This is a genomic window from Microbispora sp. CA-102843 (assembly GCF_050936215.1).
Lineage (GTDB): Bacteria > Actinomycetota > Actinomycetes > Streptosporangiales > Streptosporangiaceae > Microbispora.
Genome location: NZ_JBNJNF010000001.1, coordinates 9,264,880 through 9,488,689 on the forward strand (window position 1 = coordinate 9,264,880; position 223,810 = coordinate 9,488,689).

Consider the following 223,810-nt stretch of genomic DNA (forward strand, 5'->3'; position numbering starts at 1 on the left):
AAACTGTCATGACCCAGCACAACGACACTTCCGTGCCCATGGAACCGTACGGCGCCTATGTCGACGGCGTGTGGCTGAGCGGGGCGGGACAGACCAGGCAGGTCGTCGACCCGCGCACCGAGCTGCCGATCGCCGAGGTCACCGAGGCGTCGGCGGAGCAGGTGTCCGCCGCGGTCGCGGCGGCCTCCGCCGCGGGACCCTCCTGGGCCGCCACGACCGTCGCCGACAGAGCGGACGCGCTCCGGGCGGTGGCCGCCCAGCTGCGCAAGGACGCCGACGAGCTCAAGCACCTGGTCTGCCGGGAGCTGGGGGCGCCCGAGGCGCTGGCGGAGAAGCTGCACGTCGCACTGCCCGCCACCGTGCTGGACGCCACCGCAGAGGCCGCCGCCGAGATCGCGTGGAAGCGCCGGGTCGGGAACTCCTCGGTCGAGCTGGAGCCGGTCGGCGTCGTCGCGGCCGTCACTCCGTGGAACTATCCGCTGCACCAGCCCGTCGCCAAGGTGGCCGGCGCCCTGATGGCCGGCTGCACCATGGTGCTCAAACCCGCCGAGCAGTCCGCGCTGACCGGACTCGGCCTGGCCCGCGCGATCGAGCGGGCCGGGGTGCCCGCCGGGGTGTTCAACCTGGTCCTGGGCGGGCCGGAGGCGGGCGAGGCCCTCGTCTCCGACCGCCGGGTGGACATGGTCTCGTTCACCGGATCGACCGAGGTCGGCCAGAAGATCGCGGCCCAGGTCGTCGCGCGCTGCGGTCGCGTCGCCCTCGAACTGGGCGGGAAGTCCCCCAGCGTCGTGCTGGACGACGTCTCCGAGTCCCGCCTGGACGCGGCGGTCAAGGTGACTTTGGCGAACTGCTTCCTCAACTCGGGGCAGACCTGCACGGCGTGGACCCGGCTGCTGGTCCCCCGGTCCATGCTGGGCCGGGTGGAGGAGCTGCTGGCCCGATACCTGGCCCGCCACGTCCCCGGCATGACGATGGGCCCCCTGATCGACCGCAGACAGGCCGACAGGGTGGAGGAGTACGTCGCCGAGGCGGTGAAGCAGGGAGCGCGGGTGATGCGCGACGAGACCGCCGAGGCGCGCAGGCCGGAGTCCGGCTACTACGTGACCCCCACCGTCCTACTGGACGTCGATCCCACGTCGCGCGTCGCCCAGGAGGAGATCTTCGGTCCGGTGCTGAGCGTGATCGCCTACGGCGACGAGCGGGAGGCCGTAGAGATCGCCAACGGCACGCCGTACGGGCTCGCCGCCTGCGTCTGGTCGGACGACGAGGAACGCGCGACCTCCGTCGCCCGCCGCATCCGCTCCGGACAGGTGGACGTCAACGGCGGACGCTTCAACCCGCTCGCGCCGTTCGGCGGGTTCAAGTCCTCAGGAATCGGCCGTGAGCTCGGCGTGTACGGAGTCGAGGACTTCTGCGAGCTGAAGTCGATCCAGTACTGAAGCACGTCGCAGGCGACACCCGGCCGGCAGTCGTGGTGGCCCCGCCGCTCCGGCGCGGGGCCACCGTGGTCAAGGGAGACACGCAGCAGTGAGCACAGGCACCGGCGGCGACCACGTCCTCGCCATCGACCAGGGCACGACCAGCACCCGCGCCCTGGTGGTCGATCTCCACGGACGAGTGGTGGCGACGGCCCAGACCGAGCACCGCCAGCACTTCCCACGTCCGGGGTGGGTGGAGCACGACCCGGAGGAGATCTGGGCGAACACCCGCAGAGTCATCGCCGAGGTCCTCGACCGTTCCGGCCTCGCCCCGGAGGCGCTGGCCGCGGCCGGGGTGACCAACCAGCGGGAGACCGCGGTGGTGTGGGATCGCCGGACGGGCCGCCCGGTGCACCGGGCGATCGTCTGGCAGGACGTGCGCACCGACACGCTCTGCCGCGAGCTGGGCGGGGCCGCGGGTCTCGACCGGTACCGGTCGCGCACCGGGCTGCCGCTGAGCACGTACGTCTCGGCGCCGAAGATCCGCTGGATCCTCGACCACGTCCCCGGCGCCAGGGACGCCGCCGAGCGGGGCGAGCTGGCCGCCGGGACCGTCGACAGCTGGCTGATCTGGAACCTCACCGGCGGCGCCGATCACGGCCTGCACCGTACGGACGTCACCAACGCCTCGCGGACCCTGCTGATGGACCTGCGGTCGGTGAAGTGGGACGCCGGGATCGCCGACGAGCTCGGGGTGCCACTCGGGATACTGCCGGAAATCCACCCGTCGAGCGGGCCGTTCGGCCGGGGGCACCCGGACGGGCCGATCCCCGGCGTTCCCATCACCGGGGTGCTGGGAGATCAGCAGGCCGCGCTGTTCGGCCAGACCTGCTTCGCCCCCGGCGAGGTCAAGAACACCTACGGAACCGGCTCCTTCGTGCTCCTCAACACCGGAACCGAGCCGGTGTCCTCCGAGCACGGCCTCATCACCACGGTCGCCTACCAGCTGGGCGGGCACGACCCGGTGTACGCGCTGGAGGGCTCGATCGCGGTCACCGGCTCACTCGTCCAGTGGCTGCGGGACAACCTCGGGATCATCGAGCGCGCCTCGGACGTCGAGGCGCTGGCTCGTGAGGTCGACGACAACGGCGGGGTGTACATCGTGCCGGCCTTCTCCGGCCTGTTCGCCCCGCACTGGCGGCCGGACGCCCGCGGCGTCGTCGTCGGGCTGACCCGCTACGCCGACCGCCGCCACCTCGCACGGGCGGCGCTGGAGGCGACCGGGCTGCAGACCTGCGACGTCCTCGACGCGATGCGCGCCGACAGCGGTATCCGGCTGAACGAGCTCAAGGTGGACGGGGGCATGGCCGCGAACGACCTGCTGCTGCAGATCCAGGCCGACCAGCTGGGCGTCCCGGTGATCCGGCCGGAGAACGTCGAGACCACCGCGCTGGGCGCGGCGTACGCGGCCGGCCTCGCCGCGGGCGTGTGGCCGGGGTTGGACGCGCTGCGCCGTCACTGGCGAGCCGGGACCCGGTTCGGGCCCACCCGGGACGAGCGGTGGAGGCAGGCGCAGCGCGACACATGGCAGAGGGCCGTCGAGAGATCGCTGAACTGGACGGAAGGGTAATCACGTGATCGACACGACCAGGCTGGGCCCCGCCCAGCGGGCCGAGAACTGGCGTCGGCTCGGAAGCGAGCACTTCGACGTCCTGGTGGTAGGGGGCGGGATCACCGGCGCCGGGGTCGCCCTCGACGCCGTCACCCGGGGGCTGCGGGTCGCTCTGGTGGAGGCGCGCGACTTCGCCGCCGGGACCTCGTCGCGGTCGAGCAAGCTGTTCCACGGGGGGTTGCGCTACCTCGAACAGCTCAACTTCGGCCTGGTGAGGGAGGCGTTGCGGGAGCGCGAGCTGATGCTCACCCGCCTGGCGCCGCATCTGGTCAAGCCGGTGTCGTTCCTCTATCCGTTGCGGCATCGGGTGTGGGAGCGCCCGTACGTGACCGCCGGGCTGACGCTCTACGACACGATCGCCGGGAAGCGTTCCGTGCCCCGCCACCGGCAGCTGTCCCGGACCTCGGCCCGCCGGCTGTGCCCCTCGCTGCGCGAGGACGCGCTGGTCGGCGCCGTCCGGTACTACGACGCCCAGGTCGACGACGCGCGGCACACCGTGACCGTCGCCCGCACCGCCGCGGGTTACGGCGCGACCGTGCTGAACTCGGCTGAGGTCGTGGAGTTCCGCCGCACCGGCGACCGGATCGTCGGCGCCCGCGTGCGCGACGTCGAGACGGACGAGCACGTCGACGTGAGCGCCACGGTCGTCATCAACTGCGCGGGCGTGTGGACCGACGACCTGCACCGGCTGGCCGGGCGGCGCGGCGAGCACCGCATCCACGCCTCCAAGGGCGTGCACCTCGTGGTGCCGGGAGACCGGATCCACTCCACGACCGGCCTGATCCTGCGCACCGAACGCTCGGTGCTGTTCGTGATCCCCTGGGGCGCGCACTGGATCGTCGGCACGACCGATACGAGCTGGTCGCTCGGCAAGGCGCATCCGGCGGCGACCGAAGCCGACATCTCCTACATCCTCGATCACCTGAACGAGGTGCTGGCGAAGCCGCTGACCCGCGACGACATCGAGGGCGTCTACGTCGGACTCCGGCCGCTGGTCGCCGGAGAGACCGACGAGACCACCAAGCTGTCCCGGGAGCACACGGTCACCCGCACCCAGGCGGGCATGATCTCGGTGGCCGGCGGCAAGTACACGACGTACCGGGTCATGGCGGACGACGCCGTCTCCGCCGCGGCGGTGGATCTCGGACGGCCGTTGCCCCCCAGCGTCACCGACCGCGTTCCGCTGCTGGGAGCGGAGGGCTACCCGGCGCTGCGGAACCAGGCCCCCCTGCTCGCGCGGCGCTACGGCCTGCCGACGTGGGCGATCCACCACCTGCTGGGCCGGTACGGCTCGCTCATCGGCGAAGTACTCGAACCCGCGCGGGAGGATCCGTCGCTGCTCGAGCCCGTGCCCGGCGCGGAGGGCTATCTGAGGGCCGAGTTCCGCTACGCCGTGACCCACGAGGCGGCCCTTCACCTCGACGATCTGCTCGCGCGCCGGTCACGGCTGTCCATCGAGACCGCGCACCGGGGGACGGAGGCGGTCGAGGCCGTGGCCGCGAGCGTGGCCGACGTCCTGTCCTGGGACGAGCCCCGGCTGCGCCGGGAGATCGACGCCTACCTCGCCAGGGTGGACGCCGAGCGGCGTTCGCACTCGGCGCCGGACGACCCGACCGCCGAGGCGATCCGGGTCGAGGCTCCGGACAGCCGATCCGTCGCGGTCTGAGGCCGGTTCACCGGCGGTTCGCCCGAGGGCCTGGGTTCCGTCTCGCGACTTAAGACTCCGTTCACCGCCGGCATGCCCCTCGGGTAGTCTCTGTGTGCAAGAGGCCCCTGCCGCGCTTGCGTCAGGGGCTTTCGTCTTGGTGCGGGAGTTAGACCATGCCGGCTGTCGTTCTCGTTGGCGCCCAGTGGGGCGATGAGGGCAAGGGGAAGGCCACCGACCTGCTGGGTGGTGACGTCGACTACGTCGTTCGCTACCAGGGTGGCAACAACGCGGGTCACACCGTCGTCATCGGCGACCAGAAGTACGCGTTGCACCTGCTGCCGACGGGTGTGCTGTCGCCCGACGTGGTGCCGGTGATCGGCAACGGCGTGGTCGTCGACCCGGGCGTGCTGCTCAGCGAGATCGACGGGCTGGCCGAGCGGGGCATCTCCTGCGACCGGCTGCTGATCTCGGCCAACGCGCACCTGATCATGCCCCAGCACAAGGCCATCGACAAGGTCAGCGAGCGTTTCCTCGGCAAGGCCAAGATCGGCACGACCGGCCGCGGCATCGGCCCTGCGTACGGCGACAAGATCTACCGCATGGGCATCCGGGTCCAGGACCTGCTCGACCCCGGCATCCTCGGCAAGAAGATCGAGGCCGCGGTGGGCGAGAAGAACCAGACCCTCACCAAGATCTACAACCGGCGGGGGCTCGACCCGGCGAAGGTGCTTGAGGAGTACCTCGGCTACGCCGAGCGGCTGCGCCCCCACATCGCCGACACCTCGCTGGTGCTCTCGCGGGCGCTCGACCAGGACAAGGTCGTCCTGCTGGAGGGCGGGCAGGGCACGCTGCTCGACATCGACCACGGCACCTACCCCTTCGTGACCTCCAGCTCCCCCACCTCGGGCGGCGCCTGCGCCGGTTCCGGCATCCCGCCGACCCGCCTGACCAGGATCATCGGCATCCTCAAGGCGTACACCACGCGCGTGGGATCGGGGCCGTTCCCGACGGAGTTGCTGGACGAGCAGGGCGACTGGCTGCGCCAGACCGGCGGCGAGTACGGCGTGACCACCGGCCGCAACCGCCGCTGCGGCTGGTTCGACGCGGTCATCGCGCGCTACGCCACCCGGATCAACGGCGTGACCGACTTCTTCCTGACCAAGCTCGACGTGCTGTCCGGGCTGGAGCGGATCCCGGTCTGCGTGGCGTACGACGTCGACGGCGTCCGCCACGACGAGATCCCCATGACGCAGACCGAGTTCCACCACGCCAAGCCGGTCTACGAGGAGCTGCCCGGCTGGCAGGAGGACATCACCAGCGCCAAGACGTTCGAGGACCTGCCGCCGAACGCGCAGGCGTACGTCAAGGCGCTGGAGGAGATGAGCGGCGCCCCGATCTCGGCCATCGGCGTCGGCCCGGGCCGCACCCAGACCATCCAGATCCGTTCCCTCATCTGATGATTTGTGGCGTACGCGCCCGGAACCGGAGGGTTCCGGGCCGCGGACGGGCGAGGCGGTAGGGTACGCCGCTGTGCATGGATACGTTGAGCTGCACGGGCACCGTGGAGCGCGGGGCCTGAGGCCCGAGAACACCCTGCCCGGCCTGGCCTTCGCGCTGGAGCTGGGGGTCGACACACTCGAGTTCGACGTCGCCATGTCCGCGGACGGGCAGCTCGTGCTCACCCACGACCTGCACGTGTCCGCGGTGACCAGTGCCGACACGGGCATGGCCGTTCCGGGGGACGAGATGTTCCCCTACGTCGGCAAGCCGATCATCGCGCTCACGCTGCCGCAGCTGCGCACCCTCGACGTCGGCGTACGGCTGCCGGAGCGGCCGGACGACCGCTTCGCGCTCACGCAGGTGCCGCTGCCGGACACCCGGATGCCGACGCTCGGGGCGGTGCTCGGCCTGATCGGCGCCCTCGGCGCCGACCACGTGCGCCTCCACGTGGAGCTGAAGTCCGACCCCACCCGTCCCGACCTGTGCGCCGACCCCCGCCGCTTCGTGGAGGATGTCGTCCACGAGCTCGACCGGCACGACCGGTTGTCGAGGGCGGCCCTGCTCAGCTTCGACTGGCGCATCCTGGAGATCGCCAAGCCGCTGGTCGAGCGGCGGTACGCCCTGGTCGAGCGCGACACGATGACCCCTGCCTGGATGAACGGCGTCCGCCTCGGCGAGGTCGGCGGCGACCTCGCGGCGGCGGCCGCGGCCGTGGGGGCGACGACGCTGTCCCCCGACCGCGTGCTCGTCGATGAGGCGCTGATGACCGGGGCGGCCCGGCAGGGCCTGCCGGTCGTGGTGTGGACGGTCAACGAGCCAGACGAGGCCGCCCGGCTGATCGACATGGGGGTGGCCGGCATCGTCACCGACTACCCCGACCGCATGCGCCGCCTCTGGAAGGCCCGCGGCCTGCGGCTGCCCGACCCGGTGACTCCGCTCCGCCCGGTGGGAGCCTGACACATATGGGAGGAGCCCCGCCCGAAGGCGGTTGCTTCAACCACCGAGGCGGAGCTCCAGGGTCACCCACAAGAATGGCTTGAACAGCCGTTTACCAGCCAAGCCCATCGGACCGTGCCCGTCAAGTAGCTGAGCGTCACCCGGGCCGGTGTGTCGCCGGCACGGCCCGTACGGGCTTCACTCCTCCACGGACAGCGCGCCGGACGGGCAGAGCTGGACGGCCCTGCTCACGGCGGGCGCGAGGGCGGCCGCCGGCTCGGCGTCGAGCACCACGACCGTTCCGTCGTCCTCGCTCTGGTCGAACACCTCGGGCAGCGTGAGCACGCACATCCCCGCACCGACACACCGGCCGGTGTCCGCCTTGATCTTCATCGTTCCCCCAGCGGTTTTCCTCACCACAGCACCGGCAGGCGGTGCACACCGTAGATTGCCATGTTGGACCGCAGCGGCACATCCCGCGCCGGCACGGCCAGGCGCAGGTTGGGGAAGCGGCGCAGCAGGGCGGGATAGGCGATGCGCATCTCGATCCGGGCGAGCTGCTGGCCCAGGCACTGGTGGATGCCGTGCCCGAAGCTCAAGTGCCCGTGCGCCGGCCGGGCCACGTCGAGGGCGTCGCCACCCTCGAACCGCCCGGGATCCCGGTTCGCCGCCGCGATGGACAGCGTCACCGACTCGCCGGCCCTGATCAGGGCGCCGCCGACCTCCACGTCCTCCAGGGCCGTACGGGTCGGCCCGATGTGCACGATGCTGAGGTAGCGCAGCAGTTCCTCCACCGCATTCTCGACGGCGGCCGGGTCGTCCCGCACGACGGCGAGCTGTTCGGGGTTCGTCAGCAGCGCGAACGTGCCGAGGCCGAGCATGTTGGCGGTCGTCTCGTGCCCCGCGATGAGCAGCAGCAGCCCGATGCCGCCGAGCTCCTCGGTCGTCAGCTCCCCGCCCGCGACCAGACCGCTCAGCATGTCGTCGGCGGGTTCCTTCGCCTTCATCGTGACGAGACCGTGCAGGTAGGAGTACAGGTCCTGCACCGCCGCCCGGACGTCCTCGATCGACGAGTCCAGGTTCAGCAGCACCGCGGAGTCGCGCTGGAACTTCTCCCGGTCCTCGTACGGCACGCCGAGCAGTTCGCAGATCACCAGCGAGGGGATGGGCAGTGCGAAGGACTCGACGAGGTCGGCGGGGGCACCCTCGCGCTCCATCGCGTCGAGGCGGCTCTCGGTGATCTCCTGGATCCTCGGTTCGAGCTGCTTCATCCGCCGTACCGTGAACTGCCCGGTCAGGAGGCGGCGGTAGCGGGTGTGCGCGGGGGGATCCATGCGGATGAAGAACCCCGGCGTCAGCGGCTCACGGCGGAACTCCCCGCGCTGGGGGATCGGCGAGTGCAGCAGTTCGGGGCGGCTGCTGAAGCGGTTGTCGGCCAGAATGGCCCGCGACTCCGCATACCCCGTCACCAGCCAGCCCTCGTGCCCGTCCGCGTACGTCATCCGCTGGATCGGCGCCTCGGCGCGGCGGCGTGCCAGTTCGTCCGGTGGATCGAAGGCACGTTCCCGAGCGAGGGGATAAGTCGCCAGCCGGGGTGTCGCCTCTGTCATGACACGCTCCTGCGAGAGTGGAAACGGTCGATGTGTCGAGCGGCCCGCTCCCCCCACCTAACAACATCATCTGACATATCGCAATGACTGATTGCTCATGATTCCGGTCACGAAGCGTACGCGTCCGGATCCCGCGACCGAACGGATGCCACGGTTGTCAGCCCGTCGTCCAAGGCCGGAGCTTGTCGGGGTTGAGCACTGCCCAGATGTGCGTGATCCGGTCGCCCGCGACGTCGAACGCCATCACCGATACGGTGACGCCGTCCTGCTGAGCGATCAGACCGGGCTGGCCGTTGACCGCGCACTCCAGGATCGTCACGCCGTGCACCGCACTGGCCCGGTCCGCGAAGAAGCGTGCGATCTGCTCGGCGCCTTCGACCGGGTGGAGCGCGGCGCCGGCGAGTCCGCCGCCGTCGCCGGTCGCCGTGGCGTCGGGGGCGAGAAGGCCGATGAGGGCGTCGATGTCCTTGGCTTCCCACGCCTGCTTGAAGTCCCTCACGATGCCGGCGCGCCGGGCCACCGGGGTCGCAGGGGCCTGTGAGTCGCGGATGCGGCGGCGGGCGGAGGAGGCCAGCTGGCGGCACGCCGCGGGAGTGCGGCCGACGATCTCGGCCACCTCGGCGAAGGAGTAGCGGAAGACGTCGTGCAGGACGAACGCGACGCGCTCGGCCGGGGTCATCGAGTCGAGCACGACGAGGAAGGCCATGCTGACCGACTCATCCAGGGTGACTCGATCGGCCGGATCGACCGTGGCACCGCCCGGCCGCCCGTCGATCCACTCCGCGGGTTCGGGCAGCGGCTCGGGGATCCATTCGCCCACGTAGCGCTCCCGCCGGGCCCGCGCAGAGCCGAGCAGGTCGAGGCAGATGCGGCTGGCGACCGTCGTCAGCCAGCCGCCGGGGGACTCGACGGCCTCCTGCCGCTCCCGCGACATGGCGTACCAGCGGACATAGGTCTCCTGCACGACGTCCTCGGCGTCGGCCAGGGAGCCGAGAAGCCGGTAGGCGAGATTGATCAGCCGACGCCGCTCGCTCATGATCACACTCAGGCTCGGGTCGAGCCGGCCGTGTCCCGGCCCGGATGGGTTGGTCATGGTGTCGCCGGCTCCCTTGGTCGCATCCGTCCTCACTCGGTCCGACGAGACAGCCCACCCAACTGTGAGGTCCCGGCGTCGCCTCACATTCCGAGGGGGTGTGTCGTCGTACCGCCGAGACCGACTCCTGAGGAAGGAAACCGATCACGGAACCCGTGAACGTCGCGATCTGATCCGGCACACGCGTCCTGGAGGGGAGGAGACGCCCTCCGGGACGCGCGTGGGGCGGCGTCCCGGGGGGAAGGGCGGTCAGAGCCAGCCGTTGCGGCGGAAGGCCCGGTGCAGGAGCGTGCAGGCGACGACCATCACGCCGATCACGACGGGATAGCCCCAGACGGAATCGATCTCCGGCATGTTGTGAAAGTTCATACCGTAGATGCCGGCGATCATCGTGGGGACCGAGATGATCGCCACCCAGGAGGAGATCTTGCGCATGTCCTCGTTGGCGAGGGCGTTGGAGCGCGCCAGCGCGGCCTGGAGGATCGAGTCGGACAGCTCGTTGGACGCCTGGACCTGCTCGCACACGCGGGACAGGTGGTCGCCGACGTCGCGGAAGTACTCACGCATCTCGGAGGGGATGCTGCGCCGCTGGGGAAGGGCGTTGAAGGGGGTCTGGAGCGGTCCGACGGCCCGCTTGAGCTCCAGCATCTCGCGCTTGAGCTGGTAGATCCTGTTGATGTCGCGGGAGCTGACCTCCGCGAAGACGGCCGCCTCGACCTCTTCGAGCTCGGCCTGCATGAGGTCGGCGACCTGCAGGTACTTGTCCACGACGTGGTCGGCGATGGCGTGGAGGACGCCCGTCGGGCCGCGGCCGATCAGCTTGGACTTCGACTCCAGCTTCTCGCGGACGTCGCCGAGGGGACAGTGCCGCCCGTGCCGTACGGTCACGACGAAGTCGGGCCCGACGAACACCATGATCTCGCCGGTGCCGATGATCTCGCTGCTCGCCGTCGACACCTCGTGGTCGAGGAACGCGACGGTCTTGAGCACCACGAACAGCGAGTCGCCGTACCGCTCGACCTTGGGCCGCTGGTGGGCCTTGATGGCGTCCTCGACGGCCAGCGGGTGCAGGCCGAACACGTCGGCGAGCCACTCGACCTCGGGCGCGGCGGGCTCGTGCAGACCGACCCAGACGTACGCGTCGGGCACCTCGTTGGCCTCGTTGTGCTCGCGGACCAGGCGCACGGCCTCGGGGATGCCGTCGGCGTCGATCTTCTTGCCGCCGACGTAGGCGCCGAACTCGACGAGGGAGTTACTCGGTGGCACGCAGCGGACGACCGGCTCCGCGTTCATCGACGCGGCGCTGAGGTGCGTGGACATGATGCGGGTGTGCCTGTTGATGCGGGGAAAGAGCAGAGAGGAGCGCATGGCGGTCCCTTCCCGCCCGAGCCGGCACGCCCTACGCGCGACGTGATGTCACCCCTTCTTACAGGCGTGAGCTGCCCCTCGGGCTTCAGTTTCGGAGTGGTCGGGAGTGCGCACGACGTACGTGCGCGAGCACGTACTGACGGGATCACCAGAATTCATCCCAGACCACCTCCAATCGCCACGAGACAGCGCGAAGCCTGTCTAACCTACCACACAGCCGTTGGACACCTGTTCCAGGTTACCCGCGTCAAGTCCCACCGATCATGCACTTCTTGCCAAAAACAACCCGAACAAAATAGCCATCGGTGTGTATCCCCACCTAAACGAGCACGTGCGCACGCTTGGCTCCGTCAGCCGGCGGAAGACGCCCCGGCGTACGGATAGGGACTCCTCATCGCGCCGAAGTAGGCCTCGCCCACCGCCTGAGAACGGGCGGCGGCCGGACGCTGCGACAATGGTCGGGTGCGCGTTCTTGTCATCGGTTCCGGGGGTCGCGAGCACGCTCTGTGCCGGGCCCTGCGGCTCGACCCCGCCGTCGTAGAGGTTCACTGCGCCCCCGGCAACGCCGGGATCGCCGACGTGGCCACCCTGCACCAGGTCACGCCGACCGACGGCGCGGCCGTGACCGCGCTCGCCGAGCGGCTGGGCGCCGACCTCGTCGTGATCGGCCCCGAGGCGCCACTGGTCGCCGGCGTCGCCGACGCGGTCAGGGATGCCGGGATCGCCTGTTTCGGCCCGTCGGCGGAGGCGGCGCGGATCGAGGGGTCCAAGGCGTTCGCGAAGGACGTGATGACCGCCGCCGGAGTGCCGACCGCTCGCGCCTACACCTGCACCACGGAGGAGGAGGCCGCGGCGGCGCTCGACGCGTTCGGCGCGCCGTACGTCGTGAAGGACGACGGCCTTGCCGCGGGCAAGGGCGTGGTCGTGACCGACAGCCGCGAGGAGGCCCTGGAGCACGCCAAGGCGTGCGGCCGGGTCGTCATCGAGGAATACCTCGCCGGTCCCGAGGTGTCGCTGTTCGCGCTGTGCGACGGGACGAGCGCGGTGGCGCTGCAGCCGGCCCAGGACTTCAAGCGGGCCTACGACGGCGACAAGGGCCCCAACACCGGCGGCATGGGGGCCTACACCCCGCTGACCTGGGCGCCTGACGAGCTCTCCGAGCGGGTGTTGGCCGAGATCGTGCGCCCGACCGTGGCCGAGATGGCGCGGCGCGGCACGCCGTACACGGGAGTGCTGTACGCCGGACTGGCGCTGACCGCGGACGGCCCCCGGGTGATCGAGTTCAACGCGCGGTTCGGCGACCCGGAGACCCAGGTCGTGCTCGACCGGCTGGAGAGCCCCCTGGGAGAGCTGCTGCTCGCGTGCGCGACCGGCACGCTCGCCGGGCACCCGCCGCTGCGGTGGCGTGACGGCGCCGCCGTGACCGTGGTGCTCGCCGCGGAGAACTACCCGGCCGACCCGGTGAAGGGCGACCCGATCGCGGGGCTCCCTGTGACGGTCGAGGGCGCGTACGCGCTGCACGCGGGCACGACCCTCGACGAGGACAACCGGCTGGTGTCGAACGGCGGGCGGGTGCTCAACGTGGTCGGCACGGGCGCCGACGTCGCCCAGGCCAGGGCCCGGGTCTACGAGGCGCTGGAGCAGATCACGATGCGGGGCTCCCACCACCGCTCCGACATCGCCCTGGCCGCCGCCTCCTCCTGACGCCCGGCTCTCCCATGCTCTCCCCCTGCGCCGCCCCTGCTCCAGGCGCACGGGAGAGCTGGGAAGATGGAACGGTGAAGCACCTGCACTCCGGCAAGGTACGCGACCTCTACGAGACCCCCGACGGGCTGCTGCTGATGGTCGCGTCCGACCGCATCTCGGCCTTCGACTACGTGCTCGAACCAGGCATCCCCGACAAGGGGGAGATCCTCACCCGGCTGTCGCTGTGGTGGTTCGAGCAGCTCAAGGACGTCGTCCCCAACCACGTGGTCTCGGCCGACGTCCCGGCGGAGTTCGCCGGCCGCGGAGTGCTGTGCCGCAGACTGCGGATGGTGCCGGTGGAGTGCGTCGCCCGCGGCTACCTCACCGGCTCCGGCCTCGTCGACTACCGCAGGGAGGGCGTCGTCTCCGGCGTACGGCTCCCGGAGGGGCTCACCGACGGATCCCGGCTGCCCGAGCCGATCTTCACGCCGTCGTCCAAGGCCCCCATGGGCGAGCACGACGAGCCCATGACGTACGAGGAGGTCTCGGCGGAGGTGGGCGAGGACGTGGCCGAGCGGCTGCGCCGGATCACCCTCGACGTCTACAGCCGCGGGGCTGAGATCGCTTTGGAACGTGGCATCATCCTGGCCGACACGAAGATCGAGCTGGGCTGGGACGCCGACGGCGTGCTGACGCTGGGCGACGAGGTGCTGACGCCCGACTCCTCCCGCTTCTGGCCGCTGGACCAGTGGGAGCCGGGCCACTCCCAGCCGTCGTTCGACAAGCAGTTCGTCAGGGACTGGCTGCTGTCCCCCGAGTCGGGCTGGGACAGGTCGTCCGGCGAGGCGCCCCCGCCGCTGCCCGACGAGATCGTCGAGCGCACCCGCAGCCGCTACGTCGAGGCGTACGAGCGGCTCACCGGCGAGCGCTTCCGCGGCTGAATCACACAGGTCACACAAGTAGTCTCAAGAGACCTGTTCCCCCATGTGTTCTGGGGGTAGTTCCTCCCCGAAACTCCCGGGACAGCGGCTACCCTAGGCCGATCGTCCTCGCCGACGACTCGGCTGCCGGCTGACGGGAGTCCCCCACCCTTCCCCCGAAATAGGAGCAATTCATGGTCCGTTACCGCGTGCGCGGTGGCAACGTACTGCGTGGAACCGCCTTCATCCAGGGCGCGAAGAACGCCGTACTGCCCATGATCGGGGCGGCGCTGCTCGCGGCCGAGGGCCGCACGGTGCTCCGCAACGTGCCCGTCATCGAGGACGTGCGCCGGGCGGTCGAGCTCGCCCAGGCCGTGGGCGCAAAGGTGGAGTTCCACGAGAGCGAGCGGACGCTCGTCATCGACGCCTCCCGCCTGACCAGCCCGGTCCTGCCCGCGGAGATCGCCCGCCGGTTCCGGGGATCGGTGCTGTTCGTCCCCGCTCTGCTCCACCGCCTCGGCGAGGCGATCATCGAGGGCATCGGCGGATGCAACCTCGGCAGCCGCAACCTCGACTTCCACTACCTGGGCTACAAGCGCCTGGGCGCGATGGTGGACGAGGGCGAGGCCGTCATCCACATCAAGGCCGGCGGCCTGATCGGCGCCCCGCTGTACCTCGACACCCCGTCGCACACCGGCACCGAGAACCTGATCATGGCTGCCTCGCTGGCGCGGGGCACCACCGTCATCGAGAACGCGGCCCTCGAACCCGAGGTGCTCGACGTCATCACGATGCTGAGCCGGATGGGCGCCCGCATCCGCGGCGGCGGCACGGGCTTCATCACGGTCGAGGGCGTGGACGAGCTGACCGCGGTCGAGCACACGGTCATGCCCGACCGGCTCGACGCGGGCGTGTTCGCGACGGCCGCGGCGATCACCGGTGGCGAGGTGAACCTGGTCGGCGCCTCCCTCGAGCACCTCGGCGTGGTCCGGTGGAAGCTGGAGCAGATGGGCGTCGAGTTCGAGAACCACGGCGCGGTGCTCCAGGTTCGCCGCAACCGCCCGCTGCGCCCGATCAACGTCATCACCGACACCTACCCCGGCTTCGCGACCGACCTGCAGTCGCCGCTGATGACCGTGGCCTGCCTCGCGGAGGGCTCCAGCTACATCCACGAGCGCATCTTCGACGGCCGCTTCGCGCTCGCGGGCGAGCTGAACAAGATGGGGGCGAACGTCGAGGTCGAGGGCAGCCGGGCGGTCGTGCACGGTCCGACGCCGCTGCACGGCACCGAGGTGACGGCGCACGACCTGCGGTCGGGAATCGCGCTCGTACTCGCCGGTCTCGCGGCGGAGGGCGAGACCACGATCGGGTCCGGATATCTCATCGACCGCGGTCACGCCGCGCTCGCGCAGCGTATGCAGGCACTCGGCGCAGATGTGGTGCGTGAAATTTCCACTTCGGACGAGGACTGAGTCCGGAAACCTTTACTAATGCCCTGACCAGCGGGGACCTTCCGATTTACGGAAGCGCCGAGACCACCCAGAATGGTATTCCGGCAAATCTGGGCGTGACATTACGGCCTTAACCAGCGATCGTTCCAAAGAGAAGCCACAACAACGAGGGCGACGTGGGATGGGACGAACATTGGTCGAGCGCACGGAAGACACTCCGCGCGGGTCACGTCTGGGCACGGTGACACCCGACCTCACCATCGGTGTGGTGGGGTCGCACGATCTGGTCGAGCGGGTGATGCTCATGGGGCACTCGGCTGCCCCGGTGCCCTGCCGGCTGGTCGCCGCCGCGTACCGGGATGAACAGGAGGCGGCGGACAAGGTGACCCGGCTCGGTCCGGGTGTGGACGCGTGCCTGTTCGCGAGTCCGGTGCCTTTCGAGCTCTCCCGGCGGGCAGGCGTGCTGACGATGCCCGCTACGCACGTGCAGCTCGGCGGGGCCGCGCTCGTGGCGGCGATCGCGCGGGCCGCGCTGGACGAGCGGATCGATCCGCGCCGGGTGAGCCTCGATGTGCTCGGCCGGCCGGACATCGACGAGGCCTACACGGACCTCAACCTCTCCTCCGCGGAGGTGCACAGCCGTGACGAGCCGGGCCCGGTCGGCACGATCACGGCCTTCCACGAACGGCTGTTCCGCCAGGGGGCCACGACGGGCGCGCTCACGTGCGTCCAGGGCGTGGCCGACCGGCTGACCGCCGCCGGGGTACCCGTGGTGCCGATCCGGCCGACCTCCGCGGCCGTCCGTACGGCGCTGCACACGGCGGCGCTGCTCGGCGCCCGGCACCGGCTGGAGGAGTCGCAGCTCACGGTCGTGCTGGTCGAGGTGCCGACGCTGCGCGAGCCGGTCCGGCGGGCCGCGCCGCGCTACTGGCGCGACGAGCTGCGGCTGTCGCTGCACCGCCTGCTGGTGCAGGAGGCCAACAGGATCAACGCGAGCGTGTGGCCGATCGACGACCACAGCTACCTCGTGGTGGCGACGAAGGGCTCGATCGCGACGGCCACGGACGGGTTCCGGGTGCTGCCGTTCGCCGCGAGGATCCGCGAGGAGCTGGGCCTGGCCGTCGAGGTGGGTGTGGGGATGGGCCGCACCACGCACGAGGCCGAGACGCACGCGAGGGGCGCGCTCGCCCGCACCCAGGGCGGCAAGCAGCCGCAGGGCTTCGCGGTGGACCGGGAGGGCCGCGCACTGGTGCCGCCGCCCCGGATGCCGCCCCAGCCGGGCGGTCCGGTCAAGCCCAAGGGGGTCGAGGTGCTGGCGCGCCTGGCCGCCAAGCTGGAGGGTGGGGACACGGTCGTGGACGCGGAGGGCGCCGGGCGCATGCTCGGGGTGACCCCGCGTACGGCCAGGCGGTTGCTGCGCACGCTGGTTGACGAGGGACTCGCGTGGCCGCTCCCGCCGAACCGCACCCCCCAGCCGGGCCGGCCGCGACAGCTCTACCGGCTGATCGTGGAGAAGCTGAACCGGTAATCACCGTCCGAAAGGAACGGTCTATCGTCATGACTCATGGAACGAAACGGTCATGACGTACGGGTGTGGCTGGCGCTGGCCGCCGTGTACGTGGTGTGGGGCTCGACGTACCTCGGCATCGCGATCGCCATCCAGACCCTTCCGCCGATGATGAGCGGTGGGCTCCGTTTCGTCACGGCGGCGCTGGTCCTCGGCACGGTCCTGCTCATCAGGGCCGTGCCGTTCCGGATGACGCGGGCACAGTTCGGCGGCGCCGCGCTGGTCGGGCTCCTGCTCCTCGCCGGAGGCAACGGCATGGTCGCCGTGGCCGAGCAGCACATCTCCAGCGGCCTGGCCGCGCTGCTCGTCGCCTCGACCCCGCTGTGGCTGATCGTGCTGAGGGCGATCTTCAGGGACCGGCCGCACGTGCTGACGCTGGCCGGCGTGCTGGTGGGCTTCGCCGGAGTCGCCTTCCTCTCGCTCCGGGGCGGCGGCGCGTCCGGCAACGGAGTGGGCATCACCGTGGTGCTGCTGGGATCGCTGTCGTGGTCGGTGGGATCGTTCATCTCCCCGCGGATCCCGATGCCGGCCAACCCCTTCGTGGCCAGCACGGTCGAGATGGCGGTGGGCGGCAGCGCGCTGCTGGTCATGGGCCTCTCGCAGGGCGAGCGGCTGCACCTCGGCGCGGTGAGCTGGCAGTCGTGGGCGGCCCTGGCCTACCTGGTGCTGGTGGGCTCCCTGGTGGGCTTCACCTCGTACATCTGGCTGCTCGGCCACGCGCCGATCTCGCTCGTGTCCACCTACGCGTACGTGAACCCGGTGGTGGCGGTGATCCTCGGCATGGCGGTCCTGTCCGAACCGGTCACCGCGGCCATGCTCGTGGCGGGAGCCCTGATCGTCGTGGGGGTCGCGCTGGTGGTCTCCACCGAGCGCCGGGGCCGTACGGCGACGCCTGCGGCGGAGGAAACCCCCGCGGGCCCCGAACGCGTCCCGGCGTCCCAGCCAACCTCCGAACCGTGAAACTACGAGTTGATCCGAAAACAAAGGGATCTGCCGGGACAATTCACGCGGCAGATCCCTTTAGAGGAAAACGATGGCCGGGCCCGCGAAACATTTCAGGCGCGGCACCTGAATTCGCCAATATCTTCGGCCCGGCCCCCGGCTTTGCGATGATCTCGATCAGCGCCTGAAGTCCTCAGCGACGGCGAGGAAGACGTCGTTGGCCTCGCGGTCGCCGATGGAGATCCGGGCCCCCTCCCCGTCGAACGGGCGTACGGCGACGCCCACGGCCGCGCACTTCCCGGCGAACTCCATCGTGCGCTCGCCGAGGCGCAGCCAGACGAAGTTGGCCTCGGTGGGCGGGACGGTCCAGCCCTGCGACAGCAGCCCCTCCCTGACGCGGGTGCGCTCCTTGATCACGCTCTCGACCCGCTCCTGCAGCTCGTCCTCGGCCTGCAGGGACGCGATCGCGGCGGCCTGGGCGAGGTGGTTCACCGCGAAGGGCAGCAGCGTCTTGCGGACGGCGGCGGCCACCGGCTCGTACCCGATCAGGTAGCCGACCCGCAGCCCCGCCAGGCCGTACGCCTTGGAGAACGTGCGCAGGACGGCGACGTTGGGGCGGTCGCGGTAGAGCGTGAGACCGTCCGGCACGTCCTCGTCCCTGACGTACTCCCGGTAGGCCTCGTCGAGGACGACGGTGACGTTCTCGGGCACGCGGTCGAGGAACCGCGTGAGCTCGTCGGTCCGGTTCACCGTGCCGGTCGGGTTGTTGGGGTTGCACACGAAGACCAGGCGCGTCTCCGGCGTGATGGCGTCGGCCATGGCGTCGAGGTCGTGCGTCTCATCGCGCAGCGGCACCTCGATCGCGTTGGCGCCCGAGAGGCCGACCAGCAGCGGGTAGGCCTCGAACGAGCGCCAGGCGTACAGCACGTCGGCGCCGGGCTCGCCGACCGCCTCCAGGATCTGCTGGGCGACCGCCACCGATCCGGCGCCCAGCGCGACGTGGTCGTACGGCACGCCGAACCGCTCGGCGAGCGTCTCGGTGAGCCGGACCGCGCCGGGATCGGGATAGCGGTGGACCTCCGTTGCCGCCCGCGCGATCGCCTCCACCACCGACGGCAGGGGTCCGAAGGGGCTCTCGTTGGAGGACAGCTTGTAGGACCGGCCGTCCGGGGAGACCACGGCCTTTCCCGGCTTGTAGGCCGGCATGGTGTCGAGGATCGAGCGGAATCGAGGCATGTCCTAACGATAGGAGATCCGCCCGTTCGGGCGGCACCCCGCACACCCCCTGTGGACGACTCCCCGACCCTAGGGAGTGTCTAGTTGCCCTGGTTGTAGTAGGCGTAGAGCGTCTTCCAGGTGCCGGCGTACTGGCAGTTGATGGACGGCTTGGCGGCCTTGGTCTCGGAGCAGACCTTGAGCTCGACCTCGCCGACGTTCTTGACGGTGAAGGCGAACTTCACCTTCGCGCCGTACGAGCAGGTGCGGTAGTTGCGGTAGGCCAGGTGCGGCTGCTTGGCGGCGTCGAAGTAGCTGACGCGGAACAGGGCCCAGCCGCAGGTGGACGCCTTGTGGGTCAGGCTGGTGACGCTGCCGGCGACCTTGACGTACGGCGCGGGCAGGCTCGGGTCGTCCTTGGCCGCGGCGGTCAGCGAGCCGCTCACCTTGGCCTTCGACCCGGCCGCGTAGTAGGGGCCCCAGGGCTTGGGGGCGGCGGCGTGGGCGGCGGTGGCGGTGGCGAGCGGGGCGAGGGCCAGGATGCCGGCCGCGAGCGTGATGCCTGCCAGGGAGCGGGTGAGGGTCATGGCTGGGGTCCTTTCTTCGTTGTTGTGGGCAGCTTGTCCCGGGGCGCTTTCAAAGCTCTTGACGCTCGCTGTACCGCGCCTGGTCGGCCGGGGATCGCGTGGTTAGGATCACGCGGTAACCGGCGAGCGGGGAGAGCATGACGAGCGGCGCGGAGGGCGAAGGACCGCGGGACGGCGATCCCCGGCAGATCGGGCCGTTCCGCATCCTCGGCAAGCTCGGCCAGGGCGGCATGGGCACGGTCTACCTCGGCCGGGACGCCGAGGGCCGCGACGCGGCGGTCAAGGTGATCCACCCGCAGTGGGCGGCCGACCCCGACTTCCGGCGCCGGTTCCAGCGCGAGGTCGCCGCCGCGCAGCGGGTCGCCCGCTTCTGCACCGCCGCCGTCCTCGGCGCGGGGCTGGACGGCGACGTCGCCTACCTCGCCACCGAGTACGTCCCCGGGCCCACGCTGCAGGAGGTCGTGCGGGAGCGTGGGCCGTTGTCGGGGTCGAGCCTGGAGGCGGTCGCGGTCAACGTGGCCGTGGCGCTGCAGGCGATCCACAGCGCCGGGGTGATCCACCGCGACCTCAAGCCGTCGAACGTGCTGCTGTCGCCGGTCGGCCCCAAGGTCATCGACTTCGGCATCGCCCAGGTCACCGACACCACCGCGGACCTCAGCGGCATCGTCGCGGGAACGCCGTCCTTCATGTCGCCCGAGCAGGCGAAGGGCGACCGGCTGACCCCGGCGTCCGACATCTTCGCCTGGGGCGCCCTGGTGGCGTACACCGCCTCGGGCCGGGCGCCGTTCAGCGGCGGGTCGATTCCGAGCATCCTCTACCGGGTGCTGCACGAACCCCCGCACATCTCGGGCCTCGACCCCCGGCTGCGGTCGATCGTCGACCTGGCGCTGGCGAAGGACCCGGCCCACCGCCCCACCGCGCAGCGGCTGGTCGAGATGCTGACCGGCCACGAGCCGATCGAGCCCGCGCCCGTAAGCGTGCAAGAAGCGCCTACGGCCGTGGCGGGCGGGACGGGCCGTCGTTCCCGGGCGGGTGTGGGGATCGCCGCCGCCGCCACCGCCATCCTGGTCACGGCGGGCGTGGTCGTCGCCGTCCAGGTGGCGTCGTCCGGGGACCCCGAGCCGTCCCCGAAGCCGCCGGCGCGCACCACCGCGAGCGCCTCCGGCGGCAACCCGCTGCGCGGGCAGGCAGTGCGGCTCTACGCGAGCCCGACCGGCGACGAGGCGCACCAGGCGGACCTCTGGCAGGCGGCGGGGCGGGCCGGCGACGCCGCGATGATGCGGAAGCTGGCCGCGGTGCCCAGGGCCGTGTGGCTCGGCCAGACAAACGCGGGCGAGGCCGCCCATGCGGCGAGCGCCACACTGGAGGCCGCGGCGCGGCAGGACGCGGTGCCGGTCTTCGTCACCGACCACATTCCGCTGCGCGCGTGCAACGAGGACGGCGGCGCGGCGGACTCGGACGACTACCTCGCCTGGATCGACGCGCTCGCGTCGGCGGTCGGCGACCGCAAGGCGGTGTTCGTGCTGGAGCCCAACAGCCTCGCGGAGTTGCCGGGCTCGCCGGACTGCTCGCTGGGCGACGCGGCCGACCAGCGCGCCAGGCTGCGCATGCTCGCCTCGGCGGTCAAGCGGCTCGGCGCGCTGCCGAACACCGCGGTCTACCTCGACGGCAGCCTGGAGGGCTGGCCGTCGCCGGAGGTCACCGCCACCCGGCTGGTCGACGCCGGGATCGCCGACGCGGACGGCTTCTACCTCAACGTCTCCGGATATCAGAAGACCGACCGGCTCGTCTCGTACGGCACCCGCCTCGCCGCCTGCGTGAAGACCAAGTCGTCGAACCGCGGCCGCGCCTGCGCCGACGCCGGAACGGACGCGGGGACGGCCGGGCTCCCCCACTTCGTGATCGACACGAGCAGGAACGGCAAGGGCGGCTGGACCCCGCCCGAGGGCAAATACAAGGACCCACAGACCTGGTGCAACCCGCCGGGACGCGGCGCCGGCGTACGGCCAACCACCCGCACCGGCGGCGCGCTCGTGGACGCGTACCTGTGGGTGCGGCCGGTCGGCATGTCCGACGACCAGTGCGACCGCGGCGAGGGCGGCTCCACCGACCCGGTGTACGGCGTCGTCCCGCCCTACGGCGGCGCGTGGTGGCCCGAGCTCGCCCTCCAGCGGGCCAAGGACGCCGTTCCGCCGCTCTGAGGAGCGGTTCAGTCCCGGCGTGCGGGCAGTTCGGGCCGGTCGTCGGTCCAGCCGATCGCCCGATAGGAGGTGGAGACACGGAGCTCCGCCTGCCGCCCGTTCGCGAGCGTGGTCGTGTTCGTCCTCACCTCGGCGAGAAGCAGGCCGGTGCCGGGATCGACCACGAGCTGAACCTTGGTGAACAGGCCCGGCTCTATCTCCTCCTGATAGCCGAGCGCCTGCCCGCGCCGGCCCAGCGGGTCTGCCGTCTCCCCCTCGGCCCGTATGCCGGGCAGAGACGCGAGGACCCGGTACGCGGACGCACGGACCTCGGGCGAGGCGGGCAGGCCACTGATGATGCCCACACAGTCGCGCAGAAGGATGTGCGCCGTCGCCTCCTCCACATCTGTCCCAGAGCCAGGGTTCACCGTCAGCTGCCGGGTGATGCGCTCTTCCAGGTAGCTCCGGAGCTTGTCGGGCTCGCTCGGGATCGCGCGCACCTCCTTCCAGGTCAACGAGTCCCCCGCCATGTCACCGGCCGAGCCCTTCCACTTGCCGCGAAGCCGCTCGGCGGTTCGCTCACCCGCGGCCGCCTCCAGCGGCCCGAACGGGACGGCGAACAGTTCCTCCGTCTTCATGTTCTTGAGGTACTTCGCAGCCGTGCGATGGCGAAGGCCGCACCTACGGAGCCGTCTTCGTCACCTGTCACGCCCGGGGACAAGCACTAAGATCCACCGACATGTGGCGGAAAGTAAGAATCGTGATGGCCGGTGTCTGCGCAGCCGGCGTGTGCGTCGTCCCCGCCGCGGCCGGACCCGCGACCGCCGCGACCACCGAGACGGCGGCCGTGACGGCGAAGGCCGCGACCCCTGTCGAAGTGAAGAAGGCCGAGGCGAAGAAGAAGGACGAGCCCTACTGCGCCCGATACAAGTGCATCGCCCTCACCTTCGACGACGGCCCGTGGCCCTACACCCCGGCGCTGCTCGACACGCTGAAGAAGCACAAGGCGAAGGCCACCTTCTTCTTGCTCGGCAGGAAGGTCGCCTACCGTCCCGAGCTCACCCGGCGGATCTACGAGGAGGGGCACGACATCGGCAACCACACCTGGACCCACCCCTCGCTCACCAAGCTGTCCGACGGTGAAGTGCTCGAAGAGGTATCGAGCACCTCGAACATCATCAATCAGACGATCGGCAAGATGCCGGACTACATGCGTCCGCCGAACGGCGCGACCGACTCCAGGATCGCGAGTCTCATGGCCGATCTGGGGCTGCCGCAGATCCTGTGGACGGGGTCCACGCTCGACTGGCAGGCCCGCGACACCAAGGTGATCGCCCAGCGCACGCTGAAGCTCGCCAAGCGCAACGGCGTGATCCTGCTGCACGACATCGTCCCCGAGACGGTCAAGGCCATGCCCGGCGTGCTCACCGAGCTGGAGAAGCAGCACTACAAGTTCGTCACGCTGACGACCCTGCTGCAGGGCCGCAAGCTGCGTCCCGGCGAGGTCTACCCGCCCCGCGGCAAATAGCCGGCCCCGGGCGTCGCCTCCGCGTACGGCGCCTGTGCTCCCGGAGGCAGGGACACCGGCGAAGGCACTGTAGACACCGGCGAAGGCACTGGGGACACGGGAGAGGCGGCCGCCGTCTCCGTCAAGGGGACGCGGCCGGCGTCGGCCGTGAGCGAGCGGTCCAGGGCCGCGCGCATCCGGGGCTGCACGGGCCGCTCGATCAGCCGGTGCACACCGTACGCGACCACGAGCGCGGCGGCCACGGCCAGCGGGAGCGTGAGGCGGTTGCCCAGCACCGGGTGGAGCCACTGGATGAGCAGGAACCCGACGTGGTGGTGGAAGAGGTAGAGCGGGTAGGTCAGGGCGCCGAGGAAGGTGAGCCACCGCCAGTCGATCCGGTCGAACGCGCCGACCGCCACGAGGATCATCACCAGGAAGATCAGTGAGATCACGCCCACCACGAGCGCCGAACCCAGCGCCTGCCCGTATCTGCGGACCGCCGTCGGCTCCCCGTCCAGCGCCGTGTAGAGCCCGAGCGTCCACCCCACCCCCACGAACAGCCAGGGGAACAGCGACCCGCCGAAGCGGTGGACGAGATAGAGGGCCATCCCCGCGATGAAGTACGGCGCGCTGAACGGGACGAGCACCGCCTGCAGCAGGTCGGCGTTCACCCGGTCGGCGATCGCCAGCAGCAGCACCCACGCCCCCATGAACGCCAGGCACCGGCGGTAGGTGATCCCCACGGCCGCGAGACAGGCGATGAGGGCGTAGAAGACCAGTTCCTGCCACAGCGTCCAGTAGACGATCTCCAGGTCACGCACGGCGAAGCCGTGCTGGAGCATCGTCATGTTGGCCAGCAGCTCGGTGAGGCTCGGCCGGTGGTCGGTGATCAATCCGCCGACGGCCAGGCCGCCCAGGGCGAGCACGCTCGCCCAGTACGCCGGGAACAGCCGGGCGATCCGGGACGACGCGAAATGGCCGGGCGTGCGGCCCCAGGCGCTCATGAGGATTACGAATCCGCTGATCAGGAAGAACAGGCGCACGCCGTACACGCCGAACATGGTCACCGTGCTCAGCGCGGGGAAGGCGTTGGGCGTGCCCCAGGCGCGCGTCTCGCCGAAGTGGAAAAGGACGACGCCGAGCGCCGCGCAGAACCGCAGCAGGTCGAGAACGCGCAGCCGGGACGGTCCGGAGGGAATGGCCGGCGCATCGGTGATGCGGGGGGCCGCAGCCAGCATAGGCCGGAATATATCCTGAAAGATCGCTGTGAGTCGGGGCATTCGTGACGGCTGTCCTGTCTCCCAGTCCGGATGCTCGGGAAACCTGAGGACGGTCACGGGCAGAACGGGGTCTGGTCACCGCACTGAGGGAGTGCCTGCCGGCCAAGCCGACCTGAGGGGCGGGGCGGAGCGGCTGGGAGCGAGGACCGCAGCGAAGGTCCAGCGAAGCGGACTTCGCGAGGACCGGAGCTTCCAGGCGGCGCAGTCCCGCGAACCCGCCCGCCAACCAAACCAGGCCCCGCCCGAGGCACCCCGCCCGCCGACCAAACCAGCGCCTCCCGCCCGACACACCCCGCCCACCCAGCACGCCCGCCGCTCTGCCGGGCGCGCCGGTCAGGTGCGCAGCATGGGCGGGTGCAGCAGCACGGCGGGCCCCCGGCGGTAGAGCATGGCGGGACGGCCGCCGTCCCTGGTCGTGGTGTGTCCGGTGGGCACGAGGAAGCCCTCCGTCTTGGTGACCTTCCGGTGGAAGTTGCGCGGGTCGAGCGGACGGCCCCAGACGATCTCGTAGACGCGGCGCAGCTCCGCGACCGTGAACTCGGGCGGGCAGAAGGCGGCGCCGAGCGAGGTGTATTCGAGTTTGCCCCTGGCCCGCTCCACGCCGTCGAGCATGATCCTGCGGTGGTCGAAGGCCATCGCCGTCAGCTCGGCCACCGGCTGCCAGCTCATATGGGCCTCGGTGGACGCGGGCAGGTCGGGGGCGAGGCCCAGGTAGGCCACGCTGACGACCCGCTGGCGCGGATCGCGGTCCGGATAGCCGTAGGTCTGGAGTTGCTCCAGGTGGACCGGCGCCCCGGGAAGGCCGGCCCGTTCGGCCAGCACGCGGGCCGCCGCGGCGGGAAGGTCCTCCTCCAGCTTGATGAAACCGCCGGAGAGCGCCCACCGGCCCTCGTACGGCGGCCGGTCGCGCCGCCAGACGAGGGCGCTGAGCTGCTGGGACCTGACGGTGAGCACGACGAGATCCACGCTGACAGGGATACGCGGGATCATGTTCAGCACGCTACAGGACGCGGGCCGCGGCTCGGGCCGTCCGGAGTCAGCCGACCCGGCCCCGCGCGGCAGCTTCATCACCGCTCCACATCCCCGTAACCGGAATACGCGTCCCCGGACGCCGCCCGGCACAGCACGACCGATACAGCACGACCGATACAGCACGACCGATACAGCACGACCGATACAGCACGACCGATACAGCGCGGCCGATGCCGGGCGACGCACCGCCGGGAACGTCAGAGCGCCTGCGTGGGGTTTGACGTAGGTCACGCGGAGGTTCAGGTAGGTCGCCACGCCGGCGTCGTGGCCGCGTACGGCGAGCAGGTTGCAGCAGTCGAGGTAGGTCGCGGGCACCACGACGTCGATCGCCCCGGCGGCGCAGTTGCCGCCCTTGGCGCTCTGCAGGAGCCGGCCGTTGAAGTAGATTTGCGCGTCGTTGTCCACCGTGCCCTGGATGCGCACCGCCTGCGCGTCCGGCGGCAGGTGCACCGGGCACAGAGCGGACCCGGGAACCGGCGAGAGCGGAGGGCGGTCAGCCGGTGTGGTGGTAGTAGACCGGTTCGGCGGACTTCCTGCCGTCGGCGGAGGTGACCTCCACCCGTATCCAGACGCCGTCGGGGACCGTGGCCCAGTCCACCGGGATCCAGATCTTCTCCGTGCCCTCCGGCAGCCCCTGGATCGGCGTGGTGTCGTGCCAGCCGACCGTGGCCGAGTCGACGACCCGCGGCGTGTCCAGGCCCGTCCAGTTCAGCGTGACCTTGGCCGAGTCGAGGTGGTAGCCGCGGATCTCCAGGCCGTCCTGGATCTGCCGCGCGCGCCGCTGCGCCTCGATCGGGATCGGGCGGTCCCAGTCCGCCGCGATCTGCTGGGACAGCGACGGCGAGCCGCAGGTGAAGAAGTCGCTCCACATGTACGAGATGATCTTCGACACGTACGGCGCGGCGAGCGTCACCTGCGTGTCCAGCCTGGGCTTGTCGGTGCGCCCGCGGGTGCCCTGGCGGCCGCAGCGCTCGGTCGCGGTGGACGGCTCGAACGCCTCGACGTTGGCCCACAGCTCCACCTGGACGCCCTCCTGGACCAGTTCCTGGCGGGCCAGCGACATCGCGCGGTAGTAGTCCCGTGTGCCGCCGTAGTAGGCGGTGGCGTACGTGCTCTCGCCGACGACCGGCTTGAGGCTGTCGTCCACCGCCTTGTTCTTCCAGTTGGGCCAGAACAGGCCGACCTTGCCCGTGCCCCTGCCGTCCTGCGGAGCGATGATCTCCACCCCGGTGCGCGCGAGGGCCTTGAAGCCCTGGGCCACCTGACCGGGCGTGGAGGTGTACTTCACCCGTCTGCGGCTGTCGATGTACGGGCTCACCAGGATCGGCTTGTCCGGCAGCTCCTGCTCGACGATCAGGTGCTGCTCGGCGTACACCTGGAGCGTCTGGACCTTGCTCGGGTCGGGCCAGTCCCGCAGCTGCAGCTCGAACGGCTGGTAGACGCCGCCCAGCGACTCGCGGCCCTTGAAGCGGTCGCCGTAGTCCTGCAGGACCCGCCGGGTCAGTGTGGTGAGCGTGCCGATGTGGCGGGGGTCGGCACGGGTGGACTCCTTGGGGTCGCGCGGCGCGAGCGGCAGGGCGGGGAAGACCTTGATGCCGAACCGGTCGCCGAGGTCGAGCAGCTCGCTGAGGCTGTCCCTGGCGCCCGCCGAGACGAGGATCAGGTGGTAGCCGCGCCCCTCGCGGGTGAAGTCGCAGGTGGGGTCGTCCGAGCCGTCCTCGGGCGCGAGGAGCCGGAAGAAGACGGCGTCCCCCACGACGACCTCGTGCTCCATCTGCGGGCAGCGGAGGATGCCGGGGCCGAACCGCTCGTCGGTGCGGTAGACGTACGTCCTCGTGATGCTGTTGCCCGCGTTGGCCGCCTGGAGCTCCTTCTCCGCCGCCTTCATGCAGGACAGCCCGTTCTCGACGCAGCGGGCGTACCTGGCGTCGGGCTTGGGGTCCTTCCCCGCCGGAGTCGACGCCTCCAGGACCTGGCCCGCGTCGTCGGTCTCGCGCGGCGACAGGCCGAAGCCGAGGCGCACGACCGTGTCACCGCCGAGGCGGTGGATGGCCTCCAGCTGGCGTCGCCACGTGCAGGGATCGGAGGTCGGGATCAGCCAGTAGCCGCTCACGGCGTACGGCGTGGTCGCCGCGGTCTCGAACGTTCCGCAGGGGTCGGTGAACTCGCTGTGCGCGGGCGACCCGATCATGGGGGTCGAGGGGGTGGTCTGCCCGGCGCTGGCCGTGCCGGAGCCGGTGCTCCCGTCGCGAAGAACGATCACCACTGATGCGACACCGGCGAGAATCGCCACGCCCAGGATCAGAGTGAGCCAGCGCACTTTCAGGACACTACCGCCCGTCGTTCAAATGATCTTGACGCGCCCAGACTACCCGGATCTTCGCACTGCCCGGCCGGCGTCACGAGCCGTCCGGAGCGGTGTTCACCGCGCGTTCAGCTCTTGACGCCCGCCCACGCCTCTAACTGGGTGACGAACCGGCGCGCGGAGTTGGGCCAGTGGTGGTTCGCCCGCGCGGCGGCGTAGCCGCGTCCACCGGTCCCGATCCGTTCGAAGGGGTTGTCCCTGAGCTGTAGCACCGCCCGCGCCACCGCCTGGGGGTTCTGCCAGGGGACGACCAGACCGGACTGGTAGCGCTCGACGAGCTCCACGGCACGCGGCGAGGGGGTGGTGATGACCGGGATGCCGTGCGCCATGTACTCCACGATCTTCGTGGGCATCGAGTGGCGGTAGTTGGGCTCGTCGTGCAGCAGCGAGAGCCCGGCGAGCGCGCCGTCGAGCCGCTTGAGCGCCTCGTCGTTCGGCATGAAGTCGCGCCACTCCAGCACGCCCTGGGCGACGGCCTCGTTCAGCAGGGGGCGGCTCTGCGGGTCGGCGTAGCCGATGAGCTCCACGGCCACCCGGTGCGGCTGGAGCAGGCGGGCCACCTCGACGGCCTCCTGGACGCCCCGGGCCTCCGACAGCCAGCCCAGGTAGACGATGCGATCGTCGCCGGGCGGGCTGACCCGGTCGGGCACCCATGTCTCGTTCGGCACCACGAGGTGCTGGCGTTTGAACCTGCCCGCGTACGCCACCTCGGCCAGCAGCAGGTGCAGCCGGCGCTCCGCGGTGGTTTCGAGGAGCCGGGCGAGGAAGCGCATCGGCGGGCGCAGGAACGCCGGCAGCCACGGCTTGAGCGACAGCGTCGCGGGGGTGTCCTCGTGCACGTCCCAGACGACCGGCGGGCGACCGCGCACCCCGGCGACCGCGAACAGCAACTCGGGGTCGTGGATGAGGGCCAGGTCGACCTTGCCGCGCATGCTCTTGAAAAGCTTGCGCGCCGCCCGCACCGCCGCCAGGCGGCGCCGCTCGGCGGCCCTGGGCAGGTCCACACCCGTCACCCACGAACGCGGCACGACTCCCCGCGCGGTGTACGGCGCGGCGTACGTGACCTCATGACCGGCGTCGACGAGCGCCCGAATCTGCCGGTGCAGGATCCGGGCATCCTCGGGGTGATGCACCACCGTCATGACGAGCACGTGCACGCGCGAAACCCTTCCTACAGCCGCTCGACGCGTTCGCTCGTGGCCAGAACGCCGCGAGTGTCCAGGACGAGAGGGGCTCGCTCCTCCACGACGTCAAGGTCGAAGGCCGAATGCTGCTGGAGCAGGACCACCACGTCGGCGGTGGCGGCCGCCTCGGCGAGATCCTCCTGGCGGGGGATCGGCCTGCCCTCGACCGCCCACTCCTTGACGTACGGGTCGCAGAACGACAGCTCGGCGCCCAGCTCCAGGAGCGCCTCCGCCACGGGAATCGCCGGCGTCTCCCGCTCGTCGGCGATGTCCGGCTTGTACGTCACGCCGAGGAGCAGCACGCGCGAGCCGTTCACGGGCTTGCGGGCCCGGTTGAGCAGCCGCTGCACGCGGGCCACCACGTACGACGGCATCCGCTCGTTGATCTCCTGGGCCAGCTCGACGAACCGGAAGGGATAGCCGAGCTTGCGCACCGTGTACGACAGGTACGACGGGTCGACGGGGATGCAGTGCCCGCCGACGCCGGGGCCCGGCAGGAACTTCTGGAAGCCGAAGGGCTTGGTGGAGGCCGCCTCGATGGCCTCCCACAGGTTCACGCCGAGCTCGTCGCAGAAGATCGCCATCTCGTTGACGAGGGCGATGTTGACGTGCCGGTAGGTGTTCTCAAGCAGCTTGGCCATCTCCGCCTCGCGGGTGCCGCTGACCGGCACGACCCGCTCGACGAACTGGGCGTAGAAGGCAACCGCGCGCTCCTTGCATGCGGCGGTGTAACCGCCGACGACCTTGGGAGTGTTGCGCAGGCCGAACTTGGGGTTGCCCGGGTCGATCCGCTCGGGCGAGAACGCCAGGTGGAAGTCCTTGCCGGCCACCAGTCCGGACTGCTCGAGGATCGGCCGCGCCAGCTCGTCGGTGGTGCCGGGCCACGTGGTGGACTCCAGCACGACGAGCGTTCCCGCCTGAAGGTGTTCTGCGATGGTCCGGGTGGCACCCTCGACGGCCGACAGGTCCGGACGGTGGTCCTCGTCCAGCGGCGTCGGGACGCAGATGACGATCGTGCGCGACCGCGACAGCACGGACGCGTCCAGCGTGGCCGTGAAGCCGCCGGTGAGCATCGCGTCGAGGTCGGCGTCCGTCAGGTCGTCGATGTAGGAGCGGCCGGCGTTCAGGGCATCGACCTTACGGGGGTCGACGTCCAGACCAGCCACCCGCAGGCCCGCCGCCGTGGCCTCCTTGGCCAGCGGCATGCCCACGTATCCCAGCCCGATGATCGTGAGATCGAAGGCTGTCACGACGAGGCCTTGGGGGGAACCTGGGGGCGGAAACAACACTTCATGGTGGCAAAGGTTATCTCAACTCGGAACCAAGCATGCCTGATGCAACACATCCGACTTCCTGCTGTTTATCAGCTTTCGGTCAAGGACTGGTAGATCTCGCGGTAGGTGCGGGCCAGGCTGCTCCAGGTCCGGTGGGCGGCGACCTCGGCCTTACCCGCCTCGCCCATGGCGCGGCGGCGCTCCGGATCGTCGCGCAGCGCGGCGAGCGCCTTCGCCAGCGCGGCCGGATCGCCGGGCGGCACCAGCAGACCGGCTCCCTCGCCGCCGACGAGTTCCGCGAGCGCGGGCAGGTCGCTCAGCACGACCGGCTTGCCGAGCGCCATCGCCTCGACCGGCTTAAGCGGGGTGACGAGGCGGCAGACACGCAGGTCCTCACGGGGGCAGGCGAAGATGTCGATGGCCGCCTGCGCCTGCAACGCCTCGTCCGGGCCCACCCGGCCGGGCAGGATCGCCTCCTTCAGGCCGAGCCGTTCGACCTGTTCGAGCAGCGCGGGCCGCTCGGCCCCGTCTCCGACCAGCAGGACCTTCACCGGCGTTCCCGCGTCGCGCAGCAGCGCGGCGGCGTTCAGCAGCGTGGCGAAGCCCTCGTAGGCGACGATGCTCGACACCGAGCCCACCACGATCTCGTCCCGGCCGATCCCGAACCGGTCGCGGAACGCCTCGCCGTCGTAGTCGGCCGTCAGCAGGGAGTCGTCCACGGCGTTGGGCGCGAGGAAGATGCGCTCCCTGGGCACGCCGCGCTCCACGATCTCGGTGGCCATCGTCTCGGCGAGCGTGACGACCGCGTCGGCCTCGCGCATGATCTGCGCCTCGCGCTCACGCTGCAGCGTGTGCCGCTCGCTGCCGATCCTGGCGGGGTCGCGGGAGACCCAGGTCTCCTCCAGGAAGCCGCGCACCTCGTACACGAAGGGGGTGTTCGTCCGCTCGCGCACGGCGAGCGCGACCGAGCCGTTGCGGTGGTCGGTCGCCGCGTGCAGGACCTGCGGGCGGAGGGTCCGGACCAGCTCCGAGACGTCCGCGGCGCCGCGGATCATCCGCCCCTGGCTCTCGAACGGCACCTCGTCCTTGGGCAGCAGCCGGTAGTAGGGGATGCCGTCGATCTCCTCGTACGGCTCGGCGTCGGTGTGCCCCTGGAGCATGGGCCAGCCCCAGCTCGTCACGATGTGGGGGTCGAGCCCGGCCGCCTTCTGCGCGGTGACGATGCGGTGGGTGCGCACGGTGTAGCCCGCCTGCGTGTAGGGCAGGGCGTTGGTGACCATGTGCAGCACCCGGCCGGGCACCCGCTCACCCATGATGATCTTCGGCTTGGGCGGGATCGGGTTTGGTCCGAGCGCGGCCTTCTCGCCCTCGTAGTAGGCCATCCTCCGGCGGACGAACGGCCATCGGGCATGCGGCTGGAGCACCTGGACCGCCTCGGACAGCCGGCCGGCGTCGAAGTTGGCCTTGGCGTCCCGCAGCGGGCCCTTGGCCGCACGCTGCAGGATCTTGCGGGTCCTGACCTTGACGAACCGGGCCGCGGGCCAGGCGACGCGGCCGACGACCGGACGCACCCCGGGCGGGATCGCGTCGGCGGCGGCCTGCGCGACCCGCATGGGGTCGGACTTGACCTTGCTCACGAAGATCCGGGAGACGAGGACCGGGTTCCTCGCGAACCCCCGGAGGAAGCCGCCGAGGCCGGCCTTCGCGGACGCGGCGGACACGGCCTTTACGGGCTTGTTGGCCTCGGTTTCCACGGCGCGACCGTACCATAGGCAACGTTTGTCCCAGATCCGGATGAAAGACGAAAGGCGAGGTAGATGAGAGACAACCCCCTCGTCCTGCACGTACTGGGCGCCCGGCCCAACTTCGTCAAGGCGGCCCCGGTCGTCAGGGGGCTGGCCGAGCTCGGAATCCGGCAGGGCATCATCCACACCGGCCAGCACTACGACGCGCTGATGTCGGACGTGTTCTTCGCCGATCTGGGGCTGCCCGAGCCGGTCGCGAACCTCGGCGTCGGCAGCGGCACCCACGCCCGGCAGACGGCCGCCCTGCTCACGGGGCTGGAGGACGTCGTGCTCGAACACCGCCCGGCGCTCGTGGTGGTGTACGGCGACGTGAACTCGACGCTCGCGGCGATCCTCGTCTGCGCCAAGCTGCACGTGCCGACCGCGCACGTCGAGGCGGGCCTGCGCTCCTTCGACCGGGAGATGCCGGAGGAGGTCAACCGGGTCGTCACCGACGCGCTGTCGGATCTGCTGTTCGCCACCTCGCCCGAGGCGTTGTCACACCTGACCAACGAGGGCGTGGACCCGGCGAAGGTGCACCTCGTCGGCAACCCGATGATCGACAGCCTGTTCGCCGCGCTGCCGAAGCTCGACCCGGCGCCCGTCCAGGAGCGCCTGGGGATCGACGGCAGGTACGCGGTGGCCACGCTGCACCGCCCGGCGAACGTGGACGACCCGGAGGCGGCGCGCGAACTGGTCGACGCCGTGCTCGGGGTGGCCGAGCAGGTGCCGGTCGTCGTTCCGCTCCACCCGCGTGGCCGGCAGCGGCTGGCGGAGGCCGGTCTCGTGGACAGGCCTCAGTTGAAGATCGTGGACCCGCTCGGTTATGTGGACTTCCTGTCCCTGGTGCGGGGCGCCGCCCTGGTGGTGACCGACTCGGGCGGCGTACAGGAGGAGACGACCATGCTGGGCGTCCCCTGCCTGACCGTCCGGCCCAACACCGAGCGGCCGATCACCGTGACCCACGGCACCAACCGGCTCGTCACCCCCGCCTCGCTCCCCGCCGCGGCGTCCAAGGCGCTCGCGGACGGCGCGGCCACGCCGAGCGGCGAGCTGCCGCCGCTGTGGGACGGCGCGGCCGGGCCGCGGATCGCCCGCGTCATCGAAGCCTGGCTCCGCGGCGACAACCTCTCCCCCGCCGCCAAGGGCCGGGCGCGCTAAAGCCCCTATTTAGGCATGAAAACGGCGGCGACAGCCGTACGATGGCTCTTCTCTCGAGGGGGGAAGCATGGCTGAGACCGACGAGACTCCTGAGGCCTCGGAAGGCCCGCGTTTCCAGCGGCTGGGGCCGGTGAACTGGCTGCCCGAGGAGCGCAAGCACGTCGAGCAGTACGAGCAGCGGATCCGCGACCTGGAGAACCGGCTCGCCTACCAGGAGGCCCGTGCCGACTACGCCCTCTGGAGGCTCCAGGCCACCCAGACCCAGAAGCCCTACCGGGTCGCGCAGGTGCTGACGAACGCGTCGAAGCCCAAGAAGATCGTCCGGCTGCCGCGCGACCTCAGCAAGGCGATGAAGGACGGCAAGAAGGCGCCGAAGGCGCCGCCCTCCGCGATCGAGGTCGCCGCCGCCGCCGAGGCGCGGGGTCCCGAGGTCAAGATCCCGGGCCTCAAGTGGCCGGACGGCCCGGTCGTGCGGCCGGACCTGCGGGTCGCGGTGATCCTCGACGACTTCTCCCGCATGGCGTTCCAGTACGAGTGGGACCAGATCGAGTTCGGCCTGCAAGACTGGCGCGAGATCTTCGCGGAGAAGCGTCCCGAGATGCTGTTCTGCGAGTCGGCCTGGCACGGCAACCAGGGCCGCTGGCGCTACCAGATGACCGGGACCAACGCGCCGAAGCAGGAGCTGCGCGACCTGATCGCCTGGTGCCGCGAGGAGGGCATCCCCACGGTCTTCTGGAACAAGGAGGACCCGCCCAACTTCGACTTCTTCATCGACACGGCCAAGCTGTTCGACTACGTGTACACGTGCGACGGCGACATGATCCCGAAATATCGCGAAGTGTTGGGTCATGACCGTGTCGGCGCCCTGCAGTTCGCCGCCCAGCCCCGGATCCACAACCCGATCCAGACCAAGCAGGGCCGGCCGTACGACGTCGTCTTCGCGGGGATGTACTTCCGCGACAAGCACCCCGAGCGGCGCGAGCAGATGGAGACGATCCTCGCGCCCGTACGCCCGCTCGGCCTGCACATCTACGCCAGGAACGCCTCGGTGGCCGACAAGTACGCCTGGCCGGAGGAGTACCGCCCCCACATCGTGGGTGAACTGCCGTACGAGCAGATGCTGGCCGCGTACAAGATGTACAAGGTCTTCCTGAACGTGAACTCGGTGATCGACTCGCCGACCATGTGCGCGCGGCGCGTCTTCGAGCTGTCGGCCTGCTCGACCACGGTGCTGTCGGGGTGGTCGCGGGCCATCGAGGAGACGTTCGGCCCGCTCATCCCGGTCGCGCACTCGCAGGAGGAGGCGTACAACCGGGCGATCTACCTGATCAACAGTCCCGAGCTGCGGGCGCGTCAGGGCCACCTGGCGATGCGCGAGGTGTTCGACAAGCACCTGTTCTCCCACCGCGTCGACCAGATCCTCACCGACCTCGGCCTGCCGGTCGTCCCGCGGTCGCGGTCGATCTCCGTGGTGCTGCCGACCAACCGGGCCGGCCAGCTCGAACACGCGATCAGCCAGGTGGCGCGGCAGCGGCACCGCAACCTGGAGCTCGTGCTGGTCATGCACGGCCTGTCGGAGGACCCGGCGGTCGTGCGCGACAAGGCCCTCGCGGCGGGCATCCCGGCCGTGAAGGTGCTGACCGCCGATCCGTCCTGGACGCTCGGCGAGGTGCTCAACCACGGCATCGCCCACGCCGAGGGCGAGCTGATCTCCAAGATGGACGACGACAACATCTACGGCGAGCACTACCTGTCGGACCTGGTCCGCGCCTTCGACTACGCCGACGCCGAGATGGTCGGCAAGGGCGCCCACTACACGTACTTCCCCGACCAGGACGTCACGATCTTCCGCCTGCCCGGGCTGGAGCACCGCTACGCCCACCTCATCCAGGGGGCGACGATCCTGGCCAAGACCGACCTGGTGCGGGCGTTCCCGTTCGAGGCGGTCAACGCGGGCGAGGACACCCGGCTCGTGCGGCGCTGCAAGGAGGAGGGCGTCCGGATCTACTCGGCCGACCGGTACAACTTCATCTACATGCGCGGCTCGGACGCCACCGCCCACACCTGGCAGGCGGCCGACTACAAGCTGACCCGCAACGCCCAGTTCTGCTTCGCCGGTAACCCCGAGCCGCACGTACTCATCTGAAATAGAGATACCGCCCGGAATGTCCGGGGCGGTGCGATGGTTGCCCTGTTCCGGGACTCTCCCGCCTTCGGGCGGGCGGGTCCCGTATACGTGCACGCCGGACAGGGGAGCCTCTCACGTGACCACGACGACGACATCGAAAGGCATCGGGCTACGGTCTGAGCGCGGTCCCGTGCTCGCCGCCATCATGCTCTGCACCGGTCTGGTGGCGCTGGACAGCACGATCATCGCCACCGCGGTGCCGTCCGTCGTCACCGACCTCGGCGGGTTCTCCCAGTTCCCCTGGCTGTTCTCGATCTACCTGCTCACGCAGGCCGTGACCGTGCCCATCTACGGCAAGCTCGCCGACGTGTTCGGGCGCAAGCCGGTGATGTTCTTCGGCATCGCGGCGTTCCTGCTCGGGTCGGTGCTGTGCGGGGTGGCCTGGAGCATGCCCGCGCTGATCGCCTTCCGCGCGATCCAGGGCATCGGAGCCGGGGCGGTGCAGCCGATCAGCATGACCATGGCCGGCGACCTGTACACGGTCGAGGAGCGGGCCCGCGTCCAGGGCTACCTCGCCAGCGTGTGGGGCATCTCGGCGGTGGTCGGCCCGACGATCGGCGGCCTGTTCTCCGAGTACGTCTCCTGGCGCTGGATCTTCTTCATCAACCTGCCGCTCGGCGCGGTGGCCGCCTGGATGCTCGCGCGGCGCTTCAAGGAGCAGGTGAAGCGGGGCTCCCACCGGATCGACTACCTGGGCGCGATGCTGCTCACCGGCGGCTCCTCGCTGCTCATCCTCGGCCTGCTCGAGGGCGGCGTCGCCTGGGACTGGAACTCGGCGCCCAGCCTGCTGATCTTCGCGGCGGGCGTCCTCCTGATCGTCGCCTTCGTGCTCGTGGAGCGCCGCGCGGCCGAGCCGGTGCTGCCCCTGTGGGTGTTCCGCCGCCGCACGCTGACCGGCGGCAACCTGGTGTCCCTCGGCATCGGCGCCCTCACCATCGGACTCACCTCGTACGTCCCGACGTACGCGCAGGGGGTGCTGGGCACCGGCGCGCTGGTGGCGGGCTTCGCCCTGGCCGCGCTCACCGTCGGCTGGCCCCTCGCGGCCACGTTCTCCGGCCGTTTCTACATGCGCATCGGGTTTCGCGACACCGCGCTGATCGGCGTCGTCGTGGTGGTCGCCGGCACCGTGCTGTGCGCGCTGCTCGGCCAGAACGCGATGATCTGGCAGGTCGCGGCCGCCTGTTTCGTCGTCGGCGTCGGCCTCGGGCTGTCGGCCAGCCCCACGATGGTCGCCGTGCAGTCGGTCGTCGGCTGGGAACGCCGCGGCGTGGTCACCGCGACCAACATGTTCTGCCGCTCGATCGGCAGCACGGTCGGCGCGGCGGTGCTCGGCGCCATCTCCAACGCGACGCTGTCGGACCGCTTCGCCCACCCGCCCGCCGACGTCGCGGGGCGGCTGCCCGGCAGCCTCGACGCCACCAGCCTGGTGCTGAACGCCCAGGGCGCGGCGGCCCATTCGGCCACCGCGTCCTTCGTGCGGGGCGCGCTGTACGACGCCGTCCACCACATCTTCATCGCGCTCGTCGTCGTGGCCGTGCTCAGCGTCGCCGCGCTGCTGCTGATGCCCCGCCGTACGACCGAGCTGTCCTTCGACTGACCAGGTGCCGCAGCTGGCCATAGGCATTCGCTCCGGACGGCTGATGATGGGATGCGTTCGTCCCCGTCCGTGGGACGGGGACGAACGCGGGCCGTCAGGAGGCGGCGTCGATGGCGTTCTTCGTGGTGGGCTCGGCGCCGTTCACGCTCGCGCCGTCCTTGGCCGCCGCGGGGCTGCCGCCGGCCAGCAGGGAGCGGGCCAGGCCCAGCCCGGTGCCGCCCAGCGTGAGCGCCTTGGCCAGCATCTCCTCGATGCCCTGGGCGCCGTTGAGCACCACCATGTGGTCGACGTTGCCGAACGCCTTGGCGCCGGCCTCCACGATCTGCGGCCAGTTCTCGGCGAGCTGCTGGGCGATGACGGCCTCCTGGTTCTCCCGCAGCGCCTCCGAGCGGGCCCTGATCGCCTCGGCCTCGGCCAGGCCGCGCGCCTTGGCGGCCTCGGCCTCCGCGAGACCCTTCGCCTTGGCCGCCTCGGCCTCCGCGAGACCCCGCGCCTTGGCCGCCTCGGCCTCACCCAGACCGGTCGCCTTGGTCGCCGCCGCGGCGGCCTCACCGCGCACCCGCACCGACTCGGCGTCTGCCGCCGCCGCCTGCTTGACCTGGGACGCCTGAGCGGTGGCGCGCAGCTCGGTCTCCCTCGCCTCCGCCTCGGCCTGCGCGATGCGCGCGTCGCGCTCGGCCTGCGACAGTGTGACGGTCTCGTACGCCTTGGCGTCCGCGGGCTTGCGAACCTGCGACTGGAGCCGCTGCTCGGCGAGCTTGGCCTCCAGCTCGGCGGCCCTGGTCTCCTGGACGACGACCTCCTGGCGCGCGGTGGCCTCCGACAGCGGGCCGGCCTGCCGCGCCTTGGCCGCCGCCTGGTCCACCTCCGCCTGGTAGCCGGCCTGCTGGATCTGCGACTCGCGGATGGCCGAGGCCTTCTTGGCCGCCGCGACCTGCTCGGCCTCGGTGGCCTCCTGGTCGCGCTGCGCCTCCGCGATGCGGGCCGACGCGGCGATCTTGGCGGCGTGCGGCTTGCCCAGGTTCGTGATGTAGCCGGTCTCGTCCTCGATCTCCTGGATCTGCAGCGAGTCGACCACCAGGCCGAGCTTGCTCATCTCGTCGGCCGCGGAGCTGCGGGTTTCGCTGGTGAGCCGCTCGCGGTTGAGGATGAGGTCCTCGACGGTCAGGTTGCCGATGATCGAGCGCAGATGGCCGGTGAACAGCTCGTGGATGGCGCCGTTCATCGAGTCCTGCTGGTCGAGGAAGCGCCGGGCGGCGTTCGCGATGCTGGTGAAGTCGTCGCCCACCTTGTAGATGATCACGCCGCGCACCTGGACCGGGATGCCCTGCTGGGTCACGCAGTTGACCTGCAGGTTCGTGGCCCGGCTGTCGAGCCGCAGGCGCCGGGCGGTCTGGAAGCCGGGCAGCACGGCGGTGCCCTTGCCGGTTACGATCTTGAAGCCGAGGCTGTCGGCGAGCTCGTTCTTCGTGTGGGCGCCGAGACCCGAGATGATGAGCGCCTCGTTGGGCTCGGCCACCCGCCAGATGGCCTTGAACAGGAGAATGAGGACGATGAGGGCGACGACGGCCACACCGCCCACGACCAGGATCTCCGGGGACATGGGAGCCTCCGTGTAGTGGGGGGATAAGGAGGAGGGAGCGAGTTAGACGATCGCGCGAGCGACGTAGACGGTGCGCGGGGGCGAATACTCCACGACGATGACGATCGACCCCACCGGGATCTCCTCGTCAGGCACGCTCGGATAGGCGTAGAACGCCTCGACACCCCCGCGGATGGGCACCATCACCTCGCCGACAAGGCCCGGCCCGATCCTGCCCGTGACCCTGCCCTGTTTGCCGACCACCCGCGTCACCCCGTCGTTTCCACCGCTCCTGGCTGCACCGCGAATGCGCAGGTTACCCCGTATCACCGTGCCGTGACAGAGCCGTCTTCCGTACCCAGCCCCGCCAGCCGCGCGATTCGCCCTACTCTGCACCATCACTCGGCAGAACGGAGGGTTGTCACAGAAAGTTCCGGTCACATCGCGGCGGGCTCCTGCGGGCGCCTGGGGGGCCGGCGCAGCCTGGTGAAGGCCCAGGAGACGTCGGGCTCCACCGCCCATCGGAACGCCCTACGCACCGGGGACGTGCAGAGCAGGGCCGCGAGGACGGCTCCGAGGACCGCCATGGCGGCCACGCCGAGCGGGCTGACGAGGACGTCGTGGAAGCGCTCGGCGACCTTCACGACGAACCCGTGCAGCAGGTAGGCGTACATCGTGGCGGCGCCGAGGCCGGTGAACCAGGTGCGGCGGCTCGGGGTGACCGCCAGGAACGACGCCACCAGCAGAGCGCCGACCGCCAGCATGGCGAGCCGGATCAGCGTGCCGGTCAGGTCGTCCACGCCGATCTGGTGGTTGGAGTGGCGCCAGCGGATCCACTCCGTCGGCACGATCGTGTGCACGGCGAACGCCGCGGCGAGCACCGCCGCCAGGACGGCCCCGCCCGCGATCCTCGCCCGGCGTTCGCGCAGGAGGTCGAGGTGCTCCGGCGTGAGCATGAGACCGAGCACGTAGAACGGCAGCAGGCCGAACGTCCGGTTCATCGACAACTCGTCGGGCAGGGCGCTGGTGCCCGACAGCAGGCACAGCCCGACCGCGACCACCAGGGGGTGGCGCAACTGCTGCCAGACCGGTGTGGACAGCCGCCACAGGAACAGCGACATCAGGAACCAGGTCAGGTAGTACGGGTCCAGCAGGCTGATTTCGAGCTTGCCGTACAGGAAGAACCGGGGCAGCGAATAGGCCACCTCGAAGATGACGTACGGCACCGCGAGCCCGCTGATGAGCTTGCGCGCCTTACCCGGAGAAAATGTGAAATTTCGGGACAAATAGCCGCTGACGACGATGAAGAGCGGTATGTGGAAGAGGTAGACGAAGAAGTAGAGCGCATGCGCCGCGGGGACGTCCCGCAGCTCCTCGACGAGATGCCCGGAAACGACGAGCACGATGGCCAGGAACTTGGCGTTGTCCAGCAGCGGGTCGCGGGCGACGGCCTTACCGGACGGGCGGGCGGGAGCGGTCACGGGAGCGGTCACGGGAGCGGTCACGGGAGCGGTCACGGTCATGCGGCCGGACCCTAGTCACCCGTCCGTGAGCACCGGCGCAACCGCGGGCGAACACTCCCCGAACTCTTCGGACCTCCGGTCCCGGCCTCGGCCGGACCGGCTCAGACGTCCCGGTAGCGCGTGGCGAGCTGGGGGCTCTGGGCGCCGAAGGCGGCGAGTTCGGCCCGGAAGACCGCGTCCAGAAGTCCGGCGTCCTCGACGCCCGGGGCACAGACGATCTCGCCCAGCTCCAGGCCGCGCAGGCCGGCCGTGACGACGTCGTCGGCGCTCATGCGGGGCACGGCGCTCAGGTCGAGGCCCTGACGCTCGTGGAACTCGGTGGCCACCACGCCGGGGCACAGCACCTGCACGGCGACTCCCGTGCCCTCGAGCTCCGCGCTCAGGGTCTGGGACATCGCGACGAGGTGGGCCAGGGTGCCGGCGTAGACGGCCCTGCGGGGCATCTGGGAGTGCGGCGCGGGACCGCTGAAGGCGATCATCCCGGCCACGTTGACGATCGCGCCCTCGCCCCGCTCCCGCATGCCCGCGACGGCGGCGCGGGTGAGCATCGTCGGGGCGACGACCTTGACGTGCACGAGTTCCCTGGCCTTGTCTGCGGGGAGCTCGGCGAGCGGCATGTAGTGGGACACGCCGGCGTTGTTCACGAGCATGGTCAGCGGCTCGGCCGCGCAGATCTCGGCGACCGCGTCGATGCCCTCGTCGGTAGACAGGTCGGCGGCCACGGTCCGCACCTCGACCTCGGGGTGCGAGGCGGCGAACTCCTCCAGGCGTTCCTTCCGCCGGCCCACGATCACCAGGTCGTGGCCGCCGGCGGCCAGGCGCTCGGCGAAGGCCCTGCCGATTCCGGAGGTGGCGCCGGTGACGAGTGCGAGCGTGCTCATGGCTGCTGTTCCCTTTCCTCAACCGGTCGCGGGAGCCGCACCCCGGCCGCGGCGGCCGGAGTGCGGCTCCCGCGGAGCCGGGTCGTGTTCCGCATCCGTGACTCCAGGGTGCGGAGACGAGCGGGTGAGCAGCCAGATGACCCGTCTTCCTGGGACTGTCGATACCAGGAAGACGCTCCTTCAGGCGGACAGACCGGTCGCGGTGAGGCTCGCGTCCCACAGGGCGGCGGCGAGGGCGGGGTCGGACATCGTCTCCGGCACCCGTACGGGAGCGTTCTTGACGAAATACCGGCCCGGGTGCGTGACGCCGTCGGGGTGGGTGGCGAGGTGGACGAGGCGCTCGGCCCCGGCCTCCGGCGGCTCACCCATGCCGGGCAGGAGGAAGACCAGCTTCATGAAGAACGTGCCCTCGGCGAACGAGGTCTTGAGCACCCCGGGATGGAGGCACGTGGCGGCCAGGCCGCGCTCGGCGAGCGACACAGTGAACAGCGCGTTGGCCTGCTTGGAGTCGCCGTACTGCAGCCAGCCGCTCCAGCGCCGCCGCTCCCTGGACAGGTCGGCGGGGTCGAGGCGGCCCGTCTTCCCGGCCCGGGACGAGGTGGTGACGACCCGGGCGGACGAGGCCGTGAGCCGGTCGAGGAGCAGGTTCGTCAGCAGGAACGGCGCCAGATGGTTGACCTGCATCATCCACTCGTTGCCGTCCACGGTGGTCCGGCGGTCGGGCGTCATCACGCCGGCGTTGTTGATCAGCACGTCGATGCGTTCGTACCGCGCCAGCAACTCCGCCGCCAGCCGGCGCACCTGATCGAGGGAGGAGAAGTCCGCGAGGAGCGTGTCCGGACGGCTGCCACCGGCCTGCTCCGCGCGGTCCGCGACGGCGCGCAGCTTCTCCGGGGTGCGTCCGACGAGCACGATTTGGTGACCTCGACGGGCGAGATCAAGGGCAGAAGCTGCACCGATTCCGGCACCAGCCCCAGTGATCACTGTAATCATCAGTTCCTCCCACTGCGCCAGAACTGTATCGGTGCTAGCCTTCTGTGCGATCTTCCGGAGGTGCATTTCCCCATAAATGCGGCGCGAGCCTCCAGCAACGCAGGAGTGGCTATGGGTGCGAGAAACCGGTCGATTCGGTTCAAGATCTTCTTGTTGCTGCTCCTGCCATTGCTCATGTTGAGTGCTATGTGGGGATTTGCCCTAAAGCTCACGGTTGGCGATGGGCTCGTCCTCCTGCGCTCCAAGACGCTGTACGACACCATCGGAGCGACCTCCACCGACCTGGGCACCCAGATCCAGGCCGAACGCGCGCTGACCGCCGGCGTCCTGAGCAGCGGCCAGACGACGTCCGCCGCGCTCACCGCCCAGCAGGCCAAGACCACCTCCGCCGCGGACAAGTTCAAGAAGTCCGCCGAGGACGAGGCGACCCGCGACGCCATGAGCGACGAACTCCTGGCGCCCCTGGAATCCCTGCTGACCTCCCTCGAACGCCTGCCCTCGATCCGGGAGGGCGTCTCGCTCGGCAGGTCCGACAGGCTGACCGCGATCACCGCGTACAACGCGATGATGGACGACCTGTTCGCGCTCTACGAGCGGCTCGTCTCGGTCCCCGACCTGGCCACCTTCCAGCAGGCCAGCGCCATGCAGGGGATGGGCAACGCGCACGAGATGATCACTCGTGAGGACGCCCTCGTGCGCGGAGCGCTCGCCAGCGGCAGGATGACGGCCGACGAGCAGAACGCCTTCAGCGAGTGGGTCGCCACCCGGCGGTTCCTGTACGGCAAGAACCGGCCGGTCCTCGGCGGCGAGATGCGGGCGCCGTACGAGCAGGTGCTCACCTCGCCGCTGTTCGACCGGTTCACCGCCCTGGAGAACGAGATCGTCAACCAGGTGCGCTCCGGCGGCCCGCTCCCCGCGGACGCCGAGAAGTGGTCGCCGACGATCGACCAGCTGATCATGCGGCTCGACTCGGCCCGGCTGAAGGCCTCGGACGCGCTGAGCGTCTCCGCCACCTCGGTCGCCACCGGGATCATGCTCCGCATCCTGATCGCCGGCGGCCTGGGTCTCGTGGTGATCATCGCCACGATCATCTTCTCCGTCCGGTTCGGCCGCCGTCTCGCCCGCGACCTCGCCGGCCTGCGCGACGCCGCGCTCGAACTCGCCGAGGTACGGCTGCCGCAGGTCGTCGACAAGCTGCGGCGGGGCGAGGACGTGGACGTCGAGGCCGAGGCGCCCCCGATCAAGGCGACGGGGTCCAACGAGGTCGAGGACGTCGCGCACGCGTTCAGCTCCGTCCAGCGCACGGCCGTGGAGGCCGCCGTCGGCCAGGCCGCCCTCCGCCGCGGCGTCAGCCAGGTCTTCCTCAACCTGGCCCGCCGCAAGCAGACCCTGCTGCACCGCCAGCTCACGCTGCTCGACACGATGCAGCGCCGCGCCGAAGACCCGGAGGGTCTGGAGGACCTGTTCCGGCTCGACCACCTGACCACCCGCATGCGCCGCCACGCGGAGAGCCTGATCATCCTGTCCGGCTCCGCGCCCGGACGGTCGTGGCGCAAGCCGGTGCCGTTCGTCGACGTGGTCCGCGCGGCGATCTCCGAGGTCGAGGACTACACCCGCGTCTCGATGGCCCCGATGCCGAACGCCGCCATCATCGGCGCGACCGTGGCCGACGTGGTGCACCTGATCGCCGAGCTGCTGGAGAACGCCACGATCTTCTCGCCTCCGCAGACGAAGGTGGCGGTGCGCGGGGAGGTCGTCGCCAACGGGCTCGCGGTGGAGATCGAGGACCGCGGTCTCGGCCTGACGCCCGAGGAGTACGACGAGATCAACGCGCGGCTGGCCGACCCGCCGGAGTTCGACCTGGCGGACAGCGACCGGCTCGGGCTCTTCGTCGTCGGCCAGCTCGCCGCCCGGCACGAGATCGGGGTGGTCCTGCGGGGCTCGCCGTACGGCGGCACGACCGCGATCGTGCTCATCCCCCGGGCCCTGGTGGCGGAGGACGGCTCGCCCGCGGCGCTCTCGGGGCCGGCCTCCCGCGGCGCCCACGCGAAGCCCGCGCTGGCCGCCGGCGGCAACGACACCGACATCTCGCTCAGCGACACGCTCCAGGCCGACCTCGGACTGGGCGGCCCGGCCCCCGCCGGTGAGCCCCGGGAAGTCCGCACGCTCGCCGGGGAGGTCGCGAGGGACGTTCCGGGCGGCGTTCCGGGCGGCGTTCCCGGGGAGGTTCCCGGGGAGACGGAGGACCGGGAGGAGCTCACGGGCGCGTCCGAGCCGTCCCCGTTCTTCACGCCGGCCGCCCTGCGGACCGAGGCCGTGCCCCCCGCCACGCGCGACGACCTCTCCTCGCGGTCCCTCGGCTCCGCTTTCGAGAACCCGCGCCCGGCCGCCGCGCCCTCCGCTCCGCCGCCCGTTTCGCCGCTCGTTTCGCCGTCCTCCGAGTCGGCGACCGCCGCCGCGGGGGTGGCGTCGAACGGCCTGGCGCAGCGGACGAGCAGACAGCGGGCCGGAGGCCCCGTCTCCAACGGAAGCCACGCCGGCCTGCCGCGCAGGGTTCGCCAGGCCAACATCGCTCCGCAGCTTCGCACCCAGTCCTCGGAGACGGCGCCGCAGACGCCGCCGCTGTCCGCCCCGACCGTGGAGGAGCGGTCGCCGGAGGAGGCCAGGGCGATGTTCAGCGCCTTCCAGCGCGGCGCGCTGCGGGGCCGGGAGAACTCCGATCAGCCGGGTGGGGGCGCACCCGGCGAACATGCACACACCACGCACGGCGAGAAGGGTGACGAATGACCGGCAAAGCGACGTCGACCGGCGAACTGAACTGGCTGCTCGACGATCTCATCAGCAGGGTCGCCGCCGTCCGCCAGGCGGTGATCCTCTCCACCGACGGTCTCGTCGTTGGCGCCTCCCAGGGGCTGAGCCGGGAGGACGCGGAGCACCTGTCCGCGGTCGCGGCCGGGTTCCAGAGCCTGGCGCGGGGCGCGGGGCGGCACTTCGGCGGGGGCGAGGTCAGGCAGACCATCGTGGAGATGGAGGCCGCGTTCCTGTTCGTCACGGCCGCCGGCCAGGGCACCTGCCTTGCCGTCCTGGCCGCGTCCGACGCCGACGTCGGGCACATCGCGTACGAGATGGCGATGCTGGTCAAGCGGGTGGGCCAGCACATCTCCACCAACCCGCGGCGGATCTCCCCATGAGATGGGTGGCCACATGACGGGACCCCAGTGGATGGACGAGGAGGCCGGGCCGTTGGTCCGGCCCTACGCGCTGACGGGGGGCCGGGCACGGCACTCCGGGGCCAAGCTCGATCTGATCACCATGGTGACCACCACGGGCTCACCGAGGGACGTCCCCGGCATTGGCCCCGAGCAGCGGCGGATCCTCGAGATCGCGCGCCGCGGCGCGTCGGTGGCGGACATCGCGTCCGACATCGACCTGCCGCTGGGCGTGGTCCGCGTCCTGATCGGGGATCTGCACGACCTCGGGCTCGTCGACGTACGGGCTCCGGGCAAGGTGGCGCCGCTGCCAAGCGAGCGCATTCTCAAGGAAGTGATCAATGGCCTTCGCGCCCTCTGAGGAGCCGGTCGCCCTCAAGATATTGGTGGCCGGCGGCTTCGGCGTCGGCAAGACCACGCTGGTCGGCGCGATCAGCGAGATTCGCCCCCTGCGCACCGAGGAGGTGCTGTCCGATCGCGGCGTCGGCGTCGATGACACCGACGGCGTGGAAGGCAAGACGACCACGACGGTGGCCATGGACTTCGGCCGGATCACCATCAGGGAAGGGCTCGTGGTCTACCTGTTCGGCACCCCCGGACAGGAACGGTTCTGGTTCATGTGGGACGAGCTGTCCTACGGCGCGCTCGGGGCCGTCGTGCTGGCCGACACCCGCAGGCTGACCGACTGCTTTCCGTCGATCGACTACTTCGAGCAGCGCGGCACGCCGTTCATCGTCGCGGTCAACTGCTTCGACGGCGCCGACCGGCACGAGCCCGACGACGTGCGGATCGCCCTCGACCTCGACCCGGACGTCCCCGTCCTGCTCTGCGACGTACGGCGCCGCGCCTCGGCCAAGGTCGTGCTCGTCACGCTCGTGGAGCACTCGCTCAAGATGCTGACGGCCGCCCAGCGCTGACCTGCCCGGCATGATCAGCGGATGGGCGGCCGAGGCCGTCGCACGTCTACACCGGGAGCGCGAAGACGCGGGCACGACGCCGCTGCGCGAGTTTCCACTGCCCGGGGCGTGGGGCGTGCGGCTGCGGCTGAAGGACGAGTCGGCACAGCCCACCGGTGGTCTCAAGCACCGGCTGGCCCGCGCCCTGTTCGCCCAGGCGATCGCCTCCGGGCGGATCACCGAGGGGACGACCGTGGTCGACGCCACCGGCGGTCCCATGGCTGTCGCCGAGGCCTTTTTCGCCCGGCTGCTCGGCCTGCCGTACATCGCGGTGATGCCGAAGAAGTCCTCCGGTGCCGGTGTCGAGCGGCTGGGCGGGACGTGCCGGTACGTCGATCCGCCGCTCGCCGTGTACGAGGAGGCCGCCCGCCTGTCCGAGGAGATCGGCGGCCACTACCTCGACCACTACCGCTCCGCGGCCGAGGTCGACTGGCATGGCGCGAGCCTGGCCGACGAGCTGTTCGGGCAGCTCGGCGCGTGTCCCCGCTGGATCGTGGTCGGGGCGGGCACCGGCGCGACGTCCGCCGCGATCGGCCGGCACCTGCGGGCCCACGGCCTGCGGGGAAGGCTGGCCGTGGCCGATCCGGAGAACTCCGCCTACTTCCCCGGCTGGGCCACCGGCGCCCCCGACTACGCCACGGGCATGCCCAGCCGCATCGAGGGCGTCGGCCGGCCGCGGATGGAGCCCGCCTTCGACTCCGCGCTCGTCGACCTGGTCGTCCCCGTGCCCGACGCCGCGAGCGTGGCCGCCGCCCGATACGTGCGGCAGGTGACCGGGCTCCCGGTCGGCGCCGCCACGGGGACGAACCTGTGGGCCGCCCTCGAACTGATCACCCGGATGCGCGACCGGGGCGAGCGCGGCGAGGTGGTCAGCGTGATCGGCGACGCGGGCGAGCGCCATCTCGCGACCTGCCACGACGACGCCTGGGCGGCGGGCAGGGGCCTCGACTGGCGGCCGTACGCCGAGCGCCTGCGCGACCTGCTCGGCGAACCCTGACCCCGCTCCCCGAGACCGCACCGCTTGCGGATGCGGCCCCTGTCCCTTCGCCGGTCGGCTCCGGGGGTTGTTTCACCTGTCGGTCAGGCCACGGTGCAGGGGATGCCGTTGAGGGTGAACGCGGTGGGTTTGGCGGTATTGCCGGTGTGGGTGGCCTGGAAGCCGATGTCGATGGTGGCGCCGGGGGCGAGCGTGCCGTTGTAGCTGACGTTGCGGGCGCTCACCTGGCCGCTGGAGGGCGTGTAGGTGGCGTTCCAGCCCGAGGTGATGGACTGGCCGGCGGGCAGGGTGAAGCCCAGCGTCCAGCCGTTGATCGTCGAGGTTCCGGTGTTGGTGATGCTGATGCCGGCGGTGAAGCCGTTGTTCCAGGAGTTCATCGTGTAGGTGACCCGGCACGGCCCCGTCCCGGTGCCGCCACTGGGCGACGGTGTGGGCGACGGGGACAGCGGAGGCGTGGGCGAGGGGCTGGGCGAGGGCCCGCCGCTCACGCCGGTCACGAAGGTCATCACGCTCAGAGCGGGAAGCGTGACGGTGAAGGAGCCGTTCGACACGCTGGTCGTTCCCTGGGACGCGACGTTCCTGCTCGCGTCGGTCAGCCAGGACGAGACACTGGACGCGGTGCTGTTCGCCAGGGTGAACTGCTGGCTCACCGCAGAGGTCCCCTTGTTGACGGCGACGATGACGACCGTGGAGCCACCGCCCCGGTACGCCGAGACGTAGACGTTCGACGCCGGGTTCGCCGTCGCCTCGATCCGCACGTATCCGGGGCGGACGAACCTGGCGAATTGCGCCATGATGGCGCCGCGCTTGCTGATCTGGCCGTCCTCCCGCATCGGACCGTAGCTGCGCCGGATGTACCACCAGACGTACGCCTGGAACTCGGCGTCCACCATGGCGCGGTGGATGTGCTCACCCACGTCGAGCGCCTGGGGCCAGAGGTCCGCCGAGTCGGTGCTGTTGGGGTAGTAGACCTCGGTCATCCAGAGTTCTTTGCCCGCGCCCTTCTGCTTGAAGAGGGGGTAGGGGAAGTTCGCGTACGGCGTGCCGTAGAGGTGAGCCCCGATGATGTCCACGTTGGCGAGCGCCGCGGAGTCGTTGAGTATCGGGTCCGACATGCTCTTCACGTACTGGAAGGACTCGGGCGCGATGACCCTGGTGCCGATCGAGCCGGCGTTCTCCCGCAGGAACCGGACGATTTCGGCGGAAGTCCACCATGTCCAGTCCTGCGCGTAATCGGGCTCGTTCTGCACGGATATGCCGTACAGGTTCACCCCGTTGTTCCGCATGTACGTGGTGAAGTCGTTCAGGTGCTGGGCATAGGCGGCGTACGAGCTGTACTTGAGGCGTTTCGCGTTGGTCTGGCTGCCGCGGGTGAAGGTCTCGACCATGCCGGCGGGGGGATTCCACGGCGACGCGAAGACGGTCGCCCCGAGCTCGACCGCCCGCTTCGCCGTCGCCAGGTCACGGCTCCAGTCCGACTGGTTCTCGCCGACGGGGATCCGCAGCACGGAGAACCCCAGCTTGCCGTCGCCGGTGCCGAACGCCGTGTCCCGCTGGACGGCCGTCAGGTCGCCGGCCCAGGCCGCATGGGTCATGCCGCCGAAGCCTCGGATCGTCTGCCGCTGCGCCGACGGATCGATGACCGAGGTGGCCGCCGCGGCCTCCGTGGCCCCCAGGACCGACGTCGTGGCCGTGATGACCGGCAGTGCCCCCATCGTCGCCAGGACGGATCTCCGGCTCAGCAGTCTCCGCTCGCCGCTCACCGGCTTATTCTGACCTTGCGCCATGTCGCCTCCTCTTGACCGTTGGCGCCGATCTGTCCTGTTATCGCTAACATCTTTTGACGTGATCGACTCCGCGATTGTTTGCGCTAACAAATCCCCATATGGACCGGCACACGAGTGTGATGGAAATGCGGACCGCTCAGGTGGTCGCGCGGAGGGGTGATACTCCAGCGGAGTGTGGGTCGCGCCCTCGGGAGGGTCAAGCCCGAGGCGGGCCCGCGAGCAGGCGAACTGTATGAATGCCTCGCCGAACCATGAAAATTTCAGGTCAGGAGTCTGCGGCCTCGCATCGGTTCCGCTATCGAGGATCGACCGCGGACAGCCTCGAGCTGTTCATTCCTCTGACCCGCCACAATGAATTGATCCGGGCCCTCGGCTGACCGTGGTGGAGGAGAAATGGAGCACGAGCCGGTGACATCGGCGCGGCGGTGGATCCTCTGGTCCGTGGCCCTGAGCGTCCTCGCCTCCCTTCTCCTCCTTGTCGTGCCGGGTTTCGCGTCGGAAACCCCTGGCGGCACCAGTGTGAAGCGCGCGATCGACGTCATCGGCCCTCGCGCGCTCCTCGTCCTCATCCCGCCGGGGATCGCTCTGCTGACGCTGCTGGCCTCGCAGATCGGCGGAACGTCGCGCAGGGCGGTGGCTCTCGTCGGAGCGATCCTGCTGGGGGCGTGCTGTCTCCTGACCCTGCCCTCGGTGGGATTGCTCTTCCTGCCGTCCGCGACATGCATGCTCGTCGCCTTCGGACGGTCGCCGGCCCCCGATCGACGGCGGCGGCCGATGACGCCGCACGCCGGGTCGTGCGGCGCCCCCGCGCCCGCACGACCCGGCGTGCCGCCCTCCGTTCGGCTGCGGTGAACACCGCTCAGCGGTGGACCAGGAAGTCGCGCGCGGCGCGCCCGTCGCCGACCCGCTCCCGGCCCATCCGCTCCTTGAGCCACGGCCCCCACGTGAGCTGCGCGAGCCGTACGGCGAGCACTCCGAGGACGGCCACCTCGGCGGTCAGGAGCAGTCGCTCCACCAGGCCGATCATGACGCCGTGGCCGGGAAGCGCGACGTACGTGACGGCCGCCAGGCCGAGCCCGGAGGCGAGCGCCAGCCACTCCAGCGGCCGGGCGGTGGCCTTCCACCGCTCGTCCTGTCTCAGGCGGCCCACCAACTGGATGGCGGCGGCGGGCACACTCACGAAGGCCGCCGCCGACAGGACGCCGTGGAGGTCCCCCTGCCAGGCCGTGCCCGACGGGACCACGGCCGCGCCGATGAGCGAGACGCTCCACAGGCCGATCAGGCGGGCGGGCCAGCCGCCCACCGGCGCGTCGAGCGCGCGCATCCCGGCCAGCAGCGCGAGCGAGGCCAGGCCGAGAACGGCCATGGCCGTCTCGATGGCGCCGCCCTCGTCGCGGGCGGCGTACTGGCTGATCGTCATGGAGACGGGGTCCAGCGAGGAATCCCCGCCCACCTGCGCCGCCACCACGGTGACGACCGCGAGCAGGATCCCGGCGCCGGCGAGTAGGGGATAGAACCTCTTGACCATATGGTGAGGATCCCGCGAACGGCCCGTTCCTAACATCCGGGACAACGCGTAGATCCCCCCGAGAAGGGGTCAGGGTCGTCTCAGGGTGGGGCCCCAGGCTGTCGGGGACGCGGCCCGTGGGCCCCAACCCCGGACGTCACTCCTGCGCGGCCTCGTGATAGCGCTCGCGCAGGCCAGGGGTGGGATCGGCCTCGTAGCGCTCGGCGGCGCCCGTGTCCCACAGCGGCGGTTCCGGCTCCCCCGCCAGCAGCCAGGCGGCCTGCTTGGCCGCGCCGTCCGCGACGTACTCCCCGGGAGTGGGCACGAGCACCGGACGCCCGAAGACGGTCGGCGCGATGCGGCGCACCGCCTCCGAGCGCGCGCCGCCGCCGATGAGCAGCACGCGCCGCGGCTCGACCCCGAGGGCGTCCAGCGCGTCGGCGAGGCCGCAGAGCATGCCCTCGACCGCGGCCCTGGCCAGGTGCTCGGGCGTGGCCGTGGCCAGCCTGAGACCGTGCAGCGATCCCGTCGCGTCGGGACGGTTCGGGGTGCGCTCCCCCTCCAGGTACGGCACGAGCACCAGCCCGTCCGCGCCCGCGGGCGCCCGCAGGGCGAGGTCGCTCAACTGCGCGGGCGTGACCCCGAGCATCCGGGCCGTGGCGTCGAGCACCCGTGCCGCGTTGAGCGTGCAGACCAGCGGGAGGTAGCGGCCGGTGGCGTCGGCGAACCCGGCGACCGCCCCCGACGGGTCGGCGGACGGCGCCTCGGAGACGGCGAACGCCGTACCCGAGGTGCCGATGGACACCACCACGTCGCCGGGCCGCATGCCGACACCGAGCGACGCCGCCATGTTGTCACCGGTGCCGGGGGCGAGCAGCGCGCCGCCCTGCTCGGCCGTTCCCGCCTGTTCTGCGGGACCGAGGACACGGGGCAGGTCGGGCACGCGACCCATGGCCAGTTCGAGCAGGTCCGTCCGATACTCGCCGGTGGCGGGCGACCAATAGCCGGTGCCGGAGGCGTCGCCCCGGTCGGTCGTGATCGTGCCGGACCGGCCGGCGAGCCGCCAGGTGAGCCAGTCGTGCGGCAGGCAGACCGACCGCGTACGGCGGGCGTTGTCCGGCTCGTTGCGGGCGAGCCAGCGGAGCTTGGTCACCGTGAAGGAGGCGACCGGGACGCTGCCGACGGCCTCGGCCCACGCCTTCGGGCCGCCCAGCTCGGCGACCAGGTCTGCCGCCGCCCCGGCCGAGCGGGTGTCGTTCCACAGCAGGGCGGGCCGGACCACCTCGCCGTCCTCGTCGAGGCAGACCATGCCGTGCTGCTGGGCCGCCACGCTCACCGCCGCGACGTCCTCCAGCCCTCCCGCCTGCTCGATCGCGCTTCGCAGCGCGGTCCACCAGTGCTCGGGATGGACCTCGGTGCCGTCGGGGTGGGAGGCGCGGCCCTCGCGCACGAGGGCCCCGCTCTCCGCGTCCCGGATGACGACCTTGCAGCTCTGGGTCGACGAGTCGACCCCTGCGACCAGCGTCACCGTCGTCCCTCCACTCCTCTCACCTGGTCGGTCAGCCGCGCACGCCGAGGAGGTGCTCCAGCGCGAGCTGGTTGAGCCGGGTGAAGTGGAAGCCGCGGGCGGCCACCTCGTCCACGTCGATCGACTCGGCCAGGACGTCCTCGTACGTCTCGCCCTCAGCCAGGGTCGGCTGGGCCAGCTCGTTGTACCTGCTGGCCTCCAGCGCCGCCTGCACCTCGGGGTCGGCGCGGTAGGCCTTCGACTTCTCCTTGAAGATGAGGTAGGTCCGCATGTTGGCCGCGGCCGAGTCCCAGACGTCCTCCTTGTCCTCGGTGCGCAGCGGCTTGTAGTCGAAGTGGCGCGGGCCGTCGTAGCCGCCGTTCTCCAGCAGGTCGACGAGGAAGAACGCGTTCTTCACGTCGCCGTGGCCGAAGACGAGGTCCTGGTCGAACCTCGGGCCGTGCTGGCCGTTGAGGTCGATGTGGAACAGCTTGCCGTGCCACAGCGCCTGGGCGATGCCGTGCACGAAGTTCATGCCGGCCATCTGCTCGTGGCCGGTCTCGGGGTTGAGGCCCACCATCTCGGGGTGCTCCAGCGAGTTGATGAAGGCCAGGGCGTGGCCGATCGTCGGCAGCAGGATGTCGCCGCGCGGCTCGTTCGGCTTGGGCTCGACGGCGAACCGGATGTCGTAACCCTTGTCGATCACGTACTGGCACAGGAGGTCGAAGCCCTCCTTGTAGCGGTCGAGCGCGACCCGCACGTCCTTGGCGGCGTCGGACTCCGCGCCCTCACGGCCGCCCCAGCACACGTACGTCTTGGCCCCGAGCTCGGCGGCGAGGTCGACGTTGCGGATGACCTTGCGCAGGGCGTAGCGCCGGACGTCGCGGTCGTTGCTGGTGAAGCCGCCGTCCTTGAAGATCGGGTGAGTGAACAGGTTGGTCGTGGCCATCGGCACCTTCATGCCGGTGTCGGCCAGCGCCTTCTTGAAGCTCTCGACGGCCTTGGCGCGGTCCTGCTCCACTGCGAGGAGGTCGTCGTCGTGGAAGGTCACACCGTACGCGCCGAGCTCGGCCAGGCGATGGACGCTCTCGACCGGGTCCAGCGGGGCCCGGGACGCGTCGCCGAACTGGTCGCGCGCCTGCCAGCCGACGGTCCACAGCCCGAACGTGAAGCGGTCCTCGGGAGTGGGGGTGTACATGAATCGCCTCCGAATTAGTCTACGTTGTGGACTAAATATCCGACGTGACGAGCCGCAGGGTCAAGAGGGTCCGTGCGTGTTCTCAACACCCGGCAGTGGAGTATGAGATGACGCAGCCCGGTGGACGTGGGACGAGGCTCGAGTGGAGGGTGCGATGACGCAGGCCGTTCGGCATGACGCGATGCGCGCCGGGAACCTGGCGCTCGTTCTCGGCGCGGTCAGTACCGGGGGATCGGTGACCCGGGCCGCCCTCGCGGAGATGACCGGCCTGACCAAGACGACCGTGTCCAAGCTCGTCGGCGACCTCATCGAGGGCGGGCTCGTGGTGGAGACCGGCGCCGTCCGGGACGGCGAGCGCGGCAGGCCCGGGGTCGAGATCCGGATCAGCGGGCAGCGCGTCGCCGCCCTCGGGCTGGAGATCAACGTCGACTACCTCGCGGTGTGCGTGGTCGACCTCGCCCGGACGGTACGGCTGCGCCGTACACAGGCTGTGGACAACCGGGCCGCACCCCCTGTGGATGTGATCGCGCGACTTGGGGATTTGGCCTCCGCGGTTGTGGACGAAGCTGTGGAGAACGGTCTGCGCGTGGTCGGCGGCGTGCTGGCCGTGCCCAGCCCTGTGGACATGGCCAGCGGGGCCGTGCGCAACGCGCCAAACCTCGGCTGGCGCGACGTGCCGCTGGCGTCGCTCCTGCGGTTCCCCTTCCCCGTACGTGTGGAGAACGAGGCCAACCTGGCCGCGCTCGGCGAGCTGTGGTTCGGGTCCGGGCTGCCCGACTTCCTGCACGTGTCGGGCGAGATCGGCATCGGAGCGGGCCTCGTGGTCCGCGGCCGGCTCTTCCGGGGCGCGCACGGCTTCGCCGGGGAGCTCGGGCACGTCGTCGTCTCCCCCGACGGCCCGCCGTGCCGCTGCGGTGGCCGGGGCTGCCTCGAACAGTACGCAGGCCAGGACGCCCTCCTGACCGCCGCCCGCGCCGCCGCCCCGGTCCACCTTGCCGCCGGTGCGCGCCCTGCCGACGCGCCCCCCGAAGGCGCGGACCAAGCGGCCGGCGCGGTGCGCGACAGGGTGGAGGCGATGTCGCCACTCGACGACGGCAGCGGCGCCGGCGACGAGACCGAGGTGCTCCTTCCCGCGCAGCAGGGCGTGTCGTGGGTGCTCTCCCGGCTGCGGGAAGGCGACGAGAACACGCGTGCCGCCTGCGAGCGGGCGGCCTGGGCGCTCGGCGTGGCCCTGTCGTCGGCGGTCAACCTCGTGGATCCCGACGCGATCGTCCTCGGCGGGATCTACGCGCCGCTCTTCCCCTGGATCGGCCACACGGTCGCCGACACGTTGAAGGCACGTCTCGGTCAGATGCGCGGCGCCGTGCCGCCCGTGGTCGTGTCACGGCTCGGCGCCGAGGCGGCCGCCCTGGGCGCGGCCGGACAGGTGATCGAGCAGGTCATGGCCGACCCCGCCGCTCTCCTGCAGAACTAGATCGCGGCACGGGCTCCCCGTTCAGAGCGCCGCACCACCACCGATCCTTGCGATGACCAGAGAAATGCCGACGGCGATCATTCCGGCACCGGCCAGGCGGCTCACGGCCCGTGCGGCCGCGGGGCGGGAATTCAGAATGGTTCGCGTCACCGAGCCGAGGGCGAGATAGAAGGCGGCGCAGGTGAACGTGAAAACCAGGCCCAGGGCGCCCATCTGGACCGGTAAGGGCCAGTCCCGATCAGGGCTGGTGAACTGCGGGAGCAAGGCGACGAAGATCAGCAGGCCCTTGGGGTTGAGTCCGCTGACCCCGGCGCCCTGCGCGAGCGTCGCCCAGCGCGTCTTCGCCTGCGCCTCGGCTGTGGCGTCCCCGGTCGCGGTGACGGGCGCGGAAGGCGACGCGAGTGTCCGTGCGCCGTGCAACACCAGATAGCCGCCCCCGAGGACGGTCAGCGCCGTGAGCGCCGTGGCGTTCTCCGCGACGAAGGCACCGACACCGGCCGCGACGACGACGGTCATGCCCGCGTAACCGAGCACGAGTCCGCCCACGGCCGGGACCACGGCCCGATCGCGCAGTCCCGCGCTGAGCGTGAACGCCCAGTCCGCTCCCGGCACGACGATCAGCAGCAGGGCGACACCCCAGAAGGCGACGATGGAGCCGACGGGCATGAGCGTCTCTCCTCGGCAGACGAATTCTCGCAAGGAAAGTACCTGCGAACAGCCGGAAAATGGTGCCGACTTCTTGCCCTTACGGCCGCTCGAACAGAAGGATCCACCCCATGGACGCCATCGACCGGAAAATTCTTGCTTTGCTCCAAGAAAACGGTCGCCTCACTGTCACCGAACTCGCCTCACGTGTCGGGCTGAGCGTGTCACCCTGCCACCGTCGGCTCCGGGAGCTGGAGCGCACCAAGACCATCCGCGGCTATCGAGCGATCGTCGACCCCGAAGCCGTCGGACTGCCCTTCCAAGCGCTCGTCTTCGTGACCATGCGGCAGGAGGACCGCGACACCCTTCTGGGCTTCGAGGAAGCCGTCGCCAAGATCCCCCAGGTCGTCCAGGCCCAACGCCTGTTCGGGGATCCCGACTACCTCCTGCGCGTCCTCACCGCCGACCTCACCGCCTACCAACGCCTGGAAGACGATCACCTCGCCACGCTCCCCGGCATCCAGCGGCTGACATCCACTCTCGTCATGAAACACGTCGTCGACGGCCGCCCGGTGCTCGGTCCCGAGCGCCGAACTCCGTACAGGCCCTAGCGTCGCCGTCCAGGCGAGCGCCCCGGCGGGGCGCCAAGGACCCGTAACAACCTGCGCCGATCTTGTCCAGCTCGGGTCACGGCCCTGCGCTGGCGGGGTATGAGGCCGCCGTTCCACAGAACCGGACGGGCGACGGTCACCGTCAGTCGCCCAGCAGGAAGGCGTGTACCGATATGTCCCGCTATTGGACGCGGCCCCCCGACGACACCGTGGTCCTCACGGCCTGTCGGCTGGCCCTCGCCGCGCTCGTCATCCCGGCGACCGGGATCTGCGCCGCGCAGCCGGCGGCGGCGCGTGTCACCCCGCTGCCCGCACGGGAGGGGTTCGCGGCCTTCCACGTCCCCGGGCCGGGTGGAGGCGGAGGTCAGGTGATCGAAGGAGGACGCGCGAGCGGCAGTCAGAGCAGGTCCGGCTCGGGCAGGTTCAACCAGAGCCTCACCGGGGCCATCTCCCCCACCTTCGTCATGGGTCAGTCGCAGGAACCGATCACCAACGCCCGCTCGCTCGACCTGCAGGCCGCCTTCTGCGGATCACGGGCCACTACCTGTGCCCTGGGCCAGAACATGCCGATCCGCCGGAGGACCTGACACCTCCGCCGTCCGCGCCCCGCCGTTTCGGTGGGCGCGGCTCCGTTTCCACCGCGTGCGTCCCGAGAGGCTGGGACGGTCACGCTCAGGCGCTCAGCGGCTCACAGGCCCGAGGGGTCGCGGCCGAGGCTGATCTCCTCGGCGATGCGCCGCAGTTCGTCGGCGGCCAGCCGGGGCGTGCCGGGCAGGCCGACGGTCAGCGCCGAGATCACCTGGTGGTATGGCGCACCGGCATGACGGATCGCGACCTCGTGCACCGCCTGGAACAGGACCAGGTTGTCCTCGTGCTCCCGCGTAGCCCTGTCCACGATCATGACGCCCCCCTCTGCCGGCCTCGTCGCCGGCACCGCTACCGGACCGCCCGCTTCCGGCGCCGTACGGAACGCCGGTGTGCGGCTGCGCCACCCCCTGGCGGCTCTGCCCGGTGGCCACCGTACGACCTGCCACCGACAGTTTCCGGGAAACCCACCGAGGTACAATTATTTGAGAGTTCAAGTTTTCGGGAGGGCGTCATGCCGGTCCAGCGACTCAACCACGCCGTGCTGTACGTGCGGGACGTCTCCCGCAGCGTGGCCTTCTACCAGGAGGCCCTCGGGTTCCGCGTCGTGCAGGCGTTCCCCGGGGCGGCGTTCCTGCAGGCCGAGGGCTCCTCGAACGACCACGACCTCGGACTGTTCCAGATCGGGGCGCAGGCGGGGCCGTCGCCCGCCGGGCGTGCGACGGTCGGCCTCTACCACCTCGCCTGGGAGGTCGACACGCTCGCCGAGCTGCACCGGATCGCGACCAAGCTGACGGAGATGAACGCCCTGGTCGGCGCGTCCGACCACTCCACCACCAAGGCCCTCTACGCGAAGGATCCGGACGGGCTGGAGTTCGAGGTCTCCTGGCTGGTGCCCGCCGACCTGCTCACCGACGAGATCCTGGACGGGCGGGCCCAGATCAAGCCGCTCGACCTCGCGAAGGAACTGGAGCGGTACGGCGCGCAGACGCGCGGCGGGATCGGCGTCAGCGTCTGATCCGGCGCTCGTGGGCGGCCACCTCTTCCGATGGCCGCCCACCGCGGGTGGCCTCATCCGTTGACCGACCTGTTTGTGCCACTTATCGCAAACGTCCTTCTCCCGGCCCCCGGTGGGCCTTACCATGATCATGATCTGAACCGGTACAGCGAGGGACAGGACGGATCATGGCCGACAACGACCAGCACGCGGGCGACGCCCCGGCCGAGCACGACCGGGCGAACGTCAGGATCGACACGAGCAGGCCCAGCGTCTCGCGGGTCTACGACTTCATGCTGGGCGGCAAGGACAACTTCGCCGTCGACCGCCACGTGGCGGAGGCCGCGTTACGGATCGCCCCCGACGCTCCGGCCGCGGCCAAGTCCAACCGGGACTTCCTCCGGCGGGTGGTCCGCCACCTGGCGGCCGAGGCAGGCATCCGGCAGTTCCTCGACATCGGCTCCGGCCTGCCCACGCAGGGCAACGTGCACGAGGTCGCCCAGCAGATCGCTCCGGAAGCACGCGTCGTCTACGTCGACAACGACCCCATCGTCCTGGTGCACGGCCGGGCGCTGCTGGCGAGGAACGGCAGCACCACGGTCATCGAGGCCGACATCCGCGACCCGGAGGCGATCCTCGGCCACCCCGCGGTCACGGCGCTCATCGACTTCGATCAGCCCGTGGCCCTGCTGCTGTTCGGGATCCTCCACCACCTCAACGACCACGAGGAGCCCGAGGCCATCGCCGCCCGCCTCCGCGCGGCCCTGCCCTCCGGGAGCTACCTCGCGCTGTCCCACTTCCACAACCCCGGGCCGGGCATGCCCGAGGTCTCGGCGCAGGCCGACTCGGCCGAGAAGCTGTTCAACGAGCACCTGGGCACGGGCCGGTGGCGCACCCACGACGAGATCATGACCTTCTTCGGCGACCTGCCGCTCCTCGAACCCGGCCTGGTGCCGCTCCCCGAGTGGCGGCCGGACCCCGGAGAGGTTTTCGAACGCGGCATCACCTACCACACGTTCGTCGGCGGCCTGGCGCACAAACCCTGAAACATTCCTCCTGCGACAAAACGTGAGTTGCGTCACCGCGCAGCCGTACGGCCGGGAGAGCGTCGTCGCAGGCGACGGGCCATTCGACGGCGGAGCGGTGATCGGCCGTACGGCCGGCCGGACCGCGGTTCGGTTGACATCGGCGAGCGGCGACGGTGATGCTCGAAGGTGGCTGCCCCTCTACAGGAAGGCGGCACCGACATGATGACCGTCAATGGGTCGTTCGAATCGGCTCTGAACAAGAAGAACCTGCTCTACCTCGACAAGCAACTGGTCGTACGCGCCTCCGATGACGGCTCCGTACGGCTCATCGGGCAGATCGATCTCACCAACGGCGACGCCATCGCCGACACTCTCCACAGGGAGTGGGCGAGGCCGGGGACGGGAACCGTTGTGGACGTCGCCGAGCTCCAGTTCATCGACCTCTACGGCCTGCGCGCCCTGGCCCTGCTGTCCGACATCCCCCTGGGCCGGCCGATCCGGCTGCACAACGTCAAGCCCGGCCTGCACAAGGTGCTCTCCCTGCTCGACTGGCCCGCCTTCGCTATCGGGTGACTTCGCGGCCCGATGCGGGCCCCCCGACGCGCCGATTGCGGGCGGCGCGTTTCTCGTGCTCCGGATGGAGGAAAGGTATCGGAGGACGGTCGTACGACCGTTTTGACCAGCGCCTGAGCCTTCGTACGGGTTCAGGCGAAATCCATCCGTGAGTTCCCCCCGACTCTCGCGAGGAGGGGTGATGAGTTGTTTCCGGGCACTCCGGCAGCCCGCCACCGATGTCGGCGGCGATCCGCCGACGTGGCGCAGTCACCACCGCGCGCTCGCGCCGTGGTGACCAGAGGCGACCTGGCCCGACCGGCTGACCCGCCGGCGTGGCCGCCCGCTCCGCCCGGACCCGGCGTCCGGGCTCCCGTCTGCTGGAGAGCCGAATGTTCCTGAACCAAGTGCTCACGACGTCCGCGGCCCTGCTGCGCGGCGTGCTGCCCGAGCCGTTCCGAGACCTGCTTCCGTGCCCTCACGAGGTGCACGTCTGCCCCGGCGGGCTGCGCGTCGACCTGCACGGGATCGGCCGGCCCGGCTCCGAGGCGGCGGCCCGCCGGCTGGAGGAACGGCTGGAGTCCGTTCCCGGCGTCGAGCGGGCGGAGGTCAACGGCCGCATCGGCGCGGTCTTCGTGGCCTGCGACCCGAATCGGGTCGACCAGGACAAGCTGCTGGCCGTCACCGTGGAGCTCGACGAGCAGGAGGAGCACGCCCACGAGAGCCCCGTCCACCTGGTGGAGCAGCACCTGCGGGCGACCGTACGGCTGACGGCCGGTGTCACCGGTATCGGGCTGATCTTCCTGGGCAAGGCGATCCGGGCCCCTCAGCTTCCGGTGGCCGTGCCCGCGTTGCTGCAACTGGTCAACGCCACGCCCGTCATCCGCGAGCAGCTCGACCGCCGGCTGGGGCGCCGTCCCACCGACGCGCTGTTCATCACCGCCAACCTCGTCACCCAGACGCTCACGCTCCGCCCCACCGGGCTGTTCGTGCAGGCCGTCGCGAACGTGGGCCGCTACATCGAGACCAGGGCCAGCCGGTACGCCTGGGAGGAACTGGAGGAGCGGCTGGCGGAACGTCCGGGCGCCTACCGTCACACCCGGGCGGCGACCCGGCCACGCCCGGTCCACCTGCCGCACGGACCGGTCGAGCGCTACGCGGACGTGGTCGCCCCGATCAGCGCCGCCGCCTACGCGGTGACCCGCGTGTTCACCCACGGCGAGCGGCCCGCGGCCATCCTCATCTCCGCCACCCCCAGGATCGCCGACCTCAGCAGGGAGGCGTTCGCCGGCGCGGTCAGCCGTGCGCTCGGCAAACACGGCACGGTCGTCCTCGACGCCGACTGCCTGCGCAAGATGGACCGCGTCGACACGATCGTCCTGGACGCCGCCGCGCTGACCACCGGCTCGTGGACGATCGATCGCGTCGAGCCGCTGCTGGAGGGACAGGACACCGACGAGCTGTACTCCCGGCTCTACTCCCTCATCGACTTCTCCGACCCCGGGCGCACCCGGGCCGTGGAGGGCTGGTCGGCCCGGCCGCTGCCGGACCCGGAAGGCCTGGTCGCGGACGTGGCCGTCTGGCGGTCACGCGGGCTGCGGGCGGTGGAAGTGACCAGGAACGGCACCCGGGTCGCCGTCGCCGGTCTCGCCCCGGAGATCGATCCCCTGGCCGTGCCCGTCGTCGGCGCGGCCAAAGCGGCCGGCACCGTCTTCCTCGCGGGCGGCGACGAGGGCCTGGCGCAGCGCCTCGCGATCGGCCGTACGCTGCCGGGCGGCGCCGAGCTCGGCCGGCACGTGTACGACCTGCAGGCGGAGGGCCACTGCGTGGTCGTCGTGTCCCGGCGCGCGCGGCACGCGCTCGCCCAGGCCGACATCGGCCTGGGGGTCGTCGCCCCCGAAGGCGCCGGGTCGGGAAGTGCCGGTCCAGGGGGAGCCGGTCCAGGGGGAGCCGGTCCAGGGGGCGCCGGTCCAGGCGGCATCGTGCCGTGGGACGCCGACGTCGCCGGCGAACTGCACGGCGTCCACGTGTTCCTGCGCTGCCTGCCCCGCGCGTCCGCCAACAGCAGGAACGGCGTACGGCTCGGCGCGGCCGGCGCGGTCGTCGGCACCCTGCTGGCCGTCGCCGGCCCGGCCGCCACCGCACTGCGCCGGGGGCAGCTCGCCAGCGCCGCCGTCTCGCTGGCCGCCATCGTGCTGGGCGAGTGGGACGGGCAGAACGCCGGCCGCGTCGCCACCCCGGCCCGCGCCGACACCACGCCGTGGCACGCCATGTCCGCGCGCGAGGTGCTCTCCCGGCTTCATTCCTCCTCGGAGGGCATCGCCGAGCAGGAGGCGAGCAAGCGCCGCGCGGAGGCCACGCCCGAGGAGGCGGAGAGGCCGCACTCGCTGGCCCGGGCCACGTTGGAGGAGCTGGCCAACCCGCTCACGCCCGCCCTCGCCACCGGCGCGGGCATCTCGGCCCTCGTCGGCTCGGCCCTCGACGCCGTGCTGATCAGCGGCGTCATGGTCATCAACGCGTTCATCGGCGGCGTGCAGCGATTCAAGGCCGATCGGGCGCTGCACCTCCTGACCGAGTCCACCGAGGTCCTCGTACGGCTGCGCCGCCCCGAGGGAGTCGTCGAGACGACGAAGGACGAGCTCGCGCCCGGCGACGTCATCGAGCTGCGCGCCGGGGACGCCGTGCCCGCGGACGCGCGCATCATCCAGGCAGTGGGGCTGGAGGCGGACGAGTCCACGCTCACCGGCGAGTCCCAGCTCGTCGCCAAGACGGCCGCGCCGACCGTGGCCGCGGCCATCGCGGACCGCAGCTCGATGGTCTACCAGGGCACCTCGATCGCGGCGGGCAGCGGCCGGGCCGTGGTCGTCGCGACCGGTGACATGACCGAGTCGGGGCGCAGCGCCAGGCTCGCGGGCGAGCCGAGCCCGCCGACCGGTGTCGAGCTACGCCTGCGGGAGCTGAGCAGCCGGATCCTGCCGCTGTCGATCGCCTCGGGTGTCGTACTGCTCCTCACCGACCTCCTGCGCGGACGGCCGCTGGCCGCGGCGCTCACGCCCGCCGTCAGCCTGACGGTCGCCGCCGTGCCCGAGGGGCTCCCGTTCGTCGCCACGGTGGCGGAGCTGGCCGCCGCACGACGGCTGTCCAGGCGCGCCGCCCTGGTGCGCAACCCGTCCACCATCGAGGCCCTGGGCCGGGTCAACGTGCTGTGCTTCGACAAGACGGGCACGCTGACCGAGGGCCGCATCAGCCTGCGGCACCTGTCGGACGGGCGGGCGGGCCGTCCGGTCGAGGAGGCGGACACCGGGCTGCGGCGCATCCTCGCCGCGGCCGTCCGGGCCAGCCCCAGGTCCGGCGGCGGACGGGTGATCGCCCACCCGACCGACCGCGCCGTGCTGGACGGCGCGCATCGGCTGGGCGTCACACCCCAGGAAGGGTTCGACAGCTGGGAACGCGTGGACGAGATGCCGTTCGAGCCGGGCCGCGGCTACCACGCCGTGCTCGGCCGCACCGAGCACGGGCACCTGCTCAGCGTGAAGGGCGCCCCCGAGATCGTGCTCGACCACTGCACCACCGTGCACCGCGACACCGGCCCTGTCGCCTGCGACGAGACCGTACGCATGGAGCTGGACCGCGAGGTGGAGCGGCTGGCCCGGCAGGGCTACCGTGTGCTCGCCGTCGCGCAGCGGCCCGCCTCCGACCGGCGCGACCTCGACGAGTCGCGCATCGAGGAGCTGTGCTTCCTCGGCTTCCTCGGCCTGGCCGACCCGGTCAGGTCCACGGCCGCGGAGAGCGTCAGGCGCCTCATGCGGGCGGGGGTGCGGATCGTCATGGTCACCGGCGACCACCCCAGCACCGCCGAGGCGATCGCGGTCGAACTCGACGCGCTGAACGGCCAGCGCGTCATGACCGGCCCCGAGCTGGACGAGCTCGACGACGAGACGCTGACCAAGGTGCTGCCCGACGTGGCGGTCTTCGCCCGCACCACCCCCGCGCACAAGGCCAGGATCGTCACGTGCCTGCGCCGGGCGGGGGAGGTCGTCGCCGTCACCGGCGACGGCGCCAACGACGCGCCCGCCATCCGCACCGCCGACGTGGGCATCGCCCTGGGGTCCCGCGCGACGCCCGCCGCGCGGTCCGCCGCCGACCTCGTCGTCACCGACGACCGCATCGAGACGATCGTGGACGCCATCGTCGAGGGCAGGGCGATGTGGACCTCGGTGCGCGACTCGCTGAGCATCCTCCTCGGCGGCAACGTCGGCGAGATCGCGTTCACCGTCGGGACCAACCTGCTGGCCGGCGGCAGCGCGCTCAACGCCCGGCAGCTCCTGCTGGTCAACCTCCTCACCGACATGGTGCCGGCCATGGCGGTCGCCGTACGGCCGCCCGCCTCGACCGATCCGGACAAGCTACTCGCCGAGGGCCCCGAGGCGTCGCTGGGCGCGTCGCTGACCCGCGACATCTACCTGCGCGCGGCGGTCACGACGGCGGCGGCGACGGCCGCGTGGATCCTGGGACGTATGACCGGCACCCGCACGCGGGCGAACACCATCGGCCTGGTCGCGCTGGTGTCCGCGCAGCTCCTGCAGACGCTCGCGGGCGGCGGCCGGGACAGGATCGTCGTGCTCGCGTCGCTGTCGTCCCTGGCCGTCCTGTGGCTCATCGTCACGCTGCCGGGGGTCAGCGCGGTCTTCGGCTGCCGGCCGCTCGGCCCGGCGGGCTGGGTCATCGGGCTGGGCAGCGCGGCCGCCGCCACGCTCGTGGGCATGCTCGTGCAGCGCCCGGTGAGGGAGGCGACGACCCGCGCCGAGGCCGAACGCCGCAGGACCGCGGCCCATCTGCCCGTCCCGGCCTGAGCGTCAGCGATGGCGGCGAAGGCCCTTGCCGCCGTGGCGGTGCTTCTTCCCCCGGTGCTGCCGCGCCATGTGGTCGTGCGACTTGTGCGGGCGCAGGTTGTGGATGTGCGGGTTGTGGGTGCGCGGCTTGTCCGTCACCTTGTACTTCTGGAACCCGAAGTCGGGCAGCGTGATCGGCTTGGAGGGGTCGTCCGAGATCGGGACGACCACCACGTCGTGGCGCACGCCGTCCTTGCCCTTCAGGTGGTAGGTGGCCTGCTTCGGCTCGCTGGGCGCCATCGCGACCGGAGCGGGGCCGGCGACCGGCATGGCGACGGGCATCGCCACGGGCGTGTACCCCGGGCCGTCGTCGGGACCCGAGGGGCCGTAGCCGGGGTTGTAGACCGCCGTGTCGGGCGGCGCCGCGATCGGCGCCGAGCCGCCCGTGGAAGAGCCCGCGGACGGCGCGGGGTCCGCGGACGCGACCGGTCCGGCGATCAGGGTCGCGGCGAGGGCGGCGGCGGCCGAGTAGATGATCATAAGTCTCCCCCGAGGTCACGGATCGTACGAGGAAGACGGTAGGCAGCGGGTCACCGCCGATCGCGTGCCCCGTGCTCAGTGTCGGGTCAAAGCTCAGAATCTCTTGACAGCGGGCTCAGGTGGACGACCTTGGTGTGGGTCATCTCGTCGAGCAGCTCGGGGCCGTATCCGAAACCGTGCCCGCTGGCGCGCAGCGGCTGGGCCGCGCCGCCCGGCGCCCCGCCGAAGACGGCGTTGATCTTCACCGTGCCCACCGGCAGCTCGCGCCAGGCGCGCTGGGCGTTGCCCATCGACGGGGTGAGGACGGTGGCCGCCAGGCCGTACCGCGACTCGCGGGCCAGCTCAAGCGCCTCGTCGAACGACTCGACCACCCGCACCGCCGCGACCGGCCCGAACGTCTCCTCGCGCATGACGTCCATGTTCTCCGTGCAGTCGGCCAGGACGGTCGGCGGATAGAAGGCCCCCGGGCCCTCGGGCACGTAACCGCCGGTCAGCAGCCGCGCCCCCGCCTCGATCGCGCCGCGTACGTGCCGGTCCACGACGTCGCGCTGGGCCCGGTCGACGAGCGGCCCGAGCGTCGTCTCCTCTTCCATGCCGGGCCCCAAGCGCAGCTCCTCGGCCCGCTGCACGAGCGCGGTGAGGAACTCCTCGGCGACATCGCGGTGGACGTAGACACGCTCGGCGGAGGTGCAGATCTGCCCGGCGTTGGCGAAGCAGCCGGTCGCCGCCTGTCCCGCGGCCCACTTCACGTCCACGCCGGCGTCCACGATCAGCGGGTCCTTGCCGCCGTTCTCCAGCAGGGTCCTGGCGCCGGTGCGCGCGGCCACGGCGGCGATGGCCCGGCCCGCGGCGGTCGAGCCGACGTGCGCGACCATGTCGACCCCCGGGTGCGCTGCCAGGGTTTCGCCCGGGTGCCGGTCGCCCGGCACCATGGTCAGCACGCCCGGCGGCAGCTCCGCCGCCATCAGCTCGGCGAGCAGCGCACCGGTGTGCGGTGTGCGCTCCGACGGCTTGTGGACGACCGTGTTGCCGGTCACCACGGCCGCGCCGACGAGCCCGCAGGCGATGGCCACCGGATCGTTCCACGGGGTGATCACCGCGACCACGCCGCGCGGCTCGTGCACCATCAGGTCGGTGGCGTCCCAGCCGCCCTGCAGGCTCCGTCCCCGGTGCAGCGGCCCCAGCTCGGCGTACTGCCGGAGCGTGCCGATCCCCGCCGCCACGCCGCCACGGCTGTCGCCGATCGGCTTGCCCATCTCCCTGGTCACCAGCTCGGCCAGCTCGTCCGCACGGGCCTCGATCCGGTCGGCCATCCGGTGCAGGCACGCGGCCCGCTCGGCGGGAGCCGTACGGGCCCAGCCGGGCTGGGCTCGGCGGGCCGAGTCGACCGCCCGCTCCACGTCCTCGGCGCAACCGGCGGGGAAGTCGCCCACGGGCTCCCCGGTCGCCGGATCGGCGACCGTACGGTCCCGTTCGCTCGCGCTCGCCGTCCACTCCCCGTCGGTCAGCACCCAGCGATCCCTGTCCCGCACCCCGGTTCTCCTCCCGTACTCGTACGCCGTGTTCGCTCTACCCCCCGGCGCGTACGGTTATCACCAGGCTCCTTAAGGGCTGTTGAGGAGTAGCCGGAGCGCGCGGCGGGCCGGTTGCCGCGCGGCCGGCTCAGAGAGCGGTGAAGTCGGCGAAGTCGAAGCCGGGTGACACGACGCAGCTCACCAGCACGCCCTCGGCCCCCGCCGGGCGGGCCGCCTGCCAGGTGCCCGCCGGCACCACCGCCTGCGGGACCTGCCCGTTCTCCACGTCCGGGCCCAGGACGACGACATCCTCCCGGCCGGGCCGCTCCCCGGTGCCGCCGAGCACGAGCGTCAGTGGCCCGCCCCGATGCCACAGCCACACCTCGTCGGACCGCACGGCGTGCCAGACCGACTCCTCGCCCGGCTCGAGCAGGAAGTAGATGCCCGTCGCCGTCGCCCGCGTGCCGCCGTACCCGGGAGGCTCGACGGAGGCCGGCGCCCGCCACGTCTCGCGATACCACCCGCCTTCGGGATGGGGCAGCAGGCCGAGAGCCTCGGCGATCGGGGGACGCGCCTGGATCGCCACGAACGCCCCGGTGACGTCCCGGCGCAGGAAGCGGAGGGGCGCGCCCGGGTCGTTCTCGTCCACCGCCACGACGGGATCCGTACCTGGGAAGGCCGCGGCGGCGATCCGCAGTGCCTCCCCGTCGTCGAAGACGGACAGCCCGGGGCCGCCGGGGTGGGCGTCCAGCGTCATCAGCAGCACGCGGCCGATCGTACGGCAGGGCGCCGCGGCGGGAACGCATGCGCCGCCAGTACCACCAACACCGGCGTTACTTGATCGTTACGGAATCGGCCGCACAAAACAGCAGTTTCACACGTTCCAAGTCAGTGCAAATCGCTGTGTATCACCCCCCTATGAGGAGTAGACCGTGAATACCCTCCGGCGGGCGGCCCACGTCACACTCACCGTCGCCGCCATCGCCGTCGCTACGGCCTGCTCGGCGGGAGGCACAACCACTCCCGCCGCATCAGTCACTGGTGCGGCCGGTACGGCCACTCAGGCTCCGGCCACTCAGGCCCCGGACGCCAAGGCGGCGGCACTCGCCCCGCGCGCGGCGTCCAAGACGGCACGCAAGGCAGGAAAGCCGAAGCTCGGCATCGCCGACATCACGCCCATGGGCGAAAAGGTCGAGCGGGTCGGCGTCGGTTTCCCGATCATCGTCACCTTCGACCGGGCGGTACGCGACAGGGCGACCGCGGAAGCGGCGCTGCAGGTCCAGGCCGAAAAGCCCGTCGAGGGCGCTTGGCGCTGGGTCTCCGACCGCAAGGTCATCTATCGCACCAAGACCTACTGGAAGCCGCACCAGAAGGTCCTGTTCTCCGCCAGGCTGAGCCAGATCCCCGGCAACGAGGCCGCCCAGGACGTCTCGCGCCGCTTCGCCGTCGGCACCGCCAACATCTCGGTGGTCGACACCAAGAGGCACGTGATGAAGGTGCGCCGCGACGGGAAGCTCGCCAAGACCATCCCGATCAGCGCGGGCCGCGGCGGCCTGCCGCGCAACGGCGTCGACGTCTACCTCACGACCACCGGCGTGCACCTCGCGATGGGCAAGAAGCGGGTCGAGACGATGACCTCGTCCTGGCTCGGCGTCACCGACCCCAAGGACCCGCTCTACTACAAGCTGGAGATCCCCTGGGCGGTCCGGATCTCCGACAGCGGCGAGTACGTCCACCAGAGCGCGGGCGACTACCAGTTCCTGGGCAAGTCGAACCAGAGCCACGGGTGCGTGCGCGCCACGCCGGCCGGGGCCCAGTGGTTCTACGGCATCAGCCAGCGCGGTGACGTCGTCGAGGTCACCGGCACCAAGCGCAAGCTCGACTGGCGCAACGGCTGGAGCTACTGGCAGCTGAGCTGGAACCAGTGGAAGCGCGGCAGCGCGCTGCCCGCCGGCTCGGCCTCGGCAGCGCCCTCGCCCTCGGCCTCCCCGTCCGACGACCAGGAGGACGCCCTGCAGGGATAGGCCGTCTGCTCTCCACGGCGCTCCCGCCCCGGTCCTTAGGACCAGGGGCGGGAGCGCCGCCTGCTTTCCGCGGCACCCCGGGTGGACGTACGGGATCAGAGCCGGGCCGGCCTTCAGGCGATGCGGCCGGTCCAGGTGGCGGCGGCATACCGGTAGACCGTGTACGACTCGCCGTCGAAGTACGGCGAGACGCCGGTGTCGTACCGGCCGTCGCCATCGGTGTCGGCGACACTGATCGTGATGCCGTTGAGATAGCCGATACGGCTGTCGCTCGCGTACCGGATCAGCCATGCGGACCCGAGGGAGCCTTCGAGCCCCTGGCCGCCGACGTTGTCGGCCAGCTTCCCGGCATTGGTCAGCACGTCGGGAGCGGAGAAGTCGACACCGTCGTACACGTTGACGAAGGCGTAGTCGCGGTCGTGGTCCCGGATGTCGTCGAAGTCGTAGTGGGTTTCGGCCTGCTTGCCGACATACAGGCCGGACGGGGCCGCGCCCTCGGAGTAGCCGGGGACGAAGACCCACTTGGCGAGCGCGCCGGCCGGCGCCTCGACGTCCAGCAGGCAGTGACCCGCCGTCGCGACGATGTTCCGGTAGGGCGACTGCACGGCCGTGCCGCTGCACCAGTGCGGCTGGAGGTCGCTGCCGATGAAGAACACCTTGCCCGAGGTCGTGGGCATGCTCCCCTCCGGCGAGGCCGGCCCTTGCAACGGCGGAATGAGAGCCGGGGGACACGGCTACCCGCCTGACGGCGTGCGCCTGCGGTCGCGGGTCGCCGTGGTCGAACCCCAGCGGGAGCTCACCCGGACGGGCCCGCTACCGCTGGGCAGCGGGGGAGTCCTCGAAAAGAGGGCGTGAAAGCGATCGGGCCCTGCGGCGGAGTAGAGGTGATGACCCACAGAAGGGATGCCTCGCGAATGCCTGCTCCCCCGGAAGCTTCGGCAGATCTCGACGACGCCGTGCTCATCGAGCGGTCGTGGCATCGGCCGGAGCTGTTCGCGGTGCTGTACGAGCGCTATTTCGGCGAGATCCACCGTTATGCGGCGGCGCGCCTCGGCACGCACATCGCCGACGACCTCGCCGCCGAGACCTTCCTCGCCGCGTTCCGCAAGCGCGGCGACTTCGACCCCGCCCGCGGCTCCGTACGGCCCTGGCTGTACGGCATCGCCACCAATCTCGTCGCCCGGCACCGCAGGAGTGAGAGCCGGAGGCTGGAGGCGTTCCAGCGGGCGCCGTTGGACGGCGCAGCGGAGTCCGGCCACGAGGACCGGGTGGCGGCACGAGTCACCGCCGCGAGCGCACAGGGGCCGCTGGCAGCGGGGATCGCCCAGCTGTCCGACGGCGACCGCGACGTCCTGCTCCTCGTGGCGATCGCCGGACTCAGTCACGAGGAGATCTCCCAGATCCTCGGCATCCCCGCGGGCACCGTCGGTTCCCGGCTCAGCCGGGTGCGCCGGAAGCTCCGCGCGGCCCTGGGAGGCGTCAACCCCATGATCGGAGGCTCCAATGGATGACCTGACCGGCCGGGCCGGCTCCCCCCGGCACTCTGGACCCGACGAGCTGGCCGCGGTCCGCGACCTCCTCATCGAGCCCCAACCCACGGCCGCGGCCTTCGACACGGGCCGCGCACGGCTCATGGCCGCGCTGGCCCTCACCGCCCAGGACGGTCCGTACGCGCTCGACGGCGACCCGCACGGGGCCGGGGCGGATCCCGGGCCGGAGAACAGCCCGTCAGAGCCGGAGCCCGCACGCTCCGGGCGGGACCGACGGCAGTCCCGGGCGAGGGGCGTCCGCCGCTTCCCCAGGCACCGGATCGCCGTGGGAGCACTGCTGGCGGGAGCGGCCACGGCGACCGCCCTGATCGTCACCACGGCCATCGGACCTGACGGCCGGGTGGCGCTCACTCCCACCACTGGGGCATCGGCGAAAACGCCGGCCGCCGGAACCGCGGGCGGTGCGGCGAACGCCCGCCAGATCCTGCTCGCCGCCGCCTCCGCCTCGGCCAGGGCGTCCGACCGGTCCGGCGCCTACTGGCGCACGAAGACGACCTACACGCAACGGTTTCTCTCGCCCGACCGTCGTTACCTCCTCCAGAGGGGGCTGTCCGAGGAGGTGTGGCTGGCCCGCGACCCCGCCCGGCAGGGTTGGAGGGTCGCGCGGCCTCTCGGGGTGAAGCCGGCGACCCCCGAGGACGAGGCGGCCTGGCGCGACGCCGGTTCGCCCGACGTGTGGCGCTATCCGCGCGACGTCGAGGGCCTCGGCGACGTCGGCCCGGGAGACGAGGTCCGTTCCGCCCCGGAGGAGCCCGTGGGGTCGCGGCTCCGCGGCGGTTGGATCGGCTCGTCCGGTTTCCTGGCCAAGCAGCGGCTCACCTGGGGGGAGCTGGGCCGCATTCCCGGCGGCACGGAGGAGCTCAGGGACTACCTGAAGGCACGGATCAGCCGGCAGATGAAGAAGTACCACTCCCTCGACCCGCAGCGGGAGATGGACGGCTGGCTGCAGGGAGCCTGCATGGAGATCCTCATGGGGCTGCCCGTCTCTCCCGAGGTGCGGGCGTCGGCCTACCGGATCCTGGCCGCGCTGCCCGGCATCACCGCCGTGGGAGAGGTCACCGACGCGCTGGGCCGTACCGGCCAGGGCCTCACCTACCAGGCGGGCGAGAAGGGTGCCGAGGTCACGATGGTGGTCGACCCCGGCAGCGGGCTGTTCCTGTCGACGGAGACGAGCAGCGCGAGCGTGGAGGCCGACGGCCGGACGGTGACCGTCGGCACATTCACCGCGTACGAGGACAGCAGTTGGACGGACGAGGAGCCCGATCTGCCGGCGCGGCAGGACTGACCACCCCTGTCTCACCACTCCTGTCTGGCCGCCCCGCGAACGGAAGTAGATATACCGAAAAAGCCGAAATGCGGTTTTTCCGGATAACTTCGCATGCCCCGATGGCCTGTGGAAAAAGTCGGCGGGTGGCGCCGGGCGATGCTTTGATGAGCGGTAGCGAAAGAAACGCCGGCCAAAGGGCAAAGACATGCTTAAGATGCTTCTCCAGCAAATGGCGGAACTGCTTGACGTTGACGATGACCTGCACATGGGCGACGACACGCACGCACTCGACCAGGATGACGACGCGGACGAAACGGAAGATCTGGACGACGATTTTTGACGTTTCCCTCAAAACCCCTCCACAATCTAGAAAGCCCCCAAATGACGTTCACGCTGCATGACGTACGCTCTCGGACATATAAGGCACGCGACGCCTGGTGGACCGTTTTCCTGGTGGATCCCCTTGCGGGCCGACTGGTGGTGACGACCGCCAACCGCACCTCCATCACCCCGAACCAGATCACCTGGGGCGCCTTCGTGCTCGGCCTGGGCTCGGCCTGGTGCTTCCTGCGGGCCGAGTGGCCGTGGCTGGTCGCCGGGGCCGCCGTCTACCACGTGAGCTTCATCCTCGACTGCATGGACGGGAAGATCGCGCGGCTCAAGGGGACGGGAACGGTCCTCGGCGGCTGGCTCGACTACGTCTTCGACCGGATCCGGGTGCTGGCCTGCACCGTCGCCTTGATGTGGGGGCAGTACCGCGTGACCGGGCAGGTGGTCTACCTGCTCCTCGGCATCGGAGTGGTGTTCCTCGACATGCTGCGCTACGTCGACGCCCTGCAGATCGCGAAGGTCCGCCGCCAGATGCGCCGCACGCTGCGGCACGCCTACGAGAAGTCGGTGTCCGGAGGTTCGGCCGCGCTGCCGGCGTCCCTGTTACGCGAGGACCTCGACAACGACCCCGACGAGATCAGGGTCCGCCTGACGGAGGCCGTGGACCTGCAGGAGGAGTTCCGCAGCCGCTTCTCCTGGTACCCCGGCCTGCGCGAGTGGCTGCGCGAGCACCGGATCCGCACGCACCTGGTCAGCGGCATCGAGTTCCAGATGGCGGTGTTCATCGTCGGCCCGCTGCTCGGCGCGGTCATCCCGGTCACGATCGGCGCGGCCGTCCTGCTGCTCCTCTTCGAGGCCTTCATCATGTACAAGCTCCTGCTGTCGTCGCGAGACCTGAACCGCGCGCTGGCCGGGATCGACTCGTCCGCCGAACCCTCCGTCTCCGGGACGTCCACCGGTTGAACGCCCCACGGTTGAGCGTCGTCACCGCCGCTCACATCGATAGAGGTGCCGACGCGAGGGGTAGCGGGGGAACATGACCGAACGCGAGGAACCGGCCGGCCTGCCCGATCCCGCCCACCGCCGCCCCGAGGGGCTGGACGACGTCACCGTCGACGCGCTGGGCAGGCTCAGCAAGGCGCTGGAGACGATCCACCGGGTCAGAGGCCACCTGTACTCCTTCCACCAGCTCACCGGGACGGCGGACTTCGAGCTGGACGACGCCGTACGGCTGCTGCGGCAGGCCGGGCACGACAAGTGGGCCGACCGGATCGAACGCGAGCTGATCGGCCGCAACGTCATCCAGGGCCGCTGGACCTTCCAGATCGTCGAGGAGTACGACGACGGCTACTACGCGACCTTCCAAGAGCTGGAACGCCAGGCCCGCAACGAACTGGCCGGAGGGCGCCGCCACCTCTACGAGGCCGAGCTGAAGCAGCAACGGCGCACCCCTGGGCAGCCCGGCCACGAGACCACACCCTGAGGCCCGGATTCCCGTCCAGCAGGCAAGAACGTTCACCGGGAGCGAGGAAGCGGAGCGGAAGGGAGCGAGGACCGGAGCGAAGGCCCAGCGGAGCGGGCTTCGCGAGGACCGGAGGTTCCTTCCGGCGCAGCGACCGACCCGGCCAAGGTCCGTGAACACCTAGGCACCATGCGAGAGCTCCGCGAGGACCGGAGGTTCCTTCCGGCGCGGTGACCGGACCGGTCAAGGTCCGTGGACACCCCACTGGTCAGTGATCGTCCCGGCCGCCGAGGAGGTGTTCCCGTCCCCACACGCCGAGCGGCGCCAGCGCCTCGTTCAACGTGACGCCGAGCGGGGTCAGCGAGTATTCGACGTGTGGCGGCACCTCGTCGTACACCTCGCGGTGCACGATGCCGTCGGCCTCCATCTCGCGCAGGTGCGAGGCGAGCACCTTCTCTGTCACGCCCGGAAGCATTCTGCGCAGCTCACCGAAACGGCACGCGCGTTCGTTCAGCGCCCAGAGGATCGAGCTCTTCCACTTGCCGCCGATCACCTCCATCGCCGCGTCGATCCCGCATTCGGCCGCTCCCGGGCGCCGCGCGGTCCGCATGCCCCACCCCCTCCTGGCTGCTCGCTCACCCCGGGGTAAGCACCCACTTCGAAGTGCGTACTTGATCGGCTCGGGGCTCGTGACCAGCCTAATCGGCATGACCCACAACGCTGAGAAGTCTCCGCTGTCCCTTCTTGGGCTGGGCGCGATGGGCGGCGCGCTCGCCCGCGCCTGGCTCGCCGCCGGGCATCCGCTGACCGTCTGGAACCGCACCGCCGGCCGGGCCGAGTCCCTCGCCCGCGAGGGCGCGCACGTCGCCGCGACCGCCGCCGAGGCCGTGGCCGCGAGCGACCTGGTGATCGTCTGCCTGCTCGACCATGCCTCGGTGGACGACGCCCTCGCCGGCGCCGACCTGTCCGGCAAGGACCTGGTCGACCTCACCACCGGCACCCCGGAGGAGGCCCGCGCCCGCGCCCGGTGGGCCGAGGAGCGCGGCGCCCGCTTCCTCGACGGCGGCGTCATGGCGGTCCCGCCCATGATCGGGGTGCCGGGCTCCGGGGCGTACGTCTTCTACAGCGGCTCGCGGGCCGTGTTCGAGGCCCACGCGGGCACGCTGGCCGCGCCCGCAGAAACCGTCTACACCGGCGAGGACCCAGGACTCGCCGCCCTCCACGACGTGGCGCTGCTGAGCGCGATGACGGGCATGTTCGCGGGGGTGGCGCACGCCTTCGCGCTCGTCCGGGAGGAGATTCTCCCGAAGGGCTTCGCCGACCTCGTCGTGGGCTGGCTGAGGGCGATGACCCCGTACGCGTACGGGATGGCGGAGCATCTGGACAGCGGCGACTACACGAAGAACGTCACGTCCAACCTCGCGATGATGGTCCGGGGCAACGCGACCCTGCTGCGTACGGCCGAGGAGCAGAAGGTCAGCCCCGAACTGCTCACGCCCTTCATGACCCTCATGGAGCGGCGGCTCGCGGACGGCCACGCCGACGAGGGCACCACGGGGGTGGTCGACCTGCTCCGAATCCCCCGACCCGACCCCTGACCCGCGCCGCCCACCCCGGAAAGCCGTGGTTATCCTCGCAGGAGGATGCCGACCACGTCGTGCGAGGTGAGGCCGTGACCGAACGCAAGCCCCTCGGAGTGAGTTTCGAGTCGTGGATCGACCGGCAGATCCGCGAAGCCACCGAGCGTGGCGAGTTCGACGACCTGCCGGGCGCCGGCAAGCCCATCCCCGGCCAGGGCAAGCCGCACGACGAGATGTGGTGGATCAAGCAGAAGATGCGCGCGGAGAACCTGTCGTTCCCGCTGCCGGGGACGCTGGCGCTGCGCAAGGAGGCCGAGGAGGCGAGGGCGGAGGCGCTGGGCGCGCGCACCGAGGCCGAGGCGCGCAGGATCACCGAGGAGATGAACGTCAAGATCCGCGACAGCTACCGCAAGCCCCTGTCCGGCCCGCCCGTCGTGCAGCCGCTCATCGACGTGGACGAGGTCGCCGCCGAGTGGCGGGCCCTTCATCCGGCCGACGAGAAGAAGCCCGCTCCCGCGACTACTCCCGCGAAGCGCCAGAAGCGCTCCTTCCTCCGGTGGTTCGGGCGCCGCTGACCCACTCGGTCCCCCGCCTGACGAAAGTCAGGTGAGGACCTTCCGATCGCCCGCTGTGCCGCCCCTCCGGCCGCTCCTACCGTACGTGACCTGCGAACGGAGAGCTCGGAGGGGAAACACGGTGCACATGCGCAGGATCGCCGCGATCGCCGGTATAGCCGGTGTGCTGCTGCTCACGACGGGAACGACGGCGGTGGAGGCCGCGACGGGGGCGGCGCCCCCGGACGGACGGCCCGGCCTGACCGCGGAGTCCGTCGACCGCTACGTACGCGACTACATCCGGCGCACGGACCTGCCCGGCGCCGTGGTGACGGTCGTCAAGGGCGATCGGGTCGTGTACGCCGCCGGGCACGGTCACACGGCCGGCGGCGAGGCGATCACCGCGGACACCCCCATGCCGCTCGCCTCGCTGTCGAAGTCGTTCACGGCCCTGGCGGTGCTGCGCCTCGCCGACGAGGGCAGGATCGACCTCGACGCGCCGGTCCGGCGGTATCTGCCCGAGTTCACCATGGCCGATGTCCGGGCCGGGAAGATCACCGTACGGCAGCTTCTCCAGCAGACCTCGGGCATGAGCGACCGGACCTTCCCCGAGCTGACGCTCCCCGCGCCGGACGACCTCAAGGACGCCGTCGCGATGCTCAGGACCGCGCCGCTCGCCGCGGCGCCGGGCACCAGGATGATCTACCACAACCCCAACTACGCGGTCGCGGCGCGGCTGGCCGAGGTGGTGTCGGGCGTGCCGTTCGCCGGCTTCATGGCCGCCACGGTGTTCACGCCGCTGGGCATGACGTCCACCCGGACGGTGGACACCACGGAGGACCTGCCCGGCGCGGGCGCCGGATACATCCGCGCGTACGGCCAGGTGATCGAGCGCACGCATCCGAAGTGGTTCGTCAACGGCTCCTACGGGGTCGTCAGCACCGCCCACGACCTGGCCACATGGCTGCTCACGCAGAACGGCGCCGGTCACGTCTTTCCCCGAGGCACCGTCGAGGCCGCCCAGACCCCGTCCGGCGTGGGCGGCAGCACGTACGGCATGGGGTGGTCGGCCGAGCGGACGGCCGGAGGGGCGCCGATGCTGCGCCACACCGGCTGGCTGCTCACGCACAACTCCGCGCAGACCCTGCTGCCCGAGAGCGGGTGGGGCATCGCGGTCGTCACCAACACCGGGATGATCTCCGGTGACGACGCGCTGATCATCAGCGACGGCCTGATCGACATGATCGAGGGACGGCCCGAGGCGGGGGCCGTGCCCTTCACCACGAAGGCGGACCCCTGGCTGGGCGGCCTGTCGCTGCTCAACCTGGGCCTCGGCGTGGCCGGGGTCCTGCGCTCCCGCCGCTGGGCCGGCCGCCGCGCGCACCGGCCCGCCTGGCGGGTGATCGCCCGCCTGGTCCCGTACGCGCTGCCGGTCGCGCTCTACCTGGGGCTCGCGGAGCTGGCCGGGGTGCTGCTGAACCGGGTGGGCACACTGGACCAGCTCACCTACGTCTGGCTCGCGCTGTACGTCTGGGCCGCCACCGGAGCGCTGGCCGCCGTCGCCGTCGTGGCCGCCCGTCTCGTCCACGCCGTACGCTTCCGGCGACGGGCCGTTGGTAACGTCCCGGCATGAGCGAGCGCATCAGCAGGCACAGCGCGATAAGCCGGATTCCGGGGAAAACGCGATGATCCGCGTCCTGCTGGCCGACGACGAGGCACTGATTCGCGCCGGCATCGCGAGCATCCTGGCAACGGCCGGCGACATCGAGGTCGTGGCCGAGGCGGCCGACGGGCACGAGGCCGTCGACCTCGCCCTGCGGCATCGTCCCGGCATCTGCCTGCTCGACATCCGGATGCCGCGGCTCGACGGGCTCAAGGCCGCCGCCGAGCTGCGCCGGGTCCTCCCCGAGGTCGCCGTCGTGATGCTCACGACGTTCAACGAGGACGACTACGTGACGAGCGCGCTCGGCTCCGGCGCATCCGGTTTCCTCCTCAAGTCGGGCGATCCACGCGAACTGATCGCGGGGGTCCGCGCCGTCGCCGCCGGCGGCGCCTATCTCTCCCCCGCCGTCACGCGGCAGGTCATCACCCGCCTCCGGGCACGCCCGCTCGGCACGGAGGCCGCCGCCCGCGCTTCCGTGGACAAGCTCGGCGACCGCGAGCGCGAGGTGCTCGCGCTGGTCGGGGCCGCCCTGTCCAACGCCGAGATCGCCCGGCGCCTGCATCTCGTCGAGGGCACGGTCAAGGGGTACGTCAGCCAGATCCTCACCCGTCTCGGCCTCCGCAACCGCGTGCAGGCCGCGATCCTGGCGTACGAGGCGGGCCTCGTGCCCGAGGCTCCGCTCGACCGGAGGGCGTGAGGTGCCGCGGCCGTCCCGTCTGCTCGACCTGGGACTGTGGCTGGCGGTGTGCGTGCCGCCGGTCGCGCTGACCCTCGATGACGGCGACGCCCGGCGGGTGGCGGCGGTGGCCGTGGCCGTGCCGCTGTTCGGGGCCGCCACGGCGGTGAGCCGAAGGTGGCCGCTGGCGGCGCTCGCCGTACCGGTGGCGGTGAGCCTGGCCCTGGACGTGCAGATGTTCGGCCCCCTGACCTGGACGTGGGCGGCGCTGGTGGTCTTCGCTTACCTGGCCGGGCACCGGATGGCGAGCGCCCGGCCGGCGCTGTGGTTCTTCGCGGCCGTCGCCCTCGCCGGGCTGCCGCTGTCCGCGCTCGTCCTGCGCGACCTGTGGGGCTGGCCGACGCAGCTCATCACGCTGCTGCTCGCGGTGGTGGTGCCCTGGCTGCTCGGCCGCTGGCGCCGCCAGTACGCCGAACTGGTCCGCACGGGCTGGCGGCTCGCCGACCGGCTGGAGCGCGAGCAGCGGGCCGTCGCCGACCGCGCCCGCCTGCGGGAGAGGGCGCGCATCGCGGGCGACATGCACGACTCGCTCGGCCACGACCTGACGCTCCTCGCGGTGCGAGCCGGCGCTCTGGAACTCGACCCCGGCCTGGACTCGCGGCAGCAGGCGGCCGTACGCGAACTGCGTGAGGCCGCCGCAGTCGCGACCGAGCGGCTGCGCGAGATCATCGGTGTGCTGCGCGCGGACGACGAGGACGCTGCCGTGCCGCCGCGTGAGGAGAGCGTCGAGACGCTCGTCGAGCGCGCCCGCGACTCCGGCGTGCCGATCGTCGTCGAGCACGTGGGCGGCCACCTGGGCGGCACCGACGGCCTGCCCCCGATGACCGCGCTCGCGGTGCGCCGCGTGCTCCAGGAGTCCCTGACGAACGCCGCCAAACACGCCCCCGGCGCGACCGTACGCGTCCGGCTCGCGTCCGACGACGACGTCGTCACGCTCCGCGTGGTCAACGACCCCGCCCCGGCGGCGGCCTCGCCGGGCGTGGCCTCGGGCGGTTCCGGGCTCGTCGGGCTGGCGGAACGGGTGCGGCTGGCGGGCGGCGTCCTGCGGGCCGGCCCGGCTCCCTGCGGGGGTTTCGAGGTCGCCGCCGAACTGCCCGTCACCGGGATCCGGGCGCCTCACGAGCACCCGCGGACCAGCGCGGGCTCCGGCCTCGGCGCGTCCGTGACCACGGCGGCCCGAGAGCTTGATCTGGCGCGACGGCGGGTGCGGCGGAGGCTGGCGCAGGCGGTCGGGATTCCCCTGGCCGTGCTGACCGGGATCTTCGTGCTCCTGATCCCCCTCAGCTTCGTCAGCTCGTCGTTCTCCGTCCTCGACCCGGCGACGTACGAGGGGCTGAAGGCCGGCGAACCACGCGACGGCGTGCGGTCCCGGCTTCCCGCGTTCACCAGGGACGGCCCGCCGGACGGCGCACCGGCTCCGCCGCCGGGCCAGGACTGCGTCTACTACACCATGAAGACCGATTCCGCCCGCGCCTACCGCCTGTGCTTCGCCCGCGACCGGCTCGTCTCGAAGGCCGTCGTGCCCGCGCCGTGACGACGCGGGTTTTCAGCAAGATCCAAGCGGATTCCAGGAACGTGTCGCGATCCTCCTGACATCGGCGGCGTCCCGCTGCCGATGTCAGGAACGCGACGAACGGCCATGGCCCCCGGTTTTGTCGGCGGCGGCTGCCACGATGTCGCGAAACGACCGAGGGAGCCCAGGTGGCCGATCGTCTCGCCCCCTTCCGGTGGCTGGCGGCCCCGACGACAGGAACCGCGAGCAACCCGCTGGGCGACATCTTCAGCGTGTCGTTCTTCCACGGGGTGGAGCCCGCCGATGTCGTGGCCCGTTTCGAGCCTGCCGAAGCGCCGGTCCGCTCGATGACCTTCGACGAACTCGAGGACGAGGTCGCGGAGTTCATCGAGAAGACCGACGGCGGCGACGGCGGCGGACACGTCGGCGTCACCCGGATCGGCGAGTGGAGCGTGGTGGTCGAACCGTGTGGCTGGCATACCACGCTGGGCGAGAACCTGGCGCGCCTCGCGCAGGGATGCGAGGCGGTGGCCGTCGGACGCCACGACTACGCCGAGCACAGCTTCCTGTACGCCGTGGACGGCGAGATCGTCACCGCGTTCACGCCGCACGCGTCGGTCAACCGCTGGGGCAGCGACCCGGATCGGCTGAAGGAGCCGATGCGCAGGGTCGGGCTGCCGTTGACCGCCACGACCGGCAAGGCGGCCTGGGACACGCGGTGGGACGACGCGCTCCCGAAGGCGTTCGCGCTCGCCGCCAGGATCACCGGGGTGACCCTCACTCCGGACTCCTTCGACGGGCCGCTGCTGGTCGCCTCCATCACCGAGTGGTCCCAGGTATAGGCGGGCCCGAACCCCGAAGGGCGGCCATCCGATCCGGCAGCGCCGTCCGGGGGGCGGGTCTGGCCGCCGTCCTGGAGGCGCTCACCGCCCAGGCCGCCGTTCACGCGGGGGGCTTGTCGGGCGGCTCTGCTACACACGTTCCATGACTTCACCCACCGCCCAGCACCTCGGCATCGTGCCGTCCGTGTTCGCCGTCCAGCACCTGCCGCAGGCGACGTTTCCCGAAGACGACGACTGGATCGCGCTCGTCCGCGCCCCGGAGGGCCTCACGGTGATCCGCGAGGCCTGGCCCACGGGGTCCGGCGAGCGGTGGATCGGCCTGTACGGCGGCGGCACCGGACACCAACTGGACGTCCCGGGCATGCTGGCGGCCGTCGTGGGCCCCTTGGCCGAGGCGGCCATCCCGGTGTTCGTCGCCTCGACGTTCCACGCCGACCTGATCCTCGTGCCCGAGCCGAGGATCAAGGAGGCGATCACCGTCCTGGAGACGGCGGGACACCGGGTGGACACCCGCCACCTGCGCTCGCCCGACTTCTGACTGTCCCCTGACGCCGGGTCACGGCATCAGGGGCAGCCTGCCGACGATCTTGTCCACCCGGTTGCGCGGCCCGACCACGCTGACCGCGTAGTACTCGACGTCGTCGGCCGCGGTCTCCTTCATCGCGGCGAGATAGTCGGCGTAGACCCGCGTCCGCTGGGCCGCGGCGGGCATGTCCGACACGAAGCACCCGGCGGACGACGCGGCCTTGGCGCGGATGGCGCGCAGTGTGGCGGGGTCCGCGGCCAGCACCGAGCAGCCCGCCCAGGGCAGGCCCGGGTGCGCGCCGCCGTCCGCGTCCACCGGGAGGACTTCATCGTGCACGTGGCGGTGCCGGACAACGCCAGCCTGTACGCGTTCGTGATCGACAAGCTCACCGAACGGCCCGATGTCGCCGACGTCCGCACGTCGATCGTCTACGAGCACATCCGCAACACCCGGATCAGCCCTGTGTGAGAACTTCCGTGTGAGAGCGGCATCGGCCCGACCTTCGGACACGGGTGAGAGGAGGCAGGTTGGACCGCAACGACAGCTTCCGTGAGTTCGTCACGGCCCATCAGCAGTCGCTGATGCGCACGGCGTACCTGCTCACCGGAGACGCCCACCTCGCCGAGGACCTGCTGCAGAACGTCCTGCCCGGCCCGGCAGGAGCGTTCTGAGTGACCATGGACGTACCATGATCGGGCAAACGGCCTGGGCCGGCCCGCATGACCATCTTCCGCGCGTCAGGGGAGAGTGACCCGGATGGCTCTGGACATCGAGAGTCGATCGTCCGACTCGCCGTACATCGAGCGGGTGTGGCGGAGCAGCAGCAGCGACGTCGCACAGATGACGTCGGTCGCGACAGCGCGTTGGGATCTGGTCTTCTGGGAGCACCGCGGCCAGGTCAGCGCCTCCGTTCAGGGGCCGGAGACGAGGGCGAGCCAGGCCCCCGTTCCGGAGGACGCCACGTTCTTCGGGATCAGCTTCTCCCTCGGCACCGCGATGCCCCATATTCCACTCGGCCGGCTCGTCGACGGGTTCGCGGAGATTCCCGACACGACGCACAGGTCCTTCTGGCTGAAGGGTTCCACCTGGCACCTGCCCGACTACGACAACGCCGAGGCGTTCGTCCAGCGGATGGTGCGTGAGGGTGTCGTGGAGTGCGACCCGCTCGTCACCGCGGTGCTCCGTGGCGCGTCGCCGGACGTGTCCGACCGCACCGTGCAGCGGCGCTTCGTGGCGGCGACCGGGCTCACCCGCGGCGCTGCCCGGCAGATCGATCGCGCCAGGCGGGCGGCGGTCCTGATCCAGGAGGGCGTGCCGGCCCACGACGTGATCCATCGGCTCGGGTACTTCGACCAACCGCACCTGGCGCGGTCCCTGAGCCGTTACATCGGGCGGACCGCCACGCAGTTGGGCGATCGGAAGCCGTCGCAGCCGCTGTCGCTCCTGTACCCGACCTGACCACTTGCCCCCGGCGCGTCCGGCAGGCGGGTCAGAAGTGCGTGGTGACGCCGAACGCCGCACGCAGGCTCGCCATGTCGTGCAGGTCGCGGTCCCTGGGCTCGTAGTCCTGGTGGAAGGCGACCTGCTGACCGACGGACAGGCAGCGCACCCGCACGCCTTCGATCGTGCCCGTGACGAAGGCCACGGCCGGGTAGTGCAGCGCCGCGCCCCGGTCGTCCAGGTGCTGCACGGCCGAGCCGTCCTCCGCGATGTGCAGCGGATGGAGATCGAGCTCGTGCCCATGGCCGTCGGTCATGACGAACCTGGCCGGCCGCCCGGGCACCGCGCCCGGCCGCTCGGCGTACCCGAGCGACTCCAGCTCGCCGATCACCAGCCGCTCCTGTTCGGCGCGGTGGAGCAGGTCGAGGTCGTGATGCTCCCGGGTGACGCGCCCGACCAGGACGTCGATCCCCCAGCCGCCGGCGACCCAGACCTCACATCCGGCGGCGTCCAGCGCGTTCAGCACCCGCAGCATCTCGCCGATCGGCAGCATCGGTCCGCTCCCCCTTGTCTCGATCTTCGAGCCACGCTATCCCCCTGGTGCTCGACTGGCATCAGCCGCCACAGCGGGGGCCGGCTACTACGCTGGGAGCACCGCCCGACCGCCGTGCCCATGTCGAGAGGACTTCGATGACCGAGCCGTCCCGCTCCTGGCCACGCCTGCTCGCGACGCTCCTGCGCGGGCACGACCTCGACGCGGACGACACCCGATGGGCCATGCGGCAGGTCATGGACGACGCGGCCGACCCCGCCCAGCTCGCCGGGTTCCTAGTCGCCCTGCGGGCCAAGGGTGAGAGCACCGCGGAACTCCGGGGAATGCTCGACGCCCTCATGGAACGGGTCGTGCCCCTCCCCGTCGACGGCGGGGAGGTCGTCGACATCGTCGGCACCGGCGGCGACGGCGCCCACACCGTGAACGTGAGCACCATGGCGGCGATCGTCGTGGCCGCCGCCGGCGCCCCGGTCGTCAAGCACGGCGGCCGATCGGCGTCCAGCAAGGCCGGCGCTGCCGACGTCCTGGAGGCCCTGGGCCTGCCGCTCGATCTCACACCTGACGACGTCGCCCGGTGCGTACGCGAGGTCGGCATCGGCTTCACCTTCGCTCCGCGCTTCCACCACGGGCTGCGTTACGCCGGTCCGGTGCGCAAGGCGCTCGGCATCCCCACCGCCGTCAACTACCTGGCGCCGCTGACCAACCCCGCCAGTCCCCGTGCCGCCCTCGTCGGCTGCTCCAACCCCGCCCTCGCCCCGGTCCTCGCGAGCGTGCTCGCGGAACGGGGCGCGAACGCCCTGGTCGTGTGCGGGCAGGACGGCCTCGACGAGATCACCACCGCCGCGCCCACGAGCGTCTGGATCACCGAGAGCGGCGACGTACGGCAGGAGACGCTGGACACCGCCGACTTCGGACTTGCGCGCAGCGCACAGGACGCGCTCCGCGGCGGTGACGCGGCCTACAACGCCTCGGTCGTCCACCGGGTCCTGGCCGGTGAGGCGGGTGCCCCACGTGACGCCGTCCTCGCCAACGCGGCCGGAGCCCTCGCCGCTCACCGCGGCTTCGGCGAGGGCCTGCGTAACGCCTTCGCGGCCTGCCTGGAGGATGCGCGCCTGGCCGTCGACAGCGGCGCCGCCGCCACCACCCTCCAGAGCTGGCTCAAACTCGCGTCGTCCCTGGCCGGGCGGTAGCGCGGCCTGCCCCGCGCTCAGTCGGACAGGGACGAGCGTAAAAACTGTTCAGCTCCCACACCGCGAGCCACTGGTTGATGGGTCCGGAAGGGTGGTCGACCATCGCGGATTGCTCTGCGTCCACGAGCGCCACGCTATTCGGTCAGGACGTTGACGCTCTACGATCGCCGGCGCATCTCGTGGACCGCGATCGTTTGCCGAACTGCGAGAAATGCCGGCGCTAGCCACCCACCCGGGTGGCGATGGTCTGCGCGCACACCAGGGACTCAGTGTGTGTGCTGTCCACCACCAGGTCGTAGGCCACGCCCTCGTGAACCACTTCCGCCTGCCACGCGGCCATCCCCCTGACACGGTCACCCCGGGCGATCTCCCGGCCCGTGGCCACCGCGCTGTCGCACATCACACCGACCCACAGCACGTCCAGCCCGGCAAGAGCCTTCTGCCACCGTTGCTGGGACACCGCCCCGCCGAGGAACACGTCATCCACGATGACCCGAGCGCCCGCGCGGGCCATCGCGGCGATCCCCTCCGTCCACGCCGCGTCCAGCGTCCGGAATTCCGGCCCGACAATGACCTGACCGTCAGGGGCGAACTCGATCCCCGCATCCGATGCCCGCAGGGAGGCAGGCATCGCCTCGACCAGGGTGTCAACCGAGAGGGCGAGCCACGGATCCGGCAGGATCGCCTGCAAGCAGCGGGAGATCCCGGACTTGCCCGAACTGGATCCGCCGTTGAGGACGATCACCTGAGTAGCCACCGCGCCACGCTAGAGGCCGGCCCCACACATGCCAAATAGTTTTCATGTGACCCAATCCGCCGTCCACTCTTTCACGCGCGGACCTGCTCGAAGAGCTGGGTCAGACGCCCGAGCCCTGCCGCGGTCCGCAGCACGTCCGAGTAGTCGCGCAGGTGGACGATACGGTCGTCACGGGCGCGCAGGACGAGCACGAACCGGGAGGTGAACGGCCGCCCGGTCGCATGGTTGACAGCGTCCATCTCACCTTCAGAGATGACCACTTCGGCGTCGGCCGTCTCGTGAACACACACCTCGCGAAATCCGGTCAGCGGCGGCGTGGAGACCGTCCCCCATGCCGCCCTGAACCCGGCGCGGATCTCCTCACGCCCGTCGTACCGCTGCGACGGGCCACGATGCGGCGTCCAGAACACGAACTCATAGATCGCCTCATCGGCGAACAGATCGGCCAGTGCGTCGGGCGAGAAGTCCAGCATCGCCTGATGGAAGCGGTCGAGCAGGTGGCGTGGAGTCGCGGGCATACCGCCTCCTTCATCGGCACGAGCTTTGGCTCAACAAACGTAGACCGAAGGAGAATGTTCGGTCAACGAGTGTAGAGCGAACGCGCGTCCGAGGCTCGTCGGGCGTCCCCGGCGCCAAAAGCCGTCTGGGCTCTCAGGGTTCTACCGACCACCGCCGCCCCCGACCCCGTCAGCGCACGCCCCGTGCTGCGGGGATCCCTGCTTCCGGGGTGTCGCGGAGCAGCCAGACGGGGTTGGACAGAGCGAGGACGGTCCCCGTACGATCCCGCACCTCGACCCGCACGAACCGGGGCGCGGTGGTGTCGATGGGCAGGTCGACCGTTCCCTGCACGATGCGCACGACGCTGTCGGCCGGAAGACCGGTGAGGATCGCGCGAACGGTACGGGTCGCGGCGGTCGAAACGGTGACGGACCCCATGGGTGCGGCTCCGTCGACCAGCAGGTCGATGACGCCGGAGAAGCGTGCGGGGTCGCCGAAGTAGACACGGCCTGCGGACAGGCCGGCGAGCAGGTCGGCCAGTTCACGGGTGGGCGCGTGCGCCCACGTGACGAAGTTGGAGTCCTGGCCGAGCCAGTCCTGGCCGGAGTGGTCGTCGCTGACACCGATGCCGGTGAGGAAGATCCCGTTGCGGGAGCAGACGTCCCAGAGCTGTGAGTGCCGGTCGAGGTCGACAATCAGCGTCCGCAACTCGACGCAAAGTTTGCCCACTGCCCAAACAAAGCCGCACGTCGGCAAGCCCCGGTCATGAAAGTAAGCGCTCTCCGAGTGTTCCGATGCCGCCAGATCGTCGCCGGGCACGACCGGGCACCAGACCGACCCGAGACAGCAAGAAAGCCCAAGTCAGACATCTGCTGACCTGGGCTCCCGCGGGAAAAGGCAAGGGCCTCGTCGGTGAGCTGCGGCGCTGCTCAGGTGTTGGATGCGGTGCGATGACGCGTGCTTGCGTACGGGGCGTTGCTGTACGCCTCGCTTCCTACGGCACCAATGGCATGAGATGGCGTGTCAGGCGTGCCAGAGGGCGGCGAGTTGTCGGGTGGCCAGCCGGGACGGTACGGCTCGCAGCAACGTGTCGCGTAGCCACGCGGCGACGCCGGTCTGGGAGGTCAGCCGCGACTGCCGGGACGCCGCCAGCATTATGCGGTTGGCGCTGGGCCTGCGCTCGGCGTCGTAGCGCAGGAGCCGCTGGGTGACGTCGGCCGGCTCGGCTCCGACCAGGTGGCGGGTCAGCGCGGCGGCGTCTTCGAAGGCCTGACTGGCGCCCTGGCCGAGGTCGGGCGACATGGCGTGCGCGGCGTCGCCGAGGAGCGCGATCCTGCCGGTCGCGAACGAGGGCAGGGGTTCGGCCAGGCAGGCGATCGGGTCGACGTAGATGTCGGCGGGCGGGGTGGCCTCGATCAGCGCGGTGACGAGGGGGTGCCAGTCGGCCATCAGGGACAGCATCTGCCGGCGTGCCTCGTCCGCGCCGGGCGGCGGGCCGTCCAGAAGGGAGTCGGTGAACCAGTAGAGGCGGTCCTCGCCGACGGGGAACAGGCCGAACATCGCGCCGCTGCGGCGGTCGACCAACTGGCTGACGAGCAGGTCCGGCGCCATGCCGGGAGGGCGGGGCAGCATGCCGCGCAGGTCCATCCGGCCGGTCCGCCGCAGCCCGGGATGACCGGGGAAGAGCCGCGCGCGCAGCTTGCTGCCGATGCCGTCGGCCGCGATCACGGCGTCCGCTCTCGTGACGGGCTCGCCGTCGCTGATCACGGTCACCCCGGTGAGGTCGGGTTCCAGGCGCTCGACCGGAGTCGCGGTTCGCACCAGGCCGGGGGGCAGCGGGGCGCGCAGCGCCCGGTGCAGTTCCGCCCGGTCGATCATGGCGGGCGTCCCGACCGCCTCCAGCGCTTGGACCAGGTCGGTGACCAGCAGCGGCCGTCCGAGCCAGTCCCGCAGTCCCCACTCGACGGCCTGTATGTCGTGCCCGCGGACGCCCTCAGCCAGTCCCAGCGCGTCCAGCGCGCGAAGCCCGTTGGGCATGACCACGATCCCGGTGCCCGCCTCCCGCAACTCGGCGGCCCGTTCGAAAAGTGTCACCTCGTGGCCTGTGCGATGCAGTCCCACCGCGGCCGCCACTCCTCCGAGCCCGGCGCCGACCACCACGATCCTCATGAGACCTCCCGCTCATTCACTACGATCGTACTAGTACGACCATTGGTACCATGTAGCCATGCCGCCCACCAATCCGGCCCGTCGTCAAGCCCTGACCGATACCGCCATCGAGCTGCTGGCGTCCTCGGGCGTGCACGGCCTGACCCACAGGGCGGTGGAGAAGGAAGCGGGCCTTCCGCCGGGAACGGCCTCGAACTACTTCCGCAGCCGGGAAGCGCTGCTGGTGGCCGCTGCGGAGCGCATCATCGAGCTGCACCACGCCGACACCGACCGTGCCACCGACCACGCCACCGAGCAGCCCGCGACCCTGGTCGACCTGCTGACGGAATCACTGCTCACAGCGGCGACCACCCTGCGCAACCGCTATCTGGCGATCTTCGAACTGCAACTGGAGGCCACCCGCCGGCCGGTGCTCGCCTCGGCCCTCGCGAGCCTCCAGGACACCGCGGTGCAGATCACCGCCGGGCACCACGACAAACTCGGCCTCACCACCCCCCGCGCGACGATCGGCGCTCTGATCACGTTCTACGCGGGCGCGCTGTTCACCCTGGTCAGCTCGCCGCCGGGGAGCGTCAGCAGGGATGTCGTACGGGACATGGTCCAGGTCATCGTCCACGGCTGCGGCGTACACGAGGAGGATCCCGGCCTTGGGGAGCATCGGCACAGCGGTCATCGGTGAGAACGACCATGGTCGGGAGCCCCGCCACAACCTCGCCCGGGACTTCTGCCACGCGGCCTCGTGAGGCGGCACCGACCGCGACGGTTTTACGGTGCGTGACCGTTACGGCTGGGAGATGGCCTTCCACCTGCAGCATGACCATGTCTCGCCGCCGTGGGACGTTGCACGCATATCGCACGGCGGCACATGATCAACACACACTACTGTTGGCCGCCTATACCCGATTCACACCGAAAGGGCTGTCGATGGCGTAACGCCAGCGCCCATCTTGCCCGCGTCGGGCGACATCGGTGGCAGTGCCCTCGATGTGCACAGGGCGGCCATCACGATCCGTGCCGTCGATGACCCAGTCGACGATCAGTAAGGCGACGTCGCCCGTGCTGTAGACGTGCCGCGGTCGAACGGTGATCGGCAGCCCAAGATTCAAGAATCGCTCATTGGCGGCATGGACCTCCTGCCCGGTCAGCGGTGAGCCTGACTCCGGAACGAACACGGCCCCGCTCTCATAGACTTCCGCCACCGCCTCCACATCACCGGTGTTGAACCTCTCGGCGAACACCATGGGCACATCCTCCGGACGTTCAGCAAGCTGCCGCAGCATCGATGCATGTCCTTCCAGCAGGTAGAAATCGGTCAGACGCGGCAACGCTAGGAGGCGCCCTCGTGACTCACCAAACGGTTGTTCACCCAGCCCGGCCAGGCCTGCCCGACGACCCTCGCGCAAACGTCACCGAACCCACCGCCTCCTGTCCGGTGGAGATCACCCTCGCGGCCCTGCACGGCCGCTGGACAACCCTGGTGATCCGCGAGTTCCTGCAAGGCGACCGCACCTTCACCGAGCTCCGTCGTGCTCTGCCAGCGCTGTCGGACAAGGTCCTGTCCGATCGGCTGGCGCACCTGACAGAGGCCGGCGTGCTCGATCGCCGCCGCCAGTCGGGCTGGCCGCCCCGGGTCCACTACTCACTCACCCCACACGGGCGCCGCCTCGGCCCCGTACTGCAAGCACTATGGGACTGGGGCATACAGCGCCAGCCACCCTCTTCGACCGAAACCCGATAGCGTCGAAAGCGTCACGCCCAAGATCTACGGCCAGACGGCCCAGCTCGTAGGCACGCGGCGGGATATCCGCGAGACAGAACCTACGGGTGTGGCTAGATCGGGAAGTGGCCGCGCCGCCAGTGCCAGTGGCGGCCGGCCTTCAGGTGGTCGACGATCGCGCGCTGGAGCACGGTGCGGCGCGGCAGCTGATCGAGCGGCGTGGTCAGGGTGCGGAACACGAACCGCAGCACCTCGACGTCGGCGTCCAGCCCTTCCGGCTCCTCGTAGGGCTCCAGCTCGAACCTCCGCTGGAACCGGACGATGTTGGAGTCCTCGGGCAGGTATTCCAGCAGCTGCGGGTCGAGCAGCCACGAGCCGCAGGAGAACGCCGTGTAGCGCTCGTCGGGAAAGTGGCGCGGGAAGAACGCGCGGGCCTCGTCGAGCGACGCCGCGACCGCCTCCGGGGTCATCGGCCCCGACTCGGGGATGTGCAGGCCGATGGCGGTGTCGCCGCGCTGGTGGTGCAGCCGGCCAAGCTCGTAGATGCCGCCGCGCGCGTGCAGCGTCAGCCAGCTCTGCATGACCGGCCAGCCCTCGCGGTGCATCCGCCGATCGATCGCGAGGTTGCGGCCCAGGTCCGCGAGGGTCACCCACGACACGGCATCGGCGATGCCGTGGTCGCGGTGGTACCCCGTGACGACGTCGACCAGGGCCAGGTACGCGTACACATAGAGATGCCGCCAGGCGGGGCCCCGTTCGCGCGGCAGCTCCGGACCGGGGGACAGCCAGCCATGGCCCCCGAGATCGGCGCGGACCAGGGCGATCGAGCGGTCGAGCAGCCAGCGCAGCTCCGGAGTCCACAGTGGAGAGTCGGGGTCGGGCCAGCCCGCCATGATCTCGGCGGCGTCGTCCGGCCGCACCGCGAGCCGGTCGAGGATCGCGGCCGCGTCGGCCTTGGCGGGCAGCGGAGCCGACGGCCGGTCGCCGGCGAGCCGGTGCACGCGGTCGACGTCCTCGACGGGTACCCCGAGCCGGGCGGCGATGTCGTCGAGATCCACGCGGACGACCCTACCGGCCGGCGCCGAACACGCCCAGGCCCCGACTCGGCGGCCTGACGTTCCTCACCGCCTACCAGTCCGACAAGGGCCTTCGCCAGCGCATCATCGCGGCACTGGCCACGCTCACCCCCCAGGGCCGTGCGGTAGGCGTCGGGGTCATGGCCAAGGATCTCCATCGCCTGAAGCACGTCGGTAACAACGTAGTCCGCATCGTGCTCATGGTCGGGCCGTGTCCCCCCGTTGATCCAGATCGTGTGGAGGCCGGCCCCGCGCCCACCGGCGATGTCGGCGGGCGGGTTGTCACCGATCATCCAGCCTCCGGCCTCAAGAGTCGCACCGCACCGCTTCGCGGCGATCTCGAACAGTCCACGGTCTGGCTTGCGCATGCCCTCGACACCAGAGAGCGCGTAGGTATCGACGACGTCAGCCAACCCCGTCTGCTGGATCTTTCCAAGCTGGTTGTCTGCCGTCCCATTGGTGACGATGGCCACCTTCCAGCCGGATGCGCGCAGTCGCGATAGTCCGTCCATGACCTCGCGTCGGCAGCGGACGAGGTACGGCATGCGCTTCCGGTAGCGGCCCCACAGCTCCTCGACGGGCTCGGAAAGGTCGAAGTGCTCACGGACCTTGGCGAAGAACAAGGCTTCCCGCCTCCTCCAAGTGGTGCAAACGATGGATTGGGTCCGCCCTGCCGCGGGGACCGTCAGCGAGAGCTGATTAGGCGGTGCAGCCGCGCTTCCGCCCTAACGGGCGATCACCTGCACCTCGGGAAACCGCGAGGAACGCCTGTCGAGCAGGTCGCCTTTGTGCCGTAGATGCAGATCGAAGAAGGCCATGGTGTAGGCGCGGGTGACGGCCACGGAACGCGCCGCCGACAGTGTCCCGTTTACCGCTCGCAACTGCTCCTTTGACAGGCCGATCACCGGGGCCGCCTGCTCGTACAGCAGCGGCAGGTCGGTATAGGAATTGTGCTTGGCACCCTTGGTCTTCACGTGCAGCCGCCAGCCCTTCAGCCGGGACCAGAAGGCCTTCTGCCCGCGGATGGGCTTGTCGAAGATCTCGGCCTCCATGAGCATGTACGGCTTGGCCAATCCTTTGGCGGCCACCTTGCCGAGGGCGGGTCCGTCCAGGTTCAGAACCGCCTTGACCCGCCGATCCTCCAGCATCGTCGCGGCTGCCGTCGCTCCTCCCGCGGAATGGCCGAACATGCCGACCCTGCTCAGGTCGAACGCGCCACGCAGCCCCTCCGGCAGCTTCCGGCCTTCAACGTCGGGGTTCTGCCCCTTGTTCAGCTCCTTGAGCCGGTCCAGCACGAAGCGCGTGTCAGCCACCCGCACCTTGATCTCTTCGGCCTTCTCGTCCAGCTGACTCACCGGGACTGGCTTCAGGACACGGCTGGTGACCGTGCCGTTGGGGAACTCCACCTCGCCGGCATCGCCCGGATGATCGATCGTGACCACCATGTAGCCCCAGCTGGCCAGTTCTTCGACTGTGGCGGTGTTCATGGAACGGTCGGCACCGTTGCCGGGCGAGAACAGTACGACGGGCAGCCCTCGGCCCGCCACACGGGCCCCTTCGCGGCCATGGGTCAGAGGCAGGCTGACAGCGGCAGGCGAGAGGCTGTTGTTGCGATAGAAGGCCTCGGCCGCGCGAGGCGGCAGCCAAGGCGCAGCGGGGTGGCCGTCCGGACGACGCGTGGGGTACCACAGGCTGATCATCAGCTCACGCCGGTCATGTGCCTTGATCCACGGGTCGGCCCTGGAGCCGTCACGCAGGTGCAGCGCGACAGTGCCGATCTCGCGTGGACCTGTGGGCTGGGGCAGGGCCACAGTGACGGGCTTTGACATGGCCTGTACGGCGGGCCCGGTGAGCAGAAGGCCGACCGCCACGGCAGAGGCCACGCCCCCTCTGAGCAATGCGCAATTCATAACGGCCACGCTAGGGAGGCTCGCTGTCCAGAAACTCCCCACCGAAGATGACTTCGGCACTCATACGAATGAAGGAAGCACCCGTCCACCCGGAGGGGAGGTCAAGGCCAACTTGAGCTTGACACTGAGGGCACTCCCCGCTACAGCCTGCCCTGCGCCGGAAGACCACGCTGCCGTCCGGGATGGCGCTCTCATTCCGCTGGCCAAGGAGGCCATCTCAGAGATCAGCAGAGAGCGGCTTGAGCAGGTCTTCCCCGCCGACTGGGTCAAGTGGGCGGGAGGCCGTCCCCGCCTGCTGAGTCCTGACGACGAAGACTTCATCGCGGCGACGGCCACCACCCGACCTGCCAAGCTCGGCCAGCCCTTCACCCGCTGGTCCATCCGCAAACTGCTCGACTACCTGCTTCGCCTGCCCGGCCGGGCCATCACCATCGGGCCGCGAGGCGTTACGCACCCTGCTGGCCCGCCGCGGGATCACCTTCCAGCGCACCAAGACCAGGACTCACCCGACCCCGACTTCGACGCCAAACTGGACGAAATCGAGTACGCCCTGACCCACCGGCCCGAACGCACCTTCGCCTTCGACGAGTTCGGACCCTTGGGCATCCGGCCCGCCGCCGGATCCGGCTGGGCACCTGCGGGTAAGCCGGACCGGCTGCCGGCCACCTACCGCCGCACCCAGGGCGTCACCTACTTCCATGGCTGCTACTCCGTCGGCGACGACCTGCTGTGGGGCGTCAACCGCGCACGCAAGGGCATCGCCCCCACCTGGGCCGCGCTGAAATCCATCCGTGCCGCCCGGCCGGACGGTGCCCCGATCTACGTCATCCTGGACAATCTGTCGGCGCATAAGAACTGGCGCATCCGCGCCTGGGCCGAGAAGAACAAGGTCAGGCTGCTGTTCACGCCGACCTACGCCTCCTGGGCCAACCCGGTCGAGGCGCACTTCGGACCGTTGCGCCAGTTCACCTTGGCCAACTCCAGCCACCGCAACCACATCGTCCAGACCCGGGCCCTGCACGCCTACCTGCGCTGGCGTAACGCCCACGCCCGTCACCCCGACGTGCTGGCCGCCCAACGCCGCGAACGTGCCCGCATCCGTAGCGAGAAGAATCTCCGCTGGGGCGGCCGACCCCTTGCACCAGCCGCCTGAAATCCTCACCCAACCTGGTGATCGTTTCCGGTGACAGCACTAGCGCGCCGGTGGTCGCCGCTCGCGCCGTCGATGAGCTCGCGCACGATGTCCATGTGGCCGACGTGCCGGGCGGTCTCCTCGATCATGTGAATGAGCACCCAGCGCAGCGTCATCCTCTCGCCGCGCTCGTTGGTGCCGAGGTCCTCGAGGCCGAACTTCTCGATGACCTCGTCCGAGGACGCGCGGGCACGGGCGTAGAAGGCGAGGACGTCGGCCGTGGTCTCGCCGGGGTCGACGCGCAGGTCGGCGTCCTCGTCATCGTCGTCGAACGGGAGCTCCTCGTGCTCCTGCCCGAACGTGTCGGCGAACCACCAGTACTCGACGGCCGCCAGATGCTTGACCAGGCCCAGGAGGTTCGTCCCAGACGGGGTCATGGGGCGTCGCAGCGCCTCGTCGTCCAGGCCCTCGACCTTCCACAGCACCGCGTCGCGATGCCGGTCCATGCTGGCCTGGAGGCTTTCCTTCTCACCACCGGTGAACGGGACTCTTTTCATGCCCGGAACGTAACAGTCGCCCCGTCACTCGAGCTAACTGGTGGGGCCACCCGGCACACCCGCAATGGACCTCGAACGGCGTGTCATCAGACCCGGTGAACGAATGTGGTCAACGCACTAGCTGACGCGAATGCAGGTAGGGCCCTGGGATGACCGCCGGGCCTTCCTCATGTCGGCTTGTGTTGACAGAGTGAAGTGATCGCGGACCTTGGCGAAGAACACCTCACGGTGCGGGTAGCCGGCTCGGTCGAGCGCGATCAACCATCGTCCAGGCCATACCCGTCGACGAATTCTGCGGCCCACACACGGAAGCCTTCATCCAGGTTCACGAGCGTGTTGTCCAGGTCGAACAGCGCCAGCCGTTGCATACCTTCAATCCCTATAAGTCGCGTTTTTCCATATTAGCCATTAAAGTTCAGGACCTATCCTCCCGCCGCCAACCCAAGGCAGCTCCCATCCGTCTCCTCAATAAACCGAATCACTTACTTGAGTCCCTATTTCGGGGCGATTGCGGTAGGTATGGTGGCGGTCAGATCAGCGGAAGGGGCGAAATGGCGGACGAGGAGTCGTGGGTCGGGCTTGCCGAGGCGGTCAAGGGCGTCCGCGAGGAGTTGGCCGAGGCGATGGCGGCCGGGGAGGGCGAGCGGCTGCGGTTCGATGTCGGGCCGGTGGAGCTGGAGTTCGTGGTAGAGCTTCGGCGGGATGGGGAGGCCAAAGCGGGGGTGAAGGTCTGGGTGGTGGAGGCCGGCGCCTCCGGCACGCTTTCCCGAGGCACCACACACACGTTGAAAGTCGTGTTGAACCCGGTGGACACGACAACCGGACGCTCTCCTCGGGTGCATGACCATGTCGATGGTCCTCCTCCCCGTCCCGGCCTGCCTCCCTCGTCCGGCCGATAGCTGGCAGGGGGCCGGGTGGACACGGCACGGGTCGTCGATGTCTACGGGCGCACCCCCGAGAGGGAGTGGTCGTTCGGGTCGGGGTATCTGGTCGCGCCCAATCTGGTGCTGACCGCCCGGCACGTCGTGGCTGACGACGCCGGCATCCCCTTCGATGGCTTGACCGTACGGTTCATCGCCGACGGCAATCCGCTCGCCTGCCGGCTGGCGTGGGCGGGGTCGGCAGGCCTGGACGCGGCCCTGCTGCTGATCACCGATGCCGGGGCTCCGGCGTGCCGGCCGGTGCGGTGGGGACAGATGGCTGCCGCCACGCCGGTCGCCTGCCAGGCGGTCGGGTTTCCCCTGGCGATGGAGCAGCCCGGCGGGCTGCGCGACACCGAGCACCTGACCGGGACGATCAACCCCGGGACCGGTCTGCTCGGCGGGCGCCTCCACATCACCGCCACCTCCGCCGTACCCGAACAAGGGACCTGGGTCGGCATGTCCGGAGCGGGCCTGTTCTGCGGGCCGCTGCTGACCGGCGTAATCGTTGAAGACCCTCCCGCGTTCGAGTCCCGCCGCCTGACCGCCGAGCCGGTGACCCGCCTGCTGACCGATCCCGCCTTCCACGATCTGGTAGGGCCGGAGGCGGCGCTGGAGGCGGTGGGATTGGCCGCGAACCGCCCGGTCGTGCCGGTTCCGTCGCCGGCGTACCTGCTGCGGGCCGATGTGGAAGCGGTCCGCTTCCGCTCCCGCACCGAGGAACTGGCCCGCCTGGGCGCCTGGTGCGACGGGACCGGTACGGCGGTGCGGCTGCTGAGCGGCCCGGGTGGGCAGGGCAAGACCCGGCTCGCCCGGGAACTGGGCCGGCGACTGGAAGCCGACCATGAGCGGGGGTGGGCGGTCACCTGGTGGCAGGACGGCACGAACCCCGCCCGCTTACACGAGCTCACCCGGCGGATGCTGCACGGTCAGCGCCTGGTGGTCTTGATCAGCCGATGTCGCGGTCAGCAGGTCAGCTAGCAGAGCGGGTCGTTCGGTGACCACGCGGGCGATGAGATGCTCGGCCAGCCGATCAGGCTGCAACGATCCCCAGTACGAGCCGCTGGATGCAGGCACCGCCTGCTGTGGGCCGGTCGAGGGCGGGGGGTACAGGTCCCGCACCCACCGCGCGGCGCGCAGTCGCATGTCCTCGCTCTGGTCACCAAGGCCCCGCACGTGCGCCAGCACGGCGTCCGCGTCCTGTTCCTCATGCGCGCCGCACAATGCCGCCACCGCCACAGCACGTTCCAGGGTCACATCGGAAAGATCGACACGGTGCTCGGTGGCGGTCCGCTTCCAGTAACGGCGCTCATGTCCCAGGATGACCTCTTCGACTGGGCGGTCCGGTCCGGGGTCCTCCCCAAGTAGTCCGGCCAGCGCGGTCATCTGCAAGGTCAGTGCCGCGCCCGCGCCGGCGAACCGACTCGCACGCAAATCCGGCGGATGGACGGCCGCGACGGGGATGTGCGGCCAGCCCATGCCCTCCAGGGCGGCGGCGAGATCGCTCAGCGCCTCGGTGAACGCCGCCTGCCGCCCGGTGAGACTGTCTTCCAGGGGGGCCAGGTCCTCCGTCAGTGCTCCGTGCAGGGCCATCTCCAGTTGCGGGTCCTGCTCGCGTAGCCGCCTCCACCAGTCTCCGGCGCTGCGGGCCAGCAGCATCACCCGCACGGGTGTGGTCGTGTCCCGTGTCAGTGCGGCCAGGACCACGTTCCGCACGGTCTCGGGCCGGGTGTCGGCGTAGTCGATCACCACCTGTCGCGGGCGTCGGCGACCCATCCCGGCCTTGGCCCGATGCTGACAGATCTGCTGACCGGTTTGCCCGGCCTGGCACCCGCCGCGGTCCACGTGGTCACCCAAAGCGAGCATCCGGCGCCTTTGTTGACCGCCTTGACGGAACTTATCGAAGGCGGTCACCTGCCAGTGGATCAGCTCATCGTGATCGCCGACGCGGTGCCGCGCCAGACCCAGGCACTCGCGCGCTTCGCGGCCGACCTCGAAAGGACGATCACTGAGGCGTACGAGCGGATGTCCCGCCAGGATCCCGGCACTTACCTGCCCGACCTCGCCGTGTCACTGAACAACCTGGCCCTGCGGCTGGGTGAGCTGGGCCGGCGACAGGAGAGCCTGACCACCATCCAACGCGCCGTCGAGGTCTACGAGCGACTCGCCGCCGCCAACCCCGACGCCCACCTCCCCGACCTCGCCATGTCACTGAACAACCTGGCCCTGCGGCTGGGTGAGCTGGGCCGGCGACAGGAGAGCCTGACCACCATCCAACGCGCCGTCGACATCCGCGAGCGACTCGCCGCCGCCAACCCCGACGCCCACCTCCCCGACCTCGCCATGTCACTGAACAACCTGGCCCTGCGGCTGGGTGAGCTGGGCCGGCGACAGGAGAGCCTGACCACCATCCAACGCGCCGTCGAGGTCTACGAGCGACTCGCCACCGCCAACCCCGACACCCACCTCCCCGACCTCGCCACCTCACTGAACAATTCGGCCGTGTGGCTGGGTGAGCTGGGCCGGCGACAGGAGGCCCTGACCACCATCCAACGCGCCGTCGACATCCGCGAGCGGCTCGCCGCCGCCAACCCGGACGCCTACCTTCCCGACCTCGCCATGTCACTGAACAACCTGTCCGTGTGGCTGGGTGAGGTGGGCCGGCGACAGGAGAGCCTGACCACCAGCCAACGCGCCGTCGACATCCGCGAGCGGCTCGCCACCGCCAACCCCGACGCCCACCTCCCCGACCTCGCCATGTCACTCAACAACCTGGCCCTGCGGCTGGGTGAGGTGGGCCGGCGGGAGGAGGGCCTGACCACCAGCCAACGCGCCGTCGAGGTCTACGAGCGGCTCGCCGCCGCCAACCCCGACGCCCACCTCCCCGCGCTCGCCACCTCGTTGAACAACCTGTCCCTGCGGCTGGGTGAGCAGGGCCGACGACAGGAGGCCCTGACCACCGTCCAACGCGCCGTCGACATCCGCGAGGGACTCGCCGCCGCCAACCCGGACGCCTACCTTCCCGACCTCGCCATGTCACTGAACAACCTGTCCGTGTGGCTGGGTGAGGTGGGCCGGCGGGAGGAGGGCCTGACCACCAGCCAACGCGCCGTCGAGGTCTACGAGCGGCTCGCCGCCGCCAACTCCGACGCCTACCTCCCCAACCTCGCCATGTCACTGAACAACCTGTCGAACTGGCTGGGTGCGCTGGGCCGGGGGGAGGAGGGCCTGACCACCAGCCGACGCGCCGTCGAGGCCCACGAGCGGCTCGCCACCGCCAACCCGGACGCCTACCTTCCCGACCTCGCCACCTCACTGAACAACCTGGCCCTGCGGCTGGGTGAGGTGGGCCGACGGGAGGAGGCCCTGACCACCATTCAAGGCGCAGTCGACATCCGCGAGCGGCTCGCCACCGCCAACCCCGACGCCCACCTCCCCGACCTCGCCACCTCACTGAACAACCTGTCCGTGTGGCTGGGTGAGCAGGGCCGGCGGCAGGAGGGCCTGACCACCATCGGCAGAGCCATAAGGATCAGGCGCGCCCTTGCTCGTGCCACCCCCGACAGGTACTTGGTGGATCTCGCCATGAGCTGCATTGTGAACGGGCAAATACTGATCAGGCCCGTCCCCTCCGCGGATGCCGTGACGCTGATTGCGGAAGGACTCGAAATCGCCCTCGAACGGGGCCGAGAAGATCTCGTACGGCTGGCGGTATCCCTGCTCAGAGATGCTCACCGAGACAACCCTGTACAAACCGCCGACGCATGGCGGAGTGCCGCGTCTACAGAACCACCTGACTGGATGACGGGGTGATCAACGGTTGATCGAAGGTCATCTCCTCGTCGGCCAGGCGCAGCCACGCCGGGGCGGACGCCCGCGGTCAAACCCTCGCTCGCGCGTACATGCCTCGCCGGGTGTCCTGCCTGTACCGGCCGCCCAGTTTCGCCGTGGTTCTCTTCGTACGGCGGCAGAGATTGGCAACGTCCTCAGGAAGACAGGGGCGCCGACTACGGAGATCCAAAAAGGCCCATCCCGATGATCGGAATGGGCCTTCTGTGATGTGCGCGGCCGAGAGGACTCGAACCCCTAACCTTCTGATCCGTAGCAAGGTCAGAGATGTCTATAGATGTCCATCCCAGACAGGAGTACCTGTTTAAGAGGGTTTCCAAGTGTCGGGAATTCCACACCCGTCCATGGTCGTCCAAGGCTGTCGTTAGCACCCGCGTTAGCAAGACCAGTAGCCGGCGGAGCCTGTCAGAACCGTTCAGCCATCAGCTCGCGCATCACCAGTGACGGTGGTCCGCGTCGTGCTCCTGATTGAGCCCTGTCCTCCGGTCGCCCTAGAGCGTACGAAGTCCAACCGGGCGCCGTTGGCTATGCTGGCGGTTATCCTCGTTTAGCCGTCCATCCTTGGCAAGTCGCGCCACAATGCTTACCCGCGATCCGCTTTAGACGTCGTCTCGTTTCGTGAGTCGTAGGTAGTAGATGAGGGCGGCGGCGATGACGACGAAGGAGCCGAAGTGGTCGGCCCGGCGCTCGTAGCGACGGTGGTAGCGGCAGCCGGCCAGGAGACGGCCCGTTGGACAACCCAGCGGTGACGGCCCATCCACTTCTTACCATGGGGCTTTGTATAGGCATCATGATGGTGGATGCTCGTCCTATGAGCGCAGATGAGTCAGCCCGTGCAGAGCCCCGTGACCTCACCGAGCACCCCGGATGGCTGGGGTCGGGCTACTGGACTGGTACCGGTGTTGTCCTTGGAATTCATGCAGACTGGCCCGCATATCCCTGTCAGCCGGGGGGCGCACACGGCTTGTTTGACCTGGCCCAGTTTCCCGTGGGAACTCAGTTCGAGCCCCTCGACGATATCGACCGCTGTGTCCTGTTCGCAGCATACGACTACGATGCGAAGAAACCACTGCGCCCACAGGATCCGTGGTCGCCTGACGCGTTCCAGGTCGCAATCTGGCATAAAGATCTCATCATCCTGGCGAAGCAGGGTCTCATTAGTGGCGTAACGCCGATCAGTGAACGAGAATGGCAGCTCCGTCGGCGGGTGGAAGCTGGCTGGAAGTGGGGGCAAATGCTTGCCATTAAGGACAAGCAGGGAAACTTTCAGCCTGTTAATTGGCCGAGTCTCCCTGGTAATCCCCAGGTAGAGGACTTCGACTGCGGAGATCCGTACACATACCCAGCGTTCGAGCAAAATGGGATAGATAGTGCAGTATCCATCACAGGCGCAGGGTGGGACGTCGTCACGCGGGAACTCGCAGGCACAATTGAGGTGCCTGAATCCTTACCGGACCTACGTAAACAGTTAAACCACGAACTCTACGATAGTGCGATTCGGGAGGTAGGGATCGCCATTGAGGCGGCACTTCGTGGAATCGTAGGCAGCGACGACGGCTATGGCCAAAAGTTGGTAGGGGACTTCATCAAATATCTGAAGAACGATGTTTTCACTTACAACACGACACTCAAGATCTACCGCTTGCGGCTGCGGACATTTTTCAAATTTGTACGAAATCCACATGCTCACCACAAAATACCTCTTACACAGCCGCAGGCCCTTGCCCTGATCGCTCATGCCCTTCACCTCCTGAGCGACATTCAAGAATTTTCGGGAGATGAGGCGGAGGGATAAATTGCCCGACCCAGGTGACAGCCGCCAGACAAATTCAGGCCAGCTTCCAGGAATCCTTGGTAGCGGGCGTTTCGCATGTGCGCGGCCGAGAGGACTCAAACCCCCGACCTGTTGATCCGCAGGGAAGGGCAGGAGCTTCGTGAATAAGGGCGACGTGCCCAGGCAACAGATCCGCTCTGGTGCGGTGTGAACATGAGGCACTGTTGCTGTTCGCGTTACTGTACAGTAACCCGCCTGATCGTTCGCCCTCGTTATCCGACGCCAAGTGGACCTGGACCGTGTGTGGACGGCGGCGCGAATGCGTCGGCGTATGAGGACGTTGCTGTCAGCGTTGCTGTCACCACACAACCCCCCGCGGCGGGTCACGCTCCGCACGGTGGATTGCTCCAGACATGATTCCCGGAGTGTGGCGACAGCGGCGAGTTTGTCAGGACTGCCCGCTTCGCTAGCGTTTATCCGTGGCCACCTCCCCCACCCTTCGACGCGACTTCATCAAGAAGATCGGCCAACTGTCCCCTCGCTCTGTACGAGGCACCGCCCCTACACACCGTCCTCTCCTGCTGCTGTGGCTACTCGGCCGCGTTGCTGCTGGCGCGCCGCGGCTAGCGACGTGGCGGCAAACGCGCGCCGCGTTCGAGAAACTCGAGGCCGTCTACGGCAACGGCGCCACGGCCGATAGCGCTCAGTACCCGTTCTGGGTCTTGCACGCTACGGATGCCCTCTGGGAGATCAAGGACGCGGACCGGATCGCGCCTCCGACAGGGCGACGCCGGCCCACTATCAGCGTGCTTGAGCAAGTCAATCCCGAAGCCGGCTTCACACCCGACGTGTACGCGATGCTGAGAGCGGACCCTAGTCTGACGGCGAACGCGGCTGCGACCCTGCTGGCCCGCTTCTTCAACCCCGTTCCGGTGGGGCTAGTTGCCGCCGTTGGCCTGGACGGTCTCCTGCGAGCCGGTCGCGAGGCTGACCTGCTCCTGCCGATCCCCGGATCGGTGGCGTTCCCCAAGCGCACCGCTATTCACGCAGAGTTGGGCGGCCAGTGGACTAGCGGAATCGGCACCCTCGACGATGGGCTGATGTGCGTCTTTTCGGACGCTAAAGGCCCCTATGACGACCGAACCATCCCTGGCACGGACCTGATCGAGTACCGCGGTCAAGGGTTGAGCGGCGACCAAACCCTGAAAGGCGGGGGCAACGCCCAACTGCTGGTCTGCCAGCAGGAGCAAAAGCCCATCAGGTACTGGCACCAGCCCGCTGACGGCGCATGGGGGTTTGACACGTGGACCGTTATCGTGGACCGGCGCCTCGTATGGGGCAAAGGTGACGACAAGCAGTGGCGGCGCGAGTTCGCATGGGTACTAGCCCCGGTGCCGTCCCCCTTCCGCGACCAATGGCCGCAGTCAGTCCTAGACCGGCTTGCTCAAGATGACCAGCAGACCCACGACGAAACCCTCGGGACAGAAGCACCTACTGCGGTCACCAAACAGGATGCAGGCCGGCAGTACCGCAAGTTGTGTGCGTCGGTAGAACGCAAGGAAGCGGTCAACCACGACAGGACGACCCGCATCGCTTCTGACCGTTACTTCCGGTCCGCGGACGCTCGCATGGCGGTGATGCTGCGTGCCCAGGGCACGTGTGAGAACCCGGACTGCGGAGGCCAACCGACCGATGTTACCGACAAGGGCGACGCCATCCTCGAAGTCGACCACGTCGACGAACGAGCCACCCAGGGCCGGGATCATCCCGCGAACATGATTGCATTGTGTCCGAATTGCCACGCGATCAAAACCCGAGGCAGTACTAGGCGCGACCTCAAACGCAAGCTGAAGACGCTGGCCGAGCGTCTCCATCGAGAGGCGGAAGCCTGGGGGAACTCCCTCTAATTCATAGCCAGTTTCAGACCCGCCCAGAGGCGGCCGATACTGGTTGAGGAACCAGTGCAGTCACGCTTCAAATGGACTTGTCGCCTATGGCTATCCAGGTGTGGCCAGCGAGTGCGTTAGCACTGCCATTAGCAAGAACCGGCTGTTTCTCACGAGCGGCTTCCTGTCACCGGTACTGCCTGGGACGACAAATAAATGCTGTGGTTAAGTCGGTACCTCCGCTGCTCCGCCGCCCTTTTGCTACCCGGCATACCTATCACCGCTGCTGTCATCGCCGTCTCACCACTCCTCGCGCAACTCGGGCGTCGACTAAGCAGGTCAGAAGTCGGTGTCGGCCAGCCTGCCCGGTACCGGTTCATTGCCAGATGGCATAGCGCCGACTCAGATCGTGCAATAGCCGACCGCGTCTCGGCATAGCTATGATGAGCGCTCTAAACGTGCCAGGCTCTGCGGGGAGGTAACAGTAAGCAGCGAGCGGAGTCTAACTTGCTGGAGAAAACGCGTCCGCCTTATACCACTCGTTCGCAATAGCTCGAGAAATTAGACGCGCTAAATCATTCATGAACTGCTCACACTTCCTGCGATGCGCGTCGAAGAGTCCCGGCTCAATCTTCTCTTTGCGACTCCCGTGGGCTATATCATTTCGAGTACGCCTCACGAACTCAAGTGATTCATAGTAATGCTTACTGACCTCGGACTCTGGAATCCCAAGGCGATACAGCGTTCTACGAAGTACATCCGCGCCAAAGTTCATCTCCATTGAGACTGCCGCATCGGCCTCAATGGTGAGAGGGCTTTCGCTAAGCTGAAGAATCTTTGTTACGAAAGCCACTTGAGACCTTGCCCGCCTCGTAAGACGGCCATGCTCACTTTCCTGATCGCCGCCGGCGCCAAGCCTTACGGCGTCGAACTCTGGCACAAGGGCAGTGGCGAATAAATGTGGATGCAGAGCTTTAGCGTCTAGTCGACATGTGTTTATCGCGTCTACATACAAGGAAAAGGCATTATGAGAAAAGCCTTCCAGGTGGGCGTATTGCATGACCAAGATAGCTCGCATTGAAGCAATCGGCCATTGGTCTCGTCCTAGAGCGCCAATCAACTGATTCCGCAGGTGTCTTAATTCATCAAGGCGCCACGCCAAATCATCCTCCAGTTGAGCACGGAGGTCAGCGGGATCCATCTATCACCTCTTTGAATCGATCAGCGAAGTACTGGATGCGCGCCCGGAGCGGATTGCGATAGTTCTTACCACCTCCTCCATGCTTGAGGAAATCTCGATCTGCTTTTCCGACTCGAACGACCTCGGCAAGACGCAATATTTGGTCATCATTTCCGATGTCTACAAAATCCACAACAGCCTGAATCCCAATGACAAGGCCTTCGTAATGGTAGACAGAAAACTGGCCTCGAGGCTCGGGCGATTGCGGGGTTGTCGTGCCGAAAATTTTGGATCCGATGTCTAGTTTCTCGGCTATCGCACGAAGGATACTGAAGGTCTTCTCGAATACCGCCCGCTCGTGGATGTAATCGAACTCACGAGGGTGCGAAGGATCAGATACTTCTTCCATGAAGTCTGTCAGGAAGTCGGCAACATCGTGAGCGTACCCCTCGATGCCGTTCTTATAAGCGAAGAACCGCAGCACGAGCTCCTGATCGAACTTCTTAAGGCGCTGGTTCTCAGAGATTATGCCAATGCAGAAACTGAAGTCTTCGTTTCTGCTGAGCTCCGAGATGAAGGCATTGAAGTCGTTGGACAGAAGCCGGATGGTAGCGTTTCTGACTTCCTGCTCAGAAAGTCTCTCCCCGCCTGTATTCAGTCGCTTGAACATGTAGTACCGGAGGCGAGGGTCACTTTCCTTTCGTAGAATCTCTGCGCGTATGTAACTCCGCTTCAGCTTGATTTCAAGTGCTCGAGGGAGCTCATTGTAGGCTAGCCCATTCAGCTCCGGGACGATGTCACAATCACTGAGTATCAGAGGTTCTTGCGCCTCTCCGTCGATTGTAAGCTGTCCGCGGAAGTGCAGGTAAGATGAAATCCGCTGCAGGCCGTCGATGAGCTCGTAGATGCGATCTTCTCGTTCAATCAAGAAGATCGGCGGAATAGGCAGCTCGAGAAGGAGCGATTCGATAAACCGCGCCTGAGCACCCTCAGTCCACCTGAACATCCTTTGGAACTCTGGATCGATTATCAGCTCGCCCGCGGCATGCATATCCACTAGCTCATTGAACGAAAAGTCAATGCTCTGCGTCCGGACTGCTGTTATTTTGTCGTCGACTGAGCGAATTAGATTGTCGGCTGGAACTTTATCGGTCAACGCGATCTCCTCTGTAGGATGATCACTGTCTCTTCTACTTTTCCTTTAGAGTAGGCTCGCGCCGCCTTGTTCACTTGTGTCAGCAGGCGACTGACCTCGGTCTTGTCCCAGTCTCTAAACTTCCATCCGCGTCGCTCCGCCTCTTCGACGCAAATATCGGCCAGTGGGACAGGAATGTCCTTGTAATAGGAGTCCTGTACGACCAACTTCATCACCGCATCGTCTTTTGCAACACGCGCTATCTCATCAAAGCTAGCTATTAGATCGTCGAGGTACTGTCTCGTCTGCTTGAGATAATACCCTGAAGAGGCCTTACTCTTATGAGTGGCAACCTTCTCAACAAGGTCCGTTGCTACCCGCCCGTATGGCGTCGCACCGCTGTTTGGTTGCTTACGTATGAGTGTGGTTCCCATCAAAGCCGCACGAAGCGTACGGTCCTCTGCGATATTAACTCCCAGTATGGCCAGTTCCCTCGAATAGGCCACAGCGTAATCTATGCGCGTAAGATAAGGCGGCGAGGTTAAGATTAGATCTACAGAGTCAGTCGCGAGCGGGAGTTCCTGTGAAGAGGCAGTGATGATCGAGACTGGGGTACCTATAATAGGCTCCCCCGTCAGTCGTTCGGCGATGAATCTCTGATCCTCAATTATGAGTTCATCCAAGGCATCGCATGTCACGTCCACGAGGTCCTCGTCCTTCGAGGCCCTACGTACCCATGTGGGATTACTGCCTTCAAACTTATGTGTCAGCTTACGCACGACCCTAAAGAGTGCGACATAGCCCAATGCCGACTGCGAACGTGGAAGAGAACTTAGCTTCGTGGTCCAGTCGCGTATTCGTCCTGCAGTACGGCTAGTAAGCCAAGAGCAGAGTGGGTCATTGAGAAGGGCACCAGGCGCCAACTGGGGAGCCTCACAGACCTGCGCATTCCTTCCAACTTGCACACGTAGCTGTGCGACTACGTTCGCAATTGGATTCAGGTCTACACCGACAGAGTACAAGCCGTTTGATCTAGCTGCCAAAGTCGTCGTGCCGCTGCCATTCCAAGGATCCAGTACGACTACATCACTTTGGCCCGGCTCTCTCTGTAGTTGAGTACAAGCCCAATCAAACGAAAACCCCGCATAATAGGGGAATACATCTGCCAGCCCGGCTTTGTCGCTCTGGGGACGTTTGGGTGTGAGCTTTCGCCTTAGCCTCGTAGCTTCAGCACCTTGGCTAGATATGTCACCCTGCATAGCGTTGGCGTCAGCCAGGTGATCCGTCACCCTTCCCCACTCTCCACCTTGCCTCACCATGAGCAGGAATCACGGTAGTCTAATCTTGCTTGATCAGGATTATCAAGCTGACCTGTGGCAATTGATCAGCCCGGTGTCGATCACAAAGCTTGCGTGAGCTGATCATCTCCTCGTCGGGCAGGCAGAGCCATGCCTGACCGGACGCCTGGGGTCAAGCCGTCGTTCGCGTGTACATGCTCCCGGTGACCTTCCTCGCCTGCTGGTTGCCTGCCCGCACTCGACGGCTTGACCTTGGGCGGCCGGTCTGGCATCCCTTCGGGGTGGCCGGCGAGGAGATGACCGCCTCCCACCCGCACCGCCCCAGGTCATCTCCGAGGAGGGCCAGGGGTGCAGGGGGCGGAGCCCCTTGCGGCTTTTCCTTCCGAACGCCTCGGCGAGCTGGACCGCGCCCTGGTCGTCGTCCTGGCCGCGGTGGTCTTCGATCGTCTGGCGTTCCGTGTCGGTGTCTGGGAGCGCGCGGGCGGCGCCGGCCGGGACCGGCCGAAGAGCCGCAGCCCGGCTGGCTGTCCGACCAGCGCGCAACGCGGGCCGCCGTAGGCGGGCCGCTTTAGCTTCTGCTGACCGCCCGACCGCTGATCACAGCGCCCCCGGCGTGACCACACATCCGCCAAGACGTCCGTCACGTCGGGGGCCATCCCACACCGAACCTCACCGGCCCGGAAGGGACGCACCCATCATGCCAACCAAGCACGCCATCGCCGGACTCATCACCCGGCTCCATGACCCGCAATACGCCCGCTGGGCGAGCCAGATTCGCCGGACCGGCGGCTGCCGCCAGCCGATCCATCTGCGCGGCAAGGTCGAGCACTACGACCGCGCCACCGGCCGACTCCTCCACCGCTACAGCACCCACCTCGAACCGGACGGCCTCCTGCGCGTCCCCTGCAAGACGCGTCGCACCTCCCGCTGCCCCTCCTGCGCCGAGACCTACCGCGCCGACACCTACCACCTCGTCCGCGCGGGCCTCGTCGGCGGCAAGGGCGTCCCGGAGACGGTCGCCTCGCACCCGTGCCTGTTCGTCACCCTGACCGCGCCGTCCTTCGGGGAGGTGCACTCCCGGCGGGAGAAGGACGGGAAGGTCCTGCCCTGCCACCCCCGCCGGGACGCGGAGACCTGCCCGCACGGGCGGGTCATGTCCTGCACGGCCCGGCACGGTGCCGACGACGCATGCCTCGGTGAGCCGCTGTGCCCGGACTGCTACGACTACGAGGGGTCGGTGCTGTTCAACGCCACCGCCCCCGAACTGTGGCGCCGCTTCACCCTGGCGCTTCGCCGGCACTTGGCCAAGCTCGCCGGGCTCACGCAAAAGGACCTCTCCGCACAGCTCGTCGTCTCCTTCGCCAAGGTCGCGGAATACCAGCGGCGGGGCGTCGTCCACCTGCACGCCGTGATCCGCCTCGACGGCCCGGACGGACCCGCCTCACCACCGCGGGCCTGGGCGACCGTCGACATGCTCACCGATGCCGTCCAGCACGCCGCCACCGTCGTCACGGCCAAAGTGCCCGCGTACGACAGCCAACCCTCGCGAGTCCTCCGGTGGGGTGCCCAACTCGACACCCGGCCAATCACCATGAACGGCGAGCTGACCGAACAGGCCATCGCCGGCTACATCGCCAAGTACGCCACCAAGGCGGCCGAATGCGTCGGCACCCTGGACCGGCGCATCCAACCCCTCGAAAACCTCGCCGCCCTGCCCATCCGCGAGCACGCCCGGCGACTCATCGCCGAATGCCTCCGCCTCGGGACCTTCGACGAACTGGCCGACCTCCGGCTGACCCACTGGGCACACATGCTCGGCTTCCGCGGCCACTTCTCCAGCAAATCCCGCCGCTACTCCACCACCCTCGGGGCTCTCCGCGCCGCAAGGGCCGAACACAAGCGCGACGAGCAGATCAACACGGGACGACTCCCAATCTTCGACGAAGACACCGTCCTCGTGATCGCCCACTGGCAATACGCCGGACAAGGCCTCTCGGCCGGTGACGCCCTCCTCGCCGCAGCAATAACAGGCACGCCCGTGCCGTCCTCGACATCACCGCTCGGGGGTGACGCCCGATGACTCCGCTCCTCGTGACCGTCACCGAAGCCGCTCAAGCGCTCGCGATCTCCCGGAGCAAGCTCTACCAGCTCATCGCCTCCGGCGCTCTCGATTCCGTCCGGATCAACGGCTCGCGGCGCATCCCCGTGTCCGCCCTTCACGACTACATCGCCCGCCTGAGCACGAAGGAAGTTGCAGCATGACGACCACTCTCGTAGCGACGCCTGACCCTGAGCAGCCCCGGCGCAAGAAGAGCGCGCCCAAGCTCCGCGACGGCGTCATGAAGCGCGGAAACACCTGGTCGTACGTGATCCGCGTCAAGGACCCCGAGACCGGCGAGAGCAAGCCCAAGTGGGTCGGCGGCTACGCCACCGAGGACGACGCCAAGGCGGCCCGTGACGTAGCGCGCGTTAAGGCTCGCCGCGGTGAGTATGTCGACCGGAACGCGATCAGCGTTGGAGAGTACCTCGATGAGTGGATCGAGGCCCACGCCGTTGAGATCAAGCCCAAGACGCTCAAGGACTACCGCGACATCATCAACCGGTACGTCAAGCCGCACATCGGAGGCCAGAAGCTTCAAGCCATCCGCCCGGCCACGATCACGAAGCTGTACCGGGACCTCATGGCCGGCGGCGGGAAGAACGGCCGGAAGCTCTCGGCCCGCACGATCGACTACGTGCACGCAGTCCTTCGAAAGGCGTTCCGGGACGCGGTCGAGGTTGACCAGGTGCTCCCGTCGAACCCGGTCGAGCGGGCCAAGCGGCCCCGCCGGACTCCGACCGAACCGGGCACCGTATGGACCGCCGAACAACTGCGTACTTTCCTCGCCGTGGCTCGACGGCATCGACTGTTCGCCTTCTTTCACCTCGCGGCCTACACCGGCGCACGTCGCGGGGAGTTGCTCAACCACCGGTGGTCAGCGGTCGACCTCGACACATGCGAGATCACCATCACGGGCTCGGCGGCCTTCATCGACGGAGAGCGCATCGAGGGGACCACCAAGACGGGCCGAACCCGCGTGGTGTCGATCGATCAGAGCACGGTCCGAGTCCTCAAGGAGCACCGAAGGCAGCAGGCGGCAGATAGGCTCCTCGCCGGGGAGGAGTGGCGGGGTACGGACGACTACGTTTTTACGACCGGGTGGGGTGAGCCGATCCACCCCGACACGGTGTCGTCACTGGTGCCGCTTCTGATCAAGGCCTACAACAGTCCGAAGGACGGCCCAAAGCCCGCTGAGCCGCTCCCGCATGCGCGGCTTCATGATCTCAGGCATATTCACGCGACCACGCTTCTCCTGGCTGGCGTTCCCGTCCACGTAGTCGCGGCCCGCCTCGGCCACGTCGACCCGTCAGTCACGCTCCGCGTCTACGCCCACGTCATCCGAGCTGCGGAAGCCTCAGCCGCCGAGATCTTCGCTAGGGCAATCAGTGATTAGCTGGGAAGCCTCGTTGCGTCTGGTGGGTGCGGGCGTACAGCCGATGCAGGGAAGCGGCGCTATGGGCGGCGGTGCTTGGGGGGTTCGGGCCGGTCGGCGATCCAGCGCAAGAGGCGGAAGGCACGCTCGCTGAGGCGCTCCGAACCAAACAACGCTGTGGCCATGATGGTGAGGCCGGCCGCAGCCTCCAGTCCGGCGATGACGGTGCTCAGCGCGGGGTGGATGGTCCAGGCGGCGGCTGGCGTTGCGGCCACGGCGGCGGTGAGGGCGACGGTACGCCCGGAGCGCGAGGTCGAGCGGGACATGCTCCGATCTCACCGCCCGGCGGCCCTTAACGTCCGGTTTGCCCAGTAACCCCGGATCGTCCGGGGTCACCTCGAGTTGCCGGAGTCGTGGAGTGGCCTCTGATCTGTGGCACGGTTGTTTAGAGTGGAATTGCCACTGATCAGTGGTAGTACCAGATCTGTCGGGGGAGGACAGCGAAGGAGCCACGGGATGGCGGGACCGCCGAACGGCGGCAGCGACGGCGTACAGGTCTTCCTCGACTATCTGGTGCGAGCACGGGCCGCGGCGTGGAACCCCTCAGCAAAGTGGCTTTCCCAGAAGTCCAACGTACCGAAAAGTACCGTCGAGGCGCTGATCAATGGCACGCGTAAGCGACTACCGGACTGGACTGACCAGGTTGCGCCGCTGCTACAAGCCTTCCGCCGCAAGGTGGAGGAGAGTACGCGTGGAGATCCGGACGCGGTGCTGGGCAGTGCGGCGGCCTGGAAGCAGGCCTATGACGATGCGCAAAATGGCCGGCCGCTGACCTGCCCTCTTCCAGATCCCCCCTACGCCCTGCCCTCGGCCCCGCCGGGACCGGGTCGGCTTATCGGCCAGGTGCGGCCGCTGGAGCTGGAGGTCCACCCGGCGATCCACACCAGCTCGACCGAACGCCACGACCTCGATGAGCTACCTACCTACATCCCACGGCCGCATGATGAGGCCCTTGCCCGGGTGGTGGAGGAGGTCCGGACCGGCGCGTCCCGGCTGGTCGTGCTGGTAGGCGGATCGTCCACCGGTAAGACCCGGGCCTTGTGGGAAGCGATCCGCACGCTGCCCGAGCCGTGGCGGCTGTGGCACCCGATCAACCCCGGCAGGCCTGAGGCGGCGCTGGCCGACCTGCAGACCATCGGCCCGTACACCGTGGTGTGGCTGAATGAGACCCAGCACTACCTGCTTACCGCCAACCCGCTAGTCGGAGAGCAGGTCGCCGCTGGGCTCCGTGAACTGCTGCGCACCCCCGAGCACGGGCCGGTACTAATGCTTGGCACGCTGTGGCCGCAGTATTGGGACACCCTAACCACAGTCCCTGACACGGACAAACCCGATCAGCGCGCCCAGGCTCGCGAACTGCTTAAGAATGCCAGCATCCGCCTTCCCGAGTCCTTCACTGGTGCCGATCTGGACGCCGCAGGCCAGCAGGCAGGACACGGCGGGGATCCCCGGCTGACTGAGGCCCTACGCCAGGCCTCCTCGGGACGGCTGACTCAGTACCTGGCCGGCAGTCCTGCCCTCATCGAACGCTACGGCAACGCCGAACCCGGGGCCCGGGCGATCCTGGACGCCGCGATCGACGCGCGCCGCCTTGGTCACAGCCCGGCCCTGCCGCGCCTCCTACTCGAGGAAGCCGCTTCCGGCTATCTTGACGAGGAGCAGTGGGACTTGCTCGACGATGACTGGCTGGAACGCGCGTTCGCCTACCTCACCGACCCCCAGCCCTGCCGGGGAGCGCGAGCCCCGCTGACCCGAATCAAACCCCGCCCCGGCACCTCACCTACCCTGCGGCGACACAGCGCGGAAGAACCGTCCTACCGTCTCGCCGACTATCTGGAACAACACGGCACCCGCACCCGCCGTATGATCTGCCCCCCGGCCGCGTTTTGGCAGGCCGCAAGCCATCACGCCGCCACCACCAGCGACCTTCGTGCTCTCGCCACAGCAGCAGTGTTCCGAGGCCGTTACCGCCACGCCTTCGCCCTACAGCAACGCGCTGGCGACACCAACGCGCTATCGAGCCTAGCCCTGCTCCACGAGCAGGCCGGCGACCACGAGAGTGCCGAACGCCTCGCCCGCGACGCCGCCGACGCCGGCGACACCAACGCGCTACGCAGCCTGGCCCTGCTGCGCGAGAAGGCCGGCGACCACGAGAGTGCCGAACGCCTCGCCCGCGACGCCGCCGACGCCGGCAACACCAACGCGCTATCGAGCCTGGCCCTGCTGCACGAAAGGGCCGGCGACCACGAGAATGCCGAACGCCTCTACCAGGCAGCCGCCGACGCCGGCGACACCAACGCGCTATCGAGCCTGGCCCTGCTGCACGAAAGGGCCGGCGACCACGAGAATGCCGAACGCCTCTACCAGGCAGCCGCCGACGCCGGCGACACCGACGTACTGTGGAAGTTGGCCCTGCTGCGCGAGAAGGCCGGCGACCACGCCGCCGCCGAACGCCTCGCCCGCGACGCCGCCGACGCCGGCAACACCAACGCGCTGTGGAAGTTGGCCCTGCTGCACGAGAAGGCCGGCGACCACGAGAATGCCGAACGCCTCTACCAGGCAGCCGCCGACGCCGGCGACACCAACGCGCTACGCCGCCTGGCCCTGCTGCACGAAAGGGCCGAAGACCACGCCGCCGCCGAACGCCTCGCCCGCGCCGCCGCCGACGCCGGCGACACCAACGTGCTGTGGAAGTTGGCCCTGCTGCGCGAGAAGGCCGGCGACCACGCCGCCGCCGAACGCCTCGCCCGCGACGCCGCCGACGCCGGCAACACCAACGCGCTATCGACCCTGGCCCTGCTGCGCGAGAAGGCCGGCGACCACGCCGCCGCCGAACGCCTCGCCCGCGCCGCCGCCGATGCCAACGCGCTGTGGAAGTTGGCCCTGCTGCGCGAGAAGGCCGGCGACCACGCCGCCGCCGAACGCCTCGCCCGCGCCGCCGCCGACGCCGGCAACACCAACGCGCTATCGACCCTGGCCCTGCTGCGCGAGAAGGCCGGCGACCACGCCGCCGCCGAACGCCTCGCCCGCGCCGCCGCCGACGCCGGCAACACCAACGCGCTACCGACCCTGGCCCTGCTGCACGAAAGGGCCGGCGACCACGAGAATGCCGAACGCCTCTACCAGGCAGCCGCCGACGCCGGCAACACCAACGCGCTATCGAGCCTGGCCCTGCTGCACGTGAAGGCCGGCGACCACGCCGCCGCCGAACGCCTCGCCCGCGCCGCCGCCGACGCCGGCAACACCAACGCGCTACCGACCCTGGCCCTGCTGCACGAAAGGGCCGGCGACCACGAGAATGCCGAACGCCTCTACCAGGCAGCCGCCGACGCCGGCAACACCAACGCGCTACGCAGCCTGGCCCTGCTGCACGAAAGGGCCGGCGACCACGAGAATGCCGAACGCCTCGCCCGCGCCGCCGCCGACGCCGGCAACACCAACGCGCTATCGAGCCTGGCCCTGCTGCGCGAGAAGGCCGGCGACCACGCCGCCGCCGAACGCCTCGCCCGCGACGCCGCCGACGCCGGCAACACCTTCATGCTCGGGGAGCTGGTCCGGCTGCGGGAGGAGGCCGGCGACCACGCCGCCGCCGAACGCCTCGCCCGCGCCGCCGCCGAAGCCGGCAACACCAACGCACTATCGACCCTGGCCCTGCTGCGCGAGAAGGCCGGCGACCACGCCGCCGCCGAACGCCTCGCCCGCGCCGCCGCCGACGCCGGCAACACCTCGGCGCTGAAGGAGCTGGCTCAAGTGCGGCTACACGAAGGGGTGAGGGGCAGGTGGGGGGATCTATTGCGATTCGGACTGGACGCGGGTGGACAGATCGCCGAGCCGTGGTGACGACCTCCTCTCTCGCGGTCTTCAATCAATTGTCGCCTATTTCGGATCTTGGGAAGCGGTCCTGGAGAGGATAGCGGGGTCTTCAGTAACCCCCTCGACAACCTGGTGAATTCAGCACCACGAGGGCCGTTTTCAAAGGTGCTCGAAAACGTGACCGCGCCAACCACACCACCCAAGCCGGACGACATCCTCGCCGCTGAATCCGCCACCACTACCGGCATCACGATCGACTACCCCGGCTGCCGTTGGGTCGTCTGCGAAGTCGAAACCCGCGGCAACCACGGTAGGACGACTGAGATCTTGCCGAGGCGATCGGGACGGAGCGGGCGCCACCTGGGAGCCACTCGTGTTAGCAAGGGTGTTAGCAAGCAGCCCGCATGATCTAGAGAACACTAAGGCCCGCTGCCAGGTAGTCCCTGGTCACGGGCCTTGTGTAATGTGCGCGGCCGAGAGGACTCGAACCCCTAACCTTCTGATCCGTAGTCAGATGCTCTATCCATTGAGCTACGGCCGCTTTGCTGCCTGTTCACCTGCGGTGCCCCGGCAACGGGTGTAACTCTACCAGACCCGTCACCCCTGCTTGCGCCAATAAATCGCCCCACCCCCGGTCAAGCGGCCCTCGTACCACCCATCCCGACCGAGGGCACGCGGGGGTCACTGGTGGGGGACGAAGAGCGTGAGCGTGTCGGCGATACAGGCCGGCCTGTCGACTCCCTCGACCTCGATCGTGACGCGAAGGTTCGCGAGGGTGCCCGAGGGAGTGCCCTTGACGTCGGTGATCTCCGCCCCGGCCCGTACGCGGGACCCGACGGGGACCGGCCGGGGGAAGCGCACCTTGTTCAGCCCGTAGTTGATCGCCATGCGCAGGCCGTCCACGCGGTACAGCTCGCCGAGCAGCGACGGCAGCAGCGAGAGCGTGAGGTATCCGTGGGCGATCGTGCCGCCGAACGGGCTGTCCTTCGCCCGCTCGGGGTCCACGTGGATCCACTGGTGGTCGTCCGTCGCGTCGGCGAAGGCACTCACCCTCTCCTGGCCGATCTCTCGCCAGTCGCTGTACCCGAGATGCTCGCCTTTGGCCGCCTTGAGTTCGGCGAGGTTCGTGAAGATCCGCATGACCGCACTCTATTCACGCGGACCCGGGACCGGCGGGAATCGGGGGACTCGGAGCCCGTTGCCGTCCACACTGGTTCCATCGGGGAGCGAGCAGGTGTCGTCAGCTTCGGCAACATACACATCACTCTCAGTGACGAACGGCTCATGACCTGCGGGGTATCAGCACAAGGCGGGGTGCACGCCGGAACACATCCCGACGTGGAGGAGACGTGGACGAGCAACCCGGCCCACGCGGCAAGCGGTATCGGCTCCGCGGGCTCATCGTGGTCGTGGTCGCGGGTCTCGTCTGCTGGGCGCTCATCATCCTGCTGCTGGTCAAGCTGTTCGGGTGAGCCCGCGGGGGACGTGCCGGCCGGAGACCAGCCCCGGCCGGCACCTGTCGTCATTCACCACTACCGCTCTGAATGCTCTCGACCAGGTTGAGATGCTCCTGGACCACCGGCTTGGCGTCCCGGGCCAGGTTCTTCACTTCCTGGGAAGAACCGCTCGACACTTCCTTGTCCAGGAAGTCCAGGGTCTCGCGGTGACCCTTGACCTGCGCGTCGATCCACGCACGGTCGAACGCGGCGCCGCTCTTGGCGGCGAACTGCCGAAGTTCGGCCTGCTGCTCCTCACTCGGCTGGCCCGGCAGCTCCACGCCCAGCTTCTCGGCCACCCGCTTGACCTGGTCGTCGAGGGAGGTGTGGTCCTCCACGAACTTCCTGCCGGCGTCCTTGACCGACTCCTTGGCGGCCTGCCGCTCGGCGAGTTGCCCGCTCTGGATCTCCGCGAGGTTGTCCTGGTGCGCACCGATCAGGAATGCCTTGTCCTGGTCGCTGACATCCGGCGGCGCCGCGTGGCCTGCGGTGATCCCTGACAGCGCCGCGACCACGGCCGCGACCAGGACGATGAGCCATCTCAGCATCAGATCCCCCGATCCTTCACCGGACGGCCGAACACCGGCTGATCGGCTTCGACCATCCGGGCATAGCGCTTCAAATGCCTCATACCCACCAGCCGCGCCTCTTGTACGGCTCAATCCGTCACGGGCCGATAGCCCCTCACGTAATCGACCACGAACTCCTTGGGGTACGGCCCCACCCGCTCGGGTCCCTCGGGGTCGGGAAACTCGTAGATCCCGAGCATGAGCTGCATCGAATAGTCCAGGGACTGCCGGATGGTCTTGACGTGCCGGCCGTCCACGAAGAACGTGACCTGATCCGGGGTCCACTCGGCCGCGTACACGTGGAACTCGCGCGCGTCGACGGGGAGGACCTCGGCGGCGAACTCGTCGGTGATCGTGGGGTCGCCGAACGGGTGGACGCCCATGCCGACGGCCGTCGCGTCCGGCCGTACGTCACGCCCGAAGATCTCGCAGACGCAGATCTCCGCGGAGCGCTCGGGCGCGTCCTCGAAGCCGATCATCCACAGCGCGACCATGGCGCGTGGATCGTCGGTGGCACGGGCGCGCATCTCGATAAGGCCGAAGTGTGGGGTGTAGAGCCGCGCCTCGTCCTGCGCCTCGCGGACGACGGCCCGGCCGCCCCGTCCGTGCTGGCCGACGGCGCTGCCCACCGGCCCGGAGAACACGCCTGTCTGCAGTGAGGACACGCGCATCCGGCCCTCCATCTCCGGCGACCACGGCGGCTGGTCCTCCTCGATCAGCAGGCGCAGGCAACCGTCGCCTACGCGATATCGGGCCGCCGAGGCGGTGCGTGTGGTCCATTGGGGCAGGTAACGCGGGATCCAGCGACTCTCGTCGAGCTTGTCCCCGTCAAAGGTGTCCTCGAACTCCAGCACATAGCCGGCCTTGGTCGCCGGGTCCGGCGCGTACGTACCGTCCTCGGCTTCGCTCATGCGTCAATCCTCGATCGACCTATGGGGGAACGAAGCACGCCCTGGGGCATACGGGAAAAGACGACGGGAGTTCACCAATCTCTCCCTTGGTTCGTCCTGGTTTCGAGGTGATGCTGGCGAATGTCTGTCCCCTCGCCCCCACAAGGAGGTCTCGTGCAGACTCCGCGACGCTTCCGGCCGTCCTGGCCGGGACGACTCACCGTCGTGATCGCCGCCATCGTGTCCCTCACCGGAGTGACCGGCACCGTCCCCGCCCACGCGTCGGTCTACAGCTCCTGCACAATCTCCCGCTGTGCCGACGCCCGCTCGGCGAACGCGATCTGGGCCGGGAAGGGCTATCCCACCAGCAGCGGCTGGTACTCCTGGCCGGACGGCAAGTACAACTACACCGGCGGGCGCTTCTACAACCGGGAGGGCCAGCTCCCCAGCGGGGCCACCTACTACGAGTACGACGTCTACTCCCGAGCGCGCGGCGCCTCGCGTGACGCGTATCGGATCGTCGTCAACCGCAGCACCGGCGTGACCTGGTTCTCGCCCAACCACTACACCGACTTCTACAGGATCTAGGAACTCATGGCCTCCGCCGCGCGTCCGCTGCCTCCGTGGCTCACGGTGACCACCGATCCGGCCCCGGCGGTCGTCGACGGGCGGGCCTGCCGGACCCGTGCCGCCTTCTTCGACGAGGTGGCACGGGTCCTGCGCCTCCCCGCGTACTTCGGCCGCAACTGGGACGCCCTCACCGACTCCCTGCGCGACATCGGGCCGATCCATCTGTCCGTTGAGCACGCCGAGGAGCTGCTCGACGCCGAGCCTCCCGGGCAGTTCGCCACCCTGCTGGCCGTCCTCGCCGGCACCGCCGAGGCCGGGCTGACCCTGGCCCTCCACACGGACCCCGCCCACGAGTCCCGGCTCCGCCGCCGCCTGATCGACGCCCTGCCCTGATCGCCCGTACGATCCCCACGGCCGGGCCACGGGTGGGGGAGGACAGGGACTATGGGCGATCCGATCACCGATTTCGCCGTACGGGGAACTCTCAGTCCCCTGAGGCTGGGCATGCATCGATCGGAACTTCTCGCCGAACTCGGTCCGCCCGAGGGCACCACGGGACAGCCGGAGGGAGATGCGGTCTCGTGGTGCTACGCGGACCTCGAGCTCGGCCTCTCGGTGCGCCACCTCGTGTGGTACATCGCGATCGAGCCGTCCTGCTTCCGCATCACGCTGCCTGCGCGGATGCACCTCGGGCCCATCGAGACCCCCGCGAAGGACACCCTGCTCCGCGATCTGGCGTCGCGAGGCGAGGCCGTGGAGGCGTGCGCGCCGTACGTACCCGACGAGTTGTGGTGGCGCGTTCCCGCGTCGGGAGTCCTGATGTCCTTCTCCGAGGACGGATGGCTGGACAACGTCCATACATCCGATAGATCCCTCCTTCCGTGATTCCTGGGAGCAGGGTCGTCATGCGGGAGGCGGGACGAGGAGTGCCTCGGCGCCGATCGGTACGTAGCCCGCGGCGAGGAACGCCCGTACGCTCGCGGCGTTGCCCGGGGCGATCTGCGCCCAGAGCGGGTGCGGGGTGAGATGCCGGGCCGCACTGGCGAGGGTGCGCCCCAGGCCGCGCCCGCGGCCGGCCGGGTCGACCTCGAGCGCGACCTCCCACCGCCCGCCCACTCCCCGTCCGATGAGCACGAGCCCGCCCGGGCAGGTCCAGACGCGTACGTCGTCGCGGTAGCGGTGGGCACGCTCGACGCGCGGATGGGCCGCGTCCGTGACTTCGACCAATTCGATGGGCGGGGGACCGGCGGCGGGAGCGGCCAGGGTGAGCATGTCGATGTTGTTGACCTTGCGTCCCGTGCGTTCTTCCAGGTCTCCGAGGAACGGCGGGTTGAGCGGCGCCGAGAGATCGTCGTCAGGCAACCGGGATCTGATCCAGTCCTCACCGACGTCAACGAAGATCACATTGTGTGCGGTGAAGGCGATGACTCCCGCGTGACGTGCGGACGGCTGCGGAACGATGGTCGGACCGGCACCCGGCTCGGGCATGTGCCCGCCGGCAGCACGAGCGAGGACATCAGGCAAGGTGATCACCGGGAAACGGTAGCCATCCCCCGCGACGCGCTCAAAGCGGTTTCGTCGCGCGGCCGTTCCGGCTCCGCCGTCACCAGGGAACGGGCCCGAAGCGGTCGATGAACCGGCCCGTTCCGCCGTCGGCGCCCTCGGTCGCGAGGGTCACGATCGCGTCGGTCCCCTCCGTCACGGTCTGGTGGCCGCTGTGCCCGTTGAGGTCGGTCGCGGTGTAGCCGGGGTCGGCGGCGTTGACCCGGATGCCGGGCAACGCCTTCGCGTACTGCGTCGTGAGCATCGTCACCGCGGCCTTCGAGGAGGTGTACAGCGGCCCCACGACCGTCGATTCCACCCGCTGCGGGTCGTGGGTCAGCGCGAACGACCCCGTGCCGCTGCTCACGTTGACGATCGCCGGATGTTCCGACTTATGGAGAAGAGGCAGGAAGGCACTCGTCACGCGGACGATGCCCACGACGTTCGTCTGGAAGACCTCGAGTGCGTGGTCCGCGGTCAGCTCGTCGGCGGGCACGTGCGGGCCGAGGATCCCGGCGTTGTTGATCAGGGTGTCGACGCGACCCTCATGCGCGGCGACGTCGGCCGCCGCGGCGGCGACGGACGCGTCGTCGGTGACGTCGATCCGCACGAATCGTACGCCGAGCTTGTCGGTCGCCGCCTGACCGCGCTCGGGGTCCCGGGCGCCGAGGACGACGGTGTGACCGAGGTCGATGAGGCGGCGGGCGGTCTCGAACCCGAGGCCCTTGTTGGCCCCGGTGATGAAGGTGATGGTCATGTGTCGAGCGTCGGCCCTCGGGGCGCGGGCAGCCAGGGAGAGCTCGCCGGTAGGACGGGCAGTACCACCCTGGCCTCTCGCCATCGACGCAGAATGGGGGCATGACGACCGATGAGACGAGCCTCGGCGCGACGATCCGCGCCTGGCGCGACCGGCTCTCACCCGCGGCTGTCGGTCTGCCCGCCGGCCGCGTACGCCGTGCCGCCGGGCTGCGCCGCGAGGAACTGGCCGACCTCGCGGGCGTCTCGGTGGACTACGTCGTACGGCTGGAGCAGGGCCGGGCGACCACGCCGTCGGCGCAGGTCGCCGCCGCGCTGGCGCGGGCGCTGCAGCTCGGCCGCGCCGAGCGCGACCACCTCTACCGGCTCGCCGGGCTGCAACCGCCCCCGGACGGCGTGATCAGTGATCACATCCCGCCCGGGATGCAGCGGGTGCTCACCCGGCTGGGCGACGCGCCGGTCGCCGTGTTCGCCGCCGACTGGCGGCTGCTGTGGTGGAACCGCAGTTGGGCGGCGCTCCTCGGCGATCCCTCCGTGCTCGCGCCGGAGGAGCGCAATCTGGTGCGCTCGCATTTTCCCGTTCCGGCCGATCGGGGGCGCCTCGCGGCATGGCCCGTCGTCTCGGAGAACGCGGCGGCGACCGACCGGGCCATCGTCGCCGACCTGCGCCGCGCCTCCGGCCGTTACCCCCAGGACGCGCGCCTCAGCGGGCTGATCCGCCGGACGCTGGACGGCAACCCGCGGTTCGCCCGGTTGTGGCACTCCGGCGCCGTCGGCAGGCACGCCGAGGACCACAAGACGATCCGGCACCCGGCGGTCGGGGAGATCACCGTCGACTGCGATGTGCTCTCCGACTCGGACACCGACCTGAAGATCGTCGTCTACACGGCCGTCCCCGGCAGCGAAGACGAGACCAAGCTCGACCTCACCTGTGTCGCCGGTGTCACGGCCCCCGATCGTGAGTTCAGTCCTCGCGGCGTACGAGCTCGGGGCGGAACGCGATGATGAGACCGAGCGTGGTGTAGCCCACGAGCAGGTGGGCGGCGCCGACGACGTCCGACACGGACGTGCCGAGGATCGCCATGGTCGGGAGGGTCACGACCACCCAGCTTTCGGCGACGAGCGGCCAGAAGCGGGCCGCCCCGCGCCACCGCCCGCTGACGGCGACCTTGACGCCGATCACGAACATGCCCAGCATCGACAGCGGCCAGAACACGTCGAGGATCCCCATCCAGGCGCTGTCACGCGCGGCGGGCAGGAATGCGTGGCCGACGCTCCACGCCATGGCCAGGGCCAGCAGCACCCGCTCGACCTGCAACATGGCGCGCGCCACGCGGCTGACGCCGGTCGCACGGGTACGGACCATGATCGCAAGGAGGCACCAGGCGCCGAGCTGGAACGCCAGACCGCCCAGATCCGCGATCTTGATTGCCGTTTCGGCCTGGGGGTCGAAGCCGTAGACGAAGCTGACGGCCGACCAGCTCAGTGCGCCGGTGGAAAGGCCCAGGGCCAGCCGGCGTACGGTCGTCTCGGCGAGCGGCGCGGATGAGGACGCACCGGGGGTGCGGCTCTGGGCGTGAGCGGACGAGGTCTCGGTCATGGTTGTTCCTTCGACTGGGGAGGCGGCTGTCTCGGAGGCGGCGGTGGTCGCCGCGGCTACGAGGTATCGTCATGAACCACCGACCCAGGCGGTCAGGGCATCGTGTCCCGATTCCTGGCATCTCTCGCGTCCCAGAGCAGGTGGGACCCGCGTCCTAGGGACATCGCACACCTGCTGAGGCACACTTTCCTGGTGCAGATTGTGACGGTTCGCCGGCCTTCGCGCCTGAGCCTCGGGCCTGTGCTCCTCGCGATCGCCGCGACCGCCACACCGGTAGCAGCACTGATCGATCTGGGGGTGCCGCAGGCCCACCGTGCCGTGCTCGAACTACAGCCGGGCGGGTTCGACTCGATAGCGGGTGTCGCACTGGCCGCGGCCGGCATGGTGGTGCTCCGCAGTTATCCGCGTCATCCCCTCGGCCGCCTGATGTCGGGCTTCGGCGCCTGGTGGGCGCTGGACGGCGTGGCGTCGTCGTGGGTCGCCTACGCCACCCTGCACGATCCTCCCCTCCCCGGCGCGGCAGCCGCCTTCATCGTCTACCAGCGGCTCGGCGCGGGCCTGGCGCTGCTGCTCCCCCTGGCGCTGCTGCTGTTCCCGGACGGGAAGCTGCCCTCAGGGTGGTGGCGGGTCGCCTCGCTGCTCAGCCTCGCGCTGACGAGCCTGCTCCCCCTGGCTCTCCTCGCGGCGCCGTCCGCGATCGCCCAGGCGACCGCGGGGTCCACTCCGCTGCCCGCGCCACTGCGAGGGCTGAACCTCGAGGCGCTCTATTTCCCGCTGCCGGACGCCGTCTGGACCGGTGTGCTGCGGGTGGCGCAGCTGTGCCTCCCGCTGAGCCTGGTCACTCCGTTCGTCGTGGTGGTGCGGCGCTACCGTACGGTGGCCGGCATCGACCGCACCCGGATGCGCTGGCTGGTGTGGGCGGCCGTGGTCGACCTCCTGGTCATGCTGACGTTCCGGCAGCTGCCCCTCTGGTTCGGCGCCATCGGCCTGACCACCGCCGTGTTCCTCACCTCTGCGTCGGTCGCGATCGGGATCGTGCGCCCGGATCTCGTCGACGTCGACCGGTTGCTCGGCGGGACGCTGGTGTACGGCCTCCTGCTCGCCCTGACGTTCGTCCTCGACCTGCTGGTCCTGGGCGGCGCCGGCCGGCTGCTCGGGCCACGCCTGAACGAAGGGGAGCGGCTGGTCATCGCCGTTTTCGCGGTCGCCATTCTGTACGCGCAGCTGCGGCACCGGCTGTGGCGTCTGGTGCGGCGCTGGATCCTCGGCGACAGGGACGACCCCTACCACGTGATGTCCGGGCTCGCCGAGCGGCTGGAGCGGACCGACGACTCGGAGGCGCAACTCGTCACGCTGGCCAAAACGGTGGCCCGGGCCTTCCGCACGCCCTACGTAGGCGTGGAGATCACCCAGGTCAGCGGCGAGGTGATCCTCGTCGAGGACGGCGAGCGTCCCGCCGAGACGCAGGCGCTTCCCATCACCTATCGGGGGGAGATAATCGGGCGGCTGTTGCTGCCGCGCCGGGCCGTCCGCCGCCGGCTCACGTCCAACGACGAACGGCTGCTGGCCGACCTGATCCGCCAGGCCGCCGCGGCGGCCCGTGCCGTACGGCTCGCGGAGGAACTGCAGCGCAGCCGTGAGGGCATGGTGTCGGCCGTGGAGGACGAGCGCCGCCGCCTGCGTCGCGAGCTCCACGACGGCCTGGGGCCGGCCCTGGCGGCGGTCGCGTCGCGGATCGACACCGCCCGGATCACCGCGCGCCGCTCGAATGAGGAAGCCGACCAGATCCTCGGCCTGGCTCGTCAGGAACTCACCGGGATGCTCGCCGAGGTGAGGCGGCTGGTGCACGGCCTGCGTCCGCCCGCGCTCGACGACGTCGGCCTGGTCGGGGCGATCCGCCAGCAGGCGGAGCGGCTGCGAGCCCCGGGGCTGACCGTCCGGGTCGAGGAGCGAGGTGATCTCACCGGCCTGCCGGCCGCCGTGGAGGTCGCCGCATACCGGATCGCCTCGGAAGCGATCACCAACGTGGTCCGGCACGCGAAGGCCGGCGAGTGCGTGGTGTCGCTCGCCCGGGACGTCGAAGGCGGGCACCTCGACGTGGTGGTCGTCGACGACGGCGTCGGCCTCGACGCCGAGGCGGCGGCCGGCGTGGGACTGGTGTCGTTGCGCGAACGCGCCGCCGAACTCGGCGGGTCGTGCACGGTGACCTCCGCGGAGCCGGCCGGTACGCGGGTGTGGGCGCGGCTGCCCGTCACACCGTCCGGACAGGCGCCCGTGCTCGCGACTACAGGAGAGGTGGAAGATGACCGGTAAGCGGCCGGTGAGGGTCCTCGTGGTGGACGATCACCCGGTGTTCCGTGAAGGCTTCGCGGCACTGCTGACCAGCATCGACGAGGTCGAGGTCGCCGGGACGGCCTCGACCGGCGTCGAGGCCCTCGCGCAGGCTGCCGAGCGAGAACCCGACGTGGTGGTCATGGACGTGCAGATGCCCGACATGGACGGCATAGAGGCCACCCGTCGCATCCTCGAGGAGCACCCGGAGATGGGCGTCGTGGTGCTCACGATGTCCGAGGAGGACGGCACCATCTTCGACGCGCTCCGGGCCGGCGCCCGCGGCTATCTGCTCAAAGGCGCCGAGCCGGACGAGGTCGTCCGCGCGATCACCACGGTGGCCGGCGGGGGCGTCGTGTTCGGTGCGGTCCTGGCCTCGCGCATCGCCGACTTCCTGGCCCCGAGGCCGCGGAGCGGCGACGTCTCGCCGTTCCCGTCCCTGACCGCACGGGAACACGAGGTGCTCGACCTGGTGGCCGCCGGCCTGTCGAACGGCCAGATCGCCGCGCGGCTGTTCCTGTCGCAGAAGACCGTACGCAACCACGTGCACGCCGTGCTCGGCAAGCTCCAGGCCGCCGACCGGGCAGAGGCGATCATCCGCGCCCGCGACGCCGGCCTCGGCCGCTGATCTCTGCGGGGGAGCCGGGCTTTCAGGCTTCTTCGGGATCGCGTCCGAGCACCGACCGGCCTCCGTCGACCGGGACGGTCGCGCCGTTGATGAAGCTCGCCTCGTCGGACAGCAGGTAGGCGACAGCAGCCGCCACCTCCTCCGGGCGCCCCACCCTGCCGACCGGGTGCAGCAGGCCCATCTCGTTCTCGATCCGTGCGGCCGCCGTGGGCTCCTGGCCATCGAGGAACGCCTCGTAGCGTTCGGTGCTGATCGAGCCGAGAGCGACGGCGTTGACCCGGACGCCGCGCGGTCCGTAGTCGACGGCGAGTGCCCGCGTGAGTCCTTCGACGGCGGCCTTGGCCGTCGCGTACGGCAAGGAGCCACGCACCGGCCGCTGCGCCTGGTGGGAGGAGACGTTGACGATCGATCCGCCCCCACCGGCGCTCAGGAAGCGGCGGATCGCGGTCATGCATCCGATGACCGTGGGATTGAAATTCGCCCCTATGAGATCCAGGACCTCGCGCGCCGACGGGGAGTCCAGTGAGGCCTCGCGGAACACGGCCGCGTTGTTGACCCAGCCGGCGAGTGGGCCCGCGGCCTGTGCCAGGTCGGCGGCCCGCTCCGCGACGGCCTCGTCGGCGGCATCGCCGGCCACCGCGATGACCCGGGAACCGGCCGGGTGGGTGCGGGTCCACTCGATCGCCGACGGGTCGAATTCGATCACGACGACGCTGTTCGCGTCTCGTAGGAGTCGTTCGACGAGCGCGCGTCCGACGCCACGGCCACCCCCGGTGACAACGTACGAAGAACCCACATTTCCCCCTCGCGTGAGAGATCTACACGGCCGACCCAAATGACCTCTATATAGATCATCACTACTATTTGCGCGTGATGAGAAAAATGATCTCGCTGGCCGCCGCTGCCGGTGCCGTCATCGGGGCCGTCGCCGTGGCCGGCGCCGACCGCGCCGCCGCATCCTCTACCACGTCCCTGCGGCTGTCCGGCGGGCTGACCCTGGAGATCCCCCGCACCTGGCGGGTCTACCGGAGCGCCGACCAAGTGCACGTGGTGACCGGCGCCTGCGCCAAGCCCAAGAGCCACTACTTCGAGCCCAGGTGCCGCGGCTTCTGGGTGATGGGAGCGAAGACGCTCAAGACCGGGGGCGAGGGCTTCCAGCGCTACAACCCTGTCAATGGACCGTTCTATCCCGCCGTCGACGTGGCTCCCTGCCCGACCGACCCCAAGCTCGGCCACGTCCTCGGCAAGGCGATCGCGGTCGGCTACCGGAACATCGGAGCGGGCCACAAGGCGCACTACCGCGTATGGCCGGGGCGCTGCGTCACGTACGACGACGCGACGCAGAAGTCGACATTCAAGCAGCGTGAGTGGTACCTGCCGAAGGAGAAACTCCTGATCGTCGACCAGTGGGCCACTCCCGGGCTCGCCACCGTGCTGCAGAACGCCACCTGGGAGAGCTAGATCGAGGTCTTTCGACGGGGCTCGATAAAGAGTGCTGTCAAGACCGCGGCTTGACAGCACTCTCGTCATCTCGGCCGAGCGGCCGGCGACAAGCGGCTCTGCTCGTGGCCGTCCCGATCAGTTCGATCTGGACCAACACTGCTCGGGTGTCGGTGACCAGGTGTATCCGTCCGGCCAGATCGGCGAGGCGTATCAGGCTTCCTCCGCTGCTTGGAGGTAATCGCAGCCGGTCAGTCCGGCCGCGGTCAGGGTGAGGTGCTGGGCCAGCACCTTGGCCGCGGTGTCGGCGTCGCGGGCCAGCGCCGCCTCCTCAAGCCGGCGATGCTCGGCAACGCCGTCCCGGTCGGGGTTGCGGTGCGCCGACCAGCGGCGAGCCAGCTCGCTCGCGGTCCACATCCGGTCGAAGGTCTCCAGCAGTACGGGGTTGCCGCAACCCTCCAGCAGGGTGCGATGGAAAACCCGGTGGGCTTCGGACCACGCGCCGCTGTAGTACTCGCCCTCCTCCGGCACGTACGCCGGGGTGCGGGCCAGACGGTGGTGGGCGGCTCGTACGCGGGCCTCCCAGTCGACGTCGCCGCGCTCGATCGACATGCGCAGCACGACCGGTTCGATGGTCCGGCGGGCCTCCGCGATCTCCTGCCAGCGGCGGTCGGAGAAGGCCGGGACGGCGAAGCCGCGGTTGGGCAGCCGGTCGGCGAGGCCTTCGCCGACCACCCGCACGAGCGCCTCACGCACGACGGCCAGGCTCACGCCCTGTTCCTTGGCTATGTCCTGCGGTTTGAGGGCGTCACCGGGGCTGTAGTCCCCGCGCATGATCGCGTCCCGCAGGAGTGCGTAGACCTGCTCGGAGAGCATCTGCTTGCCTGGCGAGGCCGAGGGGTGGGCCGTCTGGGTCATGCGATCATCATAGACGATTCAACAAATAATCGATTATTCGTGTTATGGTCGATGAAGTGACCGGCCGCAGCGCCTCTACGCGAAGCGTGGGCTCTCCGTCGGCCGCATCACCGCCACCCCACAGCACGGCCTGAAAGGAACGACGCGATGAGCGCCAACGACCCCTTCGCCCGCCTCCCCGAGGCGGCCTCCTTCACCGTCACCAGCACCACCGTCAGCGACGGCGCCGCCTGGCCGCCCGAGCAGTTCTCCTCCGGCGTCCCCGGCGGGAAGGACATCTCCCCGCAGCTGTCCTGGAGCGGCGCCCCGGAAGGCACCAAGAGCTATGGCGTCACCGTCTACGACCCCGACGCCCCCACCGGGTCGGGGTTCTGGCACTGGGCGGTCGCCGACATCCCCGCCACCGTCACCGAACTGCCCGAGGGCGCCGGTGACGACACCGGCTCGGGCCTGCCCGAGGGCGCCTTCCAACTGCCCAACGACGTCCGCGCGGCCCGCTTCATCGGCGCCGCGCCGCCGGCCGGGCACGGCCTTCACCGCTACTTCATCGTGGTGCACGCCCTCGACGTCGAGTCCATCGGCGTCCCCGCCGACGCCACCCCGGCCCTCCTCGGCTTCACCATGGCCGGCCACATCCTCGGCCGCGCGGTCCTGACCGCCACCGCCGAAACCCCTGCTTGACGAGCAGCATGCCGGGACTCATCGACAGGAGATGTCTCCGCGCCATTCCGGAGCTCGACGAGGAAGGCGTTGTGTCCCCATGCGCGCCCGCATCGCCGAGCGCCTGAGCCAGAGCGGCCCCACCGCCAGCCCGACCTTGCTACACGTGGCCGGTGACCGGCACCTGGAGGCGTGACGTCGTCGCCCGGCGGCGTGCTGGTCGGCAGTGGCGGGGAGACCGCCGAACTCCGCACGCAGACCGCCGCACACGTCTTCGCGGCCAAGCGCTGAGCCCAACCGGGCACCGGCCCGTTGCCGTGGCCCGTGCAGGCACGAGGATGGCCCTCGACCGCGATCGGTCGAGGGCCATCCTCGTCGCGGCAGCCCGCGACGTCACCGCGACCAGGGTTGCGACGCCCACTTCGACGTTCAGGACTGTCGGCGTCTGATGTGATCATTCGCCCATGGCGCCTGAAGAACGCGGACATCCGAGGGAAGCGCTCGACCGCATGAACGCAGGGCCGGGGGGAGTGACCCGGATGGACGGCCTTGACGACGAGGAGCGGCAATGACGAAGGTCATCGCGTTCTCGGCTCCGACCTTTCCGCCGTGGCCGATCGCATCCTGGCCGTAGACGTCGAATAGCCCGTTCCCGGCCTGATCCGGCTCCCTCGGGGAACACGCCGTCATCTCCGTGTCGTGACTGCCACACAAGCCCGGCCCCACGACGCTCGTCACACCGCTGGGACGCTCCTCATCGGACCGCTGCAGTCAGGTGGTTGTCGCAGGCGCACGGCGGGTAGCGGCCGCCCTCTTGTGGTTGCGCAGTTCCGCGAACGTGACGATTCCCGCCACGATCACCAGTACGGCGAGCACGTACAGGGCAGTCTGGTACCCGGCCGCCAGAGCCTGCCCGTGCGCGATGCCCTCCCCCTCCATCACGCTGGTCCGGCTGGCCGCCAGCGACAGCAGCACGGCGACACCGAGGGCGATGCCGAGTTGGAAGGAGGTCTGCCGCACACCCGCCGCCAGGCCCTGCTCCCGAGGTGCGATCCCCGCCGTGGCCGCGAGGGTGGAACCGACCGTGGTGGCGAGGATCGACATGCCCATGGGGAACAGCACGAGTCCGAACAGCACCAGGCTCTGCGCCACCGCCACCTGCGAGGCGACCAGGGCAACGAGCAGGCCGGCGGACACGGTCGCGCCGGTGAGCGAAGCCGCCAGGCCGACACGCGGGATCAGCCGTCCGAGGACCATGCCGAACACGACGTTCACCAGACCGATGGGCGCCACGATGAGCCCCGCCTGCACGGGCGTACAGCCCATGACCTCCTGCAGGTACAGGGTGACCAGAAGATACGCCGAACCGGACAGCAGTCCCGAGGCCAGCGTCACGACGTTGGCGGCCCGCAGCATGCCCGACCGGAACAGCCCGAGACGGACCAACGGGTCCGGGTGACGGCGTTCCGCGAAGAGAAAGAGCGCCAGCACGCAGAGCCCGGCGACGAAGGGGACGACGCACTGAGGGGATGTCCATCCCCGAGCGCTTCCCTGGGTGGGCGCGACGACGACCAGCGCGACCCCCACGGTGATCAGCACCGCGCCCAGCACATCCAGCTTGCCGGGTCGCGGGGACGACGGAGCGGGCGGGATGAGACGGGGGATCAACACCGCCACCAGTGCGCCGACCGGGACCGTGACGTAGAAGACGCTCTGCCAGCCCAGCGAGTCCACCAGCAGCCCGCTGAACACCAGACCACCGACGAATCCCAGCACGGTGGCGATGCCGAACCTGCTCATCGCCCTGGCCCTCGCCGCCTCTTCGGGAAACAGATCGGCCAGCAGGGCCAACGCGGTCGGAGCGATGACCGCCGCCGAGAAGCCCTGCAGGACGCGGCAGGCCACGAGCATGACGGCGTCCACGGCCAAGCCGCACAGCAACGAGGACAAGGCGAACCCGACCATGCCCAGGATGAAGAAGCGGCGCCGCCCGAAAAAGTCCCCCAACCTGCCGCCGAGGATGAGCGCACCCCCGAAAGCGACGTTGTAGGCGGTGACGACGGCCTGCACACCTGACGCGGAAAAGCCGAGCTCATGCTGGATGTCCGGCAATGCGACCGTGACGATCGACGCATCCAGCATGATCACGAACTGGGCCGACAGGATGATCATCCATCCCCGCCCACCTTGCCCGCTTCGGGGTAACCGCGGCCGCATCGAACTCCCCCGTTCGCCCCGGCAAGGACAGACCTTCCGGGGCACCCGATCGGACGCCCGACTTCTCCAGGGCCGCCCGCCATCGGGCACCTATGCTTCCGCTCCCCTTGCTCGAAACACTGGCGGGAATCGGCCCTCGCGGCAACGTCCGTCCGCCGGCAGCCCATGCAGTTCACGTGTCCGTGGGGACGCGCACGCCCCGGCTGCTTCACATGTCCAGGGCGCGTTCAGGCGCGTTCGCGCCGCAGGTCACACCCCGAGTGGGGTTCGCAGTCAGATGGCCTCACCCAACTGCTCGGCCAGCCGCTCCAGGCCACCCTTGATGAGCCGCCCATACTCGTCGTCGCCAAGCGCGCCGATCCCGGCTCGGGCCTGCTGGAGGTGCTCACGGGCGCGACCGAGATCGCCCAGCTTGCGATAGCACTCACTCAAGTTCAGGTGCAACGACGGATACAAGCCCGCCGCCGGAAGCGCCACCCCAGCTTGCGCCACCCCCTCATCCGTGACCCGATCAGCGGCGGCAAGCGCTCGCAGATCCCACATCAGCTCCTGGTGCACGTCGTCTTGCACATCGGCCATCGAGTGGGCAAGAACGCAAACATGCAGCGGATCGCCTTGCTCGCCGCCGATGTCGTCCCAGATCTGCGCGAACAAGTCGCGAGCGGCTTCACGCTGACCTCGGTGGTGATGCAACTCCACCCCCTGGCCGATCCGGGCCAGCGTTGGATCGGTGGTCATTGGCGGCTCCTTCACCGTCGCGGGCAACCGCGGGTCACCCTACTTGCCCGACGTGGCTTGAAGATCGGGCGTCGCCAAGAAGCCAACGTCGAGCCATACGGCCTGCGTGTGCTTGGGTCGCCGGCCCGCCAGGCCGAGTGCTTATAGGCGCTGGCAGGTGGCTCCTCGCCGATGACACGGGCGACCTGAGCGAACCTCATTGTGACGTGCTCGCCTCCGTCTTGCTGGAGATGGCGGGCCAGGCGTTCGTACTGTTCTCGCGCGACCACGCCGTCGGTGTGAAGGCCAATTTGGGCGCTTGTCACGAGCGGACGGAGCCGCCGCCGGCCGGGACCGGCCCCCAGGCCGCACGCCCGGTCGACGAGCGGGCGACGGCCCGCCAGGCGGCGCGCGCAGCGCCGCCTCCTTGACCACACCCACCGGTGCCCGAAACGTACGTACCTCGCCGGTCTGGAGATCAAAAAGCCCCCCTCGCCGAAGACCGGCGAGAGGGGCTTTGAACTGCGGAGGCTCGGGGATTTGAACCCCGGATGGGCTTAAGACCCAAACCGCATTAGCAGTGCGGCGCCATAGACCTGACTAGGCGAAGCCTCCTGGTAGCGCGTTGCTCAGCACAGCGTACCGGCGATCGTCCAAGGCGGCAAAGCGGATTGCCGGTGAGGCTCGCCCGCTGTGCTGAATCACTTCCGGAGAGGGCGTTTGGATCGATGCACAGTCCTTGTCCACAGGATGTGGACAAGGACTGTGCACGCAGTGTGGATAACCCGCCTCAGCCTCGGCACAGGCTACGCCTGGCGGACGGCCTCGCCCTCGATCTCGATCTTAACCTTCTTGCCGACGAGGACGCCGCCGGTCTCCAGGGCCTGGTTCCAGGTCAGACCGTACTCCTCGCGGTCGATCTCGGTCTCCGCGCCGAACCCGAAGATCTCCTGGCCCCACGGGTTGTTGGCGGCGCCGTTGAACTCGACCTTGAGCTCGACCTCCTTGGTCACGTCGCGGACCGTGAGGTCGCCGACGAGCGTGAACTCGTTGCCCGACAGGTCGCTCACCCGCTTGCTGCGGAAGGTGATCTCGGGGAACTTGTCGGCGCTCAGGAAGTCGTCGCTCCGCAGGTGGCCGTCGCGGTCGGCGGCGCCGGTCTCGATCGTGCCTGCCTTGATGACGACGTCGACGCTGGAGTCGAGCGGGTTCTCGGCAATGACGATCTTGCCCTCGTAGTCGGCGAAGTGGCCGCGGACCTTGCTGACCATCATGTGCTTGACGACGAAACCGACGCGCGTGTGGGCCTTGTCCAGCGCGAACTCGCCGGCCGTCGGGACCTTCAGGCCCTCCCACTCACGGATGCTCATGGCTGCTCCCCTGATTGTTGCTGTGCGGATGTCTCACTCAGCAAATGTCTACCGGAAAAATATTCCTCGCGTCAACTATCGTGGCGTAGACTTGGACCATGGACCCGTTCGACGACCCCCGGCTCACGGCGATGGGCCTGCTCGCGGAGGTTTTCACCGGGCTGGTCGGCAAGACCAGCCCCACACTGGCCGCCGCCGGACTCTCCGAGGTCGACTTCGAGACCCTGATCCGCCTTGCCCGTTCCCCCGAAAGACGGCTGCGGATGAGCGATCTCGCGGCCCAGACGTCGCTGTCCACCAGCGGGATCACCCGCGTGGTCGACCGCTTGGAACGTGACGGGCTCGTCGAACGGCATGCCTGCGCCACCGACCGCCGCGCCTCGTACGCCGTGCTGAGCGAGGCAGGGGCGGAACGATTGCGGACGGTGCTCCCCCAGCACATCGAGGACATCGAGACCTGGTTCACCGGGCTGCTGACCGAAAACAACCAGCTCGCCGACTTCCTGAAGGCGCTGCGGGTGATCCGCGACGTCGTACGGCCCTGCGCGACCGCCGGCATACGGGAGGCGAGCAGGGCGCCGCGGGCCAAGACGGGCTGAGCCCGCCGGAACGTGATTCGAGGGAACCGACCGGACGGACTGGCGTAAACGATCGATTTCTGGTGGACTCCGTAATCCAGGAAACGGCTCCACGACAGCCGACGCAGTCCCCCGTACCCGAGCCAATGGAGCGCCCGTGCGTTTCCCCTCACACGCACTCGCCGTCCTCGCCACCGCGGCCCTCGCGGTTCCCGTCGCCGCTTCCACCTCCGCGTTCGCCGCGGCCACGGCGAGCCCGAGTCCGACGCCCTCGCAGACGCAGACGCCCGCCACGACGAGCCCGAGCCCCAGCCCGCAGCCGACGGTCACCGTCACGAGGACGATCACCCCCAAGGCTGCCCCCAAGGGGACGAAGACCACGACGGCCAAGACGGCGCGGCCGAAGACCGTGCCGAAGGACGCCGTCCAGGTGACCGTCAAGAAGATCGTGGACGGCGACACCGCGGACGTCGTCACCACGAGCGGCAGGACCGTACGCATCGGCCTGCTGGAGGCGGACGCCCCCGGCAAGGGCGGCTGCTGGTCCCAGGAGGCCGCCGCCCGATTGAAGGCCCTGCTGCCGCCCGGCAAGGCGGCGTATGTCCGGGCCGCCGAGCAGGTGCCCGAAAAGGAGCGCATCCTCATCTACCTGTGGTCGTCCACGGGCGTCTACGTCAACGGCGACATGGTCAGGAGCGGCCTGGCCCAGACCGTGAACTCCTTCCCCGAGCACAGCTACACCCAGTGGCAGTACAACGAGCAGGTCCGCGCTCAGATGGACAAGCTGGGACTGTGGTCGGGCTGCTGGGCGGCCGACACCTACGACAGGCGTTCGGGCGTCCAGACCCCGTCGGGCACCGGCGGCGGCGCCCTGACCCCGGCGCCGATCGAGCCCGAGGACGCGGCCCCGGCCCCGCCCGGCACGACGTACTCCCCCGAGCCCATCCCGCAGGGGAGCACCGCCGGAACGGTCGCGGTCAGCCCCTCTCCGACCCCCAGCCCCAGCCCCAGCCCCGGCGGCTCGACCGACCCCAGGTACAACACCTGCGAAGAGGCGATCGCCCACGGATACGGCCCGTACTACCGCGGAACCGACCCCGAGTATGACTGGTACATCGACCGCGACAGCGACGGCAAGGTCTGCGAGAGGTGACGCGGCGCGTCAGTTGACCCTCTTGCGGGCGTCGGGCACGACCATGTCGCCGCGCAGCTTGGCCATGCCGCGCGAGACCGAGCTCTTGACCGTGCCCACGCTGATCCCGAGGGTCCTGGCGATCTCGGGCTCGGTCATGTCCTCGTAGTAGCGCAGCACGATCGCTGTACGCTGCCGCGCGGGGAGACGGTCGAGCGCCTGCTCCAGCTCGTCGTACCGGTGCCGCGCGTCCTGCTGCACCGGTACGTCGGGAAGCTCCTCGGAGGGATATTCCTCCAGCTTGCGCCGCCGCCACCAGGAGATGTTGATGTTCACCATCGCCCGCCGCACGTAGCCGTCGAGCGATGACCGGTCACGGATGCGGTCCCACGCGAGGTACGTACGCGCGAGTGCGGTCTGCAGAAGGTCCTCGGCGTCGCTGGGGTTCCCGGTCAGCTGGTTGGCCACGCGGAGCAGGGCCGCCCCGCGAGACTGGACGTACGTGCGGAACTCCTCATGGTTCACGATCAGGGATCACCAACCCGGCCAGAGAGGCATCTCGTGCCAGAATCGCAGCCGCGCCCCCGGATCCGGCTGAACCGAAATCCAGGTTTCGCACCTGCCTGGGCAAAGACCGGGCAAGCCGGTGGCGGCCCGTCGCGCATGCCGTACGTACCGTCGGGCGGTGGTTTGCCCGAAACAGGTGGCAACGCCTTGCACCGGGAGGAGGAATATTGATCCTGGACGCCACCATCGCCCGGAAAACCACCTCTCCATCCCCGTCCGGCATGTGAGGCTGGAGAGTGTGGAAGGGGCGATGCCGTACCGGGCCGGAGAGCGAAGGCGGAAGCTGGCGGCGGCGGTTCTCGGCCGCGACCCCGGGCCCGCGCCGCGATCGCCGGAGGAGACGGAGCCGTTCGACGTGGTCAGCGGCGACCTCCTCGACGTGAGCCCGCACCTGATCATCCTGGAGACCGCCGAAGGCGAGCAGCGGCGCCTGGTGATCGCGCCGTGGGCGACCGCGTGGCGCGGCGGCACGGTGGCGCCCGCCGATCTGCCGGCCGGAGCCCGGGTCGTCGTCCGGGCGCTGCGCGGCGGCACGGTGGCCGAGCGCCTCTGGGCCGACATCACCCGGATCACCGGCGTCATCCGGGAGGTCCGCGGCCGGCGCGACCTCACCGTCGAACTCGACTGCGGTCCGCATCGCCGGGAACGCTCCATCGTCGTGCCCTACCGCTCCTCCGGGCGGATCCGGGTGCGGCATCCCAAGCTGGAGCCGGGCTACCTGTTCGACGCGATCGGGCTGCTCGACCAGGGCACGTCGTTCGCACATCTCCCTGCGACCTCGCAGCCGCCCTACCGGGCCACGGCCGTGCCCCCGCCTCCGATGACGTACGGAGGAAGCGAGGCGGGCATCTCGGGCACGGCGGTGTGGGCGGACTTCGCCGAGGAGGGCGTCGCCTATCCCATGCTCGAACGCGAGGACACCGGCTGCGACGACGCCGGCGTCTCCTGCGCCGGCCTGCCGTACCTCGCTCTGGGCTCGCTGCTGCGCGTACGCAACGTGTGCGACGGCCGGGCGGACACGCTGCCGATCGTCGGGTGCGGATGCCTCGCGGGGCGGTTCTGCGACCGATGCCTGGAATGCGGCACGTCCCCGCGCGGCAGGATCGTGGAACTGGCCGCGTCCTCGTACGTCGCGCTCGGCGGAGACTTGACCAAGGGCTGCTTCAATGCCCGCGTCGGATTGGGGTGACCGGTGCTTTCGACCATCGCGGCTGCCGCGCTGCCGATCCTCGTGGTGACACTGGCGCTGGGCGGCGTCGCCAAGCTGGCAACTGCCGGGCGCGAGGCGTCGCCGGGCGCGCTGGCCCGGCTCGGCCCAGCGGTGCTCATGCCCGAGCGCTTCGCGAGACCTGCCTTGATCGCCTGCGCCCTGGTCGAGTTCGCGCTGGCCGCCGATCTGCTGGTCGTGGATCACCCGGTCGCCCGGTGGCTGCCGGCCGCGTTCTTCGCCATCGCGACGTACGTCCTGTGGGATCTGCGCAGGCGGCGGCCGGACGTGGGGTGCGGCTGCTTCGGAGACGTGAGCGACACGCCGGTCGGGCTGCGGTCGATCTGTCGGGTCGCGGCGCTGACCGCGATGGCGGTCCTCGTCGGGCTGCAGGGGGTGACAGGACTGCCTGATGTCACCGCGGAGACGGCGCCCTGGATCGGCGGGGGCGTCGCCCTGCTGCTCGCCTGCTCACCCGAGATCGACGAGGCCGTCTCCCGCCTGCGGCACCGGGCGCCGTGCGAGCAACGGCCGATGCCGCCCGGACGGGCCCTGTCGCGCCTGCGGGCCAGCGCGGCGTGGCGGGCCCATGCCGGGTCGCTGCTGACGGACCAGCCGTCCGACATGTGGCGCGAGCTGTGCTGGCGCTTCTTCGTCTTCCCCGTTCAGGGCGACGCGGAGGTCGTGTTCGCCGTGCATCTCAGTGGCCGGCGTCCCGCCGTACGCGCCGTCGTGGTCGGCGCCGACGGCCAGGTGGTCGCGTCCGGCGATCCCGGCGACACCTCTCTGCGGGAATCTACGCCTGTATCGGCCTGACGCTATACATGCGTAGATTCCCGCATCGAGGGCTTTCACTTCAACTCTCTACGGCTCTCTAGCTTCCCCTCTAGAAAGCCGTAGAGAGGTCGATGGGCGCGCCGCTCAGAGCGGCTGCGCGCGGAGGAACCTCCCGAAATGCGGAACGGTGAACCCGATCACGCCGCGCTCGGCGCTGTAGATCAGGCCCTTCTTGATCAGGCTGTCGCGGGCCGGGGACAGGCTCGACGGTTTGCGGCCCAGCGCCTCGGCCACCTCGGCGGTCGGCACCGGGTCGTCCCCGAGCTGGGCCATGGCGTGCATGTAGTCCCGCTCGGCGGGGGTGGCCCGTTCGTACCGGCTGCCGAAGAAGCCCACCGCGAGCTCCTCCTCGGCCTCCGGCGCGGACACCTTGATGTCCTCGGCCGTGATCGGGCTGCGCGGGGCGAGGTCCCAGGCGACCTTGCCGTACGCCTGGACGAAGTAGGGGTAGCCGTCGGCCGCCTCGTACAGCGCGTCGAGCGCGTCGGGTGTGAACTCGACGTCCTCGCGGGCGGCCGGGGCGATGAGCGCCAGGTCGGCGGCGTCCCGGTCGAGCCGGTCGATGCGCGCGTACCGGAACAGCCGCTCGGAGTAGCTCTTGCTCGCCGACAGCACGCTCGGCAGGTGGGGCAGGCCGGCGCCGACGACGATCAGCGGACCGCCGTTCTGCGACAGCTCGTGGCAGGCCGCGCACAGAGCCGAGACGTCCGGCGCCTGCACGTCCTGCATCTCGTCGATGAACAGCGCGATGCCGACGCCGAGGTCCGTCGCCACGCCCGCGGCGTCGACGAACAGCTCGGTCAGGTCGATCTCCAGGTCGCCGGAATCGGCCCGGCCGCGCGTGGCGGGCACGTCGATGCCGGGCGACCAGTGCGAAGTGCCCTTCGCCGCGGCGGGATCCCGCATCGCGAACGCCTTGAGCACGCCGAGGAACTCCTCGATGCGCTCGGGGGCGCGGTGGCGGGGAGCGAGCTCCCTGATGGCCATGTGCAGCGCGGCGGACACCGGGCGGCGGATCGACTGGTCGGGCCTGGCCTCGATCTTGCCGGTGCCCCACAGCCGCTGCATGGCCATGGACTTGAACGTGTTGAGCAGGACGGTCTTGCCCACACCGCGCAGGCCGGTGAGGACCATGCTCCGCTCCGGGCGGCCCCGGGCCACCCGCTCCAGCACGATCTCGAACTGCTGCAGTTCGCGGTCGCGTCCGGCGAGTTCCGGGGGGCGCTGGCCGGCGCCGGGGGCATAGGGATTGCGCACGGGGTCCACGCTCTCGGACTTTATGACGGGATATAGCGGCCGTCGTAGATTTCCGTAGAGAGCGCTACGGCGTGTCGCCCGGCGCGGCCGCGGCACGCACCGCCCAGCGGTGGGCGGAGCCTGAACCGGGACGACCGGGACGACAGCGGGCGGAGCCGGGGAGGGCACGACCGGATCGAACGCCACGGGAAAGGCGACGGCAGGAACGGGGGCGGCGGACACCGTGGGCACAGCCATCACACACCCCTTACCTGCCGGGACTTGACCGAACCCGTGTTCGATCCGATGGCCATGACTGTAGCGCGTCATCGAACACCTGCGCGAGCTTTCCGCGAAAGCTCCGTCAAACGCCGTCGTTCACCGGGTCCACACGGCCCCGCACCGCGGCGCTAGTCCTCCAAGGCGGCGAGGTCCTCCGGCGTCAGCCGGATCCGCCCCGCCCCCATGTTCTCCTCCAGGTGGTCGAGGGACCCCGTACCGGGGATCGCAAGCACCGCGGGCGAGGTCTCCAGCAGCCACGCGAGCGCGATCTGCGGGGCGGTGGCCCCGTGACGCTCCATGACCGCCGCCAGGCGCGTCTGGTCGATGGGCCGCCACCCGCCGCCGAGCGGGAAGAAGGGCACGAAGGCGATGCCGTCCTTCTCACACCGGGCCAGGAGTTCGGTGTCGCCCCGGTCCTGCACGTGGAAGCTGTTCTGCACGGCGGCTACCGGGGCGATCGCCCGTGCCTCGTCCAACTGGGCGGCGTCGACGTTGCTGACGCCCAGGTGCCGGATCAGCCCCTCCTCGCGCAGCTCGGCCAGGACCGCGAACCTGTCGGAGATCGAGGCGCCGCCCGGGCCGCTCATGCCGCCGACCCGCAGGTAGACGAGGTCGAGCCGCTCCACGCCGAGGGTGCGCAGGTTGTCCTCCACCAGCCCGCGCAGCTCGGCCGGGCCGGCCTCGCCGCCCGGCATGCCGGTCTCGTCGAGCAGGGGGCCGACCTTGGTCGCGATCACCAGGTGGTCCGCGTACGGCGCGAGCGCCCGGCGGATCAGGTCGTTGGCCGCCACGCCCTCCCGCCGGTAGAACCACGCCGTGTCGATGTGGTCCACGCCGAGCTCGACGGCGCGACGGAGCACGGCCACGCCCGTCTCGGGGTCGCGCACGGCGCCGTCGAAGGTGCCGACCGGCAGCCGCATGGCCCCGAAGCCGAGCCGGTGAACGGGAAGGTCGCCTCCGAGGAGGAATTCGCCGCCGAGCGCGGCGTTCGTGTTCGTCGTCATGCCCGTCAGCCTCGTGCAGCCGAGGACGACGGCCAACGCGGTGGCAGCAAGCTGCCACGTCCGGCGGGTCATAATGAGTGGGTGACAGCCGATAAGGTCATCACGGTCCGCAGCGACGCGGAGCTCGTGGCCCGCGCCGGTCATCTGTTCACCGGCGCCCGGCACGAGTTCGTGTGCGCGGCCCGCGATCTCGACACGTGGTCGCAGCCCGAGGCGCGGCAGTCCATGGTCCGGCGGATGCCCGGCCCCGGCACCTCCAGCTTGGCCGTCAAGAAGCTGTTCACCCCCGTCGTCCTCGCCGACGAGGCCGCGCGGGCGCACCTGCGCGAGGTCATGACCGCCGGCGTCGAGGTGCGCATCAGCTCCACACCGCTGCCGCACGAGACGATCGTCATCGACAGGCGCGTGATGATCCTCGCGGAACGGGACGGGCCCGGCCCCCGCGAGTACACCGTGACCACCTCGCCCACCCTGGTGAACGGCGTGTACTCCCTCTTCGCGGCCGCCTGGGACGCCGGCACCGAGCTGACCGCCTACCTGCGCGGCGACGCGCCGAACCTCGACGACGACAGCCGTGCCGTTCTGCGCGCGCTCGGCGCGGGCTACACCGACGAGACCGCGGCGCGGCATCTCGGCCTGTCGTTGCGTACGTACCGCAGGCGTGTCGCGGAGCTCATGGCCGTTTTGGAGGCCGGCTCACGCTTCCAGGCCGGGCTGCGCGCGGGCGAACTCGGGCTCACGGGATAGCGACGCGTTCCGGCGTCGCCGCCTCCGCCGCCGTGATCCTCGACAGGCATGCGGGAACGGCAGCGGTGACGGACGATTTCCACCGACGCCTCGGCGAGAGCAAACAGGCGCGCTATCCGGCGGACGAGTTCGGCCGCATTCGGTGCGGGGCCGCTTCCGACGTGGGTGTCACCGGCGCCCGTGGCCGGAACGCCTACCGCAGCGTGTGCGGCAGCACGAGGGCCGCCGCGGCGACCAGGGTGATCAGTCCCAGGTAGGCGAGGACGAGCCGGGTGTCCCTGAGATAGCACTTACTCCTGGTGAGCCCCGCGCGGCGGGCCCGCCAGTATCCGGCAAACCCGAGGGCCGCGAACCCGAGCACGGCCCACGCGCCGAACAGCCAGGCGAGCAGCGCCACCGTCGCGTAGACGCACAGCTTCAGCGGATCGTACGGCTTCGCCTGCCCGCCCTCGGACGCCTGGGCCGCGAGGGCCTGCTCGTACGCGACGCCGGTCGGCCGGTCGCCCGGCGCCGATCCCCCGTCGGCGGTCACGGCCGCACCGCGCCTCTCATGTGATCTCCAGCAGCGGGAGCCGTACGCCGGTGTCGGCCGCGGCGACGGCGGACAGGCGCTGACGCGCGAGCGCCGGCCAGGCCTGCACCGCGCAGAACGGCGCGCACTGGTCCTGGTCGGAGCGGGTGCCGACGTGGACGCAGCACTGGACCAGGCGCTCCTCCAGCATCGTGGACATGTCCATGAAGGGCTTGATCGTGATGCGTACGACCCGCTCACCCAGCAGCCGGCGCAGCCGCCGCCTGCGCCCGGGCAGGGCCGAGGACGCGAGCGTCAGCAGCGTCGTCATCCCGAGGTCGCAGTTCTCGCAGATGTCGCGCCAGACCTTGCCGATCTCCGGGTGCGACAGCGACGACTGCTCCGACAGCAGGCCGAGCAGCGACTCCTGCACGGCCGCGCGGAGCTGGCGGGGGATCTCCGAGTCGGCGATGCGGTTGGAGACGAGCCCGAGGTTCTCCTTGAGGCGGTCGTGCCCGATCAACGCCGTCAGCGAGCGCCACCGGTCGGCGTCGTCCTTGATCATGTAGCCGACCGAGCAGCAGTGCGGATGCGAGCACGGGAGGGCGGTCAGGTCGCGCCAGGTGACCAGGCCGTCCGTCTGGGGTCCGAGGCGCTTGAGCACACCGGTGTGGGTGAGCCGGTCCATCGGGTCGATCAGCCCGGACCGCCCCGAGCCGAACTGCGGCTGGATCGACACCCCGCCGACGTACGGCGTGTCGAGGGCCAGGCGCACCACGTCGCCGATCTCGCCGTCGTTCACTCCGAGGGCGGCCGTCATGACCAGCGTCGTGAAGATCTCCCGCTCCGACAGCCGCCGCAGCGCCTCCGCCTTGAACCGCCGCAGGTCGCCGCCCCGGTGGTGCCGGGACGCCTCGGCCGACAGGCCGTCGTACTGCAGGTAGACCTCGACGCGTTCGCGGTGCTCGGTGAGCAGGTCGAGCAGGGCGTCGTCCCGGGCCACCAGCAGCCCGTTCGTGTTGATCAGGATGCGGGTGACGGGCCGGGCCGTCAGTTCGGCGAGCAACTCGGGCAGGTCGGGGTGGAGGGTCGGCTCGCCGCCGCTGAGCATGAGCACGTCGAGACGGCCGTTCTCGCGGGCCAGGCGCTGGTCCACGTTGGCGAGCACCTCCCGGACCGGCACGATCCCCCGCAGATCGGGCGAGGAGGCGGTGAAGCAGGTCGGGCAGCGCAGGTTGCACGCCTCCGCCACGTCCTCCAGGAGGATGCACGTGTGCTGGGTCTGCATCTCCGGCAGCCCGCGCAGGTACGCCTCAGGGACCGGGTCGAAGTTGCCGGCGACGTCGGGCAGATGCGCCTTGGTGGGGGCGGTCCACTCCTCCAGGTAGGCGAGGATCTCCGGGTCCTCGTCGTAGAGGGTCCTGACCATGCCGTGGGTCCGGCAGCCCCGCTCCAGGTAGACCCGGCCGTCGCGGGCCGCGAGCCAGCCGGACAGGCGCGGCACCTCCGCCAGCGGGCGATCCGGCCGCTCGTCGTGGCAGCGGGGGCAGAACGCGTTGACGTAGCGGAGGATGCGGTCTCCCCGCAGGGGCATTCCGGTGGTCACAGGGGGCCGTCCGTGTAGAGCGAGGGGTTGATGCCGGTGCAGAAGCCGGCGGTGAAAATCGTCATGAGCGCCCAGCCGATCATCAGACCCAGCCCGAGCCCCCGCGACCAGGGCTTGCGGAGAAAGAGCAACAGCGTTCCGCCGCCGAACGCGATCACGGCAAGGATCACGGATCCACCGATGAGCGCGACGTTCTTGTGGTCGCTCGCGACTCCGTCCGCCGCCGCGAGGGTCGCGAGGAAGAGCACGAAGTTGACGGCCACGTAGGCCACGATCCCCGCGATCGTCATCGCGATGACCACGCCGGTCGTGTTCGGGGCCGAGGGTGGCGGCCATGCGCGCGGCGGCCCACCCGGTCCGTACGGCCCGCCGGGACCGGGCCCATAGGGCCCACCCGGGCCCTGCGGCGGCGGTCCTCCCGGACCTTGAGACGGTGGCGGGCCGGCCGGTCCGTACGGCGCGCCGGGAGGCGGTGGCACGGGCGGATGCCGGGGAGGCTCGCCCGGCTGCGGGCCCTGCTGCGGGTCGTGCGGCCGCTCCGGCGGCTCGGGGGGTGTGCTCATCTCTCCTCCTCGCCCGCGGGCGACAGCAGGGCGGCCGGTAACAGCGGTCGCCGCTCGCCCCGCCGGGGGAGCAGCCGATCGTAGAAACCCTTGCGATATCCGAGCCCGAGGCGGACGGCGAGGAGCGCGAGCCCCGGGACGAGGAACCACTGCGGGCGGGTCAGGTCGAGCCAGACCGTCTCGTTCGCCCTGGTGAACTCGACGAGGAACCGGAAGACGGCGTACGCGCCCAGATACAGGGTGAACAGCTCGCCCGGCCTGTCGACCCGGCTCCGCGCCCACAGCAACGCGCCGAAGGCGGCGAGCTGGAAGACGGTCTCGTACAGGTACGACGGGTGCATGGCCTGCCCGGTCACGCAGCCGGGGCACTCCGGGACGGTGGCGGGCGCGTGGACGCCCCAGGGCAGGCTCGTGGGGCGGCCGGGGGCCTCGGTGAGGAAGCAGCCGATGCGGCCGACGGCCATGCCGAGCGCGACGGCGGGCGCGAACAGGTCGCCGGTCCGCTCCCGATAGCCGATCAGCCGCTTCGCCACCAGCACCCCGACGTACGCACCGGTCAGGCCACCGAGGATGCTCCGGGCGCCGAACATCCACGCCTCGAGGAAGCCGGGATTGAGCGCGGGGTCGAGATGCTCGGCCCAGCCGGACAGCCGCATGCCTATCGCCCCGCCGACCAGTGCGCCGGTGACGGCGACGAGCGACTCCTCCCGCAAGGCCCCCCGGCGCCGCGCCTCCAGGACGAACACCACGCTCGCGAGGATCACGCCGAGACCCACGAAAAACGCGTGGGTCGGCACGCTCACCCCGCCAAAACGCAGTTGCTCAAGCACGACGCCACCCTAGCGGCGGCCCATGACGATTCCGATCGTCAATTCGTACGGCTTGCGCCCATTCCATACGGCGATTCCGGCCAACCGCCGGAGCTTTGTCCACAGAGGTCGCGCTGTCCACAGGAGCGTTCGCGACCGCCGGTGCACGCCTCAGCCGCGGGTAATCTGCGCCTATGACCTCCTTGTGGAACCGCAGGTCAGCGGTAGTGATGGCGGCTCTCGTCGGAGTGACCGGCTGTGCCGGGGTCGGCGACGCCGGCGCGTCCGCCACCGCCCGGACCAGGGTGTCCGCGCCCGCTCCGGCGTCACCGGCACCGGACTCGTCCACGTCTGCCGCTCCCTCGGCCTCACCGACCTCCTCCGCATCCGTCACGCCCTCGTCCGTGCCGGTGTCGCCCGCGCCCGGGAACGGGCCCACGCCGAGCCCGAGCGGGCCGCCGCCCTTCTCATCGAAGATCGAGAAGGTGTCCCGCGACGACGTCCGATACTCCTGGCGTCCAGGCTGCCCGGTTCCGCTGAGCGGGCTGCGCAAGATCACCATGACCTACTGGGGCTTCGACAACCAGGCGCACACCGGCACGCTCGTGGTCAACAAGAAGGTGGCCGAGGACGTGGCCTCCGTCTTCGAGAAGCTCTACGACTTCCGCTACCCCATCCGCCGGATGGAGCCCGTCGACGTCTACAAGGGCAGCGACTACGACTCCATCGACGCCGACAACACCTCGGCCTTCAACTGCCGCAACGCCACCGGATCGGGCAGCTGGTCCAACCATGCCTATGGCCTTGCCGTGGACCTCAACCCGCTGGAGAACCCGTACGTCTACGCGAACGGCTCCAACGCCCACCACAACGCGAACGCGTTCGTGGACCGGCCGCTCAAGAAGCCAGGCGTCATCAACAGCGGAGACCGCGTGGTGCGGGCCTTCGAGCAGATCGGCTGGGGCTGGGGCGGCTCCTGGTCGGGCGCCAAGGACTACCAGCACTTCTCCGTCAACGGCCGCTGAGACCGGGGCCGATATCGCGGACAGGCCTCTGACCTGCGATTCGGCCCCCCATCGTTTCTCGACGTCTCCGGGCGTCTCGCACCTTCGTGTGCCTCCGTCGTGCCCTCGCCAGTAGAAGTCCGTCCCCGCCGTACGGAGTTGAGCCGCCCCCTCCTTGCAGGCAGGTCAGGTCGGCAGGGTGGCTCAAGCGATCAAACGGGCGACGGGGTCGGTGGCCAGACGACGAAGGGTCGTCGCCGTCCGAGTCGCCTGCTCGGCGAAGGCTTCAGGCCGTCTACCGGACTCGATCGCGTCGGCGAGAGCCAGAAGATCACCGGGTGGCGCCAGCGGGGTGCGTACATCCCGGAGGAAGAGCCGGCCACGGCCGGAGGCGGGATCGTAGATCCGCACGTATGGGATTCGCCGGATGGGCGAGGCATCCATGTCCACCTCGGCTGACGACAGGTCGAACCGCTTAGCCTTCAGGGCCCCCTGCAGAACGAGCACCGTGCCGCAGAGATCCGCGCGGTAGCGCAGCACACGTACGCTCAGGTACGCCATTGCGATCACGGGGATCAAGCCGAGCATCATGACGCCCACGAACAGGACCGGTACGAACGAGCTGTCGCACCCCAGATAGTCCCGGATCTCCTCCTGCCCTCTCGTCGGAGCATCCGGTAAGTAGTCGCAAATCAGCGGCCCATGCAGAGATTTCTGAAATGACGATGACCGCACAAGCGTGATCGCGGATACGGCCTGTTGGAGGACGATGAACACCGTGCAGGCCGGGACGACAATCTTCGCCCGGGTGGACGGGCCCACGCCAAGCCGTAAGGGGGAGGCGGACACGCGATCAAAGGTACAGAGCTGTCGTCTCTTCCCACAGCCGGCGCCTGCTGGCGTATCGCTCTCGAATGCCTGCTTGCGAACGGGAACCAGTCATGACGTAGAGAGTTTCCCAGGTCCCAATCGGCCGGTAGATCACGAATCCAGGCACCGTAACTTTCAAGGTCCTGGAGATAGAACTGCGAGTGGTCAGCGTGAACGGTGAGATTGAAGACCTTGAGGGCGGCGTCAGCCATGTGCCAACACTAGCTACGGCTCTCTGGACGGCCCCGTCGCCCGGCAGGCCCCGCCCACCGCGTACGGCACGGTGGGCGGGTCGCTCCGGCGGTGATCCTGGGAGAGGTCAGTCCGCCGGGGAGCACATGCCGGGTGACGAGACGACCGGTTACGGCGTGACGGGCCTGCCGCCGAAGGTCACGACGAGGCGGCCGTCCGAGGCGAAGGACCAGCCCATGGCGCCGGTGTAGGAGGAGCACCGGGACCCGTTCGAGCCGGACCAGAACTGGTTGGAGCTGTCGGCGCTACCGACGATCTTGTCGTTGGACCCGCTGCCGCTGCGGCACGAGGTGTTGTTACGGAACACCGAGGTGCCGGCGTCGAAGGAGAAGTTGCGCTCGGCGTTGTCGACGCCGACGTTGTCCGAGATCGACATCGTGCCGGGGTTGCTGTTGTACGTGAACCCGTGGTGGCCGTTGTGGTAGGCGATGTCGCGCCGGATGATGTGGTTGACGGAGATCTTGTCGCCGCCGAGCTTGTAGCCGTTGCGGTCGCCGGCGCCGGCCTGGCTGCCGTCGGTGAGGGTGCCGTTGTTGTAGGACAGGGAGTCCTCGATGGTGACCGGCCCGATGGCTCCGGTGTCCGTCTTGGTGTAGAGGTCCCAGCCGTCGTCGATGTTGTTGTGGGACACGTCGTAGCGGAACACGTTGCCGGTGCCGGTGGTGAGCTTGGCGGCGAAGCCGTCGGCGTCCTCGCCGTCGGAGTCGGCGTTGTCGTGCGACTCCGCGCTGAGGATGAGGTTGTTGGACGGCCACTGGTCACGGGGGGTGTCGGAGGCGATCCGCCCGAGCTGCAGCCCGGTGTCGCGATTGAACCGGGTCACCGTGCGTTCGATGATGTTGTTGCTGCCGCCGACATAGATTCCGTTGTCGCCGGCACGCTCGACGACTATGCCGTACACATGCCAGTACGAGCCGTTCACGGTGAGCCCGCGGTTCGACGAGGACTCGCTCTGGGCCGAGAAGTTCAGCACCGGAGTCTCACCGGGGTAGGCGGACAGGGTCTTGCGGGCGTTCGAGGTGCCGTTGTTGCCCGGCGCGATGGTGACCGTCTGCGTGAAGTCGTACCGCCCGCCGCGCAGGTAGATCGTCCCGCCGGGAGCGACGCGCGTGATCGCCGCAGTGAGGGTCGTCGGGTCAGACTGCGTCCCCGCCGCGCCGTCCCTGCCGTTCGGCGACACGTACAACGCACCACTCGACGGTGTGGTCGAGGGCGAGGGCGAAGGCGAAGGTGAGCGCGTGGGGGTGGGCGAAGGCGAGGGCGAGCGCGTGGCGGTGGCGGTCGGTGTGGGGGACGAGGGGGTGGTGGAGCCGGTGCAGGTGACGCCGTTCAAGGTGAACGCGGCCGGCTTGGGGTTGGACCCCGACCAGCTGCCGTTGAAGCCGATGGACACGGACGCCCCGGTGGCGATGGCGGCGTTGTAGTCCACGTTCTTGGCCGTGACGTTCTGCCCGCTCTGGCTGTAGGTGGCCGACCAGCCGTCGGTCACCTTCTGGCTGGAGCTGGGGAAGGCGAACCCGAGAGTCCAGCCGTTGATCGCGCTGCCCAGGTTCTGGATCGTGATGCCGGCGGTGAACCCACCCGGCCAGTCGTTGGTCGTGTAGGTCACGGCGCACCCGGTGGCGGCCTGCGCCGTTCCGGCAGTGGCCACGCCGGCCAGGGCGGCGACTCCGGCGAGGGCGCTGATCACCCCGGCACCCGTTCTGGTTCTGCTTCTCAAAACCGAGCTCCTTGCAGGTCGCGCAGGGCCCCTGACCGAGGAATGACTCCCGACCCCACAAGGGTTTTCATGAATCTGAACTACATTCATCTACAGGAACATCGCGTATCAAGCTACGAGCCCATCGATTACCGGTCAACGACGCGCCGCAGCGGCTTTTCGCATACGACGGCTCTCACTTGCGCGGGGACTGCCGGAGACGACGAACGGGGCTCCGGAACCGCGTGAAACGTTCAGGCGAGAACTCGGAAACAGGGCGGCAATCGCGGGTGGACCCGGCGTTCACCGCGCCACTGCTGCGGAAGACCCCGTCCAGCCGGACTGCCGACGCCACACCTCGTACCCCATGACGGCGGCGGCCCCTGCCGGTACCGATGTACCGACAGGGGAAAGAGCCGAGCCGTGGAAGACGGCGATCGGGCAACAGCCACCACCACCCGCGCCGGCGACGGCGCGAGAAGAGGAGAGAAAAGGGAGGACAACGCCCGCTCCTCCGGCCGCAGGAAGCGGGCGTCTCTCCAGATATGACATCTCCTGATTCTCCGGACAAAGGGGGAATCACGAGTGAGGGCTCACACGCTAACGGGCTCCGGACTCCGGGTCGGAAAGGATCGCTTACCGGTTAATAACGATCGGCCTACGACCCCGTCACGCACTGGCGATCAACCAGGTCCCACAGGTCAACTGCTTGTTGGAGACGGCATGACGGGAGAGACATGTCCGGTTGGCAGCACTCCGTTCCCCTTCCCCCTATATGGCCGCCGGACCGGTTCGAGGTCCGCTCGGCCCGGCCCATCTCGGACGGCGACGCGGCCGATCGCTACCACTTCCCGCGAACCGCCCACGAAGCCGCCACGCGCCTTCGGGACGTACGCTTCGCGACACAGATCCAGGTCGTCCGCATCGAGGACGGAGTGACCCTCTTCGATCTGGTCGCCGGGGTGGAGGTCCCCCTCGAACACTGGTGACCATTAGAGCGATTCCGCAGGCTGCGGCAAGATGGGTGCATGACGGCGAAGGACGGCGACGGCTGGGCCCTGTGCGCGCTGGGGCACCAGCACTGGGGACTGTACGGCGCCGCCGGCCTGCTCACCGTGCACCACACGCTCGACGGCATGCCGTACGTCCTGATGCAGAAGCGTGCCTGGTGGAGCCATCACGGCGGGACGTGGGGGCTGCCGGGCGGCGCGTGCGACAGCCACGAGGACGCCATCACCGGCGCGCTGCGCGAGGCGCGGGAGGAGGCGGCGCTGGACTCCGATCTCGTCCGGGTGCGCGGGCTCTATGTCGACGACCACGGCGGCTGGTCGTTCCAGACGGTGATCGCGGAGGCCGAAGGGCTGCTCGACGCCGCGCCCGCCAACGGCGAGAGCGCGGACATGCGCTGGGTGGCGGCCGACGAGGTCGTGTCGAAGGAACTGCACCCCGGCTTCGCCGACTCGTGGCCGAGGATCCGGCCCGCGCTGAGCCCGGTGGTCGTCGTCCTCGACATGGCCAACATCATCGGCGCGCGTGCCGAGCACGGATGGTGGAAAGACCGCGCGGGCGCCGCGAACCGCCTGCTCAACGAGCTGATCCCGCTCTGCGGGCAGGGCCTCGGCGAGATGCCGGAAGGGGTTCCCGCGCTGACCCGATGGTTCCCGCGCATGGTCGTGGTGCTCGAAGGGGCGGCGGCCGGCGCCGCCGACCCGGGGCCGGTGACCGGGGACCTGACGGTCGTGGTGGCCGGAGGCAGCGGAGACGACGCGATTGTGGAGACGGTGCGCGGCGTGCCGCCCTGGGAGACCACCCTCGTCGTCACCGCCGACCGAGGGCTGCGCGAGCGGGTGACGGCCCTCGGCGCCATGGTCGCCGGCCCCCGCTGGCTGCTCAAGCAGCTCTGAGTCACACGCCACAGCAAACCATTCGTCCTATTTGGGCAGGATTAAGCACATGATCCCGCTCTACCGCCGACTGGCCACCACCTGGACCGTGACCATACCGATCCTCGCCGTGGCAGTGCTCGCGCTGGCGTGGGGGCGGGCCATTCCTCCCATAGTCGTGGTGATCGCGGCGGTCTTCCTCGCGGCTTCTGTGCTCGCGGCCGTGCACCACGCCGAGGTCATCGCCCATCGCGTGGGTGAGCCGTTCGGGTCGCTCGTGCTCGCGGTGGCGGTCACGGTGATCGAGGTGGCGCTGATCATCAGCCTCACCGCGTCCGGAGGACCGGCCGCGTCGTCGCTCGCCCGCGACACGGTGTTCGCCGCCGTGATGATCACCTGCAACGGGATCGTCGGCCTGTCGCTGCTGATCGCGGCGCTGCGGCGGCGGGTGGCGGTGTTCAACGCGGAGGGGACCGGAGGCGCGCTGGCCACCGTCGCCACGCTGGCGACGTTGAGTCTCGTCCTGCCGACGTTCACCACGAGCAGGCCGGGGCCCGCCTTCGCCCCGGCCCAGCTCGCGTTCGCCGCGTTCGCCTCGATCGCGTTGTACGGCCTGTTCGTGCTCACCCAGGCCGTGCGGCACCGCGACTACTTCCTGCCGGTGGAGCCCGGCGGCCAGGGCGCGGACGCCGCCGAGCACGCCGACCCGCCGACCACGCGCGCCGCCGGGGCCAGCCTGGCGCTGCTGCTGAGCGCGCTGGTCGCGGTGGTCGGCCTGGCGAAGATCGAGTCTCCCGCCATCGAGACGGCCGTACGCGCGGCGAGCCTCCCTCAGTCCGCGGTGGGCGTCGTGATCGCGCTGCTGGTGCTGCTGCCGGAGACCCTCGCCGCCGTACGCGCGGCCCGGCGGGCCCGGGTCCAGGTCAGCCTGAACCTCGCCTTCGGCTCGGCCATGGCCAGCATCGGGCTCACCATCCCGACGATCGCCGCGGCGTCGCTGTGGCGGGAGGGACCGCTGCTGCTCGGGCTCGGCCCGACGCACATCGTGCTGCTCGGGCTGACGGTCGTCGTGGCGACGCTGACCGTGGTGCCCGGCCGGGCCACCGTCCTGCAGGCGGGCGTCCATCTCACGCTGTTCGCCGCCTTCCTGCTCCTGGCGGCGAGCCCATGAGCGAGGGCGATGCGGTCAGCCGCGGGTCCACTTCTGGTTGGCTCCGCCGGTGCAGTCCCACAGCTGGAGGCGTGCGCCGTTGGCGGGGTTCACGTCCACGATGTCCACGCATCGGTTCGCGGGGACGTTGACGAGGTCGCCGGCCGGGGTGAGCGTGAAGCGTTGCGCGCCGGTGCCGTTGCACGTGTAGAGCTGGACCGGCGTGCCGTTGGCGGTGCCGGCCGACGCGGCGTCCATGCACTTGCCCATCGCGCGGACCGTGCCGTCACTGTTGATCGTCCACTGCTGGGCGGCGGTGCCGTTGCAGTCGTACATCTGCAGCCGGGCGCCGTCGACGGGGTTCGCGCTCGGGATGTCGACGCAGCGGCCGTTCAGGTTGGACTTCAGCGCGCTGCCGGTCCCGCCTCCGCCGTCGCTGGTCCAGGCGGAGACGCGGACCCAGTCGATCAGCATCGTCTGCGGGAACGACGTGGTGGAGTCGGGGTTGCCCGGCCAGTAACCGCCGACCGCCACGTTCAGGATCAGGAAGAACGGGTGATCGAAGACCCACTGGTTGCCGCGGATGTCGGCCGGTGTGACGCGGAAGTACTCCGAGCCGTCCAGGTACCAGACGATGAGGTTGGGCGACCAGTCGACGCGGTAGGTGTGGAAGGCGTCGCCGAGCGCCGCGCCGATCGTCCGGTTGCCGCCGACGCCGCTGCCGCCGGAGTAACCGGGGCCGTGCACGGTGCCGTAGACGGTGTTGGGCGTATTGCCGACGTTCTCCATGATGTCGATCTCGCCGGTGTTCGGCCAGTTGCCGCCGCCGAGCATCCAGAACGCCGGCCAGATGCCCTGGCCCTTGGGAATCTTGATGCTCGCCTCGAAGCGGCCGTACGCCTGGCTGAACTTGTCGGCGGTCAGGATGCGGCCGGAGGTGTACTGACAGGTGCCGTAGTGGCACTGGTAGTTGGACGGGTTCTCCTTGCGGGCGGTGATGGCGAGGTGTCCCTGCCCGTCCTGGTACACGTTGCGGGTCGAGTTGGTGTAGTACTCCAACTCGTTGTTGCCCCAACCGCCGCCGCCGATGTCGAACTTCCACTTGGAGCCGTCGACGGGCGTTCCCGCCGCGCCGTTGAACTCGTCCGACCAGGTGACGGGGCCGATGGCGGCCTCGGCCCGGTCGGCGCCCGCGCCGGCGACCAGGCCGCCGCCGAGGGTGACGACCATGGCCGCGGCCATGATGAGGAACCGGGGTTTGCGCATGGAGATCTCCGGTTGGTGGGGGGATGCCAGCAGGATCTCCGGCCCGCGCCGTCGCCGTGGGCGGGGGCGCGCGCCGGCGTGTCCAGCGCTTCAGGCAAGCTTTAGAGCTTGAATTAAGATGCAACACCCTCACCGTAGGGGCTGTCAATAGGCCTTGACTCGGACCTGTCAGCCGGGCCCGATGACCGGACGATGCGGGCGTAGGCCGGCCTGCCGTACGGGAAGGCGGTAGGTCTCGCCGCGCATGAGGTAGTGGACCAGGTGCGACAGCCCCGCGCGCCGGACGTGCTGCTGGAAGTCCTTGAGCGGGGAGGCGAACGCCTCGTAGTCGTCGTAGTGGACGGGCAGGGCCGACTCCGGCTGCATCAGCCTGAGCCACTCCACCCCCTGGGCTCCGTCCATGGTCACCGTGACGCCGAGGAGCCGCGTGCCGCCGAGGTGCACGATGCCGACGTCGATGTCGGGGAAGCGGCGCGGGATCTCCGACAGGCACTCGTCCATGATCGTGTCGCCGCTGATGTGCAGGCGCAGGTCCACCTCGCCGGCATGGGCGAAGTCGAGCACGCTCCCCATCACCGGCGGCATCAGCGCGTTCGCCGGGCCCGGCGCGTGCCGGGCGGGCGTGGCCGTCACTGTCAGCGTGCCGTCGCCGCGGCGCTCGTGGTGGTACTCCCAGGGCTCCAGGCCGACGGCGTGGCCGAACCCCTGGCGGCGCAGCCGGGCCGCCGCGTGGCGGGTGGTGACGATCGGCACGTCCTTGTCGAGGCCGTTCCTGGCGATCCTGTCCCAGTGGTCGCCGTGCATGTGCGACAGCACGACCAGGTCCAGGGGTGGAACCTGTGAGATCTCCATCGCCGGCTCGGTGCGGCGGCGGGTGCTCAGCCCCCAGCCGAGATGGGCTCGCTGCCCCTGGTGCAGGAAGTTCGGATCCGTCAGCACAGTGAACCCGTGAGAACGGATGATCATGGTGGCGTTTCCCACGAAGAACACGGTCGCGTCCGCTGGATCGGGCATGACGCCTCCCCTCTCCCAGACTTTCAGGCTACGTAAACCACCACAAATCACCCGAAAGCGGGGGGCGGTTACCTAGTCAGGGACAAGTGAGAACCCGAGCCGGGAGTACAGCTCCAGCAGGTCGAAACAGTCCCGGTGGGCGACCACGAGGTCGTTCATCGCGTGACACGCCCCGCAGCCGCGCACGGTGATCCGCCGGCCGATCGCGCCCGCGACACCGCCCTGGTAAAGGGCATTCGCGGGAGACGCAACCCCGCCGGATGCAACGCGCGAAGCGCCTGCGGCGTCCTGGGATCGTGGACGACACCTTCGACGACTTCGTCCGGACGCGCGGCCGAGCGCTGTACCGCTACGCGTACGTGCTGACCGGCGACGCGGACGACGCGGCGGACCTCGTGCAGGAGGCGCTGCTGCGCCTCGGCGACAGCTGGCGCCGTGTGGTGCGCAAGGACGATCCCGAGGGGTACGTCCGCACGATCATGGCCCGCCAGCACATCAGCTGGTGGCGGCGACGGCGGCGCGAGCGCCTGGTGGCCGACGCGCCCGAGGCCGCCTACACCGACGTGCGCCTGGACGGCGACTCCGGGCTGTGGGCCGAGGTCGGCGGCCTGCCCCCGAAACAGCGGGCGGTGCTGGTGCTGCGCTACTACGAGGACCTGCCCGACGCGCAGATCGCCCGGATTCTCGGCATCTCGGAGGGGACGGTGCGCAGCCAGGCCGCCCGCGCCCTCGGCAAGCTGCGCGTGCGGCGCCGCACGAGCCAGATGGAGGAAGTATGAGAAGCGAGCGGGATCTCGCGGCGGCGCTGCGGCGGGCCGCTGACGGCGCGCCCGGCCCGGTGGACCTCCTCGCGGGGCTCGGCGAGCGCCGCAGGCGTCGGACGCGGCAGCGCTACCGTACGGCGCTGGCGGCGGCCGGGGTCGTCGCGGTCGCCGTGGGCGGCACCGCCGTGGTCAGGGGCGGCCAGCAGACGGCTGCCGTCGCGAACCGGCCGCCCGCCACCAGCACGACCGTCACCGCCGAGGAACCGGCCAAGCCCGCGCGCGAGGTGTGGCCGGAGGCGGTGTTCACAATGCCGAAGAAGGCCTCCGACGGGTCCGCGTACCGCCCGGTGACCGCGCTGAGCCCGACCGAGATCCTCGTACGCGCGGAGTCGTCGTTCGAGGTGGCCGGCCGCCTGGAGGTCTACGACCTCGCGAACCACACGAGCCGGGTGGTGACCGAGATGGCCCCGCATGGCAAGGGCTACTTCGAGCAGCGCGCCGAGGCGGGCCCCGGCCACATCGCCTGGTACGGCACGCGACCCGACACCCACGACACGTGGGCGGACTTCTGGGTCGCACCGCTTCAGGGCGGCCGGTCGGTCCGGGTCGGAGAGGTCACGGGGGCCCTCGCCGAGGTGGAGACGATCGGCGTCAGCGCCGACCACGTGGTGTGGTCGCCGAAGTCCGGTGGCGTCTACCGCATCCCGATCGGCGGCGGCGAGGCGGAGAAGATGCCGGACACGGACGGGTTGTGGCTGCTGGCCTGGCCCTGGACGGCCGACGTCCCGGTCGGCATGAACACCAGCGACACCTCGGACCGGAACCAGAGCCTGCTGGTGAACCTGGAGACCGGCGAGCGCCGCGCGGTCACGGCCGCCGCCGGGGTCCACGGGCTGCGCTGCGCCGTCGAATGGTGCGTCGGCCGGTCAGGCGACCACCTGGTGGCCCAGCGCCTCGACGGCTCCGCCACCCGGGACCTGCCCAGCCCCTCGTCCGAGCAGACGGCCTACGGCGGCCGCTTCGTGTGGATCGGCCACTCGCTGTACGACATCGCCACCGGGCGGCCGGGCATGCTCTCGGCGGTAGGCGGGGACGGCCCGGGCGGGATGCTGGGACGGGGCGTCTCGTCCTCGCCGACCTCGGTGTTCTACTGGAGCGCCACGCCGGCGAAGCCGCGGCGGGTCTGCCGGAAGGCCACCGCGGAGGAGCTGAAGCAACTGGCGCCACCGGGCGGGGAGATCTGCAACTCGACCCCCGTCGAGCAGGGGGACACCTACGAGGTGCTCAACCTCGCGGCGATCCCGGAGGAGTGAGCCACGTGGGACCCCGGTGAGCCCGGGGTCCGCTAGACGTGGGGGTGGACTCGGGTCACGCGGGCCGGGGCCGTACGGCGCGGGCCAGGGCGACCGCGCTCCCCGCGCCGGCGGCCGCGGCCAGAGCCAGCCACCAGGCGGTCGTGCCCATGGCCTCCGGCCGCGGCGGGTCGGCCAGGGCGAGGAACACCGCGCCGAACACCGCCACACCGCTGAGTTGGCCGAACTGCATGGCCGTCGTGAGCAGGCCGCTCGCGTCGGCGGCGCGGGCGGGCGGCACGTGGACCAGAGCGTGGGTGAGCAGGCTGGTCGAGACGCCCAGCCCCGCGCCGAGCACCACCAGCGCGGCCCACATCACCGGGCCGCCGGTCGCCGAGACGGCCAGGGCCAATGCGCCAAGGACGTTGAGCGCCAGCCCGGCCGGTGGCAGCAGGTGGTGGATCCGCCCCGGCAGCTTGCGCCAGTAGAAGCTGCCCAGCCCGAACGCCGCCGCCATGGGCAGGAACGTGAGCCCGGCCCGCAGCGGGCTCTCCCCGAGGACGCCCTGCAGGTGCACGGCGAAGGTGAACAGGAACCCGCCGTAGGCGACCATCAGCGCGATCAGCGTCGTCAGCCCCGACGGCATCCCGGTCGCGCGCAGCACGTCCAGGTTCAGCAGCGGGTCGCCTCCCCCGGCCGCCGTACGGCGCTGCGCCACGACGAAGACGGCGGCGAGCGCGACCCCCGCGGCGATCGAGGCATACGTCCACATGGGCCAGCCGACCTCCCGGCCCAGCACGAGCGGGAGCACGACCAGCAGCGTGGCGGGCAGCGCGAGCGCGAGGCCCCGCAGGTCGAGCCGGCGCGAACCGCGCGGCCGGTCCGACGGCGCGTCTGGTGGCACCAGCCGGGGCACCGCGACCGTCAGCAGGACGCCCACGGGGACGTTCACGAGGAACACCGGCCGCCAGCCGGTGCCGGCCAGGTCGGCGCCGACCAGCACCCCGCCCAGCGCCAGCCCGGCGACCGAACCGGCCGAGAGCACGGCGGTGTACGCGCTGAGCGCGGTGGCCCTGGCCCGGCCGGCGAACCTGGTCTGGATCACGCTCATGATCTGCGGGACCATGACCGCCGCCGCGGCCCCCTGGACGAACCTGAAGGCGATCAGCGTCCCGGCGTCCGGCGCGAGCCCGCACAGCAGCGAGCCCGCGGTGAAGCCGGCGACCCCGATCACGTACATGCGGCGCCTGCCGTACAGCTCGCCGAGCCGGGCGCCGGTGATCAGCAGGGTCGCGTACGCGATGATGTAGCCGCCGACGACCAGTTGCAGGGCGGCGCCGGACGCCCCCAGGTCGGCGCCGATCCTGGGGATCGCCACGTTGACGATGTAGAGGTCCAGCAGCCCCATGAACTGGCCGGTGAGCAGCACCGCCAGCATCGGCCAGGGTCGCCCGGCACGAGCCGGGGCGGGGCGGACGGTATGGCTGATTGTCACTTTTTGTCCTTCCGCAGTGGGTCCGCCGGTACGTACCGGCGGCGGGCGGAGAACTCATCGATGAGTTCCGCCGAGCGCGGCGGTAGATACCGGTGACGGCGACGCGACGCGGGAGAGCGCATGTGGAATGACGAGGAGTTCGGGCGGATCACCGGGCCCTACCGGCGTGAGCTGATGACGCACTGCTACCGGATGCTTGGCTCGGTGCACGACGCGGAGGACCTGCTGCAGGAGGTCATGCTGCGGGCGTGGCGGGCGTCCGGCGACTACGACGAACGGCGGGCCTCCCCGCGCACCTGGCTCTACCGCATCGCGACGAACGCCTGCCTCACGGCACTCGAACAGCGTGGGCGCAGGGCCCTGCCGTCCGGCCTCACCGGCCCCGGCGACGACCCGGGGGCGGGACCGCAACGGCGGCTGCCGGAGGTGACCTGGCTGGAGCCCATCCCCGACGCGCTGGTGGACCCCGCCGCGGTCGTCGCGTCGCGGGGCGGGGTCAGGCTGGCGTTCGTCGCGGCCCTGCAGCATCTGCCGCCGCGGCAGCGGGCGGTGCTCATCCTGCGCGAGGTGCTGGCCTGGCGGGCGAGCGAGGTCGCCGGCCTGCTCGACACCTCGGTCGCCGCGGTCAACAGCGCCCTGCAGCGCGCCCGCGCCCAGCTCGCCCGGGTGGCGCCCGCCGAGGACGACCTGGCGGAACCGGACGACCCGGCCTGCCGCGACCTGCTCGACCGGTACGTCGCGGCGTTCGAGAAGGCCGACGTCGACGCCCTGGAACGGCTGCTTCGGGAGGACGCCGTCCTGGAGATGCCGCCGTTCCTGTCGTGGTTCTCCGGGCGGGAGGCGTTCGGCCGCTTCATCCGCTGGGTCTGCGCCACCCGGGGCCCCTGGCGGATGGTCCCCACACGGGCCAACGGGCAGCCGGCGCTCGCGGCCTATCTGGACGGCGGTGACGGCGCCTTCCGGGCGCACTCGCTCCAGGTGTTCGCGATCGCCAAGGACGGCGTCGCGCGCAACGTCGTGTTCGGCGACCCCGCCCTGTTCGCCGTCTTCTCGCTGCCGCCCGAGCTCTAGCCGAGGAAGGCCGCGACCTCGCGGACGAATGCGCCGGGGGCGTTCTCGTGCACCAGGTGCCCGGCCGGGATCGTGACGTGCTCGGCGCCGGGGATGCGGCGGGCCATCTCGGCGATCCGATCCTGGGGGATGTGGCTGTCCGGCCCGCCGCCGATGACGAGCGTGCGCGCGGTGATCCGGTCCAGCCGCCCCAGCCAGGCGGGGTCCGGGCGGTCGATCTGCGGCCTGACCGCCTCCACCATGGCCCAGTCGAACGGCAGGGGTCCCTCCGGCCGTACGAGCGGGGGCGGCACGCGCGGCACCGGGAGCGGGACGTCCTCCAGGACCAGCGTCCGCACCCGGCCCGGCCGCTCGGCGGCGAGCAGGTAGGCCACGATGCCGCCCATCGAGTGCCCGATCACGTCCACCGGGTCCGGCGACAGCGCGTCGAGGAAGGCGATGACGTCGTCGCGCATGAGTTCCAGGCCGTAGTCTCCCGGCCAGTCGCTGGCACCGTGGCCGCGCAGGTCCAGGGCGTACGCATGCCGGTCGGCCGCCAGCGCGCCGGCCACGCCGTCCCAGCCGGCCATGCCCTCGCCCAGGCCGTGCAGCAGGATCAGCGGCGGGGCGTCGTCCGGGCCGTACGTCCGGTACGCGATCCCGATGCCGTTGGCCTGAACCACCGCGTGATCCGTCATGTGGCGACGATAGCGACAGATGACCCCTTTAGTGCCACCGGGTGATCCAAGTAGCACGTCGCCGGAAAACGGGATCACCGGTGATCACGGATACGGCCGATCCCGCATGCCGGGTGGCCGGGAGGCTGCTCGTACCGCGGGAGGTCAGGTGTCCGCACTGCGGCGTGGACTGTGGGCGCCGGTCGCCCTCTCCTACGTCACCTTCATCCTCGTCGGCCTGAGCGCCGGAGTGGGCGGGGTGCTGCTGCCGGCGCAGATCGACGACTACGGCCTCGACAAGGCCACGGTCGGCACGCAGTTCTTCACCTTCTCGGCCGGGTTCATGCTGGCCGGGTCGACCGCCGGCCCGCTGATCCACCGCTTCGGGATCCGGGCCTCGCTCATCCTCGGCGGCGGCACGTTCGTGCTGGCCGCCCTCTACTCGTCCATACGCCCGCCGTTCCTGGCCTTCGTGGCGGTCCAGATCCTGGCCGGATATGGCACCGGCATCCTCGAATCGGTGCTGAACGCCTACCTCACCGACCTGCCAGGGGCGACGACGCTGCTCAACCGCCTGCACGCGTTCTTCGGCGTCGGCGCGCTGCTCGGGCCGCTGCTGGCCACCTGGATCCTGACCTTCCTGCCGTGGACGGCCGTGTGGCTGGTCCTGGCCCTGGTGTGCCTGCCGCTGCTGCTCGGCTTCCACCTGACCCTGCCCGCCCGCGAGGCCCCGCCGCCCGCATCGGCCGAGGAACAGGCGGAGCGTCCAGGCCTGCTGGCCACCGCGTCGCGGCAGCCCGCCGTCCTGCTGGGCGCGGTGTTCCTGGCCGTGTACGTCGGCCTGGAGATCAGCGTGGGCAACTGGGGGTTCACCTTCCTGGTCGACGAGCACGGGCAGGGGAGCCTGCTGGCCGGGTACACCGTCTCCGGCTACTGGCTCGGGCTCGCCCTCGGGCGCTTCCTGATCAGCCCGGCGGCCACCAGGCTCGGCATGACCGCGACCGGGATGACCTTCGTCTGCCTGGCCGGTATCACCGTCAGCTCGGTTCTGGCGTGGATCGCGCCGGGCGGCGTGGTGGCCAGCGTGAGCTTCGTGCTGCTCGGCTTCTGGCTCGGGCCGATCTTCCCCACGACGATGGCCGTCGCGCCGCAGCTCACCGTGACCCGGCTGGTGCCCACGGCGATCGGGCTGCTGAACGGGGTGTCGGTGGTCGGCGGCGCGGTGTTCCCATGGCTGGCCGGGGCGATCGCGCAGGGCGTCGGGGCCTGGACGCTGCCGCCCTTCGCCGTGGCGCTCGCCCTGCTGCAACTGCTCTTCTGGTGGCTGGTGGTGGGCCGCATGAACCCGGCCCCTCGCACGGCCGGCTAGCGGCGGCGGCGTGATCTGGTCAGTTCGAACGCGGCGACCGTGGCGAGGCCGTACCCGAGGTGCGGGACCAGGTCGGACATCCAGCCGCTGACGCCCCACTCGCGCGGGTCGGTCAGCCCGAGCGCGGTCATCGGCGCGCTGCCCGCGACCGCCGCGGCCATGCCCACCCCGGTCGCCGCGGCCGGGAGGCTGACCCTCCGCCGTACGGCGTGCCGGAACAGGCCGTAGGCCAGGCCCACACCGACGCCGGTGAGGATGCCGAGAATCGGCCCGAGCCCCTGCTCCCGGTTGCGGGCGTCCTCCTCCTCGCCGAGGTCGACGTGGAGCCGCTCGCTGACCGCGCAGGCCGCCTGCTCCGGCAGCGAGCTCGCCGGCCGGGCGCGCACCGCCATGTCCAGATAGGTGATCGTGTTGAGCACGGTCGTCCCGGCCGCTCCCGCGACCGCTCCCGCCGCCATGTCTCGATAAATCCCCATAACGGTCGCCTAACCGGGCCGGGCCAGCTCAAACGACACGCGCCCGCACGAGGATCAAGGGGCGATATAGGGTCGTCCGAGTGACGGTAAACGACACCCCGGGGGACGGAATGGACCGAGAGCTCACCCTGATGGCCGTGCATGCGCACCCCGACGACGAGGTGATCGGCACCGGCGGGATCCTCGCGAAGTACAGCGCCGAAGGGATCCGTACGGTCCTGGTGACGTGCACCAACGGCGAGCAGGGGGACGGCCCCGGCGGGGTGAAGCCGGGCGACCCCGGCCACGACGACGCCACGGTCGCCGAGCGGCGGCTGGCCGAGTTGCGCGAGTCGGTCGCCCACCTCGGCATCGGTCACCTGGAACTGCTCGGCTATCGCGACTCCGGCATGGACGGCTGGGACGGCAACGGCCACCCCGACGCGTTCGCGAACGTCCCGGTCGAGACGGCCGCCGCCCGGCTCGCCGCACTGATGGAGCGCTACCGCCCCCAGGTGATCGTCACGTACGACGAGAACGGCAACTACGGGCATCCCGACCACATCCAGGCCCACCGCATCGCGGTCGCGGCGGCCGAGACGACCGGCATCCCGGACAAGCTCTACTACACCGCCGTCCCGCGTGAGGGCATCCGGCAGATGTTCGAGTTCATGCGGGCGAACGGCATGGCCCCGGACGACTTCGAGCTCCCCGACGACTTCGGCACGCCCGACGAGCTCATCACCAGCGTCGTGGACGTCTCGCCGTACGTGGAGAACAAGCTGAAGGCCCTGCAGGCCCACGCGAGCCAGGGCGAGAACATCCCCTTCCTGAAGATGCCGCCGGAGGCCCAGCACCAGGCCTTCTCGCGCGAGTTCTTCATCCGGACGACGTCTCGGGTGGCCGCCCCCGACCAGGAAGACGACCTGTTCGCCGGCCTCCGGTGACGCCCGTACCAGGCGACCACAGGTGAGCACGCCGCGCCCCGCCGTCAGGTGTCGGGGCGCGGCTTGGCGTTGGCTTCGGCCATGGACACGCGGAGCTTGGTCAGCAAGTCAAAACGCATCGATGGGCTCGCGCGCCTCACGCCGGTACGCGCGCGGCGACGGCTGTCCGGGCCGCCTGCGCAGGATGTGGCTGAGATCCCGGATCACGTGGGTCTCGATCGGTCCCGGCACCGTGGAAAGTTGCCTCACCAGTATCAAGAGGTTGTGAGGCACGTCAGTCACCTGCGGAGACTCTGCCCTTCAGTGCCCGCTCGCGAGTGGCTGCCGGCCAGTGGTCCCCTTACGTGCATCCGGGGCTCGGCGGGGTCGGGGCAGAGGGGGCGTCCTTGTCGTCGCCTCCCCCCTGCCCGACTTCAGTTCCGTCACGCCGCGTTGCCCAGCACGCGTTGCGGCGTGATCCGGATCGCCACGCGCACATTTTCCGGGGGAAGCCTGAGGTACGCTTCTCCGCCGCCGGCGCCCTCGTACTTCTCCGCCAGCTCCACCGCCAGTCGCCTTCCCTCGTCCTCACTGACCGTCGCCAACCCGCGAACCTCGACGTATCTTTCGGGATCCGAAAGGTCGAACACGCTGAGACTGGCCCGCGGATCCCGTTCCAGGTTCAGGACCTTGCGCCTTCCGGCCTCAGATGAGATGACCACGTCGTCTCCGTCGGTGCCGACCCAGACGACCGAGGTCTGAGGACTGCCGTCGGGGTTGAGCGTGGCAAGGATGCCGATGTTGGGGGCGTCGAGGATCTCGCGTGCGGATGCGCTGAGGGTAACGCTCATGATCGATAGCTTACGAGTGCGGGCTCTCACCCCGGGCTGGCTCCCCACGTGATCCAGGAAACAGGACCCAGCCTCCAGGACCCGGCGCTCTACGCGCCGGCCTGGAGGAGGCGCCGTCCCAGGGCTTCGGCGGCCTCCCGCAGTTCGCGTGACCCGACGATGCGGAAGGGCGCCCGGATCGCCGTGAGCTGCCGGACGTACCAGTCCGGTTCGTCCGTGCTGCCGACCAGGCGCGTGGTGGTCGCGTCGATCGGCTCGCGGCGGCCCAGGCTGCGCGGGATCCACTCGGCCACGGCCTCGGCGGGAGCGTCGACGACGACCTCCACCTCGTGCCGCCACCCTGCCGACAGGTGGTCTTCCAGCATCTCCGCCGGGTCGAGATCGGCCGGGGGGACGGCCGGAACGTCGAGAACATCGACGCCCGCCATCTTGTCCACTCGCAGCACCCGGCGGGCGTTCTTGGTGTGCGACCAGCACAGGAGATACCACCGGCCGCGGCGTACGACGACGGCCCACGGGTCGACCTCCATGACCCGCTCGTCTTCGGGACGGATGCGATACGCGAGCCGCAGCCGGCGGTGCCCGGCGCAGGCCTGGACGAGGACGGCGGTGGTCTCCGGATCGGGAGTCCTGGCGCCGGGCTCGGGGTGTCTCGTGCTCAGGCTCCGCACCGCCGCGGCCGGCCCGGCGACCGCCTCGGGAAGCACCCGCAAGATCTTGCCGAGCGCGCCGCCCACCGGATCGGCCGGGTCCGCCGAGTCGTGGTGGCCGTCGAGCACGGCCATCACCAGCCCGAGCGCCTCGGCAGGCGTGAACATCAGGGGAGGCAGCCGGAGCCCCCGGCCGATGCGGTAACCCCATAGGGGCCGCGGACGGACTCGATCGGGATGCCGGCCTCACGCAGGATGCCGACGTAACGCCGGGCCGCTCGCTCGGAGACGCCGAGCCGCCCGGCCAGCCGCTCCGCCGTGATGCCGGGGCTGCTTTGGATCATTTCCAGGAGCAGGAGCGCCCGGGCGGTCGGGCTCTCGTCGTGCGTCATTCGGCAACCCGTCACATTCCGGAAGTAGATCGTCCGGAATGCACCGTAGCCTGTCCCGCATGGCCGAAAACGTCCTTTATGAGCCGCCGGTCGCGGGCGATGAGATCGACACCTTGCTGGGCTCCCTGGACCGCCAGCGCCGGATATTCGCGTGGAAGTGCGGCGGGCTCGACGCGGCCGGGCTACGGGCGACCACCGCCGCGTCGTCCATGACCCTGGGAGGGCTGCTCAAGCACCTGGCCCTGGTGGAGGACGACATGTTCACCCAGAAGCTGTTCGGGCGACCGCCGTCGCCGCCGTGGGACACAGTGGACTTCGACGCCGACCCCGACTGGGAGTGGCGCACGGCCGCCGACGACACTCCCGAGCAGTTGACGACGTTGTGGCAGGACGCGGTGGCCCGCTCCCGGGCCAACGTACGGCAGGCACTGGCCGAGGGCGGCCTCGGACGGCTCGCCGCGTACACCAGCTCCCGCGGCGAGTCGCCCAGCCTCCGCCGCCTGCTGATCGACATGATCGAGGAGTACGCCCGCCACGTCGGGCACGCCGACCTCATCCGCGAGTCCGTCGACGGCCTGGTCGGAGAGGACCAGCCGGCGGAATGAAGCAGGACACCACTGAGCCGATTACCGCCGAGCAGTTCGCCATCGTCCCCGCCAACCGGGCGTCGTGGGACGACCTGCAGGCGATCTTCGGCACGACGGACTGCCATTGCCAGCGCTACAAGATCTTCACCTACCGGTGGGGCTCGGTCTCTGACGCCGAGCGTGCCGCGCGCCTGCGCGAGCAGACCGGCTGCGGAACCCCCGGAGCACGGTCGACCAGCGGTCTCGTGGCCTATCTGGCCGGTGAGCCGGTCGGATGGTGCGCGGTCGAGCCGCGGACGGCCTATCCCCAGCTCACCCGCACCCGCGTCCCCTGGACCGGGCAGCAGGAGGACGAGACCGACGACGGCATCTGGGCCGTGACCTGCTTCGTCACCCGCAAGGGCTTCCGCCGGCGCGGGGTGACGTACGCGCTCGCACGCGCCACGATCGACTTCGCACGGAGGCGGGGAGCCCAGGCCCTGGAGGCATACCCGATGGTCACCCGGCCGGGCGTCGAGATCACCTGGGGCGAACTCCACGTCGGCAGCCGCGACGTCTTCCTCGACGCGGGGTTCGCCGAGGTGAGCAGGCCGACCCTCAGGCGAGCCGTCGTGCGGATCGACTTCTGACCGTCCCGCGGCGAACGGCGTCGTCAGTCGGAGATCTGGTCAGTCGGAGATCGCGATGCGGAGGCGACGGAAGCCGCGGCCCTTGCTCTCGATCTTGGCGACCTTGATCCTGCCGATCTGCTTGGTCGAGGCGACGTGCGTGCCCCCGTCGGCCTGGGTGTCCAGACCCACGATGTCGATGATCCGCACCTCGGGGATGTCCTCCGGCACGAGGTTCGTCGCGGTGCGGATGATGTCGGGAATCGCGAAGGCCTCCGCACGCGGCAGCACGCGTACGTCGATCCGGCGGTCGGCGGCGATCTCGGCGTTGCACGCGTCCTCGACCGCCTCCTTGAAACCGGGCGGCACCTCGGGGAGGTTGAAGTCCATCCGCGCGGTCATCGGCTCCATGTTCCCGCCGGTGACCAGGGCCCCGTAGTCGCGGAACACGACGCCGCACAGCACGTGCAGGCCCGAGTGGGTGCGCATGAGCGCGGAGCGCCGCTCGTTGGCGACCGCCGCCCGTACGACCGTGCCGGCGGGCGGGATCGGGTCGTCCGCCACCGGGACGAGATAGAGGTCGTCTCCCTTGCGTACGCCCTCGATGCGGGTCTCGACGCCCTGCCACAGCAGCACGCCGTGGTCCGGCGGCTGGCCTCCGCCGCCCGGGTAGAAGGCCGATCGGTCCAGGACGATCCCGTCCGGCGTGGCCTCCAGCACGACGGCCTCGAAGGACCGCAGATCCTGGTCGGTCAGCTCCAGCCGCCTCGTCCGCCCGTGAAGATCGAACGTCACCTCACCGAGTCTAGCCACGGCGGACGGACCGGGCCCTTGCCGGGCGCGGGCCGCCCATTGAGCAGCGACCGGAATCCCGGAATTCCGAGCGCTCCCGGCCACAGGTGAGAAGCCGGGGGCTCACCGCGGCGAAGTTCCTGTTCCGCTGGCGGCGGGCTGACGGCCGGCAGGTTCCTCCTCGGGCTCGACGACGCTGTCCGCGCGGGCCGGTAGGAGCATGGCGGTGGCGACCACAACCAAAGACAGCACCGCGCCGATGATGAAGGCCAGGCGCATGCCGCCGAGGTTGGCGAGCGCCTCCGAGGCTCCGGCGGATTTCAGGGCATCGGCTCGCGCGCTCATCACGGTGATCACGACCGCGGTGCCGATGGCCGCGGCGACCTGCTGCAGCGTGCTCAGGATCGAGCTGCCGTGGGAGTAGAGGTGTGGAGGAACCGCTCCGAGCCCGAGGGTGAAGACCGGGGTGAAGGCCGCGGCCAGACTCACCATCAGCAACGCGTGCAGACCCAGGAGCTGCCAGTACGGCATGGTCATCGTGACCTGTGTGAAGCCGGCGAGCGCGAGCGTGATTCCGACCGCGCCGGGAATGACCAGAACCCGGCCGCCGAAACGGTCGAACAGGCGACCGACGGCCGGACCGAGCAGCCCCATCGCGAGACCGCCCGGCATCACGAGGAGTCCGGTCTCCAGGGGGCTGAGCTCACGGACGTTCTGCAGGTACAGCGGCAGAAGGATCATCGAACCGAGCATCGCCATGAAGGCCACCGACATCAGGATCAGCGCGACCGTGTAGGTGCGGTGACGCAGGGTGCGCAGGTCCATCAGCGGCACGCCGCGCTTCTGCAGCGACAGTTGGCGGATGACGAAGGCGGCGATGGCGACCAGGCCCGCTGCGACGATCGCGGCGGCAACGCGGACGTCACCGCTCTCGAACCGGCTGAGCCCGTAGACCAGGCCGCCGAAACCGCCGGCGGCGGTCACCACGCTCAACCAATCGATGGTGCTGACCTCAGGATCACCGACGTTCTCGAGCTGCTTCAGGCCGCGCCATGTGATCACCGCGGCGATGGGGAGCACCACGGCGAACAGCAGCCGCCAGGATCCGAATTGGAGGATCACGCCCGAGACCGCCGGACCCATTGCCGGTGCGACCGACATGGCCAGAGTGACGTTGCCCATCACACGGCCCCGTTCGGCCTCCGGCACCACCTGCATCATCGTGGTCATCAGCAGCGGCGTCATCACGGCCGTCCCGGATGCCTGGATGATCCGGGCGCCCAGCAGCACCTCGAACGACGGCGCGACGGCGGCCAACGCCGTGCCGAGCAGGAACAAACCCATCGCGGTGGCGTACGCGCGACGGGTGGACACCCGCTGCAGGAACCATCCGGTGATCGGGATGACAGCGGCCATGGTCAGCATGAAGGCGGTCGAGAGCCACTGCGCGGTCTGCTCGGTGATGTGCAGAGCGCCCATCAGCCGGGGGATCGCATTGATCATGATCGTCTCATTGAGGATGACCACGAACGTGGCGAGCACCAGCAGCCGGATCACGGCCGGGGTGCCCCGTGAAACGACCGTCGCGGATTTCACAGGTGAATCAGACTGGGCGATGGACACGGCACCTCGATCAGGGTTGTCGGGACAGACGGGGCCGTTGCCGGCTCCAGCCCTGGGTCTCACAAGAAGTTGTGGTCATAGACAGCCTGACGGGCACCACCGACAAAACTCATCGTCCGCAGCCGGCCTTCCGGCAAGTCACCCGAAATGTCACGTGGTTTTCACCGGCGGCGGACGACCCACCGCAGACGGCCACACATGGCAGCAATGATCAGCACCCGAGCGTCTCCCTTCTCGTCGAGAAAGGAGACGCCGAAAAGTTTCGGAACAGCTGCCGCTCGCATCGCGGGAGGATGGAAGCCGACTCTCGCATCCCACGCCGTGAAACCTGTGCCGCCCGCGAACTCGCTGGTGGTTGTGACTCTTGACGTACAAGAGACAGCTTCCTATGGTCGGCATTGCTTTCGCGAATCTACCGAAACTTTCGGATAGCCTTCGTCGTCCGAAGAGGAGTCGTCGTGGTCAACCGAAGCCGACGCCCGCGCCGGTCAGGTCTTCTCGCAGTGCCACTGGCCGCCATGGGTCTGGTGCTGGGCATGGCGCATCCGGTCCTGGCGGACAACCCGATCCCCGCGGTCGTCGACTCGACCCGCAGCGGCGGCCTGGCGGTCGGCTTCACCTTCGACGACGGCCCGAACCCGCCCGATACGCTGCGCCTGCTCGATGTGCTGCGCGAGCACCACGTGAAGGCGGTTTTCTGCCTCTGGGGCGATCACGTGCGGCAGCACCCGGAGGTCGTCCGGCAGATCGTCGCCGACGGGCACACGCTGTGCAACCACAGCATGCACCACGACGACATGGCGGCCTGGTCGGCGGAGCAGATCCGCGCCGATCTGCTGGAGACGAGCGCCGCCATCCGCACAGCGGTGCCGGGGGCGCACATCCCGTACTTCCGAGCCCCGTACGGCAGCTGGGGGCAGACGCCGACCGTCGCGGCCGATCTCGGCATGCAGGCGCTGGGCTGGCGTCTGGCCATCGGCGACTGGGATCCACCGGGCACCGCCGAGCTGATCCGCCGCCTGCGAGAAGGAATCACGCCGGGCGCGGTGGTCCTGATGCACGACGGCGGCGGGGACCGGAGTCAGACCGTCGACGCCGTCGACGCCGTCATCCCCGCGCTCCGGTCGGAGGGATGGCACCTGTCGCTGCCCGCCCGCCGGGGCTGACCTGATCGCACCATCCATCACACCCCCGTTTCCCCCAACCCGAGGAGTCCCCTGTGCTTCGTTCCGCACTGTCCATCGGCCTCGTGAGCGCCACGGTCCTGCTGGGCGGGGTGGCTCTCACCGGCTCGGCCTCGGCCGACCCCGGCGCCGCCCTTACACAGTCCCAGGCCGCCAAATACCCCGCGGACTCATTGCGGGCTCTCGGCGCGCGGGTCGGGCTGCGCGTCGGCACCGCCGTGAACATGGACGAGCTCGGCAACAACGCCGAGTACACCCGGATCACGGCCGAGCAGTTCTCCAGCGTCACCCCGGAAAACGTGATGAAGTGGCAGCTGGTGGAGCCCACGCGCGGCAGGTACGACTGGGCGCCGGCCGACCGGCTGGTCGACTTCGCGAAGAAGAACAAGCAACTGGTCCGCGGTCACACGCTGGTGTGGCACAGCCAGCTGCCCACCTGGCTCTCCCCCGACGGCTACACCACCACCCTGTCCAACAACGAGCTGAAGGCCCTGCTCAAGAAGCACATCCAGGATCAGGTGAAGCACTTCAAGGGCGACATCTGGCAGTGGGACGTGGTCAACGAGGCGTTCGACGACAACGGGCAGCCCCGCCAGACCATCTGGTACAAGGCGTGGGGCGGCCTCGGCTACATCGCCGACGCCTTCCGCTGGGCGCATGAGGCCGACCCGAAGGCCCTGCTGTTCTACAACGATTACAACCTCGAGTTCACCGGGGCGAAGAGCGACGCCGTGTACGCGTTCGTCCGGACCCTGAAGGCCCAGCGTGTGCCCATCGACGGCGTCGGCTTCCAAGGCCACCTGGACACCCAGTACGGCTTCCCCGACCTGCAGAACAACCTGCAGCGCTTCGCGGACCTCGGCCTGAAGGTGGCCGAGACCGAGGTGGACGTCCGCACGTTCACGCAGGCCCCGCCGAACGAGAACACCCCGACCGACGCGCTGGCCGGGTACGCCCAGGAGAGCTACTGGTCCCGCGCTCTGAAGGCCTGCCTGGCAGTACGCGAGTGCATCTCGTTCACCCCCTGGGGCTTCGGCGACACGTATTCCTGGATCCCCGGCTGGTTCGACAACCCGCAGGAAGGCGCCGCTCTGCTGTATGACGGGAACCTGCAGCCCAAGTCGCAGTACTACGTGCTCCAGCAGGACCTCGCACTCGCCTCGGGCGCACCGCAACGCTCCGGCCCGGGCGCGGGTCGCAACTGACCCGTACCGGCACGCACCGGCACGCACCGGGGCCGCACCCCACGAGGCGGCCCCGTCTGCCGTGCCGACCATCGACCCCACCCGCGACCACCAAGAGTCTGACGGGATGTCGGTCGCGTCAGGTGCTCTCGATCGGATCGGAGGCCTGCTCGCCGTTCTCCTCGTGCGAGGCCTTGTGTTGTGAGGCCGGCACCTCGATCTGGTCGGTGTCCTTGTCACGAGTCATCCAGAGATAGACCAGCGCGCCGATGAACAGCACGATCGAGGTCCACTGGTTGATCCGCAGCCCCAGGAGCGTCACCGCGTGGTCCACTCCGCCCACCGGGTCGATCCGGAGCCCCTCGATCCAGAACCGCCCGAACGTGTAGCCGGCGACGTAGAGGGCGAACAGGCGGCCGTGGCGCAGCGTGAAGCGCCTGCCGGCCAGGATCAGTCCGAAACCGAGCGCCGCGTCCCACAGCGACTCGTACAGGAACGTCGGGTGGTAGAGCACGCCCGGCTCGCCGCCGTGCGCCTGGTCGATCTCCAGGCCCCACGGCAACGTGGTCGGGCCGCCGTACAGCTCCTGGTTGAACCAGTTGCCCCAGCGGGCGATCGCCTGCCCGAACGCGATGGTGGGTGCGACCGTGTCGGCCACGGCGCCCAAGGACAGCCCCCGGCGGCGGCAGGCCAGCCACACGCCGACGCCGCCCAGGGCGACCGCGCCCCAGATGCTGAGGCCACCTTCCCAGATGAACAGCGCCCGGTAGGGCTCCTTGATCGCGCGCGGGCCGAAGTAGGTCTGCCAGTCGGTGATGACGTGGTAGAGGCGAGCGCCGATCAGGCCGAAGATCACTGCGGGGACCGCGATGTCGCTGATCGCGCCCTTCTCGCCGCCGCGGGCGCGCCAGCGGCGCTCGCTGAGCCAGGTGGCGAAGACGATCGCGACGATGAAGCACAATGCGTAGGCCCGGACCGGGAAGAATCCGAGATGCCAGACCCCTTGGGAAGGGCTGGGAATCGAGGCAAGGGGCATGCCGGTAAGGCTAGTCAACATGAGGCCGCTCGACCGCATTCGTGACCTGATCGCAAACCCTTGCAGGTGAAGTAGCCGACCTGGCCGATGACATTGACGTGGCGAATCTGCGTCGACACGCGGCGTGTCGTGGGTTGGTGGCCGTGGGCGACTGCGCCTTTCGAGGGGTTTATGGCCGCATTCAGTACCGCGATTGCTGTACGACCTCAGGGGATGCCGGTAGTGTGCTTTCCCGTGACGCTCGCGATCATCCCAAGCCCCGAAATCGCGGTCTGGTACGTCGCCCTCGGTTTCATCGAGATTTCGGTCCGGACTTATGCGCTGTGCATGATTTCCGGAATCGTCGGCGCGAGCATCGTCACGGACAGGTACATGCGCAGCCGTGGCGCGCCTCCGCACGCCGCTCTCGACATCGCCGTGTGGGCGGTGCCCTGCGGCATCGTCGGCGCCCTCAGGGTTTGGGAAGCGACAATGCCGTCCCTGTTGACAAATCGGACATGTCCTCTGCATTAAGGGCGAACGAGACAACCAGCAGTAACATCCGCAAACTGAATTGAGTGGGGTGATCTACCAGTGAGCAGGACCCCTCGGGCGGGAGTCGCGCCGGCTCGCCAGCGGACGATCAGCACTTTCCGGCTCAGCGCCCTGGACCTGATGCTGCGAGGATGCGCCACCCTTTACATCAGCGAACCGGAGCTCCTCGGATTGGCCCAGCTCGTGCAGCCCGGCGATGTGTGCCTCGATATCGGAGCCGCGTATGGGATGTACACCTATCCGCTGGCGGCGCTCGTGGGTCCAGCCGGGCAGGTGCACAGCTTCGAGCCACTGCCCAACCCGTACCGGATCCTGGCGGCGGGACGCCGTGCCTCAGGAGCCGACCACATCCACGTGTACAACGCAGCGCTTGGACCGGTGGCCGGGTCTCATCTCATGACATTGCCCTACCGGTTCGGCCTGCCGATCCACACCTGGGCGCACCTGCAGATCGGGCTGCAGCGCCATGGGCGTAAGGTCTCGTTTTCTTCCAGCCGAACATTGACCGTCCAAGTGCGTACCGTTGATGAGGTCTGCGCCCGGCAGGGGATAGCGCACGTCAACTTCATGAAGGTTGACGTCGAGGGGTTCGAATCGGGGGTGCTCACGGGAGCGCAGCGGATCCTTGAGCAGTGTCGGCCGACATTGTTATTGGAGATCATAGACCGTCACCTGGAAAAGTACGGCATGACCTCCGACGACATCGTCGGCTACCTGCGGAAACGAGACTATGCCATGTATGCATGGGCAAGCGGCCGTTGGGTTAGAGTCGACAAGGTAGCGGCCGGGCGCCGCAACTATCTGTTCTTGGCGGACAAAGCACGGCTCTACTGAGGGACCTGATCAGACGGGTTCGGCGTCGGTGGCCTTGGGCTTCTTGTTTTCGACGCGCAGCCGGGCCGGCTCCTCGGCCTCGGCGATTTGCACCGCCTTTCGAGGCGGCCGGGGTGCCGTCTTCGGCCTGCTTACGTCAACGCTCCATGTGGGAGTAGTACAGGTTGCCAGGATTCGCGCCTTTCCCCTCTCGGCAGTCCGCCAGAGAGGGGATGGATGCGCTCGCTTCTGGATGACACAATGGGGATAAAAGTCGGCTTCCTTCCGCCTTGCGGGAGGCTCAGCACGTACCAGCGTCGAACCATCCACGACATCAGCAAAGCGCTGTTTTCGCCGAAAGAACCGGAGCCGGCCGTTTCAGACTGACGTGAAGATTGGAGAGCGCACCATGACTTTATCGGGCACCGCAGTAGCAGCAGTGCTGGCCTATTTCGCCGCGGGAGTCGTCACGTGGACCTTCCTGGAGTGGTTGCTGCACGGGCAGCTCTTCCACTCCCGCCGGCTCCGCAACCCGTTCGCGAAGGAGCACGCACTCCATCACGCGAATCCGCTGCACATGGTCGGCTGGCCCCGCAAGCTCCTCGGAGTCGTCTTCGTGGTCGGCACCCTTGTCGCGATCCTGCGGCTGGCTTCCGGCCACTTCGAAGCCGCGGCCTTCCCGTGCGGACTCGGTTTCATGTACATCGTCTACGAGGCGGTCCACCGCATGATTCATGTAAGGGCACCGCGCACGGCCTACGGACGGTGGTTGCGGCTGCAGCACGTCCAGCATCACTTCCACACCCCGAGACGGAATTTCGGCGTCACCTCGACCGTGTGGGACCACGTCTTCGGCACCTACGTGCCGTTCACGACACCCTTGGCGGTGCCCAAACGGCTCGCCATGCCCTGGCTACTCGACCCCGAAAGCGGGGAGCTCGTTGACGCCTACGCGCAGGACTACGTGCTCGTGCGCCGGGTACGGGACGTTCCCGACCCCGCGGTGCCGGCCTCCGCGCGGTGACGGCGGGCGGCGACCGTGCCGCCGTGGCCGCGGGGATCAGGCGGGACGGCACCGGCCACTCATCAGGTTGACTCGGCGATGCGCACCCGCTTACGGCCCGGTGTCCACCAGGTGAGGTCGCCGAGCATCGCCATCGTGGCGGGGACGAGCAGGCAGCGGACGACGGTCGCGTCCACGGCGATCGCGACCGCCATGCCGACGCCGAACATCTTGATGGTCGGGTCGTCGTTGGGCACGAACGCGAGGAAGACCCCCACCATGATCGCCGCTGCCGCAGTGATCACGCCGCCGGTGCCGATCAGGCCCTCACGGACCGATCGCAGGTTGTCCCTGGTCAGGTTCCGGCGACGCTGGATGTCGCTCAGCAGGAACACCTCGTAGTCCATCGAAAGGCCGAACAGCAGGGCGAAGAGCATGAGCGGCACGAAGCTCGGAATGGGTACTGAACCGGAGAGCCCGATCCACGTCACGCCCCATCCCCAGGTGAACACCGCCGTCAGGGCGCCGTAAGCCGCCCCGATGGAGATGAGGTCCATCACGGCCGCTTTGATGACGAGCAGCGGTGCCCGGAAGGCCAGCAGCAGGACCACGACCGACAGCAGCAGCACGACTCCGGTGACGAGCGACAGCTTGTCGGCGACCCGGTCGGCGAGATCCACCCGGGCGGCGGTGTTGCCGCCGACGTGCACGGTCATGCCCGGCACGGACTGGCTCCGCAGGCGATGGACGAGGTCTGCCGTCGCCGGGTCACCGCCCGAGGTCGAGGGAATCACCTGGACCGTGACGATCCGCCCGTCCCTAGACGGCGCCGCCGGCCCGACGGCGGCCACCCCCGGCTGGGCCCGCACCGTCGCCACGAGCTGGGACACGCGGGGATCCCGGACATCGGTGACCGGCGCCGTCAGCCGGCCGAGCACGGTGAGCGGCGTGCCCGTGCCGGGGCCGAAGGCCGCCGAGATGGCGTCGTTCGCCTGACGGACGGAGGTGGACTCCGGCGAGAACCCGGCGTCCAGCTGGCCGAGTCGCAGGTCGGTCACCGGTGCGGCGAGCAGGGCCAGCAGCACGAGCGCGAGCCCGCCGACCAGCCAGGGCCGGCGAGTCACACGGTCGGCCTGGCGTGCCCAATAGCCACCGGAGCCGGTACGGCGAGCCAGCCGGTTGTACAGCTTCCCGCCTCGGACGAGCCGGCCTCCCGCGAGCGAGGTCAGAGCGGGGAGCAGGGTGAGCGCGGCGAGAACGGCGAACAGGATCGCGATCCCACATGTCCAGGCGAGCGTCTGCAGCAGCGGCACCCCGGTCAGGCTCAGGCCCGCGAGCGCGACCGCCACCGTCACACCGGCGACGGCCACTGCCGTACCGGAGTCGGCGACCGCGCGTTCGATCGCCTCCGGCACCGCGATGCCCGACCGCGCCAGCCCGCGGAACCGGCTGAGCAGGAACAGCGAGTAGTCGATGCCGACGCCGAGGCCGACCATGAGAGCCAGGGTCGTCGCCACCGCCGGCATCGAGGTCAGGTTCCCTGCGAGCCCGACGGTCTCCAGCGTCGCGATCACCGAGAGCGCCGAGGTCAGCAGGGGCAGCGCCGCACCGACAAGGCCGCCGAGCGCGAAGAAGAGTACGAGGGCGGCCAGGATCAGGCCGAAGAACTCGTTGCCGGTGCTGCCCGAGCCGTCGATGACCTGGGCGAATGCCCCGCCGGGGAGTACACGCAGGCCGGCGTCGGCGGCGGGCCGGGCGGCGTCGGTGACGGCGTGTGCCATGGCCTTGGTGAGCTCCGCCCGGCGGACATCCAGGCCCACCGTGAACCAGCCGGTGCGTCCGTCCGCGGACAGCGACCCGTCCCGCGTCGAGGGTGGTTTCACCGCGGTCACATGCGCGGCCCCGCGCAGGGAGGCCGCCGTCGCCGTCAACACGCCGGAGTGGGTCCCGTCGTCCAGCCGCCCCTCCCGGGCCACGAGGATCACGATCCCGGCGGTGAGCGGAGTTCCCGGTGACGCGGTCAGGTCCCGCACGAGCTGGGCGTCGGTACCCGGCAAACTCACATCGTTGTCCGTCGGCGTGCCGATCACTTTCGCGCCCGTCACCAGCGCCAGCACCAGCAGCACCCACGCACCGACCACGACGTACCGGTGCCGGACGCACACCCGGCCCACCCGCGCGACGGCCCGGGCAGCCCGGCTGTCATGTACCGCAGCACTCATTGCTCCTCCAGCCCTCACCGCAATGGCGGGCGATGTTGGGTGAGTTTGCCGCCGCTGCGCACGAACCGGCGGGGCGCGACCCGGGCGATCCAGGCCAGTCCTTTGTAGATCCGGCTCGGCACTGAGATCACCCTGCCCTCGCCGGCGTCGGTGAGGCACTCGCGGACGACCCGCCGCGCGTCGAGCCAGAGGGCGTCGGGCAAGTTGTCGAGGCTGATCTGGGCTCGCTGGTGGAACTCCGTGCGCACGAATCCCGGGCACAGCACCGTCACGGTGACCCCGGCGGAGGCCAGCTCGGTGGCCAGGCCCTCGCTGAACGCGATGACCCACGACTTGGCCGCCGAGTACGTCCCTCCCGCGACCCAGCCGGCCACGCTGGCCACGTTGATGATCGTGCCGCTGCCCCGGTCACGCATGGAACGGCCGGCGGCATGGCTGACGACCAACATCGCGCGGCACAACACGTCGAGGAGGGCCTCTTCAACGGCTCGCTCGTTGTCGAGGAACCACTTCTGTAGTCCGAATCCGGCGTTGTTGACCAGGATGTCGACGCTGCGCGCGCGTTCGGCGACACTCGCGACATCGGCGCGTACGGACAGGTCGGCGAGGACGGCCTCGGCCTCGACGCCGTATGTCCCGGCCAGCTCGGCACAGACCTGTTCGAGGCGATCGGCCTCCGGGGCGACGAGAACGAGGTGGTGGCCGCGAGCGCCAAGCTGATGTGCGAACTCCAGCCCGATCCCTGAGGTTGCACCGGTGATCATCGCGGTGGTCATGACCGGCGGGCCCCCGCGACGGCAGTGCCGCTCTGTCGTAGAAGGCGCCGGGGCGCCAGGCGCGCGGCGAGAACGATTCCCTTGTACAGCAGACCCGGGACCGAGATCACCTTGCCCTTGTCCGCGTCCCGCAGACAGGTGCGCACGACATGCCGGGCGTCGAGCCAGGCCGGAGCCGGGATCGTCGCAGTCCCGATCCCGGCGCGCCGGTGGAACTCGGTACGGACAAGGCCGGGGCACAGGGCTGTGACGGTGACTCCAGCTGGGGCGAGCTCTCCCGCGAGGCTCTCACTGAACACGGTGACCCAGGATTTAGCCGCCGAGTACGTACCGGAGGCCAGCCAGCCGGCCACGCTGGACACGTTGATGATCTTTCCCCCGCCGCGCTCCTTCATTGCCCGGCCTGCGGCATGGCAGATGGCGAGAACGGCCCGGCACAGGACCTCGAACATCTCCTCCTCGACGGCGAGGTCGTTGTCCAAGAAGCGTTGTCGTAAACCGAATCCGGCATTGTTCACCACCGTGTCCACGGTCCGGGCCCGCTCGGTGACCCGGTCGACATCGGCCCGGTCGGCGAGGTCGGCAACGAGCACTTCGGTCGTGACGCCGTGCGCGGACTCGAGCTCGGCGGCCACCTCCCGCAGCCGGGTTTCCGTCCGAGCGACGAGAACGACCGCGTCACCACGGGCTGCCAGCTGACGTGCGAATTCCAGCCCGAGACCGGCTGTGGCACCCGTGACAAGAGCGGTTGGCATTCCCGAATACTAGCGAGGGTTCCGCCCTTCTTCGAGACACATCAGATGTATCCGCCATTGACCCAGCCGCCCCTGCATCTGGCGAGATGTAGCGAATTCACGTGTCGCCGCCGACTGTTCGCCGCGAGGGTCTTACGCTCTGCGGCAAAGAACGCTGGTGAGCCGGTTCAGAGATACGTGTGCAGTGGCGGCACATGCGGTCGGTCTGGCCTGTGGATTCGCGGGGACCTATTCGGACGATCCGATGTCCGTAATTCCGTCCACCGCGGTCCGCCTGTCCGTATTCCCGTTCGCCGGGATTATTTCTGGCCTTAATTCCGCCTACCGCGATCCCCATCTGTCCGCAACCCCAACCATCAGGGCTTATGCCGTACGGCTGACACGTCTGTAAGTTATTCAACTATCGAGAATCCCGAGGTGAGAAGGCCGGCCGAGCGGAGCGGCGAATAGACCGATCGGCGCGGCGCGCAATTCGCTCACTACGTCAAGTAAACGTTTATGGTCCCACTTGTCTAGACTCCAGAGGCACCCCTATACTCCCCATGGGACAAATGGACTGTCCGAATTCCTTGCGCGTAAATTCTTGTCAGCCGATGCTGGGCTTCGGCGTCACCAGAACGACTTCTTTCGCCCTGGCCCGGTGAGTTGCGCGCCGCATTTCCGGGCGGCCGCTCAGCTCCCGGCAGGGAGTTCGATGGGAAGGGGCAGAGGGTGGCAGCAGAAACAGGTTTCCGAGGCACGCTCCCGTCCGAATACTTCCAGCCGGTCTCCTGGCAGATGGGGAAGTTCCCCGCATACGCCACGTTGCTGGTCCTGGCCGTCGCGTTCGGGTCCACGTATTCCGGTCCACTCGAGACTCTCGTCAAAGGACTCGCCCTCGTCGTGGGCGCACTTCAATTCATCGGTGTCTTCGGCCTGATGCACGAGGCCGCCCACGGGCACCTGGCGCGGAGCGGTAAGGGCAACAGGCTCATCGGTGAGGCGCTGTCCGTCATCGTCGGGACGTCCTATACGGGTTATCGGATCGCCCACCTGACCCACCACGCGAGATTCCGGACCGAGCGCGATCCCCAGGAGGTCATCTACCCCCGCCGGCCGAAGCCGGTCACGATCGCGCTGCTGGCGGTGGCCGCTGTGATTGGGGCGCCGGTCTTCCTGCTGGTGCGGGCGCCGTACATCGCGCTGCGGAAGCGGGGGGTGGTGCGGGCACTGCGGGGGCCGGTCGCGGCGGTGACCCTGTACGGCGGGCTGGGTTTCGTGCTGCCACCCGTGCAGTGGCACTTCCTGCTGTGGACCATCCTCGCCGGGTGGGTGCTCGGCAGCATGAACGACATCGTCTACCACCAGGGCCTGGTGGACGAGGACAGTCTGCAGGCCAGCACCTCCTTCGATTGCGACATCTTCGGGCAGGCGTTCCTCAGCGGCGCGAATCGCCACGCTGAGCACCATCTCTATCCGGCGGTGCCCGGCCCGCGGCTGGTCGCGGTCTCGAAGGTGCTGCGCAGCGAGCTGCAGTCCCTGGGAGTCCCCTACGAGCGTGGGTTCACGCTCGCCTTCATCCGGCGGCTGACCACCAACCCCGTCTTCCTGCCCAAGCCGCGGCAGGAAGAGCTGACCGAGGCAGGTAAATGATCGAGACGCCCCCGCCGCCCCGAATGATCCCCGCCAAGCTGAGTGTCCTGGGAACCGGCATCTCGTTACCGGGCAAGCCCCGTTCCAACGACGACATGGTCGGGTTCATGGCCCTGCGTGCCGACAAGCACCGGTCCGAGTTCGTGGGAACGCTGGCGAACCAGCTGGGCATCTATCAGCGCTATTTGTCTCGTGACCTCGTCAAGCCTCGTGAACTGCCACGCGACGGCGACACGAATCCGGAGCTGTGTGAGCGGGCGATCCGCGCCGCGCTGAACGCTGCCGGCCGCACGGTCGCCGACATCGACCTCCTGATCGGGCATACGACCTCGCCGCACACATTGCTGCCCCCGAACATCGCGTGGGTCGCCGACCGTCTCGGCTACCCAGGCCAGTACATGGAGCTGAGGCAGGCGTGCACGGGCTTCGCAAACGCGCTCATGATCGCCAGCTCGATGTTGACGTCGATGGCGGCCGACTGCGTGTGCATCGTCGGCAGCGAGACCGGTTCGACCCTCTTCGACGTCGAGGACGCGATCTCTGACCGCGGGCAGCTCGTCAACGTCGCGCAGATGGGTGACGGGGCGGGTGCGGTGATCCTGTCCCGGCATGGCGAAGGCAACGGGGCCTACCTCCACAACGTCTACTTCGGCACACGGGGCCTCGGGAGACCTTCGGGCTTCAGCCTTGTCGCCGGAGGATCGTCGCAGCCGTCCCACACCGTCGCCGACTCGGCGGAGAGGCACGGTTTCATCAACGATTACACGTTGACGCGCGAGCACGGCCTGGAGCTGTTCAGCGCCGGTTTCGAGGCTCTCAAGTCGGTCGGGCTGGGCACCGGGGAGGTGACCCGGTATCTCGCGCACCAGACCAACGGGCGGCTGGCCCAGATATTGGCTCCGATCCTGGGTGTCGCGGAGGAGAAGTTCCACAACTGCGCGGCCGATTACGGCAACACCGGCTCGGCCTCGACCTGGATCGGCCTGCACAGCGTGCGCGAGCAGCGGTTGTTGCGCCCGGGTGAGGTGCTCGGCGTTCTCGGGGCGGAGGCCACGAAGTTCATGTACGGCGGATTCGCCTATGTCGAGGGCGTACGGCAGGCTCGACCGGCCGAGGCGGTGGTCTGATGCGTTTGAGCCTGATGTTCTTCTCCGGCGCCCTCGCGGACAAGGCCGGCGACCAGTATCAGACGATTCTCGAGCTCGCCGAGTTCGCCGATCAGCAGGGCTTCTGCGGCATCTGGCTGCCGGAGCGTCATTTCTCGAGCTTCGGCGCTCCCTTCCCGAATCCCCTGCTGCTGCTCGCCGCCGTCGCGGCGCGTACCGACCGGCTCACGCTTCGATCCGGCAGCCTGGTCGCGACGCTCCACGACCCCTTGAGAATGGCCGAAGAGCTGGCGGTGCTCGACAATCTCTGCGGGGGCCGTCTGGAGGCCGGTTTTGCCTCCGGCTGGTTGCCGAGTGACTTCGCCTTCTTCCCCGAGCGCTACGAGAGACGGCACGCGCTGCTCTTCGAGCTGATCGACCAGGTGCAGTCCCTCTGGCAGGGCGGCCTGCACGACGCCCGTTCGGGGACCGGCGAAGCGATCCACGTGCGGACGCTGCCGCGTCCGGTGCAGCGGGACCTGCCGGTCTGGATCGCGGCGGCGCAGAGCACCGAGACGATCCGCAGCGCGGGCCGCCGGGGAGAGGGCGTACTGACCCACGTCCTGGACGGCAACCTCCAGAAGCTGGAGGAGAACATCGCGGCCTACCGCGAGGAATTCGAGAAGGCCGGCCGCGACCCGGCCGACGGACGCGTCGCGGTCATGCTCCACACCTTCGTCGGGCCCGACAGGGACGAAGTGATCGAAACCGTCCGCGATCCCTATTGTGAATACCTCAAGACGATGGCGCCCCTGGCCAGGGGATTGGCCACCGCGAGGAAGCGAGGGCTCGATCTCAACCGGTTGAACGCCGGCTATGTCGACCAGTTCGCGCGCATCCACTTCGAGCGGGCCCTGGACGGCCGGTCGCTGATCGGGACGCCGCAGAACGCCCTCGACACGCTCAAAATCATGCAAGACATCGGGGTCGACGAGGTTGCGTGTCTGGTGGACTTCGGCCTGCGCGGCGAGCAGGTCCGCCGGCAGCTGCCATATCTCAGTGACGTCAACGACCACGTCGGACGCGAGGCGGGACAGGGGGACGCGCCATGACCACGGGATCACAGCAATTCGGCGTCGACGAGGTCGAGGACTCGCCGCGGATCCTCACGCTGCACTGGGAGAAGACGGGCGCCTTCGAGCCCCGGTACGGCGCGGCGGAGACGTCCTGGGTCGTACAGTCGTGGGGCCCCAGTCGGTGCGCCGACGAGTTCTCCTCGGTCCTTCGGGCCGGTGACCCTCAGGTCAGTGTGATTCGCGAGGACGTCTCCGCCGCGTCTGCGGGCGCTTCGCCCGTGCCCGGTGACGACGGACGCGAGCAGCGGTACGTCTTTTTCATCGACGAGACGCCGCCGTTGGCCGATCTCGATCTCACCGGCAAACGGGCCTGGGCGTGGGCACACGCCGTCGTGCGCGCGTGCCAGCACGTGGCGTCCCGGCCGGGAGCCCGCCTGTGGATCGTCACGAGAACCGGACTCCACGGCCCGCGACGCGGCGACACCGTCCGGCCCGAGCAGGACTTCGCCTGGGCCCTGGGCCGTTGCCACGCTGCCGAGAGCCCGGACAGCTGGGGCGGCCTCGTGGATGTGAGCGTCGACGACCCGCGCACGGCGAGCGAGATGCTGGCGGCCTACCTGCTCTCCGGCTCCTCCGAGGACGAGGTCCTGCTCCACAACGACGGGCCGTTCGTGGCCCGCCTGACGGCCTCCATGCTGCCGCCGCCGGCCAGCGGTCAGGGGATCTCCATGGAGCGCCTGCACATCGTCAGCGGCGGCGTGATGGGGCTCAGCTTCGAGATCGAGCGCTGCCTCGCCCGCAGCGGGGCCAAGCGACTCCTGATCCTCGGCCGCACTCCCCTCGACGACGACAGGAAGCGGAATCTGCGGCGGCTCCAGAGCATGGGCTGCACCGTGGACTACGAGGTTCTCGATGTGGGCGACCCCGAGCAGGTGCGCCGGCTCACGGCCCGCCTGCGCGGCGAAGCGATCGGCGGCGTCTTCCACCTGGCCTCCCACTGGCGGGCCGGCGGCCGTTCGTGCGTCGCGTCACTCCAGTCCGCGACCCCGGATCAGACCCAGGTGCTGATCGGGGCTAAGGCCAACGGCGCCTTGCTGCTGAGCGAGCTCGCTGAGGAGTTGGAAGCCGAGGCGCTCGTGCTCTTCTCCTCCGCCGCCGCTACGCTCGGCTCCCCCGGGCAGGCCAACTACGCGGCGGCGAACGCCGTACTCGACGGGGTGGCGCGCCGCCTTCACGGCGGACGGGTCCGCCCCGTGAGCATCGCCTGGGGGCCCGTCGGCGAGGTGGGTTTCGGGGCCACGCGCGAGGGGGCGGATCTGCACGAGTCGTGGGAGCGGCTCGGCCTCAGGCGACTGACGGTCGACCAGGTCCTGTCCACGGTGAGCATGGCTCTGTCCCAAGATGAGCCGAACCTCGCCGTGGTTGCGTGGGACGATTCGGCTCTGGCCGCGCTTCCGTGGTTCAGGGAGCGGCCGGTGCTGGAGCCACTCGCAGACGTGGAGCCCGTCGGGCTGTCGCTGGAACACCTGTCGGAGCTTGAGGACGGGCGGCGCCTCGAATTCATCGTCGAGGTGATCCAGGGTCATCTCGCGGCCATGCTGAGCAGGGCGCCCGCGGACGTGGACCCGGACCAGCCGTTGCTGGATATGGGGATCGACTCGCTCATCGCGCTCGAACTGCTCTTCATCGTCGACCGTGAGTTCGCGGTCCGTCTCGAGCTCCACGAGGTCCTGGTCGACACGGACGCCACGCTCATGATGATGGCCGAGAAGTTGGACGAGCGTATTCGCAGCTCGGACCAGCCCATCCTGGAGGGCGGTCGCCGATGAGGGGCGTCGCCGTATCCGGGCTCGGTGTGCTGACGTCGATCGGATCGACCCTGCCCGCCTTCTGGGAAGGCCTGGTCGATCCGTCCCCCCACTTCGCGCCGCCGTCGGGCTGTCCGCAGGTACGGGTGCCCGTGGCGGAGATCCGCTCCACGGACTTCATCTCGGGGTCGATCCTGCCCAAGCCCTCCCTGTGCGATCGGTCCGCCTTGATCGCCGTGGAGGCCGCGCGGAGCGCGCTCGACGACGCCGGCCTCAAGGCCGAGGCCGTAGACCCGGACCGAGTGGCGGTGATCGTCGGTAGTGGTGCGGCGGGCGTCGCGACGATCGAGGAGCAGTATGACCTGCTCTACCGGCAGCGTCGGCGGGTCAGCCCCCTCACCGTGCCGAGGTCGATGAGCAGCGCGTCGGCGAGCTGGATATCCACCGCCTTCGGCTTCCAGGGCCCCTCCTTCGCCGTGTCCAGCGCCTGCGCGTCCGCGACGCACGCCATCGGAATCGCGGCCCGGCTCGTCGAGTCGGGCGTCGTCGACGTCGCCGTGTGCGGCGGCACGGAATCCTGCCTGGTGGAGGGACCCTTGCGCGCGTGGGCCGCCCTCGGAGTGCTGGCCCAGGAAACCTGCCGGCCCTTCGCCTCCGGACGTGCCGGCCTGGTGCTCGCCGAGGGGGCTGGGATGCTGGTCCTCGAATCGGCCGATCACGCGCGCGCCAGGGGCTTCGTCCCCCGGGCCTCGGTGCTCGGCTCCGGCTGGAGCGCGGACGCCGGGCATCTCACGAGGCCCTCCGCCGACGGCATGGCCAAGGCCATGACGAAGGCCCTGCGGGAAGCGGAGCTCCGGCCGGATGACGTCGACTACATCAATGCGCACGGAACGGGCACCAGATCGAACGATCCGACAGAGACCGCCGCGCTCAAGATGGTATTCGGCGCGGATTCCGTCCCTGTCATGTCCTCGACCAAGGGCACCACGGGCCATGCCCTCGGCGCCTCGGGCGGTATCGAGGCGGTCGCCGCCCTGCTCTCGCTGGAGCACGAGGTGGCGCCCCCGACCGCCAACTACGACGAGCCCGACCCGGAATGCGACATCTTCTGCGTGCCGAACGTCGCGCGGGAGCACCCCATGCGCACCGTGATGTCGAATTCGTTCGCCTTCGGAGGCCTAAACGCCTCGGTCATCTTCCAGCGCACCTGATCCGTTCAGAAGCAGGAGGCGATGCAATGTCGGCAACAGGCTCAGCCGCGCCCACAGGCTGGTTCACGCCGGGAGGCGGGGGGCGTGACGTCGCCGTTCTGAGACCGGGTGTTCGGCACCTACGCGCCGGTCGGGCCGCCGGTCTCCATGCCCGAGAGGCATGTGCCCGCCTGGCTGCTTGGCCCGCCACCGGCGACGTCGTCGCTGCCTTCGCGGACGAATATGTCACATCGAGGCGACGCCACGGCGTCCGGGTGCAGGCTCCGGCAGAGAGCAGCCGTGAGAATGTCGGATAATGATCGTCGCGTCAGAACCCGGTTCTTGACGCGAATGGTCATCGCTGTGGTGGCCGCTGGCGCGTTCGTGAGCCTTCATGCCGCCTTCGGCGGCATCACAGTCTCTCGTGTGCTCTTCGCCGGTGTAAGCGTGGCGGCTGTCCTCATGCTGGAGCGTTGGCGCCCCGTTGTCATGTTTTTCCTGCCGCTCATCTTCGTGATTGCCGCCTATGACATACATGGCTTCCTTGTGCCAAGGGCCATCCCCAGGACCGTCCATGTGAGCGAGCTGCGCACCTGGGAGCTCGCGTGGTTCGGCATTGCCACGCCGGCCGGCAAGGTGACGCCGGCGGCTTGGTTCCAGATACACACGTGGCCAGTGCTGGACGTGATCTGCGGCCTGGCCTACCTCGGGTTCTATCCGATGTTTCTCGCATTTGCGGCGTGGTGGCGCTTCGGTCAACGCCGGGACGATGCACAGCGGGTGACGTGGGCATTGCTTTGGCTTCATCTCGCGAGCTATATCGTTCACCTGGTCTATCCGACGCCGCCGCCTTGGTATGTTGATCACTACGGTGTTGGCCCCGCCGTTCTCACGGCGCCGGCCGAGGCAGCAGGCGCCGCTCGGTTCGACGAGCTTTTCGGCATCTCCTTGTTCACCAACAGTTACTCGAATGCTGTTAACATCTTCGGCGCCTGTCCGTCGCTACACGTAGGGCTGACGTTCCTAGCCGTCCTGTTCGCTTGGCGCTTCCGTTCGCTGCGTATCGTTGCGACCACGTTTTGGGCATTAGTCGCCCTGGCGTCGGTTTATCTGAATCACCATTATATCGTCGACGGATTGACCGGAATGGCCTTCGCCATCGGTGTGTACTATTTAGTCGGACACAAAATCCACCGGCAGCCAGATCGGCTGCCGAGAAAAGCTCGCCAGGTCCTGGCGAAGTCCGGGTCATAGATATACGGAAGGTCGCCCGCCTCCGCAAGGAACTGTCCGGCCAGGGTTTGGACGCCGGCCCGGACGCAATCGCCTGGCACCTGCGCCGTGCAAACCGCCCAAATGCACCAGGGCTCCGTCCTTCTTTTCGAGTAACACGTCTGATCGGCGGCAGAAGTACCTTAGGTGAGCGGTGTCCAAGGGGGAGTGCTGTACAGCAGCGCATACGGCAACCCCAGTTAACACGAGGACACCCCAATGAGGAGGGGCGGCCGGACCTGGCCGGGGGCGCTGCCGGACCGCCAGTGCTGTTCCTGGTGAAACCTGGCACCAGGCTGAACCCAGTAACTGTCGTATCGGGTCAGTAGGCTGTGCGTCCCGTGTAGCGCCGTGCCGTCTTCCCAGGAGAACCTCGTGCGACTGTTAGCCTCCACTGCCATTCTCGGCCTCATCGCGACTGGCCTGACCGCCGTGCCGGCCCAAGCCTCCTCCTCTCCCAAGTCGCGTACGGCTGGGCCTGGCCAGACGGGAAGGGAAAACTCCGTATCGTGCCGCGCGCAGCCAAGCCGGTCACGATGCACTACGGGATCAGGAGTTTCAATCTGAAGCCTTTGGCCGGAGCTAAAGAGATCCGGCTTGACTACTCCTCGGCCTCCTTCTACCGGACAACGGTCACATGCGATGCCAAGGACAACGCAGGCAAATACGCCGTAAGCGCTAAGGGCCTCGACAAGACCGCATGTGCTCCTCGCGACCTCGCTTTCGTTTTCGCTCTCGGACCCACGCTGGTCCGCATCGTTTATAACGGCACCAAGGCCACCACGATCCATCAGTTCTGGGCCGGTGTCGCGACTGAGAGAGGCAAGGTCGCCTTTGGCACCCTTCGGTACCTCGGAGACGGAACTCCGGGCCCCAGCATCAGCGGCATCGTGACCTTCACCCCGGAGGGCGGTCAGCCGATGAAACTCGGGTACGACTGGATGGCTGGATTCAATCGAATCACTGAGGCATGTAACGCCGACTGGCTCACCGGCGGTGATCCGCGCAAAGCGGACGAGGAGGGCGTGGGCTCAATTGCCTGCAACGCCCGTCAGATGACCGCGGTTCTCAAGCGCCTGAAGCGCCCCGTTCTCGCCAAGATTCACTACTCCCCTCTGGCGGGAAGTATGAACCAGCTATGGGAAGTCAGCCTCGAAGCCCGACGGTCCAGCGAAGCTGATATATCGCCCGCTGAGTCCCCAAGCGCCGGCAGCTCCGTGACGGCAACGTCCACCATCAAAGTCATCTCAGGTCTCCGTCGGCACCGGGTCGAGCCGATCGGGGTGGGGGGCTGGGGCGGTCGCGGTCAGGGCTGACCCGGGCGGGGGCTTGGTGTGGGCTCCGCGTCGTGGCTGCGGTTCACGTCCAGACCTCCAGCGGCTCGTCGATCGTCTCACCATCGAGGAAGCAGGTCAGCAGGTGGGGAAGCCGGCGGGGATAGAACTGGTCGGTGCTGGTGACCACCTCGGTGATCGGCCACCAGCGGAAGCCGAAGTAGTCCTCTTTCTCGTAGTCCAGCCGGAAGCGGTCGTCGATGTCGGGTCCCGGCCCGGCCAGCCGGATCTCGACGACGACCTCGTGCTGGAGGTGGCGGACGTCGCGGTGGCGGAACGAGCCGTCGCGGGTCCAATTCGGCGCCCCGATCTGTTCCTCCTCGATCGTGATGCCTGTCTCCTCGCGTAGTTCGCGTAGGGCGGCTTGGCGGTGGTTCTCGCCGGGATCGATGCCGCCACCGGGCAGTTCCCACCACTGGCCGAGTTCTGGAGCGGTGATCTCGCGGGTGTGAAACAGCAGGATCCGATCGAGAGCGTCTCGTACGACCAGCCGCACGACGTCGCGCTCCACGATGGGCAGATCCCGCGGCAGTCGGGTCATCGAGTATCCCCTCCTCGATTCGAGTCTGATAGCGCGCGGGCGGCGCCGACTGGGACCGGCCGAAGAGCCGCACGCCCGGCCGGCTGGCCGACCAGCGCGCGTCGCGAGCCGCCGTAGGGCCGCATGAGCCGCCTTCCTCGGGAGGTGGTTCGCAAAGCAGCAAGCCAGTCGCTGTGAGTGTGCCTCGCGGTGTGGGCGCTCGCTTCGCTGCGCAGCATCGTTCTTCCCTAATTGGGCTTCTCCGCCAACTCCTGTAGACGCTCGTGGCTGTCCCTAGTGCTTGACCCGAGAGAAGCAAGATCATTCCGTACATATCCCGCGGGCAGCGGCCGAGGGCTGCTCAGGGTGGCGTACGGCTGCGCACGACTGAAACATCAACGGCGTCTGAACCGGGCGAACCCGCTGGTCAGACGCCGTTTTGGCTGGTTGAGCGGAGAGCGTGGGATTCGAACCCACGAGACCGGTCACCCGGCCTAGCGGTTTTCAAGACCGCTGCGGCTATCCCGTCCGCACCGGTCCTGACCTGGGCCTCAGCTTGAAGTGAAGGCGTGACGAAGGAAGATCATCCCGCGCATATCCCGCGCCTCGGATGGAGAGCGTTCGACAGTGGAGCCCTCCACAATCGATGCCGAGTGCCGCAGCGCGGCTACCGGGCCCCTCGGCCGACAGATGTGTCGGCCTGATCACCGTGGTCTGCTCGGCCACGTCGATCTCGGAGGCGGTCGTCTTCCACGAGCCGAAGTAGCCGTAGGGACGGTCGAACTCATCCCGCACCTTCGCTGCGGCCTCTTCCTCGCTGATGGCGCGCACAAAACGTTCGGCCACCTGGACTCGCGTGACCACGACCTTGTAGCGCATGTACGTCTCCCTGATCTCCCGCATCACCAGCTTGGCCCCGGTAGGTCTAGGTCGCTTGCCAAGGCGCCTCATGGCACGTGCGGTGGCGTCCGGGGGAGGGCCGTCGGGAGCGAGGTGCTCTTGCCTCGTTCGACTGCAGGGCCGTTCGTCCCCAAGCCATTCGGTCTCGAGCGCGGGCTCCGACTCGTACGGACCATGATCGAGGTAGTGCCTGCCCGCCTCGGTGATGGTGGCTGTCCAGATACCCGGCGACTCGACCCCACCTCTCGGCGAAGCAATCATCCTGTTGGGTCCCGAGATCCTGGCCACGTGCGCGTGAAAGGTGACGGGATTCGTTGACGTGTGGACGTTCACCCTGGTTCGCAGGGTTTAGGCGACGTCCGCTTACTGTAATCCGACGCTCAGCGGGCTGTAGGGCCACCGGAGGTGAGATCGGTTTTATCCCCGGATACAGGTATAAATTGGGGTTCTAGCTCCTTCCACCTTGCATGGGCCCTCTTCGAAGCCTCGGCCATCGATACGATAGGCGGAAAATAATCCGCTTCAAAGATGTCAATCACTCGCGAATGCGCCGGAGCAGGATTCACAGAAGACACATACACCTCCCTCCCCCCGAGCTCCAAACCGGCCTTCTTTTCCACTAGGCGTTGAGCTATCCGCGCAACCGCCGTCATGCTGGCGGAGACTTTTCCGCGAAAACCCATGTTTCTAACGTTTTCAGAGAGCTCACGATATAGGGGATTTTCGGCTAGCTCTAGGAATAGCTCTACTAGTCTAGGAGGCGAGGTTGAGGTGCAAACCACGGCGCCTACACGGTGAGGCTTGTATGTAGATAGGACTTGCTCAATTGTGATCAGATTTCCTCGCGCTTCTACTGACCGAGACGATTCAAGCAGGATGCGAACGGCAGCGCGCATTGCACTGATGTTGATGTCCACCTGCAAGCCATACCGCATTCCGCAAATCAACTTCTCTAGGTTGGAGGCGAGGCCCATCAGTGCCGCAATAGCAACTTCCGAAGTGCCCGATCCCTTCCTCCACGTCATGGTCAGCAACTCATCCAAAACTATTTGTTGCTCGTCTGCTATCGGGCGGAGAATTCTCACTGCCGCAGCATGTGACGCAGTGCGACCCACTTCTACTACGCGACGTCCAAATACGGCGGGAAGGCGGGGAACTGCATTCATGTACCGCTTTGCATCGACAGCAATATCAATGGCCCCTAGCCTAATAACTTCTTCTAGTAAAAACACAAGAACTGAAGCGTCGGCGCGCGCAATGACCTGATTAGGCTCTCGAAACTGGCGAAACACGGCAAGGTTGGGGGCGAGTACCCGGCCGTATCGCACTTCGGTGGCTTGCGCACCTATCCGATCGAAGCTAACTGCATGTTCCTTTTGGTCCGCAGCGACCAGGTGAGAGGGGATATCGAGATATCGCTGTGCAACCCAAATTAGGTCGTTTTGAGCAAGCATGTGGGCTACTGCCCGTCCATCAAATACTTCCAGACTTACACCGTGCGCCTCCCGGGCATGCTTTTGCAGGCGATGCCGAATAGCGACCGAGATCTCCTGTACAGCAAAAAAAGCCACTCTCGCTACAGGCTCGCCTTGCCCACAAATCGCTTTCAAATCCGCGCGGATCTTGGTCTCCAATCCGGTACGCTGTACCGAGACGGCAACCACGAGAGGTTCGCTCGTCGCACGCGCCACGAAACCCTCCGTTCCAGGCTGCTCCTGCGGGAGGCTCGTGTGGTAGGACTCGGCGTCCCTGCCCTGATCGCCACCGGCGCTTACTGGTCCGGTTGCCGGCAACAGGTTGCTGCTCAGGCGTCGTTCCGCGACGCGGAAGCTGATCTCCTCGAACGTGTGATGCTCATTGTGAGCCGTGAGGTGCTCCAGTTGGAAGCGGATGTAGCGCTCAATCTCAGTCGGCATGGCCACCAGACGATTGTCCATCAACGCCAACGTTCCTCAGCGCAATTGCCCACAGTTCACGCGCTCGAACCGCAAACCGTCGTCAGATCAGCAGTCGGAAGGCGTGAGCCAGTAGGCCAAGGCAGGGGTCGGCGGGGGAGGCTGCGACCGTCCGCTTTTCAGGCGGAACAATCGCCCTGCTCCCCCGATCCGTCCCGAGGTCGGGGGTGCTGCTCGGATGTCGGTGCGCGCTCGTGGTGGCCGACGTTGTCGTCACCGTTGTCGTCACCTCAGCCGTGGCGCTCAAGAATCTCGATGGCTTGCAGTACGTCAGTAACCGCATGGTCGGCCTCGTGGTCGACTCCAGGCCAGATTCCTCGGTCGATCCAGATCGTTCGGAGGCCCGCGGCCCGTCCGCCGGCTATGTCAGCGGTCAGGTTGTCACCGATCATCCATCCGCCCTCGGCGAGAGCCACGCCGCAACGCTTGGCCGCGATCTCGAACAGGCCGACGTCGGGTTTACGGATGCCCTCGAGCCCCGACAACGCATAGGCGTCGACGACCTCGGCCAATCCGGTCTGTCGGATCTTGCCAAGCTGGTTGTCCGCCGTACCGTTCGTGACGATCGCCACGCGCCATCCTGAGGCGCGTAGTACTCCAGCCGTAGATGGCGATCTTGCGTGTGGGCTGGTGGCACAGATGGGGACGGCCACCGCGATCATCGAGTGTTGTGCTGACAATCAAAGATCGGGCGGTGGCCGCTGGCGATAGCGTAGCGGCCTCGCGGTGGCAGGCGATGTTCGATGAGCTCACCGACCGCATCGGCGGCAGGTTCTCCCGGGTGGAGCCGCGGCGGCGGGTCCGAGCCCTGCTGGGCGGGCTGCTGGCGGAGTTACCGCGAAAGAACTGCTGGACGCTGGCCGAACACGCCGGGGACCGTACACCGGACGGGATGCAGCACCTGCTGTCACGGGCGGTATGGGACGCCGACGCCGTCCGCGACGACCTGCGCGGTTATGTGGTGGAGCACCTCGGGCAGGACGGAGCGGTGCTGGTGGTGGACGAGACCGGCGACCTGAAGAAGGGCACCGGCACGGTCGGCGTGCAGCGCCAGTACACCGGCACCGCCGGACGGATCGAAAACAGCCAGGTCGCGGTCTTCCTGACTTACTCCACCCCGGCCGGGCACGCGTTCATCGACCGGGAACTGTACCCGCCTCAGGCGTGGACCGGCGACGCCGACAGGTGCGGGCGGGCGGGAGTACCGCAGGACCGCCAGTTCGCCACCAAGGGCGAACTGGCCACCCGGATGGTCGCCCGCGCTCTGGACGCCGGCTTCCAAGCGAGGTGGGTGGCCGGCGATGAGGTGTACGGCCAAAGCCCGCACCTGCGCGCGGAACTGGAAGCCCGAAAGGTCGGGTACGTGCTCGCGGTCGCCTCCAGCCACCGGGTGACCACCGGAGGGGGAGCCTGCCGAGCCGACCAGGTGATCTTCTCGGTGACGCAGGCCTCCTGGCAGCGGCTGTCGGCCGGACAGGGCGCCAAGGGGCACCGCTACTACGACTGGGCCGTCGTCGAGATCGACCGCGAGCGGCCAGGCCGGCACTGGTTGCTGATCCGGCGGAACCGGCGCACCAGTGAGCTGGCCTTCTACCGCTGCTACGCCCCCGTCCCGGTCCCGCTGGCGGTCCTGGTCATGGTCGCGGGCCGTCGCTGGACCATCGAGGAGTCCTTCCAGACCGGCAAGGGCCTGACCGGCCTGGACGAGCATCAAGTCCGCCGGTGGACGTCCTGGTACCGGTGGACGTCCTGGTACCGGTGGACCACCCTGGCAATGCTCGCCCACGCCTTCCTGGTCGCGGTCACCGCCCACCAACGAGCCGACCACCCGGCCGAACCCGAGCTGGTGCCACTGACGCTCTGCGAGACCCGGCGCCTACTCGTCCGGCTGCTCATCCAGACCGCCCACAGCATGACCGACCTACTCCGCTGGTCCCGCTGGCGGCGACGCCATCAAGCCCGCGCCCAAGCCAGCCATTACCGGCGGCAAGCTCTTTACGAGCCCTGATCAGGAACTACGGCTGGAGTAGTAGCCGGGCCAAGTCGTTCAGCACTTCAGGCCGACAGCGCACAAGGTACGGCATCCGCCGCCGGTATCGACCCCACAACTCCTCAACGGAGTCAGGAAGAGCGAAGTGCTCGCGGACCTTGCTGAAGAACACCTCTCGGTGAGGGTAGCCAGCCCGATCCAACGCGATCAGCCAGCCAACCGCTTCGGCCCCCAGGCTGCGCTCGTTGGAGAACTCCTCCACCCACGCCCGGAACGCCCCATCAAGATCTATGAGCGTGTTGTCCAGGTCGAAGAGCGCGAGTCGCTGCACGGTGGGATCCTACGAGGGCCACGCCCCTCCCCTGCCCCAAAGGGGCAAGATTTGTGATAGCCACCAGAGCGCCCTTGGAAGAAGAAGCGATCCTTCCGCATCCGACTTAGAACCTGCACAAGCTGGGACGACGGCCTTACAACGCGTGACCATGCCGGGCTCTGCTCGGCTCTTGAGCTGCTTCTGAGCCTGCCGAACGCGCAGGTATCAGGTATACCTGGGCTCACACGAAGCGGTGACCCGGACATCGCTACGCTCTACTGAGATTGGGATACGTCCGCGTTCAATATATAGGGGCCCATCACTGGAGCACCCATATCTCGCCCCTACCCTGATACTTTCCCGGCAGTAGGCACGTCCTCAGCCACGAGGCGAGGTCCACCAGGATACGTCGTGTCTAATCCGCCGTGCGTCCCTCAGGAACTCTTGCAGCAGCCCACATATGCTCAAACTGCGCCAACCAATACGAGAACCACTTCTCACTCTCGGCTTTGGCTATCACTAAATGCATCCTGCGCGATGTAGTTTCGTTGTGATATCCGTGAAACTCCACGATGACATAGCCGTGACGCAGAGAAGGATCAATCACGATCAAACTAAAGCCAGGATTATAGCCAGCATAGCGATGTTGAAAGTCTCCATTAATAATCCAAGCGCCCATATTGTAGAGCGACTGTGTTATTGTAGACAGCGACGTATGCAGATTTTGAAGCGGATACTCGACAGATCCATCTAACTGTCTAGCAGCCAGGTCAACCTCTTCACTCTTATCCGGATCCAAGACCAATATACGCACACTACCGTCGCGCCTGGAAAGCACATTGGTGCGGATAGCATCGCAGTTCTGTGGACTAAGGAGGTTGATACCGGAGGGGGCATATATCCATACTTCACGCGCACGAGCTACCCTCTGAGAAAAAGGAATGCTATCAAAAGAAGTGCGATCGTGAAGAACGGAGTCTACTATGCTAGCCGCGCTCGGAACGGTTGTTTTATATATAAGAAGTCCAATCCCACCTAGCAGAGCAGCCCAGCGTAGGTTGAGAGGAATGATATCCCCCACAATTGAGGACACAGCAAAGAAGAAGGAGAGTACTATTACAACGTACGCCTCGATATTCTTGCCGGACTTTATATCTCTCCCGATCCTAGCAACAAGGTCCCTCATCCTACCTGCCCGAAGTCATTCGGTCCACCTATCTGCGAGTCGACGTAAAAATTCATCAGCCAACTCGGTGACACTTCGGGCATGCAGATCTTCCCCCTGTCTCCAAATATGGCTTCGATTCAGACGGCCGAACTCATGCACCGTCGGGGGAATGTAGGGTGCAACCCACATCTCATACACGCCTTGCGCAAACTCTCTCCTGGCAAACAGATTCGCCAAATCTGTATCACGCATGCTAGCCCCTATGTAGATCCAGGGAACATTGCCATCCTCTCCGACCAAACGCATGAGGGCGTCTTCTTTAGCCCTAGGGAGACCATTCGCGGTCTGCTCCGCAGATGCGACGCAAGATGTAGGAATTTCAATCGATCCATGGACTTTCAGTAATGGGACTTTCTCGGCATCCCCAGATAGATAGCGATCTAAGTAGGCGGGCGCCCCAATGAACTCTTCCTCAGTAGCGAAGCGCTCGAAGAGGTCTTCATGTTCATGCTCAACGAGCGTGTCGAAGTTAACTTCGACGATAACGAGCCTGCGCTTGCTCGACGCGGCCATTCGCTGTATTGCCTTGATGCCAGGACCGATGGCATGCGGGAGGGACAGAACCCGCGAGTTCAACTTACCGAAATCATCCAGCGTCTCGGGAACGCCAGGTCTGAGCGCTTTCTCGACGCGGACCACCTGCTCAAGAGTCAATCGAGAAGCGAAATCCTCTATAGTCTGCGCCCTCTCATAAGGAGTGAGGAGGTATTCTTGGTTGCTAAGAAAATGTCGGAATTGCTTAGCCAGTTCAAAAGAGTCGCTAGTCTGACTGCCCATAAGCCTTCGGATGGCAACGTCTCGCACGCTATTTCCCAAGGGAAGGCCAGATGAGGCAGAAGAACCCGCACCCAAAAAGAGGACTGTATGAGGGACCGACGTCGCCATTATCCGAGCGACAGCAAAGTCAATCGAATTGTCTGTACGACGTCGAATCATCTCACCATGAAGAAGGGCATAGTGAAAACCGCGCCCATAGGAGCAGTGTAGATCGAAATCTAGGCCGGAGACCCGCACCACAACAATCAACGTCCGTAGCTGGCCGAGACGTAGACCGGGAAGATTCTCGACCAAATATCGCCAGCAGGCTCGTCTGGCAGGTGTATCCATGCCAGAAGCTTCGTCGTAAATCAATAGGGCAATAGAAGACTGTTGCACCCGAAGCGAGAATAAGGCCCGCGCGACCGAAAGGACTTGGCGGTCTCCTTGGCTAGTTACAGTGTTCTTTCCCTCGAATCGGGCATCGACGACCCCGTCACGTGGGGAATAGATCTCCACTGCAGCGTCTCCATAGGGACGCTGGATTCTTAGGGAAGCTTGAGCTGTACCACGAAGCGTGCTGTTGATCGTTCCTGGTATAGGCCCTGCGTATTCGTCGCTAGTCGCATCCAAAACAGAGCCGCGCAGGTACTCAACGGAACCGCGCATGAGCGGCACAATATCTCTGAGATCATCGACTAAAATTGGGACTACTGTTAGCCGATCTTCCCCACTTCTCGCGTCGTGTCCCTCTGCTAGACGCCATAGAAGTTCGAATGGTTGTACTGAGGTAGCCATCATAATTGTTTGGCAGCACGATAGGCAGCTAGTAGGTCGGCGCGGAGCTGTTTCGTATCGCGAGGACGCTCGTGCGCCATGCCATACGAAGCGAACACGTCTATTCGTCTGCGCATTTCCATAACAAGGTCATCGAATCCATGAGCTACCATTGCCTCGTCTGTATCCCGCCGGCGCGCAAGCTCGCTCCCCAGACGAGTAACGACTTGAGACTGCATGTCATCACGTACATAGAGCCTTTCGCTGTCTGAGACGATAAACCTGTCGAAGCGTCGTCTTACCTCTCCGATCGTCCACCCCTTTACTAGTCCCTCTTTACTCCTATCCCTCCTTCCAGATGCGCCAAAAGCGTCGGCGAAGCTGTAAACGGCTGAAAAGAAGGCATCATCGATCAGTTGACGAGCATGATTATCGGTCTTCTTGTATATGGCGCGCTCGGTACATGTTGACCGATTAACTAGAAGGAGGATCAGTGCTCCAGCTGCAGGCAGTTGAAGGGGCTTATCCTCCCCTGCAAGGAGCGCTACTACGCCACTGATACGGTGCCTACCCCAGTCTCTGTAGAGCCTGAGCAAGCGCGCCTCGTGTGCCTGAATTGCATGAGCGGGGAGGAATACAGTCTCACCCATTGCCCGAGAACCCTGACGGAGCAGATCAATTACGCAGCGGCCCTCTGGAGTGATCAGACCGCCATCCTCGCCCAGACGGATCATTAGCTCCACCGGGACCCAGTCGGGGGCGGCTTCAAGAGAAGTTACCGACTTCGCTATTTCCTCCCGCAAGCGATGACCAGTTGCTACTGGATCAAAGAATCGCTTCATGCGGGACAGGTCCCCGTCTATAAGTCCTAGCTTCCCGTAGAGGGAATTCCAATTAGATTCTAGGATACTTGCCAAGCGGTCCGCCTGAGTCCTAGGCAAAGCGTCGGGCAGGCCGAAAGAAGGCATAGCTGCTACGAAAACCTCAGCAAGCTCGTGCTCTATTGACTCGGTCACCCTCGAAACTCCTCAGCGAAATACGCATCTTCAGTATCGAGGGCCGCCGCCCGACGGCTGTGTTCTTCCGAGAGCGAGTCGACTGATGTTCCCCCGGAACTGCCATAATCTTGAGTGACCGGAAGAATGAGAACTGTTTTTTCGGTCGGGTACCTCTCGGAACGCTCCAGTAGCAGACGCCGCAGATCATCGCGGCGGTCATGCGCGACGAAGGCCGCAAACTCGTCAAGTGCTATAAGTCTGTTTCCGGCGCTAGGTGATCCCAACGCCTCAAGTTGGGCGCGCGTATACGCAAAGGCCTGTTCACCACTACTGAACGCGTCGAAAGGCCGAATGCTCTGCTCTCCCGCGGCAGTTCTCCAGAGGATTGCTTGCTGAGTCAGATCCACATTTATCGACTCCGCATCTCGAAACAGGGCAGAGGCGACGGTCGGCTGATTAAACCATCCAGTAAATCGCTCTTCCAGCCATCGAGTGAGCTGTGCTGTGTACTCTCCGTCGCTCACTTTTAAGCCTCGCACTGCGCCGGCTATGTTTCTTAAGCTGGCTATCATTTCTCGAAGGCGAAGCGGGATGTTCTGTAGGTGATTAGAGGCGGCTGAAGACTTTCGCGTTAGCTCAGCTAGATGAGCAGTCTGCGTTTCCTCGTCATCGAGAGGACGTGGGAGAGGTATCGAGGAAGCCCTTAGAAACGCGTATTCGTCTGCCTCGTTAAGTAGAGTCACTGCTCGATTGAGATCTGTTCTAGCGGCAGCCAAGCGATTTGTGCACTCTTGAGCTGCAGTTCGAGCAGCTGTAAGAGCTTCGTTAGCTACTCGGCCTGCCTGAGCAGAAGCTTGTTGATCGAGCTCCAGCCGATCCAGGCTCGTGTCAGCTTCTCGAAGTAGATGAGAGAGTCGATCTGCTAGTTCCTGCGGGTCCTGGCCCTCTAATATGTCGTCCTTCTGCCCGCGCAGAATGGCACGCCGTGTTGACAGCTCGAGAATACGCCCATCGAGACCCTCGAGCTCTTGCCTTATCCTTCGAATATTATCGGATTCCGGTGTTTGTCGTTCGGTCAAATCCGCAACTCGCTTTGCAGCCTGCTCTAACAGGCGTTCCCGTCGTTCCACATCTCTGAGCAACGTAGGGAGATTTTCGATGACTTGGATGCGATTTGTTTCACGTGCTATCTCGTTATCGAGCGAGCGCGTGGCAGTCGAATCCACATCACCCGCTGTTGGCAACAGCTCCATCTGTCTCTGGAGCTGAACCGTGAGCTGATGTACGGAAGTGCTAAGGCCAGTATCTTCATCGGTCAGCGCTATCTGGTCCCCTAGCCCGGCCTCAACCGCTTGAGCGAGCCGCGCTACTAAGTCTGCCAGCAGCCTTTGGAGGAGCGGGGTAGCATCCAAGTCCGCACGACGCCGCATAAGCTGATCTAGAAGGACTTGTCGGCCATGAATGGCCTCTCCTAGATTCTTGGGATAACTCTCCAACCCTGCGGCCGCTAGTGCCTCCGCAAGCCGATCTCTGGCAGCAGTTAAATGCCCTTGATTGCGGTCTGCCGTGCGAATAGCATTTTTGAGCTGACGCTCGGCGTCTTCGCTGGCAGCAGCCCTTACTTCTGCCTCTCGCAGGGAGCCGCTAAGCTCATCACGGTTATCCTCCGCTAGTTCAAGTTCCTGCTCCACCGCGGCAAGCTCCTGGTCAAGCCTCGGAGCAGTTTCCTGCAGAAGCGCAAGACGCTTGCGAAGCCCTGTTGCATCCTCAAGCAGCGTCAATCGGTTACTTATGCTAGCAAGCTTCTCGCTGGCTTCCTGTACTCTCTTATCAGCTTCCTCCTTTTCGGAGATAGCGGATCGAAGCACCGACTCAGATGCCCGTCGAGTAACGCTTTCCACCGATCCAAGAAGATCGATAGCTACCTGTGCGGTGCCATCCTTTTCGAGAAATCGAGCCCAAAGTCGCTCAAGCTTATTGACATAGCTTTCTATCTGCCTCGCGAGCGTCTCCTTCAAGGTGACATCGCCTGCGATGCGATGGACCTCAAGGAGGCTCTGAACATCTGTCAGGCGCGCCCGCATCCCGTCTATTAGGATACAGTCAAAGAAGTTATCATCTACTGCCTCGGGAGTGGCCGCCCAGGTGCGCGAATCAAATCGCCACTCAATGCTAGTGGCGCCGGCGAGGTCTTCCGCTCGAATGCGAGCGCTACCGAGATTAGCGCGTAATGAAGACCAGACAGCGTTCTGATCGAGGAATGGCTGGACACCGGTACAAAGTTCCAGAAGCCGGATGCTAGCGGTTTTGCCCACTCCGTTGTAGCCCTCGATCACACAGATTTTCGGCTCGGGAATGGCGCGGATTACTCGCAATCCGCCCGTAGGTTGGGTGTGAAAGTTAAATCTCATCTCTGGCCATCAGTGCGGCAGCAAGTTCTTGGGGGCGATCTGCGCTAGTCAGAACAAGCTGAACTATCTGCAGGATATTGTCGTTGTCGCTTGCGGATGCTAGTAGCGAGAGGATGTCATCGGCGTCGTGAGCACTATCCATGCTCCACTCCTAGCGGCTCGTGCATAACTCGTGGTGAGACTAGTCGCCTGCGCTCAACAGCTTCGCTGGCATTGTTGTTAGCAGCAGCCGCGAAATCGGGAGATAGTTCGAAACCGATGGCCCGGCGCCCCGACTCAATTGCTGCTACTAGGGTGCGACCTGTGCCGGCAAACGGATCGAGCACCAGACCCTCCTCTGGGCAACTACTCTCGATTCGGGGCAGAATCAACGATATCGGAAAGGTTGCCGAGTGCCCATCGCTTCCAGGTGCAGGCTGGACCGTAACCACATCTCTCGAACCCGGTTCCGTTTTAGCGAGATTGTAGTAGTATGAGGCCCGGCCTTGCCTAGGTTTCTGAACAAAGTGGAAAAAGTGTTCGTGTGAGAGGCTCAGGCGGTCGCGCTCAGGGCGGGGAACTGTCTTTGGTTTGGCCCAAATCACATCGTTGCGAAGGATCCATCGATGGTCCTGCATAGCGATCGCCACCCGCGCGGGTATCAAGAGAAGCTGCTTGTCCTGACGATAGCCTCCCGATGGCACCCTTCTTCGCGAGCGCGCCTCACCGTCTAGCCCTTGCCGGCCTGTTGGTCGGATGCTAGACCAACGACCGAAGTAGGTATCTCCTATGTTGAGCCATAGGCTCCCAGCTGGCTTGAGGACTCGTCGTGCCCGCCCCAGAATCTCAACGATGTGAGCGACGTACCAGTCAGGGAAGGGCTCAAGTCCAAGTAATCCCCCGTGGTCTCTGTACCACTCGTAGGAGGGTGGCATGTTGGCACTCTCCCCCTCGGCTAGCCACTCGTCCAATACGCTGACGTTATGGTCTAGGCCATAGTCCCTCAACCCCCAATAGGGTGGCGATGTGAGGATCAAGTCAACTGACTCCGGTTCGAGTCCGGCGAGCAGATCCCATGCATCGCCGACCTGTACAAGCGTCTTGACGCTTGATGGACCGTTGGTAGACATCATCCATTGACCATAGAAGTGCGGCCGCGGCAATTCAAGTGCGGCCGCACTTCTGTGTGCCGTCCCGGGCGCGTTGGACGGGATCGGCCGAAGAGCTGCATGCCCCTCGAGTGCGCGATCGGCGCGCGAGGTAGGTGTGCGTTCGATGGCGGCCCCAGAGCCCCCTCGACCGGCTCCGAGAGGACGAGACCAGCTCTCACCTGCGCAAAGAACACTTTACTATGCGGCTAGCCCGCCAAGTTGAGAGCGAAAATAGGCCGCACCCGGACCCAACTCATGCGTCTCAGTACCCCCAACCAGCACGCTCGGACCGCCGCCCAAAGGTCTGCGAAGTGCTGGCGGTCATCTCCTCGTCGGGCAGGCGTAGCCATGCCGGGCCGGACGCCTGGGGTCAAGCCGTCGTTTGCGTGTACATGCCTCTCGGTGACCTTCCGCGCTCGCTGGTTGTCCTGCTCGCAGTCGACGGCTTGACCTTGGGCGGCCGGTCTGGCATCCCTTCACGGTGGTCGGCGAGGAGGGGACCGCCTCCCACCCGCACCGCCCGGGGCCATCTCCGAGGAGGGCCGGGGGTGCAGGGGGCGGAGCCCCTTGCGGCTCTTCCCTCCGGATGTCTCGGGGGGCTGGATCGCGTCGCCCTGGTCGTCGTCCTGGCTGCGGTGGTCTTCTGCCGTCTGGCGTTCCGTCTCGGTGGCTGAAAGCGCGCGGGCGGCGTCGGCCGGGACCGGCCGAAGAGCCGCAGCCCGGCCGGCTGGCCGACCGGCGCGCGACGCGGGCCGCCGTAGGCGGGCCGCTTCAATAGCGAGAAGAAAAGTAGCTTCCGGCAGCGAGGCCGATGGTCAGCGGAGCGGTTCGGCGGTGGCCCAGATGCGTTCGAGGCTGGTGAGGTAGACGGCTGTGCTGTCTTCGTCCTTGGTGGCCGTTAGGTACAGCACGGGGGCTTGAGCTGCCGGAACGCCGTAGGCGTGGACGTTCACGAGCAGTTCGGCGTCGGCCCGGTAGATGGAGTTGTAGAGGGTCGTGCGGTGGAGGCGGATCTCCACACTGTCGACCTGGTGAAGCGGCCGGTACAGCATGAGAGCGTTGCGTACTCGGGCGGCCATGACATCGGCTCCGATGCCTTCTTCGGCTCCTCGCGCGGCTACCTCCGGGCTGTTGGGGTCGCCCAGGAGGACACGGACCCTTACGCCTGCGCGGGCTCGGCTGGCCAGCAGGCGGATCATGCCGGTGTCCTCGGCGAGGAACAGGCTGCTGTAGGTCAGGATGTCGATCTCGCGGCTCGCGCCCTGGAAGAGTCGGCGCCAAATGGTCTGCGGTACGGCCCACCGGTGGGGGTAGACGGCTCTCACCTCGTGAGAGATGGTTCGCCGCGGTTGGGCGACGTCGGGCCAGAGATCGCCTTCGTCGAGTTGCAGGAGGTCAGCCAGCGCCCAGCGGTGACGCGGGTAGGGGATGCGGCCCTTGAGCCAGCGGTCGACGGTCTTGGGGTCCACTTCGAGAGCGGCGGCGACGTCGACGGTTCCGAGTCTGGCCCGGGCGAGGGCATGGCGCAGGGTGTCGCTCACGGGGGTGTACCTCCTGGGGGCGGCTCTGCCTGGGACGCTAACACAAGACGTCCCCAGACGTCCCTTAGTCGCGGTGTAGAGGTTCCCCTGCTTCGACGGAAGCTCGTTCGGCACGGGCGCGACCGAGCGCCCACCATCAACGCCGGAAGGAGCGCGATCCGGACATGGAACCGATGCGGCCGATCCGCCAGCGACAGCGCGAGTATCAAGAACAGCTCTTAACAGAACTGCGAGATGAGCTCGAACAGCGCGGGATCACGGCAGTCCTGATCGTGGATGAGAAGAACCGGCCCGCCCTGGACGTGACCGATAGCCGGCTGCGGCCCCGCCGGGTCTACGTCCACCTCGCGTTCCTGTGGTTCTACTGGGGAGACCAGCACGACGAACGGGTCTCATGCCTGAAGCTGGGCCCGGCGGCCGACCGGATCGAGAAGGCGGCACGGGACGGCTGGCACGAGGGCGAACAGGGCGAACTCGGCGTCGACCTATCGAAGATTCTCGATGCGCACCGCTCCTGAACGGCGCAAGGCGTGGCTGACCGGGCAGCGCGTCTCGGGCAAGCTGGCCGAGCGGTTGCGCGAGCGGATCCGGGCGGGTGTCTATCCAGCGGGGCGGGTGCTGCCCTCGGAAACAGCTTTGACGGCGGAGTTCCGGGTTGCACGCAACACGGTCCGTCGCGCGCTGCGGGCCTTGGAGGCGGAGGGGTTGATCGTGACAGTCCCGTCGAAGGGGCGGCTCGTACAAGGCACTGATCACCCTGTCGACGCCTCCTACCGTTACCAGGTCATCGCCCGCGAGCTGCGGCGGCGGATCGAGCGGGGCGACCTCGGCCCCGGCGACGTGCTGCCCAGCGAAGCCGAACTCCGGTGGCTGTATGAGGCGTCGCGCAACACGGTGCGGCAGGCGTTCGCGGAGTTGGAGCAGGAGGGGCTGATCGTGTCTCAGCAGGGCAAGGGCCGGTTCGTGCAGCACCAGGAGTGAGACGTCCTGGGACGTCCGGGTTGGAGCTCTAGGTCGGGGCCGCGGAGTGCTTATCGTCTGTCTCATGGGACAAGCCGAGTGGGCGCGTGATCTGGCCGAACGACTCCTTGCCGAGCCGCTCCCTCGGCGCTGGGCACACACGCAGGGTGTGGCGGCGCGGGCCGCTTCGCTGGCCCCGATCCTCGGCGACGAAGCCGACACGCTGACCGCCGCCGCCTACCTGCACGACATCGGCTACTCCCCTGAGCTGGTCGACACCGGGTTTCATCCCCTCGATGGCGCCCGCTACCTGCGCGATGTGGCGGGCGCCGACGAGCGGCTGTGCCGCCTGGTCGCCCATCACTCCTGCGCGGTCAACGAGGCCACAGAACGCGACCTGTATGACGCCTTGACCAGGGAGTTCGCCCCGGAGCGGCGGGAGCTGGCCGATGCGCTGACCTACTGCGACATGACCACCGGCCCCGACGGCCGGCACCTCGACGTGCGTGAACGACTGGCTGAGATCCATTCTCGGTACGGCCCCGATCACCTGGTGAGCCGCTCGATCACCGCATCGACACCGTGCATCCTGGCCGCCGTTCAGGCAATGCAAGGACGGCTTTCACGAGGCACATGACGTGATCGACCACTCCGGCTGGGAGCACTGGAGATACACCTATGGGGCGGCGAGTGATACGCCAGATATCCGGGCCGCCTCGACTTCGCAGACGAGGAAGCGCGGCGGAGTGCCCCAGCGGGATGGACCGTATTCGTGGAGGCGACCGGGGCGATCAGCTATACGCGGCCCTGAAGGATCTTGCTAAGTCGGAGGGCGGTCTCCTGGCGGCCGTCCGGGCTGGCGGTTCTCACTTTGATCCCGCAGTAGTCCCCGCCACGGCAGGGGAACCACAGCTCGCCGTGCGTCTCGTCGTACGTGGCGCCGTCGACGAATCCGCTCACGGGCTGTCCGATCTCGGCCACGGACTCGTACTGGGCCTTGGGCAGCACCGCCGCGAAAATCGCCTCGTTGATTCCGTCCTTGGCGCTCGATGCCGTCCAGACGCATCCGCCAAATGTGTAGTCCTGCTGGCCGCCGTCATGCGGGCCGATCGCCTCAGCGACCTCCTCCTTGGTAAGGAACTTGCAGCTGTCGCTGTTGCCGGAGCCTTCTCCCGCGGGGGCTTCTGCACCGGGAAGACCCACCGAGCTGGAACCATCGGACTCGGCGCCGCCTCCGCAGGCCACGACCAACGCCAGCGCACTGCCAAGAATCGCAATGAGCGTGCACTTCCTGAGAAGCTCCATGAATCGTCCCTTCGCATATGGGGCGTCATGGCGGTGAGAATCGCGCAGGGTCGATAACGACTTCAACACGGCCAGAGCCTCCAGTCACGAGCAGTTGCGTTCTCGGTCCCCTTCACTGTCGCTGCTCATCAACGTTTTTGCACGCCCTACCCGATATGGAGCCGGCCGACATCGGCAAGATAGTGGCCGATCCGCAGGGCCATTGACCGGTCCATCGGCAGCGTCTCCACCTCGGCACGTGGCACCCAGCGGACCTCGGTGGATTCGCTGCTGGGGGTCGGCTCGCCGCTGACGGCGTGAGCGGTGAGGACGATGGAGAACTCTTGGCGGGCCTCGCCGTTGCTGGTGTAGAAGATCACGTGGCGGGGGTCGGTGTAGGTGCCGACGAGGCCGGTGATCTCGCACAGCACGCCGGTCTCTTCAAGGGTCTCCCGTATAGCGGCCTGGGGGAGGGATTCGCCGAGGTCGATGGCACCACCGGGGACGGCCCAGTTGCCGTTGTCGCTACGGCGGATCATGAGAATGTCCCCGGCCTCGTTGGTGACGACGACGTTGACGGACGGGACCAGGCTGTTCGGCTTGGGAGCGTCAGGGTCGTCGTAGTAGTCGATCCGGCGGGCCACGATCACGACCCTACCGGCGTGGCCTGCTTCCACACCCGCTCGAAACTCTCCACGTAGGTGGTGACCATGTCCCCGCCTAAGACCTTGCGCAGGTGCAGGACAGGCGCGTTGCCGGCGGGGACCCCGTACACGTGGGTGTTGACGAGCATCTGATCGTCGCCGCGGTAGATGGAGTTGTACAGCACCGTGCGGTGGAGCCGGATCTCCACCTCGTCCAGGTCGCGGATGGGCCGGTAGAGGACGAGGACGTTGCGGATCTTGGCGGCCATGCCGTCATCGATGCCTTCGTCGGCGCCGCGTTGGGCGACCTCGGGACTGTCGGGGTCACCGAGCAGGATGCGCACCCTCACTCCGGCTGCGGCCTTCTCGCCAAGCATGCGCACGATGCCGGCATCGTCGGCGAGGAACAGGCCGCTGTAGACGAGGATGCCGATCTCGCCCTGGGCCTGGGCGAACAGACGTCCCCAAGCGTCCCGGGGGACGGCCCAGCGGTGCGGGTAGACGGTGACGATCTCACTCTCGGATGCCGACGCCACCTGCTCACGCGTCAACGCCTCGGGCCACAGGTAACTCTCGTCCATCCCCAGGTGGGTAGCGACGGCGTACCTGTGCTTTCGGTACGGCGCGCGGCCTTTGGTTATCCAGCGTTCGACGGTCTTGGGGTCGACCTGGATTGCGGTCGCCAGTTCGGCGATGCTCACCCCGCGTTCCAGAAGGGCCGCGCGTAGTCGCTCGTTGGCCATTTCACCTGCCGCGTCAGGACGTCCAGGGACGTGGCAATCGTAGACGGGACGTCTTGAACATGTCCCGTCGTGTAGTGATCTCGTCCTGCCCTTCCGCCGCACTCTCGGTGTCACAACGCACCACTACCTGCGACGGAAGGAGAACAGACCATGACAGAGACCACGATTGCCCCACCGGAGGAGAGCCCCGACTGCGCCTGCGGCGCGCTCCTGAAGCCCGGACAGATTCACTGCAGCAAGTGCCTCGCCCGTCAGCGCTGGGAGCGGCGCGAGAAGGCCCGGCCCAGGACCGCCCGGCGTCGCTCCATCACCCGCCGTCCCCCTCGCGGCCCGGTCAGCGCCGCCGCCATGGGGGTGATCTGGTCGTGAGCGCGCTGCCTCTGATCATCGCCCTGGCGCTCAGCGCGGTCGTAGCCGTCGGCTTCGTGGCGGTCCTGGTCGGCATCCGGCGAGAGGACAAGGCCATGTTCCGTGGCAGCGCCTCCGGTGATGCGTCGGCACGACTGGCCCGCCACGTGACGGGCTTGAAGGTCCGGAACGGCGGCCCTACGTCTCGGATCGCTGAGACAAGGCCTCTTCGACCCGCGCCAGGCGTTCGGCCAGGTCCTGTACGGCGGTGCGTAGCGCGATGACCTCGCTCGCCAAGTCGCCCGCCGGCCCTGGGTCGGTGTCCGGGACGTCTTCCCGGACGAACACGCCCTTGCCCTGCTGGCCGATGACCAGGCCCTCGGTCCGCAAAATCCCGACCGCCAGCTTCACGACGCTTAGCGAGGCGTCGTACCGGGCGGCGAGTTGGGTGGTCGACGGCAACAGGGAGCCGGGCGGCAGAGATCCGCCGCGGATCTGCTCGCGCAGATCGTCGGCGATCTGGAGGTAACCGGGCCGTCCCGTCTTCTTGACCATCGCCCCTTATCTCAGCACAGCAACACGACCAAGCCAACTGAGAGAACATTGACAACCAAGCCAACCTAGTTAACTATGTTGGCCACGAGGCTAAGGAGGTCCACACATGCGCACCATTCCGATCCCCGTCGACGTGACCAAGCTGCAGTTCGTCTGCGTCCGCGCGCCCCGCCCGCGCGTCCTCAACCAGGACACCGGCGAGATCAAGACCGACAAGAACGGCAACACCGTCTACGAGATCGTCCTGTCGGTGGAGGACGAGTTCGGCCGGATCGAACTCGTCAAGGTCGGCACCTCCGGCGAGCCCCAGGTGGCCGCCGGGCAGGACGTCACTCCGGTCGGCCTGGTCGGCTACGTATGGGAGATGTCCCGGGGCGGCGAGGCCCGCTGGGGCATCAGCTACCGGGCCAGCTCGATCGTCCCGGCGGACGTGACCGCCCATGCGTGACGCCCTGCTGACACTGCTCGCGGGCCTGGCCGCTGCGGCGGCCGGCCTGTGGGCCTGGCGGCACCTGCACTACCGGTCGTACTGGCTGGCAGTCGGTTTCCCGCTGATGGCCGTCACGATCTGGGCGACGTGGCGCAAGGTCGCCCTGGGTTGCGGCCTGACCAAAAAGCGACAGCGCTGGTGGTTCACCGTCGTTCCCGGCGCGATCGCCTCGACCGGGCTCGTGAAGGTACGGCGGCGCTTCCAGCGGGTCGCGGTCGACACCAAGCCCTTCATGTGGCTGCCGTTGCCGACCCGGCACGGCTGGCGCGTCACCGTCCACACCCTCGAAGGGCAGATCCCCGCCGACTACGCCCAGGCCGCCGAAAGACTCGCGCACTCCTGGGGCGTCCACGCCGTACGGGTCTCGTCCCCTCGGCCCGGCCGTGTGGTCCTGGCCGCCACAGTGCGGGACCCGCTCGTCCGGCTCGACCACCTCCCGGCCTCGGGCGAGTTCCTCACTGTCCACGTGGGGCGGCTGGAGACCGGCGAGCTGTGGACGATCGACTTCCGCACGGTGCCGCACTGGATCAACGCGGGCGCCACCCAATCGGGCAAGTCCAACCTCGCCAACGCCCTGCTCGTCGGACTGGCCCCGCAGCCGGTCGCCCTGGTCGGCATCGACCTCAAAGGCGGCGTCGAGTTCACCCCGTACGCACCACGGCTGTCAGCCCTGGCCACCACACGGGCCGAAAGCGTGACCCTGCTGGATGACCTGGTGACGCTCATGGTCGACCGAATGGGGCTGTGCCGGACGGCTGGCGCGCGCAACATCTGGCAACTACCGCCCGGCGTGCGACCGGTCCCGGTCGTGGTGCTGATCGACGAGCTGGCCGAGCTGTACCTGATGGCCGACAAGTCCGAGAAAGACGAGATCGCCCACACCTCCACGGCACTGCTGCGGGTGGCCCAGCTCGGGCGGGCGTTCGGCATCTACCTGTTCTGCTCCGGCCAACGGATCGGCTCCGACCTCGGCCCCGGCGTCACCGCCCTGCGCGCCCAGTGTTCCGGGCGGATCTGCCACCGGGTCAACGACCCGGAGACCGCGACCATGACGCTCGGTGACCTCGACCCCGCCGCCCTGGTCTCCGCCCGCGCGATCCCCGCCGAGACACCCGGCGTCGCGATCGTCGCCAGCCAGGACGGCCAGTGGTACCGCGCCCGCTCCTTCTACGTCGCCGAGCACACTGCCGAACACGCCGCCCGCACCTACGCCCACCTCACCCCGAACTGGGCCGACATCGTCCGACCCGACCGAGACGGGGCTGCCCTGTCCGACCTGCTGTCCGCCTGACCGAGAAAGGGGGTAACGATGCGACGCCTGGCCTCATGGCTACTCGACACCGGGCCGGTCCTCGTCCTGGCCGCCATCGCGGGTGCCGGATCGTTCACCCACATCCGCGACACCGCCACCGACCACGGACAGACCGGCTGGATGTCCTGGGCCGTGGCCATCTGCGTCGACCTCACCTGCGTCATGGCCGCCCGCGAACGCCAACGCGACAAGAAAACCGGCCGCCAGCGCAACGGATGGGTGTCCTGGCCCACACTCGTCCTGGCCGGCGGAATCGTCCTGTCCCTGGCCGCCAACCTCCACCAAGCCGAACCCACCATGTGGGGCTGGCTCACCGCCGCAACCCCCGCCGGGGCGTTCCTCATCGCCGTCTCGATGCTCGAACGCCGCGCCGCTACCCCTCGTCCCGAGCCGTCCGCACCCGTCCTGACCGTCGACGCCGTCCCGTCCTCGCCGTCCCCGGCCCCGGCGCTCGTCCCCGCCGTACAGGACGGGCAGGACGGCGAGCCGGGACCGTCCCCGGCGCTGGTCGACTACGCCCGCCGCGTGGCCGATGAGCACCAGGCCAAGCACGGCAAGCCGATCACTCGCGACCTGCTGCGCGCACGACTGGGCGTGTCCAATCAGCTCGCCTCCGACCTGCTGCGCACCCTGCGCACCGCATCTGAACCCATCGCATGAAAGGAGATCACCACATGACCAACGACGACCACCGGAACGCCCTCATCACCGGGCTCCGCACCCTGGCCGACTTCCTGGACGCCAACCCGGCCGTCCCCGTCCCACGCTCCGTCTACGCCCTGCACTTCCCGCACCGCGCCACGGACGCCGAGATGTGCGCCGAGGTCGACCACATCGCCGAACTGCTCGGCGCTCCGACCAGCCAGGAGTTCGGCCACTACGGCGCTTCGGTCCACTTCGGACCGGTGGAGTACAAGGCCGTGGCCATCCTCGCCGCCCGCCGCGCCCAGTACGAGGCCGATCGCAGCTACGAGGGCTGCATCCAGCCCGACCCCATCCCCCACGAGAACGCGGCCCAAGCCGCTGACCACGAAAGGAGATGACGCCCATGCCGGACAGCGAGCAGGCCCCGCCCGCGACTCCCGTACCGATCACGCCCAAGCGATGGCAGTGCTGCCACTGCGGCGGAGGCGGTCTCGACTCCTACGGCGAGACCTGCCGCCACTGCGACGGGCTCGGCTTCTGCTGAACCCCGTCAGCGCCCCCGGCCTGGCCGTACATCCGCCAAGACAACCGCCAGGTCGAGGGCCATCCCTCCACCCGATCGAGTGAAAGGAGGTCTCCATCTTGCCCGTAACATCCGCCAACGCGCACGCCATCCGCGGCGCCATCACCCGACTCAACAACCCTGACTGCGCCCGCTTCGCCTCCCAAATCCGCCACACGGGCGGCTGCCGACAGCCGATCCACCTGCGCGGCAAGGTCGAACACTGGGACAAGGCCACCCGGACCCTGCTGCACCGCTACAGCACCCGCCTCGAACCCGACGGCATCCTTCGCGTCCCGTGCAAGACACGCCGCGCCTCCCGCTGCCCGGCCTGCGCCGAGACCTACCGCGCCGACACCTACCACCTCATCCGCGCCGGCCTCGTCGGCGGCAAAGGCGTCCCCGCATCGGTGACCGCACACCCGTGCCTGTTCGTCACCCTCACCGCGCCGTCGTTCGGCCCGGTCCACACCCGCAAGCAGCACAACGGGAGCGTCCTGCCCTGCCACCCCCGACGCGACGCCGAGACCTGCCCGCACGGGCGCGTCCTGTCCTGCACCGCCCGGCACGGGAGCGAGGATGAGTGCCTCGGCGAGCCGCTGTGCCCCGACTGCTACGACTACACCGGCTCAGTGCTGTTCAACGCGGTCGCGCCGCTGCTGTGGAAGCGCTTCGCCGACGCCCTTCGCCGGCACCTGGCCAAGCTCGGCGGCCTGACTCTCCGCGACATGCGTGACCAGCTCGTCGTCTCCTTCGCCAAGGTCGCCGAATACCAGCGGCGCGGCGTCGTCCACCTGCACGGCGTGATCCGCCTCGACGGCCCGGCCGGACCCATCTCCCCGCCCCCGGCCTGGGCCACACTCGACCTCCTCGGCCAAGCCGTAGAGCATGCCGCCTCCGTGGTCACAGCCAAGGTGCCCGCGTACGACGGCCACCCGGAACGGGTGCTGTGCTGGGGCACCCAACTCGACGCCCGTCCGATCGACCTGAACGGCGAGCTGACCGACCAGGCCGTAGCAGGCTACGTGGCCAAGTACGCCACCAAGGCCGCCGAATGCGTTGGCACCATCGACCGACGCATCGTCCCCGGCGAGGACCTGGCCGCGCTGCCCGTCCGCGACCACGCCCGACGGCTCATCGCCGAATGCCTCCGCCTCGGCTCCTTCGAGGAACTGGCTGAACTTCGGGTGACCCAGTGGGCTCACATGCTCGGCTTCCGCGGCCACTTCTCCACCCGATCCCGCCGCTACTCCACCACCCTCGGTGACATCCGCACCGACCGTCAAAACCACGCCCGCAACGAGGAGGTCACCACCGGCCGTCTGCCCCTCCTCGACGAGGACACCGTCCTCGTCATCAGTGAATGGGAGTACGTCGGAAAGGGTTACTCCCCAGGTGACGCCCTCGTGGCCGCTCTCACCGCATCCTCGTCAACCGGCGTCGGGGGGAGCGGCTGATGGCGCGGAACGACCAGCTCCTCACCGTTCCTGAGGTGCTTGCTGAACTTGGCGGAGTGTCCCGTCGAACCTTCGCTTCTACCGCTGGCGTGAGCTCGGCCATGCGCCCAAGTGTGTGAAGCTCCCGAACGGCGAGCTCCGCGTCTGGCGAAGCGACCTCGCGGCCTGGCTGGAATCCCTCCGGGAGGCTGCGTGAACACCTCCTATGACGTGAAGCTCTGGGACATCCGGCCGAACCGGACCAGCAAAGCGCCCTCCTACATCGTGCGTTGGAAGGTAGGCCCCAAGGAGAAGTCCAAGGCCTTTCGGACCAAGGCCCTGGCCGAGAGCTTCCTGTCTGACCTCCGTCAAGCGTCTAAGCGTGGTGAGACTTTCGACCTGGAAACGGGGCTTCCCGTCTCCTTGGTGAAGGTCAAGCAGGCCGTCACCTGGTTCGCCTTCGTCCTGGCCTACATCGATATGAAGTGGCCGCACGCTGCGGCGAAAACCCGGGACAGCCTGACTGACGCTCTCGCGACGGTGACGCCCGCCCTCGTCGACGAGGACGCTCCTGGCAAGCCGGATCTGATGGTCCTGAGGGAAGCGCTGCGCCAGTACGTTCTTCCCCCAGCATCTCGGCAACTGGAGCGTCCGGCGGGCATTACGGCGGCTGTCGCGTGGCTCGAACGTCACTCGCTCGCCGTGGCCGACTTGGCGAAGGTTCGAAACGTGCGGCTCGGCCTTAATGCTCTGACGCTTCGGCTCGACGGCGGGGCGGCTGCGGCTACGACGATCGCGCGGAAGCGCTCGGTGTTCTACAACGTCCTGCAGTACGCGGTAGACCTGGAAGAGCTGCCCTCGAACCCGATCGACAAGGTGAAGGCGTGGAAGCCGCCGAAAGTCCGTGAGGTCGTGGATCGGCGGGTAGTGGTCAACCCGGCACAAGCTCGGGAGCTACTCGTGGCGGTGACCTACGCAGGGCGTCTCGACCGTGGCCGGCACCTCCGGGCCTTCTTCGCCTGCCTCTACTTCGCCGGCCTCAGACCCGCCGAAGCGCTCGGCCTCCGCTTGCAGGACTGCCACTTGCCGGAGTCGGGGTGGGGGCGCCTGGTCTTGGCGAAGTCCAAGCCTCAGGCGAACAAGCGATGGACCGACAGTGGTGAGGCACACGACGACCGCGGACTGAAGCACCGCGCACAGGATGAGGGCCGTCCGGTCCCTATCCCGCCGGAACTGGTGGCCATCCTCCGCGAGCACATCGAAGAGTTCGGCATCCACGATGACGGACGCCTGTTCCGTACATCGAGGGGCGGTGTGATCTCCATCGGGACGTACTGCGAGGCGTGGCAGAAGGCACGAACCCTTGCCCTCACGCCGAAACAGGTCGCTTCCCCGCTGGCGGCCCGACCGTACGACCTCCGACACGCTGCCGTCTCGCTGTGGCTCAACGCCGGGGTAGCGGCTCCCGAGGTCGCCGAACGTGCCGGACATGGCGTCGATGTACTGCTCAGGGTCTATGCCAAGTGCATCGATGGTGGTGCTGAGATCTCCAACCGCCGAATCGAGGAAGCTCTGCTCGCCCTTTGACTAAGAGTCAGTGGTTGCGTATGGGTCGAGCTTCACCCTGCCCGACTCGATCTCGGCATGGAGGTCACGATTCCGGTTCTGTGGGGGACAAACAATTACCCATGACTTACCTCGAAATCAAGCAGATCCTCCCGAAATCCGGCACTTGCCGGAGTGACCGCAACGTAGGCACGCATACAGTAAAGGTGGCACGGTCGAGCCTCTTGGTCGAGTCCGATTGCATTGCCACAGGTAGGAGCCTTCGGGAGGTGGTAGCTCGGAGGCCCTAGCGGTCGACGGCGTCGGCGGCTCCATCGGTCAGCAGGGCCGCGGCGCGTGCCTGCTTCTCTCCCGCACCTACAACCCCTTCTTCTCCCCGACCTACAAGGAGAGAAGCAGGTGGATTTCCGTCCGCACTTTCGCAGGCTCTCGCCGCTTTACGAATTTCACCTGGGCGAATGGAGCTGCGGAACCCGTTTCGCGCGGAATCCCGCAACAGTTCCGCACGGAGTTCCGCACGCCCGCGCCGCCTCCGTCCTCGACCTGTCCCGCCTTCAAGAGTCGACTTGAGGTGGAAGCAATGGCTTCCCCTTCCACTCGTCCCGACCTGCAGGGCGTCGAACGCTGACGCCCCACCTCTGGCGCGGACATGACTGAAGCCCCGATGCTCTCGGGCTTCAGCGCGCTTTTTGCTCTCGTCGGCTACAGGTGGTCTTTAAACCAGTTCAGGATCCCTCGCGCGTCCTTGATCTCGGTACTCGATTCGCCGGTCTGCCCGTCGTCGTCGCGGTACGAGTAGTCCGTGCGGATGCCGACGTCGTCGGTGAAGGTGTCGGTGATGGTCTCTTCTCGGGTGTACTTGCCGTCCGAGCTCCAGCCGTCGCGGCTGCGGGTCCGGGTCTCGGAGCGCCCCTTGTGGACCTCGTCGTACTCGTCCACGAAGTCGCGGAGGAAGACCGCCTCGTCGTCGGTCAGTCGCGTGCCGGAGACGTCAAGGTACTCGCCGATGTGGTCACGGATCTTCTTCTTCTCTTCGCGGTCCATGCTCTCTCCCGGCGTCGCCCTCGGTCGCTCTGGGACTCAAGGCTAGTTCCGAACGCCTGCTTGAGCAGCGCACCGTTCAGGCGACCATGTCGCGCGGCCTGCACAGCAGCATCCTGATCGACAGGCCTTGGTCAGGGCAACGCGTCCTGCCCAAGGTCTGCCCTGAACACCAAGCGCAACCTGGGCGAACCCGTTCAAGATCATCCCGTGAATATAACGTGGACAGCGGCCGAGGGCTGCCCAGAGTGGCGTATGGCTGCACACGGCCGGAACGAGCGACGGCGTCTGAACCAAGCGAATCTGCTGGTCAGACGCCGTTTTGGCTGGTTGAGCGGAGAGCGTGGGATTCGAACCCACGAGACCGGTCACCCGGCCTAGCGGTTTTCAAGACCGCCGCCATCGTCCACTAGGCGAGCTCTCCCCGGCGCCCACGCTGGAGCGCCACGCAGCAGCCTAGTCTCTCACTCGCCGACACGTGACCGCGACCGCGAAAGAGATCATCCCGCCTCCGCGGTCACCTACAGGTGGTCGGGGATCTCCGAGAACCTGGGCGCGGCGAGCGCCTGCGCGCCGGCGAATCCGTCGCCCACGGAGGCGGCCAGGCGGAGGTAGGCGTCCCGGGTGGCCTGCTGGAGGCGGTCCAGGTCGATCTCCGCTCCCTCCTCCAGGTGGGCGTCGTACGGCACGCGGACCACGGTGCGGCAGCGGGCGGCGAAGTGGGCCTCGAGCTTGTCGAGGTCCACCGCGGACTTCGACCGGGGCCGTACGCTGCACAGCACCACGGTGGCGGCTCGGACGAGGTCGCCGTAGTGGTGTGCCTCCAGCCAGTCCAGCGTGGCCGAGGCCGCCCGGGCGCCGTCCACGGACGGCGAGCTGACCAGCACGATCTGGTCGGCCATGCCGAGCACACCTGACATGGCGGAGTGCAGGAGGCCGGTGCCGCAGTCGGTGATGCAGATGGAGTAGAAGTTCTCCAGCACCTGCGCCACCGCGTGGTAGTCCTTGGCGCTGAACGCCTCCGACACCGATGGGTCGCGGTCCGACGCCAGGATCTCCAGCCGCGAGGTGGTCTGCGAGGTGAAGGCCCGGATGTCCACATACCGCTTGATCTGCGCGCGCTCGTTCAGCAGGTCGCGTACGGTGGCCGAGGTCTCCAGCTCGACCTTGTCGGAGAGCGTTCCACGATCGGGGTTGGCGTCGACCGCGATGACACGGTCACCGCGCACCTGCGCGAGCGTGGCGCCGAGGCCGACGGTCGTCGTGGTCTTGCCCACCCCGCCCTTGAGGCTGAGCACGGCGACCCGATGGTGGCCGGTGGCGACGGGTGTGCGGGCGCGCTGCACGAGTTCACGGCGCCGCCGCACCTCCGGGGCCTCACCCGGCTTGATCAGCCCGGCGGACGCCTTGTAGACCAGCCGACGCCAGCCCGTCGCGGGAGCGTTCCGCCGCCCCCTCAGCAGAGTGACCGGGTCGAGGCTGTCGGCGGTCGGCTTGCCCCCCGCCGACCTCGACCCCGTCGTACGCGCGGGCGAGCTGAAAGCGGAGACGGGGGGAGCCGGCCGGCGCGGGGCCTGATACGCCTCCCGCTCCGCCACCGCGTCCCGTTCCACGGCGGGCGCCTGGTCCGGTGCGGGGCTCGGCGCCGACGCACGCTCGGGCGCAGGTTGAGACGCGGGTTGAGGTGCGGGTGTGGGCGCAGGCGGGGGCGCCGGCGCCACGACCGGACCCGGCTCGTACGGCTTTCGCTCCTCGGCGGCCAGATCCTCCCGCAGGGAGCCGGTGAAGCGGTCGTCCGTGAAGTCCGGCGCGGTCTCGGCCCGTGGGGAGGCGAACGGAGACGGGATCTCGGGTGGCGCGGGCGGCTCCTCCGGCTCGGCGGCGACGGCGGGTTCCTGCTGGGCGGCCGGGACCGGTACGGCCGGCTCCAGCCAGCCCCGCAGCGATTCCTTCGTCGAGGACGACTTGTCCGACGCCGGGGTGACGAAGGGCTGGGCCGACTCGCTGCCGGAGAACGCGCCGACGTTGTTGTAGGCGTCGGTGTCCGCCGGGGAGCCGGGGAAGGCGCCGCCGCTGAAGGCCCGCTCGCCGAACAGGGGGGTGGTGAAGGACGAGGGACCGCTCAAGCCACCTGGCTGGCCGTCGTCCTCCGTTGACTCCTGGTCACCGCGCGGCGTCTCCGGCGTCGCATCCGAAGACGCCTCAGGGGACTCCGATCCCGCACCGGAAGAGGCACTGGAAGAGGCACCGAAAGACCCCGGGAAGGACGACCCGGCAGAACGCTCCGGCGCCTGGCCGAAGGACGCCTCCGACGCCTCCCTCGAAGACGAGCCGAAAGACGAACCGAGAGGCGAGCCGAACGACGGAGCGCTCACTGGCCCGGTCGACGTGGCGGATTCCTCACCCCTCGTCTCCGGCGGTGTGCCGAACGCGGTGCTCACGGTGGGCGATTCGGCCGGAGACGCGTCCGCACGCTCCTCCGAGGGCGAGGACTCGGGCCTGGTCACGAAGGCCGTCGTATCGCCGAAGGCCGTCGTGTCACTCAAGTTCGTCGTGTCGCCGAAGTTCGTCTCGCCGTAGGCCGAGTCGGCGCCATACCCAGACCCAAATCCGGACTTTTCACCACTTTCATACCCAAAGCTCTCCGAATAGCCGGCACCGAAGAGGGACTCGCGGATGGGACCGGTGGACGACGCCTCGGAGGTCTGCGCGTCCTCCTGTGGTGGGGCGCCGTACGCGGAGCCGGTCGCGCTGTCGGCCGCGCCGCGGAGCAGGCCGCCCGACGCGGGCTCGGCCGGGACGAGGCTCCAGGGGTCGGCGGGGTACGGCGAGGCGGGCTCGGGGTCGGCGGGCGGCGGCGGTGGAGAGGCGAGCGTGGCGGAGGTGACCGCGCTGACCGCTATCTCCACCTCGTCGGGCATTTCCTTGATCGCGTCAAGCCATGCCAGCTGGTCCTCGAGAGAATGGGGATCCTCACGATCATGTCTCGCCACCGTGTACCCCCTCGGGCTGGGCTAATGGGGTAGCAAACACATTGCAGATTAGCGCCACGTAATACGGTGAATGCGGGCAACCGCCGAGTTCTCCGCCACGCTACTTTAGGTCACATGCGTGCGATCGTGATTTCCGAACCCGGCGGACCTGAGGTTTTGGCCTGGCAGGAAGTGCCCGACCCGCGTCCCGCCGCAGGTGAGGTGGTCATTGACGTCGCCGCCTCGGCGGTCAATCGGGCGGACCTGCTCCAGCGCCGCGGCTTCTATCCGCCGCCTCCCGGTGCCTCCGAGATCCCCGGGCTGGAATGCTCCGGAACGATCATCGAAGTCGGCGAGAACGTCCCGCATCTCGCCCCCGGCGACCGCGTCTGTGCCCTGCTGGCCGGCGGCGGATACGCCGAACGGGTGGCGGTCCCCTGGCAGCAGGTGATGCCGGTGCCGGAGGGCGTCGCGCTGGACGAGGCCGCCGGCCTCCCCGAGGTCGCCTGCACGGTGTGGTCGAACGTCTTCATGACCGCCCGCCTGCGGAAGGGCGAGACCCTGCTCGTCCACGGCGGCGCGAGCGGCATCGGCACCATGGCCATCCAGCTCGCCAAGGCGTACGGCTCCCGCGTGCTCGTGACGGCCGGATCGGCGGACAAGCTCGCGCGCTGCCGCGAACTCGGCGCGGACGAGGGCGTGAACTACCGCGAGGAGGACTTCGCCGAGCGGTTCGAGGGCCGGGCCGACGTCATCCTCGACATCATCGGCGCGAAGTATCTGCCCGGGAACCTCCGCGCCCTCGCCACCGGCGGCCGCCTGGTCGTCATCGGCATGCAGGGCGGCGCGAAGGGCGAGCTCGACCTCGGCACGCTGCTCGCCAAGCGGGCCGCGGTCCACGCGACCGGGCTGCGCAACCGCCCGGTGGACGACAAGGGCGTGATCTGCCGGGGCGTGGTGGACAACGTGTGGCCGCTCGTCGCGGCCGGCGCCGTACGGCCCGTGGTGCACGAGCGGATCCCCCTCGACCAGGCCGCCCGCGCCCACCGGATGCTCGAAGAGGGTGAACACATCGGAAAGCTCCTGCTGGTCAGGTGAGTTAAGTTGATGGGGTGAGCACGGTGTGCCCCGGCGAATCAGGAGTTGTAAGCGATCGATGAACGCAGACGAGAGCACGCCGCAGATCGTGGTCGTGGGGCCGCAGGGCCTTACGGTCTCCGGCGGCAACGGTGATGGCGAGCACGAGGAGCGGTCCGTCGCGGACCTGGTGGAGCAGCCCGCCAAGGTGATGCGGATCGGCAGCATGATCCGCCAGCTGTTGGAGGAGGTGCGGGCGGCTCCCCTCGACGAGGCCAGCCGCAAGCGGCTCAAGGACATCCACCAGAGCTCCGTCAAGGAACTCGAGGAGGGCCTGGCCCCCGAACTGGTGGAGGAGCTGGAACGGTTGTCCCTGCCGTTCAGCGACGAGAGCGACACCCCGCCGAGCGACGCCGAGCTGAGAGTCGCGCACGCCCAGCTCGTCGGCTGGCTGGAGGGCCTGTTCCACGGCATCCAGACCACGCTGTTCGCCCAGCAGATGGCCGCGCGGGCGCAGCTGGAGCAGATGCGCCGCGCACTCCCCGGCGGCATGCCCCAGGCCGCGGACGACCAGGGTCACCGCGCCGGCGGCCCCTACCTGTAACTCAGAACAGGGTCTCGAGAACGACCGCCACACCGTCGTCGTTGTTGGCCGCCGTCACGTGATCGACGGCGGCCAGCACGTCGGGATGGGCGTTCGCCACCGCGTACGACGTGCCGGCCCAGGTCAGCATCGGCAGGTCGTTCGGCATGTCGCCGAAGGCGACCACCTCCGCGGGCTTGATCCCCCGCTCGTCGGCCAGCGTGGCCAGCGCTGTGGCCTTCGTCACACCGTACGCGCTCATCTCGATCAGCGCCCGCCCGCTGGAGTGGGTCGGGGTCACGATGTCGCCGACGATCTCCAGCACCCCGCGGTGCAGCTCGTCGGGCTCCATCGAGGGGTGCAGCGCGAGCAGCTTGGCGCACGGCCGGGACGTCAGCGCCGCGATGGCCACCATCCGCCCGTAGGACAGCTCCCGGGCGTCCCAGCGCCCCAGCGCGTAGTCGGGCTCGTGCGCGAAGCCTCCCTCGTACTCCACCGAGAACGTGAGATCGGGCACATGCCGCCGCAGCCGGGCGACGCATTCTTCGAGGACGTCGGAGGCGATCAGGTGCGACTCGACGATCTCCTCGGTGTGGAGGTCGTACACGAGCGCGCCGTTCGCGCAGATCGCGAGCCCGCGGTGCCGTACGACTCCCGCGACGCTATGCATCCACCGGGGCGGCCGCCCGGTCACGAAGACGAGGGTGCCACCGGCCTCCTCCACCCGGGCGAAGGCGGCGGCGGTGCGTGGGGAGACCGTTCCGTCGGTGCGCAGAGCGGTGCCGTCGAGGTCCGTGGCGACGAGGCGGGGGCAGGTCATGACAGGTTCCAGTGTGCACCGAGATATGCCATGCCATGCCCTCAGGCACACCCCGGGCGAGAAATCTCCCCCGGACGTGGAACACCAACGGGCTACATAGTGTTAGATATGAAGGCGTTGTATTAGCTGTTCCCGTAGCGAAAACCAGTTTGACTGTATGAGCCACCCGGGGAGCTGTGCGACACACCCGGGGTCCACGAGGTGTGGTCCCCAAGATTCACTTCCTTAGGGAGAGCAGTAATGGCTCAGGGAACCGTCAAGTGGTTCAACGCTGAGAAGGGCTTCGGCTTCATCGCACCGGACGGCGGCGAGCCCGACGTGTTCGTGCACTTCTCCGCTATCACTGGCAGCGGCTACCGCAACCTCGAGGACGGCCAGCGGGTCGAGTTCGAGGTCATCGCCGGTCCGAAGGGCCCGCAGGCGTCGAACGTCCGCGGCCTCTGACCTGACGTGACGAAGGCGGGGTTCGCAGTGGCGAGCCCCGCCTTTTTCGTGCCTGGGAACGCCCCGGCCGTAGGCGCGGCGGCGGACCCGCGGAAGGCCTCCGCGCATGAAAGTTTCACGCGCGGAGGCCTTCTCCGCGCTCGGATGCCATCCGAACCGAGAGATTTACATCACATCTGACTGGCGCCCCTGCCGCCAAAGGTGCAGATCGCACTTTTGGTGGACATCTGAGGCTTTCGGCCGCACTACGCCGCGCCAGGAGCCGCACTACGCCGCGCCAGGAGCCGCACTACGCGGCGCCAGGAGCTGCCCTACGCCGCCGCAGCGGCTAGCCGGGGCCCTCAAGCATCACCAGGACGTAGACACGAAGACCTCCGGACGTGGTGGGCGGCACCACGCCGGAGGTCCTCGTTCAGGGCCGGTGGGTCTACCGGGACAGCGGCTCCAGGACGTCGAGCCCCACGTAGGGCCGCAGCGCCTTGGGGACGACCACCGAGCCGTCGGCCTGCTGGTGGTTCTCCAGGATCGCCACGATCCAGCGGGTGGTCGCGAGCGTGCCGTTGAGCGTCGCCACGTGGTGCGGCCGGTTCTCCTCGTCCCGGTAGCGCACCTTCAGGCGCCGGGCCTGGAAGTCGGTGCAGTTGGAGGTCGAGGTGAGCTCGCGGTAGCGGCCCTGCGAGGGAATCCACGCCTCGCAGTCGTACTTGCGGGCCGCCGAGGTGCCGAGGTCGCCCGCCGCGGTGTCGATGACGCGGTACGGCAGCTCCACCTTCTCGAGCATCTCCTTCTCCCAGGCGAGCAGCCGCAGGTGCTCCTCGTGGGAGTCCTCAGGCCGGCAGTAGGAGAACATCTCGACCTTGTCGAACTGGTGGACGCGGATGATGCCCCGGGTGTCCTTGCCGTACGACCCGGCCTCGCGCCGGAAGCAGGACGACCATCCCGCGTAGCGCAGAGGCAGGGCGCGGGCGTTGAGGATCTCGTCGGAGTGGTAGGCCGCCAGCGGCACCTCGGAGGTGCCTACGAGGTAGAGGTCGTCCTCGGGCAGGCGGTAGATCTCCTTGTCGTGGGCGACGTGGAATCCGGTGCCCTGCATCGACTCCGGCTTCACGAGCACAGGCGTGATCATCGGCGTGAAGCCCGCCTCGATCGCCTGCTGCATCGCCATGTTGAGCAGCCCGAGCTGAAGCCGCGCGCCGACGCCGGTCAGGAAGAAGAACCGGGCGCCCGAGACCTTCGCGCCACGCTCGATGTCGATCGCGCCGAGCAGCTCGCCCAGCTCGACGTGGTCGCGGGGCTCGAAGTCGAAGACCGGTTTCTCGCCGACCTCCTCAAGCACCACGTAGTCGTCCTCGCCGCCGGCGGGCGCGCCCTCCTCGACGATGTTCGGCACGGTCATGAGCAGCTCGTCGAGCTCGTTCGCCAGCGCGGCGGCCTCGGTCTCGGCCGACTTCACCTGCGCGGCCAGTTCCTTCGCGCGGTCGAGCAGCGCCTGGCGCTCGTCTCCGGACGCGCGGGACACCGACTTGCCGATGCTCTTCTGCTCGGCGCGCAGCGACTCGAAGTTGTTGAGCGCGGCACGGCGGCGCTCGTCGAGCGACAGCAGGGTCTCCACGACCGAGTCGTCCTCGCCGCGGACGCGCTGCGACGCCCGGAGCCGGTCAGGGTCCTCACGAAGGGTTCGCAGGTCAATCACGGCTCAAAGGCTACCGGAGCCGGTGCGGCTCCCGCCCGTCAAGCGAGACCGGCGCGGATCTTTCCGAGCCATTCGGCGGCCTCGGCGAAGTCCACGTCCGCCGTACCCTCCTTGATCTGCGTCGGAACCCGGTCGGCCCGCGGATAGCTGCCGAGGAAACGCAGGTCGTCGCAGAGCCGGTGGAGACCGGCGACGGCCTCCCCGACCCGGGCGTCGGCGATGTGACCCTCGAAGTCGAAGTGGAAGAAGTAGCGGCCGATGCCGTCCCCGGTGGGACGCGACTCGATGCGGGTCAGGTTGACCCCGCGCACCGCGAACTCGCTCAGCATCTCCAGCAGCGCGCCCGGGTGGTCGTCGCGCAGGAAGGCCACCAGCGAGGTGCGGTCGGCGCCGGTCGGCTCGGGCAGCCGGCCGGGCCGGTTCACCTTGATGAACCGGGTGACGGTGTCGGAGCGGTCGCCGATGTTCGAGGCGATCGCGTCGAGCCCGTAGTACTCCCCGGCGATGGCCGGGCTGATCGCCGCGTCGTACGGAGACTCCGGAGAGGCGACCTCCTGCGCGGCGGCGGCCGTCGACGAGGCCGCGATCACCACGGCGCCCGGCATCTCGCGCTCGATGAACCCGCGGCACTGGGTGTGGGCCGCCGGGTGCGTGATGACGCGCTTGATCTGGGCCAGCTCGGTGCCGGGCCGCACCAGCAGGGAGAACTCGACCGGAAGCAGCAGCTCACCGGTGATGTGGAGCGGCCTTCCCCCGGCCAGCTCGTCGAGGGTCTGCGTGATCGCCCCCTCCACCGAGTTCTCCAGCGGGACCACCGCGCCGTCCGCCTCGCCGTCGCGGGCGGCGTCGAGCGCGACTCCGACGTTGGCGCAGGGCAGGCGCTCGGCATCCGGCTCCAGGAGCCGCAGGGCCGCCTCACAGAAGGTGCCCTGAGGCCCCAGGTACGCGAGCTTCGACATGTCCTCAAGGGTATCCGCAGGTAGGTGTGGCGGGCATGCGGAGACACTCCTGTGGAAATCATCCTCGCCGGGTTCGTCCTGTGGACAAGCCCGCTCGTCCTGTGGACGGCCGCCGCCGCGAACCGCAGTCCCGCCTCAGCGGGGGAGGCGTTGCGGCTCGACCTCCGGCCCGATGCCGAGCCTGGCGGCCCGCACGGCGTGCTCCTCCTCCGGCGACAGCGGCTGCAGCCCCCTCCCCCCGCGTACGGGACGGGCGTACGTGCGGGTCTCGGTGCGTCCGTTGATCGACGTCAGCACGACGCCGTCGCCGAAGCCGTTGATGAGCGCGAGCGAGAACGACAGCCTGCCGGTCATCTCGTCGAGCGCGTCGTACCGGTACAACGCCACGTCGCGGATCGCCCTGCTGTCCACCGGGCCTCCGACGGCGGCCCGTCGATCCAGGGCGTCCAGGCACACCCGCACGGAACGGCGGGCGGCGCGCAGCGCGATCAGGCCGACGGCCACGCCGGTCACACCCGTCAGGACACCGGCCAACTCCACAACGGTAACCAGCACGGCACCGAGCGTAATGAACTGGTCAAGTGGCCGCAGCGGGAACGGCGACAGCCGCCCGCCGCCGGGGCAGCAAGTGCCGCGACCGACAAGATTTGCCCGGACGGAGCGGTGTCCAGAGTGGTGCATCGCAAGGCGGAGGAGGAGCTCGTAGCGGAGCTACGAGCGACGACGACAACGCGGCGAGGTGCCGCTCTGGGCGATGCGACGGGGCAAAGATTGGCGGGAGGGGCACCAGGAGCCGAGGAGCCAGACGAGGCCGATCGCACCGAGCCCGAACGCGTTCTGCACGATCTTCCCCGCGACCGGGCTGAGCACGGGGATCTCCAGCGCCTTGAGCGTCACCCCCCACCACGGGATGGGCAGCACGTAGTAGAGCCACACGCCCGCCGCGACCAGCAGCCGGACCCGGTCGCGCCCGGACCCCGCGACGGCCGCGAGCACGACCACGACCCAGGCGATGTGGTGGATCCAGGCCACCGGCGACAGCAGCACCGCCATCAGCCCGGTGAGCGCCACCGCGGTCGTCACGTCGCCGTCCAGGTACGCCCGCCGGGCGCGGCGGAAGCCGTACCAGCCGATCACGGCGACGGCGGCGAGCCAGAGCACCGAGGTCAGCCAGCCGGGCAGGTAGAGCCTGAGCAGCATGCCGCGCAGCGACTGGTTGGTGGTGGCGGCGTTCGCACCCAGCCGCTCGGAGTCGAGCAGCGCCCCGAACCAGAAGTCCCGGGCGTCGTCGAAGATCACCAGGAACGGCAGCAGCGTGAGCAGGGCCGCCGTGAACACCGCCATGAAGAAGGCCCGGCGCTGTCCTTCCTCCCCCTCCCGGGCGGGAAAGGCGGTGATCGCCAGATAGACGAGGAACACGCCGGGGGTGAGCTTCACCGCCGTGGCGAGGCCGATCAGCATCCCGCGCGGCCACCACGGCCTGCGCGCCACGCAGTCGAGCAGGCACAACGCCAGGAGGAACAGGTCCACCTGGCCGAACCTGAACTGGTCCCTGATCGGCATGAGATAGGTGCACGCGGCGCACAGCACGGCGAACAGCAGCGGCGCGGCCAGGGCGCCGCGCACGCCGTCCAGGAGGGCCCGGAAGGCGTGCCGGACCGACACGGCGAGTACGGCGACGATGGCGACCGTCCACACCCACTGCGCGACCGGCCACGACATGAGGGCGAGCGGCACCGCCAGCATCGCGGCCACCGGCGGATAGGTGAACGGCAGCAGCTGGGGAGCCGGCGTGATCACGTCGTAGACGGGCAGACCCCGCAGCAGCGCCCAGCCGCCCGTACGGTAGACGTCCAGGTCCACCAGACGCTGGTCCTCGGGGTTGGTCAGCCAGTAGGCGATCAGCGGCGACGCCGCGGCGGCCAGCGCCACCAGGGCGAGCACCCACGCCCAGGCGGGCCGGCGGCCCCCGGCGATCCGGCCAGTCGTCATGACCAGGCAGGCTACCGTGGACCGTGTCCGCACCGTTATCGATCATGAGGGAGCGCGGAACAGTGCCACCTGGATCAGCCCCGGCTCCGGGCCCCGCGTTCCGGACCGCCACAGGGCCGGACGGCTCCAGGTGCCCGTCGGCCGATCCCCGGCGTGGCAGGCTGGCGGGGCTCTTCGCGTCGTTCCTGGTGCTCGTCGTGGCGGCCCTCGTCCTGCCCGCCGCTCCCGCGTCGGCTTCCGAACAGGCCGCCGCGGTGACGGGCCGGGTCGTGGTGATCGGAGTGCCCGGCCTCCGCTGGGACGACCTCGACCCGCGGCGGACCCCCGCGCTGTGGGGGCTGGCCGCCCGCGGCTCCAGCGCGTCGCTGTCCACGAGGACGGTCCCTCCCGAGGGGCTGCCGGTGACCTGTCCGGCCGCCGGGTGGCTGACGGTCTCCGCGGGCCAGCGGGCGGCGGCTCCCGGCGCGGGCTGCGGGCCCCTTCCCGAGCCCGTCACCGCCCCCGGCGGCACGGCGACGATCCCGAACTGGTCGGAACTGGTCGCCGTGCAGCAGGCCAGTCCTTTCAAGGCCCGGCTCGGGCTCCTCGCCGACGCCGTGACCGCCGCCGGGGGAAAGATCGCGGCCATCGGCCCGGGGGCCGCCCTGGCCGCCGCCGACGGGTCAGGCAGGGTCCCGACGTACGCCGCGACGCCCGCCGCGCTGCCCGACCTCACGCCGTACGCCCTCGTCGTCGCCGAGGCGGGGGAGATCACCGGGGCCTGGGCCGACGATGGGCGCGGGCAGGCGCGGCGGGCGGCCGTGAGCGCGGCCGACCGGACCGTCGCCGAGGTGCTCGCGAAGGTGCCCGCCGGTTCGACCGTGCTCGTGGCCGGGCTGTCCGACTCCCCCGGCCGCGGCGAGGGCTCCATCGCCCACCTGCACGTCGCGATCGCCGCGGGCGGGCCGTACGGGCACGGGTGGCTGACCGCCGCCTCGACCCGGCAGCAGGCGCTGGTCACGATCACCGACGTCACGACGACGGTCACGCATCTGCTCGGCGTCCCCACTCCCGAGGGCTCGGTCGGCAGGGCGTGGTCGGGCGGCGACGCGGCGCCGCGCGTGGCCGAGGCCGCCCCCGGGCTGGCCGACGCCGACCTCGCGAGCCAGGTGCTCAGGCAGGTCAGGGAGCCGTTCTTCATCACGCTGGTCGCCGCGCAACTGCTCTTCTACGGCCTGGCCGCGCTCGTGGTCAGGCGCCACCGGCGGATGCTGACGACCACACGGGTGGTCGCGACGGTCAGCGGCGCGCTCCCTGTGTCGATCTTCCTGGCGCAGCTCGTGCCGTGGTGGGGCTTCGCCCACCCGATGCCCGCCCTGCTCGGCACGATCCTGGCCTTCGCCGTCCTGGTGGCCGGGCTCGCGTACGCCGCGCCGTGGCGCCGCCACGTGCTGGGGCCGCCCGCCGTGGTCGCCGGGATCAGCTCGCTCGCGCTCCTCGCCGACGTGGTGACGGGCTCGCGGCTGCAGGTGAACGCGGTGGCCGGCTACGAGCCCGTGACCGGCGGCAGGTTCTACGGCTTCGGCAACATGGCCTACGCCGTCTACTCGACGGGCACGATCCTGCTCCTGGCGGCCGTCGCCCACGCGCTGCGCCGCCGGCCGAGGCTCGCCGTGACCGTATGCGTGGCGTACGGCCTGCTCGCGATCGCCGGGGACGGCTGGCCGACGTGGGGTGCGGACTTCGGCGGGGTGCCGTCGTTCGTCCTCGGCGTGGCGGTGTGCGTGCTGATGGTCGCGGGCAGGCGGGTGTCGGTCCTCCGGCTCGGGCTGGTCGCCGTGGCGGGGGTCGTGCTCATCACGCTGATCGCGGTGGCCGACTGGCTGCGCCCCGCCGACCAGCGCACCCATCTCGGGACGTTCATCCAGCAGGTCATCGGCGGCGAGGGCGGCTCGGTCGTCGGGCGCAAGCTCGAGGCGATGCTCCACACGCTGGGCAACCTGCCGCTGACGCTGCTGTCGCTGGTGGCGCTGGCGTTCCTGTTCCTCGTGCTGGCCCGGCCGTCCCGGTGGGGCGCGCCCGCGCTGAGCCTGGCGTACGAGCGGGCGCCGGAGCTGCGGGCCGGGCTGTTCGGGGCGCTGACCGCGGCGTTCGCCGGGTTCCTGATCAACGACTCGGGGATCGCGATTCCGGCGATGGCCCTGACGGTCGCGGTGCCGCTGGCGCTGGCGGCGTCCGTACGCGCGCTCCAGACCGCGCCGCCCACCACAGCAGCGCGATCGTCAGCGCCAGCAGGAGCGACGGCGCCACCCAGCCCCTGACCACGTCGACGAGCCACCCCAGGTCGTCCGGCTGATCCGTCTGACGCGCGGGCAGGTAGGCCAGCGAGAGCACGGCGAGCCGGGCGACCAGGAACGCCTCCAGGCCCGGCCAGGCGACCAGGGCCAGCAGCGCGAACCCCAGCCCGTCATACCAGGGCAGTGCGTACGGCGTGGCGAACAGCCAGGCCACGGCGACGGCCAGGGCGACCACCAGGCCCTCACGGTCGGCCGCGGGACGGCCGCGCAGGAGGAGGGCGGCGAGCACGGCCAGCAGGAGCAGCGACCCGGCCTGGATCCACGCCCGGTAGGCCCCGGACCCGAACACCCCCTGCAGCGCCCTCTGGGCGAGCTTCCACGGCGTGGCCAGCGAGACCGACTTGCTGGCGTTGAGCAGCTGGTCGAGCGAGTGGGGCCCGGCCAGCAGATACGCCACGAGCACGGTCAGCGTGGCGAGGCCCGCCACCAGGGCGAGCCGCCGGGGACTCCTGCGCAGCTCCCACGCCGTGCCCAGCGCGACCAGGCCCACGGTGGCCTTGACCGCGACGCCCAGGCCGAGCGGCACGCCCCGGCGGGCGACCAGCCCGGCCACGACGAACGCGATCGCCACGGTGTCGAGGTGCATCCCGGCCACGAGCTCGTAGACGATCAGCGGGTTGGCCGTCCACAGCAGGGCCGCGCGGCGCTGCCGTACGGGATCGCCGGCGGTTGCGCGGTGGAGCAGCAGGCCGGTGGCGACGAAGGCGGCGGCGTTGACCAGGGCCATCACGAAGACCGTCAGGCGGACCGAATCGCCCCCGACATGGCTCGCCAGTGCCTGTACGGCCGTCGCGACCGGGCCGTACACGCTGGGCGTCCTGGTCCACTCCTCCACCCGGCCGACGACGGGATCGGCGGGAAGGTCGGCGGGCACGGTCGCGTACGGGTCGTAGCCGAGGGCCGCCATCCGGCCGTACGCCGCGTAGTTGAGGTGGTCGGCCGACCCGGAGGGCGGCAGGAACGCGAGGACCGCGGCGGCGGCGCACCCGGCGACGACCAGCGTGCGCGCCCGCGGCATCCGGTCGGCGTACGCGAGACCGGCGGCCAGGCCGACCGCGCCGAGGACAAGCGCCGCGGCGGCCAGGGCGACGACGAGATGACCGTCGGGCGCGAGATCGAGCGAGTAGGGGGGCTGCCACGACCGCCCGGGCAGCCCTGGCACCATCGCGGACGGCCCCAGGGCACCGATCGTGATCGTGAGGAGGATCGACAGGCCGCCGGCGGCCGGGGCCAGCCGGGCGGCGATCCGTGCGCGCCCCCTCGAATCCACCCGAGAATTCCACCACACCGGCCCGCCGACGTGGGCGAAGCCACCAGGTGGCCCCGGGCTCAGCGGCGCGGCGAGCGGAGGGCGGCGCGCGCCTGGTCCACGGCGGGCTCGCGCGCGGCGAGGGCCAGGCCGACGTCGCGGAGCTGCTTGGCCCTGTGCAACTGCGAGCGCCAGTCGGTGCCGGTCGCCCGGTGCGACATCTCGACCTCGACCTCGGTCACCCGGAAGCCCTTCCTGAGCAGGTCGACGGTCATGCCGGTCTCGACGCCGAAGCCGTGGGCGAGTGGCCGGGCCGCCTCGAACGCCGCCCGGGTGAGGCACCGCTGCCCGTTGAGCGGCTGGGTCGCCTCCCAGCCGGTGAGCCGTTTGATGCCGTCGCGGGCCACCCGTACGACGATGCCGTGCCCGCCGAGCTTGACCCTGGTCGCGAACCTCGCGATGGTCATGTCGGCCTCGCCCGCGCGTATCGGCGCGATCAGCGGAAGGGCCGCCGCCGCCGTCTCGCCCAGGTCGGCGTCGAGGAACAGCAGGTGCCGGGGATGGTCCTCGTCGAGGAGGCGCACGGCCTCGGCGCCGCTCTCCATCGCCGCCGCCTTGCCCCGGTTGCGGCTGTGCCGTACGACCCGGGCGCCCGCCGCCCTGGCCACCCGGCCGGTCTCGTCGGACGAGCCGTCGTCGACCACGAC

The 223,810-nt window shown here is 69.1% G+C and carries 213 protein-coding genes, 4 tRNA genes and 3 pseudogenes (2 of these 220 running past the window's edge); 112 read left to right on the top strand and 108 right to left on the bottom strand.

The annotated features are described in order from the left end of the window. From ACQEVJ_RS43185 to ACQEVJ_RS43210, 6 genes are all read left to right on the top strand, one after another. A protein-coding gene (locus ACQEVJ_RS43185) for an ABC transporter substrate-binding protein (protein WP_433111020.1) crosses the window boundary here: on the top strand, positions 1 to 12 show its end. 1,248 nt of this gene lie to the left of the window's left edge; only the last 12 of its 1,260 coding nucleotides appear in the window; its start codon lies beyond the left edge, outside the window; its stop codon occupies positions 10 to 12. Beyond that, positions 9 to 1,439 carry an aldehyde dehydrogenase family protein gene (locus ACQEVJ_RS43190; RefSeq protein WP_433111022.1) on the top strand — a complete coding sequence of 477 codons (1,431 nt, stop codon included), beginning with the start codon at positions 9 to 11 and terminating at the stop codon, positions 1,437 to 1,439. Before ACQEVJ_RS43185 ends, ACQEVJ_RS43190 begins: the two co-directional genes overlap by 4 nt. 88 nt (positions 1,440 to 1,527) lie before the next feature. Next, complete coding sequence (gene glpK, locus ACQEVJ_RS43195; protein ID WP_433111024.1) at positions 1,528 to 3,048, top strand: glycerol kinase GlpK; 1,521 nt, start codon at positions 1,528 to 1,530, stop codon at positions 3,046 to 3,048. 4 nt (positions 3,049 to 3,052) lie between these two features. Further along, entirely contained in the window at positions 3,053 to 4,756 is a 1,704-nt protein-coding gene (locus tag ACQEVJ_RS43200; RefSeq protein WP_433111026.1) for an FAD-dependent oxidoreductase, read from the top strand. Between the two features lie 155 nt (positions 4,757 to 4,911). Further along, positions 4,912 to 6,195: an adenylosuccinate synthase gene (locus tag ACQEVJ_RS43205; protein ID WP_433111028.1), complete on the top strand. Its 1,284-nt coding sequence runs from the start codon at positions 4,912 to 4,914 to the stop codon at positions 6,193 to 6,195. A 73-nt stretch (positions 6,196 to 6,268) separates the two neighbouring features. Continuing rightward, positions 6,269 to 7,195, top strand: coding sequence for a glycerophosphodiester phosphodiesterase family protein (locus ACQEVJ_RS43210; protein WP_433111030.1), 927 nt, complete (start codon positions 6,269 to 6,271; stop codon positions 7,193 to 7,195). Between the two features lie 177 nt (positions 7,196 to 7,372). Here ACQEVJ_RS43210 and ACQEVJ_RS43215 read toward each other — a convergent pair whose 3' ends face one another. The 4 genes from ACQEVJ_RS43215 to ACQEVJ_RS43230 all read right to left on the bottom strand — a co-directional run bounded on the left by ACQEVJ_RS43215 (position 7,373) and on the right by ACQEVJ_RS43230 (position 11,245). Continuing rightward, entirely contained in the window at positions 7,373 to 7,567 is a 195-nt protein-coding gene (locus tag ACQEVJ_RS43215; RefSeq protein ID WP_433111032.1) for a ferredoxin, read from the bottom strand. Between the two features lie 20 nt (positions 7,568 to 7,587). After that, positions 7,588 to 8,784 carry a cytochrome P450 gene (locus ACQEVJ_RS43220; RefSeq protein ID WP_433111034.1) on the bottom strand — a complete coding sequence of 399 codons (1,197 nt, stop codon included), beginning with the start codon at positions 8,782 to 8,784 and terminating at the stop codon, positions 7,588 to 7,590. A gap of 157 nt (positions 8,785 to 8,941) precedes the next feature. Continuing rightward, complete coding sequence (gene sigJ, locus ACQEVJ_RS43225) at positions 8,942 to 9,877, bottom strand: RNA polymerase sigma factor SigJ (protein WP_433111036.1); 936 nt, start codon at positions 9,875 to 9,877, stop codon at positions 8,942 to 8,944. A 249-nt stretch (positions 9,878 to 10,126) separates the two neighbouring features. After that, positions 10,127 to 11,245 (bottom strand): magnesium and cobalt transport protein CorA, encoded by a 1,119-nt coding sequence (locus tag ACQEVJ_RS43230; protein ID WP_433111038.1) that lies wholly within the window; start codon positions 11,243 to 11,245, stop codon positions 10,127 to 10,129. 462 nt (positions 11,246 to 11,707) lie between these two features. Here ACQEVJ_RS43230 and purD point away from each other — a divergent pair, with 462 nt between their 5' ends. The 5 genes from purD to ACQEVJ_RS43255 all read left to right on the top strand — a co-directional run bounded on the left by purD (position 11,708) and on the right by ACQEVJ_RS43255 (position 17,829). Continuing rightward, positions 11,708 to 12,949 carry a phosphoribosylamine--glycine ligase gene (gene purD, locus ACQEVJ_RS43235; protein WP_433111040.1) on the top strand — a complete coding sequence of 414 codons (1,242 nt, stop codon included), beginning with the start codon at positions 11,708 to 11,710 and terminating at the stop codon, positions 12,947 to 12,949. 74 nt (positions 12,950 to 13,023) lie between these two features. Further along, the gene (locus ACQEVJ_RS43240; RefSeq protein ID WP_433111042.1) at positions 13,024 to 13,872 is read left to right on the top strand and encodes a phosphoribosylaminoimidazolesuccinocarboxamide synthase; all 849 of its coding nucleotides are present in this window, start codon (positions 13,024 to 13,026) and stop codon (positions 13,870 to 13,872) included. Between the two features lie 173 nt (positions 13,873 to 14,045). Next, entirely contained in the window at positions 14,046 to 15,323 is a 1,278-nt protein-coding gene (gene murA / locus ACQEVJ_RS43245) for a UDP-N-acetylglucosamine 1-carboxyvinyltransferase (protein ID WP_433111044.1), read from the top strand. Between the two features lie 262 nt (positions 15,324 to 15,585). Next, positions 15,586 to 16,830 carry a transcriptional regulator gene (locus tag ACQEVJ_RS43250; RefSeq protein WP_433113277.1) on the top strand — a complete coding sequence of 415 codons (1,245 nt, stop codon included), beginning with the start codon at positions 15,586 to 15,588 and terminating at the stop codon, positions 16,828 to 16,830. 36 nt (positions 16,831 to 16,866) lie between these two features. Beyond that, positions 16,867 to 17,829, top strand: coding sequence for an EamA family transporter (locus ACQEVJ_RS43255; RefSeq protein WP_433111046.1), 963 nt, complete (start codon positions 16,867 to 16,869; stop codon positions 17,827 to 17,829). Between the two features lie 159 nt (positions 17,830 to 17,988). Here the strand turns inward: ACQEVJ_RS43255 and hisC are convergent, their stop codons facing one another. Next, positions 17,989 to 19,047, bottom strand: coding sequence for a histidinol-phosphate transaminase (hisC, locus tag ACQEVJ_RS43260; RefSeq protein WP_433111048.1), 1,059 nt, complete (start codon positions 19,045 to 19,047; stop codon positions 17,989 to 17,991). A gap of 80 nt (positions 19,048 to 19,127) precedes the next feature. Next, positions 19,128 to 19,613, bottom strand: a complete 486-nt coding sequence (locus tag ACQEVJ_RS43265) for a hypothetical protein (RefSeq protein ID WP_433111050.1) — start codon at positions 19,611 to 19,613, stop codon at positions 19,128 to 19,130. 137 nt (positions 19,614 to 19,750) lie between these two features. On the opposite strand from ACQEVJ_RS43265, the gene ACQEVJ_RS43270 reads away from it, so the two are divergent. Continuing rightward, positions 19,751 to 21,814 (top strand): glycoside hydrolase family 6 protein, encoded by a 2,064-nt coding sequence (locus ACQEVJ_RS43270; protein WP_433111052.1) that lies wholly within the window; start codon positions 19,751 to 19,753, stop codon positions 21,812 to 21,814. 8 nt (positions 21,815 to 21,822) lie between these two features. Here the strand turns inward: ACQEVJ_RS43270 and ACQEVJ_RS43275 are convergent, their stop codons facing one another. Beyond that, a complete protein-coding gene (locus tag ACQEVJ_RS43275; protein ID WP_433111054.1) occupies positions 21,823 to 22,431 on the bottom strand; it encodes a hypothetical protein in 609 nt (202 codons plus the stop codon). Positions 22,432 to 22,556: 125 nt separating this feature from the next. On the opposite strand from ACQEVJ_RS43275, the gene ACQEVJ_RS43280 reads away from it, so the two are divergent. Beyond that, positions 22,557 to 23,321, top strand: a complete 765-nt coding sequence (locus ACQEVJ_RS43280; RefSeq protein WP_433113280.1) for a polysaccharide deacetylase family protein — start codon at positions 22,557 to 22,559, stop codon at positions 23,319 to 23,321. Here ACQEVJ_RS43280 and ACQEVJ_RS43285 read toward each other — a convergent pair. From ACQEVJ_RS43285 to ACQEVJ_RS43310, 6 genes are all read right to left on the bottom strand, one after another. Continuing rightward, positions 23,300 to 24,538 carry an acyltransferase family protein gene (locus ACQEVJ_RS43285; protein ID WP_433111056.1) on the bottom strand — a complete coding sequence of 413 codons (1,239 nt, stop codon included), beginning with the start codon at positions 24,536 to 24,538 and terminating at the stop codon, positions 23,300 to 23,302. The two genes, ACQEVJ_RS43280 and ACQEVJ_RS43285, sit on opposite strands and share 22 nt — an antisense overlap. Before the next feature lie 375 nt (positions 24,539 to 24,913). Next, a complete protein-coding gene (locus ACQEVJ_RS43290) occupies positions 24,914 to 25,570 on the bottom strand; it encodes an NUDIX hydrolase (protein ID WP_433113282.1) in 657 nt (218 codons plus the stop codon). Between the two features lie 535 nt (positions 25,571 to 26,105). Further along, the gene (locus ACQEVJ_RS43295; RefSeq protein ID WP_433111058.1) at positions 26,106 to 27,932 is read right to left on the bottom strand and encodes a DUF4434 domain-containing protein; all 1,827 of its coding nucleotides are present in this window, start codon (positions 27,930 to 27,932) and stop codon (positions 26,106 to 26,108) included. A gap of 113 nt (positions 27,933 to 28,045) precedes the next feature. Continuing rightward, a complete protein-coding gene (locus tag ACQEVJ_RS43300; RefSeq protein WP_433111060.1) occupies positions 28,046 to 29,134 on the bottom strand; it encodes a glycosyltransferase in 1,089 nt (362 codons plus the stop codon). Between the two features lie 14 nt (positions 29,135 to 29,148). Beyond that, complete coding sequence (locus tag ACQEVJ_RS43305; protein ID WP_433111062.1) at positions 29,149 to 30,411, bottom strand: nucleotide sugar dehydrogenase; 1,263 nt, start codon at positions 30,409 to 30,411, stop codon at positions 29,149 to 29,151. Positions 30,412 to 30,524: 113 nt separating this feature from the next. Continuing rightward, a complete protein-coding gene (locus tag ACQEVJ_RS43310) occupies positions 30,525 to 32,189 on the bottom strand; it encodes a glycosyltransferase family 4 protein (protein ID WP_433111064.1) in 1,665 nt (554 codons plus the stop codon). A 63-nt stretch (positions 32,190 to 32,252) separates the two neighbouring features. Between ACQEVJ_RS43310 and wecB the strand changes: the two genes are divergently transcribed. The 3 genes from wecB to ACQEVJ_RS43325 all read left to right on the top strand — a co-directional run bounded on the left by wecB (position 32,253) and on the right by ACQEVJ_RS43325 (position 37,165). Further along, complete coding sequence (gene wecB / locus ACQEVJ_RS43315) at positions 32,253 to 33,380, top strand: non-hydrolyzing UDP-N-acetylglucosamine 2-epimerase (RefSeq protein WP_433111066.1); 1,128 nt, start codon at positions 32,253 to 32,255, stop codon at positions 33,378 to 33,380. A 67-nt stretch (positions 33,381 to 33,447) separates the two neighbouring features. Then, a complete protein-coding gene (locus tag ACQEVJ_RS43320; RefSeq protein ID WP_433111068.1) occupies positions 33,448 to 35,526 on the top strand; it encodes a glycosyltransferase family protein in 2,079 nt (692 codons plus the stop codon). A gap of 118 nt (positions 35,527 to 35,644) precedes the next feature. Next, the gene (locus ACQEVJ_RS43325) at positions 35,645 to 37,165 is read left to right on the top strand and encodes an MDR family MFS transporter (RefSeq protein ID WP_433111070.1); all 1,521 of its coding nucleotides are present in this window, start codon (positions 35,645 to 35,647) and stop codon (positions 37,163 to 37,165) included. A gap of 94 nt (positions 37,166 to 37,259) precedes the next feature. Here the strand turns inward: ACQEVJ_RS43325 and ACQEVJ_RS43330 are convergent, their stop codons facing one another. From ACQEVJ_RS43330 to ACQEVJ_RS43350, 5 genes are all read right to left on the bottom strand, one after another. Next, positions 37,260 to 38,768 carry an SPFH domain-containing protein gene (locus ACQEVJ_RS43330; protein ID WP_433111072.1) on the bottom strand — a complete coding sequence of 503 codons (1,509 nt, stop codon included), beginning with the start codon at positions 38,766 to 38,768 and terminating at the stop codon, positions 37,260 to 37,262. Positions 38,769 to 38,810: 42 nt separating this feature from the next. Next, the gene (locus tag ACQEVJ_RS43335; protein ID WP_433111074.1) at positions 38,811 to 39,020 is read right to left on the bottom strand and encodes a hypothetical protein; all 210 of its coding nucleotides are present in this window, start codon (positions 39,018 to 39,020) and stop codon (positions 38,811 to 38,813) included. Between the two features lie 164 nt (positions 39,021 to 39,184). Beyond that, the gene (locus tag ACQEVJ_RS43340; RefSeq protein WP_433111075.1) at positions 39,185 to 40,270 is read right to left on the bottom strand and encodes an acyltransferase family protein; all 1,086 of its coding nucleotides are present in this window, start codon (positions 40,268 to 40,270) and stop codon (positions 39,185 to 39,187) included. A gap of 101 nt (positions 40,271 to 40,371) precedes the next feature. Next, a complete protein-coding gene (locus ACQEVJ_RS43345) occupies positions 40,372 to 41,151 on the bottom strand; it encodes an SDR family NAD(P)-dependent oxidoreductase (protein WP_433111077.1) in 780 nt (259 codons plus the stop codon). A gap of 180 nt (positions 41,152 to 41,331) precedes the next feature. After that, positions 41,332 to 42,144, bottom strand: coding sequence for an SDR family NAD(P)-dependent oxidoreductase (locus tag ACQEVJ_RS43350; RefSeq protein WP_433111079.1), 813 nt, complete (start codon positions 42,142 to 42,144; stop codon positions 41,332 to 41,334). Positions 42,145 to 42,330: 186 nt separating this feature from the next. Between ACQEVJ_RS43350 and ACQEVJ_RS43355 the strand changes: the two genes are divergently transcribed. From ACQEVJ_RS43355 to ACQEVJ_RS43375, 5 genes are read left to right on the top strand one after another with little or no spacing between them, the layout of a single operon-like run. Beyond that, positions 42,331 to 44,931 carry a sensor histidine kinase gene (locus ACQEVJ_RS43355; RefSeq protein WP_433111081.1) on the top strand — a complete coding sequence of 867 codons (2,601 nt, stop codon included), beginning with the start codon at positions 42,331 to 42,333 and terminating at the stop codon, positions 44,929 to 44,931. Then, the gene (locus tag ACQEVJ_RS43360; RefSeq protein WP_030507694.1) at positions 44,928 to 45,335 is read left to right on the top strand and encodes a roadblock/LC7 domain-containing protein; all 408 of its coding nucleotides are present in this window, start codon (positions 44,928 to 44,930) and stop codon (positions 45,333 to 45,335) included. The genes ACQEVJ_RS43355 and ACQEVJ_RS43360 overlap by 4 nt, the downstream gene beginning before the upstream one ends. Before the next feature lie 13 nt (positions 45,336 to 45,348). Next, on the top strand, positions 45,349 to 45,714 hold the full coding sequence (locus ACQEVJ_RS43365) for a DUF742 domain-containing protein (protein WP_142561856.1): 366 nt from the start codon (positions 45,349 to 45,351) through the stop codon (positions 45,712 to 45,714). After that, complete coding sequence (locus tag ACQEVJ_RS43370; protein WP_433111084.1) at positions 45,695 to 46,270, top strand: GTP-binding protein; 576 nt, start codon at positions 45,695 to 45,697, stop codon at positions 46,268 to 46,270. The genes ACQEVJ_RS43365 and ACQEVJ_RS43370 overlap by 20 nt, the downstream gene beginning before the upstream one ends. Before the next feature lie 10 nt (positions 46,271 to 46,280). Further along, positions 46,281 to 47,306 carry a PLP-dependent cysteine synthase family protein gene (locus tag ACQEVJ_RS43375; RefSeq protein WP_433111086.1) on the top strand — a complete coding sequence of 342 codons (1,026 nt, stop codon included), beginning with the start codon at positions 46,281 to 46,283 and terminating at the stop codon, positions 47,304 to 47,306. 83 nt (positions 47,307 to 47,389) lie between these two features. Here the strand turns inward: ACQEVJ_RS43375 and ACQEVJ_RS43380 are convergent, their stop codons facing one another. After that, complete coding sequence (locus ACQEVJ_RS43380) at positions 47,390 to 49,093, bottom strand: cellulose binding domain-containing protein (protein WP_433111088.1); 1,704 nt, start codon at positions 49,091 to 49,093, stop codon at positions 47,390 to 47,392. Between the two features lie 393 nt (positions 49,094 to 49,486). Here ACQEVJ_RS43380 and ACQEVJ_RS43385 point away from each other — a divergent pair, with 393 nt between their 5' ends. Next, entirely contained in the window at positions 49,487 to 49,945 is a 459-nt protein-coding gene (locus ACQEVJ_RS43385) for a hypothetical protein (RefSeq protein ID WP_433111090.1), read from the top strand. A 7-nt stretch (positions 49,946 to 49,952) separates the two neighbouring features. Here the strand turns inward: ACQEVJ_RS43385 and ACQEVJ_RS43390 are convergent, their stop codons facing one another. From ACQEVJ_RS43390 to xylA, 3 genes are all read right to left on the bottom strand, one after another. Beyond that, on the bottom strand, positions 49,953 to 50,621 hold the full coding sequence (locus ACQEVJ_RS43390) for a DUF998 domain-containing protein (RefSeq protein ID WP_433111091.1): 669 nt from the start codon (positions 50,619 to 50,621) through the stop codon (positions 49,953 to 49,955). A gap of 136 nt (positions 50,622 to 50,757) precedes the next feature. Beyond that, positions 50,758 to 52,128 (bottom strand): xylulokinase, encoded by a 1,371-nt coding sequence (xylB, locus tag ACQEVJ_RS43395; RefSeq protein WP_433111093.1) that lies wholly within the window; start codon positions 52,126 to 52,128, stop codon positions 50,758 to 50,760. A 31-nt stretch (positions 52,129 to 52,159) separates the two neighbouring features. Further along, the gene (xylA, locus tag ACQEVJ_RS43400; protein WP_433111095.1) at positions 52,160 to 53,305 is read right to left on the bottom strand and encodes a xylose isomerase; all 1,146 of its coding nucleotides are present in this window, start codon (positions 53,303 to 53,305) and stop codon (positions 52,160 to 52,162) included. 154 nt (positions 53,306 to 53,459) lie between these two features. Here xylA and ACQEVJ_RS43405 point away from each other — a divergent pair, with 154 nt between their 5' ends. After that, positions 53,460 to 54,779, top strand: a complete 1,320-nt coding sequence (locus ACQEVJ_RS43405) for an ROK family protein (RefSeq protein WP_433111097.1) — start codon at positions 53,460 to 53,462, stop codon at positions 54,777 to 54,779. Positions 54,780 to 54,800: 21 nt separating this feature from the next. On the opposite strand, the gene ACQEVJ_RS43410 is transcribed toward ACQEVJ_RS43405, so the two are convergent. Then, complete coding sequence (locus ACQEVJ_RS43410) at positions 54,801 to 55,445, bottom strand: LysE family translocator (RefSeq protein ID WP_433111099.1); 645 nt, start codon at positions 55,443 to 55,445, stop codon at positions 54,801 to 54,803. A gap of 110 nt (positions 55,446 to 55,555) precedes the next feature. Here ACQEVJ_RS43410 and ACQEVJ_RS43415 point away from each other — a divergent pair, with 110 nt between their 5' ends. Together ACQEVJ_RS43415 and ACQEVJ_RS43420 are read left to right on the top strand one after the other, a co-directional pair. After that, entirely contained in the window at positions 55,556 to 56,035 is a 480-nt protein-coding gene (locus ACQEVJ_RS43415) for an Lrp/AsnC family transcriptional regulator (RefSeq protein ID WP_433111101.1), read from the top strand. A 173-nt stretch (positions 56,036 to 56,208) separates the two neighbouring features. After that, the gene (locus ACQEVJ_RS43420) at positions 56,209 to 56,622 is read left to right on the top strand and encodes a hypothetical protein (protein ID WP_433111103.1); all 414 of its coding nucleotides are present in this window, start codon (positions 56,209 to 56,211) and stop codon (positions 56,620 to 56,622) included. Positions 56,623 to 56,723: 101 nt separating this feature from the next. Here ACQEVJ_RS43420 and ACQEVJ_RS43425 read toward each other — a convergent pair whose 3' ends face one another. Further along, positions 56,724 to 56,936, bottom strand: a complete 213-nt coding sequence (locus ACQEVJ_RS43425) for a hypothetical protein (protein WP_433111105.1) — start codon at positions 56,934 to 56,936, stop codon at positions 56,724 to 56,726. Positions 56,937 to 57,134: 198 nt separating this feature from the next. Between ACQEVJ_RS43425 and ACQEVJ_RS43430 the strand changes: the two genes are divergently transcribed. From ACQEVJ_RS43430 to ACQEVJ_RS43445, 4 genes are all read left to right on the top strand, one after another. Then, positions 57,135 to 57,638: a VOC family protein gene (locus ACQEVJ_RS43430; RefSeq protein ID WP_433111107.1), complete on the top strand. Its 504-nt coding sequence runs from the start codon at positions 57,135 to 57,137 to the stop codon at positions 57,636 to 57,638. Positions 57,639 to 57,805: 167 nt separating this feature from the next. After that, a complete protein-coding gene (locus ACQEVJ_RS43435) occupies positions 57,806 to 58,663 on the top strand; it encodes an SAM-dependent methyltransferase (RefSeq protein WP_433111109.1) in 858 nt (285 codons plus the stop codon). Positions 58,664 to 58,864: 201 nt separating this feature from the next. Further along, a complete protein-coding gene (locus ACQEVJ_RS43440; RefSeq protein WP_433111111.1) occupies positions 58,865 to 59,218 on the top strand; it encodes an STAS domain-containing protein in 354 nt (117 codons plus the stop codon). Positions 59,219 to 59,589: 371 nt separating this feature from the next. Then, positions 59,590 to 64,050: an HAD-IC family P-type ATPase gene (locus tag ACQEVJ_RS43445; protein ID WP_433111113.1), complete on the top strand. Its 4,461-nt coding sequence runs from the start codon at positions 59,590 to 59,592 to the stop codon at positions 64,048 to 64,050. 3 nt (positions 64,051 to 64,053) lie between these two features. On the opposite strand, the gene ACQEVJ_RS43450 is transcribed toward ACQEVJ_RS43445, so the two are convergent. The 3 genes from ACQEVJ_RS43450 to ACQEVJ_RS43460 form a co-directional block, all read right to left on the bottom strand. After that, a complete protein-coding gene (locus tag ACQEVJ_RS43450; protein ID WP_433111115.1) occupies positions 64,054 to 64,569 on the bottom strand; it encodes a hypothetical protein in 516 nt (171 codons plus the stop codon). Between the two features lie 86 nt (positions 64,570 to 64,655). Beyond that, positions 64,656 to 66,101 carry an aldehyde dehydrogenase family protein gene (locus tag ACQEVJ_RS43455; protein WP_433111117.1) on the bottom strand — a complete coding sequence of 482 codons (1,446 nt, stop codon included), beginning with the start codon at positions 66,099 to 66,101 and terminating at the stop codon, positions 64,656 to 64,658. A gap of 130 nt (positions 66,102 to 66,231) precedes the next feature. Next, positions 66,232 to 66,840 (bottom strand): cupin domain-containing protein, encoded by a 609-nt coding sequence (locus ACQEVJ_RS43460; RefSeq protein WP_433113285.1) that lies wholly within the window; start codon positions 66,838 to 66,840, stop codon positions 66,232 to 66,234. 175 nt (positions 66,841 to 67,015) lie between these two features. Here ACQEVJ_RS43460 and ACQEVJ_RS43465 point away from each other — a divergent pair, with 175 nt between their 5' ends. After that, entirely contained in the window at positions 67,016 to 68,107 is a 1,092-nt protein-coding gene (locus tag ACQEVJ_RS43465) for a L,D-transpeptidase (protein ID WP_433111119.1), read from the top strand. A 113-nt stretch (positions 68,108 to 68,220) separates the two neighbouring features. Here the strand turns inward: ACQEVJ_RS43465 and ACQEVJ_RS43470 are convergent, their stop codons facing one another. Continuing rightward, the gene (locus ACQEVJ_RS43470; protein WP_433111121.1) at positions 68,221 to 68,784 is read right to left on the bottom strand and encodes a hypothetical protein; all 564 of its coding nucleotides are present in this window, start codon (positions 68,782 to 68,784) and stop codon (positions 68,221 to 68,223) included. A gap of 237 nt (positions 68,785 to 69,021) precedes the next feature. Here ACQEVJ_RS43470 and ACQEVJ_RS43475 point away from each other — a divergent pair, with 237 nt between their 5' ends. The 5 genes from ACQEVJ_RS43475 to ACQEVJ_RS43495 all read left to right on the top strand — a co-directional run bounded on the left by ACQEVJ_RS43475 (position 69,022) and on the right by ACQEVJ_RS43495 (position 72,737). Next, positions 69,022 to 69,618 carry an RNA polymerase sigma factor gene (locus ACQEVJ_RS43475; RefSeq protein ID WP_433111123.1) on the top strand — a complete coding sequence of 199 codons (597 nt, stop codon included), beginning with the start codon at positions 69,022 to 69,024 and terminating at the stop codon, positions 69,616 to 69,618. After that, positions 69,611 to 70,942, top strand: a complete 1,332-nt coding sequence (locus ACQEVJ_RS43480) for a CU044_5270 family protein (protein ID WP_433111125.1) — start codon at positions 69,611 to 69,613, stop codon at positions 70,940 to 70,942. The genes ACQEVJ_RS43475 and ACQEVJ_RS43480 overlap by 8 nt, the downstream gene beginning before the upstream one ends. Before the next feature lie 187 nt (positions 70,943 to 71,129). Beyond that, positions 71,130 to 71,264 (top strand): hypothetical protein, encoded by a 135-nt coding sequence (locus tag ACQEVJ_RS43485; RefSeq protein WP_433111127.1) that lies wholly within the window; start codon positions 71,130 to 71,132, stop codon positions 71,262 to 71,264. Between the two features lie 113 nt (positions 71,265 to 71,377). Continuing rightward, positions 71,378 to 72,217, top strand: a complete 840-nt coding sequence (locus tag ACQEVJ_RS43490) for a CDP-alcohol phosphatidyltransferase family protein (RefSeq protein ID WP_433111129.1) — start codon at positions 71,378 to 71,380, stop codon at positions 72,215 to 72,217. Positions 72,218 to 72,290: 73 nt separating this feature from the next. After that, positions 72,291 to 72,737, top strand: coding sequence for a hypothetical protein (locus ACQEVJ_RS43495; RefSeq protein ID WP_433111131.1), 447 nt, complete (start codon positions 72,291 to 72,293; stop codon positions 72,735 to 72,737). A 247-nt stretch (positions 72,738 to 72,984) separates the two neighbouring features. Here ACQEVJ_RS43495 and ACQEVJ_RS43500 read toward each other — a convergent pair whose 3' ends face one another. After that, positions 72,985 to 73,326 carry a winged helix-turn-helix transcriptional regulator gene (locus tag ACQEVJ_RS43500; RefSeq protein ID WP_433111133.1) on the bottom strand — a complete coding sequence of 114 codons (342 nt, stop codon included), beginning with the start codon at positions 73,324 to 73,326 and terminating at the stop codon, positions 72,985 to 72,987. Between the two features lie 97 nt (positions 73,327 to 73,423). Here ACQEVJ_RS43500 and ACQEVJ_RS43505 point away from each other — a divergent pair, with 97 nt between their 5' ends. The 7 genes from ACQEVJ_RS43505 to ACQEVJ_RS43535 all read left to right on the top strand — a co-directional run bounded on the left by ACQEVJ_RS43505 (position 73,424) and on the right by ACQEVJ_RS43535 (position 80,142). Continuing rightward, positions 73,424 to 74,314: an NAD(P)-dependent oxidoreductase gene (locus ACQEVJ_RS43505; RefSeq protein WP_433111135.1), complete on the top strand. Its 891-nt coding sequence runs from the start codon at positions 73,424 to 73,426 to the stop codon at positions 74,312 to 74,314. A gap of 74 nt (positions 74,315 to 74,388) precedes the next feature. Continuing rightward, positions 74,389 to 74,871, top strand: a complete 483-nt coding sequence (locus tag ACQEVJ_RS43510; protein WP_433111138.1) for a DUF1992 domain-containing protein — start codon at positions 74,389 to 74,391, stop codon at positions 74,869 to 74,871. A 127-nt stretch (positions 74,872 to 74,998) separates the two neighbouring features. After that, the gene (locus tag ACQEVJ_RS43515) at positions 74,999 to 76,483 is read left to right on the top strand and encodes a serine hydrolase domain-containing protein (protein WP_433113288.1); all 1,485 of its coding nucleotides are present in this window, start codon (positions 74,999 to 75,001) and stop codon (positions 76,481 to 76,483) included. A 52-nt stretch (positions 76,484 to 76,535) separates the two neighbouring features. Further along, on the top strand, positions 76,536 to 77,210 hold the full coding sequence (locus ACQEVJ_RS43520; protein WP_433111140.1) for a response regulator: 675 nt from the start codon (positions 76,536 to 76,538) through the stop codon (positions 77,208 to 77,210). Between the two features lies 1 nt (position 77,211). Beyond that, entirely contained in the window at positions 77,212 to 78,783 is a 1,572-nt protein-coding gene (locus ACQEVJ_RS43525; protein WP_433111143.1) for a sensor histidine kinase, read from the top strand. Positions 78,784 to 78,950: 167 nt separating this feature from the next. Continuing rightward, positions 78,951 to 79,604 carry a DUF6461 domain-containing protein gene (locus ACQEVJ_RS43530; protein ID WP_433111146.1) on the top strand — a complete coding sequence of 218 codons (654 nt, stop codon included), beginning with the start codon at positions 78,951 to 78,953 and terminating at the stop codon, positions 79,602 to 79,604. A 142-nt stretch (positions 79,605 to 79,746) separates the two neighbouring features. Continuing rightward, positions 79,747 to 80,142, top strand: coding sequence for an ACT domain-containing protein (locus ACQEVJ_RS43535; RefSeq protein WP_433111149.1), 396 nt, complete (start codon positions 79,747 to 79,749; stop codon positions 80,140 to 80,142). A gap of 18 nt (positions 80,143 to 80,160) precedes the next feature. On the opposite strand, the gene ACQEVJ_RS43540 is transcribed toward ACQEVJ_RS43535, so the two are convergent. Further along, a complete protein-coding gene (locus ACQEVJ_RS43540) occupies positions 80,161 to 80,466 on the bottom strand; it encodes a DUF2000 domain-containing protein (protein WP_433111151.1) in 306 nt (101 codons plus the stop codon). Here ACQEVJ_RS43540 and ACQEVJ_RS43545 point away from each other — a divergent pair. The 3 genes from ACQEVJ_RS43545 (at position 80,461) to ACQEVJ_RS43555 (ending at position 81,588) form a co-directional block, all read left to right on the top strand. Then, positions 80,461 to 80,598 (top strand): Lrp/AsnC ligand binding domain-containing protein, encoded by a 138-nt coding sequence (locus ACQEVJ_RS43545; protein WP_433111154.1) that lies wholly within the window; start codon positions 80,461 to 80,463, stop codon positions 80,596 to 80,598. The two genes, ACQEVJ_RS43540 and ACQEVJ_RS43545, sit on opposite strands and share 6 nt — an antisense overlap. A gap of 59 nt (positions 80,599 to 80,657) precedes the next feature. Next, a complete protein-coding gene (locus tag ACQEVJ_RS43550; protein ID WP_433111156.1) occupies positions 80,658 to 80,801 on the top strand; it encodes a hypothetical protein in 144 nt (47 codons plus the stop codon). 85 nt (positions 80,802 to 80,886) lie between these two features. Continuing rightward, on the top strand, positions 80,887 to 81,588 hold the full coding sequence (locus ACQEVJ_RS43555; protein WP_433111159.1) for a helix-turn-helix domain-containing protein: 702 nt from the start codon (positions 80,887 to 80,889) through the stop codon (positions 81,586 to 81,588). Positions 81,589 to 81,619: 31 nt separating this feature from the next. Here ACQEVJ_RS43555 and ACQEVJ_RS43560 read toward each other — a convergent pair whose 3' ends face one another. Next, on the bottom strand, positions 81,620 to 82,123 hold the full coding sequence (locus ACQEVJ_RS43560) for a nucleotidyltransferase domain-containing protein (protein WP_433111162.1): 504 nt from the start codon (positions 82,121 to 82,123) through the stop codon (positions 81,620 to 81,622). A gap of 137 nt (positions 82,124 to 82,260) precedes the next feature. Between ACQEVJ_RS43560 and trpD the strand changes: the two genes are divergently transcribed. Continuing rightward, positions 82,261 to 83,313, top strand: a complete 1,053-nt coding sequence (trpD, locus tag ACQEVJ_RS43565) for an anthranilate phosphoribosyltransferase (protein ID WP_433111165.1) — start codon at positions 82,261 to 82,263, stop codon at positions 83,311 to 83,313. A gap of 220 nt (positions 83,314 to 83,533) precedes the next feature. On the opposite strand, the gene cpt is transcribed toward trpD, so the two are convergent. The 4 genes from cpt to ACQEVJ_RS43585 form a co-directional block, all read right to left on the bottom strand. Beyond that, complete coding sequence (gene cpt / locus ACQEVJ_RS43570; protein WP_433111168.1) at positions 83,534 to 84,070, bottom strand: chloramphenicol phosphotransferase CPT; 537 nt, start codon at positions 84,068 to 84,070, stop codon at positions 83,534 to 83,536. A gap of 71 nt (positions 84,071 to 84,141) precedes the next feature. Beyond that, positions 84,142 to 84,588, bottom strand: coding sequence for a nuclear transport factor 2 family protein (locus tag ACQEVJ_RS43575; RefSeq protein ID WP_433111171.1), 447 nt, complete (start codon positions 84,586 to 84,588; stop codon positions 84,142 to 84,144). A 169-nt stretch (positions 84,589 to 84,757) separates the two neighbouring features. Then, positions 84,758 to 85,297 (bottom strand): hypothetical protein, encoded by a 540-nt coding sequence (locus tag ACQEVJ_RS43580; RefSeq protein WP_433111174.1) that lies wholly within the window; start codon positions 85,295 to 85,297, stop codon positions 84,758 to 84,760. Positions 85,298 to 85,591: 294 nt separating this feature from the next. Then, positions 85,592 to 86,737, bottom strand: a complete 1,146-nt coding sequence (locus ACQEVJ_RS43585) for an FAD-dependent oxidoreductase (protein ID WP_433111177.1) — start codon at positions 86,735 to 86,737, stop codon at positions 85,592 to 85,594. 58 nt (positions 86,738 to 86,795) lie between these two features. Here ACQEVJ_RS43585 and ACQEVJ_RS43590 point away from each other — a divergent pair, with 58 nt between their 5' ends. Then, complete coding sequence (locus ACQEVJ_RS43590; RefSeq protein ID WP_433111180.1) at positions 86,796 to 87,416, top strand: TetR/AcrR family transcriptional regulator; 621 nt, start codon at positions 86,796 to 86,798, stop codon at positions 87,414 to 87,416. A 214-nt stretch (positions 87,417 to 87,630) separates the two neighbouring features. Here ACQEVJ_RS43590 and ACQEVJ_RS43595 read toward each other — a convergent pair whose 3' ends face one another. Further along, positions 87,631 to 88,062, bottom strand: coding sequence for a YybH family protein (locus ACQEVJ_RS43595; protein ID WP_433111183.1), 432 nt, complete (start codon positions 88,060 to 88,062; stop codon positions 87,631 to 87,633). Positions 88,063 to 88,169: 107 nt separating this feature from the next. On the opposite strand from ACQEVJ_RS43595, the gene ACQEVJ_RS43600 reads away from it, so the two are divergent. Further along, positions 88,170 to 88,475, top strand: coding sequence for a winged helix-turn-helix transcriptional regulator (locus ACQEVJ_RS43600; RefSeq protein WP_433111186.1), 306 nt, complete (start codon positions 88,170 to 88,172; stop codon positions 88,473 to 88,475). A gap of 92 nt (positions 88,476 to 88,567) precedes the next feature. Here the strand turns inward: ACQEVJ_RS43600 and ACQEVJ_RS43605 are convergent, their stop codons facing one another. The 3 genes and pseudogenes from ACQEVJ_RS43605 to ACQEVJ_RS43615 form a co-directional block, all read right to left on the bottom strand. Then, positions 88,568 to 89,512: an acyltransferase domain-containing protein gene (locus ACQEVJ_RS43605; RefSeq protein ID WP_433111189.1), complete on the bottom strand. Its 945-nt coding sequence runs from the start codon at positions 89,510 to 89,512 to the stop codon at positions 88,568 to 88,570. 239 nt (positions 89,513 to 89,751) lie between these two features. Next, a pseudogene (locus ACQEVJ_RS43610) lies at positions 89,752 to 90,153 on the bottom strand (HAD family hydrolase); the annotation flags it as partial. A gap of 102 nt (positions 90,154 to 90,255) precedes the next feature. Next, positions 90,256 to 91,413 (bottom strand): alpha/beta hydrolase family protein, encoded by a 1,158-nt coding sequence (locus ACQEVJ_RS43615; RefSeq protein ID WP_433111192.1) that lies wholly within the window; start codon positions 91,411 to 91,413, stop codon positions 90,256 to 90,258. 295 nt (positions 91,414 to 91,708) lie between these two features. On the opposite strand from ACQEVJ_RS43615, the pseudogene ACQEVJ_RS43620 reads away from it, so the two are divergent. Then, a pseudogene (locus ACQEVJ_RS43620) lies at positions 91,709 to 92,593 on the top strand (IS630 family transposase); the annotation flags it as partial. Positions 92,594 to 92,598: 5 nt separating this feature from the next. On the opposite strand, the gene ACQEVJ_RS43625 reads toward ACQEVJ_RS43620, so the two are convergent. Further along, entirely contained in the window at positions 92,599 to 93,129 is a 531-nt protein-coding gene (locus ACQEVJ_RS43625; RefSeq protein WP_433111195.1) for a DinB family protein, read from the bottom strand. Between the two features lie 551 nt (positions 93,130 to 93,680). Between ACQEVJ_RS43625 and ACQEVJ_RS43630 the strand changes: the two genes are divergently transcribed. After that, on the top strand, positions 93,681 to 94,028 hold the full coding sequence (locus ACQEVJ_RS43630) for a trypco2 family protein (RefSeq protein WP_433111197.1): 348 nt from the start codon (positions 93,681 to 93,683) through the stop codon (positions 94,026 to 94,028). 15 nt (positions 94,029 to 94,043) lie between these two features. Then, positions 94,044 to 95,030, top strand: a complete 987-nt coding sequence (locus ACQEVJ_RS43635; RefSeq protein WP_433111200.1) for a trypsin-like peptidase domain-containing protein — start codon at positions 94,044 to 94,046, stop codon at positions 95,028 to 95,030. On the opposite strand, the gene ACQEVJ_RS43640 is transcribed toward ACQEVJ_RS43635, so the two are convergent. Further along, positions 94,947 to 95,963: a hypothetical protein gene (locus ACQEVJ_RS43640; protein ID WP_433111203.1), complete on the bottom strand. Its 1,017-nt coding sequence runs from the start codon at positions 95,961 to 95,963 to the stop codon at positions 94,947 to 94,949. The two genes, ACQEVJ_RS43635 and ACQEVJ_RS43640, sit on opposite strands and share 84 nt — an antisense overlap. A 6-nt stretch (positions 95,964 to 95,969) precedes the next feature. Here ACQEVJ_RS43640 and ACQEVJ_RS43645 point away from each other — a divergent pair, with 6 nt between their 5' ends. From ACQEVJ_RS43645 to ACQEVJ_RS43655, 3 genes are all read left to right on the top strand, one after another. After that, a complete protein-coding gene (locus ACQEVJ_RS43645; protein WP_433111206.1) occupies positions 95,970 to 97,862 on the top strand; it encodes a tetratricopeptide repeat protein in 1,893 nt (630 codons plus the stop codon). A gap of 766 nt (positions 97,863 to 98,628) precedes the next feature. Next, positions 98,629 to 99,693: a hypothetical protein gene (locus tag ACQEVJ_RS43650; protein WP_433111209.1), complete on the top strand. Its 1,065-nt coding sequence runs from the start codon at positions 98,629 to 98,631 to the stop codon at positions 99,691 to 99,693. Positions 99,694 to 100,151: 458 nt separating this feature from the next. After that, positions 100,152 to 101,579, top strand: coding sequence for an HNH endonuclease signature motif containing protein (locus tag ACQEVJ_RS43655; protein ID WP_433111212.1), 1,428 nt, complete (start codon positions 100,152 to 100,154; stop codon positions 101,577 to 101,579). Between the two features lie 481 nt (positions 101,580 to 102,060). Here ACQEVJ_RS43655 and ACQEVJ_RS43660 read toward each other — a convergent pair whose 3' ends face one another. From ACQEVJ_RS43660 to ACQEVJ_RS43670, 3 genes are read right to left on the bottom strand one after another with little or no spacing between them, the layout of a single operon-like run. Further along, entirely contained in the window at positions 102,061 to 102,759 is a 699-nt protein-coding gene (locus tag ACQEVJ_RS43660) for an MAE_28990/MAE_18760 family HEPN-like nuclease (protein WP_433111215.1), read from the bottom strand. Then, positions 102,746 to 103,894 carry a DUF262 domain-containing protein gene (locus ACQEVJ_RS43665; RefSeq protein WP_433111218.1) on the bottom strand — a complete coding sequence of 383 codons (1,149 nt, stop codon included), beginning with the start codon at positions 103,892 to 103,894 and terminating at the stop codon, positions 102,746 to 102,748. Before ACQEVJ_RS43665 ends, ACQEVJ_RS43660 begins: the two co-directional genes overlap by 14 nt. Further along, positions 103,891 to 104,652 carry a hypothetical protein gene (locus tag ACQEVJ_RS43670; protein WP_433111221.1) on the bottom strand — a complete coding sequence of 254 codons (762 nt, stop codon included), beginning with the start codon at positions 104,650 to 104,652 and terminating at the stop codon, positions 103,891 to 103,893. Before ACQEVJ_RS43670 ends, ACQEVJ_RS43665 begins: the two co-directional genes overlap by 4 nt. Positions 104,653 to 105,868: 1,216 nt before the next feature. Between ACQEVJ_RS43670 and ACQEVJ_RS43675 the strand changes: the two genes are divergently transcribed. From ACQEVJ_RS43675 to ACQEVJ_RS43685, 3 genes are read left to right on the top strand one after another with little or no spacing between them, the layout of a single operon-like run. Continuing rightward, a complete protein-coding gene (locus ACQEVJ_RS43675; protein ID WP_433111224.1) occupies positions 105,869 to 107,251 on the top strand; it encodes a replication initiator in 1,383 nt (460 codons plus the stop codon). An 11-nt stretch (positions 107,252 to 107,262) separates the two neighbouring features. Continuing rightward, a complete protein-coding gene (locus tag ACQEVJ_RS43680; RefSeq protein WP_433111227.1) occupies positions 107,263 to 107,433 on the top strand; it encodes a helix-turn-helix domain-containing protein in 171 nt (56 codons plus the stop codon). Continuing rightward, entirely contained in the window at positions 107,430 to 108,665 is a 1,236-nt protein-coding gene (locus ACQEVJ_RS43685) for a tyrosine-type recombinase/integrase (RefSeq protein ID WP_433111230.1), read from the top strand. The genes ACQEVJ_RS43680 and ACQEVJ_RS43685 overlap by 4 nt, the downstream gene beginning before the upstream one ends. A 59-nt stretch (positions 108,666 to 108,724) precedes the next feature. Here ACQEVJ_RS43685 and ACQEVJ_RS43690 read toward each other — a convergent pair whose 3' ends face one another. Next, positions 108,725 to 108,970, bottom strand: coding sequence for a hypothetical protein (locus tag ACQEVJ_RS43690; protein WP_433111233.1), 246 nt, complete (start codon positions 108,968 to 108,970; stop codon positions 108,725 to 108,727). Positions 108,971 to 109,160: 190 nt separating this feature from the next. Between ACQEVJ_RS43690 and ACQEVJ_RS43695 the strand changes: the two genes are divergently transcribed. After that, positions 109,161 to 112,544 carry a tetratricopeptide repeat protein gene (locus tag ACQEVJ_RS43695; protein WP_433111236.1) on the top strand — a complete coding sequence of 1,128 codons (3,384 nt, stop codon included), beginning with the start codon at positions 109,161 to 109,163 and terminating at the stop codon, positions 112,542 to 112,544. A 441-nt stretch (positions 112,545 to 112,985) separates the two neighbouring features. On the opposite strand, the gene ACQEVJ_RS43700 is transcribed toward ACQEVJ_RS43695, so the two are convergent. Next, a tRNA-Arg gene (locus tag ACQEVJ_RS43700) sits at positions 112,986 to 113,058 on the bottom strand. Positions 113,059 to 113,198: 140 nt separating this feature from the next. After that, positions 113,199 to 113,657 (bottom strand): MaoC family dehydratase, encoded by a 459-nt coding sequence (locus tag ACQEVJ_RS43705; protein ID WP_433111239.1) that lies wholly within the window; start codon positions 113,655 to 113,657, stop codon positions 113,199 to 113,201. A 209-nt stretch (positions 113,658 to 113,866) separates the two neighbouring features. Here ACQEVJ_RS43705 and ACQEVJ_RS43710 point away from each other — a divergent pair, with 209 nt between their 5' ends. Continuing rightward, positions 113,867 to 113,989, top strand: a complete 123-nt coding sequence (locus tag ACQEVJ_RS43710) for a hypothetical protein (RefSeq protein WP_433111242.1) — start codon at positions 113,867 to 113,869, stop codon at positions 113,987 to 113,989. 50 nt (positions 113,990 to 114,039) lie between these two features. Here ACQEVJ_RS43710 and ACQEVJ_RS43715 read toward each other — a convergent pair whose 3' ends face one another. Then, positions 114,040 to 114,561 (bottom strand): DUF4142 domain-containing protein, encoded by a 522-nt coding sequence (locus ACQEVJ_RS43715; protein WP_433111245.1) that lies wholly within the window; start codon positions 114,559 to 114,561, stop codon positions 114,040 to 114,042. Positions 114,562 to 114,671: 110 nt separating this feature from the next. Beyond that, positions 114,672 to 115,493, bottom strand: coding sequence for a glycoside hydrolase family 16 protein (locus ACQEVJ_RS43720; protein WP_433111248.1), 822 nt, complete (start codon positions 115,491 to 115,493; stop codon positions 114,672 to 114,674). A gap of 153 nt (positions 115,494 to 115,646) precedes the next feature. Here ACQEVJ_RS43720 and ACQEVJ_RS43725 point away from each other — a divergent pair, with 153 nt between their 5' ends. From ACQEVJ_RS43725 to ACQEVJ_RS43735, 3 genes are all read left to right on the top strand, one after another. Then, positions 115,647 to 116,060 carry a ribonuclease domain-containing protein gene (locus ACQEVJ_RS43725; RefSeq protein WP_433111251.1) on the top strand — a complete coding sequence of 138 codons (414 nt, stop codon included), beginning with the start codon at positions 115,647 to 115,649 and terminating at the stop codon, positions 116,058 to 116,060. A gap of 6 nt (positions 116,061 to 116,066) precedes the next feature. Beyond that, on the top strand, positions 116,067 to 116,435 hold the full coding sequence (locus tag ACQEVJ_RS43730; RefSeq protein ID WP_433111254.1) for a barstar family protein: 369 nt from the start codon (positions 116,067 to 116,069) through the stop codon (positions 116,433 to 116,435). Positions 116,436 to 116,546: 111 nt separating this feature from the next. Further along, a complete protein-coding gene (locus ACQEVJ_RS43735; protein ID WP_433111257.1) occupies positions 116,547 to 116,927 on the top strand; it encodes a hypothetical protein in 381 nt (126 codons plus the stop codon). Positions 116,928 to 116,945: 18 nt separating this feature from the next. Here the strand turns inward: ACQEVJ_RS43735 and ACQEVJ_RS43740 are convergent, their stop codons facing one another. Together ACQEVJ_RS43740 and ACQEVJ_RS43745 are read right to left on the bottom strand one after the other, a co-directional pair. Next, entirely contained in the window at positions 116,946 to 117,446 is a 501-nt protein-coding gene (locus ACQEVJ_RS43740; protein ID WP_433111260.1) for a GNAT family N-acetyltransferase, read from the bottom strand. A gap of 199 nt (positions 117,447 to 117,645) precedes the next feature. Further along, a complete protein-coding gene (locus ACQEVJ_RS43745; protein ID WP_433111262.1) occupies positions 117,646 to 118,341 on the bottom strand; it encodes an SDR family NAD(P)-dependent oxidoreductase in 696 nt (231 codons plus the stop codon). A gap of 101 nt (positions 118,342 to 118,442) precedes the next feature. Here ACQEVJ_RS43745 and ACQEVJ_RS43750 point away from each other — a divergent pair, with 101 nt between their 5' ends. After that, positions 118,443 to 119,345 (top strand): helix-turn-helix domain-containing protein, encoded by a 903-nt coding sequence (locus tag ACQEVJ_RS43750; RefSeq protein ID WP_433111265.1) that lies wholly within the window; start codon positions 118,443 to 118,445, stop codon positions 119,343 to 119,345. Here the strand turns inward: ACQEVJ_RS43750 and ACQEVJ_RS43755 are convergent. Then, positions 119,305 to 119,940 (bottom strand): hypothetical protein, encoded by a 636-nt coding sequence (locus ACQEVJ_RS43755; protein WP_433111268.1) that lies wholly within the window; start codon positions 119,938 to 119,940, stop codon positions 119,305 to 119,307. The genes ACQEVJ_RS43750 and ACQEVJ_RS43755 overlap by 41 nt on opposite strands. Before the next feature lie 240 nt (positions 119,941 to 120,180). On the opposite strand from ACQEVJ_RS43755, the gene ACQEVJ_RS43760 reads away from it, so the two are divergent. Beyond that, entirely contained in the window at positions 120,181 to 122,253 is a 2,073-nt protein-coding gene (locus tag ACQEVJ_RS43760) for a sensor histidine kinase (RefSeq protein ID WP_433111271.1), read from the top strand. Next, positions 122,243 to 122,899: a response regulator gene (locus tag ACQEVJ_RS43765; protein WP_433111274.1), complete on the top strand. Its 657-nt coding sequence runs from the start codon at positions 122,243 to 122,245 to the stop codon at positions 122,897 to 122,899. Before ACQEVJ_RS43760 ends, ACQEVJ_RS43765 begins: the two co-directional genes overlap by 11 nt. A gap of 22 nt (positions 122,900 to 122,921) precedes the next feature. Here the strand turns inward: ACQEVJ_RS43765 and ACQEVJ_RS43770 are convergent, their stop codons facing one another. Then, complete coding sequence (locus ACQEVJ_RS43770; protein WP_433111277.1) at positions 122,922 to 123,695, bottom strand: SDR family NAD(P)-dependent oxidoreductase; 774 nt, start codon at positions 123,693 to 123,695, stop codon at positions 122,922 to 122,924. A 74-nt stretch (positions 123,696 to 123,769) separates the two neighbouring features. Here ACQEVJ_RS43770 and ACQEVJ_RS43775 point away from each other — a divergent pair, with 74 nt between their 5' ends. Further along, positions 123,770 to 124,360, top strand: coding sequence for a hypothetical protein (locus ACQEVJ_RS43775; RefSeq protein ID WP_433111280.1), 591 nt, complete (start codon positions 123,770 to 123,772; stop codon positions 124,358 to 124,360). A gap of 192 nt (positions 124,361 to 124,552) precedes the next feature. Here the strand turns inward: ACQEVJ_RS43775 and ACQEVJ_RS43780 are convergent, their stop codons facing one another. Further along, entirely contained in the window at positions 124,553 to 125,257 is a 705-nt protein-coding gene (locus ACQEVJ_RS43780; RefSeq protein WP_433111283.1) for a GntR family transcriptional regulator, read from the bottom strand. A gap of 147 nt (positions 125,258 to 125,404) precedes the next feature. Here ACQEVJ_RS43780 and ACQEVJ_RS43785 point away from each other — a divergent pair, with 147 nt between their 5' ends. Both ACQEVJ_RS43785 and ACQEVJ_RS43790 read left to right on the top strand, forming a co-directional pair. Next, complete coding sequence (locus ACQEVJ_RS43785; RefSeq protein WP_433111286.1) at positions 125,405 to 125,938, top strand: YbhB/YbcL family Raf kinase inhibitor-like protein; 534 nt, start codon at positions 125,405 to 125,407, stop codon at positions 125,936 to 125,938. 8 nt (positions 125,939 to 125,946) lie between these two features. Continuing rightward, positions 125,947 to 126,104 (top strand): annotated as a pseudogene (locus ACQEVJ_RS43790) (dihydrofolate reductase); the annotation flags it as partial. 584 nt (positions 126,105 to 126,688) lie between these two features. Here the strand turns inward: ACQEVJ_RS43790 and ACQEVJ_RS43795 are convergent. From ACQEVJ_RS43795 to ACQEVJ_RS43815, 5 genes are all read right to left on the bottom strand, one after another. Beyond that, complete coding sequence (locus tag ACQEVJ_RS43795; RefSeq protein WP_433111289.1) at positions 126,689 to 128,089, bottom strand: MFS transporter; 1,401 nt, start codon at positions 128,087 to 128,089, stop codon at positions 126,689 to 126,691. A 318-nt stretch (positions 128,090 to 128,407) separates the two neighbouring features. Further along, positions 128,408 to 128,872, bottom strand: coding sequence for a hypothetical protein (locus ACQEVJ_RS43800; protein WP_433111292.1), 465 nt, complete (start codon positions 128,870 to 128,872; stop codon positions 128,408 to 128,410). 11 nt (positions 128,873 to 128,883) lie between these two features. Beyond that, positions 128,884 to 129,288, bottom strand: coding sequence for a DUF7662 domain-containing protein (locus tag ACQEVJ_RS43805; protein WP_433113291.1), 405 nt, complete (start codon positions 129,286 to 129,288; stop codon positions 128,884 to 128,886). A gap of 88 nt (positions 129,289 to 129,376) precedes the next feature. Beyond that, positions 129,377 to 129,466 (bottom strand) — tRNA-Ser (locus tag ACQEVJ_RS43810). Positions 129,467 to 129,657: 191 nt separating this feature from the next. Continuing rightward, positions 129,658 to 130,221, bottom strand: a complete 564-nt coding sequence (locus ACQEVJ_RS43815) for a YceI family protein (RefSeq protein ID WP_433111295.1) — start codon at positions 130,219 to 130,221, stop codon at positions 129,658 to 129,660. Between the two features lie 98 nt (positions 130,222 to 130,319). Between ACQEVJ_RS43815 and ACQEVJ_RS43820 the strand changes: the two genes are divergently transcribed. Both ACQEVJ_RS43820 and ACQEVJ_RS43825 read left to right on the top strand, forming a co-directional pair. Continuing rightward, entirely contained in the window at positions 130,320 to 130,820 is a 501-nt protein-coding gene (locus tag ACQEVJ_RS43820) for a MarR family winged helix-turn-helix transcriptional regulator (protein WP_433111298.1), read from the top strand. Between the two features lie 136 nt (positions 130,821 to 130,956). After that, positions 130,957 to 131,952, top strand: coding sequence for a thermonuclease family protein (locus ACQEVJ_RS43825; protein WP_433111301.1), 996 nt, complete (start codon positions 130,957 to 130,959; stop codon positions 131,950 to 131,952). Positions 131,953 to 131,961: 9 nt separating this feature from the next. On the opposite strand, the gene ACQEVJ_RS43830 is transcribed toward ACQEVJ_RS43825, so the two are convergent. Then, the gene (locus tag ACQEVJ_RS43830; protein WP_182898397.1) at positions 131,962 to 132,462 is read right to left on the bottom strand and encodes a SigE family RNA polymerase sigma factor; all 501 of its coding nucleotides are present in this window, start codon (positions 132,460 to 132,462) and stop codon (positions 131,962 to 131,964) included. Positions 132,463 to 132,721: 259 nt separating this feature from the next. On the opposite strand from ACQEVJ_RS43830, the gene ACQEVJ_RS43835 reads away from it, so the two are divergent. Then, positions 132,722 to 133,687: a hypothetical protein gene (locus ACQEVJ_RS43835; protein WP_433111303.1), complete on the top strand. Its 966-nt coding sequence runs from the start codon at positions 132,722 to 132,724 to the stop codon at positions 133,685 to 133,687. A 3-nt stretch (positions 133,688 to 133,690) separates the two neighbouring features. After that, positions 133,691 to 134,521, top strand: coding sequence for a MauE/DoxX family redox-associated membrane protein (locus ACQEVJ_RS43840; protein WP_433111306.1), 831 nt, complete (start codon positions 133,691 to 133,693; stop codon positions 134,519 to 134,521). A 105-nt stretch (positions 134,522 to 134,626) separates the two neighbouring features. Here ACQEVJ_RS43840 and ACQEVJ_RS43845 read toward each other — a convergent pair whose 3' ends face one another. Together ACQEVJ_RS43845 and ACQEVJ_RS43850 are read right to left on the bottom strand one after the other, a co-directional pair. Further along, positions 134,627 to 135,808: an AAA family ATPase gene (locus tag ACQEVJ_RS43845; RefSeq protein WP_433111309.1), complete on the bottom strand. Its 1,182-nt coding sequence runs from the start codon at positions 135,806 to 135,808 to the stop codon at positions 134,627 to 134,629. Between the two features lie 380 nt (positions 135,809 to 136,188). Beyond that, positions 136,189 to 137,064, bottom strand: coding sequence for an oxidoreductase (locus ACQEVJ_RS43850; RefSeq protein WP_433111312.1), 876 nt, complete (start codon positions 137,062 to 137,064; stop codon positions 136,189 to 136,191). Between the two features lie 81 nt (positions 137,065 to 137,145). On the opposite strand from ACQEVJ_RS43850, the gene ACQEVJ_RS43855 reads away from it, so the two are divergent. Continuing rightward, positions 137,146 to 137,811: a DNA-binding response regulator gene (locus ACQEVJ_RS43855; protein ID WP_433111315.1), complete on the top strand. Its 666-nt coding sequence runs from the start codon at positions 137,146 to 137,148 to the stop codon at positions 137,809 to 137,811. Between the two features lie 193 nt (positions 137,812 to 138,004). Here ACQEVJ_RS43855 and ACQEVJ_RS43860 read toward each other — a convergent pair whose 3' ends face one another. Genes ACQEVJ_RS43860 through ACQEVJ_RS43875 form a run of 4 tightly spaced genes read right to left on the bottom strand, consistent with a single transcriptional unit; the run spans position 138,005 to position 141,321 of the window. Continuing rightward, positions 138,005 to 138,343, bottom strand: coding sequence for a hypothetical protein (locus ACQEVJ_RS43860; RefSeq protein ID WP_433111318.1), 339 nt, complete (start codon positions 138,341 to 138,343; stop codon positions 138,005 to 138,007). A gap of 16 nt (positions 138,344 to 138,359) precedes the next feature. Next, positions 138,360 to 139,928, bottom strand: a complete 1,569-nt coding sequence (locus tag ACQEVJ_RS43865; protein ID WP_433111321.1) for a radical SAM protein — start codon at positions 139,926 to 139,928, stop codon at positions 138,360 to 138,362. Next, positions 139,925 to 140,491, bottom strand: a complete 567-nt coding sequence (locus ACQEVJ_RS43870; RefSeq protein ID WP_433111324.1) for a hypothetical protein — start codon at positions 140,489 to 140,491, stop codon at positions 139,925 to 139,927. Before ACQEVJ_RS43870 ends, ACQEVJ_RS43865 begins: the two co-directional genes overlap by 4 nt. Then, positions 140,488 to 141,321 carry a prolipoprotein diacylglyceryl transferase gene (locus ACQEVJ_RS43875; protein WP_433111327.1) on the bottom strand — a complete coding sequence of 278 codons (834 nt, stop codon included), beginning with the start codon at positions 141,319 to 141,321 and terminating at the stop codon, positions 140,488 to 140,490. The genes ACQEVJ_RS43870 and ACQEVJ_RS43875 overlap by 4 nt, the downstream gene beginning before the upstream one ends. Before the next feature lie 464 nt (positions 141,322 to 141,785). Here ACQEVJ_RS43875 and ACQEVJ_RS43880 point away from each other — a divergent pair, with 464 nt between their 5' ends. After that, a complete protein-coding gene (locus ACQEVJ_RS43880) occupies positions 141,786 to 142,325 on the top strand; it encodes a M15 family metallopeptidase (RefSeq protein ID WP_433111330.1) in 540 nt (179 codons plus the stop codon). A gap of 183 nt (positions 142,326 to 142,508) precedes the next feature. Here ACQEVJ_RS43880 and ACQEVJ_RS43885 read toward each other — a convergent pair whose 3' ends face one another. Next, complete coding sequence (locus tag ACQEVJ_RS43885; protein WP_433111333.1) at positions 142,509 to 143,153, bottom strand: hypothetical protein; 645 nt, start codon at positions 143,151 to 143,153, stop codon at positions 142,509 to 142,511. A gap of 382 nt (positions 143,154 to 143,535) precedes the next feature. After that, positions 143,536 to 145,146 carry a cellulose-binding domain-containing protein gene (locus tag ACQEVJ_RS43890; protein ID WP_433111336.1) on the bottom strand — a complete coding sequence of 537 codons (1,611 nt, stop codon included), beginning with the start codon at positions 145,144 to 145,146 and terminating at the stop codon, positions 143,536 to 143,538. 716 nt (positions 145,147 to 145,862) lie between these two features. On the opposite strand from ACQEVJ_RS43890, the gene ACQEVJ_RS43895 reads away from it, so the two are divergent. The 3 genes from ACQEVJ_RS43895 to ACQEVJ_RS43905 are packed head-to-tail and all read left to right on the top strand — an operon-like array spanning position 145,863 to position 148,179. Then, complete coding sequence (locus ACQEVJ_RS43895; RefSeq protein WP_433111339.1) at positions 145,863 to 146,114, top strand: hypothetical protein; 252 nt, start codon at positions 145,863 to 145,865, stop codon at positions 146,112 to 146,114. Positions 146,115 to 146,153: 39 nt separating this feature from the next. Then, the gene (locus tag ACQEVJ_RS43900) at positions 146,154 to 147,029 is read left to right on the top strand and encodes an NUDIX hydrolase (RefSeq protein ID WP_433111342.1); all 876 of its coding nucleotides are present in this window, start codon (positions 146,154 to 146,156) and stop codon (positions 147,027 to 147,029) included. A gap of 49 nt (positions 147,030 to 147,078) precedes the next feature. Continuing rightward, positions 147,079 to 148,179 carry a calcium:proton antiporter gene (locus tag ACQEVJ_RS43905; RefSeq protein ID WP_433111345.1) on the top strand — a complete coding sequence of 367 codons (1,101 nt, stop codon included), beginning with the start codon at positions 147,079 to 147,081 and terminating at the stop codon, positions 148,177 to 148,179. A 15-nt stretch (positions 148,180 to 148,194) separates the two neighbouring features. On the opposite strand, the gene ACQEVJ_RS43910 is transcribed toward ACQEVJ_RS43905, so the two are convergent. Both ACQEVJ_RS43910 and ACQEVJ_RS43915 read right to left on the bottom strand, forming a co-directional pair. Continuing rightward, positions 148,195 to 149,424, bottom strand: coding sequence for a family 16 glycosylhydrolase (locus tag ACQEVJ_RS43910; RefSeq protein ID WP_433111348.1), 1,230 nt, complete (start codon positions 149,422 to 149,424; stop codon positions 148,195 to 148,197). 168 nt (positions 149,425 to 149,592) lie between these two features. Next, on the bottom strand, positions 149,593 to 150,438 hold the full coding sequence (locus ACQEVJ_RS43915; RefSeq protein ID WP_433111351.1) for an MBL fold metallo-hydrolase: 846 nt from the start codon (positions 150,436 to 150,438) through the stop codon (positions 149,593 to 149,595). Between the two features lie 260 nt (positions 150,439 to 150,698). Between ACQEVJ_RS43915 and ACQEVJ_RS43920 the strand changes: the two genes are divergently transcribed. Together ACQEVJ_RS43920 and ACQEVJ_RS43925 are read left to right on the top strand one after the other, a co-directional pair. Continuing rightward, positions 150,699 to 151,217, top strand: coding sequence for a SigE family RNA polymerase sigma factor (locus ACQEVJ_RS43920; protein ID WP_433111354.1), 519 nt, complete (start codon positions 150,699 to 150,701; stop codon positions 151,215 to 151,217). Then, a complete protein-coding gene (locus ACQEVJ_RS43925; protein ID WP_433111357.1) occupies positions 151,214 to 152,515 on the top strand; it encodes a hypothetical protein in 1,302 nt (433 codons plus the stop codon). Before ACQEVJ_RS43920 ends, ACQEVJ_RS43925 begins: the two co-directional genes overlap by 4 nt. A gap of 55 nt (positions 152,516 to 152,570) precedes the next feature. On the opposite strand, the gene ACQEVJ_RS43930 is transcribed toward ACQEVJ_RS43925, so the two are convergent. Next, entirely contained in the window at positions 152,571 to 153,989 is a 1,419-nt protein-coding gene (locus ACQEVJ_RS43930) for an MFS transporter (protein WP_433111360.1), read from the bottom strand. A 120-nt stretch (positions 153,990 to 154,109) separates the two neighbouring features. On the opposite strand from ACQEVJ_RS43930, the gene ACQEVJ_RS43935 reads away from it, so the two are divergent. Continuing rightward, a complete protein-coding gene (locus tag ACQEVJ_RS43935) occupies positions 154,110 to 155,060 on the top strand; it encodes a sigma-70 family RNA polymerase sigma factor (protein ID WP_433111363.1) in 951 nt (316 codons plus the stop codon). Here the strand turns inward: ACQEVJ_RS43935 and ACQEVJ_RS43940 are convergent. Continuing rightward, on the bottom strand, positions 155,057 to 155,737 hold the full coding sequence (locus ACQEVJ_RS43940; protein ID WP_433111366.1) for an alpha/beta fold hydrolase: 681 nt from the start codon (positions 155,735 to 155,737) through the stop codon (positions 155,057 to 155,059). The two genes, ACQEVJ_RS43935 and ACQEVJ_RS43940, sit on opposite strands and share 4 nt — an antisense overlap. Before the next feature lie 148 nt (positions 155,738 to 155,885). On the opposite strand from ACQEVJ_RS43940, the gene ACQEVJ_RS43945 reads away from it, so the two are divergent. Beyond that, a complete protein-coding gene (locus ACQEVJ_RS43945; RefSeq protein WP_433111369.1) occupies positions 155,886 to 157,085 on the top strand; it encodes an MFS transporter in 1,200 nt (399 codons plus the stop codon). On the opposite strand, the gene ACQEVJ_RS43950 is transcribed toward ACQEVJ_RS43945, so the two are convergent. Further along, positions 157,082 to 157,561 carry a hypothetical protein gene (locus ACQEVJ_RS43950; protein ID WP_433111372.1) on the bottom strand — a complete coding sequence of 160 codons (480 nt, stop codon included), beginning with the start codon at positions 157,559 to 157,561 and terminating at the stop codon, positions 157,082 to 157,084. The two genes, ACQEVJ_RS43945 and ACQEVJ_RS43950, sit on opposite strands and share 4 nt — an antisense overlap. An 80-nt stretch (positions 157,562 to 157,641) precedes the next feature. Here ACQEVJ_RS43950 and ACQEVJ_RS43955 point away from each other — a divergent pair, with 80 nt between their 5' ends. Beyond that, positions 157,642 to 158,487 carry a PIG-L family deacetylase gene (locus tag ACQEVJ_RS43955; RefSeq protein ID WP_433111375.1) on the top strand — a complete coding sequence of 282 codons (846 nt, stop codon included), beginning with the start codon at positions 157,642 to 157,644 and terminating at the stop codon, positions 158,485 to 158,487. Between the two features lie 422 nt (positions 158,488 to 158,909). Here ACQEVJ_RS43955 and ACQEVJ_RS43960 read toward each other — a convergent pair whose 3' ends face one another. From ACQEVJ_RS43960 to ACQEVJ_RS43970, 3 genes are all read right to left on the bottom strand, one after another. After that, complete coding sequence (locus ACQEVJ_RS43960; RefSeq protein ID WP_433111378.1) at positions 158,910 to 159,317, bottom strand: PPOX class F420-dependent oxidoreductase; 408 nt, start codon at positions 159,315 to 159,317, stop codon at positions 158,910 to 158,912. Between the two features lie 89 nt (positions 159,318 to 159,406). Next, positions 159,407 to 160,135 carry a helix-turn-helix transcriptional regulator gene (locus tag ACQEVJ_RS43965; protein WP_433111380.1) on the bottom strand — a complete coding sequence of 243 codons (729 nt, stop codon included), beginning with the start codon at positions 160,133 to 160,135 and terminating at the stop codon, positions 159,407 to 159,409. Next, positions 160,135 to 160,359 (bottom strand): helix-turn-helix transcriptional regulator, encoded by a 225-nt coding sequence (locus ACQEVJ_RS43970; protein ID WP_433111383.1) that lies wholly within the window; start codon positions 160,357 to 160,359, stop codon positions 160,135 to 160,137. The genes ACQEVJ_RS43965 and ACQEVJ_RS43970 overlap by 1 nt, the downstream gene beginning before the upstream one ends. Before the next feature lie 59 nt (positions 160,360 to 160,418). Here ACQEVJ_RS43970 and ACQEVJ_RS43975 point away from each other — a divergent pair, with 59 nt between their 5' ends. Continuing rightward, positions 160,419 to 160,964 carry a DinB family protein gene (locus ACQEVJ_RS43975; protein ID WP_433111386.1) on the top strand — a complete coding sequence of 182 codons (546 nt, stop codon included), beginning with the start codon at positions 160,419 to 160,421 and terminating at the stop codon, positions 160,962 to 160,964. After that, entirely contained in the window at positions 160,961 to 161,575 is a 615-nt protein-coding gene (locus ACQEVJ_RS43980; protein ID WP_433111389.1) for an N-acetyltransferase family protein, read from the top strand. Before ACQEVJ_RS43975 ends, ACQEVJ_RS43980 begins: the two co-directional genes overlap by 4 nt. Positions 161,576 to 161,614: 39 nt before the next feature. On the opposite strand, the gene ACQEVJ_RS43985 is transcribed toward ACQEVJ_RS43980, so the two are convergent. After that, positions 161,615 to 162,349, bottom strand: coding sequence for an alanyl-tRNA editing protein (locus tag ACQEVJ_RS43985; RefSeq protein WP_433111392.1), 735 nt, complete (start codon positions 162,347 to 162,349; stop codon positions 161,615 to 161,617). A gap of 120 nt (positions 162,350 to 162,469) precedes the next feature. Then, positions 162,470 to 163,942: an MDR family MFS transporter gene (locus tag ACQEVJ_RS43990; RefSeq protein WP_433111395.1), complete on the bottom strand. Its 1,473-nt coding sequence runs from the start codon at positions 163,940 to 163,942 to the stop codon at positions 162,470 to 162,472. Positions 163,943 to 164,487: 545 nt separating this feature from the next. Here ACQEVJ_RS43990 and ACQEVJ_RS43995 point away from each other — a divergent pair. Together ACQEVJ_RS43995 and ACQEVJ_RS44000 are read left to right on the top strand one after the other, a co-directional pair. Further along, positions 164,488 to 165,135, top strand: a complete 648-nt coding sequence (locus ACQEVJ_RS43995) for a polysaccharide deacetylase family protein (protein ID WP_433111398.1) — start codon at positions 164,488 to 164,490, stop codon at positions 165,133 to 165,135. Positions 165,136 to 165,188: 53 nt separating this feature from the next. Continuing rightward, complete coding sequence (locus ACQEVJ_RS44000) at positions 165,189 to 166,358, top strand: endo-1,4-beta-xylanase (RefSeq protein WP_433111401.1); 1,170 nt, start codon at positions 165,189 to 165,191, stop codon at positions 166,356 to 166,358. A gap of 118 nt (positions 166,359 to 166,476) precedes the next feature. Here ACQEVJ_RS44000 and lgt read toward each other — a convergent pair whose 3' ends face one another. Continuing rightward, the gene (lgt, locus tag ACQEVJ_RS44005; protein ID WP_433111404.1) at positions 166,477 to 167,373 is read right to left on the bottom strand and encodes a prolipoprotein diacylglyceryl transferase; all 897 of its coding nucleotides are present in this window, start codon (positions 167,371 to 167,373) and stop codon (positions 166,477 to 166,479) included. A 234-nt stretch (positions 167,374 to 167,607) separates the two neighbouring features. On the opposite strand from lgt, the gene ACQEVJ_RS44010 reads away from it, so the two are divergent. From ACQEVJ_RS44010 to ACQEVJ_RS44020, 3 genes are all read left to right on the top strand, one after another. Next, positions 167,608 to 167,886: a prolipoprotein diacylglyceryl transferase family protein gene (locus ACQEVJ_RS44010; RefSeq protein ID WP_433111407.1), complete on the top strand. Its 279-nt coding sequence runs from the start codon at positions 167,608 to 167,610 to the stop codon at positions 167,884 to 167,886. A gap of 60 nt (positions 167,887 to 167,946) precedes the next feature. Beyond that, positions 167,947 to 168,741 carry an FkbM family methyltransferase gene (locus ACQEVJ_RS44015; RefSeq protein ID WP_433111410.1) on the top strand — a complete coding sequence of 265 codons (795 nt, stop codon included), beginning with the start codon at positions 167,947 to 167,949 and terminating at the stop codon, positions 168,739 to 168,741. 388 nt (positions 168,742 to 169,129) lie between these two features. Next, positions 169,130 to 169,744, top strand: a complete 615-nt coding sequence (locus ACQEVJ_RS44020) for a sterol desaturase family protein (RefSeq protein ID WP_433111413.1) — start codon at positions 169,130 to 169,132, stop codon at positions 169,742 to 169,744. A 62-nt stretch (positions 169,745 to 169,806) separates the two neighbouring features. Here ACQEVJ_RS44020 and ACQEVJ_RS44025 read toward each other — a convergent pair whose 3' ends face one another. From ACQEVJ_RS44025 to ACQEVJ_RS44035, 3 genes are read right to left on the bottom strand one after another with little or no spacing between them, the layout of a single operon-like run. Continuing rightward, positions 169,807 to 171,945 (bottom strand): MMPL family transporter, encoded by a 2,139-nt coding sequence (locus ACQEVJ_RS44025; protein WP_433111416.1) that lies wholly within the window; start codon positions 171,943 to 171,945, stop codon positions 169,807 to 169,809. Positions 171,946 to 171,959: 14 nt separating this feature from the next. Then, positions 171,960 to 172,709 (bottom strand): SDR family NAD(P)-dependent oxidoreductase, encoded by a 750-nt coding sequence (locus ACQEVJ_RS44030; protein WP_433111419.1) that lies wholly within the window; start codon positions 172,707 to 172,709, stop codon positions 171,960 to 171,962. Between the two features lie 8 nt (positions 172,710 to 172,717). Beyond that, positions 172,718 to 173,476 (bottom strand): SDR family NAD(P)-dependent oxidoreductase, encoded by a 759-nt coding sequence (locus tag ACQEVJ_RS44035; RefSeq protein ID WP_433111423.1) that lies wholly within the window; start codon positions 173,474 to 173,476, stop codon positions 172,718 to 172,720. Positions 173,477 to 174,187: 711 nt separating this feature from the next. Here ACQEVJ_RS44035 and ACQEVJ_RS44040 point away from each other — a divergent pair. The 7 genes from ACQEVJ_RS44040 to ACQEVJ_RS44070 all read left to right on the top strand — a co-directional run bounded on the left by ACQEVJ_RS44040 (position 174,188) and on the right by ACQEVJ_RS44070 (position 182,855). Beyond that, a complete protein-coding gene (locus ACQEVJ_RS44040) occupies positions 174,188 to 175,108 on the top strand; it encodes a fatty acid desaturase family protein (RefSeq protein WP_433111426.1) in 921 nt (306 codons plus the stop codon). After that, positions 175,105 to 176,235 carry a 3-oxoacyl-ACP synthase III family protein gene (locus ACQEVJ_RS44045; RefSeq protein WP_433111429.1) on the top strand — a complete coding sequence of 377 codons (1,131 nt, stop codon included), beginning with the start codon at positions 175,105 to 175,107 and terminating at the stop codon, positions 176,233 to 176,235. Before ACQEVJ_RS44040 ends, ACQEVJ_RS44045 begins: the two co-directional genes overlap by 4 nt. Continuing rightward, positions 176,235 to 177,305 (top strand): MupA/Atu3671 family FMN-dependent luciferase-like monooxygenase, encoded by a 1,071-nt coding sequence (locus ACQEVJ_RS44050; RefSeq protein ID WP_433111432.1) that lies wholly within the window; start codon positions 176,235 to 176,237, stop codon positions 177,303 to 177,305. The genes ACQEVJ_RS44045 and ACQEVJ_RS44050 overlap by 1 nt, the downstream gene beginning before the upstream one ends. Next, complete coding sequence (locus ACQEVJ_RS44055; protein ID WP_433111435.1) at positions 177,302 to 179,098, top strand: beta-ketoacyl reductase; 1,797 nt, start codon at positions 177,302 to 177,304, stop codon at positions 179,096 to 179,098. Before ACQEVJ_RS44050 ends, ACQEVJ_RS44055 begins: the two co-directional genes overlap by 4 nt. After that, positions 179,095 to 180,288 (top strand): beta-ketoacyl-[acyl-carrier-protein] synthase family protein, encoded by a 1,194-nt coding sequence (locus ACQEVJ_RS44060; protein WP_433111438.1) that lies wholly within the window; start codon positions 179,095 to 179,097, stop codon positions 180,286 to 180,288. Before ACQEVJ_RS44055 ends, ACQEVJ_RS44060 begins: the two co-directional genes overlap by 4 nt. A 330-nt stretch (positions 180,289 to 180,618) precedes the next feature. Beyond that, positions 180,619 to 181,521, top strand: a complete 903-nt coding sequence (locus tag ACQEVJ_RS44065; RefSeq protein ID WP_433111441.1) for a phosphatase PAP2 family protein — start codon at positions 180,619 to 180,621, stop codon at positions 181,519 to 181,521. Between the two features lie 527 nt (positions 181,522 to 182,048). Then, positions 182,049 to 182,855, top strand: coding sequence for a hypothetical protein (locus ACQEVJ_RS44070; RefSeq protein ID WP_433111444.1), 807 nt, complete (start codon positions 182,049 to 182,051; stop codon positions 182,853 to 182,855). A 43-nt stretch (positions 182,856 to 182,898) separates the two neighbouring features. On the opposite strand, the gene ACQEVJ_RS44075 is transcribed toward ACQEVJ_RS44070, so the two are convergent. The 5 genes from ACQEVJ_RS44075 to ACQEVJ_RS44095 all read right to left on the bottom strand — a co-directional run bounded on the left by ACQEVJ_RS44075 (position 182,899) and on the right by ACQEVJ_RS44095 (position 186,910). Next, positions 182,899 to 183,414 carry an NUDIX domain-containing protein gene (locus tag ACQEVJ_RS44075; RefSeq protein ID WP_433111447.1) on the bottom strand — a complete coding sequence of 172 codons (516 nt, stop codon included), beginning with the start codon at positions 183,412 to 183,414 and terminating at the stop codon, positions 182,899 to 182,901. 434 nt (positions 183,415 to 183,848) lie between these two features. Continuing rightward, positions 183,849 to 183,926, bottom strand: a tRNA-Ser gene (locus ACQEVJ_RS44080). After that, complete coding sequence (locus ACQEVJ_RS44085) at positions 183,913 to 184,272, bottom strand: hypothetical protein (protein WP_433111450.1); 360 nt, start codon at positions 184,270 to 184,272, stop codon at positions 183,913 to 183,915. Before ACQEVJ_RS44085 ends, ACQEVJ_RS44080 begins: the two co-directional genes overlap by 14 nt. Before the next feature lie 401 nt (positions 184,273 to 184,673). Further along, positions 184,674 to 186,230 (bottom strand): hypothetical protein, encoded by a 1,557-nt coding sequence (locus tag ACQEVJ_RS44090; protein WP_433111453.1) that lies wholly within the window; start codon positions 186,228 to 186,230, stop codon positions 184,674 to 184,676. 248 nt (positions 186,231 to 186,478) lie between these two features. Continuing rightward, complete coding sequence (locus ACQEVJ_RS44095) at positions 186,479 to 186,910, bottom strand: HAD family hydrolase (RefSeq protein WP_433111456.1); 432 nt, start codon at positions 186,908 to 186,910, stop codon at positions 186,479 to 186,481. Between the two features lie 74 nt (positions 186,911 to 186,984). Between ACQEVJ_RS44095 and ACQEVJ_RS44100 the strand changes: the two genes are divergently transcribed. Continuing rightward, a complete protein-coding gene (locus tag ACQEVJ_RS44100; protein ID WP_433111459.1) occupies positions 186,985 to 188,256 on the top strand; it encodes an IS701 family transposase in 1,272 nt (423 codons plus the stop codon). 7 nt (positions 188,257 to 188,263) lie between these two features. Here ACQEVJ_RS44100 and ACQEVJ_RS44105 read toward each other — a convergent pair whose 3' ends face one another. From ACQEVJ_RS44105 to ACQEVJ_RS44135, 7 genes are all read right to left on the bottom strand, one after another. Next, positions 188,264 to 188,569 (bottom strand): hypothetical protein, encoded by a 306-nt coding sequence (locus ACQEVJ_RS44105; RefSeq protein ID WP_433111462.1) that lies wholly within the window; start codon positions 188,567 to 188,569, stop codon positions 188,264 to 188,266. Between the two features lie 397 nt (positions 188,570 to 188,966). Further along, positions 188,967 to 189,737 (bottom strand): hypothetical protein, encoded by a 771-nt coding sequence (locus ACQEVJ_RS44110; RefSeq protein WP_433111465.1) that lies wholly within the window; start codon positions 189,735 to 189,737, stop codon positions 188,967 to 188,969. 15 nt (positions 189,738 to 189,752) lie between these two features. Then, positions 189,753 to 191,204 carry a hypothetical protein gene (locus ACQEVJ_RS44115; RefSeq protein WP_433111468.1) on the bottom strand — a complete coding sequence of 484 codons (1,452 nt, stop codon included), beginning with the start codon at positions 191,202 to 191,204 and terminating at the stop codon, positions 189,753 to 189,755. A gap of 128 nt (positions 191,205 to 191,332) precedes the next feature. Continuing rightward, complete coding sequence (locus tag ACQEVJ_RS44120) at positions 191,333 to 192,328, bottom strand: hypothetical protein (protein WP_433111471.1); 996 nt, start codon at positions 192,326 to 192,328, stop codon at positions 191,333 to 191,335. Further along, positions 192,325 to 194,646: a hypothetical protein gene (locus ACQEVJ_RS44125; protein ID WP_433111474.1), complete on the bottom strand. Its 2,322-nt coding sequence runs from the start codon at positions 194,644 to 194,646 to the stop codon at positions 192,325 to 192,327. Before ACQEVJ_RS44125 ends, ACQEVJ_RS44120 begins: the two co-directional genes overlap by 4 nt. A 209-nt stretch (positions 194,647 to 194,855) precedes the next feature. After that, positions 194,856 to 195,833: a DNA-methyltransferase gene (locus ACQEVJ_RS44130; RefSeq protein WP_433111477.1), complete on the bottom strand. Its 978-nt coding sequence runs from the start codon at positions 195,831 to 195,833 to the stop codon at positions 194,856 to 194,858. An 833-nt stretch (positions 195,834 to 196,666) separates the two neighbouring features. Further along, the gene (locus ACQEVJ_RS44135; protein ID WP_142649214.1) at positions 196,667 to 197,392 is read right to left on the bottom strand and encodes an XRE family transcriptional regulator; all 726 of its coding nucleotides are present in this window, start codon (positions 197,390 to 197,392) and stop codon (positions 196,667 to 196,669) included. Positions 197,393 to 197,556: 164 nt separating this feature from the next. On the opposite strand from ACQEVJ_RS44135, the gene ACQEVJ_RS44140 reads away from it, so the two are divergent. From ACQEVJ_RS44140 to ACQEVJ_RS44150, 3 genes are all read left to right on the top strand, one after another. Then, positions 197,557 to 197,910 (top strand): hypothetical protein, encoded by a 354-nt coding sequence (locus ACQEVJ_RS44140; protein WP_142649213.1) that lies wholly within the window; start codon positions 197,557 to 197,559, stop codon positions 197,908 to 197,910. Further along, positions 197,894 to 198,373, top strand: coding sequence for a GntR family transcriptional regulator (locus tag ACQEVJ_RS44145; RefSeq protein WP_142649212.1), 480 nt, complete (start codon positions 197,894 to 197,896; stop codon positions 198,371 to 198,373). Before ACQEVJ_RS44140 ends, ACQEVJ_RS44145 begins: the two co-directional genes overlap by 17 nt. Before the next feature lie 64 nt (positions 198,374 to 198,437). Beyond that, a complete protein-coding gene (locus ACQEVJ_RS44150) occupies positions 198,438 to 198,989 on the top strand; it encodes an HD domain-containing protein (protein WP_433111482.1) in 552 nt (183 codons plus the stop codon). A 158-nt stretch (positions 198,990 to 199,147) separates the two neighbouring features. Here ACQEVJ_RS44150 and ACQEVJ_RS44155 read toward each other — a convergent pair whose 3' ends face one another. From ACQEVJ_RS44155 to ACQEVJ_RS44165, 3 genes are all read right to left on the bottom strand, one after another. Continuing rightward, positions 199,148 to 199,657, bottom strand: a complete 510-nt coding sequence (locus ACQEVJ_RS44155; RefSeq protein WP_433111485.1) for a hypothetical protein — start codon at positions 199,655 to 199,657, stop codon at positions 199,148 to 199,150. Between the two features lie 146 nt (positions 199,658 to 199,803). Beyond that, positions 199,804 to 200,280, bottom strand: a complete 477-nt coding sequence (locus tag ACQEVJ_RS44160) for an NUDIX hydrolase (RefSeq protein WP_433111488.1) — start codon at positions 200,278 to 200,280, stop codon at positions 199,804 to 199,806. A 2-nt stretch (positions 200,281 to 200,282) separates the two neighbouring features. After that, on the bottom strand, positions 200,283 to 201,023 hold the full coding sequence (locus ACQEVJ_RS44165; RefSeq protein WP_433111491.1) for an XRE family transcriptional regulator: 741 nt from the start codon (positions 201,021 to 201,023) through the stop codon (positions 200,283 to 200,285). Positions 201,024 to 201,173: 150 nt separating this feature from the next. On the opposite strand from ACQEVJ_RS44165, the gene ACQEVJ_RS44170 reads away from it, so the two are divergent. Beyond that, on the top strand, positions 201,174 to 201,392 hold the full coding sequence (locus tag ACQEVJ_RS44170) for a hypothetical protein (RefSeq protein ID WP_433111494.1): 219 nt from the start codon (positions 201,174 to 201,176) through the stop codon (positions 201,390 to 201,392). Between the two features lie 177 nt (positions 201,393 to 201,569). Here the strand turns inward: ACQEVJ_RS44170 and ACQEVJ_RS44175 are convergent, their stop codons facing one another. Beyond that, a complete protein-coding gene (locus ACQEVJ_RS44175) occupies positions 201,570 to 201,926 on the bottom strand; it encodes a GntR family transcriptional regulator (protein WP_433111497.1) in 357 nt (118 codons plus the stop codon). A 106-nt stretch (positions 201,927 to 202,032) separates the two neighbouring features. On the opposite strand from ACQEVJ_RS44175, the gene ACQEVJ_RS44180 reads away from it, so the two are divergent. The 7 genes from ACQEVJ_RS44180 (at position 202,033) to ACQEVJ_RS44210 (ending at position 207,958) form a co-directional block, all read left to right on the top strand. Next, a complete protein-coding gene (locus ACQEVJ_RS44180; protein WP_433111500.1) occupies positions 202,033 to 202,374 on the top strand; it encodes a hypothetical protein in 342 nt (113 codons plus the stop codon). Then, positions 202,367 to 203,707: an FtsK/SpoIIIE domain-containing protein gene (locus tag ACQEVJ_RS44185; protein WP_433111503.1), complete on the top strand. Its 1,341-nt coding sequence runs from the start codon at positions 202,367 to 202,369 to the stop codon at positions 203,705 to 203,707. Before ACQEVJ_RS44180 ends, ACQEVJ_RS44185 begins: the two co-directional genes overlap by 8 nt. Before the next feature lie 18 nt (positions 203,708 to 203,725). Next, positions 203,726 to 204,388, top strand: coding sequence for a DUF2637 domain-containing protein (locus ACQEVJ_RS44190; RefSeq protein ID WP_433111505.1), 663 nt, complete (start codon positions 203,726 to 203,728; stop codon positions 204,386 to 204,388). A 14-nt stretch (positions 204,389 to 204,402) separates the two neighbouring features. Then, the gene (locus ACQEVJ_RS44195) at positions 204,403 to 204,771 is read left to right on the top strand and encodes a hypothetical protein (protein ID WP_433111508.1); all 369 of its coding nucleotides are present in this window, start codon (positions 204,403 to 204,405) and stop codon (positions 204,769 to 204,771) included. 5 nt (positions 204,772 to 204,776) lie between these two features. Then, positions 204,777 to 204,917, top strand: coding sequence for a hypothetical protein (locus ACQEVJ_RS44200; RefSeq protein ID WP_433111511.1), 141 nt, complete (start codon positions 204,777 to 204,779; stop codon positions 204,915 to 204,917). 98 nt (positions 204,918 to 205,015) lie between these two features. Further along, a complete protein-coding gene (locus ACQEVJ_RS44205; RefSeq protein WP_433111514.1) occupies positions 205,016 to 206,392 on the top strand; it encodes a replication initiator in 1,377 nt (458 codons plus the stop codon). Positions 206,393 to 206,584: 192 nt separating this feature from the next. Beyond that, positions 206,585 to 207,958, top strand: coding sequence for a tyrosine-type recombinase/integrase (locus ACQEVJ_RS44210; protein ID WP_433111519.1), 1,374 nt, complete (start codon positions 206,585 to 206,587; stop codon positions 207,956 to 207,958). 681 nt (positions 207,959 to 208,639) lie between these two features. Here the strand turns inward: ACQEVJ_RS44210 and ACQEVJ_RS44215 are convergent. The 3 genes from ACQEVJ_RS44215 to ACQEVJ_RS44225 all read right to left on the bottom strand — a co-directional run bounded on the left by ACQEVJ_RS44215 (position 208,640) and on the right by ACQEVJ_RS44225 (position 211,104). Further along, positions 208,640 to 208,981, bottom strand: a complete 342-nt coding sequence (locus ACQEVJ_RS44215) for a hypothetical protein (protein ID WP_433111522.1) — start codon at positions 208,979 to 208,981, stop codon at positions 208,640 to 208,642. A gap of 332 nt (positions 208,982 to 209,313) precedes the next feature. Then, positions 209,314 to 209,402: transfer RNA gene (locus tag ACQEVJ_RS44220), tRNA-Ser, on the bottom strand. Between the two features lie 97 nt (positions 209,403 to 209,499). Beyond that, entirely contained in the window at positions 209,500 to 211,104 is a 1,605-nt protein-coding gene (locus tag ACQEVJ_RS44225; RefSeq protein WP_433111525.1) for an AAA family ATPase, read from the bottom strand. A gap of 262 nt (positions 211,105 to 211,366) precedes the next feature. On the opposite strand from ACQEVJ_RS44225, the gene ACQEVJ_RS44230 reads away from it, so the two are divergent. The 3 genes from ACQEVJ_RS44230 to ACQEVJ_RS44240 all read left to right on the top strand — a co-directional run bounded on the left by ACQEVJ_RS44230 (position 211,367) and on the right by ACQEVJ_RS44240 (position 213,631). After that, the gene (locus ACQEVJ_RS44230; protein ID WP_433111528.1) at positions 211,367 to 211,558 is read left to right on the top strand and encodes a hypothetical protein; all 192 of its coding nucleotides are present in this window, start codon (positions 211,367 to 211,369) and stop codon (positions 211,556 to 211,558) included. A gap of 527 nt (positions 211,559 to 212,085) precedes the next feature. Beyond that, complete coding sequence (locus ACQEVJ_RS44235) at positions 212,086 to 213,048, top strand: NAD(P)H-quinone oxidoreductase (protein ID WP_433111531.1); 963 nt, start codon at positions 212,086 to 212,088, stop codon at positions 213,046 to 213,048. A 58-nt stretch (positions 213,049 to 213,106) separates the two neighbouring features. Continuing rightward, positions 213,107 to 213,631 carry a bacterial proteasome activator family protein gene (locus tag ACQEVJ_RS44240; RefSeq protein ID WP_433111534.1) on the top strand — a complete coding sequence of 175 codons (525 nt, stop codon included), beginning with the start codon at positions 213,107 to 213,109 and terminating at the stop codon, positions 213,629 to 213,631. Position 213,632: 1 nt separating this feature from the next. On the opposite strand, the gene ACQEVJ_RS44245 is transcribed toward ACQEVJ_RS44240, so the two are convergent. Next, positions 213,633 to 214,430, bottom strand: a complete 798-nt coding sequence (locus ACQEVJ_RS44245) for an HAD family hydrolase (RefSeq protein WP_433111537.1) — start codon at positions 214,428 to 214,430, stop codon at positions 213,633 to 213,635. 240 nt (positions 214,431 to 214,670) lie between these two features. Between ACQEVJ_RS44245 and ACQEVJ_RS44250 the strand changes: the two genes are divergently transcribed. Beyond that, the gene (locus tag ACQEVJ_RS44250; RefSeq protein ID WP_041952879.1) at positions 214,671 to 214,874 is read left to right on the top strand and encodes a cold-shock protein; all 204 of its coding nucleotides are present in this window, start codon (positions 214,671 to 214,673) and stop codon (positions 214,872 to 214,874) included. Positions 214,875 to 215,301: 427 nt separating this feature from the next. Here the strand turns inward: ACQEVJ_RS44250 and serS are convergent, their stop codons facing one another. From serS to ACQEVJ_RS44280, 6 genes are all read right to left on the bottom strand, one after another. Further along, the gene (serS, locus tag ACQEVJ_RS44255) at positions 215,302 to 216,567 is read right to left on the bottom strand and encodes a serine--tRNA ligase (RefSeq protein ID WP_433111541.1); all 1,266 of its coding nucleotides are present in this window, start codon (positions 216,565 to 216,567) and stop codon (positions 215,302 to 215,304) included. A gap of 38 nt (positions 216,568 to 216,605) precedes the next feature. Continuing rightward, positions 216,606 to 217,526, bottom strand: a complete 921-nt coding sequence (pheA, locus tag ACQEVJ_RS44260; RefSeq protein WP_433111544.1) for a prephenate dehydratase — start codon at positions 217,524 to 217,526, stop codon at positions 216,606 to 216,608. A 135-nt stretch (positions 217,527 to 217,661) separates the two neighbouring features. Then, positions 217,662 to 218,081, bottom strand: a complete 420-nt coding sequence (locus ACQEVJ_RS44265; RefSeq protein ID WP_433111547.1) for a DUF4446 family protein — start codon at positions 218,079 to 218,081, stop codon at positions 217,662 to 217,664. Between the two features lie 156 nt (positions 218,082 to 218,237). Then, positions 218,238 to 219,518, bottom strand: coding sequence for a glycosyltransferase 87 family protein (locus tag ACQEVJ_RS44270; protein ID WP_433111550.1), 1,281 nt, complete (start codon positions 219,516 to 219,518; stop codon positions 218,238 to 218,240). Positions 219,519 to 221,663: 2,145 nt separating this feature from the next. Further along, positions 221,664 to 223,124, bottom strand: a complete 1,461-nt coding sequence (gene mptB / locus ACQEVJ_RS44275) for a polyprenol phosphomannose-dependent alpha 1,6 mannosyltransferase MptB (protein ID WP_433111553.1) — start codon at positions 223,122 to 223,124, stop codon at positions 221,664 to 221,666. A gap of 59 nt (positions 223,125 to 223,183) precedes the next feature. Continuing rightward, a protein-coding gene (locus ACQEVJ_RS44280) for a glycosyltransferase family 2 protein (RefSeq protein WP_433111556.1) crosses the window boundary here: on the bottom strand, positions 223,184 to 223,810 show its 3' portion. 120 nt of this gene lie beyond the right edge of the window; only the last 627 of its 747 coding nucleotides appear in the window; the start codon falls outside the window, past its right edge; it ends in the stop codon at positions 223,184 to 223,186.

What these genes read in the sequence shown, in the direction of transcription:
- ACQEVJ_RS43190 (WP_433111022.1), top strand. Translation starts at nt 9, where the DNA reads ATGACCCAGCACAACGACACTTCCGTGCCCATGGAACCGTACGGCGCC.
- ACQEVJ_RS43205 (WP_433111028.1), top strand. Translation starts at nt 4,912, where the DNA reads ATGCCGGCTGTCGTTCTCGTTGGCGCCCAGTGGGGCGATGAGGGCAAG.
- ACQEVJ_RS43215 (WP_433111032.1), bottom strand. Translation starts at nt 7,567, where the DNA reads ATGAAGATCAAGGCGGACACCGGCCGGTGTGTCGGTGCGGGGATGTGC.
- ACQEVJ_RS43220 (WP_433111034.1), bottom strand. Translation starts at nt 8,784, where the DNA reads ATGACAGAGGCGACACCCCGGCTGGCGACTTATCCCCTCGCTCGGGAA.
- sigJ (WP_433111036.1), bottom strand. Translation starts at nt 9,877, where the DNA reads ATGACCAACCCATCCGGGCCGGGACACGGCCGGCTCGACCCGAGCCTG.
- ACQEVJ_RS43230 (WP_433111038.1), bottom strand. Translation starts at nt 11,245, where the DNA reads ATGCGCTCCTCTCTGCTCTTTCCCCGCATCAACAGGCACACCCGCATC.
- murA (WP_433111044.1), top strand. Translation starts at nt 14,046, where the DNA reads ATGGTCCGTTACCGCGTGCGCGGTGGCAACGTACTGCGTGGAACCGCC.
- ACQEVJ_RS43255 (WP_433111046.1), top strand. Translation starts at nt 16,867, where the DNA reads ATGGAACGAAACGGTCATGACGTACGGGTGTGGCTGGCGCTGGCCGCC.
- hisC (WP_433111048.1), bottom strand. Translation starts at nt 19,047, where the DNA reads ATGCCTCGATTCCGCTCGATCCTCGACACCATGCCGGCCTACAAGCCG.
- ACQEVJ_RS43265 (WP_433111050.1), bottom strand. Translation starts at nt 19,613, where the DNA reads ATGACCCTCACCCGCTCCCTGGCAGGCATCACGCTCGCGGCCGGCATC.
- ACQEVJ_RS43270 (WP_433111052.1), top strand. Translation starts at nt 19,751, where the DNA reads ATGACGAGCGGCGCGGAGGGCGAAGGACCGCGGGACGGCGATCCCCGG.
- ACQEVJ_RS43275 (WP_433111054.1), bottom strand. Translation starts at nt 22,431, where the DNA reads ATGAAGACGGAGGAACTGTTCGCCGTCCCGTTCGGGCCGCTGGAGGCG.
- ACQEVJ_RS43280 (WP_433113280.1), top strand. Translation starts at nt 22,557, where the DNA reads ATGGCCGGTGTCTGCGCAGCCGGCGTGTGCGTCGTCCCCGCCGCGGCC.
- ACQEVJ_RS43285 (WP_433111056.1), bottom strand. Translation starts at nt 24,538, where the DNA reads ATGCTGGCTGCGGCCCCCCGCATCACCGATGCGCCGGCCATTCCCTCC.
- ACQEVJ_RS43290 (WP_433113282.1), bottom strand. Translation starts at nt 25,570, where the DNA reads ATGATCCCGCGTATCCCTGTCAGCGTGGATCTCGTCGTGCTCACCGTC.
- wecB (WP_433111066.1), top strand. Translation starts at nt 32,253, where the DNA reads ATGAGAGACAACCCCCTCGTCCTGCACGTACTGGGCGCCCGGCCCAAC.
- ACQEVJ_RS43320 (WP_433111068.1), top strand. Translation starts at nt 33,448, where the DNA reads ATGGCTGAGACCGACGAGACTCCTGAGGCCTCGGAAGGCCCGCGTTTC.
- ACQEVJ_RS43330 (WP_433111072.1), bottom strand. Translation starts at nt 38,768, where the DNA reads ATGTCCCCGGAGATCCTGGTCGTGGGCGGTGTGGCCGTCGTCGCCCTC.
- ACQEVJ_RS43340 (WP_433111075.1), bottom strand. Translation starts at nt 40,270, where the DNA reads ATGACCGTGACCGCTCCCGTGACCGCTCCCGTGACCGCTCCCGTGACC.
- ACQEVJ_RS43345 (WP_433111077.1), bottom strand. Translation starts at nt 41,151, where the DNA reads ATGAGCACGCTCGCACTCGTCACCGGCGCCACCTCCGGAATCGGCAGG.
- ACQEVJ_RS43350 (WP_433111079.1), bottom strand. Translation starts at nt 42,144, where the DNA reads ATGATTACAGTGATCACTGGGGCTGGTGCCGGAATCGGTGCAGCTTCT.
- ACQEVJ_RS43355 (WP_433111081.1), top strand. Translation starts at nt 42,331, where the DNA reads ATGTGGGGATTTGCCCTAAAGCTCACGGTTGGCGATGGGCTCGTCCTC.
- ACQEVJ_RS43360 (WP_030507694.1), top strand. Translation starts at nt 44,928, where the DNA reads ATGACCGGCAAAGCGACGTCGACCGGCGAACTGAACTGGCTGCTCGAC.
- ACQEVJ_RS43365 (WP_142561856.1), top strand. Translation starts at nt 45,349, where the DNA reads ATGACGGGACCCCAGTGGATGGACGAGGAGGCCGGGCCGTTGGTCCGG.
- ACQEVJ_RS43370 (WP_433111084.1), top strand. Translation starts at nt 45,695, where the DNA reads ATGGCCTTCGCGCCCTCTGAGGAGCCGGTCGCCCTCAAGATATTGGTG.
- ACQEVJ_RS43375 (WP_433111086.1), top strand. Translation starts at nt 46,281, where the DNA reads ATGATCAGCGGATGGGCGGCCGAGGCCGTCGCACGTCTACACCGGGAG.
- ACQEVJ_RS43380 (WP_433111088.1), bottom strand. Translation starts at nt 49,093, where the DNA reads ATGGCGCAAGGTCAGAATAAGCCGGTGAGCGGCGAGCGGAGACTGCTG.
- ACQEVJ_RS43385 (WP_433111090.1), top strand. Translation starts at nt 49,487, where the DNA reads ATGGAGCACGAGCCGGTGACATCGGCGCGGCGGTGGATCCTCTGGTCC.
- ACQEVJ_RS43390 (WP_433111091.1), bottom strand. Translation starts at nt 50,621, where the DNA reads ATGGTCAAGAGGTTCTATCCCCTACTCGCCGGCGCCGGGATCCTGCTC.
- xylA (WP_433111095.1), bottom strand. Translation starts at nt 53,305, where the DNA reads ATGTACACCCCCACTCCCGAGGACCGCTTCACGTTCGGGCTGTGGACC.
- ACQEVJ_RS43405 (WP_433111097.1), top strand. Translation starts at nt 53,460, where the DNA reads ATGACGCAGGCCGTTCGGCATGACGCGATGCGCGCCGGGAACCTGGCG.
- ACQEVJ_RS43410 (WP_433111099.1), bottom strand. Translation starts at nt 55,445, where the DNA reads ATGCCCGTCGGCTCCATCGTCGCCTTCTGGGGTGTCGCCCTGCTGCTG.
- ACQEVJ_RS43415 (WP_433111101.1), top strand. Translation starts at nt 55,556, where the DNA reads ATGGACGCCATCGACCGGAAAATTCTTGCTTTGCTCCAAGAAAACGGT.
- ACQEVJ_RS43420 (WP_433111103.1), top strand. Translation starts at nt 56,209, where the DNA reads ATGTCCCGCTATTGGACGCGGCCCCCCGACGACACCGTGGTCCTCACG.
- ACQEVJ_RS43425 (WP_433111105.1), bottom strand. Translation starts at nt 56,936, where the DNA reads ATGATCGTGGACAGGGCTACGCGGGAGCACGAGGACAACCTGGTCCTG.
- ACQEVJ_RS43430 (WP_433111107.1), top strand. Translation starts at nt 57,135, where the DNA reads ATGCCGGTCCAGCGACTCAACCACGCCGTGCTGTACGTGCGGGACGTC.
- ACQEVJ_RS43435 (WP_433111109.1), top strand. Translation starts at nt 57,806, where the DNA reads ATGGCCGACAACGACCAGCACGCGGGCGACGCCCCGGCCGAGCACGAC.
- ACQEVJ_RS43440 (WP_433111111.1), top strand. Translation starts at nt 58,865, where the DNA reads ATGATGACCGTCAATGGGTCGTTCGAATCGGCTCTGAACAAGAAGAAC.
- ACQEVJ_RS43445 (WP_433111113.1), top strand. Translation starts at nt 59,590, where the DNA reads ATGTTCCTGAACCAAGTGCTCACGACGTCCGCGGCCCTGCTGCGCGGC.
- ACQEVJ_RS43450 (WP_433111115.1), bottom strand. Translation starts at nt 64,569, where the DNA reads ATGATCATCTACTCGGCCGCCGCCGCCCTCGCCGCGACCCTGATCGCC.
- ACQEVJ_RS43460 (WP_433113285.1), bottom strand. Translation starts at nt 66,840, where the DNA reads ATGACGCTGGACGCCCACCCCGGCGGCCCCGGGCTGTCCGTCTTCGAC.
- ACQEVJ_RS43470 (WP_433111121.1), bottom strand. Translation starts at nt 68,784, where the DNA reads ATGCCCACGACCTCGGGCAAGGTGTTCTTCATCGGCAGCGACCTCCAG.
- ACQEVJ_RS43475 (WP_433111123.1), top strand. Translation starts at nt 69,022, where the DNA reads ATGCCTGCTCCCCCGGAAGCTTCGGCAGATCTCGACGACGCCGTGCTC.
- ACQEVJ_RS43480 (WP_433111125.1), top strand. Translation starts at nt 69,611, where the DNA reads ATGGATGACCTGACCGGCCGGGCCGGCTCCCCCCGGCACTCTGGACCC.
- ACQEVJ_RS43485 (WP_433111127.1), top strand. Translation starts at nt 71,130, where the DNA reads ATGCTTAAGATGCTTCTCCAGCAAATGGCGGAACTGCTTGACGTTGAC.
- ACQEVJ_RS43495 (WP_433111131.1), top strand. Translation starts at nt 72,291, where the DNA reads ATGACCGAACGCGAGGAACCGGCCGGCCTGCCCGATCCCGCCCACCGC.
- ACQEVJ_RS43500 (WP_433111133.1), bottom strand. Translation starts at nt 73,326, where the DNA reads ATGCGGACCGCGCGGCGCCCGGGAGCGGCCGAATGCGGGATCGACGCG.
- ACQEVJ_RS43505 (WP_433111135.1), top strand. Translation starts at nt 73,424, where the DNA reads ATGACCCACAACGCTGAGAAGTCTCCGCTGTCCCTTCTTGGGCTGGGC.
- ACQEVJ_RS43515 (WP_433113288.1), top strand. Translation starts at nt 74,999, where the DNA reads ATGCGCAGGATCGCCGCGATCGCCGGTATAGCCGGTGTGCTGCTGCTC.
- ACQEVJ_RS43520 (WP_433111140.1), top strand. Translation starts at nt 76,536, where the DNA reads ATGATCCGCGTCCTGCTGGCCGACGACGAGGCACTGATTCGCGCCGGC.
- ACQEVJ_RS43535 (WP_433111149.1), top strand. Translation starts at nt 79,747, where the DNA reads ATGACTTCACCCACCGCCCAGCACCTCGGCATCGTGCCGTCCGTGTTC.
- ACQEVJ_RS43555 (WP_433111159.1), top strand. Translation starts at nt 80,887, where the DNA reads ATGGCTCTGGACATCGAGAGTCGATCGTCCGACTCGCCGTACATCGAG.
- ACQEVJ_RS43560 (WP_433111162.1), bottom strand. Translation starts at nt 82,123, where the DNA reads ATGCTGCCGATCGGCGAGATGCTGCGGGTGCTGAACGCGCTGGACGCC.
- trpD (WP_433111165.1), top strand. Translation starts at nt 82,261, where the DNA reads ATGACCGAGCCGTCCCGCTCCTGGCCACGCCTGCTCGCGACGCTCCTG.
- ACQEVJ_RS43575 (WP_433111171.1), bottom strand. Translation starts at nt 84,588, where the DNA reads ATGCCCGCGACTCCACGCCACCTGCTCGACCGCTTCCATCAGGCGATG.
- ACQEVJ_RS43585 (WP_433111177.1), bottom strand. Translation starts at nt 86,737, where the DNA reads ATGAGGATCGTGGTGGTCGGCGCCGGGCTCGGAGGAGTGGCGGCCGCG.
- ACQEVJ_RS43590 (WP_433111180.1), top strand. Translation starts at nt 86,796, where the DNA reads ATGCCGCCCACCAATCCGGCCCGTCGTCAAGCCCTGACCGATACCGCC.
- ACQEVJ_RS43625 (WP_433111195.1), bottom strand. Translation starts at nt 93,129, where the DNA reads ATGAAAAGAGTCCCGTTCACCGGTGGTGAGAAGGAAAGCCTCCAGGCC.
- ACQEVJ_RS43630 (WP_433111197.1), top strand. Translation starts at nt 93,681, where the DNA reads ATGGCGGACGAGGAGTCGTGGGTCGGGCTTGCCGAGGCGGTCAAGGGC.
- ACQEVJ_RS43660 (WP_433111215.1), bottom strand. Translation starts at nt 102,759, where the DNA reads ATGGATCCCGCTGACCTCCGTGCTCAACTGGAGGATGATTTGGCGTGG.
- ACQEVJ_RS43675 (WP_433111224.1), top strand. Translation starts at nt 105,869, where the DNA reads ATGCCAACCAAGCACGCCATCGCCGGACTCATCACCCGGCTCCATGAC.
- ACQEVJ_RS43685 (WP_433111230.1), top strand. Translation starts at nt 107,430, where the DNA reads ATGACGACCACTCTCGTAGCGACGCCTGACCCTGAGCAGCCCCGGCGC.
- ACQEVJ_RS43690 (WP_433111233.1), bottom strand. Translation starts at nt 108,970, where the DNA reads ATGTCCCGCTCGACCTCGCGCTCCGGGCGTACCGTCGCCCTCACCGCC.
- ACQEVJ_RS43695 (WP_433111236.1), top strand. Translation starts at nt 109,161, where the DNA reads ATGGCGGGACCGCCGAACGGCGGCAGCGACGGCGTACAGGTCTTCCTC.
- ACQEVJ_RS43705 (WP_433111239.1), bottom strand. Translation starts at nt 113,657, where the DNA reads ATGCGGATCTTCACGAACCTCGCCGAACTCAAGGCGGCCAAAGGCGAG.
- ACQEVJ_RS43715 (WP_433111245.1), bottom strand. Translation starts at nt 114,561, where the DNA reads ATGCTGAGATGGCTCATCGTCCTGGTCGCGGCCGTGGTCGCGGCGCTG.
- ACQEVJ_RS43720 (WP_433111248.1), bottom strand. Translation starts at nt 115,493, where the DNA reads ATGAGCGAAGCCGAGGACGGTACGTACGCGCCGGACCCGGCGACCAAG.
- ACQEVJ_RS43730 (WP_433111254.1), top strand. Translation starts at nt 116,067, where the DNA reads ATGGCCTCCGCCGCGCGTCCGCTGCCTCCGTGGCTCACGGTGACCACC.
- ACQEVJ_RS43735 (WP_433111257.1), top strand. Translation starts at nt 116,547, where the DNA reads ATGCATCGATCGGAACTTCTCGCCGAACTCGGTCCGCCCGAGGGCACC.
- ACQEVJ_RS43745 (WP_433111262.1), bottom strand. Translation starts at nt 118,341, where the DNA reads ATGACCATCACCTTCATCACCGGGGCCAACAAGGGCCTCGGGTTCGAG.
- ACQEVJ_RS43750 (WP_433111265.1), top strand. Translation starts at nt 118,443, where the DNA reads ATGACGACCGATGAGACGAGCCTCGGCGCGACGATCCGCGCCTGGCGC.
- ACQEVJ_RS43755 (WP_433111268.1), bottom strand. Translation starts at nt 119,940, where the DNA reads ATGACCGAGACCTCGTCCGCTCACGCCCAGAGCCGCACCCCCGGTGCG.
- ACQEVJ_RS43765 (WP_433111274.1), top strand. Translation starts at nt 122,243, where the DNA reads ATGACCGGTAAGCGGCCGGTGAGGGTCCTCGTGGTGGACGATCACCCG.
- ACQEVJ_RS43780 (WP_433111283.1), bottom strand. Translation starts at nt 125,257, where the DNA reads ATGACCCAGACGGCCCACCCCTCGGCCTCGCCAGGCAAGCAGATGCTC.
- ACQEVJ_RS43785 (WP_433111286.1), top strand. Translation starts at nt 125,405, where the DNA reads ATGAGCGCCAACGACCCCTTCGCCCGCCTCCCCGAGGCGGCCTCCTTC.
- ACQEVJ_RS43795 (WP_433111289.1), bottom strand. Translation starts at nt 128,089, where the DNA reads ATGATCATCCTGTCGGCCCAGTTCGTGATCATGCTGGATGCGTCGATC.
- ACQEVJ_RS43800 (WP_433111292.1), bottom strand. Translation starts at nt 128,872, where the DNA reads ATGACCACCGATCCAACGCTGGCCCGGATCGGCCAGGGGGTGGAGTTG.
- ACQEVJ_RS43815 (WP_433111295.1), bottom strand. Translation starts at nt 130,221, where the DNA reads ATGAGCATCCGTGAGTGGGAGGGCCTGAAGGTCCCGACGGCCGGCGAG.
- ACQEVJ_RS43820 (WP_433111298.1), top strand. Translation starts at nt 130,320, where the DNA reads ATGGACCCGTTCGACGACCCCCGGCTCACGGCGATGGGCCTGCTCGCG.
- ACQEVJ_RS43850 (WP_433111312.1), bottom strand. Translation starts at nt 137,064, where the DNA reads ATGACGACGAACACGAACGCCGCGCTCGGCGGCGAATTCCTCCTCGGA.
- ACQEVJ_RS43870 (WP_433111324.1), bottom strand. Translation starts at nt 140,491, where the DNA reads ATGAGCACACCCCCCGAGCCGCCGGAGCGGCCGCACGACCCGCAGCAG.
- ACQEVJ_RS43895 (WP_433111339.1), top strand. Translation starts at nt 145,863, where the DNA reads ATGTCCGGTTGGCAGCACTCCGTTCCCCTTCCCCCTATATGGCCGCCG.
- ACQEVJ_RS43900 (WP_433111342.1), top strand. Translation starts at nt 146,154, where the DNA reads ATGACGGCGAAGGACGGCGACGGCTGGGCCCTGTGCGCGCTGGGGCAC.
- ACQEVJ_RS43905 (WP_433111345.1), top strand. Translation starts at nt 147,079, where the DNA reads ATGATCCCGCTCTACCGCCGACTGGCCACCACCTGGACCGTGACCATA.
- ACQEVJ_RS43910 (WP_433111348.1), bottom strand. Translation starts at nt 149,424, where the DNA reads ATGCGCAAACCCCGGTTCCTCATCATGGCCGCGGCCATGGTCGTCACC.
- ACQEVJ_RS43915 (WP_433111351.1), bottom strand. Translation starts at nt 150,438, where the DNA reads ATGCCCGATCCAGCGGACGCGACCGTGTTCTTCGTGGGAAACGCCACC.
- ACQEVJ_RS43920 (WP_433111354.1), top strand. Translation starts at nt 150,699, where the DNA reads ATGCAACGCGCGAAGCGCCTGCGGCGTCCTGGGATCGTGGACGACACC.
- ACQEVJ_RS43925 (WP_433111357.1), top strand. Translation starts at nt 151,214, where the DNA reads ATGAGAAGCGAGCGGGATCTCGCGGCGGCGCTGCGGCGGGCCGCTGAC.
- ACQEVJ_RS43935 (WP_433111363.1), top strand. Translation starts at nt 154,110, where the DNA reads ATGTGGAATGACGAGGAGTTCGGGCGGATCACCGGGCCCTACCGGCGT.
- ACQEVJ_RS43940 (WP_433111366.1), bottom strand. Translation starts at nt 155,737, where the DNA reads ATGACGGATCACGCGGTGGTTCAGGCCAACGGCATCGGGATCGCGTAC.
- ACQEVJ_RS43950 (WP_433111372.1), bottom strand. Translation starts at nt 157,561, where the DNA reads ATGGGGATTTATCGAGACATGGCGGCGGGAGCGGTCGCGGGAGCGGCC.
- ACQEVJ_RS43960 (WP_433111378.1), bottom strand. Translation starts at nt 159,317, where the DNA reads ATGAGCGTTACCCTCAGCGCATCCGCACGCGAGATCCTCGACGCCCCC.
- ACQEVJ_RS43965 (WP_433111380.1), bottom strand. Translation starts at nt 160,135, where the DNA reads ATGTTCACGCCTGCCGAGGCGCTCGGGCTGGTGATGGCCGTGCTCGAC.
- ACQEVJ_RS43970 (WP_433111383.1), bottom strand. Translation starts at nt 160,359, where the DNA reads ATGACGCACGACGAGAGCCCGACCGCCCGGGCGCTCCTGCTCCTGGAA.
- ACQEVJ_RS43975 (WP_433111386.1), top strand. Translation starts at nt 160,419, where the DNA reads ATGGCCGAAAACGTCCTTTATGAGCCGCCGGTCGCGGGCGATGAGATC.
- ACQEVJ_RS43980 (WP_433111389.1), top strand. Translation starts at nt 160,961, where the DNA reads ATGAAGCAGGACACCACTGAGCCGATTACCGCCGAGCAGTTCGCCATC.
- ACQEVJ_RS43995 (WP_433111398.1), top strand. Translation starts at nt 164,488, where the DNA reads ATGGGTCTGGTGCTGGGCATGGCGCATCCGGTCCTGGCGGACAACCCG.
- lgt (WP_433111404.1), bottom strand. Translation starts at nt 167,373, where the DNA reads ATGCCCCTTGCCTCGATTCCCAGCCCTTCCCAAGGGGTCTGGCATCTC.
- ACQEVJ_RS44020 (WP_433111413.1), top strand. Translation starts at nt 169,130, where the DNA reads ATGACTTTATCGGGCACCGCAGTAGCAGCAGTGCTGGCCTATTTCGCC.
- ACQEVJ_RS44025 (WP_433111416.1), bottom strand. Translation starts at nt 171,945, where the DNA reads ATGAGTGCTGCGGTACATGACAGCCGGGCTGCCCGGGCCGTCGCGCGG.
- ACQEVJ_RS44030 (WP_433111419.1), bottom strand. Translation starts at nt 172,709, where the DNA reads ATGATCACCGGTGCAACCTCAGGGATCGGGCTGGAGTTCGCACATCAG.
- ACQEVJ_RS44035 (WP_433111423.1), bottom strand. Translation starts at nt 173,476, where the DNA reads ATGCCAACCGCTCTTGTCACGGGTGCCACAGCCGGTCTCGGGCTGGAA.
- ACQEVJ_RS44045 (WP_433111429.1), top strand. Translation starts at nt 175,105, where the DNA reads ATGATCGAGACGCCCCCGCCGCCCCGAATGATCCCCGCCAAGCTGAGT.
- ACQEVJ_RS44050 (WP_433111432.1), top strand. Translation starts at nt 176,235, where the DNA reads ATGCGTTTGAGCCTGATGTTCTTCTCCGGCGCCCTCGCGGACAAGGCC.
- ACQEVJ_RS44055 (WP_433111435.1), top strand. Translation starts at nt 177,302, where the DNA reads ATGACCACGGGATCACAGCAATTCGGCGTCGACGAGGTCGAGGACTCG.
- ACQEVJ_RS44060 (WP_433111438.1), top strand. Translation starts at nt 179,095, where the DNA reads ATGAGGGGCGTCGCCGTATCCGGGCTCGGTGTGCTGACGTCGATCGGA.
- ACQEVJ_RS44065 (WP_433111441.1), top strand. Translation starts at nt 180,619, where the DNA reads ATGGTCATCGCTGTGGTGGCCGCTGGCGCGTTCGTGAGCCTTCATGCC.
- ACQEVJ_RS44075 (WP_433111447.1), bottom strand. Translation starts at nt 183,414, where the DNA reads ATGACCCGACTGCCGCGGGATCTGCCCATCGTGGAGCGCGACGTCGTG.
- ACQEVJ_RS44085 (WP_433111450.1), bottom strand. Translation starts at nt 184,272, where the DNA reads ATGCGCTACAAGGTCGTGGTCACGCGAGTCCAGGTGGCCGAACGTTTT.
- ACQEVJ_RS44090 (WP_433111453.1), bottom strand. Translation starts at nt 186,230, where the DNA reads ATGGACAATCGTCTGGTGGCCATGCCGACTGAGATTGAGCGCTACATC.
- ACQEVJ_RS44095 (WP_433111456.1), bottom strand. Translation starts at nt 186,910, where the DNA reads ATGATCGCGGTGGCCGTCCCCATCTGTGCCACCAGCCCACACGCAAGA.
- ACQEVJ_RS44100 (WP_433111459.1), top strand. Translation starts at nt 186,985, where the DNA reads ATGTTCGATGAGCTCACCGACCGCATCGGCGGCAGGTTCTCCCGGGTG.
- ACQEVJ_RS44110 (WP_433111465.1), bottom strand. Translation starts at nt 189,737, where the DNA reads ATGAGGGACCTTGTTGCTAGGATCGGGAGAGATATAAAGTCCGGCAAG.
- ACQEVJ_RS44115 (WP_433111468.1), bottom strand. Translation starts at nt 191,204, where the DNA reads ATGCGCGGTTCCGTTGAGTACCTGCGCGGCTCTGTTTTGGATGCGACT.
- ACQEVJ_RS44130 (WP_433111477.1), bottom strand. Translation starts at nt 195,833, where the DNA reads ATGATGTCTACCAACGGTCCATCAAGCGTCAAGACGCTTGTACAGGTC.
- ACQEVJ_RS44140 (WP_142649213.1), top strand. Translation starts at nt 197,557, where the DNA reads ATGGAACCGATGCGGCCGATCCGCCAGCGACAGCGCGAGTATCAAGAA.
- ACQEVJ_RS44145 (WP_142649212.1), top strand. Translation starts at nt 197,894, where the DNA reads ATGCGCACCGCTCCTGAACGGCGCAAGGCGTGGCTGACCGGGCAGCGC.
- ACQEVJ_RS44150 (WP_433111482.1), top strand. Translation starts at nt 198,438, where the DNA reads ATGGGACAAGCCGAGTGGGCGCGTGATCTGGCCGAACGACTCCTTGCC.
- ACQEVJ_RS44155 (WP_433111485.1), bottom strand. Translation starts at nt 199,657, where the DNA reads ATGGAGCTTCTCAGGAAGTGCACGCTCATTGCGATTCTTGGCAGTGCG.
- ACQEVJ_RS44165 (WP_433111491.1), bottom strand. Translation starts at nt 201,023, where the DNA reads ATGGCCAACGAGCGACTACGCGCGGCCCTTCTGGAACGCGGGGTGAGC.
- ACQEVJ_RS44170 (WP_433111494.1), top strand. Translation starts at nt 201,174, where the DNA reads ATGACAGAGACCACGATTGCCCCACCGGAGGAGAGCCCCGACTGCGCC.
- ACQEVJ_RS44175 (WP_433111497.1), bottom strand. Translation starts at nt 201,926, where the DNA reads ATGGTCAAGAAGACGGGACGGCCCGGTTACCTCCAGATCGCCGACGAT.
- ACQEVJ_RS44180 (WP_433111500.1), top strand. Translation starts at nt 202,033, where the DNA reads ATGCGCACCATTCCGATCCCCGTCGACGTGACCAAGCTGCAGTTCGTC.
- ACQEVJ_RS44185 (WP_433111503.1), top strand. Translation starts at nt 202,367, where the DNA reads ATGCGTGACGCCCTGCTGACACTGCTCGCGGGCCTGGCCGCTGCGGCG.
- ACQEVJ_RS44190 (WP_433111505.1), top strand. Translation starts at nt 203,726, where the DNA reads ATGCGACGCCTGGCCTCATGGCTACTCGACACCGGGCCGGTCCTCGTC.
- ACQEVJ_RS44195 (WP_433111508.1), top strand. Translation starts at nt 204,403, where the DNA reads ATGACCAACGACGACCACCGGAACGCCCTCATCACCGGGCTCCGCACC.
- ACQEVJ_RS44200 (WP_433111511.1), top strand. Translation starts at nt 204,777, where the DNA reads ATGCCGGACAGCGAGCAGGCCCCGCCCGCGACTCCCGTACCGATCACG.
- ACQEVJ_RS44215 (WP_433111522.1), bottom strand. Translation starts at nt 208,981, where the DNA reads ATGGACCGCGAAGAGAAGAAGAAGATCCGTGACCACATCGGCGAGTAC.
- ACQEVJ_RS44235 (WP_433111531.1), top strand. Translation starts at nt 212,086, where the DNA reads ATGCGTGCGATCGTGATTTCCGAACCCGGCGGACCTGAGGTTTTGGCC.
- ACQEVJ_RS44240 (WP_433111534.1), top strand. Translation starts at nt 213,107, where the DNA reads ATGAACGCAGACGAGAGCACGCCGCAGATCGTGGTCGTGGGGCCGCAG.
- ACQEVJ_RS44245 (WP_433111537.1), bottom strand. Translation starts at nt 214,430, where the DNA reads ATGACCTGCCCCCGCCTCGTCGCCACGGACCTCGACGGCACCGCTCTG.
- ACQEVJ_RS44250 (WP_041952879.1), top strand. Translation starts at nt 214,671, where the DNA reads ATGGCTCAGGGAACCGTCAAGTGGTTCAACGCTGAGAAGGGCTTCGGC.
- pheA (WP_433111544.1), bottom strand. Translation starts at nt 217,526, where the DNA reads ATGTCGAAGCTCGCGTACCTGGGGCCTCAGGGCACCTTCTGTGAGGCG.
- ACQEVJ_RS44270 (WP_433111550.1), bottom strand. Translation starts at nt 219,518, where the DNA reads ATGACGACTGGCCGGATCGCCGGGGGCCGCCGGCCCGCCTGGGCGTGG.